Genomic DNA, 230,686 nt, shown 5'->3' on the forward strand with positions numbered 1-230,686 from the left:
GGTATTTAGGTGTCGGCGCACTGGAGGCAGAGGCCTATTGGGTTCTCGGTGTTCTGGCCATAAGCAGTCTGTTGAACGCCGCTTATTTCTTGCCAATAATTCACGCTGTTTGGTTCAAAGAGCAAGATCAGCCGTGGCCAAAAAAATCACCAACATTAAGGTTAGAAGCGCATTGGATGCTGCTTTTACCCCCTTTGGTTACCGCTTTTTGTGCATTCTCTGTGGGGCTATTTGCGTCTTCGTCTTTCAGTCCACTCGCGTGGTCGTCGTTAATCGCGGCGCGGGAATACCAATCAATCCTCCCAGACATTTCTGGCATAGTGCCTAAGTACAGCACCGGCCATCTTTGGATTTTGATTTTACCCAGTCTCTTGCTAACAGCCATGGCGTTTAAGAAATTACGAGATAGGGTGATCCTATTGACGCCTCTTGCACCACTGCCTGCATTGGCCGCGGCGCTATTTATCGTTAATGAAGATATAGTTGAACACTCTTTTCTACTATTGACCGCTGCGATTTGGTTTATTGCAGCTCTCTATGCCCAAGCTTATATGGCTATGGATAAGAAACGAAACCGATTTTACCTGTTCTTTCTACTGACGATGGTGGGCAACTTCGGCGTGGTGTTATCTCAGGAAATATCATCATTTATTACCTTTTTCGCTCTGATGAGTTTCTCTGCCTACCCACTGATCCTCCATTCAGAAAGTGACGAGGCAAAATCGGCGGCGACTACCTATATAAGATGGGTAATATTTGGAGAAATAGTCTTATTTCTCGCATTAGTTGGCAGGACTTATTACGATCAATTCGGGGGCGACCCGCTACCTATCGTGTGGGTATCCGCATTGTTGATTATCGGTTTTGGCGTTAAAGCTGGCCTTGCAACCTTGCATGTATGGCTACCCAAAGCTCACCCCGTTGCCCCCATCCCAGCCAGTGCATTGCTCAGTGCAGTCATGGTGAAAGTAGGTTTGTTAGGTTGGATACGTTTTCTCCCGTTGGGTGATGAAGCTATAAATGTGCTGGCACAACCTATGATGGCACTTGGTTTTGCTGCGGCATTCTTGGCGGCTATTTATGGTGCACTCCAAGACAACCCCAAAACCGTATTAGCGTATTCAACCATTAGTCAGCTCGGCATTATTGTTGCCAGTATTGGCTTTGCCTTAGCATTCCCTGACAGCTGGGTGCTATTGTTGCCCGCCGTAGTGCTGTTCGCTATGCATCATGGGTTTGCCAAGGCGACCTTGTTTTTTAGCGTTGGACTGAGTTCAGCACTAAAACCAACCAGTAAACTTGCCCCCTACTTATGGCTGCTGGTATTCATTCCCGCCCTATCATTAATCGGCGTACCCTTTAGCAGTGGAGCATTGGCAAAGGTATCGCTTAAAGATGCAACGTCAAGCTGGCCATTGTTCTCGACGCTTCTGATCATTTCAGCCATTGGTACTTCATTGCTAATGGTGCGATTTATCGAACTAATGAGAAAACAGGCCACCTTAAGTACACCCCGCGCGACACCATGTTGGGGGCTTATCTTGCCAACTGCGCTTTCAGCCTTTATGTGTGTAGGCTACTTTTATACAAGTTCATTTTTTGAATTTAACAGTTACCACGCGATTGTATCAACCCTAAGTTGGTCTGCGCTTTGGCCTGTTTTTGCTGGGGTGTTGGTTATGTTAGCCACTGCAAAACTGCGCGCCAAGATACCCACTCCACCCGCGGGTGATTTATTAGTCATCTATCGAGAAGTTGCACGGTTACTCGATAAAAGCATAAGAATAACAGTCGCTTTGAGTAACATAATTGCGCGCTATTTAAGTATTCTTGGTGACCACTCAAAAGTATGGGCGCTATCCATGCCAACCCGTTTAAGTAAGCAATTATCGATCGAGACTCCAGGCATGGTCATGGTCGTCATTTTAACCGCGCTACTTTATTCATTTCTAACCTAACCCGATGCGTCTAATCAACAGCAGGAGATAAACCTATGAAACGTTTTAAGCATATAATCGTAAAAGTCAATGCGCCAACCAACCTTGAAATGGATATCGCAGTATTACGAGGCGTTGAATTGGCAAAAAAAATCGGTGCAAGAATAACCTTATTTGACGTAGTCGAACCGCATGAATCCATACTCAGTAGTTATGCCGATATTGTCAGTCCATCGGAACTTACCGAACTGATTGTAGCGCAGCGGCTTGACCAACTTAATGAGCTAGCGGAAAAATTACACCGCAATGGTTTAGACATTTCAGCACGGGTTGCTAGTGGTAAAAACTTTATCGAAATCGTTAAATTCGTCATTTTGAATAAGGGTGATTTACTGATCAAAGCGGCGAATAAAAGCGAGAAGAGCTTTGATAGCAATGACTTTCATATCATGCGCAAATGCCCTAAACCCGTTTGGCTTATTAAGGAAGAAAAAAACGATAAACTTAAAAAAGTATTAGCGGCAGTGGACCTTTCAATGGAGCAACATGCAGAAGGCCGCGCGCAAAATCGAATGATAATCGACATAGCCACTTCGTTGAGTCGATATAAAAATGCCGAGCTAACAATCTTATCGTGCTGGTCATTATATGGAGAAGAGGCTCTCAGACACGGCGCGTTCACAAGAGTCCCACTGGCAAAAATTGAAACATTATTAAAGAATGAAGAGCGCGAATATCAAGAGAGCTTCAATATATTGGTTAACGAATATGCCGAGTTCAAGTTTGATCAACAATTAATGAAAGGTAAGCCAAAATCCATTATCCCAGAGTTTGTAAATAGTCATGAAATCGATGTTGTCGTAATGGGCACTATTGGCCGCTCTGGCATTCCTGGCTTTTTAATCGGCAATACATCTGAATCGGTACTTCAAGCAATTAATTCGTCTGTGATCACCTTAAAGCCAGAAAATTGGGTGTCACCGATTCATTAACAAGGACGTATCACTATATTGCGAAAAGTCGAAGATATAAAAGCGCTTATGAACATAGTAACCTTGATACTTTTCATATTTGACCTATCTTCGATTTACCTATCTCTTTCTTAAAAGTAAATTTGGCTCACATGAGTAACACGATAAAAAAGCCAAGTGCCATTGTTACGTTATCGAATAATGATCGCCATTATCACCACCACATTGGTTAATAACATTTTGGCTGGTCGACTAACGTCGCTCGACCACTGATTAAATCCAGACGACGCTGAAGCCTATCTAGATGAAAAAAATAACCTACTGCTCCGCGATTTAAACCTCAATAACGGCGACGGTTTCGACTGACTCAACAATCGCTTACACGCCAGTTTCTCACTATTGCTATATCCACTAATACCGATAATTTTCAGAGGTATAAGCGGAATGATTACATTAACTTTTAGTGGCGTACGTTAATACCGAACACGGTATTTATTTAGACCATAGCGTGATCATAAGCATCAACTAACGTTGACAAATTTTACAATTAATCAGTCGAAAAATACGAGCAAAGCACAACAAATATTCGAATATAAATGATAAGCACCTCATGCTAAATTAAACTTACTTTTCGGGTAAAAGCAGCTAGTCATTATCTTTTCAGCATTTGCTAAATGTCATCACGAAGTGAGCAAAGCCAAAAAGGCAGTGCTGCCTAATGTGACTACATCAGCACAGGAGATGATGATTACAACCAAAGCATAATATAAGTATGAATTTAATCATCATAGGAGAAAACAATGGTTACTCTACATAAGTTATTGGTCGTTACCCCTGCAAGCTCAATCCAACCTTCTGTTATTGCGCAATCAATTAAAGTAGCAAAAAATCATCAATCACACGTCACTTTCTTTAGCGTTGCGGAAGAAATCCCTAAAGATCAGCTTGCGCTAATAACCCTCTTGCCACCACAGGAGATCATGGACAATCTACTCAAAGAGCAACATGCCATTTTAAAAAAGAATGTCGAACAATTTCATCATAACTATCTTACTGTTGATGCACAAAACGCAATCGGTGTACCCTTTATTGAAGTGACTAAAAAAGTACAGCAAGAAAACTATGATCTAGTCATTTTAGCAGCAAAGACCAGTGAACATCCCCGTAAAAGATTTTTTGGTAGTACCACTATTCACCTCATGAGAAAATGCCCTTGTCCTGTATTAACGATTGGTACAAAAGAAGATAAACCTTTTAAGCGTATAGTTGCGGCTATTGATGTATATGCCCCAAGCGAAGAAGGCCTAGCGCTTAACCATAAAATTTTAACGTGGGCCGCCGACTTAGCTGTGTCAGAAAATGCAGAATTACATGTTATTCATGCTTGGCAATTACCTAGTAAAGACTATTTAAAAGGTTGGGGCCATAACTCTAAAGTTGATCGACTCGAAATGGTCATGAAGGAGCAGCAGGATAGACAAAAACGTTTTGATAACATTATTGAAAGTAACTTTGCTGCTAACAATTTGCCCATTGCAAAACTTATTGAAGGTATTGCCCAAGAAGAGATACCTAAATACATAGAAGATCACGATATTGATCTTGTTATTATGGGCACGGTATGTCGAACGGGTATTGCGGGGCTGTTTATTGGCAATACGGCTGAATCTATCCTAAGTGAAGTCTCATGTTCAGTATTAACATTAAAACCGCAGGGATTTATGACACCCGTGAAGTAATGTTTCCTTTTATGGTAAAAACGGTTTATTTGTTACGGTTACAAATTTAACCATGATGGGATGCTTGTACCGCCGCTCAGAAGAGAGAATATAATATTGCGGCTTAATTTCTTCAACACGGCCAATAATGTTAACAGCATATTTATCAGCAAGTTATTCTTCAACCAGTCTAGGAAACTAACAACACTGAGACCTGCTTGTCCAAAAGACTTCATTAATGATCTACCATCACATTCTGCAACACTATTTGCCGAGAGATTATGCTGTTATAACCAAGATGATAAGCGGACTTTTACCGCTGATTTTTGCGTTGCAAAACCCAAGAAAGGGCGGATAGCGATTGAGAAATTGAAATCAGTAAGTGATGACTCATATTTCAATCCTCTTAGCGGAAATCCATAGGGTCAAAGACAGCGAAATAGACTTTCCTTAAAGAGCCCCCCTCAATGTACTTGGCATATTATGCACTAGCAAATTTTGGCTATAGCCACGACAGCAAAGCAGTTCAGAGGCATTATGGAGCGACTGGTTTGCACTAAAACAACGTCTAGAGAATGCCAAATTCATGCAGCAACAGATAAAGAAAATGGGGTCAAGATAGTTTAACTTTAGGACGTTTGAGTGTAGAAACTTAAATCTGAATAATTTGAGTCTAGCATCGAGATAGTTTGAGTCTAGATAGCTTGAACCAGATAGCTTTGGTTTAGATAGTTTTAAGCAGATAGTTTGGGTTTAGATAACGTCAACCTAGGAAATTTAAATCTGGATAGTGAGAACCTCGATCGTTAAATTAACACCGCCATCTGCAGCTATGTAACCACAATAAAAACTTAACCTTGGGCGCAGATGTCAGCAAACTTTGCGTTCAATAATCGTTGTAAATCTGCGGGGCTTAGCGAGATTTCTAAACCTCTTTTTCCGGCACTAACGTAGATACGTTGATACTGCTGAGCAGAAGCATCAATCACAGTCACCAAGCGTTTTTTCTGCCCTAATGGACTGACACCACCCAGTACATAACCACTTGATCGTTCTACTGCTAACGCCTCTGTCATGTGGGCTTTTTTAGCGCCTGTCGCTTTAGCGATTAACTTCATGCTGAGCATCGACGACACAGGTACGATGCCAACCACCAGCGATTGATTATCCAAGCTCACCACTAAGGTTTTAAACACTAGCTTGGCTGGGACACCCAATTTTTGCGCCGCTTCTAATCCATAAGACTCGCTGTTGGTATCATGATGATATTCATGCACCTCAAAGTCTATCTTGTGCTTTTTCGCCATCTCAATTGCTGGGGTCATGTTTGTTGGCTCATATTTAGTGGCGTATTTAGTGGTTAATGAATACGCTGATTATACATTAATACCTTGAGTGCAAATTAAGAGGACAGCGACACTTTACTCGGTTGGTAAAAATGTAAGTACCGCAGACAAACATAACTGACAACCACGGTGGCAACAAGCAGTTCAAATTCGGCTAGGCCATGAATTTGTTGTACATACTCGGTTGCGACTCCAATACTCTCCATCCAAACAGCCATTTTAAATAACGCAGTAGACCCTATTACCATCGGAAACGTAAATGCCGCAAAGCCAGGACTAAAAGGTAAGCGTAATAACTTAAAAAACGACAGATAAATAACGGCGGTCATCAGCACCCCAATGCCAAATAATAGTGCGACTATTACCGGTGAAGGTTGTTGCGTAATCGTTAAATAACCCGCCAAAGATAAACTGGCTGGCGCGGCTAGAATAGCTAATGTGGGTTTAGCTGAATCGGGGATTTGTTCCTTAAAAATAAGACGATAAATCATCATTGGTAACATTACTGCATAACATAACATGCCAAAAACAAGCGCCACTTGGGCAACCCATAATAAATGAACGTTACCTGAAAAAGACACATCGGCCACCACAATACCAATAGGCGGAATAAACCAACTGGGCACCATGTGACTCAGTGAAAACTGCTTACTGCGGTGATAGATAAAGCCTACCAAAAAACTAATGTGAAGTAACACCGCAAAAGACCATAACAAATCACCTGCAAGCGCTGATAAGTAACCCAGCGAGTTTGACACCACCATTAGCGCCATCGCAAAAGTCGGTACCACACTTCCCACGACTGGATGAGCGAGGTCTTGGCGTAAGAGGTCTGAATGAAATAAAAACTTACCACTGAGGATCAGTAATAATACACTGGCAATAGCGGCACCCGTCCATTGACTGTAGTGATGCAAATCAACTAGTGTTTCCCAGCACCAACCTAAACTTGCAATCCCCAGCGCCAGTCCTGCCATCGGTGTTGGAGCTGCCATTAGGGTATTTTTTACCGCTCGAATCATTACAACCTCAAAACTAATCATCAGAGAATAAGCTTATATTACGCTTGCACTTTGTTTATATATATCCAATTATATGGAACATTCGTTCAGAAAAACTAAACGACTTCTTACTTAACAACAGAGCCTGATGACATTCGATGAATATTTCGCTGAAACAGCTCAATGTATTTACCAATATTACCCAGCATAAAACCTTAACGGCTGCCGCCGAGGCGTTGCATTTATCTAAAGCGGCGGTAAGCATGGCACTGGCTGAACTAGAAAAACAACTCGGCCATCCGCTATTTGACAGAGTCAATAACCGCTTGATTATTAATCAAGAAGGACACAAGCTATTACCCCTTGCCGACGAGCTGCTTAGTAGAGCAAATAATATCAGTCAATTGTTTGATGCAGACCACGCTTTTTCGGGTCAATTAAAAATAGGTGCCAGTGATACCTTAGGTAATCATCTGGTTCCGTCATTATTGAGTCAATTTCGGCACCAACATCAGCATTTCTCTCAAAGCGTAGTAATTTCCAATTCACGGCTAATTTGCCAAAAGCTGCTGGATTACGAGCTAGACATAGGCTTAATTGAGGGTAAAAGTCATTATCCAGAACTTATAGCAAGCCAATTTAGCCATGATGAAATGTGTATTATCGCCGCGTCTCATTTACCGATAAGCCAGCAAACGCAATGGAAGTTTAACGATTTAGAACGAAGTGAATGGGTATTGCGTGAGGCTGGTTCAGGCTCGCGAGAGTTTTTTTTGCGCACCATCGCACCGCAAATAGAATCTTGGCATGAAGTGTTCGAACTTAACACTACCGAGGCCTTAATTAACAGTGTCGCTGCGGGGCTAGGTTTAGGCTGTTTATCGACTTTAGCGGCCCAATATGCCATAAATGATGGCCGAGTAACTCAGCTTAGTTTACCTAAAGCTACTGATAACATTGACATGCAACGACCCTTTTGGTTGATGGTACATAAAGATAAATACCATAGTCCGTTACTGAAAAGTTTTATTGAATTTTGCCATCAGTGGGACAATACATAAAGTAGCGACACCTTATGCAGATAATAAGGTTTTATCTATTTTATAAAATCTGCCCATTTACATTTGAGTTTAGGATATGGCCTGCGGCCATTAACGCTTAAGATCGCAAGGTTCCACCCTGCACGGGCCCATTCGACCGTCATTCCGGCATGGCTTTTGAGCTGGAGTCCGGCTCATTCTTTTATAATTTAAGTTTTATGGCCTGTGGTCACTAACGTCGTGGCGCTTCGCCCACACCAGACCAAGAGGAAACCAACGGCTGTTCCCTCTTGGTTCTTTGTTAAAGAATTGGCCCAGCCGCCCCGCAACATTTTCCCTATGGATTAAACAACAGCTGCGAAAAGGTCGTGATGGGGATTGATCCAGCTTTTAACTTCATTTGCAGACGGCTTCGGCCCATCTTGCAGTAAAGAGTGAAAATGCTAACGCTTCCGATGGGGATCTGATAGGCAGGATGCCTGAATGCCTTGTAGCACATGGATGTGCGAGAAAGGCCTGTCAGGCTCACACATTCTTTTGTTAAGAGTCTTCAACGGCCTCAATTTAACTGAACCTGAAACCAAGTCTGCTCACGCATTCTTTTATAAAAAGTCTTCAACGGCCTCAATTTTTATTGAGCCTGCAGCTATGGGTCAGATCACGCATTCTTTTATAAAAAGTCTTCAACGTACTCAATTTTTATTGAGCCTGAAGCAATGGGCCAACTCACGCATGCTGTTATAAAAAGTCTTCAACGGCCTCAAGATCAACCATTAATTTGGCTCTTCGTAAATGAATATGACGGACTCGTTTGTGTCCCAAAGCTTGTTAGCACTAAAGCGCTATAGCACCCAGTATTAGTATAAAGGTGAGTATGCTCATTACTCTTCCTCTAAATCATACGCAGGCAAGGTCGTAAGCCGATTATCATCGACTGGGCTACCCACAGTGAAGTGGTAGAAACTTTGCCACTCGCGTGTTTCGATGCCGAAGGCCGTATGCACTGGGTCATCGAAGTAGCAGCCGATCCCGGTGGCGCCAATGCCCGCCGCCTCGGCCTCAAGGTAGAGCACTTGCCCGATCATTCCGGCCTCCCAGAACAAGTTCCGGTAAAAGCTGGCGCCATAGGTCGCCAGGCTAACCATGTAGTCGGCGAACATGGCCAGGCTAAAAGCGCCATCTGCGGCGATGTTCTGGCCGCAGGAGACGGTGCTAGCCAGCGTTCGACAGTCGCCTTTTCGCAGTAGGTATAAGGGCAGTCCACTCGGGCAGTCCGGCACGCGCTGCCAAGAAAAATCGGCATGCATCACGCGCTTGAGGGTCTCCACCTTGAGCGGATCTCTGATCAGCGCGTAGATGCCCGGCACCAATCCGTCGACGCGGTGCACGAACAGTCCTAGATGGATGCGAGAGCGCCAGGAGAGTGCATCCCAAGGCATTGCTTGATTCTCTTTAGTTGGCATCAGTCGGCCGAGCATACGAAAGAATGTTGCCCGCGAGATCGCCGTCGCGCCATCCATTGCGACCGCACTGCGGCGGCCAATAATCGCCCGCTCCGCAGTGCGCTCGGCCTCACCGATGTAGCCACTATTAGGGGTGAAGAGCAACGCATCCGCCGAGGGAAAGCCTGCGAAATCTTCTTTAATCGGCGTGCTGGCGCAGCTTCGTATCGCCTGTGTAACGGTGTCGATTGCGGGCCACGCCACACTGTTGGCGGGGCTCAGCGTGTTGGCCCTGCCCTGCCAAAGTACGTCACTACCGTGAGCTGTCAACGGCGTAGATTTCATCAATGGAGCGGCGGTTATATCCGCTACGGCTACATTCGGTGAAATCACTGCGAGTAGGTCCGCTTCCTCGCGTTCCGCCGCCGCGAAATCCTCATCTCGGTCTAGCCCAAGCTGGTTGGCAAGGGTGGCATCACTGACGTTGCCTTGCAGCACCAATGTCCATCCAAGCGCCGCTGCCGCGATACGCAGACTGGCCAGCGCGTGCCCAACATCATGCTGGCAGTAACGGAACGCGCGCTCACCATACTTCCAAGCTTCACGCCATTGCACCGACGACAGACCAACCAAAAAAGAGCCCTCAGGGAAAGAACCCTCACCAAAATACTCAGTCAGTTCGGACCACCGCGCAGCATTGAGCACCGCGCGCCGTTCAAGCGCGTGCTCCCTCGGCGCATAATGGTACAAGGCTGGCGTAGCGCCGATCTGCTCAATCTCAGGCAATAGGGCATAGCCCTCGGTTGGATGCAGATTTCCGCTCGAGGGATTGACCCGCAACGGCCACTTGGTATCACCAGATTGTTTCCATGCCGTCAGCGACAGTGCATAGCGGAAAAAAAGCGAGACCGACGCTAAAGACAATGGCATCGGCGGCACGCTCGCGCTCACATAGAGCTGCCAATAGGGTAGCGGGCGGCCCAGCTTCGGCAGCGGGAGGCGAACAAGATCCGCTCCCGCGTAACGCCTAAACGGATCGGGCTGCGTCGCCCAATCCATGTAGCCCAGTGCGGCGGCATAACGGTGAAAGTGATGTTTACTCCGCTCGTGGTAGGCGACAACAGCCTCGTCGGCAGAGGTATCCATCTCACCGACTAATGTTCGAGAAGTCACGACGAACAGCTCAAATACGACAAACCACCGACGGCAAAAAATTCAGATGCCTTGAGTCGATAGTATTTGTCTTCCACTTCCTGGGACTGCTCTGCGTAAGGCTGCGTCATGACGGCCTGCAATTCTCGAACGAGCGAGTAATCACCCTCGCTCGCTTGGATGTACGCAGGAACAAGCAACCACTCGCGCAAGCTGTATTTTGGGTTGACCAGTTTCATTTGCCTAGCGATCTCCTCACGGGTGTGGGGCTGCCCTGTCTTTGCATCAGTTTTCGCCTCGGTGCTGCTGCCGACCAGTGATTGCCATTGTGTAAGCCAAGCTGACCAGCGCAGGTCCAGTCCTTCGGGGGCTCGCTGCAAGTCCTGGTAGAAGCTTTTTTTCAGTGGCTCAATATCGCTAGGCAGCGCCGAAAGCTCGCGGAAGAATATGGTGTAATCAACAGGGGTTTGCACCATAAGCGTTTCGAGCTCATTAAATAGCGCTGGATGAAAAGTGCTAAGTCCAAGCTTGGCAGCCCACATCTGCTCCATTTGTGCTTGCATCTCGGTCGAAAAGCCATTTACCAACTGCTGGAGCTGTTCCAAGTCATCTGGCTTAGACGCCAGCAATGGGCTTAATGCAGTGCAAAACATCAGGAAATTGCGTTCCGCGGCTACGGGTTGATTGAGAAAAGCGAAGTGCTGTCCGCCACCCGTCCAAGGCTGATATTGCGGGTTGAACACATCGCAGAATCCGAAGGGACCATAGTCGAGTGTGAAGCCACCAGCTGCGCAGTTGTCGCTGTTGAAGTTGCCTTGGCAATAACCGACGCGGATCCAGTTTGCCACCAATGAAGTCAGGCGGCTACGGAACTCGCGCGCCAGTAACAGCACTGTTTCGGCGCTGGTCAGTTGCTGGTCGATAACATCGGCGTATTCTCGTTCAACTAAATGCAACATCAACTGTTCAAGCTCCTCCAGCGCTTTGGGGTGTTCCTGCTTGCGGGCGCGGCGGCCGAAGAGCTCGAGCTGACCGACCCTAATAAACGAGGGTGCAACACGCGTCGAAATAGCAACAGCCTCCGTTATAAGTCTATCGGGATCGGGCGAGTGCGAGCCCTGAGAGTACCACGGCCGCTTGACCGTCTCTGTTTTAGACACATACAAACTCAGCGAACGAGACGTTGGCACGCCGAGCGCATGCATATGCTCCTGTGCTAGGAACTCCCGCACACTCGAGCGCAGCACGGCGCGACCGTCCGCGCCGCGGCAATATGGCGTGCGGCCACCCCCTTTGAGCTGCATTTCCCAGCGTTGACCCTTGATGACAGCTTCAAGCACGGAAACGGCGCGGCCATCGCCGTAGCCATTGCCGGTTCCAAACGGACATTGCTGGGTGTATTCGGTGCCGAAGATGGACAGTGCATACCCACACGCCCAACCGACCTTGCGCATCGGCTCCGGCACCTGCGAGATGTCGCCGGAGAACATGCGAACGAAGTCAGCCGACTGCGCCATGCTGTCTGCAAAACCCAATTCGCTAAAAAAGGTTTTGCTGTGCGCAACGTACTCTGGGTCTTCAATGGGTGTCGGCTTAACGGGGACGTAGTGCCCCGTGAATACTTGTCGCGGCGCATAGTCGATGCCATTTTGTTTCGCGTCAGGATCGCCGTTGAGCGTGTCCATGAGTGAGTAGTTGGCTAACTTCGCGAGATCGTCGAGTGTCGCGACGGTTGGGGAAGTTTCCTGGGACAGTTGATTTATCATAGGGGTACCTCATGGATTGGGTAGAAGGGCAGTTTCCCCGCTGCGAGGTCCATCGCATCGACGATTGTTCGATTTCTGGGGCGAACCTTTTCAGCATATGATGTCGAAGGCCTGTGCTGTGTCATTTGAAAGAGCCTGAGAGAAACTGACTGAAACTGCACCTATGGTAACTTCAGCTTGTACTAATAGAAAGCTTACCTTGATAACATACCCATACTGGGCGTACACAAGTTAATCAACAAGGACAAAATACAATACTGTTGGCTGTTAACAAGGGAGTTAGGTCTTTTCATCGGCACAGCACTCATCTTGAAGAAAACTAATCACTGATTGCAGTTTTTCGTATTCTGCAATGCAGTATAGGGTTCTACTTTCACGGCGTTGAGAAATCAAACCTGCCGATACTAAACTTGCGATATGATGAGACAGTGTTGAGTTTGGAATGTTAAGCGTTTCCTGTAAGCCACCCACGGCAATACCTTGATGCCCTGCTCTAACAACACGCTTATATATCTTTAATCGAGTTGGGTGCCCCAGTTCTTTCAATGCCTTAGCGATAATTTCTATGTTCATTTGATCACTTCCTTAAACTATATTTCGATATTACCAGAAATAACTTGACCCGACCAGCTGTTGACTTTATATTTCGATATATCTAGAAATACAGAGAAAGTAATGCTACTAAATATTGATATCAAGATGGTGCAAGACACCTTAAACATGTTCGCCTTTTTGGCTGTGGAACTGACTACCCTATTCCTTTTGATTAGCTACTTAGTGGGTATACTGCAGGAGTATATTCCCCCCACTAAAATACAAAGTATTTTAAGTGGTAAAAAAGGTAAGGGTTACATTGTCGCAGGCTTCTTAGGTGCAATTACCCCCTTTTGCTCTTGCTCAACAATTCCTTTCTTAAAAGGCTTATTAAGAGCGAGGGCCGGTTTTGGCACCATGATGGTCTTTCTATTTGCAAGTCCGCTTTTAAATCCAATCATTATTGGCCTGTTTGTTGTCACTTTTGGATTACAGGTGACAGCGTTCTACTTTACTATGGCTATGGGGGTATCTGTTGCTGCTGGCTATACCTTAGAAAAATGTGGGTTTGAGAAATACGTTAAACCAGAAGCCTATTTAGCCCCTGAATCAAAAGGCTGCGGCTCAACATGCGATGCAAATAATCCCCCTGTAAATAAATGGAAGAAAATTTGGGATACAACTTGGATCGACTTTAAAAAAGTCCTACCTTACTTGATTGGTGGTATTGCTCTCGGGTCATTAATTTACGGTTTTATGCCAACTGAATTTGTGGCAAAGATTGCAAATGAAGATAACCCTTTTGCAATTCCAGTGGCAGCGGTTATTGGCATTCCATTGTACATCCGTGCGGAAGCGGTAATACCGCTTAGCGCAGCGTTAGCTGCTAAAGGCATGGGTCTTGGAGCTGTGATGGCTTTAATTATTGGCAGTGCTGGTGCGAGTTTAACGGAAGTTATTTTGCTGAAGTCAATTTTTAAAAACACTATGATTGTGGCGTTTTTAGCGGTGATCCTTTCAATGGCAGTTAGTGCAGGCTACCTGTATTCAGTAATATTTTAAGAGTATGGTGTTGCGCCTAACAAATAAGGAATAAGTGAAAACTGAATAAAGTTTACCTATCGCCTTACTTTTACAACTAAATGCTAATCTCGAATTTTTACATCAACAAGCATAAAAAAACAGGCCATTTAGGCCTGTTTCTATTGATCAGTACGCTTATTACAATTTAGTAAGCAAGGCTAATACGCTGGTTTAGATGCTTGGCATTTTTGGTTTCATCGAGCATGGCTTCATCGAGCATAGCTTTGGCGTGATCGACTACCGATACTCGGCTTTGGCCTTATGCATCAGTAAAGAATTCATCGCCGCCTAAACGGTATTGACCTTCAAATTCACCGGTGAAGATAATGGCGGCTGGGCTAACATAAGTCCACTCGATAGCAGAATCTGTAGCACGAAACACATCCAGAGCTTCGCCTTGGGCGATGGCTTCGGCTTTGAATTCTTCAGGAAACTCTGGCGTAGAAACTAACGTCATGCCCGACGCGACTTCTAAGCTACCGGCACCGCCAACCCATAACAAACGCGGTGTGCCCACTTGAGGTAAGTGCTGTAATAATTGTTTTGCGGTTTGTGCTACCACTTGATGATTTTGTGCGGCGCGGCCACCGATTGACGCTATCACCACATCGGCATCGGCGCCTGCTACTGCAACACTTGTCATGGTGGTTACATCCAGCGTACGAATGGCCACATCTTGGCTTACCTTGCTGGCGTCACGCACTACGGCAACCACATCATGGCCTCGGCTAATGGCTTGTTGCATGATATGCCAACAATCCAACCTGCTGCGCCTAATACTGCTAGTGTCATTTTGTGTCTCGCTCTATTAATTATCAATGGAGCTAGTTTAGTGGGTAATCTTTTAGAGATAAATATTGATTATTGCATTTAATTGTCTCATTTAAAGATACAAATGAAACAATATTTTGTACTTTAAAGCAATCTAAACGGCGGGCTAATGCGTATCTAATCACTCATTCACCATGAGATTTTTGGCTCCATGCCCGACACGAACAAACAAGATATTAATATCGTTTGGTTTAAACGCGATTTGCGCTTGTCTGATCATCAGCCGCTCGTCGATGCGTTTAACCATCATCTACCCTGCTTGCTGATTTATAACTTTGAGCCATTTATGCTGGCTGACTCGCATTATAATGACCGTCATTGGCGCTTTGTGTGGCAGTCGCTACAAGACATAAATCAACAACTGGCGCGGTTTAATGGTCAGGTATATACCTTCAATGTGCCAATAATTGATTTGTTGGATGAATTATCTCAACAGTTTGAAATTAAAGATATTTTTAGTCATCAAGAGATTGGTCTACACAACAGCTTTGAGCGCGATAAAGCGGTTGCCCGCTGGTGTCATCAGCAGCAAGTTAATTGGCAGCAGTCAGCTACTGGCGCGGTAGTGCGTGGCCGAAAACACCGCAAACAGTGGGACCAACACTGGCAACAAGTTATGAACAGTCCTATTGCTATCCCCAATTGGCAATTATGTCTGCTACAAAAGCTCGATAACTATCAAAATCCGCTTATCGACCAAGCCATCATGATACACAGTGATCAGTTTCAAACGGGTGGTCCTAAAGCGGCCAGAGCTGTCTTGAACAGCTTTTTAGGCCATCGCGGTAAAGACTATCAACGCAGTATTTCTAGCCCCAGTTTGAGCCGCATCCATTGCTCACGTTTATCGCCTTATTTGGCTTGGGGCAACATCAGTCTTCGGCAAGTTTACCAAGCCACATTAACTCGTTATAACCAAGTGCAGAGCCAAAACGGTGATAACCCAATAAATAGTAATAACCGAGGTTGGCGAAAGTCGTTGCTGGCGATGATGTCGCGACTACATTGGCATTGCCATTTTATGCAGAAATTTGAAAGCCAATGCAGCATGGAATTTACCCCTGTAAACCCTGGGTATCTAGAGTATCCCTACCGTACAGACGACAAAGTACAGCAAGATATTCAGCGCTGGGCCGAAGGTCAAACGGGGATCCCAATTATCGATGCCTGCATGCGCGCTTTACAGCACACCGGTTACATTAATTTTAGAATGCGCGCCATGTTAGTCAGCTTTGTGACTCATCATTTAAACATTACGTGGCAACATGCCAGCTTACCGTTAGCCAATTATTTTCTCGATTTCGAACCTGGGATCCATTACCCGCAACTGCAAATGCAAGCCTCGGTCACAGGCATTAATACCATACGCTTATACAATCCAATCAAGCAGTCACAAGACCAAGATCCCCGTGGGGATTTTATTCGCCAGTGGTGTCCAGAGCTCACCAACTTACCCAATGAGTATATTCATCAACCTTGGCTACAGCCGCCGATGGAAGCTATTTTTAATGATGTAATTTTAGGCCGTGATTACCCAGAGCCTATGATAGATTTAACCCTAGCCGCTCAAGCTGCGCGCGATCGCTTATGGTCATACCGTGAACAACCTCAAGTTCAACGGCATATCGGCGCAGTATTAAGCCGTCACGTTAGCCCTAAGCGCAAACGTACCAAGAACAAGGCCACAGAACTAAAGGTACAGGCAAAAAGACCGTCATGACACATAACAAACAACAGCTTGAACAGAAAACCTGTTTGGTTTGTCAGCGCCCTTTTACATGGCGTAAAAAATGGGCGAAAGACTGGCCAAGCGTAAAATACTGCTCTGAGCGCTGCCGTCGCCATAAAGCCTCTAGCCAAACAGATTAAGGTAACGAATATGACGACACTGCATACTGATATATCTGCGCCATTATTGGGCGAGACCGACACATTAAGGCTGATCCTGGGCGATCAACTCAACGTCAGTCACAGCTGGTTTACACAGGTTAATCCCAACCGAGTGTATTTAATTGCCGAGCTGCCACAAGAGACTAACTACGTCAGTCATCATGTGCAAAAAGTGTGTGCCTTTTTTGCGGCTATGGCGCAATTTGCCCAAGCTTTAGCACAATGTGGTCATCAAGTGTTGTACCTGACCTTAGATGAAACCCAGCACTATGCCGACCTACCAGCGTTGCTTGAACACATTACTGCTGCGCATAAATTAACTCATTTTGAATACCAACAGCCTGACGAATACCGATTATCGCAGCAGTTAGGCTCACTCGCGCTAGCGGGCATCACTATAAATAGCACTGACAGCGAACATTTTTTATTGCCGTTTAGCGACATACAAGGTCAATTTACCCCGAAAAAACACCTCAAAATGGAATTTTTTTATCGACGGATGCGCAAACGCTTTAATGTGCTGATGCAAGATGGGGAACCTTTGGGAGGCCAGTGGAATTTTGATCAGCAAAACCGGGCGAGCTTTAAAAAGAATGACCTTGCTGATGTTCCTGCGCCGTTAATGTTTGCCAACGACGTCAGTGATATTTTAGCCCGACTTAAGCGCCACAATATCAACACCATAGGCAAAGCGGAAAACCAATTGTTATGGCCAGTTAATCGGCGTCAATCACGTGAGTTACTTGACTATTTTTGCCAGCACTTATTGATCCGCTTTGGTCATTTCCAAGATGCGATGACCGAAAATAGCCCGTCGGATTGGAGCCTATATCATTCAAGGTTATCGTTTGCGCTCAACGCCAAAATGATTTCGCCTAGCGAAGTGATCAATAAAGTCATCGCTCATTGGCAAGCACATCAAAATGATATTTCACTGGCTCAAGTGGAAGGTTTTGTGCGGCAGATATTAGGTTGGCGCGAATATGTCCGCGGTATTTATTGGATCAATATGCCCGACTACGCTACTGATAATGCCTTGCAAGCACAACGGCCGCTGCCGGAGTATTTTTGGACCGCAAACACTAAGATGAATTGCATGCACCACGCCATAAAACAGTCGCTCGATTATGCCTATGCCCACCATATTCAAAGGTTGATGGTGACTGGCTGTTTTAGTTTACTCGCGGGCATTGATCCCGATGAAGTCGACCAATGGTATTTAGGCATTTACATTGATGCCATCGAATGGGTCGAAATGCCCAATACTCGCGGGATGACTCAATTTGCCGACGGCGGCATTGTCGCCACAAAGCCCTATGCCGCCAGCGGTAATTATTTGAATAAAATGGGCGATCATTGCAAAAGCTGTCATTACAATGTCAAACTCAAAACCGAAGCCAACGCCTGCCCGTTTAACAGTTTATATTGGCATTTTATTCAACGTCATCAAGAGCGATTTAAACGCAATCCACGCATGGCGATGGTGTATAGAAACTGGCAAAAGATGGATGCTAACACTCAGCAGGCCATTATTAACAAAGCCGATACGCTATTAGAAAATATAGAAAGCTTATAGCCATTACTTATCGCGGAGAAATGACATGGACAAAATCTCAGCCATACGCAGTTTTGTCGAAGTCACCTGTTGTGACCGTTTAACCAAAGCTGCCGAGCAACTAGGCTTAAGCCGTTTGCAGGTATCTTGGCAAATTGAAGCAGTCGAGTCATGACTAGCACAACACCAGACCATAGCAAACAAGCTAATGCGGATTAGCGAATTACAGATCTCTGGTTAATAATCGCTAATTAAGAATCTTCAGCTAATAATCTTGAGTAATAGTTGCTGTAATTGCTGCGGTTGATCAAGGCTAGCATCATGGCCGCAGTCATCAATTTTAAGTAACTGAGTTTGGTAAAAAAGAGCTAATTGCTCGCTACATTTGGGATTAGCTAACTTGTCTTGATTGGCAACGATCACACTAACACAGGTGCCTTGTAATACAGGGCTATGAAAACGGGCTGAGGCGTACAATTGGCGTAGCCCATTGATAAATGATGTATGAGATTGCAACCTTAGTAAGCTCCAAGCATTAATCACTTCAATACTTTGACCAAAATGCCTGCTGGTAAAATCCAATACTGTTGCCTCTAGCCAATGTCCTCTGTCAGTTCCCCCTTGATTTTGACCAGGCAAATAAGGGCGAACAACGCTTAGCAAAGCATGCGCTAAAGACATCATTAACCCCCAACATTGAAACCGATAATACCAAGGTGACAAGTTGGCCGCGCTGCTGTTAATTAACACCACATGCTGCACTCGTGATCGACACTGCGCCGCCATAGTTAACGCCAACATGCCTCCCATAGACAAGCCCACTAATACCAAGTTAACTTGGCTTGGCGGCGTACCCTGTTTAAGCAACGCGGCATCAATTTGCTGCCACACCGCATCACAATAGTCTTGCATTTTACCTGGACTAACCTGATTAACTAACACACCATTACCGGGTAAATCCACGCTAATGACATTCACAGCTTGTTGGCTTAAACGCTGATCAAATCCATTCCAATGACGACTGTCACGCATTAATCCTCTTAGCAATACCAAGGTGGTCATAGGTTATCCTCACTTAGCCTCATTTAGCTTTTTTAGACCAGAAGCGATTAGCTTGTTGAGTCAATAGGGTCAGTTGTTTAGGGTTTATTTGTTCAATAACTTGCGCATAAGCAGCATCGATCAAAAACTGCATTAATACCACGTGTCGCCGTAAAACGCGTTGATGTCGATGTGTTTTTTGCGGATTAAAATAGCCGGGGAAATTAAATAACTGACGCGGATTTTTACGCAACCAAGCCCATGACCCCATTTCTAACGTTAACGGAATAAACGGTTTATCGCTAACATTACTCGCCACCAAGTAATCCCAAATATCGCCATGGGTACGATAAAAATGACTTTGCGGCGCTAACCGATAATGACTGTGGTGAGGATAACCTTTCTCGAACAATTGCATTAGCTGATAAATATAACCTATCCCAGCAAACGGCTGCCGAGTATGGGCATGAGGAAACCACACATGATCGCGTAAGCCAAAACCAGAATGAGCGTCTAAGGCAATAACACTGCTGCTCTGTTGTTGTAGTTGTTGAACATACCTTACTAACGCTTGGGTTTCGAGTTCCATACCATGTTGGCCGCGATACCAAGGCAAGCGTGGTGATAATCGCTGACCGCCAACAAGAAAGGTCACCTCTTCATCTGAATCAATCGATGCATTACGCATTAAATCGACGTTATTACCATTACCACGGCTGCCTCGTAAAAAGCCCACCGGATTCACCACTGGCACAAACGCTAAACGTACATGCTTGAGTAATTGCTGTAAATGAGTATCCCAAGGCAGACGATTAAGTAAGCTGCCTAAAAAAGCCAGCACCACTTGCGCACCAATCCGTTCAACACCGTGCACCCCACCGACAAACAATACGGTAGGACAAGGTTGTTGTTGGCCTAACTCAATGGCCGTTACCGACAGTTTTTCACCACGGTAATATAAATCCGCTAAAGACTGGTGCCGAAATTGCTGTTGATGCTGTGCAATTAGGCGTTTTAATGTGTCGATCTCGAACGAATGCTCAAATGAAAACGTACCCATTAGCCACTATTTACTATCACAAAATGATCTTAATAAACTAACCAAAAAATAAGACAAGTTAGTGACAATAAATTGAAACAACCTAAATAACACATTGCTTAACAATGTTTACATAAAGTAAACAAATCAATATAGATCATATAATTAGAAAACTATTATCGGGTTTGGAGACCCAAATCACATTCGATTTAAGGCAGAGGTTTTATCATTATTTCAAGATAGTAAAACTAAATAGGCATTCGATAATGAGTACAATTGAATCAATCACCTTAATGCTAGCCTTAGTGTATAGCACCAGCTTGCTGTACTGGAGTGGCAAAAAATGGGGCGCACTTGTCAGCGCTGCATTATTGCTCGGTGCAACCCTAGCCAGTTTTTTCTGGCCATTACTACTCATATTATTGGTCGCGGTGATCATTGTCACGGCACTAGGACAATATCAACCTGCGTTTGCCAATGCAGAAGGTAGACCCAACCAAGTACGTGAGATTTGCCAACACTTCTTTGCCCTTTCCATGTTATTGGTCGGAGTGCAATATGCTATCAACGCAGGATTATTATATGCAGGGGAAACGCCTTGGTTAATGCGACCCGATGTCGGTGATGCGTTTTTACCTATTGCTGGAGGCATTGAACTTAAAGCTATTTTAACCTTAGGGCTCTGGGATCAAAATCATCCTGCGGCAGTGGTTATGCTGTGTGTCGTATTACTCACAGGTTTAATATGTAAGCGCGCATTTTGTGGCTGGGCTTGCCCGTTAGGGTTAGCTGGCGAATACCTCTATAAACTGAGAAAACATTTTATTCACGCCGAACTTCTGCCACCAGCATGGTTGGATTGGCCACTCAGAATGCTTAAATATTTGCTATTAGCAGCACTGCTTTATTTGGTTATTTCTATGCCAGCGGCATCTATCCCACATTACATGTCAGGGAATTACCACAAAGTAGCCGACTTAAAAATGGCAGTATTTTTCATGATGCCATCAATGGTTGCCTTAATCGGCTTCGGTATTCTGTTTGCGTTAGCCGCATGGCGTCGCCAAGGTTTTTGCCGTTATATTTGCCCTTATGGCGCGCTGTTAGGCATAGTGAGCTTTTTCAGTCCATTTAAAATTCGTCGTAATACTCAGCATTGTTTAATTGAAACCAAAGGCATGAGTTGCGATAAATGCACCCGCGCATGCCCTGCCAATATATCAGTACATACTCAGAAAGATATTCGTTCCGATGAGTGCCAAGCCTGCATGCGTTGTGTGTCAGCATGTCCTAAAAAAGAGGCGCTGCAATTAAGCACTCGCAATGGTATTAAACTGTCTGCCAGAGGATTGCTGATTATGTTACTGACGGTAATGTTTATGTTACCGCTGTTTGCTTACGTCGGAGGCTATTGGCACAGCCAAACGCCTGACGACATAAAAATGGAACTGATACAAAAGCTTGATCGTATAGGTCATTAATTCAGAGTTTATAATGAACAATTAAAAATCAATAACACGAGTGTCTATTTTATTTAGACACTCGTGTTATTCCTCACTGACTCAAGCATCAATGGTTGTAACCAATGACCAAACACTATTCGTTTCCTCCTTTAAAGCACGTTGCTTGGTTTTCGCTGCACAATAAAATCCTATAGCAAGAGCCTAGAACGCTGCGCTGCTAGTACGCTTCGCGGCTAGAGGCTATAAAATCAACAGCCTAGCAGGACAACGTCCGCCCTAGAACCTCGAAGACCGAAGGTCGCTCTAGCCCCCGTAGGCGCCTAATACCTAGCACCTTGAACGCTGTCATGTCTCGTCATGCACAATCCTGCATGCCGAGGTCGTTTGGGTATAGCAAACAAAAAGGGCTGCGCAATGCAGCCCTTCAATTAAATATCACTTACCACAATGGTTAACTTACAAGCCTTCAAGCGTTAAACGCTTACTACGCTTATTATGCGCAATAATCAGTGCGATTAACGACACCACACCGACTGCAATACCGATAGGCTGACTTAATGGTTGAGGGAAGCCAAAACCAATACCCGCCGTTAAAATGTACGACACTGTCACACTCGTCCCCACAATAGCAGGCAAACTCACGATCCAATGGAAGGTACCACGGTTAAATAAATACTTGGTCGCTAGCCATAATACGCTGGTAGATAACAACATATTTGAGAATGCGAAATAACGCCAGATCAGTGTAAAGTCAATCTTGGTCATAAAATAGGCAATAATCAAAATAGGCACCGCAACAAATAAACGGTTTCTGATACTTTGAGGGATCTTAAAAGCATCAATAATGGTTAAACGTAATGCTCTAAATGCAGTATCACCAGAGGTAATTGGGAAAATCGCCACCGCGATAATCGCCATAATACCACCCGCGGCACCTAAGTAAGTGGAAGCCACTTGGTTAACCACCATTCCTGGACCACCTATGTCAAGAATACCTTTAAGTTCAGCATAACCTCCAGGGAAAGCCGCGATACCCGCAGTAGCCCAAACACATGCGACCACACCTTCTGCCATCATTGCGCCGTAGTAAACAGGACGAACGTATTTTTCATTGGTTAAACAACGCGCCATGATGGGTGCTTGTGTTGAGTGAAAACCACTAATCGCACCACAAGTAATAGTGACAAACAATAATGGCCATACAGGTAAACCGTCTGGATTAGGCTCTAATAATTCATTGTTATAGTGACTGTGATCAAAATAAGCAAAGATACCATCAACAGTCGGTAATTGTGGTGCGTGGATTAATAACGCAACAGCAATTGACGTTGTCATCACAATCATTAATAAACCAAATACTGGATACAGTTTAGTAATGATTTTATCTATTGGTAACAAGGTTGCTAAAAAGTAATAGCCCAAAATCAATAATACCCAGAAGGTATTTTCGCCAAAAATGGTGTCTTTAAAATAATCTAAGTTACTGAGCAATCCTGCTGGGCTCATGATGAATACAACACCAACGAAAAATAACAGCATGGCAGTAAATATCAGCATGGCTGCTTTAAAGTAAATATTAAAATAATGTCCCGCAATTTCAGGTAAGCTTTTACCGTCCTCTTTGATGCTCATGACACCGGAGAAGTAATCGTGAACCGCGCCACCGAGTAAATTACCAAGGACAATCCATACCAGCGCTATAGGGCCATAAAGCGCACCTAAGATAGGTCCGAAGATAGGTCCGACACCAGCGATGTTGAGAAATTGAATTAAGAACGCTTTAACCGGATGAACTTCGACATAGTCAACGCCATCATTAAATCGTGCTTGAGGGGTTATTGCATTAGGGTCGATACCCGCTTGCCGTTCAACGAACGGACTGTAAAACTTGTATGCGAGCAAGAGAAGCCCGATACAAATGAAAAAAATCAACATGTCATTATCATCCATTAGTTATAGGAATGTACTCAATGTTGAGTTTGTTTCAGATAGCTTTAGAGGTCAAGTCATGAGGTATTATACCAAGGTAGGGGTTGCTATTAATCGCTCATCGTGACTTTATATCCAGCTTGGCGATAAAGTATAACTTTGTTAATGGGTTACCTCTACTCCCCAGCCATAGTGACTTTGTTACTTATCTCAACTTACTCTCATACTTTCACAAAAAAATCGACCCGCCACGCTTAATGCATGTTAATGCAGACAATACCCTTGTAGTATATAAGGATTAGTTTAACGCCATAAACAAACAATAATCTCGAATAAAAGCATTCTATTTATGGGTAAAATAAACTGTCTTAGATTATTATGTAAATATCATGTCAATATTATGTCAATGTTATAATAGCCGCCTACTCGAGCTAACCATTCGCAATAAAGAGCAAAATCCACCTCATCTGCTCGCTTTCTCGCTTTTTTCGCTTGTTATTTTTTTCGTTTGTTAGCTTGTTAGCTTTTTAGCCTATAAATAGATAAAACCCCACCGGCATTGCCAGTGAGGTTTTATTAGCCAAAAGATAATATAGTCGTTTGCTAAGCTATTTTTGCAGGGTTAACTCGATGCTAGATTGAACCGATGCTTGGATCTCAGCTTCGGTAAATAACAATGGACGTAATTGCTTTGCCGTAGAATAAAGTTCACTTTGATCAGAAAAGCTAGGGCTTAACACGTTACTGGACTCCGAATAAGTCAAAAGACCTTTTGCCTTAGGACCATCATCAGTAAAGCTCACGGTCATCATCCAACTTGAACCACTTCGGATTTGGTAACCTTCTGAGGTTAATCCTGATGCTGTCGCCTTACCTGAAACAACATCTAACACAGGTGGGTATTTATGTTGAGGTATTAAAGTGTCATCACCGGATAAGGTGGTCGAAAACACGTTAAATCCACCTTCCGCATTATGACTACCAGGCCAAGGTAGCTTCACCCCAGATGCACTGCCATCAGGGAGTGACTTTTCAACAAATTGTACCTCTCCTAAGCTCGCATCCACAGCAAAACCTGCCGCTTCAAGATTCAACGCCCCATGAGCTAAAGCGATTAACGCGCTGCCATCAGTATTGAGCTTATTGGGTGTTGTTGCTGCACTCATATAATCAAAAGCTTCAGTTAACATGGTATTTTGATCAAACTGATGGGCAAACTCACGAATTAACGCTCCGCCCTTACTGTCATTATCTTGCTTACCATTCCACGCTTTTAGTGCTGAACATGATGCAGAAACATCTTTAGATAATGTGGCGCTCACCACCACTGGCGTATCACCTTGTAACTCACATTGGCTAATTAAGTCGGCTAACACCAACTCTGCGAGATAAGCTCTGTTGGACAATAAGGCCGTTTCAAGCTCTTCTATACTAAATTTACCGTCATCACCGGCTGCATCATCCATTAACGTTAACCCCATGCGAGTCCGTAATGATAATTGACCTCGCTCTGGACCGTATAAAGGAGAGAAGTTTTCCAAAGGTGCAGCAAGGTTAGTCGACCAAAATGAGTTATTTGAGTTTTGCACAAAGTCACTACGTTCAAGCTTAGGTGCACGTTCATAAGGCATTGGCGAATCATAACTAAACACCGAGGTATTACCCGGTAAAATAGTAAAACCAGCTTGAGCTTTAGCTGCAACAATAGCAGGGGTAGTTCTAATTATATCGACCACTAAATCAGAAAAACCCGGTACGGTTGAGTCGTCAATATAAAAGGCATTGCCTTCTTTGTCTGCGTACATAGTGTTATTAAAAATCACCCCATCATAATTTTTAAATGCTTGCTGGAACTCATCTTTATTGGTGGCGCGGTTCATGGCTAACCAATGATCAAGCGGATCTTTATTGGCCATGTTGGCGTCTTGAATAAAGAAGGCTTGACCATCATCCCAGCCAAACGGCGCCAATGATGGCGGCGCCTCAACCATTGGACCTTTAGCTGTGGTGTAAATGTCTTTTTCGGCCACCAACATACCTGCTGCACCTGCATTGACTAATACCGACACCGTTTCTTTGGTGATCGGCATCTTTGAGCCATCAAACAGATACTGCAATCTGTCACCTGAGACTAACTCTAGGTTATACATAACAAAGTGCTCGGCTGTCGAAAAGGTATGGGTCCAGGCAACATCGTTGTTAAAACCAATGTTCACCAGACCAGGCATACCCACTAACGATCCACCCATGACATCAATCTGGCCTGGTATGGTCATATGCGACTGCCAAAAACGTAAATTACCGGTATGCGGAAAATGCGGGTTACCTAACACCATGCCTTTACCGTTTTCGGTTTTATCTTTACCTAAACCCCAACCATTAGAACCCAAGTTTCGAGGATTAGTTTCAGGGGTGGTAATATTCGCCGCCCGTGCTATTAATTTATTGTTCATATCCTGCACAAACGCGGTTTGTGTAGTGGACGGTGCCGGCCCAACAATACGCGGTAAATACTCTTCGCCATCACCAGGGTTGGCGTAAAAAATTAAATCTAAAAAGTTAGCCGCACCAGGTAATAACGCGATGGAAAATATATAGTTGGCTACATCAATACCGCTAATGGGTTTAACCCAAGGTTGACCCGCACAGAATGGCTCGCCAGTTTGAGTCCCAGCGTCTATATCGGCAAGGTATTGATTATAACCCGCACTAAAGCCTTCCATTAATGCGCGCGAGTTATAACTAAACTGTGAATACTGGTTTTCAGCAAGCTGTCTAATTTTCAACGCTTTGTAAGCAAAATCAGAGATTAAATTGCCATTATCTTCGCTGGTCGGCAGACCCGTAGCAAAATCAATTGAAGCATGGGGGCCAAAGTACATTGACCGTTCAGAATTAGCTTTAATAAACCCATCGGCCATCACACATAAATTGTCTTGTGCTTGGGCATAACCACTCCCAAAACCTAGGCTTTCTAAGTTATCGGCAGAGATATGTGGTACACCGTATTGAGTGCGACGGATGTTGGCCTTTAAGGTTCCGTTAGGGGCAAAAGCTTGTAATGGAGGTGAAATGGCTTCGGGTTCTGGAGTAGGTTGAGGTGTTTTACCGTATTGAGTGTCATCACCGCACCCGACGATAACCACACTAGAAACCATGCCAATGGCGAGCAGTATCTTGTTCAGTTTCATTATTATTATCCTTGTTGTATCCCAATGCTAATTAGCATGATGGGTGAGGTATTAAATCCTTTACGCCTCAATTTAAGCTAACAGCACGGCCAAAGTAATCCCAGTTACCTTGAAACGAATGCGCTGTCGTTAAATACAACAAAGACATACATGCTCATTTAAGCAATCATTCAGTCGTCTGTCTACATCTTGATAAAAATAGCCGAAACTTGCTTAACAAAGACAATTAACCTTATGCAGCTAACTTCAGTCCCGGATAATAAACGATTATAAAATAGCGACGTCTTTGACTATTTGCGTTGCATTGACCTGAATTAAACAAGTTATTTATGCGTAAATACGCCTTGTTAGCAGAACAAATGGCAAGTTTGATATTGATGACCCGCTGCGAATGTCGCTTCGCTGCTAGGGCGGACTGCGTCCTGCGAGTATCGCTTCGCTGCTAAGATTGTATAGCATCTAGTAGCGTAGCGTCCTAGCATCTAGGCTTTTCGCTTGTATAGCATCTAGTAGCGTAGCGTCCTGACATCTAGGCTTTTCGCCTGTATAGCATCTAGCAGCGTAGCGTCCTAGCATCTAGGTTTTCGCCTGTATAGCATCTAGCAGCGTAGCGCCCTAGCATCTAGGCTTTTCGCTTGTATAGCATCTAGCAGCGAAAAGTCCTTTGACATGAGATCAGTCTAGTGGTTATTTATTCCACGGATTATGGGGATCAAATGTAGGCTGCGGCTTTTTGTTATTACTGCGCTGTGTCACTGCATCACTGTCATTTGAGCGACTCGACGAAGAATATGAATTTGAAGAAGATGACGAAGAAGCATATGAACGACTTTGATTATGTTTCATCTGGTCATAATCAGCGGTGGCTTTGGCTTTCATCTCGGCGACTAACTCAACCGTTAACGGCTGAGGTTTACGCGGTTTTATACCGTCAGCAAAACCGCGTTCACGGGGTTTTAACTCAAACTGGGCTGAGTTGCCTTTTGGCATACGCTTGAAACGGTATAGATAAAAGTTTTCAACACGCTCCCTCGCCCACTCAGTCTTCTTAAGAAACGAAACACACGCGGCCGTGTTCGGATTGGTATTAAAACATTCTAAATGCATCGCGGCGTATAAAATTTTCCAATCATAAAATGCCACTAATTCAGAGATCATCGTTTCTGATTTTAAACCGTGGAGTGGATTATTTTGCTGTAGTTCTATCATGCTATCTCATGACCTCAAAAAGCTATCTCTATAATATGTCTAGTTTACCGTTAAAATGCGCCATCGTCTTTATGCATCTTGCACATGCCCTAACGCTGAGTTAAATAAAACCCATTATTTTTCACGCGGCAGTTAACAATCGCCTTCTGATTTATTGCTACCAGACTGATATGACTGCTACTACTATTGCTACCAGACTGATATGACAACAAGGCTGAAAGATATCGAGGAAAAATACGTTATGGTTCGTTAACACAAGGTAAAGTAATCTGCCTATTGGATCAAATAACGTTTTAAACCAAATAGCGATTAATCAAACCATAGCCGGTTGCGAACGTCAGTTATTGTAACGGCGTTGAATGTTGTCAGCCAAATAAACTCTGACTGACAACCATGTTAGCTTATACTAGCGACGTTGACGCTCATTAGATTAACGATTTACATCAACAACCACACGACCGCGAACCTTACCTGCCAATAAGTCACTTGCCACATCAATCGCTTCAGTCAAGCTGATTTCGTGAACAATGTCATCGAAAACGGCAGGGTCAATGATCTCGCCCAGACGTTGCCATGCCTCAATACGATCGGCTAAAGGTCGCATTACACTGTCGACACCCGCTAACGTCACGCAACGTAAAATAAAAGGGGCTACGCTAGCAGGAAAATCCATACCCTGTGCCAAACCACATGCTGCAACCGTCCCGCCATATTTCATACTGGCACACACATTGGCTAATGTATGACTGCCAACAGAATCAACCGCACCTGCCCAACGCTCTTTGGCCAATGGACGACCCGCTTCAGATAAGGTCGCGCGATCAATAATGTCTTTAGCCCCTAGCTTTTTCAAGTAGTCGCTTTCATCAACACGGCCAGTAGAAGCCACTACGTGATATCCGAGCTTAGCTAAAATAGCGATAGCAAAACTGCCAACACCGCCATTAGCGCCTGTTACTAGCACTTCACCTTTATCTGGGGTTAGGCCATTTTTCTCAAGTGCCATTACACATAACATCGCAGTATAGCCTGCGGTGCCAATCGCCATAGCTTGTTGCGGTGAAAACGCACTTGGCAATGGAATAAGCCATTCACTTTTTAAACGCGCTTTAGTTGCCAAGCCCCCGCAATGATTTTCACCTACGCCAAAACCATTCAATAATACCGTATCGCCAGTGGCAAACTTAGCGCTATCGCTGTGTTCTACTATGCCCACTAAATCTATGCCGGGCACCATAGGAAAGGTTCTCACCACGGGCGCTTTACCGGTAATGGCGAGGGCGTCTTTGTAATTAAGCGTGCTATAAAGCACTTTTACCGTAACATCACCTTCAGGTAGCACACTTTCATCAATACTTTTCACTGTGGTGCGGTAACCTTGATCATCTTTCTCAATTAACATGCCATTAAACATCATGTGCTCCTAATTTAGACTGGTCGTCTATTAATAATTAAAAATTTTATTAACCTCAACTCGACTTAAGAGAAGGGGTCAGTAAGCTAAGGTTATTTAGGTAATGCGGCCATGAAAAGGTCGCAGTAATTATCTAGCGGTGTGGCCTGCTGCACCAACTTTGCTCGACTTACTGCGCCCTCCCAACCTACCCAAAAGTTTTCGGCTAAAAGCTGGCAATTTGCACTTTCTGCAAGCTCGCCATGTAGTTGTGCATCCTTAAGACAACGGGCTAGACAGTCTTGCCAGCTAACGAATATCTCAATAATTTGCGGTCTAAAACTGTCGGGTAATACACCCACTTCTTGACCTAAGTTCCCCACCAAACAACCACGCTTAAATTCATAACGGATCATTCCTGCTTTAGCATCTGCTACAAAATGACGGATCCGTGTTAGGGGTAAATAAGATTCATCTAAAAGGTGAATTTCAAGTTTACGTAAAAAATAGTCGGCATAATTTTGCAATACCACCTGTCCAAAAGCCTCTTTACTGGCAAAGTAATGATAGAAAGAGCCTTTTGGTACGCCCACCTTTTTCAAAATAGGTTCAATACCCGATGAAGCAAAACCTTGCTCTGTTAGTTGCTCAAGGCCACTTCGGATAAGCTCTGCCCGCGTATCAGGATTATCACGCGATATTTTAGGTGGCCGGCCACGACGCGGTTTCTCGGTTGCACTTGTGTGTGGACTCGACATTGAATCTAAGCTTAAATTATTCATAACACCTATATTAGACCGAACGTCTATTTAAATACAGTAGTAATATGAAAAATCGCAACATGACGCTTATTTAGTCACACAAATTTGCACTATTACGGGATTAACATGCACCATTAACTAACGCGCGACCTCACTGAGTCAGCGACTATCTACTGAAACCGCAATCCTGATTCTATAAGGTTAATGCTATGCACAAGCGATTTAAAACCATTGACGTTATAAAGGCTTTGAGGGGGCGAGACATGGTCGATAGATCAAATCAACCTGAAAGGTGTAAATCCAATAAATTTGAATTCAAACTATCTTAATTAGATTGCTTGAGCTCGAATCATTCGTTCTATAATCATCTATACCCGTTTTACTTATGCATTATCATCGCCTAGTAATATCGTGTCACGTTAGTCCGAAAGAGGTTGTTCGATAGACAAGCTAGATCAACGACTTTAAACGTAACAACATTTAAACCTAAAATTTACTCACTAAATAATTAAAACACAATTAATATCAATACAATAACTTATAAATATAATTTAATTTTATTCAGAAAAAACACACACCTATAATCAAACAATCCTTAAGCAGTTGCATCGAGTAATGAGCCGTGATCACCAGCCGTACAGTAAATGTTTCCAATAAATAAATAAGCTGGAGCGACGCCAAAAGTACGCTTCCATTATCTTTCTGTCTGAGATTAGATTGGAAATTTTACCCCAAATGATGTTAATATGATTAGACCACTAACTAATTTGGTGGTTTTTTATTGCTGAATATAAATTATTTAGCAATAAACCGATTAACCAGAACCCAGGAGCTCAATATGTCAACGGACACGTCAAGCGAAGAAAATCTCATTACAACCATTTGGAACACCACAACATTAAAGCTGAAAGAAGCTTCGCAGTTATTGTGTTTATGCGCCATTTTAAGCACCTATCTCTTTGTCATGTTGAAACCTAATGGGATTCAACATGATAAAGCGTTAGGAGGCAAATAATATATGCATTACCTAACCTATGTCTCATTAGCAATCTATTTTCTCGTAATGCTAAGCATTGGATTGTTTGCATATAAAAAATCAACCAGCGATGTATCGGGTTATATTTTGGGTGGCCGTAAAGTCAGCCCACAAGTTACCGCACTGTCAGCAGGTGCATCCGATATGAGTGGCTGGATGCTAATGGGCTTGCCAGGTGCCATGTTCTTAGTCGGCTTCGAAACCATCTACATTGCGATAGGCCTATTAGCGGGGGCATTGATTAATTATTTGATCGTGGCACCTAAATTACGGGTTTATACCGAAGTTGCGGGTGACTCCCTAACGATCCCTGAATTTTTTGCTAAACGCTTCCACGCACCAAACAGTCATGTGCGGATTATCGCGGCGATTATCATTGTTATCTTCTTTACCTTATATACCTCGGCAGGACTCGTCGCTGGGGGAAAATTATTTGTCTCTGCATTTGATTTAAATTATGAACTCGGACTGGTGATTACCCTAGGTGTGGTTGTATCTTATACCTTACTCGGTGGTTTTTTAGCCGTCAGCATGACTGACTTTGTTCAAGGCTGTATCATGTTTGTTGCCTTGATTCTGGTACCCGTTGTGGCATATCAAGAGTTTAGCAGTGCTGATAAAATGATGGGCTTTGCTTATGAGTCGATCCCGCATTTTTCTGATGCGATGCAAAATGTCACAATGCTCGGGTTAATTTCCAGTCTGTCTTGGGGCCTAGGTTATTTTGGTCAGCCACACATTATCGTGCGCTTTATGGCTATCCGTTCAGTGTCTGATATCAAAGCAGCACGACGAATTGGCATGAGTTGGATGACAGTCACCATTATTGGTGCGCTGGCAACAGGTCTAGTGGGTATTGCCTACGCCAATAAATTCGACATGAAAATAGGCGATCCTGAAACCATCTTTATTGTCTTTTCTGAATTATTGTTTCACCCACTAATCAGTGGCTTCCTTTTAGCAGCCATTTTAGCTGCCATTATGAGCACGATTTCTTCACAGTTATTAGTGTCGTCAAGTTCTCTGACCGAAGACATTTATCGAGTTATTTCGAAAAAAGAGTCAACTGAGAAAGAAATGGTCAAAATGGGACGTTATGGTGTAGCAGGTGTCGGTATTGTCGCCAGCTTACTGGCGCTCGATCGCTCAAACAGTATCTTATCGATAGTCAGCAATGCATGGGCTGGATTTGGTGCGGCCTTTGGTCCACTGGTACTGTGTTGCCTATATAAAAAGAACCTGACCCATAAAGCGGCTGTCGCGGGTATTTTATCAGGTGCTATCACCGTCCTATTTTGGATATATGCTCCTGTACTTGCAGATGGAAAAGCGTTATCCAGCGTGATGTACGAAATGATCCCCGGCTTTATTGTCAGCAGTGTAGTGATTTTTATTACCAGTGCACTGGATGCCGACCCTTGCCATAAAACCGTTAAGACTTTTCATAAAGCCAATCGTGTTTTAGCTGAGGAACTGTAAAGATGGAAGATATTCATACTATGTCAACTACCCATTGGAAACGGATTGTCGTTAAAGTGGGAAGCGCGTTAATTGCACCTAACCAACAAGGCTGTAGCAGTCGTTATTTATTAGGTATAGCCCAGTTTATCGCCACCTGTCGTGCTCAAGGATGCCAAGTTGTGTTGGTGTCTTCAGGCTCCGTTGCTGCGGGAAGACATCTATTCTCTGACCTTGCAGAACCAACGGTGTCGCTCAAAAAAGCGATGGCAGCAGCAGGCCAGGCCGATATGATGGCAACTTGGGATAAGTTGTTCGATTTCCCTTCGGCGCAGCTATTACTCACCCACGGTGATTTACGCGATCGTGATCGTTATATCAGCATTAAAAATACCATTGCCACCCTGTTAGAGCATGGGCTACTACCCATTATCAACGAAAATGATGCTGCTACCACAGCTAAGTTACGCGTTGGAGACAATGACAATTTATCCGCCATGGTCGCAGCCGCAGCGGATGCCGACGCGTTAATTATCTGCTCAGACGTAAAAGGGCTTTATACTAAAAACCCTAATTTACATGATGATGCCACACTAATTAAGCAAGTCAGTGAAATCAATGCCGACATCTACGCGATGGCAGGCGGTGCCACCAGTAGTGTGGGTACTGGCGGTATGTTTACCAAAATTGAGGCTGCAGAGAAAGCCATTTCACACGGCATTGAAACTATGATTGTGGATGGCTTTGATGCAGACACATTTAATCAGCTTCTTAAAGGTCAAAACCCGGGCACTTTATTTGAGCCATATGATGTACCAATGAAAGATCTATTACATTGGATGACGCATACATCACAAATTTTAGGTGAATTAATCGTCGAAAATGACTTTAGCGCCGACCTTCAAAAACATGATACCCAACTGACCAGTGACGATGTAGTGGCCGTAAGAGGCAACTTTTCCGTCGGCGATACCGTTTTAGTGCGCAAAGGCGATGGCACTAAATTGGCAAAAGCCAAATCAAACTATAGTAGTTGTTTATTACATTTTATTGCAGATAAAGAAGATCGTGAGTTTGCCAACAATGCCCAGCAAAAGACAGGCCCACTGATCTCTGACAAAAACATCGCCATATTGGAGCAAATATGAGTTTAATTAAAGACTTATCACAAGCCGCAGCTAATGCTGCACAAACTCTAGCCCTATTAGATGAGCAAGTTAAAAATACCATTTTACTTGATATGGCCCGAGCACTTAGAGCTCATAGCGACGATATCATCAAAGCTAATTTATTGGATCTTGACCATGCCGAAAAAGCTGAATTAGGCGCGGCAATGATAGACAGACTGACTCTGACATCAGAGCGCATTGAATCAATGGCTGCAGGCATCGAAACGGTGGCGTCGTTACCCGATCCGGTTGGCAAAGTACGTGAAATATGTCAGCGACCAAATGGGCTTAATATTCAAAAAATGCGCGTACCTTTAGGGGTCGTTTGCATGATTTATGAAGCACGCCCAAATGTCACCGCTGATGCAGGCGCGTTATGTTTTAAATCGGGTAATGCCGTGATACTGCGTGGCGGTAAAGAAGCATTACATTCAAGTAAAATCATTGCTTCGATTTTACAGAATGTCTTGCAAGCAAATCAGTTACCACCGGCGCTTATTACCGTGATACCCGATCCGGATCGTGCCTTAATGCTGGAACTAATGCAGCAGCGTGACTTTATTGATGTCATTATTCCACGTGGTGGAGAAGGCTTAATCAACTTTGTTACTGATAACAGCAAAATCCCTGTTATTCAGCACTTTAAAGGTGTTTGTCATCTGTATGTTGATAAAGATGCCGATCTCGATATTGCGATGTCTTTATTGCTTAACGGCAAAACTCAACGCACGGGTGTATGTAATGCCCTAGAGGGATTATTGGTACATCAAGACGTAGCCGCAGCCTTTTTACCGAAAGTGGCAGCCGAGCTTGCCGCACATAAGGTGCGAATTAATGTCAGTAAAAATGCCCAACAATACTTTGAGCATGCCAACGTCATTAGTGATGATGATTTTGGCCAAGAATATTTAGATTTAGAAATTGCGATTCGACAAGTGACTGATTTTGATCATGCTATCAATCATATCCGCCGCTTTGGTAGCCATCATACTGAAGTGATTTGTACCCAAAATGACTCAACGGCTACGCGTTTTCAACGCACTGTGGATGCTTCGGTCGTCATGGTCAATGCGTCATCACGTTTTTCTGATGGGAGCGAACTCGGTCTAGGTGCTGAAATTGGTATTGCGACGAGTAAATTGCATGCCTACGGCCCAATGGGTCTTGAGTCACTCACCACTGAGAAATACTTAGTCAGCGGTGAAGGTCAAGTCCGCGCATAATCAAATAGGTATTACAGACAAAAGGCCAAGCGAAAGCATGGCCTTTTCTTTTTAGAGACACTTTCGGAGTTTATTATCTCTCAACATCAACCATTAGATCCCAATACTTGTATCGCCTTTATCGGTGGCGGCAACATGGCAAAAGCCATTATCAGCGGCCTACTGAAACAAGGTCATAACAGTGCCAATATTTTAGTGTGCGCCCCAAGCAAAACCACCCGACACAACTTAATCGATAAATTCAATGTTAGGGTGCATCAAGATAATACTGCCGCAGTAGCATTTGCCGATGTCATCATTGTTGCCGTTAAGCCTTTTGTGGTACCTGTGGTGTGTGAACAATTGAGTGAGGTTATGCAACACGATAACCGTAAATTAGTCATCTCGATTGCGGTGGGAATAAAACATGCCACGATCTGCCAAAAACTAAATCATTCACCCAAAGTCATTTGTGCCATGCCAAACTTGCCGGCCGCCATTGGTGAAGGATTAACAGGTTTATTCGCAGGTCCTAACACCCACGATAATGACATTGCACTCGCAGAAAGTCTGATGCGTGCCGTTGGTGAAACCGTATGGCTACAAGATGAAAGTCAAATGTCTACCATAGTGGCCGCAGCTGGCAGCTCTCCAGCGTATTTATTCTTATTTTTAGAAGCGATGGAAAAAGCCGCCATTGAACAAGGACTCCCAAAAGAAACTGCCATTAAAGCAGTGCTTCACAGTGCGATGGGAGCGATATCAATGGCGATTAATAGTCAGCATAATTTGACTAACCTTCGCCACCAAGTGACCTCTCCTAAAGGGACAACAGAACAAGCCATATTGGCATTTCAAGATGGTGAGCTTGATGAACTCGTTGCCAGCGCAATGGCATGCGCGGCAACAAGAGCTAAAGAACTGTCTATAGGCTAGTCTCAAAACCCGAAACTGACGTTAACAACACCCTGCTAACAGAGCAATGGTCTGCATATAGCACTTGACTCATTCATCCTCACAGGCTTAATACTGGCTCAGTAACTCTTGTTTAATCAGTTTCAGCAGAAAGGTTTCTCGTTCAATCGATAAGCCTTTTTTGCTACTGTTGGCGATAGTCTCAAGGTTGTGCTCAATCGCTTCATCAATATCAATCCATACTGGCATCATGCCGTTATTAATTTCGTGAGCTTCAAATTGGGTCTCAGCCAGTTGATTGTCGATATCACAAGTGAAGCAATAAGACAGCATATTAACCGACGTATGGCCATCTCGCAGCCAAGGACGATATTCTTCATACAAACCAAACGCATTAATATTGCGAATGTCTTGGGCGCCCGTCTCTTCTTGTAACTCGCGAATAAGCCCTTGCTCTATATCCTCACCCGCATCAACCCCACCACCAGGCAATGAATAGTCATGATAACGTTGTGTATATAACATCAGTATCTGGTTATCACGCACCACAATGGCACGAGTAGCAAGCCGCGTCAGCATCGTTTGTTGATTCGCCGTAATAAAGTCTTCAGGAGTGTCGATATGATAACGAGTGGTTAAATGGCGCATTATATGGGGCTCATCACAATAAAAAACGCATGATACGTTGCCAAACCACATGCTTCAAGTTTACCGTATCGGTTAAATCAATATGAATTTGTGGGCATAAATAAGTCTCTACAATGGCGAGCTGGGTTGAAGTAGAAACCATGAGTTTTGCCGCTGAGTGATATCGCGCTATCGGTGACGCTAAATATCAGCAATGGGATGACAACATTTGGCAATACTCATGGATGTCCATTGTTGGCCATATTGTTGACCATCAATATGGTTTTGGTTTAGGCTCTTAACCCAAAAAAAACAACAGATAGATGACCCCAAAAGTCCTATCAGTATGACTGACTAACATACTATGGGTGCTGGTTTTGACATTCAGATGCTCATTCAAACAAAACCATGAAACGATCATCACTCTGTCATGCCATAATCATGTAATAATCGTTTATTTAGGCGGTTATTTTCAATATTTTATCTATTATTAATGATCAACGAGTAATGGCTTGAATGATATTGTTATCGAGTTTACAAAATTAGTGTTCGCTTAATTCTCCATGGAAGTTGCTTATGATTAGATTTTGGTACAAAAAATTCCCTCAATATCCGCCTGATCATTCCGATTACTGGCGCATTCGCTTAATCGAGCATTCGTTACTCATTACCACGAGTTACTTTCTCATTCTTACCCTGATCAACCTGTTCTATTTTGAAGGTTATCAATATGCCTTACTCGATGGTTTCGGTTTATTAACCTCATTGGGTATTTACTACCGCTTTCGCAAAACGGGACATGTTAAAATAACATCATGGGCTGTCACCATCATGGTAGCCAGTTTAATCATGCTGTTTGTGATCTCGACTAAGGGTCACTCCCACTCATTATTTTGGGCAACGCTCATTCCACCTTTTTCGTTTTTTCTTATTGGTCGAAAATGGGGAACGTTTATTTCATGCGTCACATTTAGCGTATGTGCCTTATTAGTTTACCTGCAAACTCAAAACCCTCAGCCAGTGACCTTTGGAACAGGATCTTTATTTAACGTTATTGAGGTGTGTATTGCGCAAATTTTATTATTGCGATATTACGAAAAAACCCGTTTTTCAGCCTATAAAAAGCTCGCGCTACGCAATATAGAAATCCAAAAAATGGCTGAAACAGATAAACTCACCGGACTTTATAACCGTGAAAAGCTCGATGTAGTACTCGATAAACTGCTTACCATCCCTGCCGCAAATACCGACACAGTACATCCACCGCGGAGCGCAGAGGGTAAAGCACCGTTGTCACCTGTAGCACACTCATCCGTTATCGATAACGTCACAGATAGCAATACCATTCCCCCATTACTCAAGCCGTCATCGTCTCTTCAATACCCTATCTCGGTTGCCATTATCGATATAGATCATTTTAAGCGAATTAATGACAATCACGGTCATCTTGTGGGTGACCACGTATTGTATGAACTCGCACAATTGCTACAAAGCCAAATGCGTAATGACGACCTATTAGCCCGTTGGGGTGGTGAAGAGTTTGTGGTGGTATTACCTAACACAACATCGGCCGATGCCATCGAATTAACCGAAAGGTTACGCCGCTATATTGCTACACAGAACATTCAAGGTATGGCGCTTACTATCAGTGTAGGTGTAGCCCAATATACTATTAAAGACAGTGCCTACAGCCTGTTGGGTCGTGCAGACAAAGCCTTATATCTGGCAAAAGCACAAGGACGAAACCGCGTTGCAGTCGCCTAAAAAAAGCCACAGTAGAATCTAATATCATACTGTGGCATACCATCTGTTAGGCTTTATCGCCAAGCCTACTCAAGGCGTTCGTTGTCAGGTGTCAAGCGAGCATAATGCTTACCATTGATGCGCTCAATAATTTGGGTTGCGGTTAAGTCATGCACCACATTAATCACCGTTGAAGCCGCATCTGTAATAGCCCCAATCACCACTAAAATAGGAATAACCTCCATGGGTAATCCTAAGGTCGTGACAATAAATATTTCACCTAAAAATGCTCCGCCTGGCACCCCACCAATAACAAACGCCGATAATACTGAAATTAAAATCGTCAGCATAAACACATCGGTAGTAAAATCGAGTCCTAATAAAGAATAAATAAACACGATTTTTAATGCCGTAATCGCAGCTGCGCCGCCCTTATTAAGATTGACTAATAATGGCAAGCTAATCTCTGCAATTTGCTCGTTCAAGCCCATTTTAGCGGCACTGCGAATGGTCACGGGTAAGGTTGCTAACGATGAACTGGTACCTAATGCGGTCACGGCAGGTTCAAGCATATGTTGCCAGAATCGTCTCACGCCTTGCACACCACCTCCAATCCACGCATATAACGTCGACCCTAGAGTAAGGTAAATCGCCATTGCCACAAAAAATAGTCCGACAGCTCGAGCAAATGTGCCCATCAGTTCAGTGTCTTGACTGGCCATCGTCGCGGCAAAATATGCCCCAAGACCAATAGGCGCGGCATGCATTAATATCGAAATGACTTTCATAATCACGGTATTGACACTGTCTAGCATGCGCCCGACTCTCACGCCATCTTCACCAGACTGGCCAATCGCAACACCGCCAATAACCGACATAATAATCAGCGCTAAAATATTTGATTTAGATAACAGCCCGACAAAATCATTGGTGGTTAATAAGCTGACAAAATCCATACTACCTGATGCTGCATCGACAGTATTAGCCAGATCAAGTGTCACCCCTTGTGCAGGATCGTAAGCTAACGCCAGCAACACCACACCGACAGAGGGGATGATCGCCATCACAATCGACACCGCCATAATCGATACCAGTATGGCGCCTAATTTCTTTAAATCGGTCATGTGGGCAATTGACGACATTACACTCACCGCGACCAGAGGCACAATAATCATAAACAAAAGATTGAGGAAAATTTGCCCAATCGGTTTGAGCTTTATGGCCAGTTCAGGCAATAACCCACCAAACAATCCGCCCAGCAGTAAGGCACTCAGTAAAATAATGGACGAACGATAAGCACGTAGGCTTTTGAACATAATGGATCCTAAGGACAATTAAACAAAACAACAAATGGTCAGCAGACTTGACCCAATGAACGCTTGAGGCATTAACAACCCACAGGGTAATGTCGAAAGTAAAGTAAACTTATCATGCAGTTAACCTGTATTATTGCCGACAAATGTAACATCTCTATATTAACGTTAATGCTAAAATATGGCACAAAACCAATACGATACCAACTACAACCGTATTTTAGCAATGGTTAATAATAAGTGTGCTACTCAGCACCTTATAAGCTTGTTAATTCAAGGCTTATCCATACACTTTTTTGTTGTACCTACTCAGGGTAATGTTGTTAGTGTGAATGGGGATTAACTATTTAACAGCGCTTGAATTGCAATCATTAACGCTTCAGGGCACGGACAAAAATCTGCTTTACCAACGGACTGCGATGATCATTAACACCACATCCAAACTCAGATATAGCTCGTAAGAATGCAAGATGCCAGTCAAGCACCACACTGTGGTGTATCAATAGGTACGATGTTGAGTCAACGCGATATGAATAAGGTAGCTATTAAATCAGTGCTTTATGCAATAAGAGCTCTATGAAATAAGTGCTCTATAAAATCAATGCGTTATGCAATAAGATCTTTGTTAAGTCAGAGTAGATCATCGATGTGATGTGCAACACCACTGTTGTCAGCGGTTTTTAGGCAGTATATCAATGAGGAATAAAATAGCCGTCGTCATATACAGCAATTCAGGGAGCTTGCTCACTGCAAGCTCCCCAAACCTAAACTACATGTCGATATAGAGTGGCCAGCCAAGTAGACCAATTAAGCCTTCCTTGTATTCCAAGCGCTCCAATCGTTCAGGAGAAGCATTTTTCAACGCTAATGCCTGATAACTTCGGGAAAAATGCAGCGTACGCAGCAGTGCCGGATTAAAATTCTTACCTAAATCTAGACGGATAGCATCAGCAAGTTCATTAGGTAATTCGGCAAGCGCCGTTTTGGTTTGATGCTCGATAAAGTCGAGATTAAACCATTCAGGTTCGAGCTCAATACGAGCCACTCGTCGTTTAAGATCTTGGCGCACTTTTTTACCGTCGCAAAATATCCGATACAACACCGCTTCTGCTAGGGTACTTTCTAGGTTGAGGTGATCCATGGGATCGAAGGTGCCGGCAATGTAAAACTGCGCCAACAAGGCATTAATAGATTGCTGACGATTATGCTCAATTAATGCCTCTTGGTAACAAACCCAACCTTGCCATTCATCACAATCGGGAGGGCTCGATACTTGATCAAGCAAAATTTTATCCACGTTGCCATAAATCGATTTACCATGAAGCCGGTATTGGCTGACTTTAGTCAGCATGCCCCAACCCTTCTGGAATGACTTAACCACGCCGTCATCATTGAGCAGCAACGCTATAGCATTAGCCTGATTTTGGTCCGATAACGCCATCAAGCCAATGCTGACAATACCAATCACATCCTGCGCTGCTTCTTCAAGCAAATGCATTTTATACTTGTTATAGAACTTATCAGCGAACTTAAGGCTCATCAAAATGGCTTTGGCTTTGATCTGTCCCAGCTGCTCATTACTGAGCAAGCCCTCGGTTAGGCCATAAGCCAACACCCGACTCAGATAGGGACCCTGATTTTCGTCACGTATTACCAATTGCATTTGCAGAACCCTTAATCAAGAAAGCTAAACATGTCATCAACTTCAGCATACTCGTCGGTGACTTGGTTCTTTTCTTTCGCCTGGATCACTAATTCGCTAGCAAACTGACTGATAATTAACTGCCAGTCAGAGCCGGTGTTGCGCAGCATATTCTTAATCGACTTCTCAACATTAGGCGCCCTTTCGCGGATCAACGCCAATAGACTACGAGGATCATCAATGCTTAGACTGTGAGCCTCTTCATCGGCTTGCCAATCAGAGTAACCCACCGTTTCTTCATCCGCTTCATCATCATAAGTGTCGTTGCTCTCATCGTCATCGCCACTGGTTCCGCCTAAGATAAGCTCGATAAAAGGAATAGAGAGATAAAACAGTGCAGCGGGATCTTCCGCTAAACACTCTAATATGGCAGTTTGTTTCTCTTCGCTGTCCTGAATTCGGATAAGATAAGTCATAAAATCAAAAGTATGATGCATTAACTCTTCGGCATTACTTTTGATTTTCTCTTCCCAGTAAAGCGGCTGCTGGCAGACGATGTCACGGATCTGTTCTGGGGTCATTAACTCAGACATAATCGATGGACACGAAATATCATGCTGACTGTTTATTTGTGTCAAGGTGACAATATCCATTTGCTCAATCACTTCGACCAACTGATCATCAGACATTGACGTCGCGATCAACTCAAATCTCTTGCTTGCCTGTTTCGGCTCAACATTCGCCAGTTCTTGTATTTCCGCGGCTGTTATTTCAATGAGACTGTTCATTCGATTTCCTCATCATATTGGTCATAATAACCTTCTTCATCGCTATCATAATCAGTGTCGTAATCGTCGTTATCATCACGCTCGTGCTCATGGACACCATCATGCTCATTGGAATCATCATCCGCAGCCGTTTGCTTCGGCTCAGATTGTCCCTGAGTCTCTAACAAATACACCACGGCACAACTTTCAATTAACAGATCTTCGCTGTATTTACGTACCGCGAGCGCCAGAGGCAGATCGGCGTTGTTAAACGCGATCGTGGTTTTAAATTCATCCCAACTAGGATGAATATTCAAGCTAATCCAGTGTGCCCATTGGCGCTTTGATTCAGCAGAGAACTTGACCCTGTCATAAAGCGCAACGGGTAAATACTCAGGGACTGAATCTAGCATCCCAGGATCGGCCAACAATATCTCTCTGATTTGGCTAGTAAATCGTGCCAGCGCATTTGGCGTATCAGGGTCGTTGTAAGATTCTATATTGTCATTGGCATTATTTTTTAGCTCATTAATGCGTGAGATATTAAGATGTTTAGCCATGGGATACTCAGGAATAATATTCGTCCCACAACTCCCGCATTGCGGCAGTGGGATCAGTGACAATCACGTTGTTAAAATCATTGATAAAAGCATTTCTCAGCTTTTTATCTGATAGCACTTCGTAAGCTTTTTTGACTCGTTGGAGCTGAATTGATGCTTGCTGTTTTTCATCGTCAGACGCCCCAAGTAATTTGTCAGGATGATACTTGTTCGATAAACGTTTATAGGCTTTTTTTATGTCATCTTCTTTGGCATTGGGTCTGACTCCCAGCACACTAAAGTGGTTAATCATAGTTATTCCTGCAGGCGATGGGGCAGTGATTGCGAGATAAAAAAGTCTGTAAATAAATAATTTTTTAGCCCGCTATTATATCAACATTCACAGGCTTGCAGCAAACATAAACCAAGGTTAAGTTTCAACTATTTGAGCGACCCACAATCACAAAAAGACTTACCATTACCTTGTGCTAACTCCAACCATGCTGATATCCCCCCCTAAGCTTGATGATGTTTGAGCTAAAAAACGTCATCCGCTCTACGTTTGCTAACGGGGCACAGCAATAAGCTGAAGTCGAGGGCCGCTATTTACACAAGTTAACGAATATCAATCAAACTTACAAACTCACGCATCGCAGGCGACACACTGTATTTACGGGTAATAAACACGGTATGCCCAGATTTAATACCTTGCAGTGGCCGATAATGCAGATTGAATACTTGCTGAGCAGATTTTGCAATGCCACTACTGACAATCGCATAACCAATACTATGCTTTACTGCGCTGACTAAATGAAACAGCGAATCGGTTTCTAACGCCACATTAAAACTCAGGCTGGTTTGTGCCATCGCATTATCAATATATCGCCTAAACTGCATATTTTGGCTTAACAACACCAGTGGCAAACGCTGTAAATCCTTAAGCGTTATCGCTTTGTTTGGCAAGCTCATATCCAGTTGAGACACTAATGTTTGGCTTGCCAGTATGGCCATGTCGTTATCAATCTGAGGGTAAAAATGAAACGTACGTCGATTCGCCTCAGTGACATTTTCATCAAACCCCAACCCAATATCGATTTGATGCAAGGTTAATTGCTCAATTAACCTTTCATTGGTCGTCACTAACAAGGTAACCGCGATATTAGGATGCAACTGATTAAATTGTTTAATGATCGGCATGATATCAACACTCGACTGCGGCACAATACCAATCCTAAGAGAGCCGATTAACGGCCCGCTAAAGACACTGAGTTCTTGCTTTAACGCCGCCTGATCTAACAGCATTTTTTCAGCATAATGCAATACAATCTGTCCCGCATCGGTTAATGCGACAAACTGACTACCACGCACCACCAGCTCGGTACCAAAACTTTTTTCCAAAGCGGTGATACTGGCCGACAGGGTGGGTTGGGTAATATGACAAGCCTTAGCCGCTTTGGCAAAATGCTTAAATTTCGCTAATTCGTAGAAATAATGTAACTGCCTAAGATTCATATTCGCTCAAAAATTACCTATCAATTACATCATATTAATAGATAAAAACTATCACCGTATAAATTTGTTTGATTGGCTTTGTATATTCGCCCCCTCTAAAATGTGATCCACGTCTTGTTTTGGGTCTGTACACATGAATGCTTCATACAAATGGTCACCGTCGATTGAACATCTGGTAGAGGAGGCCGCCGCGGCAATTAACGTCAATGGCATCAACTATGCTGTGATGATGGTCACCCCTGATGATATTGAAGACTTTGTCATTGGCTTTTTATTCTCAGAAGCCATTATTCAGCATAATCATGATGTTCACGACATCAAGATCACGCCTTCTGCCGAGGGATTTGTGGTCGATGTTATCATCGCCAATCGTTGCCTATTTACCTTAAACAGCAAAAAACGTCGGCTCGTTGGGGCGACTGGATGTGGGATCTGTGGTGTCGAAGCCATCGAACATGCCTTTCCAAACCTAGCCGTATTACCCCTGACTCGCCCGATCCACATACCTGACGTTGAAACCTTAAAACAGCGCATTGCCGATAGCCAAATAAAAGCCCAACAAAGTGGTGCTATACATGCCGCGCTAGGGTTAACACCACAGGGCGACATTATCGCCTGTCGTGAAGATATTGGGCGTCACAATGCGCTCGATAAACTTATTGGCCTGTTGATAAAGCAAACCACCTCAGACCAAAAATCATTATGTAAAACGCTATTAATCACCAGTCGCTGTAGCAGTGAGCTGATCCATAAAGCGGTTCTGTTTGGTGCAAACAACTTAATCAGTCTCGCCTCACCTAGCCAGTTGGCCGTCAAACTCGCCCTAAAATACAACCTTAATATTATTCATATACCCAGGTTTTCAGCGCCTATTTGTTATTCCAGTTACGATTCTTATTGTGATATTAATCGTCTGACGCTGAGCCCTATCGGAGAAATACATGTCTAGTCATAGCGAAAAACCGACAAAAGCCGGCGGACTTCCATCACTGCAAGCCACCTTCAGCCACGTTCTTCGTAGCCAGCGCACCAAGCAAAATCTCAAAAACTTGCTTCGCGTCAATCAGACCGATGGCTTTGATTGCCCAGGTTGCGCCTGGGGTGATAACAAACAAGGTGCGTTTCAATTTTGTGAAAACGGCGCAAAAGCCGTGGCATGGGAGTCGACAGGTAAAGGCGTCGGCCGTGAGTTTTTCGCTCAACATTCAGTGCGCCAACTGGCAAAACAAACCGACTATTGGCTAGAGTATCAAGGCCGTTTAACCGAACCGATGCGCTTTAACGCGATAACCGATCACTATGAACCAGTAACTTGGTCTGAGGCATTTTCGATTATCGCCACTAAGCTCAACAGTTTAAGCAGCGCCGATCAAGTTGAATTTTACACTTCTGGACGCGCCAGTAATGAAGCCTCTTATCTATACCAACTGTTTGGCCGACTTTATGGCACCAATAATTTTCCAGATTGTTCTAATATGTGCCATGAAGCCAGCGGGATTGCGCTCACAAAATCGATCGGGATTGGCAAAGGTACAGTGGTACTAGATGACTTTGATGCGGCAGAAGCAATTTTTGTGTTTGGCCAAAATCCTGGGACTAACCATCCAAGAATGATGAACACCCTACGCAAGGCAGCCAAACAAGGTTGTAAAATTGTCACCTTTAATAATCTCAAAGAAGTCGCCTTAGACAAATTTGCCAGCCCACAAAGCCCGATAGAATTGCTCACCCCAGCAGCCACTAAAATTAGCCATTTGTATTTAACGCCTACCCTAGGCGGCGACATGGCTGCGGCTAGAGGCATGGCTAAATTTATTATCGAGCAACGACCTGACAAAATTGATCATGACTTTGTCCAGCAGCACAGCGCGTTTTTTGATGACTATCAACGAAGTGTCAAGCAAACTAGCTGGGACAAAATTGAACAACAATCAGGGCTGACAAAAGCGGAGATAATTCAAGCCGCTACCGTATTCAGTGACAGCAAGACGGTGATCAGTTGCTGGGCCATGGGCTTAACTCAACATAAGCATTCAGTCGATATCATTGGTGAAGTCATCAACCTGCATTTACTTTGTGGGCAAATAGGCAAAAAAGGTGCGGGACTATGTCCGGTTCGTGGTCACAGTAATGTGCAAGGCAATCGCACCATGGGCATTAACGAAAAACCATCAGCCGATTTTATTGATCGCTTAGACAATTACCTTGCAACCACCTTACCTCGTCAAGCAGGCCATAACGTGGTTGAAGCACTTAAAGCCTTGCACACAAAACACAGTAAGGTGTTAATTTGCCTAGGCGGTAATCTGGCAGCCGCCGCGCCTGATAGCCACTTTACTCATCAAGCGATGAACAATGCAGAATTGAATGTACAGATCAGTACTAAGCTCAATCGCAGCCACTTACAAGTTAGCCACGACGGCTTAATTTTACCTTGTTTAGGTCGAACTGAATTAGACAAACAACAAAGCGGTATTCAAAAAATCACTGTTGAAGACACCTTTAGTATGGTGCATGCCTCAACAGGTATGACTGAGCCCGCCTCAGAACAATGTTTATCTGAAATTGATATTGTCGCCCAAATGGCCCATACCACCTTTAACCATACTCGCGTTATTCAACCCACGGCAACTGACCCTGCTGCACGTAAACTAGACTGGCTAGCACTGCGCGACGACTACGCACTTATCCGTAATCTTATCGAAAACACCATTGCCGGGTTTAGCAATTATAATCAAGGTGTCGAACAACCTGGCGGATTTTATCTCGATAATAGCGCGGCGCAGCGAGTGTGGAAAACTGACAACCAATTAGCCCACTTCAATGCAAGCATGCTGCCAGATTCAGTTATTGCAGATTGCTCAAGCAACGCACAAACAGGTCATTCATTAACGTCACAATCTGGCGTTCCACAAGCCATTTTGTTATTACAAAGTCTGCGGTCTCACGACCAATACAACACCACCATTTACGGAATGGACGACAGATACCGCGGTGTTAAAGGTAAACGTAATGTACTGTTTATGAACCAACAAGATGCGGAAAAACTCAACCTGGCTGAAGACCAACTGGTTGATATTCAATCCATCGCCAATGACAATATCGTTCGTAAAGTGTCAGGATTTAGTGTGATTTTTTATGATATTCCTCGCGGAAATATTGCTGCCTATTACCCCGAAACCAACCCACTAGTGTCGATCAACAGCGTAGGAATAGGCTCTGACACCCCGACCTCAAAATCGATCCCAGTGGTTATCACCCCATCAACCAAACAGGTCATCAATGTGGCTAAGGGGTAAGTAACCTGAACTCGGGTTAAGTATTAACAATGCTCAAACGATGTAGCCCTCGCGCAGTTAGCGCTGGGCAACTAAATCGGCCAAAACTTGTTTATACGCTTCAACTGGATGTGCGCCAGTTAATGCACTCGATTGATTAAAAATAACCGTAGGTACGCCCGAAATGCCGAGTTGTTGCCAATGGGCCTCTTTGGCACGAACCTGTTCTGCCACTGCAGCGTTATCAAGTAAACTCATAGCTTCTGCGGCATTAATCCCCACAGCAATGAGCTCTGCTGTGAGTATTTCACGGTTTGAAATATCTTTATGTTCGCTAAAAAAGGCGCTGAATAAACGCAGTTTAAGCTCAGTTTGCTTACCCACCTCTTTCGCGTATTCCAACAACACATGCGCGTCTAAAGTGTTAACCATTTTCATCTGTTCAAAATAGTCAAAAATAAAGCCATGTTCAGCCCCTTGTTGAGCAATATTTGCCCGTGCACGAACGCTACCTTCTGGTGTGGTAGCGTATTTTCTGGCTGAATGCTCACGCAGATTTTCACCTTCAGCAGGCATGTTTGGGTTAAGTTCAAATGGTTGCCACTCAATCTCAACTTGATCTTGCAGCCCAAGTTCATTTATCGCCGCTTCTAAGTGTTTATAACCGACGATGCACCAAGGGCACACTACATCTGAAATAATATCGAGCTTAATCTTTGCTGTCATTTGGCTGTCCTCATCTCTTCAAGTACGCTTTTTCGCTCTAACGTGATAAAAAAATACCAATACCATTTGCGATAACGCAGGCATTGGTATTAGGGAGTCATGCATTCATCTACATGAATAATAATTTTCGCTAGAAATGTCGCTCAACAATTACCAAGCAAACTTTTTGAATACCTCATCAACCGGTGTTTTTGCCACGTGGTTGGTGTAGTTACTGATCACTTTTTGTGACAAGCCTAAGATGATTTCTAGCACTTGTTGCTGGCCATAACCTGCGGCATAGAATGCTGCTAGTTCTGCTTCAGAAATATTACCGCGGTTACGTACGATACTTAATGTCGCATCTTGTAACGCTTGTAATTTAGCGTTTGGCATCGCCGCTTTATTACGTAGTGCTTCAGTTAACGCTGGGTCTACTTTCATTGAATGTGCAATACCTGTGTGTGCAGGCACACAGTAAGTACATTCGTTTTCAACGTTAATGGTTTGCCATACTACCGTTAGCTCTTCAGGGTTAAATGATGTGTCTAAAAAAGCCTGATGTAACTGTTGGTAAGCCTTAAGCGTGCTTGGTGATTCGGCTAACACGCCAAATAAATTAGGTATCATACCCGTTTGCTTTTTAGTGTCATCTAGCATTGCTTTGCTGTCTTCTGGTGCGGTGTCTACAGTGTGAATTGTAAATGCAGTCATAATATTCTCTCTTCTAACTAAATAAATTTAGGCGCGTTGCGTTTCGAATTGAGACCACTATAAATCAATTTGAGCAAGCGCTCAAGTTGATTTGGAACGATCGTTCATAATTCGTATTAATGTTTATTCATAGCGTTAAAATATTCATTTTTATCAGAAAGATATATTTTTAAAATGTCCGTTAATTAGGATGCTGGCCAATAACATCTATGCGGTTAATGTACGTGGCATTAACCGCATAGATAACCAGTACAAGATCAACTAACCAAGCGCATTGACTGGCTTTTTCTAGGGTGAAATCCAGACTAATATATTGATAAGTGATAGAAAAATTCGTTTCTTATACAATTTTTGATCATTAATTGTCCCAGAGTTGGAGACATCACAGTGAAAAAACTATCTCTTATGCCGCGATAGCGGTGATCGCTTTAATCACTATTATCACTTTAATCGCTTTAGCCGCCATGACTCGATAGGGTTGATGATTACCCAGTTTGCAAAAAGGGAGCATCCCGACCTCTACGACTCTTGCTGTTGTCATATGACTCCCATTATTCTGTTCTAGTGATTCGTTATTAGTTACTGGGGATTGGGAATTGGGATTGTCAGATCATCCATTTATCAACCGACTTGATGGACGAACTATCTTAATAATAATGGTTAACATAAGGTTAATTTAGCCACTGAACAATGCACCAAATACAAGCAGAAACGCACCAAATTGAAACATTCGCGCCATGAGCATCCGTCATTACGCGCATTATTTGGCATGACAAACGCCAAATAATGCACTGATATTGAACATTCCACAGATAACTTAAGCAATATTTTCATATATTTGCACCATACAAGGTCAATAATATAATGACTTGGCTGTGATTTAGGAATGGCTTTTGCTTTATAAAAGCATGAATTTCAAAAGAGAATCATTTTGTGGAAACTGAAATGAATAATATTAGTGATGCTATTGGCCTTATTGCACAAAGTGCAGACACCTTGTTTATCTTACTTGGTGCAATTATGGTTTTAGCCATGCACGCTGGCTTTGCATTTTTAGAAATGGGCACCGTGAGGCACAAAAACCAGGTCAACGCCTTGGTAAAGATTCTGACTGACTTTGCTTTTTCAGCCATGGCTTACTTTGTCATTGGTTATCAAATTGCTTACGGTAGCCACTTCTTTGTCAGCGCTGAAAGTTTAACTACCGATAATGGCTATCAGCTGGTTAAATTTTTCTTTTTACTGACCTTTGCAGCAGCCATTCCAGCGATTGTATCTGGTGGTATTGCTGAACGCGGCCGTTTTAGGCCTTTCTTACTCGCTTCAGCATTGATTGTTGCCTTTGTTTATCCGCTGTTTGAAGGGATAATGTGGAATGGTAACTTTGGTTTTCAGGCATGGTTAGAAAGCCAATTTGGCGCACAGTTTCATGACTTTGCTGGCTCTGTGGTCGTTCATGCTATGGGCGGTTGGCTCGCATTAGTGGCCATTTATATATTAGGTGTTCGACGTGGGCGCAAACCAGGAATAGCCTTTGCACCATCAAATATCCCTTTTCTTGCCTTAGGTTCATGGGTGCTTATTGTCGGCTGGTTTGGCTTTAACGTCATGTCTGCGCAAACCCTTGACGGGATCAGCGGCTTAGTGGCGGTTAACAGTTTAATGGCCATGGTCGGTGGCACTGTAGTGGCGCTGATTGTCGGTAAAAATGACCCTGGTTTTATTCATAATGGCCCCCTTGCAGGCTTAGTGGCGGTGTGCGCGGGGTCTGACTTAATGCATCCTGTCGGCGCATTTGTGGTTGGCGGTGTGGCTGGTGGGTTATTTGTCTTGGTGTACACAAGATTACAACGCAGTAACAAAATCGATGACGTACTCGGCGTGTGGCCATTACACGGTTTATGCGGTGTATGGGGCGGTATCGCGGCAGGTATTTTTGGTCAACAAGCCTTCGGTGGTCTGGGTGGGGTCAGCTTTATGTCGCAACTTATTGGTAGTACTGCAGGTGTAGTAGTGGCACTCGTTGGCGGTATCATTGTTTATGGCTTAGTGAACAAAATATCGAGCTTACGCTTAAGCCAAGAAGATGAGTTTATTGGCGCGGATCTCGCCATACACAAAATTGGCTCAACTAATTCAGATAAGTAAGCTAAATTGACTCACTAGCCTAATATCAAGGACAGAAATCTTGTTTCTGTCCTTGATAATTTATCAGTAAGTATGCTTTATCAGTGCTTTGGTTTTACTCCGTGTTGCACCATCTCTTTGCCGGTTTCAAATATTTCAGCCGTTATCCAGCGAGTTAATAACAGTTTATGATTGTCACCAAATACGGCAACAAAATGACGACCATCAGCATTATTGGTTGCCATACCAACGCCTACAACCCCTTCTAAATCTAAACCGCCCTTTTCTACCGAAAGTAAAAAACGCTCTAATTCTGCTAAATTATCTATCACATTGTTTTCAATATTCATTCATTTTCCTTACCAATTTCAGTGCCAAGTTAGCGATATGACATAACTCATTATTGGCTTATATTTTATCGCATTGCGGATTAATAAGGTACCTAAGTGCAGTAATGCATCTGCACATTACTCTGAACACTAAAAGAATTTCAATCCGGTTTCACCCAATCAATATGGTCTGCTCAATGGGACCTTCTTCCAGACATTAGCCACGTAAGAACACTTAACAATGACATCAGCACTAGCTCATTGAGCTTTACGCTGGATTGCAACGAACTGATGCAGCAATAATTCTCGACAATCTTTGTCAGCCGCCAAGATGTGTTAAGCAACCCAAGGTTGAGCAAGATCTCACGCTTATAAAGCGACTCTTCTCTTCCATGCTTTATACACCAATGTTGTACTTTTACGGCCTAACATACTGGTAACGATATTAAGCCAATGTCCTTACACCATTGCCAGAAGCACTCTGTCCGCTATAACAGTATTGACTTGAAGTCTTGAAGCGATGAGTGATGAATTTGAAACCAACCAAATGCTGGCAAATTATAATACTGACTCTGCATTAGTTTCGCCCTATGCAATCACAGACATTTCGGGTTACAGCTTATTAAAGAATAGCAGTGATGTTTATTGTGTAATTGATATGCTCATTGATCACGCAGAAGATAAAGCACGCAGAAGATAGAGGCACTACTGTAGACAACTATTGAGACGAGTAATAATGTGAATTATTAACGTGAGTCAGAGTCGACGTTGTTAATCCCCAACAAAATCAAATCTCGCAGGCTCACTTTTTGAACGTATGACCCATGGATGGATGACTCGATATTACACCCCGGCTTCTCTTTACCGGCATAGAGTCAAGTCTTATCGCTTTCAATCACACATCAATGTAGCGCAATACCTTCAAGTTGCATGCTGGTTTTAGTTAGGCCGTAAAAACGCACCTTGCCAGTAACTGAACCGACAACATAGCCGATTTCCCCTTGCCGAACATGCTATTGGCATTACCAATAAGTGCTCAAGGTCTCAATTTTGATCTAAGGTCACTTCTAACACTGCGCTGACGCCTTGATAAAATAAGCCTCCTTGTACCCTATTGTAGCGCTCGCCCACCAGCCCAATGGCGCCTTTATGTACACAAAGAAACAACACAAAAAGTGAAGGCTTACGTCATCTTACATAAACACCTGCAGTATATAGTCAATATTAATCAATAGCTTAAACCTAAAAAAAGAAATATAGTTGAATTCACCTCTGGCAGCCATCTTGCTGTAACCACGTATTGTTGAGCCTATTTTACTCATTCCTATTTAATCGATTATCGTAAATTAATAAGCAAATTTTCTATTTATAGCGTTTTTGGAACAAGTCATTGTCCATTAACATAGTTTACCCTTTTAACAAATCCCTTTACATTAGCACTTCGCTTTCGGGGAAACAGAGGGATAACAAATGACACATAAAAAATACAAAAACCTATTTTTACTCACAGCACTAGCTGCAAGCATGCAAGCTAATGCTGGCATAGAGTTAATGACTGATACTGTTGCAGGACAAGATACTAAAGTGACCTTGGGTGGCTATGCAAAAGTGGATGTCCGTCATGTGAATGGCGATATTGCTTATCAAGATTATTGGATTGCTAACTTCCCATCAGGTGTACCTGTCGATACATCTCATACGGGTTTTAATGTCAAAGAATCACGCGTAAATTTAAAAGTTCAACACGGTGATATATCTGGATTTGTTGAAGTAGATATGTACGGTGGTGGCGGTAACGAAGTAGTGAGTAACTCTTCAAACCCACGTTTAAGACATTTTTTTATTAGTTATAAAAACTGGTTGGCCGGTCAAACTTGGACCACATTTATGCCATTACATGCATTACCAGAAGCGCTAGATTTTGGTGGACCACATGTTGGCGAAGTGTTTATTAGACAAACACAATTACGCTACACCTATGGCGCTTGGCAATTTTCTATTGAAAATCCAGAAACCAATGGCAACGGAAGTATTGGTGCATCATCAAGTGGTGTCGGTGTAACTGGCGATCAAGCCGACAAAGATGAGTCTATCCCAGATTTTGTCGCCCGTTACGATCATAAAGCGGACTGGGGTCAATTATCTGTAGGGGCGCTTGTTAGAAAAGTGGACCAAGGCGGAATTGATGAGGTTGCCGTGGCAGCCAATGTAGGCGGCGTGATTAAAACGGTTGGTAAAGACGATTTACGTTTCCAAGTTACCGTAGGTGACTCTGGCCGGTATGTTGCTGCTGGTATGACACCAGATATTGTTACTGATGACCAAGGAGAAACAGTAGTAGAGTCAACAACTGCATTTACTGTCGCTTATCGTCATTTCTGGACTGATACTTTGCGTTCTACCGCATTTTATGGCACAGCAGAAACGGATGAGACAAACAAAAGTCGCGCACATTGGGGCGTTAACTTAATCACTAACGTTACCCCTGAGTTAAGTGTGGGTGTCGAGCTAGGTAATTATGCCATTGAAGACGAAGGCATGACTGACATAGATTCAGACTATCTACAATTATCTGCTAAATACGCTTTCTAAGTTCCCAGACTACGATAGGTATTGCTCATTTACGGGCAGTATCTATCGAGTTTTTATTTATACTGCTAATTAGTAAAAATAATCCTTTTTTGAGTGAAAAGCTTTGCGAAAGTATTCAATCAATAATTTAATTTTTTTGTCAGGCAGTCTTGTGCTCGGGTATACCGCATAAATGCCTAAATCTTTGCCACTATGCTCAGTCAGTAAAGCGACTAAGTTATTTGCCTGTAAATCTTCATAAATATGCGCTTGGGGAAGATAAGCAATGCCAAAATGCGCTAACGCTGCTTGCCTTAACGACTCAAGGTTATTTGATCGGAATCGACCCTGCACATTTACCGTGTAATTACCCTCAGCATTTTTAAATACCCATTGATCCACGCCACTACTTTCATAGTGATAAAGTAAGCAGCTATGTTTAGCCAGATCTTGCGGGGCCAGTGGAGTACCGTTTTGTTTTAAATATTCAGGTGTGGCACACACCAGCCAATCTGAATCAATTAAGCGCCTTGCAATTAAAGACGAATCAACAAGATGAGCCGTTCTTATTGCTAAATCATAACCTTGATCAAGAATATCAACGAATTGGTCAGCTATGGTCAAATCAACATCGACGTTGGGGTAATCGCGACAAAAATCAGCTAATGCATTATTTAATACTAACCTTGCTGGCACTACTGGAATGGTCAGTTTGATCGTGCCTCGCACATCATCACTGTAGCCAGATATCGCATCGGCCGCCTCTTGAAATGCTATTTTGGCTAATCGCGCTTTACCATAAAATGTTGCTCCTGCATCCGTTAAAGCTAATTTCCTTGTGGTGCGATAGAGCAGTTGTGTATTCACATCTTGCTCAAGCCTTGCAATATGTTTGCTCACCACTGAGTTAGTCAAACTGAGCTTTTCAGCCACTTTTGTAAACGATCCTGCTTCTACAACCATGACAAATAAAATTATGTCATCCGCTTTTGCCACCATGCTATTAGCCTTCGATTATGTCACAAAAAGAAAAAATAAATTTCATTTGCGACATAATACCAGAAGTAAAAAATAATGTAGATTGTATGGTTACAACTTTGTGAACAATATTTATTTTCATTGCCTATGGGGAGGCTCACCATAAAGTAATATTAGTGCCTGGAGATGGACATGAATGGATGGTTTTTAGGTCTATTAGCTTCAACAAAAAATAAAGCGAACCGTTTGGTTCGCTATTACTCTTGTTATCACAATGAACTTACGCTTAGCGCTCAACTCAATGAGTATTTATATCCCAGCTTTCGCTTTACGGGCTTGATGCAGTTTTTTGTAACTTTCAATCAAGCGTAAATGGGGCTCAATGCCTTCTAGCTGCATGCTGGTTTTTGTGAGGCCATAAAAGCGTACCGTGCCATTAACTGACCCCACCACATTGTCCATGACTTCTTGACCAAACATGCGGTTAAAGTTACCGATAAAGTGCTCAAGCTCTAAGTCTTCATCCAAGGTCACTTCAAGCACAGCGTTTACTGCTTGATAGAACAACCCACGCTGAACAGTGTTGTCGTTAAACTGTAAGAACTCGCCGACTAACTCAATGGCGTCGTCGTGGGAACCTAACGCGAGATAAATCAGGATCTTCAATTCAATAATGGTTAACTGACCCCAAGCCGTATTTTCGTCGAACACTATGCCGATTAAGGTTCGAATATCGGTATGGTTATCTAACTGACTCTCTTCTAAACGATTAACTAACTTAGCTAACGCTTTAGTGCTTAATGAATGCAGGTTTAAGATATCTTTGCGGTAATCTAGTGCTTTATTCGTATTATCCCAAATCAAGTCGTCTACAGGATAAACTTCCGAATAATCAGGCACTAAAATACGACAAGCAGAAGCGTCTAAATCAGTGAATTCGGCAATATACACTTCTTTACCCATGGCTTCTAAGATACCAAATAAGCCTTTGGCTTCTTCTTCGCTAGTGCCGGTAAAGTCCCATTCACAGAACTCATAGTCAAACTTACTGCTAAAGAAGCGCCAAGAAATCACCCCTGTTGAATCGATAAAGTGCTCAACAAAGTTTTCTGGCTCAGTAACCGCCATGCTATTAAAGGTCGGTTTTGGCACATCGTTTAAGCCTTCAAAACTGCGGCCTTGCAACAGCTCGGTTAAGCTACGCTCTAACGCCACTTCAAAACTCGGGTGACCACCAAATGAGGCAAATACACCACCGGTTCTTGGGTTCATCAATGTCACGCACATCACTGGGAACTGGCCGCCTAAAGAAGCATCTTTCACCACTATAGGAAAGCCCTGAGCTTCAAGCCCCTTAATGCCCGCTAAAATACTTGGATACTTTTCTAACACTGCCATTGGCACGTCTGGCAGAATAATTTCTTGCTCAATAATTTGACGTTTTACCGCACGCTCGAAAATTTCAGATAAGCACTGAACATGCGCTTCTTGCAGGTTGTTACCCGCACTCATGCCGTTACTTAAAAATAGATTTTCAATTAAGTTAGACGGGAAAAACACGGTTTCGCCATCTGATTGGCGAGTATACGGAATCGCACAAATACCGCGATCAATATTGCCTGAGTTAGTATCAATCAAGTGCGAGCCACATAGCTCATCGTCTGGATTATAGATGTCTAAACAGTATTCATCTAACATGCCAGCAGGAAGCACGTCATCGTCTTCCAGTTGGAACCATTTTTCATTGGGATAATGGACAAACTCGTTATTAGCGATCTCTTCACCAAAGAATTGATCGTTATAGAAAAAGTTATTATTAAGACGCTCAATAAACTCACCTAAAGCCGAGCATAGCGCGCTTTCTTTGGTCGCACCTTTGCCGTTGGTGAAACACATTGGTGACGCTGCATCACGGATATGTAAAGACCAAACGTTAGGCACAATGTTGCGCCATGACGATATTTCGATTTTCATACCCAGGTCGGCTAACAAGCCGGTCATGTTTTTAATGGTTTGTTCAAGCGGTAAATCTTTGCCTAAAATAAACGTGCTCGCATCGCCGTCGGGTTGGCCCATCAGCATGGCATTGGCGTCTGCATCTAGTTTTTTAACCGTTTCTATTTTGAATTCAGGACCCGTTTGTACCACTTTTTTAACCGTACAGCGGTCGATAGAACGTAAAATACCTTCGCGATCTTTATCGGAAATATCATCCGGTAATTCAACCTGAATTTGAAATATTTGGTTGTAACGATTTTCAGGGTCAACAATGTTGTTTTGCGATAGTTTGATATTTTCAGTCGAAATATCACGGGCTTTACAATACACCTTGAGAAAGTAGGCTGCACAAAGGGCTGACGAAGCCAAGAAATAATCAAAAGGACTGGGAGCTGAACCATCACCTTTGTAGCGAATAGGTTGATCGGTCGTAACGGTAAAGTCGTCAAATTTAGCTTCGAGTCTCAGGTTGTCGAGAAAATTTACTTTGATTTCCATTGAATATATCCACAGTCGTGCGCAGCCAATCGGCCTGCTTGTATAATTAGGGACAATTATCGGTGTTTTTGACCCAAGAGTCTTGAGTTAATTAATAAATGATCACAAAAAGCGATTTCGCGGGATAAACGATGTTAGTGAGTTGCAAAGCGAGTCGTGGAGATCCTTATTAAGACAGAATACCTTGAGGATTTCACTGTTTTCTATTCAAACGGCAAGGTATCACTATTCCTAAGTTCTAGGTCGCTTCGCTGCTAGATGCTATAAGTTTAGCGCGAAGCGAGCCTAGCAGGACGCAGTCCGCCCCCTCCTAAACAACCACAATTGATTATTGGCTTTTTTCGGTTTCACGCTTAACCAATATAAAGGTCAGGTACATTTTAGTCGGCAATGACAACGCCATACCAATGGCGACACACATAGCACTAATCATAATCCCTTTGACGCCCATCATCTCAATCGTTTCACTGAAGTTATGGCAATAAATCCCTAACAAAATTAAGCTAATGCCCATAGTGATGCATAATTTTAAGACTAAAATGAGTTTATTATCTGACATTATGACTTCACCCACCAGTATTCAACTTAGCTAATATAATGAATTGATTTACGATCCTAAGCGTTGATCCAGATCAACAGAAACTGGGGAATTATAGAGTGGATCGATAGCGTGAGCATAATGCCAATCAGATCCATTATCTGAACCCTTCAGAGCGGCGCAAGGTTTTCAATTTAAGGCGCATTAACGCAGCAATGGCGATCCCTGTTAATTTAAGGATAGTCGAAATTGGAGTTGGGCTTATGTGTTTTTATTCAGGCGTTTTATTAACAATCGATGCAGAAAAAGGATAAAACGGATAAAAAGGAGATATTGGAAGTAGTTAACTATTATAAATGCTTAACTATTGTAAATGCTTAACTATGTTGAATATATTTAAAAGCATTGCAGGCACTTAAGCTGTTTAAGATACTTAGCATATTGAAAATAAATATTGAAAAAAGGATAAATCATTAAATTATAGACATAAAAAAACGCAAACAGTCGTTAAACCGTTTGCGTTATCTTACAAAGTCGAGTTACACAGCTACTACGTTAGCAGCTTGTGGGCCTTTCTGGCCTTGCTCAACATCGAAAGAAACTTTTTGGCCTTCAGCTAAAGTTTTGAAACCTTCTGAAGTGATTGAACGGAAATGAACAAACACATCAGCGCCGCCATTATCAGGAGTAATAAAGCCAAAACCTTTATCTTCGTTAAACCATTTTACTAAACCAGTTGTTTTATCAGACATTTTGTGTCCCTTATATATTTAAATTTAATCAATCTGTCGCGAAAATGCGATGCGCTCGAGCTTGAATTATTGAATGTCACGATGAAGCTAAGGGAAACACAGAGGATAACAACGATAACGAAGAGATTCTAAGGCTTTTCTTTTACTTGATGTTCATTAATAACTCTGAATGTCAGAGCACGAGATATATTACAGTAGTTTTGGATATTGTAAAGGCTTAATGTGTAAAATCGTTAAAATGATGGTGAACATGACTATAAACATCAATGCTCTGAGCATCTGATTTTAGTAAACAGCCCCAACTTACCACGATAAAACGCAACAAAAAGACCAAGTACCTCAGCAGCAGTTAAGCAAAATAACCACCAATAACTTATTTATTACAGTAACTTAAAGACAGACAGATAGTTAGGTTTATTTATAAACGCATTTGATTAACGATTACAAAAAAATCACTTTGCTAATTTTTTTTGTTCTGATTAAAAAAATCTGCCTTACCCCACATTTTAATTATAAAGCCAAAAAAGGTGGGATAAGACGACTAGGATAAATGTACCGGTTTCCTATGAAACGATACTGCAGACTATCTCTATGTGACTAAAAATAGGTTTGATTGATGCTGTCATGCAAATTATCTAACTCAATCTGCATTAGATCGATAAAATCATCAAGCTTGTCCTGCTTAAGCTTTTCCGGCTTGGCAGACACCAACTGTTGATTCGCGCCTTGCAACGCCTTAGTAATATCATGATTACGAGGTAAGCGTTCTAATCTGCGTTCAACCTGTTGTAATGCATGCCTTAATTAACAAACTCAAACGGAACATAACTCAGCATCATGGGCTAATTTAGACGTAAGCGCAATGGCCATTCAGCACCATTAACAACCCCAAAAAAGACTGTTTTTTTGAGTAAAAAGCCTATCGAACAAGCGCTTTAACTTGCTTACCATTAAACTATTAAAACAATAATCTCAAGATTATTGATGACGAATGGGTAACTGATGAGTATCAATAATCCAATAGATAATAGGGGCAATCATTAGTGTATTATAATAAAAATAGTCCACTTAAGCTCATAATTCGATATTAAAACGTGCAATCCTGGCTTCTGCCATGGTGCATTGAGTAAGGTGGATCAATTCGCCCAAGGTGATATTTGGCTGGTCATTAATCAAACGCACAAGCTTTGCCTCTAAAGGTTCTAACTTGTCGGCATGACCAAGCAGTGCGGTTTCAATCTTGTGGATAAGGTAACCAAAACTAACATCACTTTCTAATTTTAATCGCTCTGTAAACGACTGAATCTTAATAGCCTCACCTGATACCCCCCAATGTCGAGATCGACGCACACGCTTAACCTCGCAGTCATATTGCAGCGCTATCGTTTTAGCTTGCTTGGTTTTCTCGCCGCCTATTCGGTGGATCAGAGAAGGTAATCGGATAGTAATATCTTCGGTCATGGCCTACGGTGAAAATCTATTGGGTTGTCATTAGCTAGCTTGATTAGCTAAATAACAGTTATTTCTCTATCACTTATCACTATAAATTAAAAAAGAGATATTGTGATTTCTGGCAACACTTATCATCTAAAAATGCGCTTGCTGAGATCAATGGCGTTTTAGGGTTAGCATTTTAACGTTATAATGGCGCACGAATGATCACCTTGCTATCAATATTAATCGCTTTTCAGACGTATTGGGCGCTTTTTTGTTGAAAGCAAAGGTTAAAATGTGTTGAATAACATTAAGTAGAATTGCCCCATGAGCCCAGAACGTTTTGCCCGAATAAATCAGATGCTTGATAATCGACAAGTCGACTTAACGGTTTGCCTTGATAAAGTGCATATGACCAATAATATTGCGGCGGTTCTTCGCTCTGCTGACTGTGTGGGAATTTATGAAATTCATGCCGTGTGGCCCGATATTGATATGCGGGTATCTGGTAATACCGCTTCTGGAAGCCAACAGTGGGTTAACACAGTCAAACACGACACATTTGCTCAAGCTAATCACGCCTTTAAAGCACAAAAAATGCAGGTATTAACCACCACTTTTTCAGATGCTGCAGTGGATTTTCGCGAGATAGATTATACCCAGCCCACCGTCATCGTAATGGGTAATGAGCGTGATGGCGTCAGCGCAGAAGCGATTGAAGCGGCCGACCAACACATCATCATCCCCATGAGAGGCATGGTGCAATCACTCAATGTGTCAGTGGCTGCCGCATTAGTAATGTATGAAGCCCAGCGCCAACGCGAACAGGCCAATATGTACGGCACTCGTAAACTTGACCACGTTTACTGCCAAACTATGCTGTTTGAACAAGGTCATCCCATCTACGCCAATGCCTGTCGCCGTAAACAAATCCCCTACCCCACTATTGATGAACAAGGCCAAATAGTTGCCAATAAACAATGGTGGGATCGAATGCGCGCACCCGATCCGCAAGCTTTAGTGGGCTAAATGCCTTGCAAAATGTGACTAAACTTAGCCCATTCATTACGACCATTTAACAAAAATGTAGCATTGGTCCGCTTTTTATGTGCAACATCAGTTTTAATTTTGGTTTCTACTAACTCCCCCTCCAAATGTCTTTCTGCGTCATTGCAGTCAAAAAAATACAATATAATACAATATTAACAATACGATAAGGCTATTTCAGTCTAAAGTCGCAGTTCTGTGACTGGCTGTAATGGTATTCGTCTTCTAGAGTTCAATGGCATTTGTAAGAGTCTTCAGCTGTACTTTCAAAAAGCAAAATCGAACACTCAAAAAGGATTTTTTTTACAATGAAAACTAAACTCAAACACGCAGCACTAATACTCACTACTGGCATGTTGCTTAGTACCGCATCAGCCACCTTAATAGCTGGGAATGGCAATGATCAAGCTTACCCAGGGGCTAACGGACAACCTTTCCAAGCGCTTCAAGGTCAAATTGATGCTCTAAGTCAAGATCTCGCTACCGCAGTTGCATTTCTACAGAGTCAAATTGATGAACTCGTCAACTCTCAAGTTGAGCAGGATGTACTCATTGCAGCCTTACAAGCTTCATTAGGCGCACTAGAAAATAGAGTGCTTGAAAATGAAACCGATATAGCGGCCTTAACATTATGGAATACTATGCAGGATCAATTGATTGCGGTTATGTCGAACAAAATTGACGCTCTAGAGGCCAGAGTCACTGATAATGAAAATGATATTGCTGCGATTATTCTGTCGGATCAAGCAATGCAACAAATGATTCAAATGATAAAACAGAATATTCTGATTATTGAGCAAAGAATTAGCGCCAATGATGGTGACATTTCCAATTTACAAGTTCTCATCAGCCAACAAAACACCCAAATAAGTAATTTATATTCTCAATTATCAACAAAACAAAACAGGATAAATGGAATATGTGCCGCGGGCTCTTCAATCAGAATAATTTATGCTAATGGTAATGTCAGTTGTGAACTTGATAACGTTAGCGCAGGCGTTGGCACAATAGTGAATACCCTTAGAGTTAGTTCAGTCAGTATGCCGCAATCGATATTTACCGTAACGCAACGTTCAACGACGGCAACTTGTCCAAGTAATTATCAACTGTCAGGCGGTGGTTATTCTGTCAGTAATGGTGGATTAGGTGCTGGTATGGTTCGTCAAAGCAGACCAAGTGGGAATAGTTGGTATGTCTGGGCAGAGGCAGACTCTACCTTTTCATCAAGAACCCTTTCAAGCTATGCCATGTGCATGAGAGTTATTTAAACGTTACTCACTAGCGCAAGCCTTAAGGCTTTCGCTAGTTAGTTTGACCCATTGGCCTCATGGTTACCGCTGTATCAAGCTCAGTCCCCCGCAGATTCAATGATTGTATAATGCCAACAAACTATTTAGGATCAGCTTATCTGATCGCAAACAAGAATTAACTTAATGACTACTGAGCTTTATTTTATCTACGACTCACATTGCCCTTGGAGCTACGCAGCCACACCTTTGGTCAACGCATTGCAACAAGCCTATCCAAACATGAATGTACACTTGCTACATAGCGCGCATTACATCGGCAAAGACAGTGCTGGCGAAGAGCAGATGCAAGCCGCGGCAAAAATTAGTGGGCTTAAATTTGGTAGAGATCATCTTCGCTATGTAAACAGTCCTAAAAACTCAATAAAGACCGCAAACTTGATGGGATGGGTGCAGAGTAAGCAAGCTGACAAGCAATTGCCCGTGCTCAATGCAATACAAAGAGCACACTTCATTGAAGGCAATCCACTGGATAATAAACACGATTTCACTGCCATCGTAGAGAAGTTTAAACTGTCACCATCAAATAAAGTGTTTAAAGATGAGCTCAGTACGGATGCAGAATACGTACTAGAAGATATAGAAGAAATCCAACAAATCATCGGCACCACGGGCTTCCCCGTTATGGTAATGACAGTTAATGATAACGCCATCTTTATCGATCACTCACAATATCTTAGCGACCCTCAAGCCGTAGTCGCTGCGGTTGAAAAAGAGATCGCCGCCATTAGTAAATAAAGAGTTAACTAGCTTTATCTATCACCGCCATTAACTAGGATATGGACATGACTCAGTGTCCGTTTGTGCCAATGTCGGATCCAGCTCGGGTTTTTTATCCTCTTTAGAGCGTTATTAAAGATAGCGCCACTACTATGTTGAATAAATTCGACCTCTAAAGTCTACAGAGTGTTCAATAGGCTTTGTCGTTGGCTTGTCTCTTGATGATGTTCACAACGGGATAATGTTGATTACTTTATCCCAACCCTCTTTGCTCGCTAAGTTTGCTGCTTTAGCCACGCTCATTTTTTGGGTTTGGGTTTGAGTTTGGGTTTGGATTTGGATTTGGATTTTTCACGATACTGTGCGTTCAGGACACTATAAACCTAACTGCAGCAAAGATAATGGGTCACGACCTTATCATTTGTCAGTTATTCCCCACCAAGCAGATTCTTTGCGACTACATGTTGATGTTTTTCACGGCTATGCCCATTATTAGCATTCACAGCCTTGCGAACACACATAACGTGTTTAATCTGGGTGCTAAAAAATGCACTAGAAACATATCAATGCACACCTTCGGGCTTTACTTGTTTCATATGCCTGTCTTGTATTTTGTTTCAGCGGTTACCCCATAAGCCCAAATGCCGTATATTCATGTTCTTGGTGTCTGGATAATGACTCCGACTATTGCGATATCTCTGAGCGTCTGGGCCGAAAAAACCGGTATCGATACAGCTTTTTTTACTCGCGTCATCGACAAACTGCACATAAGGGAGTGGTTCATGCTCATCTTTAATTTTATCCGGCGATTTGGACTTGAGATCACCCGAACACGTAACAGCTCGTTATTTATCTTGCTGCTGGCTTGCGGAGTGCTTGGTTATTTCGGCTTCTCACTGGCGGGTGAAAGCAACATCGTCTCATCTCCACTTAACTTCATTTACTGGAGCGTAGTTACCGCAAGTTCGCTTGGGTATGGCGACATTTACCCCGAAACACTTGCTGGCAAAATGCTTTTAACATTTTACTACTTACCCGTTAATTTTGTGTTGTTCAGTATACTGATCGGCAAAATGGGCAAATTTATCTTTAACGGTTGGAATTTACACATGACGGGAAAATCAAATATCACCGCACTGCAAGGTCACATTATTCTTATTTGTAGCACTGCTGAGAAGTCGCGAAAGCTTATCCAACTTATCCTTGATGATCATAACCGACCCGACAGAACCATTGTATTGCTTACCAATGGCGACTTTGCTCACCCGTTCCCTGATAACGAAAAAATCAAATACTTGTCAGTCGACAATTTGCATGATCAAGACGTACTTAACAAAGTCTGCATTAGTAGCGCCGACAAAATTGCTATCGACTTAGAGAATGATGACCGCAACTTCAGCTTGGCGGTTCACTATTCAACCAAGGTGAGTGAAAACAGTTTTATCGCTACTTTTATCGATAACGAAGACCAAGCACAAGCCCTGCGACAGCTAAATAAACCTATCGAGGTGCTCAGCTCCAACAAAAATGAAAAGCTGGTGCGGTCACTTCAAGATAGCGGCTCAGACCTAGCGTTCCAAAGCTTGCTAACCAATTCTGGCCAAACAATGCATGCACAAGAAGTGGTATTGTCAAAGCCGCGCACTGTGGCCGATGTCGCGGCCTTCATCAAAGGTAATCACAACGCGATTTTCATTGGGGTAGCCAATGATAAGCTTGGCAAAACGCTGGCGATTAATCCAGACGACGATGAAGTACTCCCAGTGGGAAAAAGCACTTTCCTTTACTATATTGCGTTAGACCGAATAACCTTCGACCAAAACGGATTTTAAGCAAAAAAGCGCCTTCAATTGGCTAGTGAAATATATTTTGCTGGGACACGTTGGGGCGCTAAATTAACTTTTTGATCAATATCTCATCGCCATAGTCCATAGTCCATAGTCCATAGTCGATATTGTCTTTTTACATCAACAAACGGCCACCTCGGCGAGTAAAGCTTGGTAAGAGAAAGTCTGAAAATGATGTTCGATTAAGAACGGGATCAATCGATGCAATCAGCGAAATATACGCGTTGAAAGGAGCGGTTTGGACTGTTGGTGGCTGATGTCAGTTATTTTTAAAGACTTTACACATTAACCTGAGATCGGCATAAGCAGGTTGGTTTATTAAGCTGTCATCATCCCTAATTTGTATGTCGACAGCTTAATGCACCCACAGCGTAATCCAGCTTTTAAATAAGAGCTCAAAAAAGTGCTCTAGCCTCACTTATTGACTGGTCGCACTTATTTGCAAATGGTACGTAACCATTTGAAAACAAAGTTAACCGATACTCTGCACTTGCGACGCCAGTAACCAAATCGCCAAAGCAAAAAATATCATCCCCATAAACTTATTTTGATAGGTGCGGAATTTTTCGTTTTTCAGCAATGGTTGACCCAAACTCCCCACTAGAGCCACCAGCAACAAATTGAACGACAACCCAATAACATTAAGCAGCAGGCCTAATGCCAGCATTTGTTCTCCTGAACTGGCACTGATCTGAGTAGAAACAAACTGCGGCAAAAATAAAACAAAAAATATCAACGCTTTAGGGTTTAGTAGATTGCTCATCACCGCGCGGCGATAGAGTAATTTAGCGATGTTATTCTGCGACTTAATTTCCGGCGCATCGCTCGCGCTACTGCGCATGCAATCCCAGCCCATTTTAAGTAAATAAGCGCCGCCCAATACCCGTAAGAGCTCTAACGCCATTGGATTCATTGCCACTAATGCAGACACGCCCATTGCAGCAAGTAAGGTTAAAATAAGTCCTGAGGTCGCATTACCAAAGCTGGCATAAACCCCCACTTTGCGGCCATAGCTCAAACTAGAACTAGCAATTAGCAGCATGTCAGGTCCAGGAATTAACAATAACGCGACCACAGTGGTTAAATATAAAGGAAGCAAAGCCAGATCAATCATCATAAAAACACAAACAACCACTATTAAGACGGGAAAATAAGGCGCGGATTTTACAGCTATTCAACATGAATGAAAGTCATATTGTATTTAAATGAGCACGACAGTTGGCAGGGTTTGTTTACGGGAAGAATATTAAGTAGGGATAAACCAAAGCAGTATAAAAACAAGCTAAAACAATAGCAAACAATAGAATGACCTTGACTCTGAGCCCAGTGATTTTTGGCGCCCAAAGAGTAAAGGCCAGCCCTGACGGCTAGCCTTTCATTTTTAACGGTAAGAGAATGTGACTCTCCTCCTACTTATAAAATGCTTCAACCTTGCCTTTAACCGTTGTCATAAGCGGTTGCCCACGACGGTCCAACGCTTTATGCGCCGCGACTTTTAGCCAGCCTTCACTGATACAATATTCCTCGACATCAGCACGCTCTTTGCCGTTGAACAAAATACCAATCTCGTGCTCAAAAATGGCTGCCACATGATGTGGGCTACGTGGATTTGAAGAAAGGCGATCCGGTAAAGCTGGTTTCGATGTAGTGTCGTTCATGGTCTGGTCTGCAGTGAATAAAGCGTGCTCCATTGTAGGCAATACTGGCCTGATGCTCAATAGCGGCAGTCATAAATGTGAGTGACGAGCCCCACTTCTTTGGACAATAGCGACACAATAGCGAGACATTCTATCGCGACCCCATTGATAGCAACCCCATTGCATCGCCACGCCTTACGCCATCACAGCTCAGTCAACTGGATGATCCGGCCGTTTAAGCCGAAAGCATAGGTTTACCCTGGCCCCATTTATCTTCAATTTACCTGTCATTGCATCGCCACGCCTTACACCAACACCGATCCACTAACACAGCTCAGCCAACGGCATGAGCCGGCCGTTTAGGCCGATAGCATAAAGCTTACCCTGACCCAATTTATCTACCAAGTGGCCCGATGATGATCTGCATTGGATCAGCTTCGATGACGCTCCTTTATGACTAATATGTATCAAGCTTTTCGATTAGAACAATCGTTTTTATTCGCAGCTAGCTTTTTAATTCTTACCTATACTCTATTTTCGCTGTGTAATTTAAGCCCTGATATTTAATCTTCGAGTACAACCAGCGGACATCTAAATAGCTTGAGTGGTTAATTGGGTTTCATGTTTTAGAGTAACCACAAACCGTCGCATGTGGCGAAGGTACGTTGACTTTAAGGACGCTAACAATGAAAAAAATAACATTGAATAAACAAACACTAGCAGGGTTTATCAGCATGCTGCTCATCTCAGGCTCAGCTTTGGCCCAATCGGACATGACAAAACCCAAGGGGGCGGCTGCAACGGGGATGACACCACAAGGCCAGGCTAAAACCAACCAATTTTGGTGGCCAGATCAACTTAACCTCTCTGCCCTGCGCGATCACGATAAACGCTCTAACCCATATGCTGAAGACTTTGATTATGCCAGCGCATTTAACAGCCTAGATCTTGATAAAGTAAAACAAGAGATAAATTCACTGCTGACCACATCTCAAGCTTGGTGGCCTGCTGATTTTGGCAACTATGGACCATTTTTTATCCGCATGACATGGCACAGTGCGGGGACTTATCGTACCCTCGATGGCCGTGGGGGTGCCGGTGGTGGCCAACAACGCTTTGAGCCGCTCAACAGCTGGCCTGATAATGGTAATTTAGACAAAGCGCGCCGTTTGCTGTGGCCAATCAAACAACGCTATGGCGAAGCCCTTTCTTGGTCAGATCTGATTGTGTTAGCGGGTAATGTTTCACTGGAAAATATGGGCTTTAAAACCTATGGTTTTGCCGGTGGCCGAGCTGATGATTGGGAACCAGACATGGTGTACTGGGGACCCGAAGTGGAGATGCTGGCCAGCGATCGTGAAGAACGCGATGGCCAGTTACAGCGCCCGCTTGGCGCCACACACATGGGCCTAATTTACGTTAATCCTGAAGGGCCAAAAGGTGTACCCGATCCATTGGGTTCTGCCAAAAATATTCGTGTTGCCTTTGAACGCATGGCAATGAACGATGAAGAAACGCTGGCACTCATTGCCGGTGGCCACACCTTTGGTAAAATGCACGGTGCGCACAAGCCTAAAGACTGCCTTGGGGCAGAGCCCGCTGCTGCGGGTATCGAAGAGCAAGGTCTTGGCTGGAAAAACAACTGTGGTAAAGGACACTCTGAAGACACGCTCACCAGTGGGTTAGAAGGTGCTTGGTCGCAAGCGCCCACAAAGTGGACCTCTTTGTATCTCAGTAATTTACTTAACTTCAAGTGGCAACAAACTCGCAGCCCTGCTGGCGCTATCATATGGATCCCGACAGATGAGTCGCTGCATACCGCGGTAGCCGATGCACATGTTAAAGGCAAATTTAACCCACCGGTAATGACAACCGCGGACTTAGCGCTAAAATTTGATCCTGAGTATCGAAAAATTGCTGAACGTTTCTTAGCGGATCCCGAAGCATACCGTTTAGCTTTCGCTAAAGCCTGGTACAAACTCACTCACCGAGACATGGGCCCACCCGCTAATTTCTTAGGCAAAGAAGTCCCTAAAGAACGTTTAATTTGGCAAGATCCCATAGATGATAAAACACAATCGAATATAGATGCTGATGGCGTGCAAGAACTTAAAGCGCAAATTTTAGCAACTGATTTAACGGTTTCAGAGCTAGTGCGTGTGGCTTGGGCCTCTGCGGCAAGCTACCGCCATTCTGACATGCGCGGTGGAGCAAACGGTGCACGTATTGCACTAGCACCTCAAAAAGACTGGCCGATAAACAACCCTGCTGAAACCGCTAAAGTGATTAAAACACTAAAAGCGATTCAAGCAGACTACAACGACAGCTTATTAATTAAAAGCACAGTATCGCTTGCAGATTTAATCGTTCTCGGTGGCGCTGCTGCAATAGAAAAGGCCGCTAAAGATGCAGGTTATAGCGTATCAATACCCTTTAACGCCGGTCGTGGTGATGCCACTCAAGCTCAGACTGATGTGAATTCATTTAGTTTACTCGAGTTAACATCTGATGGTTTTAGAAATTACTTTAACGCTGAGCAAAGCGGCAGATCGCCGACTGAAATGTTGGTTGATAAAGCAGATCAACTTAACCTAACCGTGCCAGAAATGACCGTTCTAGTGGGTGGATTACGGGCTCTTGGTGCTAACTATAAAGGGGTAAAACACGGGGTACTTACCAGCACATCCGGCAGGTTAAACAACGACTTTTTCGTCAACTTACTCGACATGTCTACCCTGTGGAAAAAATCGTCAACCGATGGCATTTATGAGGGATTTGATCGTCAGTCAGGCAGCAAAAAATGGACCGCCACGTCAGTGGATTTAATCTTTGGTTCAAACTCAGAGCTTCGTGCAGTGGCTGAAGTGTATGCGTTTGATACATCAAAGCAAAAATTTGTCGACGACTTTATTTCAGCCTGGACTAAGGTAATGAACCTAGACCGTTAAAGTTAAGCCTAGTGACCACGCGCAATAAAACTTAAACGTGGCAACGCCGCTTAACTAGGATCGACAGCATTCAAAAAGCGAACCAAACGGTTCGCTTTTTTTTAATCTATAACACTCAAATAACCCTCGCCACTTCGATAATCGCGCGATTGACAATGATAACGCCTTATTCCAAGTGTGTAAGTAGAAGCTTTAGCCATCGAGTTGACTGATAAAAACGACTAATGTCGAGCAGTGCGAAAGTACATGCTGTCATTTACACGGTGTCGTTTTACACGATTATTTATGACTGAATTATTTTCACAAGATTACAGACACAATATGGATACACAGAAAAAAAAGGAGCCAAGTTAAGGCTCTTTTTTTTGGGTAAATGATCGATATCCATAAGCTTTTATTGATCAGCTTTTATTAATAGCTTTTATTAATAGCTTTTTAGCTTAGAAACGACCAACAACACCCACACCAACAAACAAACCGTCTACGTCAGAATCAAGTACTTTTGCTAGCTCAAATGTCGCTGAAAAAGAATCTGACATACGTAACCAATAAGCTGTTTTAGCAGTAAAGTTGTCGTCTGAACCGTTATCGTCATAACCTAAACCAACAGACCATGCTTTAGTTACATACCAGTCAGCATTTACGTTGAAGATATCGTCAGCATCGGTATGAGTCCAGTTAGCACCTAAATCAACACCAGTGGTGTTTTTTAGATCGATAAAGCTGCGAACTTCAAGACCGTAGATTGAATCAATATCACTACCATCAGCATAGAATGCAGCTACTTTTGAGCTGTCGTTGAAGTAGTAACCAAGATCAAGTTGGTAAATGTCAGTATCGAAAACGCCAGCATCAAAACGTTCGATTTTAGCGCCCACAAACCACTTTGAATCAAAAACATAAGTGCCATCGACAGAGAAAATATCAACGTCATCATCATCTATCATTGAGTAACTAGCACCCACATTAGTAGATTGTGCTAAAAAGCCATTTAATGCATAAGGGCCTTTTTCTTGCGATACAGAGTCAAGATAGAAACGGTAGTTAAGGTCCCATAGACCATCACCGAATTCTTCAGTATTAGCAGAATAATCTAATCCCGCTTCGTGGTGAAATGGTGCATCTTGTGCAGCCATAGCGGGTAAAGCCACAAAACCTAATACTAGTGCTAATGCAGTAACGTTTTTCATCAATCATTCCTTTATTTGATTATTTTACGCTAGAAGATTCAAGCAGATATAAAGAATGGATAAATCATAAAAAGTGGGGTTATCCATTAATTCAAATGTAGCCTAACCTTACCGTCGGGCTAACGCGCTTTCCTAGCGGCGAATACTCTAAAGTAATGAAACGCTAAAATAAACAAAAAACCATAAATTATTGATATTTTTCAATAAAATACATCATACAGAATGTATTAAACACTGCTACTACCTACTTTAGCAATAGAGCAAAACGTAACAACATCGTCAACTAAACGTTAATTTATAACACAACAGAGGTTTTAGGCGCTGCAACCAGTCGACTTGATAGCGTATCAATTCAAACAGCTGTGTTTAAATAAAAAGCACATCGCTGCCACTTACATTTACACGCAACTGGAGTAAATTATTTAAGCAGATTTATGGCTGTAGAATGGCGACCGATTGCATCGTTCAAACTCGTTCAAAGACGACAACGACAGGTTTGTTAAGCAGTTGATTTATGTTGGTGATGACTATAGGTTATTGTCATTACATCCATTTTATCTATCTGGAAACGTCAGTGTCGACTTTATTTAAGTTCATCAAAGGTGGCTTATTAAGCCTTTTTGTTATTTTTATCATCCTTGTTGCGTTTAATTGGCAAAGCGTTAATCGCTTATACAGCGTAGTAACCTTATTTGATGAAGCCCTAGTGGTAAATAATTTTTCCAATATGAAAGATGTCTTTTTTAACAAAAAAATCGTTAAACAAGGCGAGCCTTATGTGTTCGACGTCGCCTTAGCGCCTTTGCCTGAATCGTTTAACTATCGAAACAGCTCAACCAATACCGAAGCGTTTCTCACACGCAGAGCCACAACCGCATTACTGGTACTTAAAGACGACAAAATAACCTACGAGCAATATTTTCTCGGCACCCAGAGTGATGACAAACGCATCTCGTGGTCAATGGCCAAATCATTTGTGTCGATATTGTTCGGTATGCAAGTGGATGCTGGCAACATAGATATTGAAAAAACAGTCGACTTTTATCTGCCAGAGCTTGCCAATTCTGGTTATGCCAAGGTCAAAGTAAAACACGTATTACAAATGTCATCTGGGGTTAAATGGGACGAAGACTATCAAGATTTTTATTCTGACATTAACAAAATGGGCCGTGTACTGGCCATTGGCGGCTCGTTAGATCACATGACCAGTGAACTGGTTAATGAGTCAGCCCCAGGCAAAGCATTTCATTATGTCAGCATGGACACCCACGTTATAGGCATGATACTCAGACGCGTTTCTGGTAAATCATTAATCGAGCTTTTACAGCAAAACATTTGGAATACCATCGGCATGGAAAGCGATGCTTATTGGCTTACCGACTCCCAAGGGACTGAATTCGCATTAGGCGGCTTGAATATCACCACCCGCGACTACGCCCGCTTCGGCCGCTTATTACTGAACAACGGCGCATTTAATGGCAAGCAAATCGTGTCGGCAGCTTGGATAAAAGTCGCCACCACACCGCAAGCAGATTACCTACAACCTCAAGTCGGTAAATTAGGTTATGGCTATCAAATTTGGTTACCGCCAGAAGCCGAACAAGGCGAGTTTTTTTGTGTCGGCGTTTACGGACAATATATTTATGTAAACCAACAACACAATGTAGTAATAGTTAAAAACAGTGCCGATTTGGGCTTTCTTGATGAGTTGAATTCAAAACAAGAAACCATCGCGTTTTTCCGCGAGATTGTAGCGTCGTTGGAGTAATGAGGGATCCGTCAGACTCTGCCCCAACTTATCGATAGCTCACTTATCGGGTGATCACTTTTCAATTGCTGGATATCAACCCGAATACCATGCGCAGTAAGATGAAAAAGTTAGCTATTTGTTAGCCTGTTAAATTTGAAGTGGCTAATGTCACATATTGCGTTTTTGGAGCAGCCTCTGCCGATTGAGCTCATCGAGCTGTTCGGTAAGTTTGAGGATCTGTTGTTGCAGCGCTCGATATTGAGTCAGGCGGGACTCATTAACTGGCTTGTCGCCCAAGTCTTTAGTTGCCCAAATTTTTGTAAGCTGAATGATCAAATGTTCGGCTTGACTCAGGTTGTCATGCTCAATTTGTTTGATCATCAATAGCCGAAAACAGTCAAACAGTATTGTGAGCATAAACTCATGGCCGAGCGGCAGCGCTTGAGTCTCTGAATCGCGAAAGCCGATGGCTGCGATTAGATTAGCGACTGTGGTGACTGTAGTTGCCCCGATAAAAAGGGACTGGATCTCAGGCTCCAACATAAGAACCTGCTCAAGCTGTTGCGACAATTTACCTTTATTCCACTGCGCGCCCAGCGCTTTAATGAACGTCATATCAACCCACCCGTTATGAAATTTTTTCTATTAACGATACTGTCTATTAACGATATAAGCGTGCCGTTATTGGAACTAGGTTTAATTTTTTGATTAGTCCCTCTAAATAAGCTTGAGTCAACAATGCTATGCCGCGATAAAAATCAGTTCTAGCATGTTCAGTCATAAGCTCCAGGCAGCGACCCGACCAAGGAAGTAAATGTTGCTGGAGCAAGATCATGCAGCTTCGTTCTAATGGTTCGTTATCTTCAGTTTGATCCCATTGGGTAAACATCTGATCCAATACCGCGAAAAACAGACCGATATGATCAACGGGTTGATTGCTATCGAGCTCGAAGCTGATCCCTTGTTCTTGATAGAAGGCTTTTAGTGCCATAGTCGACTTGTCATTGAGCAGTTGCCTCTCGCTCAAGTAGACCGATCCCCAAGGCACAGCATTGGGCTCGCCCGGTCCATAGAAGAGTTGTGCATAGTCCAGTTTTAAGGCTTGTTGTTTTTCACTAGTCCATTGGCCGAGATAATTGGCCAGCAACTCGCGGCCACTCGACTCTTTGGCCGATGCGCTGAACTGTGGCCAGCTTTGAGCGACACCATGCTCAATAAAACCTTGGATTAACTCAGGTGTCGGATCGTTAAAGAGTACATTGTGAAGAATGCGCGCAATGCCTTGATATTCTAGGCGTTCATTTTCGGTAAGGGATGACATGCTAACCTCGTTTGTGGAACTAAAATGTGTTTGAACTAAAATGTGTCGCAACTAAAATGTGTCGCAACTAACAGCAAAAAAACGCTAAAAAAGGTGCCACTCCAAATGAATGGCACCAATCAGGGGGTTAAACTTCTGCGTAGTTCAACACTTCTCCATCAGTGGCACCACTTGGGCGAGAATGACGGTTAGGTGTGATAAGTAAGTTGGGCGTAGTGACACTGCTTTGTGGCAGCGGGGCAACAGCCGGTGAAATGGCGCCCGGGTACTTAGCCTTCAGTTCGTCCATGGGGCCAAAATCGATAGCACGCATAGGGCAAGACTCGACACATGAAGGTTGTTTACCTTCGGCCAAGCGCTCAAAACAACCATCACACTTGGTCATCACCTTACGATCTTTATCTATCTGCGGTGCATCGTATGGGCAAGCTCTTGCGCAGCTTTCACAGCCGATACACAGATCCGCCGCCACATGGACTAAACCATCTTCGCGGCGCTTGTGCATTGCGCCAGTTGGACAGGCCTTAACACACACAGGTTCAGAGCAGTGGTTACAAGCGATAGACAGGTAATAGGCGAATACGTTTTGGCTTACAGTACCATCACCATGTTCTGCCCATTGTCCCCCACCATATTCATACACCCGGCGCCAATTGATGCCAACGGGAAGATCTTTACGATCCTTACACGATATCTGACAGGTTTTACAGCCAGTACATTTACTTGCGTCGACATGAAAGCCGTATTGGATATTATTGCTCATTGTTAACTCCTATCAGACCTTACGGATTTCAACCAGGTTAGTGTGCTGAGGATTGCCTTTCGTTACCGGTGTGGTGCGTTGTGTGGTCAGCACGTTTAAACAACCGCCTTTATCCACAGCGCCGCCGGGTAGGAACCATGCGCCCTGACCCAGTGCCGTTACGCCGACCATGATACGAGGTGTGACCTTCACTTCGACCTCGATGGTGCCGCGATCATTGAAGATATGGACCTTGTCACCGGTTTTGAGTCCACGCTTACTCGCATCCAGTGGATTCATCCAAACTGCATCCTGTACGGCTTCACGTAGCCAGGGGACGTTGTGAAAGCTTGAGTGGGCACGGCCCTTAGTGTGATACCCCGTAAGTTGTAATGGATACTTCTTCTTGGTCTCGGTATCTTCATAACCTTCCCAGGTGGGCACATATTTAGGCAGCGCAGAGATTACGTCACCCTCTTTGAGTTTCCAGGTACGGGCTTTCTCTGCCAGGCGTGATGAGTAGATCTCAATCTTTCCAGAGGGTGTGCCTAGAGGATTTGCATCGGGATCGGTACGGAAATCTTCCAGTACGATATAACCGCCGTTCGGCAGATACTTGCGATAGATACCTTGTGTGAGCATCTGCTCTTTTTCTGGTAATTCTGGGGTGGCAGCTTTAGATTCGGCATAGAATTGATCCAGCCATTCTTTGCGGCTCTTACCTTCGGTAAACTCAGATTCAACACCCATACGTCTCGCTAAGTCGACACAGACCTCATAGATAGGACGGCTCTCGAACATAGGGTCGACGCCTGTGCTCATCTGTACCAAGGAGGCGGTATCACCCGCAGCGTAACTTTGGTTAACTAAGTCTTCTGATTCAAGCCATGACACGTCTGGCAGCAGGATATCGGCAAACTTGGCACTGGGCGTCATCCAGTTATCAACGACTAAGATAAATTCACATTTAGCTTCATCTTGAAGTAGCTTCTCGGTTTTACGCACATCAGAGTGTTGGTTAATCAGCGCATTACCACCGTAATTGATGATCGCCTTAATATCAGTGCCCAACTTACCGTCACCCTCGTCATCAAGATCAACACCTTGTACCCCATCGGACAGGACGGTCATGTTTTTACCGTCTTCGATGGCCTGAGTGAAGGTAAAGAATGAGATGGCTTTCTTCACTGGGTTTGAGCCAGTAGGCATTGACGGTGCGTGTAGAGAAGAGCCCTTACACAGACCGCCACAGTTAGTACCCGGCAGACCCAGTTGACCTAACAAGATAGGCAACATGTAACCTGCACGGGTGTTGTTTTCACCGGCAGCCTGGCGGTTTAGCGAGGCGGCAATCTGGATAAAAGGGGCACGAGCCGCAGCCAGTTCACGGGCCAATTCGACAATAAGGTGGGCTTCGATACCTGTGATAGCGGCAGCCCACTCTGGCGTTTTAGCATTAACGCCCGGAATTGAGTCGCCAACCGTGGTGTTATCGAGAATATACGCCTTATAGCTCTCTTCATAGCCAATGCCTGCAGGCATAGTTTTCTCGTCATAACCGACACAATATTTATCCAAGAAGGCCTGATTGACTGTGTTAGTGGTGATCCACTCATAAGCCAAAGCTTCGAACAGCGCCGCGTCGGTACCTGGACGGATAGCGAGCCATTGATCTTCTTTACCTACGGCAGAGTCGGTATAACGGGGATCGATCAAGATAGTCTTAAAGTTATGCTTCTGCTTTTGTACCAAGAAGTCATAGGCTTCGCCCGAACCACTCATGCGGATCTCGGATGGGTTGTAGCCAACCATCAGCACTAAGTCTGAGTTTTGCATCTCAGACACACTGCTTCCCTGCCAGCCAGGACCGGCTGAGCCGTATGTTTGTCCGGCTGCTTCATAAATTTGTGACCAGCTATAATCGCCATAGGCGTTGAGATAACCGCCCTTAAGGTTCATCAGACGGTAGAGACACTGCTTACCCGAAAAGTGATAACGCGCACCCGAGTTATAGGTGAAGTGAATCGATTCATTACCGTACTGGTATATGGTGTCTTGCAATTTTTCGGCGACAAGATCAAGGGCTTCATCCCAGCTGATCCGCTCAAATTGTCCGCTGCCACGAGGACCAACACGCTTCATCGGGTATTTCAGGCGATCCGGTGCATAGACACGTTTACGCAAGGAGCGGCCCCGTGGACAGGCGCGCACATCGTGGTCGCCGAATTTATCTGTGGTGGTAAATTGAGACTCAACCCGGGTGATCACCCCATCGGTAGAAAAAACCTGTACCGGACAGTTAGATCCACAGTTAACCAGACAAGCCGACCAGTTAAGCTTTTCAGCGGCAACAGGTGCCGTAGGCGGTACTACTTCAACATCTTTAGAGCTTGAGTTACAGCCTGAAACCGTTGCTACGCAACTGAGTGCGGCACTCATTTTTAAGAAACTTCTGCGTTCCATTATCTTTTCCTCATTGCAGTTATGATTAGCACTGTTTGCATTAGCGCAGCTGGTAGCTAAACGACAACATCACTTGGTGCGCGTTATAGTTATGGTTCAGGTTACCTAAGGTGGTCAGTCCTGGAACTGTATTGACATCAATTTGCGCGTTATCGGTGTCGTAATAGCGCTCATACTGGTAAGCCAGCTTTAACGCCATCTCTTCGCTTAATGCGTAGTTCGCATGTAGCTTGAGACTATGGTTGAAAGAATCGTAATCCCCCTGTGGCGTGGTAACGTCATAGGTGACCAGCGTGTTGCTGGTGGAGTTTGCAAATAGGTAGTCCCCGCCTAGGCTGAGCCTGTCTTCAAGCAGCCCGCTATAGTTGAAACCAGCACCCAAATTGATAAACTCATCTTCGATATCGGCGAACCAATCAGGGGTTGAGAAACGCTGACTGCCAGCTTGATTGGATTCGATCCACTGCTGACCAGCAAAGGCATACCCTGATAGGTGCGCATCAAGCTGCAGCCCAAGGTTGATGTCATAGCCGTAATCTTCAGATCCGCTCAGACCCAGTTGCGTCTCGTTATAATCATCTTTGGCGTAGCGGGCCGTCATATCCACACTGAGCCACGACGTTGGGGCGTGATTAAACTTGGCTTCGAAGGCGGTGCGCTTTCTATCAGCCAGGTAGTATTTGCGTAGCAAAGGGTTAGTTTCAGATGAGGTCAGTTCGCTGGTTTGATATTCGCTGCCGCCGCGGTTATCCAGACTAGCCTTGAACTTAAGCTTGATATTATCCAATGCGCGGACATTGAGCTTGGCCCACAGCACATCATCATTGGTCTGTTCGCGGTCACCATAACTGCGCTCCATCTCTTTGCGGTCATAGCCAGCTTGTAAGCGATAGTCACTGCTTAGGCGGTATTTGGCATTAAGCTTGAGGCCGCGGCGCTCGGTGTCTAAAGGCACATTTTGTGTAAATGCCCCCGTGATCCCGTTCACTTCATATTGAGCAAATTCCCATACCGATCCCTTATTGTCGCGCTTAGCGTAATCGACACTGCCGCCGAGTCTGAGTTTGTGGCTTAGCAGCGAAGTGACTGACAGCTTGCCGTCTAAGGTATCGACTTCCCCGTCCCAGTTTTGCAGTGGATTAGCGGACATTTGAATTAAATTATCATCTTGGGTCATCTTGCCCGATGCCAGGCGACCACTCATAACGGTGCGGTTAAATTGATATTGGCCAGACAAGCTAATTCGATGAGCCTGATTGTCAGGCGCGGGTGCAAAAACGTCATACAGATAAGGGAGACTTAAGGCGTCGATATCGTTCTTATACTGACTCACGAAATAATTGAGGTCTGTCGTCCAGCTATCGCCAGACAGTGACAGGCCCGCAGTGAGGTTATCTGTGTTGGCATCGACTGGCAGACCGAAATTAACCGGGCGCGGAGTGACAATGCTACTGCTCTGGTAACCGGTTTTATGCTCGTGCTCATAACGCACATAAGCCTGATAAAAGTCTTGGCCATAGCTCAAACCTAAGCCAGCTTTGTTCCTCTGCAGCGAGAGCTCCTGAATTTGAGTATGCTCACTCGGTGTCAGTACGCCGTCTTGGTGCCATAACTGACTGCGTGCATCGCCTGACTGATAACGGGTTAGCTGTTGATAATCGGCCACCAGTTTATAGTGACCTGACTTTCCTGCTTCAAGATGAGCGAAGCCGTTATCCAGACCTAACTGGTGTGCCTGGAACTTGGCTTTATAGCCTGCACTGTTTCGATAATTTAAGTCGGCATCCACACTGCCATTAGCCCCGTCATTGTCGGTACCGAACGCATTACCGGAGTGAATGTCATCACTGTCAATATAGGCGGCATTGACCCCGATGATGCCGCTATAACCTGCAACTTGAGGGCAACGCTTACACTGAAATACTTGCTGGTTAACGGTACTGGTATTGGCCTTGTTCACGCCAAAGTCAGCCGCCATTGCAGAGCCCGTTATCGCACCTGATATAGCGAGAAGTGATAACGTGATGAGGTTAAATTTGAATCTCATTTGAGTTACTCCTAATTAGCGCTGCAGCTTGCTGCCGGCTGGGTGATTGGAGCCATGGATCTGGCTATGGCAATTGAGGCAACTCTTACCGCCGCCAAAAGCGTCACTTCCGCTTTGCTGTACAACACGGCTTGCATGGCCATCATCCATATGACATTGCTGACACAGTTGTGGCGCTCTTTGAGTGAGCATGGCTTCATTAACGCTGCCATGGGGGTTATGACAGTTGGCACAATTTTCTGTGACTGGCGCATGCTCCCATAATACGGGGCCACGTTTTTCGCCATGACAGCTATAACAAGTGTCATTCACCGTGGCGTGATTAAGCGCACTTTCACTCATAGAGCCATGTGGGTTATGGCAATCGATACAGGTCATTTGATCCCATTTCATCGGGTGAGATGAGCGCTTATTCATGGCTGATTTTTGCTGAGTGTGACAAGAGGTGCAGGTGTCATTGACCGTGAGCTGGTCCATAACCGGATCGTTGTCGGTGTGGATATTATGACAATCGCTGCAGGCCACCTCGTCTAAATTGTGGCTGCTGCTATGCCATGCCATCTGCTTAGGATCGTTATGGCAACCTAGGCAGACACTGTTCTGACTCTGAGCGGACAGCTTGCTCTCTTTGCCAAAGGCGATCATCGGCTCCTTGCCGCCTTTGTTATGTTTGCCTAACGGGCCATGGCAGGCTTCGCATTGCAGACCCGCCATAGGCGAACCCTGTTGGCTCGGGCTACCGTGCACGCCATCAAATATCGCCATGACCTTGTCATTTTTCTTATGACACATCAGGCAAGAGTCGGCACCTTTGTTAGAGTATTTACCTTGAGCAAATTTCTCCGTCAGTTGCTGTTCCAGTTGTTCACCAGTGAGTTGATTCCAGGGGGCCGCCTGAACTGAGAGAGATAAGCACGCGAAAGCGAATATCCCACAAAGTAACGTAGTGATAATACATTTGTTCATCATCTTGGCCTTACAGTTAATTATTATATGATTTGGTAACGTTGGTGTTAATTAGTTTACATTTAAATTGTAGTTTGAATTAATTAAAATACGAAGCTATTACTTTAGAGGTATTGTTAGATCTGTGATTTTTAATTTATAAATGATTTATTCGGGATCGAGATCTTTATTTAGCCTTGTCTGTTGGATGTATTTTTTTGATATTTAAATTACCAAATATAAATTACAAGCCATTGATTTTGATTGTATTTTTAAATAACTTCTACTAGTTACTATAATTTTAAATTTGCACTTTATATAAATGAGAATGATTTAAACATAATATAACTTATGAACTCATATCGTCTTTATTCATAACTATTTTATTAACCCAATAACCATTAATAACTATTCACAACCTCGTTAATAACTTTAAATATCTTTTCACATTAATTCACAACTTAATTAAAATTAATTCGAAAGTAAATTTATAATCATTATAAATAAATGATTTCACAAACTGACAAATGCCTCATAAAAAGGAAAAAACGAAAAGAATAAAACTGCAACAGATGATAAAACTAGGCGGAGTAAACCGTCTAGTGCAAGTGCAAATCGAGAAAAGGAACCTTGGTTGCTGGCAACATCACTATGTCGCACCAGCGATACCGCTAAAAGGTTGTTAAAATTTATGCGACGAGGATGCAAATAGAGGAAAGCTTTAGGGATATTAAGCAGGTCTAAAAATGAATGACAGCGAAACGCGAACAGGCTCAAGGTATTGCGACTCGTTGCCTGCCAATCTCAACTTGAGCTTTCGCTGCTAGCTTTAGCCGTCAAAGCTGCCGTTAACATAGGCATTATCCAAGCGAACTAAACCAAGCGACTCAATCATGCGAACTAAACCAAGCGAACTAAACCAAGCACTGTAACGTGCTCTCAAACCCATTCATTGGCTTAAGATCATACAAAGATAGGCAGTTGAAGCAGTTGCAGTCTCACTGGCTAACAGGGATCAAGACGCGACAAGATTTAATCAAGGATCCACAGGCATGCTATTAAATTCGTGGGGATCCCTAAGACTCTGATCCCACTTATTTTACTTATTTGAAAGATAAACAAATAGTGATTGATAGCCGCAAGTAAAATCGGTTACTGTGTGAACAACACATGGAATGGCGACAGTCAGTAAAGACAACGTAGTAAACAGACTCAAAGTCAGGGAAGAAAACGTAAATGTTGACCCACAGCACTTGCTCACAGCTTGAAAGCCCTCCCCCCTTAGACCTTGTTTAACGCATTTCAAAAAAACAGACAGATTACTTAGATCCTATTTACTTGGATTGACCTGTGATGAAGCGAACATATAGCTGACATCACGCTCAAGGATGAAAATGACAAGCTTGTTTACCAATGTATTCGCCATCGGCATATTGCTTTCGGGCATGTTTTTGATGGTGTTGATTATGCACCTAATGCTTAAATACCGTGACTACACGGTAAAACTGCCTGTCGATCGCGAACAACTTCTGCGTATTCCCGCATATGGCTTACAGCAACAAATTCAAGACTTACAGTTTGATCTACTGGGTGGCTTAACCATGGCCGTGGTTGTAGTGAGCTTTCCGTTTGCCACCGAGAGTATTCAAAAACATATTACCGAAAATTCATTCCCATACCTTTTCGCCATAATTGCCGTTGTTGGGCTGATTTATTGCGGACGTAAAACATGGAAAACATTTTCCAAACTCACTAAATTACGCCTAGGCCACACCGCAGAAATTGCCACTGCCAATGAGCTCATCGGCCTACAAGCTTTGGGCTATCAAGTGTTTCACGACATACAAGCCGACGGCTTTAACATCGACCACTTAGCAATAGGTAAAAATGGTGTATTCGCCATCGAAACCAAAGGCCGCCACAAGCGTAAACGCGACAGCAAATCGACTAGCGCGACCCAAGGTAAAGACTACCAACTCTTTTATAAAGACGGCCGCTTATGCTTCCCATCGTGGACTGAAACCAAGCCAATCGAACAAGCCATTCGTCAAGCCAAGTGGGTCAGCCAGTGGCTAACTAAAGCCACTGGAGAACAAATCTTTTCCAGCCCAGTACTGGTATTCCCCGGCTGGTTCGTCACCAGCCAAACTCGACCACCCTTTCCCATCTTAAATCACAAACAACTGGTCAAAACCATACCAGCAGTCCGAACCCAAGCACTCAGCCAACAACAAGTCGATGCGATTGTGTATCAAGTCGCACAGAGATGTTTGAGTAAGAGTGAGGTTGGGAAGTGATGAATTTGAAAATTAATATTTTATAAATTTTGGTATTAATCAATGAAACAGAGATCAAACGCAGCTAAAGCTCGTCACGCAGAATCATTAATAAAAGTTGGTGAAAATATACACAACTCAATCATTCTATCTACTCTAGTTGCGCCTTTAATTTTTCTAAGCAAACAGATAATGGAAGGTAAAGTTATAGATTTCATATGGTTAATGAATCATTTATTCGCGAATTTTTGGATTTTATTAGCTGTATTTATTTTAATGACTGGGACTGCATATATAGGTAGTCGAATGAAATGGTGGGGGTTTGATTTATTAGATGAACTTAATAAACTAGAAGACACAAACGCTTCTTCCGATTTAAATTTCTAGAGGAAACCGCTGAGTATGGCACGCATACCTTTAAACGAAATCTATCAACAAAAACTAAACTTCCTTATTGGTGCAGGAGCATCTAGTGGCCTATTTTCTACTCTATGGTTAGCCGTTAAAGACTCCGATAATCCAGAGAAAGAAGAAACCATTGAAACACTCGCTACCAAGTTAGCTCAACTTGGAGAACAATATAAACATCATCACACTTTACTGTTCATGTACTACTTCCAAAATATTATCGAGCCGGTTTGTAAATTTCAGCTTAGTGATGTCATCAAAACACATAAAAATTGTAAAGTTGATAACTGCAAAATCTGCAAAGAAGATGAACTCAGAATAGAAGCTACCGTAAATTATGAAATATTCATTGATTCTATTGTAAGGTTACTACAGCAAAAAAGTGAATTTCAAAGACGCTGTAACCTTTTCACAACCAATTACGATGGCTGTATACCATTAGTTGTTGATAATTTGATTAAAAAAGGGAATCTTGAATTCTGCATCAATGACGGTGCAAGTGGCTTCCTTGATAGGACTCTTTCTGCACGTAACTTCAGTAATTATGTTTGTAAATCAGGTGTTTTCGGACGAAACTCATCTGACATTCCACAAATAAACTACATCAATCTTCATGGCTCAGCTTATTGGCGTAAATCTGGGGATAATATCAAAGTCGATTATAAGAGCACTGGTACTGCCGTATTGATACCAGAAAATACTTACGAAAAGCTCAAAGAGTTAGGTAAGATTTTGAACGATAAAGGCAAAACTACGATAGATGTACTTGCTCTTGAAGTGGAGCTTTCTAATGAGGTCATAGACCAATTTTGGGACTCTTATAATAAACTCCCTATTGTAAATCCGACCAAATGGAAGTTTCATGAAACTGTATTTGAAGAGCATTATTACCAAATGCTTCGCTTACTTAGTTATCGCTTGGAAGAACCAAATTCAGTTTTAATTAGTTTTGCTTTTTCATTCGCCGACGAGCACATACGTAACTTGATCAAACGTTCGCTATCGAATCCTAAGCTGCAAGTATTCGTTTGTTGTTTTAACGAAAAAGAACATAAAACAATGCAAGGCTATTTTAATGGTTACAGAAACGTCACGTTTATAGAGTTCGGAGATAAAAAACTAGACTTTACTAAGTTCAATAAAGAAGTCTTCAATGCTGACTTACTTAGGGTTGACGAATAAATGAGCATTAATATTGGTGAAGTCATTGCGGTTCGCGGTACCCAAGTCACTCTTCGTATCTATGATGAATCAAGCCTCGAAACTATGTTCTACGATGGCAAGAAATATAAGGGAGTTTCAATACGTGAATATATTGGAATTCAACGTGGTTTTTGCCTCATTGTCTGCATCGTTGAAGGTGAATATCTAGATGAGAAGCGATTTGAATTAGAAGATAACAAAATTCAATATATCCGAAAGGTAGAAGCTAAGCCCATAGGATACTTTGAGCAGAGTAAGTTTAAAGATGGCATCAAACTAATGCCGATGCTCAAAGATAAAGCTTATCTGCTCAATGAGAACCAAGTAATTAGTCTGTTTAGCCAAGGGACCGATGGCTCGTTTAATATTGGTAAAATGTTAAAAGAAGATTTGGTAGTATCACTACCTTGGCACAAAATCTTCAATAGTCATATAGGTATTTTCGGTAACACTGGTAGCGGAAAATCCAATACTTTGACTCGACTCTATTCTGAATTGTTTTCCAATTTTGAAGAAAAATTGAAAGGTAAAAGCCAGTTTCTCTTGATTGATTTCAATGGTGAATATACTGGCAATCAACTAATTAAAAATCCAGAAAATAAAAAACTATTTAACCTAAGTACTGGTAAAAAAGTTGGAGACAAATTGCCATTGGCAAGTTCTCAAATTTGGAATGCTGAAATTATGGCATTGTTATTTCAAGCGACGGCTAACACGCAAACTCCATTTCTTAATCGTATTATTAAAAAAAGAGAGAAACACCGAAAGGAAGCTGATAGCTTAAAAGACCTTGTCATTGGTACTTTCTACCTTTGTTTGGGGACCCCGACGCAAAATAAAGATACTTTAATCCATCTCAAGGTTATAGCAGAGCACCTCGAACACGAACCGTTGATAAAGAAAATGAGTAAATTCATATGGTTTGATAGAGATGTTAATAAAGCAAAATTTGCATATTCGGTAGCTCCTGGAAATATGGAGTTCTATGGTTCTCAAGCAACTTTCGATGACAAGCTAAGACCGATCTTGAATGAAGTAGATACAAAATTGCTTGATGCTTTTGATGAGATTATTGTTCGAATTAATATCCAGTTATTGAGAGATCTTTTATACGGAAATATTCAATTTGAACATATTCAACCTCTTTTAAAGAGAGTAGAAAGCGCAGTCAGTGACCTCCGAAAGGTATTCAGTGTTAAAGACGACGTAAAAGATGAATTCAAGCTACTGAATGTAGTTGCTTTGAGAAGATGTAATCAATCAACAAAGAAAATTGTGCCTTTGTTACTGGCAAAGATGTTCTATCAAGAGCACAAGGATAGTGTGGATACGACCCCTAAAAATACGCTGCACTTTATTATTGATGAAGCTCACAACATTTTATCGCAACAGTCTAACCGTGAACATGAAAACTGGAAAGATTATAGGTTAGAGATGTTCGAAGAGATTATCAAAGAGGGACGTAAGTTTGGTATGTTCCTGACATTATCGAGTCAGAGGCCTGCTGATATTTCACCAACGATAATGTCCCAACTTCACAATTTCTTTATCCATAGGCTTGTGAATGATAAAGACCTTTTCCTAATCGACAACACAATTAGTACATTAGATCGAATGTCAAAAAGCTTAATACCAAATTTATCCAAAGGTGCATGTGTTGTAACTGGCACCGCTTTCGATTTACCCATTGTAATGCAAGTCGATTATATCGAAAGCAAAGACAGCCGTCCTGCAAGTGATGATGTAGATCTGATTGAGTTATGGAATATTGAAGATAAATAGTAAAGACAAGAGAATTGATGAAGGGTGAGCTTGTAATAAATGGGGTTAATAAATGGGGTTAATAAATGGGGTCAGAGTCTGACGAATCCCACAAAAGAACTGAATAAATAAAGAGATAAGTAAAAGAAAGGAACATTCATGGCATTTGGTGATCAAATTTATCGCCAAACAAATATTACCACGAGTAAATACCATGAATGCTAAACATGTTTTATCAAAATGCCTCCACTTGTCACCCCATTAATGCACAAAACACTTCGTACTAGTTTGTTTGCTGCCATTGAAAGCTCAATGAATGGTGGTCCACTTTCTATCACGGACTCGGCCGTAACATAACGAATAAAGCGAAGGAAAACATAAGATTAAGCGTGTAGATAGGCTTTGTAGTAATGCTAATATTCATCGTGAAATCGAGTGTGTCTATACTCGAATGACACATTTGTTAGTGGGTAAAATGAAGCAGCCAATCATTCATATCGACTGGTCAGATCTTGATGACCGAAAGCAGCATTTTCTCATTCGAGCATCTCTTGCCGCTCGAGGACGTTCACTGACACTTTATGAAGAAATACATCCACTAAACAAAAAGAGAAGCCTAAACCCATTTTACTCTTCCTGACTCAACTTAAGGCTATGCTACCCAATGACTGCAAGCCTATTATCGTTACTGACGCAGGTTTTCGGATCCCTTGGTTTAAGCAAATATTGTCGCTTAACTGGGATTACGTAGGTCGATTTAGAAACCGAACACACTGCAAAAATGCCTTGTGGATGACTGGTATCCCGTTAAGCAACTCTATGTTCAAGCAAGCTAGGGCCAAAGTCTCGGCGTTTACTTGTTAGGTGAGAAAGTGTCTTTAAATCACGCTTAGTTATTTTAAGCGCAACGCAAAGGTCGAAAAGATAAAGTGGCCACAGGTGACAAAGCTAGACGGAGTAAACAGTCTCGTGCAAGTGCAGAACGAGAAAAGAGCCTTGGCTACTAGCGACATCACTATGTAATTCAAGTGCTACCGCTAAAAGGGTCGTTAAAATTTATGCGACAAGGATGCAGATAGAAGAGAGCTTTAGGGATGTCAAAACGGGTTTGAAAATGAATGAGAGTGGCTCAAGGATTATGCATAAACTAAGCGTATTGCTACTCATCGCCTGTCTATCTCAATTTATATTGTACCTGCTAGGATTGGCAGTCAAAGCGGCTGATAAGCATAGGCAATACCAAGCAAATTCGATCAAACATCGTAATGTTTTATCAAACCAATTTATAGGATTAAGAGCCTACAAAGATAAGTCTTTGAGGCTGCTGAAGTCTCACTGGCAAACAGGGATCAAGACGCTACAAGATTTAATCAAGGATCCACAAGCATGCTATTAAATTCGTGGGGATCCCTCAGGGTCAGAGTCTGACGAATCCCACGAAATAACAAACAAAAAGATAGATATTTAAATTAAGATAGGAACATTCATGGCATTTGGTGATCAAATTTATCGCCAAACAAATATTACCACAAGTAAATGCCATGAATAATAAGTGATAAGTGGGGTCAGAGTCTGACGAATCCCACAAAAGAACTGAATAAATAAAGAGATAAGTAAAAGAAAGGAACATTCATGGCATTTGGTGATCAAATTTATCGCCAAACAAATATTACCACGAGTAAATACCATGAATGCTAAACATGTTTTATCAAAATGCCTCTCACTTGTCACCCCATTAATGCACAAAACACTTCGTATAGTTTGTTTGCTGCCATTGAAAGCTCAATGAATGGTGGTCCACTTTCTATCACGGACTCGGCCGTAACATAACGAATAAAGCGAAGGAAAACATAAGATTAAGCGTGTAGATAGGCTTTGTAGTAATGCTAATATTCATCGTGAAATCGAGTGTGTCTATACTCGAATGACACATTTGTTAGTGGGTAAAATGAAGCAGCCAATCATTCATATCGACTGGTCAGATCTTGATGACCGAAAGCAGCATTTTCTCATTCGAGCATCTCTTGCCGCTCGAGGACGTTCACTGACACTTTATGAAGAAATACATCCACTAAACAAAAAGAGAAGCCTAAAACCCATTTACTCTTCCTGACTCAACTTAAGGCTATGCTACCCAATGACTGCAAGCCTATTATCGTTACTGACGCAGGTTTTCGATCCTTGGTTTTAAGCAAATATTGTCGCTTAACTGGGATTACGTAGGTCGATTTAGAAACCGAACACACTGCAAAAATGCCTTGTGGATGACTGGTATCCCGTTAAGCAACTCTATGTTCAAGCAAGTGCTAGGGCCAAAAGTCTCGGCGTTTACTTGTTAGGTGAGAAAGTCTTTTAAATCACGCTTAGTTATTTTAAGCGCAACGCAAAGGTCGAAAAGATAAAGTGGCCACAGGTGACAAAGCTAGACGGAGTAAACAGTCTCGTGCAAGTGCAGAACGAGAAAAGAGCCTTGGCTACTAGCGACATCACTATGTAATTCAAGTGCTACCGCTAAAAGGGTCGTTAAAATTTATGCGACAAGGATGCAGATAGAAGAGAGCTTTAGGGATGTCAAAACGGGTTTGAAAATGAATGAGAGTGGCTCAAGGATTATGCATAAACTAAGCGTATTGCTACTCATCGCCTGTCTATCTCAATTTATATTGTACCTGCTAGGATTGGCAGTCAAAGCGGCTGATAAGCATAGGCAATACCAAGCAAATTCGATCAAACATCGTAATGTTTTATCAAACCAATTTATAGGATTAAGAGCCTACAAAGATAAGTCTTTGAGGCTGCTGAAGTCTCACTGGCAAACAGGGATCAAGACGCTACAAGATTTAATCAAGGATCCACAAGCATGCTATTAAATTCGTGGGGATCCTCAGGTCAGAGTAAACTTAAAATTGTCAGCTATACTCTTTAACTCAAGTCACTTTGCAAATGGATCTTGCACATGCCTAGAAAACCTAGAGTCTGCCCCATAGGTATTCCTCAACACGTTATTCAGCGAGGTAATAATCGCCATGTTTGCTTCACGTCTGAACAAGATTTCAGAGCCTATGCAGGCTGGCTAAAAGAATACTCACGTAAATTTCATGTCGATATTCACGCGTGGGTATTTATGACGAATCATGTTCATTTGCTTTGTACACCTCAAAAAACTGAACCTGTTAACCAAATGATGTAATCATTTGGTTAACAATAAAGTGAAATTGCTACTATTTAAATCTCATTAAATGCCTTGATAAAAGGCTTAGCATGTTGGTGAAATCTAATATGTCCTTCCGCACTTAACGCCATTTTTCTCTGCCTAAAGGGTTTCATTATATACCCCCAGTTAGCACTCTTAGAAAAGTAAATTACGAAGTCAATTTCAGCATTGCCCCATTTATTTTCTACTTGAAAATCCTCATTGTTTGTTTCAACTGTCTTAATTTGAATGCGGTAATAATTAAATCCATCACTGATAAGTAAGTCAGTCTTCATATCATGGTCAATAACGGGAGTAAAAACTTCCCAACCATCATACGTAAACCAACTAACAGCTAAGGTTTCGAAAGAGGTATTTCTATAGTGTCTATTTGCAGGTGCAGTTCTTTGAATATTTTTGACAGGCATAGCAGCATCCAATATTTAATTGATGCCGCATGCCAGATAATGGCCTTCTGTATGCGAACCGGCTACTCCTTAAGAAGAAAGCCCCAATTGAATATCACAATACAATCTATGAGTTGTATCAAATAGAAAGGCTGCCAGCCTTGCTTTTCACCCTTCTGAGTTTACTAAGCATAAATCTATTAACAGGCTTTCTGCCTGTGATAAAAATGATTTCTTATAAATTAATGAACATTTTATCTTTTGGCAAGTAATAAATCATTGGTAGCTATATTTAATAAGCTTAAGCCACAAATTCAACGTTTGAATTGCCACTAACCCAATACACTGAAATCTGTTTATCCGCCTTTAATCAGCTATTGCATTGAGGCTGTTGAAGAAAATAGCGTGAGCTAGCCATGAATGGCGAGCTAGCTTTCGCGGTACAGGTCGTTCATTGGCATCCATACCACCACGACATTCGTGAATCCATTCACAGCAGATCCCCATCGGAAGCCTTGGAATTTTCACTATTTATTAATAAGATGGGCCGAAGCAGTCTACAAACGAGGATAAAAGCTGGATCTAACCATGTCGCGAAATTATTGCTTTCAGAAAATGTTGCGGGGCGGCTGGGCCAATTCTTTCATAAAGAGTAAAAAGGAAACAGCCGTTGGTTTCCTCTTGGTATGGTGTGGGCGAAGCGCCACGACGTTAGTGGCCGCAGAACTAGAACAAATAGTGTCAAACTAACTTCTTAGGTATCCACTGTTCTTTTGATTGCTTCAAAGCAGACATCAAAGAATAGTATTTCACTTTATAAGGCCATTGGTTTGATGGATGCCAGAAGTCTACGAAGTGATAGCCATTTTTGTAATATAACCATTCAGCAATAGGTTCCGATTTAACGAGCTTAGACTCAATCAAAGGATATGTTGCACCGCAGATAATTAAGTCAGGATTAATCCTCTGAATTTGCTCCATAAGTAAATCCCAATCGCTGTCTACGTAAGTTGATAGGTCGTCACTAGATGAAGAGCTTTTACCACTACTCTTTTTAATATTTATGATCGCGCAGCTATGGAATGCCTCTTCCATCTTAGGATTAGATTTATAATCCTTGTCGAACGAATTTACCTCACCCGTTTCAACAAGCTTATTGACCCCATCAACCCACTGCGCCATAGACCACCACATGGTCTTACCTAGTTCATTTAGCTTTTTCCCAGCTAAATAATCATTTAGTGCCCACTCTTCCATTACATTCGAAGAACTTTCATATGCCTCTTTCATTAGGAAAAGTACTTTCACAGGAGCTTTATCCCAAAGGCTTCTATTAATTATTCCATCCGCAATGAAAAATTTCTCTCGGTGTATCTCACGTTCTTTCCATGACACAAAATCCATTTTTATTTCCTTTATTATTTAACTCATGATAGTTGCTTGTTCATGTTAGGTGCGGAATTAATAACATTTTCACTTTATCAAACTCTGAATAAATGAATATTGATATTACCACCAGAACCCAAGTAAATTTTATTTAGAACAAAAAAGCGACCTTCCGGTCGCTTTTAAATTCTAAAACTTCAAATAAAACCCACTACCACGATAATGGCGTTACTGCAGATGAGAAGACAAGGAAGCCAATGCTTTCTCCTCGGAGTTTGACTGGTGTCAGACTCATTATTTCGAGCTATTCGAAAACTCTCAGCTGAAGCGTAAATAGCGTTACTGCCGAGAGTAAAACAAAAAAGCGACCTTGCGGTCGCTTTTAAATATTTGGAGCTCAAATGAAACCTACTTCCACCATAATTGCGTCGCTGGCGATGATAAGACAATGAAGTTTGAGGTTTTCGCCGCGGAGTTGACTGGTGTCAATGAGCAGCGAAAACCTTAAACTGAAGCAGTATTATCAAGACTAAGCAGCAATTATTCGTAGTCAGATAATGGTACACATGCACACATCAAATTGCGGTCCCCATAAACATCATCAATACGATTAACCGTTGGCCAAAACTTATTCGCCTTAACCGCTGCCGTTGGGAACACGGCTACTTCACGACTGTACGGACGTGAATCAAACTCTGGGTCCATAATGTCTGCTAGGGTGTGAGGTGCATTATGTAGCGGGTTATTGTCTACTGGCCACTCGCCTGCGGCAACTTTAGCCACTTCGCCGCGAATAGAGATCATCGCTTCGATAAACCGGTCCAGCTCAACCTTAGACTCAGATTCCGTAGGCTCAATCATCAAGGTGCCCGCTACTGGGAAACTCATGGTGGGTGAGTGGAAACCATAATCGTTAAGACGCTTAGCGATATCCATTTCGGTTACGCCAGAGATTTCTTTCAATGGACGTAAGTCGATAATACATTCGTGGGCAACGCGCTCGTTACGGCCGGTGAACAACACAGGGTAATGTGCTGACAGCTTTTTCATGATGTAGTTAGCGTTTAATAGCGCTGTTTGGGTTGATTGCTTAACACCCTTAGTGCCTAACAGCTTAATGTACATCCAGCTGATTGGCAGGATGCTAGCGCTGCCATAAGGTGCAGCAGATATTGCGCCGTTGTGGTCGCTTTCGCGGCCAGGCTTAACCACTACGTGGCCTGCTACAAATGGCGCAAGGTGCGCTTTAACCCCGATTGGACCCATACCAGGACCACCACCGCCGTGGGGGATAGCAAAGGTTTTATGTAGGTTTAAATGCGATACGTCTGCGCCGATAAAGCCTGGTGAGGTTAAGCCAACCTGGGCGTTCATGTTGGCGCCGTCCAAATACACTTGACCGCCATATTGATGGACGATGTCGCACACTTCGCGGATTGATTCTTCGTACACACCGTGGGTTGATGGGTATGTGATCATGATGCACGATAAGCTGTCGGCAAGCTCGGCCGCTTTATTACGTAAATCATCTAAATCAATGTTGCCTTGCTTGTCACACGCCGTGACCACAACCTTCATACCAGCAAGTTGTGCCGATGCTGGGTTGGTGCCGTGGGCCGATTGCGGGATTAAGCAAATGTTACGGTGCGCGTCGCCGCGAGACTCGTGGTATTTCTTAATCGCTAATAGACCGGCGTATTCGCCTTGTGCACCTGAGTTAGGTTGAATACACACGGCATCGTAACCGGTGATGTTGACTAAAAACTCAGACAACTCATTAATTAACTGAGTGTAACCTTGTGCTTGGTCAAGTGGGCAAAATGGGTGCATGTTAGCAAATTCTGGCCAGCTTACCGGTAGCATTTCCACTGCGGCGTTGAGCTTCATGGTGCATGAACCTAACGAGATCATGGAGTGGTTTAGGGCTAAATCTTTGTTTTCCAGACGCTTGATATAACGCATCATCTCGGTTTCGCTTTGGTAGCGATTAAACGTTGGATGAGTTAATACCGCGTCTTGACGTACTAATGCTTGTGGGATTGACTGACTGCCATTGGCCACAATGGCGGCATCTAATGTGGCGACATCTATGCCATGGCCAGCACCTAAAATCACATCAAACAATACCACCAGATCTTGGCGATTAGTGGTTTCGTCAAAACTCACCCCAAATGCGCCGTCGGCGTCGATGCGTAAGTTTAACTTGGCCGCTAATGCACGGGCGTTAATCGCAGCAACGTCGGCACCTTTAACACTGATGGTATCGAACCATGAAGTGTTTGCTAAGGTTAAGCCTTTAGCGTTTAAGCCTGCGGCTAAAATGTCGGCAAAACGGTGAATGCGTGATGCGATGGTTTTTAAGCCATGTGGGCCGTGGAATACCGCATAAAACGACACCATGTTGGCTAATAAGGTTTGCGCCGTACAAATGTTTGAGTTGGCTTTTTCGCGGCGAATATGTTGCTCGCGGGTTTGCATGGCCATCCGTAATGCGCTGTTGCCGCGGCGGTCTTTTGACACACCAATAATGCGACCGGGCATTGAACGTTTGTGCTCATCACGGGCCACGAAAAAGGCCGCGTGAGGTCCGCCGTATCCCATAGGTACGCCAAAACGTTGCGCGCTACCAAACACCACATCTGCGCCCATGGCGCCCGGTGATTTAAGCAGTAATAACGACATAATGTCGGCGGCAACGGTAACCACCACTTTTTTGTCACGTAACTGAGTAAATAACTCGGTGTAGTCGGTGATTTGACCAATGCGGTTGGTGTATTGGAATAACGCACCAAATAATTCGTAATTTACTGCCTCTTTTGCTGGGCCAACGACCACGTCAAAACCAAAGCATTCGGCGCGAGTTTTGACTACGTCGAGGGTTTGCGGGAATACGTCGTCGGCAACAAAGAAGATGTTGGCTTTTTTGGCTTTAGAGACGCGCTTGGCTAATGCCATGGCTTCTGCTGCTGCGGTTGCTTCATCTAATAATGATGCAGAGGCAAGGTCAAGACCGGTAAGGTCCATTGACACTTGCTGGAAGTTTAACGTGGCTTCTAAACGGCCTTGGGCGATTTCTGGCTGGTACGGCGTGTAAGCTGTGTACCAACCTGGGTTTTCAAACACATTACGCAAAATGACATTAGGCACTTGCACGCCGTAGTAACCCATACCGATATAGCTTTTAAAGACTATGTTTTTGTCTGCTATGTTACGGATATAGGCGATACCTTCGGCTTCGCCACAGGAATCACCTATGGTGAGCTCTTGGGGTAAGCGAATTTTGCCTGGGACCGTTTGGGCGGTCAGATCGTCTAGCGACTCTGCGCCAATGAAGTTCAACATGTCTTGTTGTTGTTCTGCATTTGGGCCGATGTGGCGCGTCAGGAAAAGTTCGTGCTGTTCTAGTTGTGTCAGGGTTTGCTTGGTCATATTAAACCTTGTTCCAAATCGACCAGTTGAGGCGGTAGGGCACATAACTGGATTAGGGTGAAAATGGGTAATACGTGAATAACCTGTTTACGGTTTATTATGTTGCGGCTTCGTCATTGGCTTTTTAGCTGCCACGGGTTAGAGATTATCGGCGCAACATTTTTAGCTTCATATAACAAAGAAGCTCCCTAGGGAGCTTCTAGTGTTATGGGTGATTATTCTTGGTCAATGACTTCTTGATAACCGTCGGCATCGAGCAATGCATCAACTTCGGCTTCAAGAGAAGGCATAACACGGAAGAACCAACCTTCACCAAAAGCGTCACTGTTAACCAGTTCTGGTGAATCTTCTAATGATTCGTTTACGGCAATCACTTCACCAGAAATCGGTGCATAGATGTCTGAAGCCGCTTTGACTGATTCTGCTACTGCACAATCTTCACCGGCGGTAACGGTATCGCCTACTTCTGGTAATTCTACGAATACCATGTCACCAAGAAGCTCTTGAGCATGCTCAGTGATACCTACTGTGTAGCTACCGTCTGATTCTTTACGGATCCATTCGTGTGAAGATGCATATTTCAATTCTGCCGGAATAGTGCTCATTGTTGCTGTTCCTTAATCTGATGTTCAAAGACTTAATCAATAAATTCGGTGTCGGTAACACGCCACTATCATTAGAAGGCTTGTTTACCATTGCGCACAAAACTTGGGGCGATGACTTTTACGGTCACGCGTTTTTTACGCATTTCAACTTTAGCTGTGGCACCAATACCATTGGGTACACGGGCCATGGCGATAGAATAGCCTAACGTTGGCGAAAACGAACCACTGGTGATCACACCTTGGTGTTCAACACCGTCTACATCGGTAAAAAATACCGCCATATCATGGCGTAACACGCCCTTTTCTTCCATGACCAAACCAACTAACTTTGTCGTGCCTGCCGCTTTAATTGCGGTTAACGCTTCGCGGCCGATAAAGTCACGATCGCTTGGCTCCCACGCAACGGTCCAGCCCATATTAGCAGCCAGTGGATTGATTGACTCGTCCATGTCTTGGCCGTATAGATTCATGCCCGCTTCTAAGCGTAATGTATCGCGGGCACCAAGACCACACGGCTTAACGCCTGCCTCTAACAGTGCTTGCCATAGGGCTTCGGCTTCAGCTTCTGGGACAATGATTTCGTAGCCAACTTCACCGGTGTAACCTGTGGTGGCAATAAATAAACTGCCTGACTGCACACCAAAGAATGGCTTCATGCCTGCAATAGCAGCATTTTGATCGGCGGTGAATACGCTAGCGGCTTTCGCTTTCGCGTTAGGGCCTTGTACGGCAATCATCGACAATTCTGGACGTTCGCTAACCACAACATCAAACGCGGCGGCTTGTTTGTTGATCCAGGCTAGGTCTTTGTCGCGAGTAGCGGAGTTAACCACTACGCGGTAATGGGTGTCGGTTAAGTAGTAGGTAATAAGGTCGTCGATGATACCAGCGTTTTCGTCTAGCATTCCGCCATAAAGGGCTTTACCATGTACGGTAAGTTTGGCGACATCGTTAGCAAGTAGCTTACGTAAGAAGGCACAAGCATCGCTGCCGGTAACGTCAACTACGGTCATGTGAGACACGTCGAACATGCCTGCGTCTTGACGTACTGCGTGATGCTCTTCGATTTGAGATCCGTAGTTAATCGGCATTTCCCAACCATGGAAATCAACCATTTTGGCGTTTGATTGTAAATGCTTGTTAAAAAGTACTGTTTTGCTAGCCATTATTATCCCTTTTTTTGAGGCCTTTCTTATGTAGGTATTTGATAAAATGCGAACAAAATTATACTCCGCAGACCCAATTTGTATACAAAAGAATTTTCTAATCCGAGTCCAATCGCATTAGTTTAGCTAATCTATTGGCATAATTTTTTTACATAATTATTTACAATAAAATAACTGATTTAACTGTGCTACCTGATATTAAACAAGTTTCTACATTAGCTATGATTAAATTGGCTCACGACAAAGTTTAGGTAATGTCATTTTGTTACCCATAGCCTGTTTGATGAACACTGTTTTCAGTCCAGCGACATTATCAACTAGGGTTAGGCCGATGTCGCGCATGGCTTTTTTAAGCGGATTGCTGCCGGCAAACAGTCTTTTAAAGCCTTCCATGGTGGCGATCATTTCCATGGCTTCAGCTTTGCGCCAACGTTCAAGGGCGCGTAAATGGCTATATTCGCCTAAGTCTTTGCCTTGCTCATGCAATTGGGTAAAGGTGTCGATGATACTGGCAGCGTCTAAAAAGCCTAAGTTAACCCCTTGGCCGGCTAACGGATGAATGGTATGGGCGGCGTCACCGGCCAGCACTAAACGGTGGCGAGCAAAATGGCGCGCATAACGCATCCGCAGTGGAAATGATTGACGCTCGCTGATCACTTGGCACAAGCCTAAACGGCCATCGAGCGCGGCGGTTAATGCTTTTGAAAACTCAACCTCATCAAGCGCTAATAATTGCTTGGCTTGATCGGGCGACACCGACCACACAATTGAACATAAATGGTCGTCATACAAGGGCAACATAGCTAATGGGCCGCCGGGTAAAAAGGCTTGTCTGGCGGTGGCGTCATGGGCGAGTTCGGTGCGCACTGTGGCGACTATGGCATGGTGACCGTAGTCCCAGAATGTCAGCGGAATACTGCATTGCTGGCGCACCCAAGAGTTGGCACCGTCGGCAGCCACCACCACGGCGGCGCTAATGTTGTCGCCATTGGCTAAGGTAAGCCAAGCTTCGCGTTCGCCAAAGGCTATACGTTCAAGGCGTTGGCCTTCTAAATGGGTTAAATTACTGACCTCACTCGCACGTTTGGCAAGGGCATAGCTGATGGCATCGTTTTCGATAATCGAGCCTAAATGCGTTTCGCTGATGCTGTGGGCGTCAAATTCAATTTTGCCTAGGCCGTCTTTGTCCCACACCGACATTTTTTGGTAAGGACTGACACGATTGTCATCGAGATATTGCCACGCACCGAGGTTTTGTAGCAATTGCTGGCTGGCTTTGTTAATGGCACTGACACGCAATTTAGGCTCACCACTGACCGCTTGAATTGTGCCAGCATCGATGACCACTACATTAAGGTCGGCGTTGGCTAAACCGATTGCGGTAGCGAGCCCGACCATGCCACCTCCGACGATGGCAACATCATATGTTTGAGTTGAATACATGGTCAATCCTTACCTTAAAAGAGTTAACGCCAACCCATTGCGGTTTGAGCAACGGGACGTTTGAGTGGGGGTAACCAAGACAATAAACGCAAACCGACATTGCGCCCCGCCACCAGCGGCCAATATTGATTGGAAAAACCACGCACTAAAAATTCGATATTGCGAAGTGTGCTGTCGCGATCGGCTTGGCGATCGACTAAATATTGATGCACGATGGCGCTGCTGCCGACATCGAGCTGGGTTGAGCTATTGGTTAATTGATGCGCACTAAAGGCCTGTTCAAGTACATTGAGTAACCCCACAACATCACGTAAACCTAGATTAAAGCCTTGTCCGGCAATAGGGTGTAGGGTTTGCGCGGCGTTACCGACAAAGATACAACGATGGTAAATAGGCCTTGGCATATACGATAACGTTAGTGGATAACTCACCCGCTGACCGACGTCGACGAAACGACCCGCTCGGTGACCAAACGCTTGTTGTAAGGCAGCTAAAAATTCAGTTTTGTCGCCGTTGACTAACTCATGGGCTTGTGCGGGCGGTAATGCCCACACGACTGAAAAACGTGATTGGGTCGGCGTTGCTGAAGACTTAGACGCGAATGACTTAGACTCGAATGACTTAGACTTGAATGAATTAGACGCTGATGACATAGGTAAAAGTGCCAGCGGGCCGGTTTGAGTGAAGCGTTCGTAAGCCCAATGCTGATGGGCTTGATCTGTGGTGATATTAGCGACTATAGCCGTTTGATCAAAATCGATTTTTTCTGTTGGTTGGCCCAGATGTTGGCGCACGACCGAATTGGCACCATCTGCTGCCACCAATAACTGGCAATGCAATTGAGTGCCGTTATCTAAGGTTAATAAGTGGCCGCTTGTTTGAGCCAGTATCTGGGTGACTTTGGCCGGACAAAATACCCTAACAGCGGATTGAGCCAGTTGCTCAAACAACACTTTGCCCACTTGGGCTAATTCAACCACCTGGCCTAATGCATCTAACCCAAGCGGTTTAGCATTGAGCTCGGTCATGCCAAAGTGACCGCGATCGGAAACATGAATATTTTCAATTGCAGTGCCAAGATGCTGCAACTTAGGCCAAATGCCTAAACGAGTGAGTTCAAAAACAGAACCGTGAGCAACGGCAATGGAGCGAGCATCAAAGCCTGGGTGATTATTGTTGGCAACGTGGGCTTCGATTAAGGCAATGCGCAGCGGACGCGACAAGGTGGCAGATAACTTAGCTAACCCTAAGGCTAACGTGGCTCCTGCCATGGCGCCACCCACAATGGCAATATCAACGGCAAGTGGTTGTGTGGAGGTGTGTGCTGAGGTCATACGCTGCGTTACTGCCTATACCAAAAATATTAGTGAAAATTTGAATGCTCGTCGGTGTCATGTAAAGGCATGTCTAAACCGAACTCTGAATAGCATAAAATAGCCGACATTCTGACAAATTCTTGCAGTTCAACGTAGGCGACTTCGGATTCTTCGTCATCACCAACATCAAATTCTACTTGGGCAATATCAGCAAGGTCTTTAATCACTTCACGCACATCAGATGATGCTTTTGCTAGCTGCGGTTGAATAATGGCAATGCCGGTTAAGAAGCTTTGGGTCCACAAAGCTAACGCTTCAACGCGCTCGCTCAGCGGCACTTCTTCTTCTGGCAATAACAAGGTAAAGCCAAATTCAAAATCGACTAAGCGTGTCACAGTGTCTTGATACAACTCACTGATCAACTTTTGTAAGTTCGCTTCTAGCGGCTGACCGTCGTTCATTAACTCAACTAACGGCGTTAACCACGCAAAATTCTCTTGTTTTACGCCACCACAAATTAGCCCAACAAGTGCACCGTGCACTTCTACTGGATGTTGGCCTACTTCAGCGTAATCTAATGCCTGTTTTAGTTTTTCAATACATAATGAAGGTGGGATTGCCATGGTTAATTCCTAATAGCGCTATATCTGCTTCAATGCTAGCAGAGATAGTATGATGCTCCAAATGCGAGCGTGTATTGTGCCCCAATTATACAGGGACTGAAGCAGATTTGTTCACACAAACAGCAAATAGTTAAAAAGGGATACTGTTGCCTTGCGCTTTTAAATTCAGCCCTATATAGTTCGCTCACATGCTGAACTTTACTAACATCAGCTCGGAATAATAAACGGTTATCAAACAGTCTTTTGTCCCGCTAACTGCGCTACATTGACTTATAATAGACCTGTTATTGGCGCAGCGATTAATTGCACAAGACGCCTGGTTAGCAAAACAAATGACAAGTTTGATATGAAATATGTCAAATTTTATGATTTTTACTTGTTTACCCCATCTCTTTAACCCGAGTGAGGTTAACTGAGGATCTGCGGCGACATTATGAGTAACAGTGCTGTTGATATTACCCTATTAGGGCGCACCTACTCCATCGGATGTCCTAAAGGACGCGAAGAAGCATTGCGCACGGTAGCCAGAGAAGTTGAAAACCAGCTGACGACGTTAAAGTCTCGGACCAACAACTTAAGCCGTGAAGAGCTTGCCATTATGGCCGCACTCAATATTGGTAATGAATTGTACGAAGAAAAGCAAAAGAATAAGCAGTACATGGCGCAAATGGATGAGCGAATTTCGTTATTACAGTCAACGTTGGAAACATCCTTGGTTGAACGAAGCAGCTAGGAAGGCTAAACTAAGATTTCAGAATTAAGAATAACTTGATTCTACCCTGTTTTGCTCCCTGAGATATTCGCCAGTTGGTTAAGTCCCTGTGCCGATAATTACAAACCCAGGGTGAATGCTTTCGTTGACACTGTGCATGCTCGGATTATACCGAGAAGCCTTAGGAAATGAACATTTACCCGCCTTGAACCTACGGTTCAAGGGCTGCGCCAGCAGCGGTATTTTGGGGAGCATTCTAATTTCAGATTTAGCCTTTTTTAAGGCTCATTTTTTGAAGATCACCTCGGTTACACTTTTTAGATAGTGCCTTTATTTCATCCTCAAGCACGCTTTTATATCCAAGCTCTCTTTCATATCCAGCTCTGTTTCATATCCAGCTCTCTTTTCTCCTCAAGATCTCTTTTATCCTCCAGCTGTGCATAAATCGACAACATAACTTGGTGACGCTCATCCTTCAGCTAAAATAGCCAATAAAATGCGACCGTTTTTCATACAAAACAATACCGCGTTGACACTTTCAGGTTGTTACATTTGTTTACTTTATTGTTAAGATTGATTTACAACGTATATTACTGTATAAATTGTTTAATATTAATAACTTGTAAATATGGATTATGACAAGCTGCTCCACTTATCTCAAGGTTTACTGCACCATTTTAATTGTATTCATGTTCAGCTTATCTGCTTGTAAATCCACACCCGACCCTGTTAAATCGAGTCATATCATTCCTGCTGCGTTATCTCATTTGCCTGCCGATGCAGCAAACCTAGGTTTGGATATCATTGATGTTCAATTGAGCTTAGGCGATCGCAATTTATATCTGGCTAGCAATGGCAATATCAAAATGGTCTCGACCGCACAATGCCAGTTAGATATTTCGGCGCACCGTGGAGATTTTCGTCAACCAGAAAGTAGCGCTAATGCTATTGTTTCGGCCTTGAACGATAACTTTAACAGTGTCGAAATTGACGTAATGCTACTCAAAGATGGCACTTGGGTTAATCATCACGATAGTCAAACAGGCCGCGCTACCGTGTATTACACCGGTGAACGCTTCACACTAAAAAAGATGAGTTTACAGGATTTTTCTAATCTGAAACTGCGGGATAAACACAGTAATAATTTATTGGACCAACGCCCTATAACGGCTGCCGAAGCATTTAAGGCATTTGGCGCTTATCGCACCCAAAATCAACAACTCAATGTAGAAATAAAATCTGATACCAATGGCCAAAAGCTGGTAGAGCTCGATAATATGCTCAGAAAATATATTGGCTTAGGTGGATTTTATTATTCTGCGGCAGAACTAGATGTCCTATATAAGCTACGTGGCATTAACCCATCGGTTTACTTAGGCTTTATTCAAGGTGGACACCCTACCAGTGTTGAAAAGTTAGCCGCAGATTTACGTAAAGGCGTAAAAAACGATGCCTATTACTTAGATAATCAACATAATCTTGAGCTTGCTGGTCGCTACGGCACTAAACATTACCGCTCGCGTTATAAAGACTACACAGCAACATCATCATTAACTCAGTTGCAAAAAAAGCTGGGTAGCAACTCTGGTTTACACTTAGACATTCGCAGTTTTATGCAGCATATCAGCGTGAAGTATCGTGCTCACCAACTCGGAATGAAGGTCTATACCTATTCGCTTAATGGCAGTGATTATCATCAATCACAATTACTTAAGTTAACCACCAATAAGCTACCCGATGGCGCAATTGTGGATGCCACACCTTACAAGATTTGCCAGCGTTTATTCAATGCCTCGTTACCTAAAAAGCGTTATCAAGCATCGAGTAATGTCGGTCGTTATATTACCGCTTTACCCCAAGATGCTGATTTTGATCGCTTTGACGAAATGCTTGGTTATCAAACTGAAGGTTATTATTTGTCATTAACCTCTGGCCTTAAAGCCATCCATAGCACTCCGGTTAACAAGACACCTAACAACATACCGACTCCTTTGTTGGAACATGGTTTCCCCACCATTACTGATGAAATAATTGATAACGACACCGGTGACACCATTATTTTAAGGTTACCAGGTCGTCAGGCTAATAAAAATTAATATGACTGATAATAACAAAAGTCCATTTGCAACAAATTTGCTTAACACTGCCCCGACGCAAAAGAAGATGGAATCAGCTGAAAAAGAGCTGAAGAAAGTACAGAAAAATCAACAATCAACGGCTGCCAAAGCTAAAAAACAACAAGCTGTTGAAGCCCAAATGGTTAACACGGGTAAACCCTTCTGGTGGATGCTGTTGATGTTCATTTGTTCGATAGTGTATTTATTCCCTGAGGCGGTGTTTAATGCGGCGTTAACCGATGTTGCTGGCGGGCGCAATTCCAGCGTGGAAGACTTACGGGCGGTAGAATTATTTGGTCGTACCATCAGTGGTATTGGCGTTACCCTGCTTTTAGCTGACTTATTACTAAAAGGTAAACAAGTGGCTAAAGCCACTCGGGCTTTAGGTTATTTCACCCTAATTGCAGTGATTATTTGGCCAACGGTATTTTTTGGTCAAAAGTGGTTAGTGGATCATTTTATTATTAATGCATCGACCCCAGAAGAGCGCCAACAAGCTTATTTGTCGCAAGTACTTCGTAGCGCATTGATTGAAAATTCAATCAAATTTGAAGGCATTGATTACGACCCAGGTAAAAAACACAGTGCAATCGAAAAAACGTTTTTATCCGTGTTTGGTGGACTCGTATACGCTGATGATAAATTAGTGGACGATTTAAAACAGAAAAAGCGCTTGATCATGGAAAAATTTGTTCGTGATCGTGCTATGTCTCAATTTGATCAACATTACGCCAACTATGATAATTTCCGCCAGACCCTACGGGGAAAATACACTGAGTATGCTGCAGGTTCTAATCAATATAATCAGGCCTTAGCTAGCGTACAAACACGATCTGACGCTTACTGGCTCGATACCCAAAACCAGGTAAAGCAAGGTTGGGAGCAATACCAACAAGGCACCAAGGCTTATGAAGCCAGGGTCGAATCCCGGGCACAAAAAATAGCCCCTAAATTATACGATTATTTTGAACGGCGTAATAAATGTGCAGAAAAGAAAAGTGGCAGTAATAAAGACCGTTGTTTCGAGCGACTGCAGAACGGTTATGACAAAGAAATAGCCAAATACAGCATGCCTTATATTCCACCTAATGATTGGTTGGTTCGTGAAGAAATTTCGACGTCTGAAAACGTCGGTAATTCCATTATTTCAGGGATTTTGACATTTGGCCTTTACACTGCAATGCAAGCTGCTGATGCCGTAACGGGTGGCGACGCTGGATTTAAAGATCATCGTATGGTGTATACCAACGATGTGAATCATTATAAAAACGTGTTGATGCTAAAAATGGAGCCTGATTTTATTAAAGAGTCGGGTGGCTATCCATTAGGCATTAACTCAATTCATGAATTTAGAGTAAATGAACTTACCAGCATAAAAGTGAATAAAAAGCTGAAACAAAAAGGCTTAACCTTATCCCCTTCTTGGTCACTGACCGATCGTAATAGCTTTGACATTGCAGTTGCTAAAAAAGTGCGTCAACAAGCTGATAGTGAGTGGCGATCAAAAATGAAGGCTAAAGGCAATGACATGCCGCCGAATTTAAGCTGGCAGACATTTCAACAGCAAGGCGTTATCCAACAGCGTATTGAGGATGAAATGAAAGAGCTTTACGTAAAACCAACGCTGGCTGATTGGAATAACCGTGAGTTTAAACAGAAAATTATTGAACCCAATATACGACGGAAAACCACCGAGTATCTTAATGTGCTCGAAGCCCAACAAGTTGAGTTTGCCGACGGCGGCGCTTTTGAATCGACGGGTAAGTCGGCTTTAAGATCAACGATTATTCCGCCAATATCCATGTCGATTAGCTTAGCCTTGGTGCTATTAACCCTATTAAAGTTACCGATGAAAGCCGTAGAACTCGTGCAAGTAAAAAGGACTCGAGCAGCAGCAAAAGCTAAGCCTAACCGATATATAAAACCTGCAATATCAATCCTGTTATTAGCGGCAATTTTTGTGGTGCCTTTATCCATGGCCGTTAACCAATACACCATGAAAGAATCGGCGTTGCATTACTTTTTTGAACAAATGGAGAAGAATGATTCAGCCATGATTTCATTCGCTCTTAAATGGTTATTAGTGACTCAACCTATGGTGCAACCTATCGGTTCATCCATTGACCAAGGCTTATTTATCACCAAAGGATTTAATGCGATCAGTGAGCCCATTAACCGCTTTGATTTAGCAATAATGTCTGAACATGATTCAACTAAGCTTGCTAAATACTCGCCTAAGAAAGCCGCCTTATTACCTCTGACTATCAACAACAATATCGCCAATGCCAAGGTGGCAGTGATGAATATTAAACCAACATATCAAGCAGGCATGATGTTACCCGCGGGCAGTTATGACATAAAAGTCAGCGCCCCTGGACATATTTCCGTTAGAGAATGGGTGTATTTGAAAGCCGACGAAACTGATTTTAATATCAATTTGTCAGCAGCAGACGTGACCAGTCAATGATAAAAAAACAGTGAAAAAATTCATCACGCATTGATTTATAGGAAGTATTACGTGAGTAAATTAGAACAATTCCAAAGTTTTATCCGTAGCAACGGTAAAGATCTCACTGGTGTCGATGTACCAGTAATATTAAGCAACGAACAAGCAAAGCTTCCACAGCTTAAATTTACCTTTGGTTGGACGATTGAAGTTGGCGTGAGTGCACATGAACACGGCGGCTATTGCCCATCTGGAATTAAGTCAGGCAGTGCATCCAATGCCCGAGATCACGCCCATGACAAAGCCAAAGAGTATGTCAGTGGACAGAATTCGTTGTTTAACGATCGTTTCTTAACAATACTCGGGCCTGATATTGCGGAAAATTTCCTAATAAGAAATAGAGGCTTAAAATCAGCCCCTGAAACCTATGTAGGCAGCAAAGTTTGCTACAGTTGCCATGGTTCTGGTAGTCGAAGTTGTTCTAGCTGTTATGGCTCTGGTAGTAACTCTTGTAGTGGTTGTCATGGTAGTGGTCGCGTCAGTGTTTCGCGTCATGATAGCTATAATAATCGCACGGTTTATACCACAGAGTCTTGTTCATCATGTTGGGGCAGTGGTAAAAAAACCTGTTATACCTGCAACGGCTCGGGCTCTGTGACGTGCGGCACTTGTAGTGGCGGCGGTTACCTCTATCACAGTTACACCATTGATGGTGAAGCAAAACGCAGCACTAACTGGGCTTATAACAGCAGTGATTACCACAAATGGACCTCTGAATTTGTCAAAAATAGCGGCTTAAACTTAGTCTATAATTTAACTGAGATAACTGAAGTTGATGTTGAGGGCACCCTTGATGGCTGTACCTTTATGTATGCTTTTACCGCTAAACTTCCAACCCTGCAATTTACCGCGACAATTGATAAAGTCGATACCAAGATGTGCTTTGCCGGTAAAAAGAACACCACCCATAATGCCGGTGGGGTTTACGATCCTGCGGTATGGAGTGTGGCACAGAAAATGGCTGGGGGCAGTCAATCCGCCGACAAAGTGGCATTAGCCACCCCTGCTGTAAAAAACATTATCGAAGCCAATACAACCCACACGCAAATTGCATTATTAGATGAAAACTGGGTATCGACTGATATTAAAGACGCGGTATTATCTAACTACCAAAACTTAGTGACACAATTAAAAAAGCAAAGCGTTAAAGGTATTACACCTAACATGTTCGCAGGCTTGATTAAATACACTTATTTATTCTTTACTTTAGGGATGTTAATCGCGCTGTTATTCCCAAAATTTGCAGTCGATTCCGGTTATCGCATGAGCGTGACTCAAATACCTGAATGGATGATGGCGTTATTGACGATGCAATTTGGCCTATTCGGGCTTCCCGCTGTGGCTAATTATGCCTTTGTACTTGGGTTATTGTGGTTAAGCTACCAAGGTGTGAAAAAATTGTATTGGAAAAATATCAGTAACGCTAAAATCTGGGTATTGGCTATCAGCATTACACTATTATTGCCACATATGGCGTTAACGCTTTATTACAACACGGTTGAACTGCTTGGCCATTCACCCGCCATGGCTAGCACTCTCGTGAGTGGCTCATTATTGGTCGGGCTTTACTTACTCGTCATTGGTGTAAAATGGCCACAAAAGTGGTATAGCAAAATTTTTGGATTGATTGCTGGAGTCAGTTTTTATTGTGCCCTACAATACGGTTTGTTCTTAATAAACCCAACTTATGGTTTTATCGAAAATAATGCTAATTATTCTGGTGATGTGGCTGCGTTATTATCATCTGGTTTACGTTTTATGGGGAATAATTTAATTGAGTGGGCTTTGTTATCAGTTGGCTTTACTTACTTCTTAACACGTAGAAAATTTTGGTTAAAAGCAAAGACGATGGTGGCTGATTACGAGAGTCCGGTGCTACTAAAATCGATGAACATGGATAAATAGTCCCGTATTGTGTTGCTAAAAACAACCCAGCGTAATGCTAAGCCTTACGCTGGGGGGAAGTTTGATGCAAAGTGATTCAGCATTAGCTGACTATCAATCTGTGATTTCATCTCATTACAGAACGCGATAACCTACTTTGAGTTCCAGTTGTTGATTATCGTTTTTTTAAATTCATTTGTAAGTGTTGGAGTATTCCCTACATATGAGCATGACGCGTTTTATGACTAATTCAGAACCATATCAGTCAGATTCTTCAGCGGTTCAAACCCTGATTACTTATTTTTCTTCTGGCAGCACTGCATCAGATAAACTTATGACGGATCAAGCCATTATCAATCACGATTCATTTACAGATCCTTCAATCCCAGCACCGTTATTCGACAGTTATAATATGAGCCGTGACAGTATTCGTCGCCATATCAGGCAAGAGCGTAATGCCCTTTCTCAAGCGGAACAAAACCAACTAGCCTTGATTGCTAGTCGACATTTATTGTCAGAAATTCAGCGTATTTCAGCTAAACGAGTGGCGCTATATTTAGCTTTTGACGGTGAACTAGCAACCAATAAGTTGATAAAAGCTTTATGGAAATTAGATATTGAAGTGTATCTACCTCGCTTGCACCCTTTTGCTAAAGGGCATTTGCTGTTTATTCGCTATACCGCTGATACTGTGATGATAAACAATCGCTTTAACATTGCCGAACCCAAGCTTGATGTCGGCAACATTGCCACTGTTGAGCAGCTGGATATGATTGTGACACCCTTAGTCGCATTTGATAATAATGGTAATCGCATGGGTATGGGCGGCGGTTACTACGACCGCACCTTGGCACAAGTGATTGATAACAAGCCGTTAGCCGTCGGGTATGCCCATGACTGTCAGCAAGTGAGCGTTTTACCGATTGAATATTGGGATGTGCCGTTGCCGGTGATAATTACTCCAACGAAACGGTTAGCTATTTAAAATAGCTTAATTTTATTAAGGTCCTGGCGCTTCGCCCACACCCGTTCAAGCAGGGAAAACGGCTTTCCCCTCTTGGATCTCCCCAGCCGCTCCGGCAAAGTGTTGATCCTCATAGCATAATAAAAAGCCCTATCAATACACAGTATTGATAGGGCTTTTTATTTATTTTATTTATGTTAGTTACACAATTGCTTTCTCTAATGCTTGGCTAACATCGGCAATGATGTCATCGATGTGCTCTATTCCCACCGAAATGCGGACGAGGTCTTCTGACACGCCGGCTTTGGCTAACTCTGCGCCGCTGAGTTGGCGGTGAGTGGTACTGGCGGGATGGCACGCCAGTGATTTAGCATCGCCGATATTGACTAAACGCAGCACCATTTGCAGTGCATCAATAAACTTACCACCAGCGACTTTACCGGCTTCAGCATTATCGGCTTTAATGCCAAAACTGATGATACCAGAGGCTTTACCGCCAGTGATTTTTTGGCATGTACCATGATGCGGACTATCCGGTAATGCGGCGTAATTAACCCAGCTAATGCTTGGATGCTGTTGTAAATATTCAGCTAACGTGAGGGCATTGCTGCAATGACGCTCCATGCGCAGGCTTAGGGTTTCTAAACCTTGGAGTAATAAAAAGGAACTGTGTGGCGATAATGCTGCGCCAGTATTGCGCAATGGCACAACGCGGCAGCGACCAATAAAGGCCGCTGGGCCAAACGCGTCGGTATAAACCACGCCGTGATAAGACGGATCGGGCTCATTGAGTATCGCAAAGCGTTGCTTGTTCTCTACCCAATCAAATTTGCCCGAATCAATAATCACCCCACCAATAGTAGTGCCATGGCCGCCAATGTATTTGGTTAATGAATGAATAACGATATCTGCACCATGATCAAATGCACGACATAACACTGGCGTTGCCACAGTATTATCAACAATTAACGGCACCCCATGTTTGTGGGCAATATCGGCCAAACGCTGTAAGTCGACAATATTACCGGCAGGATTACCAATCGATTCACAAAATAACGCTTTAGTCTTGTCGTCAATTAATCCATCGAGGCCATCGAAATCATCAAACGCCGCCATACGGACTTCAACACCTTGGCGGGGCAATGTATGGGCAAATAAATTATAGGTGCCACCGTATAACTGGCTGGTGCTGACAATGTTGTCGCCCACTTGGGTTAACGCTTGAATGGCATAAGTAATTGCCGCCATGCCTGATGCAACTGCCAGCGCACCAATGCCACCTTCTATCGCAGCCAAGCGTTGTTCAAGTACGCTGGTTGTCGGGTTCATAATGCGGGTGTAAATGTTACCGGCAACTTTTAAGTCAAACAGGTCGGCACCGTGTTGAGTATCATCAAAGGTGTACGATGTCGTTTGGTAAATGGGCACTGCTGCAGCTTTAGTGGTTGCTTCAGACTCGTAGCCATAATGTAATGCCAGTGATTCCAGTTTCATGTTTGCTGCAGACATAGCGCCTTCCTTAACTGTGTATATTCGAATGGATTAATGACCCAAAAGGGGCTCCGCAGTTGTTGATAATAGCAGCGGTTCTCTACACTAGCAATTAGCCATCTAGAAGTCTATTACTTAGTTGCAACAATACCTCACGACATGACTATTTTAACTGTCTGCCACCATCTACCGCATAACTGCGACCAGTAACATAATGGCTGCCCAGTAGGTAGTCGACCAAAGAAATGATTTCATCATTACCGGCTTCTTTAGGCAACATCGCTTTAGCCAGTGCTTTGGCTTTGTAGGCATCATCGTCATCTTGGTTAAATAAAATCATAGCAGGCGCAATGGAGTTAACTTTAACGTGCGGGGCTAACAAGCTCGCAAACGACAGACTCATGTTGTGAAGTGCGGCTTTGCTGGCGGCGTAGGCAATATGCTTTTTACTGCCTTTTTCGGCTACAAAGTCGGTAAGATGAATAATGTTACTGGCACCAATGCTATCGTCATTGGTTTTGGCGGCACTGATCAGCAATGGTGCTAACGCTAGGTTGATTTGATACGGCGCAGATACATGAATTTGCATCATCCGCGTCATAGTCTCGCTCGGGCTTAAGCCATTGTTGTCGGGCAACCAGTCTGACGCATTATGGATAATGGTATCGAGGCGATCATGATGCTCATTGATATGCTCAATCAATGCATCGATTGCCACAGGATTAGTTAAGTCGCATGAATGTAAACTCGCCCCCAACTTTCCCAGCTGTTCAATACTGTCGTAGTGGGTGCGATAGGTACCAATGACCTGATGACCTTGGGCCAAATAATATTTAGCCAGGGCATAGCCAATGCGTTTACCTACGCCAGTGATCAGTATTGTACGTTCCATAATGCTCTCTTTATTTTAGCTCTGATACATTGAACTTTTATCATAAGCAAATTAGATGGTTATCTCAAAGAAAATGATCAATTGATGACTAAAAGTCATCTTAATGCCTAATGGTGACAAGTTATAGCTTGGTCATAAAAAAATAACTTCAGTTACTTGAGGTAATTGAAGTCATTAGCCATTATTGATAACGGTTTACATCCCAAACTGAGGTGATTCCTAAGCTAAAAACTCAGCTCTTGTCGCTGGGTTGGCTTTAAAGCAGCCGCCAAGCGCAGTGGTTTGGGTGCTTGATGAAGTGTCCATTATGCCGCGTGATTTTACGCAGTAATGGGTGGCATTAATGCTCACTGCGACATCGTCGGTTTCCAGTAAGGTTTGCAGCGCCACTAAAATTTGCTGGGTTAGGCGTTCTTGCACTTGTGGTCTTTGAGCAAAAAATCGCACGATACGGTTAATTTTCGATAATCCAATAATATTGTCTTTTGGTATGTAGGCGACTTTGGCGAGCCCATCAATGGTAATAAAGTGATGTTCGCACGTGCTGACCACACTGATATCGCGGATCTTAACCATTTCTTCAACACCCATTTTATTCTTAATTTGGGTTATTTTAGGAAAATTAGCGTAATCGAGACCAGAAAAAATCTCGTTAACATACATTTTAGCAATGCGGTGCGGCGTTTCAGCCAAACTGTCGTCGCTAAGATCGAGCCCTAACGTTGACACCACTTCAGTCATTAAGCCTTTAATGCGTTCATATTTTTGCTCACTGGTCATCTGGCTTGGTGCCAGTGGCGTTTCAAGTCCATGTGTGACTAGAGCTTGTTGAACTTTCAATGCTTCAGCAGACAACTCTGCGCGGGTTATGTCATTAATCATCATAATAATAACATCCTTAAATAATGGGTTAAGTTAGCTGTGATACTCTAAAGACAACGACACTGAATCGGCGAATCGCAATGCATGAGGTTTATCAATGGTGACTCTGGCTATGGTAACGGCTGGGTGTTCACGACAAATTTCTAATACGTCGGCAACCAGTTTTTCCAGTAATAAAAACCTACCCTCTTCAACATGCTGAATCACTTTTTTGGTGATGACCTTATAGTTTAGCGCATCGGCAACGTTATCGGTTTGAAACGATCGATCGGCTGGATAATGGATCTCAATATTGATCACCACATCTTGCTGCTTTTCGCGCTCGTCTTGGTTAAAACCAATAAAAGTACGTAAGCGTAAATTGGTGACCTTAATAATGGCTTGGCTTAATGGCATTATTGAGCCCTTGTGGTGTGTTTTGATTAGATACGCCAAGGTTGAATAAAAAGATCATAAACAGTCGTTTCGATCAGCAGCCCTATCTGTATAAAATTTCGATTGCTGTAAATGTAAACTGGCTAGGCTTGTGGTGCGTACAATACTCAATATACACATTTGAATAATGAGGTTAATAATGGAACTGACTATTTTTTACGACGGCACTTGCCCGCTTTGCCTCAATGAAATGCAGCAATTAAAGCGCTACGACAGTTTAAATCGCATTGGCCTTGAAGATATTAATGCCGATGATATTAAGCTGCGCTTCCCTGATTTAGATGTGGTGCGCGCTAATACTGTTTTACACGGGCTTCAAGCGGATGGCAGCTGGCTTTATGGCTTAGATGTTACCGCCAAAGCATGGGGGATGATGGGTAAGCACCGTTGGATAAAACTGTTGCGCATGCCTGTTATCAAACCCATAGCCGATGTGGCTTATTTGGCCTTTGCTCGTAATCGATACCGGGTATCTTACCTACTCACGGGTCAAAAGCGTTGTAGTAACGGCACTTGTAACATCAAATAAGGGCAAGCGGCATGAGCGATCCAACTTCAGCAGAAACCTTAATTGTTATTGGTGCCTCATCGGCCATTGCCCGAGCGTTTATCAACCAAGCTGTAGTGGATCAAGGCCAAGAGGTACCCTTAAGTATCATTTCGATTAGCCGTCAGTCGGCACTGACGTTAGCCGAACACCCAGCCAACATAGTGCACCACCATTTTAGCTGTGATTATCAGCAAGCTTCTATTATTGAGTGTGTTAACAACATCAGTTTAGTTGCCGGTAAAGTCACTCGTGTGGTGATGTGCAATGGTATTTTGCATTCCAAAACGCCGCTATCGCCAACTGAACAACCCAAAAACTCAAACCTGATGCCAGAAAAACGCATTGAAGACATTAACAGTGATGCATTGCAGCAATTGTTTTATGCCAACAGTATTGTGCCCATGCTGTGGCTAAGCGCACTGACAGCGTTATTGTCGCAAGCAAACTATAACGTAGCCGCTGACAAAAAGTGCGTGATCAGTATTTTAAGCGCCAGAGTTGGCAGCATTTCAGATAATCGTTTAGGCGGCTGGTACGGCTATCGCGCCTCGAAAGCGGCATTAAACATGTTGATCAAAACCACTGCCGTAGAATATGCAAGGCGACTGAAACGAGTCAAGCTCATCGCATTTCATCCCGGCACCACTGACACCCCATTATCAAAACCGTTTCAGGCCAATGTGCCAGCAGGCAAGTTATTCACCCCAGAATTTGTCGCCAGCCAGTTAACGGCGATCATGGCTGAAATACAGCCTAACGGCGAAGCCAGTTATCTTGATTGGCAAGGTAAAGAGATAAGTTGGTAGTTGACTTGATAGTGTTGACTCGTTACTGATGACTAACTTGTTTAATGTTTAATGTTTAATGTTTAATGTTTAATGTTTAACACCATCCCAGTTAATCTACTGAAAAAACAGCTATAAAAATACTCATCCACGCCACATATTTCTATAGACTTCTCCCTATTACGACAGGCATATCAATAGCGTTTTCTGTTCGCCGATTAGGTCAATACAATCAAATCTGCTAAGTTAATATCGTTTTAAAAGTCATAAGTTGTTATTAAGGGAATAAGATGAAATTAAAAGTGATTTTACCAATGTTACTTGCTGGAATTGGCTTTAATGCTATAGCAAAGGATATGCAACAACAAATGGTTGATATGACAATCAATCAGATGGAAGCGCGAGGCGATTTCGTCACACTTGCTGAATTATCGGGTATTGATATTTCAACATTAGAGCAAGGGTATCGCGATTCTTTCACAACCTGCTTTAATGAAGAAGCTATTATGCTAAGTGAAGATGATGACAAAATGAATCAATGCCTGATGAATGAGATAACCACTAACATTGGCGTATCGAAAGCGAAATTCCAAAGTTGGGTAGATGCCGCAGAAGGTGATGAAGACAACGAAGAAGCCATGACACCAATGGACAACTGGTCCGCGGAAATGGACAGTATAAACGAGCAAATTTTCGCATTAGAAGATAAAGAACAACTTAGTGCTGCAGAAACTAAGCAACTGCAACAACTTAGAGAGAAAAAACTTGAGTCATTGGCTAAACGGCCAGGTGTATCAAGGAAAGAGATAAAAGCAATAACAGCAGAGTTAGAAACTTTACGTAATAACAATTAATAAATTTGTTTTTAGCGAGTTATAACTGATAAACCAAAAAAAACGCGAAGCCAAGGCTTCGCGTTTTTTTAGTACATCGATTTGTTAATTACTTAACAAATTCAACGCCTAATTTGATATCACCTTTAAGGGTGTCTAACATTGCATCACGAGCGTTAGCTTCAAATGCACTAATTTCACCGTAAGGTAATACTTTTTCTACGCCGTTTTTGCCAAGAAGGATTGGCTGTGCGAAGAATGTAGCGTGCTCACTGCCGCCGTCAACATAGGCACATTCAACAACATTAGCTTCGCCTTGAAGACCGCGTACCAATGATAAACCAAAACGACAAGCTGCTTGGCCCATTGATAATGTTGCGCTACCACCACCGGCTTTAGCTTCAACAACTTCAGTACCCGCGTTTTGAATGCGAGTGGTCATTGCTGCCACTTCTTTGTCAGTGAACGTCACGCCTTCAACTTGAGATAGTAAAGGCAGAATAGTCACGCCGCTGTGTCCGCCAATAACGTTCACTTTAACGTCAGCAACGTTTAAGCCTTTAAGCTCTGCGATGAAGGTTTCACTGCGGATAACGTCAAGAGTGGTGATACCAAATAAACGGTTTTTGTCGTAAACACCAGCATTTTTCAATACTTCAGCAGCAATCGCAACCGTTGTGTTAACTGGGTTAGTAATAATACCCACTAAGGCTTTAGGACAAGTTAGCGCCACTTTTTCCATTAGGTTACGCACGATCCCAGCGTTGATATTGAATAGATCGGAACGATCCATACCAGGCTTACGCGCAATACCCGCAGACATTAAGACTACGTCAGCATCCAATAATGCAGGTGTTGGATCTTCACCAGCAAAACCTTTTACTTCTACGTCGGTTGGGATGTGACTTAAGTCAACCGCAACACCAGGAGTAACAGGAGCGATGTCATACAGAGACAACTTTGAGCCCGCAGGCAGTTGAGTTTTTAACAGTAAAGCTAGAGCCTGGCCGATACCACCAGCAGCACCCAATACAGCAACTTTCATAATTATCTCCATCAATTTATGCAGTTTGTGACATTGATCTACATTGTCGTGGCGTCACATTACTGCATCGTCACAGTAATTTCAATTATACGTTAGTGGACAGTCATAAATAAGTAAGCGCTAATCCACAGTTTAATTGGGGGAAACGGACATCTTGCTCAAATTTATACCTAAAAATATCATAAAACCGCTCCAAAGAAGGATTATTATTGATCATTTTCAGGCACATCTTGTCAATCTAATGATGTTCAATATCGACTAGCTACAACAGAAACATGTTCGATTACCTCGTTCAAATAGCGGCTATAACTGCATATGAACCTCTTGTGTTGTTTGTTTTACTGTTTTAACGTTATGAGCAAACCGCTCATTTGTACTGGTTTAATGACATTAGCGCTACCATGAACGCAGGCGCTATATACCATAAAATAAGATAATTAGCGTACACTTAGGCTGCCACTGGCAGCATTAACTTATTCACCTACGCTGCCATCACTAACTGATACGATGCAGTTGTAATTGCCCTTTTAATGTGAGAATTCGATGATAATAAGAATAGGCCAACAGGCCGACCAGCAAGCGTTAGTTCAATTTAATCAAGCCATGGCAATGGAAACAGAGAACCTTGAATTAGATGCCAAGCAGTTAACCCGCGGTGTTGAAGGGTTGCTGACCCACCCTGAACGTGGGGTATATTTAGTCGCTGAAGTTGACGGTGAAATTGCCGGCTCACTCATGGTGACCTACGAGTGGAGTGATTGGCGCGCAAATAACTATTACTGGATCCAAAGTGTGTATATACGCCCACACAATCGTCGCCAAGGGATTTATGGCAAACTTTATCAAGCAGTAAAAGACTTAGCCGCAGACAATGGCGGTACTGCGAGCTTCCGTTTATATGTTGAGCATGATAATAAAATAGCCCAACAAACCTATGAATCCTTAGGCATGGAACAGAGCCATTATTTAATGTACGAAGAAAATACCAAGCAATCGTAAGTGATCATAAGTGGTATACAAAAAGCCGGAACAATCCGGCTTTTTTGTGGTTATTTTTCAAGGAATCTAAGGCGTTCAAGGGAGAGTTGCGACAATAACTAGCCTGTGCGCAACGCAAGAATTTTACTGATATCCAGTGGCGCGCTAAATTGGCTAAACCCTTTGTGCTGTTGATCAATCGCATGGATCGACATTCTGTCTGCCAATTCATTACCTTCAATGCCAATATGGGCAGCGACATGTTGCAGCACCAAATCCGCTTTCATTGCTTCATATAGCGCATGAGCCGGTTTAATGATCTCAAGGTTGGCTATTTCGCCGCTTTTTCGAGTCCAGTTTTTGGCTTTCCAACCGTATGCCCACTCACAGACACATTTAATCGAATACTGGGAGTCGCTCATGATTTGCACGGTTTCGCCCGCGTCTAGGACTTTTTTAGCCACCAATAATGCCTGATGCAGCGCGTTGAGCTCGGCGGTGTTATTGGTGCCATTAGGATTAAACAATCCAAACCATAACTCGCTTAACTCGCCTTTACGGTATATCGCCATCCCCGACCCGGCTTTACCAGGATTAGGTTCACAACCGCCGTCGGTATAAATCACCACATCAAATTGGCTTAATACTGCTTGATTAGCGCCAAGGCTTTTGGTTGATGTGCTAGCCCCAGCAGGCTTTACGGTTGATGAACGGCTTGTCGTCTTGGCTGAGGTACTTTTGCCGATACTGCTAGCAGGAGATTGAGCAAATGCCGCTTTAGCTTCCGCTTCTGTGGCAAAGGATTTGTATTTGGCTTGCGGATATTTATCAACTGAGCGCTTAGTGACATCCCAGCTGGTAAAAATGCCGGTTTCTCGTCCTGCCCATACTACATAAAACTTCTTTGCCATGATTAATTCTTACTTCAACAATGCTAGCTTCACGAATAACGTGATTGCATCATGCCATGATTGAACCAGGCTTTAAAACAAAAAACCATCTAGATCGCTACAGTTGCAGTTAACTTGAGCTGCTTGATAAAATAAACGCCTATTGGGGCTCGCGTTAGTTAAGGGTCAGTGGGCCATTAATATCATGATAATTGACACTGCCTGAGCCAGAATTGACTATGGTTAACCCATTGGTGTTAGCAACCTCAATGCCGCCGGAGCCATCTTTAATCGCAACGATACCCTGCACTTGGTTAACCTTGATTGAGCCTGACCCATCTTCAATACTGACATCGCCAATAACATGGTTAATGCGAATAGATCCCGACCCATCTTGCACATCGATCGCCCCTGACGCTTGATCAATATCAACAGATCCTGAACCATCAACTAATACCAATTTGCCAATGTGGTTCATCACAATACTGCCCGAACCGTCGGTTAACTCGATATCTGCACTGACGTCATCAACTTGGATAGAGCCTGAACCGTCGTTAATGTCTAGGGCTAAGGTTGACGGTACTTTGACCAATAGATCGATAAAGGGGGACTCACCTAATAAATGCTCAGTGTGTATTTCTGATAACAAATAGGCTTTATCACCTTTACGGGTCAAACTGAGTTTAATGTTAATGTCATCTTGATCCAATGACTGGGTATAGATGTCAGCATGTATCACCACTTCAGTTAAGCCTTGTACGCCGATAATCGTTAACTTACCTGCACCCGTATTGGCAACTAACTGCGTTAATGATCCAGCATCAAGATTCAATTGCTGCTGTACCAAGTTAAGATCTGTCTGAGTTTGCGCAGAGGTTTGTGATGACGAAAACACCGACTCAGCTTCACCTTGTGACGCACCGAACAGCGTCGCCCCTAAAATAAGCCCGACGGTGACACTAATGGTTGCGATACGAATAGACATATGAGTAATTCCCTTTATGAAGATATAAATAAGCTTAGCTCACTACACCAATGTTATTAACATGAGTTAACGCTTGTTGGTAAGCGTTAGCGGCAATTAACAATGATTTAGCAGGTTTTATACCAACTCTACAAAATCTTTATTTACAGTGACTTAAACTTAATCGTCATTAAAAAAAGTGGTTCATTAAACCAAAAAGAACTAAAATATCATACAATGTGGTTAACTTTACCACTGTGATTGTCACGGTTAACTCAAACAAAAAAGAAAAATAGCCCTATGCCAACATCTCCAACGATACCGCAAACGTTAACTATCATTGTGGGTTCAACCAACCCGGTTAAAATAAGTGCAGCACAACACGCCATTGGACAATATTTCCCTGATGTTCAAATCCATTGTCGCGGCATGCATGCGCCATCATTAGTAGCAGAGCAACCCATGAGCGAAGCAGAAACTAAACTGGGGGCCATTAACCGCGCCAAGTTTTGCCAAGCCAATGCAAAAACGGCAAATCAACAGGCTGACTTTTATGTGGCGATGGAAGGCGGTGTAGATCCTTTTGAGCACGGCCCCGCCACTTTTGCTTATATGGCCATTATCCATAACGACACATTATCTGTCGGTCGCAGCGCCAACTTACCGCTACCGCAAACCATTTTTAACGCTTTACAAGCAGGTGAAGAACTGGGCAAAGTGATGGACAGAGTCTTTAACACCAACAACATTAAACAAAAAGGTGGCGCGATTGGTTTGCTCACCCAAGGTTTAGCCAGCCGTGAAAGCATTTATACCCAAGCATTAGTGCTGGCAATGGCTCCTTTTATCAATGCGGAATTATTTAATGACTAGACCAATCACAATGCCATTCACCTTAGACAACGGGGCAATAATCCGCCCACTACAAGCTCAAGACAATGCTGCATTGGCGGCGATGATCCGTGAAGTGTCAGCAGAATATGGCTTAACCGCAGATAGAGGGTTTAGCGTTGCCGATAAGACGCTTGACTGTTTAAGTGAGGTATATCAAGCGCAAGGCTCACAATACTGGGTAATAGAATACCAAGGCAAAGTCGTTGGCGGCGCAGGTGTTGCCCCATTACCAGCAAATGATGGTGTGTGTGAATTACAGAAAATGTATTTTGCTAACACAATACGTGGCCAAGGTTTGGCGAAAAGATTATCGGCACTATGTGTTGAGTATGCCAAACAGCAAGGCTACCAGTCGATGTACCTCGAAACCACCGCAATATTAGTTGAAGCACTGGCCTTATATGAAAAATTAGGTTTCGTTCGATGCCAGCATTTAGGTGAAACAGGTCACGACGCCTGTGAAATCGCCATGACAAAAACACTGTAATAACGCTAAATAGGCATTAAACAAACGTATTTGCACGTTTTTTGCTCACTCTTTCTTTGTACTGTCTTATAGCGCTTTGCAAGGATGCAAAAGCTTGCTAGCCTCAGATCAAGCACATTCCATAGGAGGATGATAATGGAATACCAACGTATCGCGCATTCTAGCCTTGAGGTCAGTAAAATTTGCCTCGGCACCATGACTTGGGGTGAACAAAATTCCCAAGCCGAAGCTTTTGCTCAACTCGATTATGCTATTGGTCAAGGCGTTAACTTTATTGATACCGCTGAAATGTACCCTGTGCCACCCAAAGCTGAAACTCAGGGCGACACCGAACGAATTTTAGGTAACTACCTCAAAGCCCAAGGCAACCGCGATAATTTAGTTATTGCGACTAAAATCGCCGCGCCTGGTGGTAAAGGTGATTACATACGCAGCGATATGGCGCTCGATTGGCGTAATATCCATCAAGCCGTTGACGACTCATTATCACGCTTACAAATCGACACTATCGATTTGTATCAAGTGCATTGGCCCGATAGAAACACCAACTTTTTCGGCGAAATGATGTATGAGCATGACGACGAAGAACATTACACCCCTATTTTAGACACCCTTGAAGCCTTAGCCGAAATTATTAAACAAGGTAAAGTGCGCTATATCGGTATTTCTAATGAAACCCCTTGGGGATTTATGAAATACCTAAAATTAGCCGAACAGCACGATTTACCGCGCATTATTAGCGTGCAAAATCCGTACAACTTGCTTAATCGCAGCTACGAAATCGCCATGTCTGAAATCAGCTATCGTGAAGATGTGCCGTTATTAGCTTATTCGCCGTTAGCCTTTGGCGCGTTAACCGGTAAATATGAAAATAATCAGTGGCCAGAAGGCGCACGCTTAACCGTATTTAAACGCTTTGCCCGCTATAACAGTACGCCAATGGCCCTTGAAGCAACTCAGGCTTATATCGATTTAGCCCGTGAGTTTAGTTTATCTCCGACCGAAATGGCCTTGGCGTTTGTTAATAGCCGCAAATTCGTCGCCTCTAACATTATTGGCGCCACTGATTTACATCAGCTAAAACAAAATATCGACAGCCACAAAGTCAGTTTATCTGCCGAGCTGATGCTAAGAATTAATCAATTGTCGGCGCTATATCGTTTTCCTTGTCCCTAGGCAAATGACATAACCGCTTAACAAATGCGCTAATTGCCACAAACCCTTGCAATGGGCATCAAGATCAATGAAGATCTTGATGCCTTTTCTTTTCAGTATAGAAACCCTTATTTTATGAAGCCTGCATCGTCAACACCGTCTGCCGTTTTATTTGATCATCAAGCGATACGCGATCAATTTCCAACGCTAAAACAGACCATTGGCGATTATCCTTTGTGCTACTTAGACACCGCAGCGACCAGCCAAAAGCCACAAGCTGTGATTGACGCAATGACCGAGTACTACCAACTCAATAATGCCAATGTGCACCGAGCGGCCCATCAACTGTCTGCCCGGGCGACTCAGCAATATGAAGCGGTTCGTCAACAAGTGGCTGAATTTATAAATGCCCAACGTCAAGACGAGATTATTTTTACCCATGGCACCACTGAATCGATCAATATGGTGGCCTATGGACTCACCTCGCAACTCAAACCCAATGATGTCATCCTAGTTGATACCGCGGCTCACCACGCCAATATTGTGCCTTGGCAAGAACTGGCAAAACGTACTGGCGCGGTGATAACCCCCATCCCACTGACAGCAGACGCGCAACTGGATATGGCGGCTTTTGATCGATTATTAACGCTTAAGCCTAAAGTGGTTGCCATATGTCATGTTTCAAATGCATTAGGGACAGTCAATTGCGTCGAAGAACTGGTTGCAAAAGCCAAAGCAGTTGGAGCGTTAACCTTAGTGGACGGTGCCCAGGCCATAGCCCATTTATCCGTTGATGTGCAAAAAATTGATTGTGACTTTTATGTGTTTTCGGGCCATAAAATGTACGGGCCAACAGGCGTGGGAATTTTATATGGTCGATATCAACAATTAGACCAACTAACGCCAATGCTCACTGGCGGCGAGATGATCAAAACCGTCAGTTTTGCGTATACTGAATATGGGGCATTACCTAATCGCCTTGAAGCTGGCACCCCCGCTATCGCAGAAGTCATTGGCCTCGGGGCTGCTATCCGTTTTTTACAACAATTGCCCCGCGAGCAATTATGGGTCCACGAACAACAATTGATCCAGTATTTACAACAGCAGTTGCAACAGCTTGGCGATATTGAATTGTATGGCATTGCCAACGACAAAAACGCGACCAATATTGCTGCGGTGGCCTTTAATATTAAAGGTGAACACCACCAAGATGTGGGAATTTTACTGGATCAACAAGCGATTGCTGTACGCTGTGGTCATCACTGTGCCATGCCATTAATGGCTAGCCTTAATTTAGGCGGGTGTTGCCGTGCATCGATTGGCATCTATACTAATAAGCAGGATGTTGATCAATTTATTCATGCACTTAATGCCGTAAAAGAGTTATTGTTATAGTTCCAAGGCACAACACGATGATCCAAATGCATTTTTTATCTACCGCTGAGGTTAATTGAATTACCATGTTAAACCCAAGCGCCACACCTTCACCGCTGTTATTTTTGCCTTTATCGGATGAGTTAATTGAAGCGGTTAACCTCATTGAACAAGCCTATAGCTGGCAAGATAAGTATCGCCAAATTATGTTACTCGGTAAGTTAATACCGCCATTTGCTGCAGAATTTAAGCACGCGGATGCACAAGTAAAAGGCTGCGAAAGCCAAGCATGGCTCTATCATCACCGCTTAAATGGGCAACATTTTTATCTAGCCGATAGTGATGCTCGTATTGTAAAAGGCTTAATTGGATTATTACTGGCCAACTGCCAAGGTAAAACCACTGAGCAAATACACCAATTTGATGTGAAACAGTATTTTGACCGCCTTGGATTAAGTGGCCAATTAAGTCCATCTCGTACCAATGGTTTAACTGCGTTAGCGCAAGCCATCGTTGCCTATACACATGATGTTAGTACCTGAAACACTGTCCAACACTAAGGAATAATAATGACTCAAAAAGTCTGTAACCAAGCTCGCCGTCATATCTTAAAAGGCCTTGGAGCAGCCACATTATTAAGCCCTTTAAGCTCGCTTCCAGCATGGGCAGTTGAATCACGTCGTTTGTACATCGATGGTTTATCGTTTTTACCCACCGACATCAATGATGTTAAAGCCTCAAAGCTCGATGCCTTTATTGCCGATATTTCAGCGATTGATAAGATTGAGCAAGCTGATGGCACCATAAATTATAAACGCACTTATCAAGCCTGCATCAATAGCATTAAGCAAGCGGCTAACTCGGTCATTGCCAATCCAGACGTGTATCTGCAAGGGCAAACGGGGGCAGACATTAACAAGGCAAGAGCACAGCAACAAACTGCGGTATTTTTTCAAATTCAAGGCGCCGACTGTGTGGAAGATGACGGAGCAAACAATGAGTGGCCACTGTTAGACAGTTTGCATCAGCAGGGTTTACGCGTGCTGCAGCTAACCCACCATTATGGTAATCGCTATGCGGGTGGCGCATTAGATAATAACGGCTTAAAGAGTTTAAATCCCCCGTTAACCACCGCAGGGCAATCACTAATAGAAGAGTTAAATCGTAAAAATATCCTGATCGATGTGAGTCACTCCAGCGCCCAAACAGCCCTTGACACAGCAAAAGCCAGTCGGTCTCCTATTGTGCAAAGCCATGGTGCTGCGCGCGCTATTGTAAACAATGCCCGTTGCTCACCCGATGAAGTGATCCGCGCTATTGGCGATAGCGGCGGCGTGTTTGGGGTCTTTATGATGAGCTTTTGGCTGACTAACAAGCCGACACCCACAATTGAAGACTACATCAGGCAACTCGGTTATATTGCCAAAGTGGGCGGTGTCAATAGCGTTGCGATAGCCAATGACTTTCCACTTCGTGGTCAAGAAAACCTATTAGCGTTAGATAACAATAACAGCGAAGGCATAAAAGAATACCTTCCATGGTGGCACCGATTAGAAGAACAGAATGTGTTAGGTTTTGACGTTGAGCCCAAGCATGTAGTTATTCCTGAGTTCAACAGCATCGACCGCATGAGCCGTATTGACGACGCCTTGAAAAAAGCTCGTTTCAAATCCACCGATCGCGATCGTTTTATGGGTGAAAACTGGCAGCGAGTGCTCAAGCAGGTGTTAGTGTAATGCACCATATACCCAAACGACCTTCGGTCTGCTAAAGAAAAGATAACAAGCGATAACAAGCGAACGCTGCGCGGCTAAGATTTTATAGCATCTAGCCGCGAAGCGTCCTAGCAGCACAGCGCTCTAGGTTCTAGAAGGAGCGAAGCACCACCCTCTGGCGAGCTTGCGAGTTCCTAGAACCTATCTCTTAACCTGGCTTGGGTATTGATAAAATAATCAGCCCTTTTTATGTGGTCGGCTTAGGGAAGTTTAAATCCCTGCACCAGCGATTTCTCTCGGTGGATTAAGCACTTCAATCGCTTTTAAGTAAGCCAGTAAACCATTCACCTGAGTATCGAGATCACCTTTACTGGTATCTATGGTTAACTCTGCAGATTCTGGCACTTCGTAAGGTGATGAAATGCCAGTAAAGTGACTAATTTCTCCCTTTCGAGCTTTGGCATACAAGCCTTTGGTGTCGCGCGATTCGCACACGCTCAATGGCGTAGACACATGTACTTCAACAAATTGTCCTTGTGGGAATAACGCCCTGACGCGATCACGTTCTTCGCGGGTCGGTGAAATAAACGCCGACAACACCACTAAGCCTGAATCAACCATTAATTTAGCCACTTCACCGACACGACGTAAATTTTCATCGCGATCTTCAAGGCTAAAGCCTAAATCTTTACACAGACCATGACGAACATTATCACCATCAAGTAAATAGGTATGAAAACCGTATTCAAATAACGCCCGCTCTAATGCACCTGCAAGGGTTGATTTACCTGAGCCTGATAGCCCGGTAAACCATAATAATACTGGGTTTTGGCCTTTTTGGGCGCCACGGGCAGCTTGGTCAATGGCATGTTGATGCCAAACAATATTGCTCATCACTACTCCTATCGAGTGGTTATTACACCACACTAAAATTCTTTGTTAAAACGGGAAAAAATACGGGATCGAAAAAATAACCACTAAGGAATACACTATTGATAACGGTAAACCTAAGCGAACAAAGTCGCTTAATTTATAATTACCGGCATTAAATACCATCAGGTTAGTTTGATAGCCGTAAGGCGAAATAAAGCTCGCACTTGCCCCAAATACCACCGCCATAATAAACGGACGTGGATCCGCGCCAAAGCTGGTGGCAACCGCGTAAGCTACCGGAAATGCAAGTGCGGCGGCGGCGTTGTTGGTAATTAACTCGGTAACAATTAAGGTAATCAGATAAATCCCAACAAAGGCGGCAAACACACCATAACCATTGAACAGACTTAACAACGCTTGCGCCATGATGTCTGCTAGGCCGGTTGTGACCATTAAGTTAGCTAACCCTAAGGCACTTCCTACGATAACCACCAGTTCTAACGGAAAGCGACGTTTGAGCTCACTTAAGGTTATCGCGCCAATCGCCACATAGCTGAGTAACAATAAAACTAAGCCTTTGGCTAATGGTAATACATCGAAAATGCTCGCCAAAATGGTTAATGCAAACCCAACAAGCACCCAGCTACCGCGTTTTTCATCTAAACGGACACTTAACTCTAAGCCACTGATAGCCGCAAAGTCGGTGGTTAAATTAGGACATTTAGAAAAACGGTCGCCTGGGGTGAGCAGTAATACGTCACCGGGTTGTAACACCACATCGCCTAGTCCACCTTTTAACGGCAGATGACCTCGACGAATAGCCATCACGGCAGCATCAAAGACTTCACGAAAGCGCGAATCTTTTAAGCTTGTCCCTACTAAACTTGATGATGGCGCTAGCACGGCTTCAACCAGATTTTGACCTTTTGCGTGCTGCTTACCAAACCATTCTAAACCGTCAAACTGATGTAACAGCTCAACCGACTCAACCGCACCGCTAAAACGTAAAACGTCATCGGCTTGCAGCACCATTTGCGGCGGCACTGGACAGATACGGATCCCACTGCGCTCTAACTCAACTAAATACAGTTTTTTAAGTGCCCGCAAACGGTTATCTATCACGCTCTTACCCACTAGGGTAGAGGTTTTGGCCACATGAGCTTCCAATAGATAAGGTAAAGACTCATCTTCGGATTCTTCACGTCTATCGGGTAAAAAGTTAGCCATGATGGTTAACACAACTAAACCACTTATGACCACTAATGCGCCGACTTGTGAAAACTCAAAAAAACCGAGCGGCTCAAGGCCCGCATTTTCAACAAAAGAGTTAACAATTAGACTCGTAGAGGTGCCAATTAGGGTTAATGTGCCGCCCAAAATTGCCGCGTAGTTTAATGGCAATAACAACTTAGAAGGCGCATGTGCTTGATTACGGCGCACCACACCGATTAACGAGGCGACGACCGCAGTATTATTGGTAAACGATGACAATAAGGCTGTCGATATACCTAACTTCGCTAATGTGGAAAATAACGAGCCTTTGCCAATGACTTGGCTTAATTTGCCCAGTAATGAGGTTTTCTCAAGTGCTGTGGCCGCCAGTACTAACAGCACTAAAGTGATCAGTCCGTTATTAGTAAAGCTGCCAAGTGCTACATTTAAGTCAACTAACCCAAGGATATAACAAATTAACGAAGCGAAAAAAAACATGGCGGCCGGTTTTGCAAGCCCAGCAAGAAGCCCACCGACCAGCGCTAACAAGATAATCGCTAACAACCATATTTCGCTCATTAATTATTTTCCAAGTACGCTGATATCGCGCGCATTCCAATGCGGATAATGCTTACGCACTAACGCATTAAACTCGACTTCAAATGCACTAAACTCAGTGTTGGTTTGCTTGTCACCTTGATGACCACTGACGACCATAGCGGCAGCAACAGTGGCATTGGACAAACGATCAATTAAAATCATTCCACCGGTATCACGTACTAAGCTATAGGCATCTAACACAACCGATTCGGTTAAATCTAACTTAACCCGAGCGATGGTATTTAGGCTTAATGTGCTTGCTGCGCTGCGCTCAAGCGTATTGACATCGGTAATGTATTCAATTGCGCTTACCACCGCTTGGGTTTTCTTACCCGCCACTTTCACATCATATAACTGACCGATTTGTAATGGCTTTTCATCCATCCACACTAGGTCCGCTACTATGTGGTTAGCCATTTCTGGCGCGGTCGCCGGGTGAGCCAATAAATCACCACGTGAAATATCAATCTGATCTTCAAGGGTAATGGTGATTGCTTGACCTGCTACGGCTTCGGGTAAATCACCGTCAAAGGTGACAATACGTTCAATTTTACTGCGCTTGCCCGATGGCAATGCGACTAATTCGTCACCCACTTTAATGATGCCTGACGCTAACGTGCCAGAGAAACCACGAAAATCTAAGTTAGGTCGTAATACGTACTGCACCGGAAAACGTACCGGTAGCTCGCTCAGTTCACGCTGTGTATCGATAGTTTCAAGCAGCTCAAGTAATGTGCCACCTTGATACCAATCACATTGAGTACTAGGGTTGACCACGTTGTCACCATTTAAGGCCGACAAGGGCACATAGTGAATATCTAAATCACCAAAGTCTTTCACAAAATCAGTAAAATCAGCTTGGATTTGGTCAAACACCGTTTGATCAAAGCCAACCAAGTCCATCTTATTCACGGCTACGACAAAGTGACGTAAACCTAATAATGAGGCAATAAATGCATGGCGTTTAGTTTGGGTTTGCACCCCATAACGCGCATCAACCAAAATGACTGCTAAGTCACAGTTTGACGCACCCGTTGCCATGTTACGAGTGTATTGTTCATGGCCAGGGGTATCAGCAATAATAAACTTACGTTTTTCACTGGAAAAATAACGATAAGCCACATCGATAGTAATGCCCTGCTCACGCTCAGCTTGTAAACCATCTACCAATAACGCAAGGTCAATGGCTTCGCCAGTGGTGCCCATTTTAGCGCTATCACTTTTTAAGCTTGCGAGCTGATCTTCATAAATTTGCGCGCTGTCATGCAATAAACGCCCAATAAGGGTACTTTTACCATCATCGACACTGCCACAGGTTAAAAAACGCAATAAGCCTTTATTTTGTTGTAATGCCAAATATTCTTTTACGCCGTGCAGCTGGATCTCTGCGGCCATACGGTCGGTATTCTTTGTTGCTTGGTCCATAATCTTTCTCACTCAAATTCGTTCGCATGCTGGGTCGATAAAACAACCATATTCAATTACTTAGAAATAGCCTTGACGCTTTTTCTCCTCCATTGAAGCACTTTGGTCTGAATCAATTAAGCGACCTTGACGTTCACTTGAGCGAGTTAACAGCATCTCTTCAATAATTTTCTCTAAGCTATCGGCTTCTGATGGCATCGCCGCCGTTAGTGGATAACAACCTAAGGTTCTAAAACGAACCCGCTCAACCGATTCAACATCGCCGGATTCGATTGGCATACGATCATCATCTTTTAAGATCAGCTGGCCGCCTTTGTTCACCACGGTGCGAGGGGCTGCAAAATATAACGGTACGATTTCGATATTCTCTTGGTAGATATACTGCCAAATATCAAGCTCAGTCCAGTTAGATAATGGGAACACCCGAATGCTTTCGCCTTTATTTACCGCGCCGTTATAGGTGCGCCATAATTCTGGACGTTGGTTTTTAGGATCCCAGCGGTGGTGCTTATCACGGAACGAATACACCCGCTCTTTGGCACGCGATTTTTCTTCATCCCGACGTGCGCCACCAAAAGCGGCATCAAATCCATATTGATTTAATGCTTGCTTTAGCGCTTGGGTTTTCATGATGTCGGTATGTTTAGCACTACCATGGGTAAATGGACCAACACCTTGTTCAACGCCTTCTTGGTTAGTGTGAGTCAGTAGCTCAAAACCAAATGCTTTAGCTTGCGCATCACGAAAAGCGATCATCTCTTTGAATTTCCACCCCGTATTGACATGCAATAATGGGAATGGAATTTTGCCTGGGTAAAATGCTTTGCGCGCAAGATGCAGCATAACAGATGAGTCTTTACCAATAGAATAAAGCATCACAGGGTTACCAAACTCAGCTGCAACTTCACGGATGATCTGGATGCTCTCTGCTTCCAGTTGTTGTAAATGGCTTAACGAACGGCCTGCCATGATGATTCTCCATTAGCTAATATTGCTGCATCGCAGCGGGTTAAATTAATCGACTACAGCGCTTTAGCGACTGTGTCTAAATCTGTTTTTTGTTGCGCAGTTTTTTGTTGCGCAGTGACGGGATCAAACCAATTCAAGCTCTCCGCTAATTCAACAACTTCACCGATAATCATCAGCGCAGGCATCTGCAAAGCAGGATCTGCGGCTAATTGAGCCAGTTCACCTAACTTACCCATAAACCGCTGTTGTGATGAGGTGGTTGCGTTAGACACGATTGCCACGGGCGTCTCAGCACTACGACCAGCATTGATCAAACCCTCACTGATAATATTGGCGTTTAATATGCCCATATAGACCACTAAGGTATTGTTGGAATTAGCATAACCATGCCAATCCATAGGGCGACTCGCTAACTGGCAGTGACCCGTAATAAAGGTGACACCTTGAGCATAATCACGATGCGTTAGCGGAATACCAGCATAAGCCGAGGTACCGCTGGCGGCGGTAATGCCAGGAACTACTTCAAAAGCAATACCCGCTGCGACTAAGATTTGTAACTCTTCGCCGCCCCTGCCAAAAATAAACGGATCGCCACCTTTTAAGCGCACCACATTTCTACGGGTGAATGCTTTGGTCACCAACAACTGATTAATTTCATCTTGGGCTGCGCTGTGTTTACCTGCGCGCTTACCCACGGCAATTTTTTCAGCATGACTGGGGATTAAATCTAAAATATCTTGGCTGACTAATGCGTCATATAACACTGCATCGGCATTCTTTAGGATGCGATAGGCTTTTAGTGTTAGCAGCTCAACGTCGCCAGGACCTGCGCCGACTAACCACACTTTGCCTTTGGCTTGTTGCCCCGGCATCGATACTAATTCCATCACATTAACCTTAAGATATTTGACCATATACAAATATAGCGTTTTCTATATTCCATATACAATAGTTTATAGTTAGTTTTTATAACTAAATAGCATATAAAGCGGTTTGTTGGTCGTTTACTCCATTTGACAGGCTAATACGGGCTGAATTATGGGCTAGAATGAAAAAATGTTAACTTAATTCGACAAATCTCTGACAATTGATAACAATGACTATCGAAAAATACTGTTTTTAAGAATGATATTAAAATTAAACCAATAATTATGCTTATGGATACTGCAATGATAAAAATCACTCAATATGTTGGACTCTCGCTGTTGTTACTTGGCTATAGTACGATCGCCATTGCAGAAGTTTCATTAGTCGACGAGCGCGTAAAAGGAGAACTCGCCACATCTGAAAAGCCGTTTGTGATCACCCCGCACAAGGCCAATTACCTTCTACCAGTGACTTACCAAACCCGCACTAACTCATTGCCATTTGAAAATAAATATCCGGATGAAGACTTCAACATTGATAACTTAGAAGCAAAGTTTCAAATCAGTTTTAAATTTCCAATTATGTATAACGTTTTTGGTGATAATGGCCATTTGTTCTTTGCCTACACCAATCAATCTTATTGGCAGGTTTATAACGAAGACGCATCGTCTCCGTTTCGTGAAACTAACCACGAACCTGAAGTGTTTATGTTATTTAATAATGATTGGAAAATTGGCGGTTTTACTAACTCATTTTTAGGTATTGGCGCGGTACACCAATCTAATGGCCAGACCAATCAATTGTCACGCAGCTGGAACCGAATTTATGGCAGTGCGGTATTTGACCGTGGTCCATTCGCACTGGGGCTTAGAGTGTGGTGGCGTCTACCAGAAGATGAAAAAGAAAACATTAATGTTGCTAAAGGTGATGATAACCCTGATATCAACCGCTATATGGGCAACTTTGAATTAACCGGAGTTTACGGCTTAAATGAGCATCGTTTTACCATGCTACTGCGTAACAACTTACGCGATACCAATCGCGGCGCTGTTGAATTGACTTGGAGTTATCCGGTTATTGGTACGTTACGTATTTATACTCAGTACTTTAATGGTTATGGTGAAAGCTTAATTGACTATAATCATCATAATCAGCGTGTTGGTATTGGTATTGCGTTAAATGACATTCTATAACATACGCGATTAACGTCGATTAAATCCGCAAGTGATCAACACTAAAGTGGCATGTGTGCTACATAAAAAAAGGTGACCATTGGGTCACCTTTTTTAGTTTCGTTAACCATCTTGTGGTTTACGTCGCTTTAGCGAAACAGCCTTAATAAAAGCGGTTAACAGAAGCTACTTAGCACTGGCTTTGCTGTTTACTATAGAGCCAATCACTAAGCCTTTATCGGTAAAGTCTACCGACATCTGTAAACGCATATTGTAGTCTTTTAACATGAGCAACTCTTCGGGCATCGGTTCGCCACTCATTTCTACCATATCGACTAATGGGGCAAACATTTTCTGATAATCAACAGATAAGTTAACAAAACCATTAGACTCAAGAGTTTGCTTAAACATCAAATCAGCTAACTCTGTACCTCTATCGCCAGTATAAGCCACTAAATGATTACCTTTGATGGCTAATTTAGCGCTAACACCTAATTCAGGCGGTAACATTAACATGGGGGTAATGTCGACCGGATCACCATTGTCTTTTAAGTCCACATTTGCCAGCGGTGGATAAAATGGCCTCATCATATCCACTAACATCATCGGCTTTTCAGCCGAAACGCTTATCAATGCATCTAGCTTTTCAAAGCTAGGCTGGCCATTTTTCTCGGTCAACTGGTAATCTGCTAGCGTCACACTGATGCCTTTAACACCATTCGCCATACCAGCCATCATGCCAAGCATCGCTGGATTGAGCTCACTTAACTCTGATTGCATTTGAGCCAGTGCAGTACATTGATATTGCGGTGTTTGTAAATCTTTCCATACTTCATTCAATGCTGGAGCTAATTGCTTCACATCAAGCCCAAACGCAACTGATAAGATATTGTCATGACCGTTACTGGCAAATGATGGTACAAAACCACGCATTTTATTTAAGGCAGACAAAATCACTTGATTGTTACTTTCAATCACCACTGCCGCATCGATAGTGCTTTCTTCGCGGGTAATTGAGTATGAGTTGAGTCCCATCACACTGCGTGGCCAATTGGCCGCTATCGCATTAAACTCGGTTTGGCACACAGGGGTTTTCAGTTGTGCAAATGGATCTTCGCCCTGTATTTCAATCATTTTGGTCATTTGCTTGGCCAGCATATTGCCGTCTGTCGACGTTAACCCTTTGACCAATTCAACATGGTTAATAAAGCTAATACTGTTTTGCATAAAACCATGAGTATTGGCAATGTCTTGCAACAGGGTCGTTTCGCTAATAGGGTGCTCAACTTTTTTCTCACCCAACGCGGTTTCAAGTAATTGAGGGGTGTTTAATGACGTATTCAAGGTCACCGTTAACCAGCCATCTTTAACGGAAAATACAACCTCAGCGTGTTCTTTTTCATCAACATCGGTTAATGCATAACCACGATATTCAACATTACCCGACTTGCCCATGGTGTGAGTTAAGCCGCTTTCCTGCTCGGCGCGATCTAATTCCGCCCAGAATGCTGCAGGATTGCTGATCTCAATTTTCATGACCGGCAATGCGCCTAAAGTATAAAAATAACTCTTAATTGAATCCGCTAAACCGTATGTTGATAGCAAGGTCTCAGGGTTAGGCAACACAGTCATGTATTGCTTATATAAACTGACAAAAAAGCGCTCTTGAGCTGATGAGCTATCATCGAGCGACAACATTTTATCCTTATCATAAGCTTGATAATTACCGGCAATGCTATACAAATAATCTTTTAATGGAAATGGCACTAACTGCCCAGAAAACGCTAATGTATCAGCAGGGATATAGTCCAACATTGGGTCGTTTTTAACCACTGACGTCCCTTGTTGCGACAGAAAATATCCACCAGCACCAACAGCCAATACCACAGCAGCAATTGCCATTTTATTCATCTATAAACTCCAATTTATATTATTGTTAACTCTTCCTTGAAATGAGTTAGCGTTTAAACATTTATTATCTTTTTGGGATAAGTATTATCGATTACACCGATAAACTGCGGATTAATTTAGCATTAAATATTAATAAGCGCATTAGATGTTACCTTTTGGGGGATATTTATCCTGAAAACCGCACCTGTAAAAAACCAATACTCCAAAAAGACAGCTTATTATCTAACGAGTTTTGAGAGGGAATTTGACGAGATAAAAGTGAAAATCAACAAGCATTAAGCAGGAAATAATTCAAACATCTGATCTCCCGATAACTCAAACCGCTGAGTTATCGGGAACAACCGAATCGATTACTTATACGCTAACAAGTCAATCAATGTGCTCGAGGACGCGAGCGAAGCTTTTGAAGGTACGTGGACTGCAAAAACAATCCCAAAACGTCTACAAAAAACCATCTACAGGAATCATTAAACGTAGACTATTATCGCCGCAATTGCATAAAAGTTTACATAAAATATAGTTCGTTTTCGCTCAAACCAGTCAATCAATCGTTTGAATTAAAATAGCTTAGAATAATCTGCTTAAAATGTTTTTAAACCGCATCAACATAGTAGATGTCGCAATAAGCAAACAGTAAATAATCTAGGCAATCAATGTGCCACCATAAAGCCATTGCCACCCGTTTGGATAAATCAACCTTACGGATGACTCATACAAACACAAGACTCAATGACGCTATCACTCATCTTAGATATCGAAGTGCAAACCACATTCTCGCGTTAAGCCATTAAAACGGGTTTCTTCTTCAGACATACCTAACTCAAGTGGTTTGCTTGAGTGAGTATCACCTACCGACACATAACCTTGTTCCCATAATGGGTGATATGGCAAGTCATGTTCAGTTAAGTACATGTGCACGTCTTTGTTGCTCCACTCAATGATGGGTAACAATTTAAAACGTTTGCCGCTAATGGCTAAAATAGGCAGGGCTTCACGGGTACTAGACTGACTGCGACGTAACCCCGCAAACCAAGTACCAACATTCAATTCAGCTAATGCTCGCTGCATAGGCTCAACTTTATTGATGCGATTATATTCATCCAACCCATCTATGCCCTGCTCCCACAGCTTACCAAAACGCGCTTCTTGCCACGCTTGGGTTTGACCCGCTTGATACACTTTAAGATTCAGGTTTAAACGCTCGGTTAACTGATCAATAAATTGATAGGTCTCGGGGAACAAATAACCCGTGTCGGTTAAAATCACCGGAATATCGCTTTGCGCTTGAGTCACCATGTGTAACATCACCGCGCCTTGAATACCAAAGCTAGACGACAATGCATGCTCGCCTGGTAAATATGCTAGACCCCAAGCCACTCGTTGCTGCGCCGTTAACCCGGCTAAAAACTGATTAATCGTTTCCAGCGCAGCGGTTTGCTCTGCAAGAGGCGCTAATAACAACGCCTGCAATTGAGCGGGAGTGACACCATGATCGACGCCGGCATCAGTTGATGCAGTCGTTACCACTTCATTACCCATGAAAATCCTTAGCGGCGTCAATAACCGCCTTCACCACGCCGATACGCACGGTGAAGTTACCAAAGGTTTCGCCAGCATCACGTTCGGTGGCGTAGCGGCCAAACAAGGTATCCAATTCCGCTAAAATTTCGGCTTCTTGAATGTTTTCTTTATGCATTTTATTTAAACGCGTACCTTCAAAGCTAGCGCCTAAATACAAATTGTAACGACCCGGTGCTTTACCCACTAAACCAATTTCGGCGGCAAATGGACGCGCACACCCGTTGGGACAACCTGTCATACGCACTACTATTGATTGCTCGCTAATACCGTGTTTAGCCTGTAGCGCATCGATGTGATCGATAAACTCAGGGAAATAACGCTCAGCTTCGGCCATTGCTAATGGGCACGTGGGTAACGCCACACAGGCAATTGAATGGCCGCGAGTGCCACTTAACACTTGGCCTAATAAACCATGCTTACGGGCTAGGCCTTCAATGTCGGCTTTATCTTCTGCTGCAACACCGGCAATAATCATGTTCTGATTTGAGGTCATGCGGAAATCGCCTTTATGGATGTTGGCAATTTCACGTAAACCTGTTTGTAAGGTTTGACCGGGTAAATCTTTAATACGGCCACTTTCAATAAATAGCGTTAAGTGCCATTTGTTGTCGATACCTTCAACCCAACCATAACGATCGCCGCGATCACCAATGATCACATCACGCTTTGGTTCAAATTTCACTCCAGCACGTTTTTCAACTTCAGCTTTAAATGCGTCAAGACCATGGTCAACAATGGTGTACTTTAAACGGGCACGTTTACGCACTTCACGGTTACCCCAGTCTCGTTGAACGGTCATTACCGCTTCGGCAAACTTGGTGACGTCGTCCTTGTTAATAAAGCCCAAATCATCGGCTAAACGTGGGAAAGTTTCAACTTCACCGTGGGTAGAGCCCATACCGCCACCCGCCACTAAGTTAAAGCCCACTAACTCACCGGCTTGTGCTACCGCGATAAAACCAAGGTCATTGGTATACACGTCTACGTCGTTATGGGGCGGAACGGCAACAGCCATTTTAAATTTACGAGGCAAATACGTTTTGCCGTAAACAGGCTCTACGGTTTCTGTGCCTAATAGCTTTTCTTCATCTAACCAAATCTCAGCATACGCGCGAGTGTGTGGTAATAAATGATCAGATAAGTGCTTAGCGACGGCATATGCTTGCGCATGTAACCTAGACTCAACCGGATTTGGATTACACATCACATTGCGGTTTACGTCACCACAGGCAGCAATAGAATCTAATGCGGCGCGATCAAGTCCTTGGATCAAGGTTTTTAGATTACGCTTGGGAATGCCGTGATACTGAAACGTTTGGCGGGTGGTTAACCGAATACTGTTTGAGGTGGTGAGTGTCGATGATATTTTATCCACGGCTAACCACTGCTCTGGGGTACAAATACCACCCGGCACGCGTGCACGTAACATAAAGCTATGCAGAGGTTCTAATTTTTGCTCTTTACGCTCGTTACGTAAATCACGGTCATCTTGCTGATAAAAACCGTGGAATTTAATCAGCTGTTGATCGCCCTCGCTAAACGATCCAGTGACTTGGGTATCTAACCCTTCTTGGATGTCACCGCGCAAATAATCACTGTCGTCTTTTAAGTATTCGTTTACTGCTAACTTTTGCTCACTCATGGCCTTGGCCTCTCTTAATTCTGTTCAATTCACTCGCGCTAATAGACTGCTAAATATTTATAATTTACTAACAGTGGGCTGAGTTAATACACATCTTTTTGGTAACGTTTTTCGCTACGCAGTGTTTCAAAGTAAGCTTCTGCGTCATCAAAGCTTAAGCCACCTTGTTCAACCGCGATGTTTACTAATGCTTGATGGACGTCTTTTGCCATACGCTCGGCATCACCACAGATATACACATGGGCGCCCTTTTGTAACCACTGCCATAACGCTTCAGCTTGTTCTGCAATGCGGTGCTGAACATACACTTTATCAGCTTGATCCCGTGAGAAAGCCACATCTAAACGCGACAAACCGCCGTTTTTAAGATATTGCTGCCACTCAACTTGGTATAAGAAATCTTGTTCAAAATGCGGGTTACCAAAGAATAGCCAGCTGTCACCCGACACACCGTCTGCCGCGCGTTGCTGCATAAAGGCGCGGAATGGCGCAACACCGGTACCAGGACCCACCATGATGACAGGCGTTTGTGGATTTTCTGGTAAACGAAAATGGTTATTCTGCTCAACGTACACGTTAATCTGTTGACCTTCTTGTGCTGACGCTAAGAAATGCGATGCGCCGCCAAAACGAGCCTGGCCTTGACGTTCATCTTCAACCAACGCCACGGTTAAGTGCACTTCAGCTTCAACTTCTGCTTGGCTAGAGGCAATGGAGTATAGCCGTGGTGTTAGCGGACGTAACATACCAACTAACTGCGTCGCGCTGACTTTCGCTGGATATACAGCCACTAAATCGGCTAATTGGTGCTGTAGAATAAATTGTCTGGTTTGCTCTTTATCTTCACCAATAGCCGCAAGTTCTGCATTGCCGCTCAACTCAGCCCATGTTTTCACTAGGCCTGGGTATAACTGAGTGAGTTCTTTCTTGTCGGTTAACGCCGCTTTTAATGATAGTGACTCTTTCGCCACAGTCACATTGTCGTCTGCTGCTAAACCAAGCGCGGCGATCACTTCATCGACCAGCGCTTGGTTATTGCTAAACCACACCCCTAATGCATCACCCACTTGATAAGTTAATCCTGACTCGCCTAAATCAATTTCAACATGGCGTACATCACGATCAGAATCTCGACCGGTAATTTTTTGGCTTACCAGTACTTCTGCTGTATAGGGGTTTTGCTTGGTATATTCACTTTCACCAGCAACAGATGCGGTACCAATTGACACCACACTCGCGCTTGACGCTTGAATATAAGGCTTAACGGCCTCAACAACACTGTCTTGCCATTGTTGTGAAATATCTTCATAGTCAACATCACATTCAACTAAGGGTAATAATGATGTTGCCCCTAATGCACTTAGACGCGCATCAAAGTCTTTACCGGTTTGGCAAAAAAACTCATAGCTTGAATCTCCTAACGCTAAAACAGAATAATGTAGATTATCCAATTTTGGTGCCCGCTTTGAGGTTAAAAACTTGTGCAGTTCAATCGCATCATCAGGTGCTTCGCCTTCACCATGGGTACTGACGAGCAATAACAAGATGGTTTCTTGTTTGAGTTGGCGGACATTATATTCGCCCATAGAAGCTAAATTAACCGCATAACCTTGCGCCTGCGCTTTGGCTGCGAGTTCTTTGGCTACGCCACGACCATTGCCAGTTTGGCTACCATATAAAATGGTAACTGTTGGGGCGGCGCTTGTCTCTGTTGTGGTCTCGACACCGCTTTGACCTTGGTTAGCACTCGCTGCTAAGTAACCACTGACCCAGGCGAGTTGAACAGAAGATAATTCTGATGTGAGTTGTTTTAGCTTATCGACTTGTCCTTGAGACAAGGGTGATGCTAAAGCGGAAAGTTCTTTTAACAACATAAGACGGCCTTATAACAGTATAATGTGGGTTAGCTTACTACTGAGTACCAAAACCAAAAAAGAATAAAAGATGATTTTTTATTCCATTTAGGAATATGCAAAGGGCTTTTTTTACGTTACAAAAGTGGGGTGGCGTTAAAAGGTTTTAAATTACCTCAATTTAAAACCAAGTAATTAGCCACAAAACATGCCTAATGTCGCAAGCTAGAAGGCCAATTAAGTGATGAATAATTATCAGCTTGATTGTTTTCTGAGTAAAACGACGTGCAAATACAATGTAACTATGTCAGCGTAATACTATCGACTAATGAGTTTACCCGACTTCTATGGTCATATGGTGCACTTTTTCTATTGGCAAAGAGCCCATATGAGGAAGTAATACTCAAACGGAATGGTCTATTGATGGGGAACCGCAATAGACGGTCTTTTTATTAACCATCAGGAAACAGTCATGCAGATTGGAATACCGAGAGAAAGTATCGAAGGTGAGACTCGAGTCGCGGCGACTCCAGCAACCGTGATACAGCTTAAAAAGCTCGGCTTTAGTGTGGCAATTGAAGCACAAGCAGGTGTGAAATCTAGCTTCGATAATGCAGCATTTGAAGCGGCAGGGGCAGATATTGTCGACAACGTGTATCAAGCTGACTTTATTTTTAAAGTAAATGCACCGTCCGATGATGAAATCGCACAAATGAAGCCAGGCACAACCCTGGTCAGTTTTATTTGGCCAGCACAAAACCCTGAACTCGTTGAAAAACTTTCAACTAACAATATTACTGTGATGGCCATGGACATGGTGCCGCGTATTTCACGCGCCCAATCACTCGATGCACTGTCATCTATGGCAAACATTGGTGGTTATCGCGCGGTCATTGAAGCCGCACATGAATTTGGTCGTTTCTTTACCGGGCAAATAACCGCAGCAGGCAAAGTACCACCAGCCAAAGTACTGATTATTGGTGCTGGTGTAGCTGGGCTTGCCGCTATTGGTACTGCAGGCTCTCTAGGAGCCATAGTCCGCGCATTTGACACCCGTCTTGAAGTGGCAGAGCAAATTGAGTCAATGGGCGGTAGCTTCTTAAAGCTTGAGTTTGAAAATAAAGAAGGTGGCTCATCTGACGGCTACGCTAAAACCATGTCAGAAGAATTTATTGCGGCTGAAATGGCGCTATTTGCCGAGCAAGCCAAAGAAGTCGACATCATCATTACCACCGCATTAATTCCAGGACGCCCTGCGCCAAAACTGATCACCAAAGACATGGTAGATACCATGAAACCGGGCTCAGTGATTGTCGATTTAGCCGCCGCTACAGGCGGCAACTGTGAATACACAGTAAAGGGTGAGCGTTTTATTACTGACAACGGCGTTAAGGTATTAGGTTATACCGACTTACCGGGTCGTTTACCGGCGCAATCGTCACAACTTTATGGCACTAACTTAGTCAACTTGATGAAGTTAATGTGTAAAGAAAAAGACGGTAATGCCGTACTCGATTTTGATGATGTTGTGATGCGCAATATGACCGTCACTCGTGGCGGCGAAATCACCTTCCCACCACCGGCAATTTCAGTATCTGCTGCGCCACAGAAACCGGCGGCCAGCACTGAACCCAAAGCGGCCAAAGTTGAAAAGGCACCGTCAAAACTTAAGTATATTTTAGGTGCTATAGGTATTGCCGGCTTTGCCGCCGTCGCCTCGGTTGCACCGGCTGAGTTTCTGTCGCACTTCACCGTCTTTATCCTAGCCTGTGTGGTGGGTTATTACGTGGTGTGGAATGTGTCGCACTCGTTGCATACGCCTTTAATGTCAGTCACTAATGCGATTTCAGGTATTATTGTGGTTGGTGCATTATTGCAAATAGGTCAAGGTTCAGCATTAGTCACTGCGCTTGCATTTTTCGCGGTGCTTATCGCCAGTATCAACATCTTTGGCGGGTTTACCGTCACTCAGCGCATGCTGAAGATGTTCCGTAAAGATTAAGGGGTAATATCGTGGCTCAAGGACTGGTTACAGCATCTTATATCATTGCTGCCGTGTTTTTTATTCTCAGCTTAGCTGGGTTATCAAAACAAGAAACGGCTAAAAATGGTAATTTATTTGGCATTATCGGGATGGCGATTGCACTCATTGCCACCATCCTCAATCCTGCTACAAACGGCGTAGAATGGATTATTCTCGCCATGGTTATCGGTGGATCAATTGGTATTCGCTTAGCATTGAAAGTCGAAATGACGGAAATGCCTGAGCTGGTAGCTATTTTGCACAGCTTTGTGGGTTTAGCTGCAGTATTAGTGGGCTTTAATAGCTTTATTGATATTCAACCACACGAAGTGTCTGAATTTGTCGTGGTAATGGGGCAAGACCTCAACACCACGTTAGAAACGGCAAAAGCGGCCTTTGCAGAAGCAAGTAAAGCCCAACAAACTGAACACTTGACTGGTGCAATGCTTAACATTCATTTAGTCGAAGTGTTTTTAGGCGTCTTTATTGGTGCCGTCACTTTTACGGGTTCGATTGTGGCATTTGCTAAGCTACGTGGATTGGTTTCATCAAAAGCACTTATGCTACCGCATCGCCATAAATTAAACTTATTGGCCGTTGTGGCCTCGTTTATATTAATGCTGATGTTCGTACAAGCCGGCGGAGCAGTGACACCACTGATCCTGATGACCTTAATTGCATTAGCATTTGGCTGGCATTTAGTGGCATCGATTGGTGGTGCCGATATGCCAGTGGTCGTGTCCATGCTGAACTCATATTCAGGCTGGGCAGCGGCAGCGGCAGGTTTCATGTTATCGAATGACTTACTGATTGTCGTTGGTGCGCTTGTGGGCTCGTCGGGTGCGATCCTGTCTTACATTATGTGTAAAGCGATGAACCGCTCGTTTATTTCTGTTATTGCCGGTGGTTTTGGCAATGATAGTGTGGCGGCCAGTGGCGATGACACCGTCGGTGAATACCGTGAAACAACGGCTGAAGACGTAGCTGACATGCTAAAAGCATCAGACTCCGTTGTCATCACCCCAGGTTATGGCATGGCGGTAGCGCAAGCTCAGTATCCTGTCGCTGAAATAACCAAAAAGCTGCGGGCTCTGGGTATAAAAGTCCGCTTTGGTATTCACCCTGTTGCGGGTCGTTTACCTGGCCACATGAACGTACTATTAGCAGAAGCTAGAGTGCCTTACGATATCGTGCTCGAAATGGACGAAATCAACGAAGACTTTAGCAATACTGATACTGTGCTCGTCATTGGTGCTAACGATACGGTTAACCCTGCAGCAATGGAAGATCCAAGCAGCCCTATCGCGGGCATGCCAGTGTTAGAAGTATGGAAAGCCCAAAATGTGATTGGCTTTAAACGTTCAATGAACACAGGTTATGCCGGTGTACAAAATCCATTGTTCTTTAAAGACAATACTCAAATGCTGTTTGGCGATGCCAAGGACAGTGTAGAAGCCATCCTTAAAGCCTTATAAATCGACTTTATGGCGTTCGAAATACCAGCAGATAATGCTGGTATTTTTTTGTTTAATAACCCGCTAAACTAGGCCTATTGGACTCTACAGGATTATCGGTTGTCAATGACACAGCAGGACATCATTTCTCAATTGCAGTTTGAGCTGAAGCAACACCAGCAGCGCTTAAAGCAGCTAGAGTATGAAAACAGTCGGCTTACCCTATTAAATAAACGGGTAAACGAGCAGCTTGATGCTGCACTTGATGGCACTGGCTTATGCCTGTGGGAGCAACACATTCCCACAGGCAATTTGACTATCTTTAATCAACAGTGGGGCCACCTGCTTGGTTTTACCCGCGAAGAATTACCCGCCCATATCAACAGCTGGAAAAACAATCTTCACCCTGAAGACAAAGACTGGGTTATACAAGCCTTTGAAAGCCATGTAGCGGGTCAAGCTGAAACCTATCAAGCCGTACACCGCATGGTGCACAAAGATGGCAGTGTTGCATGGGTGTCAGACCGTGGGCGTATTATTGAATATGGTATTAATGGTGAACCGCTTCGAATTATGGGCACTCATATTGATGTCACCCAAGAGAAGCGTTATGAACAAGACTTAGCCAAACTGGCTCTTCGCGATCCGCTCACCAATTTACTCAATCGAAATGCACTCATTGATGCATTTGAACAGGGAAAAAACACCCATAGTACGCATCATGGTGCCCTGTGTTTTATCGATCTTGACGGCTTTAAGATTATTAATGATCACTTAGGACATCGATATGGCGATACGCTATTAATCCATATTGCTAATGATATTTGCCAAGTATGCGATCAACTCCTTAGCGCGGCAGACACCACACACAATGATCAAGCCCCCCGTCATCACGTGGCACGTTTTGGTGGCGATGAATTTGTTATTTTAGCCCATTATAGTAACGTGGAACGATTAACTGTATTGGCCAGAACCTTGCTATCACACTATCAAGAACCTATCGATTTAGAGGGTGAAACCATTAAAGTAGGACTCAGCATTGGGATCAGCTTGTTTGATGAATTAGATGAGTTTACTAATGTTTGCGAACAAGCCGATAAAGCCATGTACAGTATTAAAAAACACGGTAAACATAACTTCTTATTTTGGTAATAAGATTGAAATGCCTAAAACGATCCCCCAAGCCATACCTAAAATAATCCTTAAAATAACACTCAGACGCTAGCAAGGTTTTGTAACAAAAAGGGGCTATTGGCAGGAAGATGAGCGAAATAATAAAACCTATTGTGTATAACGATTTACCGATCAGGTTAGGTTTGCGTCCGAGAGGGCGAGGTTAATGACGCTGAAAACCCTATGTGAATATCAATAAAAATACAATTTATATCACTTTAAATTCATTTTCAGGATATGCTGCCACTAAATTAAACAGTCCTTCATAACAAAACCTCAATTAAATGGACCGAGTAATCTCGATATACCCTTGTAATACAGAGAGTATATTCGACCTATGTGGCCTGTGTTGACACCGGCGACAGACAATCAGTACCCTAAAGACACCTTGTATTTATCTTCAGCATTTGCTGTTTATCGTTATCAGGTGGGTTTATTTCGCGTTATACCGTAAACTCTCGCTCATTAATGGATTTTATTACTAACCTTGTCTCGCATAAGCCTAAATTGTTATTGACCATGATTAACAACAATGCCTTGTGATACAACTTACTACTGACCAATAAGAATTATTTTTTATGTTTTTATCACCTTATTTTACCAAGCTAGATCAAAGTGTGTTTATTTCGGCTCAACAGGCTAGTGATTTTGCTAAAAAAGTCGCCGAAGACTTCAACCCCATTCATGATGTAGGAGCTAAACGCTTCTGTGTTCCTGGCGATTTATTGTTTGCTCTAGTGTTGACCGAATACGGTTTAAGCCAAAATATGCAGTTTAAGTTTGCTGGTATGGTCGGTGATCGCGTGGAGTTAAACGTGGATAAAAACGTGGCCGATAAATTCAGCCTTTGCGACACCAAAGGCAAAGAATATCTGCATATTGAACGACAGGGTGACGAGTGCCAATGTGATGTGCAAACGGCGGCATTCATTAAAAGCTATGTCGCTTTTTCAGGATTGAATTTTATTCACGTACTTGTGCCTATGATGAAGCAATACAAGATGATGATTAATCCTGATCGTCCATTAGTGATTTATGAAAGCATGTCATTTCATTTGGACCATTTTGATTTCAGCACCATCAGTTTACACCTTATTAAACAAGACTTAGCTATTGATGGTAAGCGTGGTGATGTCACCCTCACCTTTGAACTTCAAAGCCAAGGCAAAGTGATAGGTAGCGGAGTCAAAACATTAGTATTAAGCGGTTTGCGCGAGTTTGATGAAGAAAAAGCGCAGCAAATGTGCGACCGATACGAAAGCAGAAAGCGGGCGTAACCATACATTATGGGCGATTTTTTGTCGCTCACGAAATATCATTCCGTAACGATATTAGCTCGATCCAGCATGTTGAATGCTCAAATACCGACCCGGAATGGTATCTTCGATATCCTATTGATCATAATGCCAATTTGAACACCGATTTGTGACTAACCGGGTAACACTTAACTGATGCGTACTATTTAGTGCGTTGCTTGCTCTTGGTGTAATTGCCCATCTTGTAATAATACCAATGCACTATTGCCGATAAGTTGTTCAACACATTGGCATCCAACCTCAGCAAAATGGCTAACAGCAGCCTCTCTGACGATATCAAGCGACTTGAAGGTTTTCATGTTTTCGTCAGTACTGGCACATAAACAGAAAAACAGTTGTAATACTGCTTTACGTTCAGGGTGGCGCATAACGTCAGCCCATGATCGCTCAAATGCTGTTATCGAAGCAAAGTCTAATCCTTCAATAAAAAACGCCCCAATACGTTGATCTAAACGCACTAGAAATTCTGTTTTTCGCGGAAAATGATGACTGATCCCCGTGCGGCTAACGCCAGTGGCTGCAGACAATGTTGTGTACGACATCGCCTCAAAACCAATTGTGAGGATTTGTTTAAAGGCTTCATCTAAAATTTGGTTAACGGTTAACTCAGTTTCAACTCTAGAACGCTTGGCCATAAACTTGATCTCTCTAATTATTTTGATGCAAGAGCTTACCAGACCAAACTAGAAAATTCTGCTGTGATTTGACAAAACAACAACATATTTAACCGTACAATGTACAGATATACAGGATAAAACAGAATATTATCGCGATAACGATTTATTTACCCCTTTAAAATCAAAGGTAATAACAGAACACGGCTAAATGACCTTCATACGGTAAAACAATAGCGAATAAAAGTTTATCGCTTATTTTATCGTTGAAAATTGCTTTTTCAGCCACTGCTGCGTTTCAGCCTCGCCCATCAACTGTTCTAAGGTCGGCGATAACACTTCAATTAACTTAGGTTGACGCCAAAACATGTACTCAGGCAAAGACTGAACTGCACCAAAAGTACGCTGGACTAAGCTAGAAAACTCTCCCATGTCACGCGTCGACCACGTCGGCATTAATGGATAAACCGCGGTTAAAAAATCCTCATACCGAGTAAAATGCTGTAATTGTTGGGCATCATAATGACTGAGTACAACCTGTAACTGGGGAGAACTCCAATGGGACAAATTACCACTGTCGTTAATGAGCGCTAGATTTCGCCGATGGAACTGTTGCCACGCTAGATCGAGCTGGTGATAATGTTGCGCAATACGCCATAACAAATACAAATCGGCTAGCCATTCATGCTGATATTTAGTCAAAGAGGAAGGTAAAATGCTGTCTTGCAGTGCAATGTTATATAAATGGCCTATCTCGTGCCACAAGGTTAACTGTGTTTGTTCGGCTAACGGCAACTGATAAGTTGTTAACCCAATCGCGCCACTCTGTTCTGTCACCTCTTTAGCGGGATTAATAATAATCACCCCTGCAATGATGTCATCTTTAGCGACCAGCACCATGGCACTTTTACGCCCAATTGCACGGCGAATATTAGCAACAGAAAAAGCCGCTTGATGTTGTAATGAGGCAGGAAGTAACGCAACACATTGCACCAGAGTAGACACAGGGCACACGAGTGCTTGTTTAGTTGCAATAGGGATGAAATAAGCGTGGCGAATATCATCATTCGCCACATTATCTTCAACAATAGCCTGAGTCGCTATGACCGGAACGATGGCCACTGATTGACTCATAAACGGGTTGGCATTGACAGACTGACTTGCTAATAACACTGCGCAAGCGAGGCTATAGCTTAATAACGTCAGTAATGATCGCTGCCAGTATCTAAGCATCAATTATTTTTGTGACATAATATTTTGAATAATGGCCGTGGTTGACACACCATCTTCAAATCCAAGCACTTCGACCTTACCGCCCGCCGCCATCACTTCAGCACCACCGGCAATATCTTCCACCTTATAATCACCACCTTTAACTAAAGAATCGGGTAATAGGCGCGTAATAATCCGTTGCGGCGTGTCTTCAGAGAATGGAACCACCCAATCTACCGCTGCTAGGCCCGCTAATACCGCCATACGGCGATCAACCGTGTTGACTGGACGTCCAGGGCCTTTTAACCGTGTAACCGAGTCATCATCATTCACAGCAACAATGAGGCGATGACCTAACGCTTTGGCTTGCTGTAAATAACTCACATGACCCGCGTGTAGAATATCAAAACAACCATTGGTCATCACAATACGTTCACCGCGTAAACGTGCCTGATCCATCGCATAAGCTAATTGATCTTCTGTCATCACCCCAAAGCCAGACTCGCCATGGTTAAGGGCTAATGCCTGAATTAATTCGATGCGGCTGACCGTCGAGGTACCGAGTTTACCCACAACCACGCCTGCAGCGGTATTGGCAATCGCACAAGCTTGCGCTAACGTCGCGCCCGCAGCAATGGATGTCGCTAAGGCTGAGATCACGGTATCACCGGCACCCGTTACATCGTGAACTTCACGGGCAACCGTTGGAATGTGCAGTTCAGGTTGATCTTGCGATACTAAGGTCATGCCTTTTTCTGAACGAGTCACTAAAATGGCATCAAAATCATGCAGTTTAATCAGTTTTTGGGCTTTTTCGATTAAATCATTTTCGCTGGTCACCGTACCGACAACCGCCTCAAACTCACTCATATTTGGCGTAATTAATGACGCACCATGATAACGCGCAAAATCATGCCCCTTAGGATCAACTAATACTTTTACCCCTTTGGCTCGCGCTTTAGCAATAAAATCCTTAGGTTCATCAATGGCGCCTTTGGCATAATCTGACAATACCAATACATCAACATTATCTAAAATGGCTTCGCTTTGAGCGAATAACGCTTGGCTAGTGGCTTTATCAAACGGTTCTTCAAAATCTAAGCGGATCAATTGCTGATTGCGCGACAAAACGCGTAATTTAGTAATCGTTGGCTTGTCTGCGACTGTTAACCACTGTGGCTCAACGCCAAACACTTTCACCCCTTGGGTTAATGCTTGCGCCGTTTCATCTTGACCTACAATACCCGCTAGGTGGACATGTCCACCTAATGTAGCAATGTTTAATGCCACGTTGGCGGCACCGCCGGGTCTATCTTCGATTTGATTAATTTTAACAACAGGTACAGGGGCTTCGGGTGAAATGCGTCCCGTAGGGCCTACCCAATAGCGATCTAACATCACATCGCCAATCACTAAAACGCGCGCATTTTCAAAAGCGGGGAGAGAAACCTTCATGGTGTATTCGCTGTCTTGTAAAATTTAACCATGATTGTACCTAATTTTCATCAAAATATGAGGTAGAATAACAAATAATTTTTATGAACTAGACGAGTTATCTGTGGTCGAGAAAGCCGAATTTTCTTCTGATTTATATCATCCTAAACATTGGCTAATGTGGTTTGGCGTCGGGTTAATGCGCTTGACCTTGTTATTACCCTTACCGTGGCAAATGAATATTGGCAGTGCACTTGGCCGATTAGTGATGAAAATAGCCAGTGGTCGAACCCATACCGCAAGGCGTAACATCGATTTATGCTTTCCAGATATGAGTGATACTGACAAACAACAACTGCTTAAGCGGACCTTTGAAGAAACCGGCAAAGCCTTATTTGATACCATTAACGCCTGGTGGTGGTCAAACAATCGCGTCCAGCAACACATGACGATTAAAGGCACTGAGCATGTTAGTCAAAGCTTGGACAGTGGCAAAGGGGTGATTTTATTTGCGGTGCATTGCCTACCACTTGAAATGGGCGCGCGTATATTTGGTCAATTTGCCCCTGGTATTGGGGTATATCGTCCACACAACAATCCGGTAATGGAATACTTACAAGTAAAAGGTCGCTTACGCTCAAATAAAGGCTTAGTGCCTAAGCGTGACGTGCGCCAAATGATCCGCAGTTTACGCAGCCCTGACGTGATTTGGTACACAGCGGACCAAGACTTTGGCCGCTCAAGCGCGGTGTTTATTCCTTTCTTTGGGGTACCGGATGCAGCCACCATTACCGGTGCAACCTCTCTGGCGAGATTAGGCAAAGCCAATGTTGTGCCTTTTTTTGTTGAACGTAATGCTGATGATAACGGCTATACCCTCGAGATCATGCCGCCTTTAGATAACTTTCCCGGCGACAATGAAACTGATGACGCCATCCGAGGCAACCAGATAATTGAACAACTGATTAGCCGCAACAAACCACAATATATGTGGCTGCATCGTCGCTTTAAAACGCGTCCCACCGAAGATACACCCTCGTTATATGACTGAAGTTAGTTAATCGAGCGGCCGTATTGGTCTTAAAAGCGTCTTTAGACGCTTTTTTATTGGCTCATCATTTACCACTCGTTTGATTTGTTACGCCTAACACCATGCCAATTTATCAATTTGGTGACACGATTATCGATGTTGATTTGATCAGCCACACCGCAAAGCGCAAAAACATTGCCACTACCAACGCAGTTTTGATGGCGTTTATTGAGAACATAATGATCCGAGCAGTATAGGGTTAACTTAGCATGAAGAGGCATATTTACCCCCAAACCTTCACCGCACTAGCCCGGCAGGAATCGTCATTATATAAAATCACACATTTCACTGAGCAACTTCTTTTCCAGTGCATGTTGTGGGATGGTCGCATCATCTGCAGGATACCCAGTAATAATAAGCATATAGGGGCGTTCATTATCATTGTCGCGCCCACACACTTTACTTAAAAAGCTCATCGGTTTTGGGGTGTGCGTTAATGTACCAAGGCCTGCGTGATGCAATGCTTGGATTAAAAATCCCGTCGCAATCCCCACTGATTCATGGACATAATAATTACTCTTTTGTTCACCCGCCGCTTCGGTGCGTTTTTTACTGAACACAGCAATTAGCCAAGGCGCATGTTCTAAATACGGTTTATCGGCGTTAGTCCCTAAAGGTTTCAATGCCGCTAACCATTCCTCGCCGGCACGACCGGCATAAAACGCTTGCTCTAATGCCTCAGCTTGTTGACGAATTTGCGCTTTTATTTGCGGACTGTTAATTGCCACAAAATGCCACGGCTGATGGTTCGCCCCATTAGGTGCCGTGCCCGCCGCTAAAATGCACTGTTCAATAATGGCTTGCGGGACTGCACGGTCAGAAAACGCCCTAATAGAATGACGCCGTTTAACCTGCTGGTAATTATCTTGTGCCCGCTTGAGCATTTCATCAGGTGAATATTCAATAAAATCGGTCAGAGGTAAATGCTCTTGGGTCATAATGCATCCTAATGATTACGCTTACTTGTTACTGTTATGTTGAGCTTACACTCATGTTTGTTGCGATAACGCTAGTTTTTTGGAATAACACTAATATTTCTGCAAAAAACACTAATGTTTCTGCAAAAACACTACGCTAACAAACAGGATAATAATGACTATTAAAATATTCTTATTGAAACCGTTGGAGCGACAGATTAGAGTCTATGCGAGTCAGTTTAGCTTTCTAAAGGATCATATGATTGCAGTAATAATAGGTGCGACGGGGTTAGTGGGTAATACCTTACTGGCTCGCATCATTGAAAGTGAACAGTATAGTAAAGTATTGGTCATTGGCCGTTCGGAACCTAATTTGGTCGAACATCAATTTGGCGCCGAAAAAGTACAGTTTATTGACAGCCAGCTTGACGAACTTCATGAACTTACATTGGCAGACAAAGTGGATCATGCCTTTTGCTGTTTAGGTACCACTATCAAGCAAGCTGGTAGCGAAGAGGCCTTTATTCAGGTTGATAAATTAGCCGTACTGGCCTTTGCTAAACTGTGTCAAACACAAGCAAATCCTTCGCTTAAATTTATGGTAGTGACCTCACTGGGTGCGGATGCTAAATCAAGCGTGTTTTATAACCGGATAAAAGGCGAGGTTGAACAAGCGCTTAAGGCGTTGTCCTTACCGGTAATGAATATTTTCCAACCCAGTTTATTATTAGGGCCTCGAGATAATAGACGTCTTCTGGAAGATATTGGCCAAACCATTTTGGGGGGATTATCGTTTTTGTTTATCGGCCCGCTGCGTCAATATCAGCCCATTGATGCACAAATGGTCGCGGAGTCGATGTACCAAGTCGCTCTGAAGCCTCAAGTTGCTCCCACCACTCAAATTATCACTAATGCCATGATGCATCGCTGTCATTATTCATAAGAGTACGCTCGACAATAATGCATGTTTGTGACAAGTTAATACCAATGTGTTGTTTAATGCTAACGACATAAAAGTATAACTGTAACGATTAAGTAAGGAGAACGAGATGAGTGATGCTAACGATTTAACCTTAAATGAAGTCTGTGAAATACTCGACAAAAGCCCTACTACAATTAAGCGTTATGCTCGTGAAAATTTACTGTTCACTGAACAACACGGTAATGTGCTTAGTTTTAATAAAGCCGAAGTGATGCGTTATTTAGCGTTTTCTGAACGTTAACCCCTCTTTACCCGTTTAACGTTCTTTGCTCAAAGTTCTTTACTAAAAGTTCTCTGCTAAAAAATCCCCAAACCGTCATTGACAGTATTGGGGATTTTTTTATCGGCTTAGTGAGTACTGCACAGCAAGACGTTAGTCACCAAAGTCATCGAGTAAAATATTCTCCGACTCAACTCCTAAGCTTTCTAGCATAGCAATAACCGATGAATTCATCAGCGGCGGGCCACACATATAATACTCACAATCTTCCGGCGCTTTATGCTGTTTTAGGTAATTCTCGTACAGCACGTTATGGATAAAGCCTGTGTATCCGGTCCAATTATCTTCTGGCAATGGATCCGACAAGGCCACATTCCAAGTAAAATTGTCGTTTTCAGCGGCAAGTTGATCAAAATCTTGTTGATAAAACACTTCGCGAGTTGAACGAGCACCATACCAAAAGCTCATTTTACGCTTAGTGTTAACACTTTTTAGTTGATTAAAAATATGCGACCGCATTGGCGCCATGCCAGCACCACCACCAATAAACACCATTTCAGCATCGGTTTCTTTGACAAAAAACTCACCAAATGGACCCGAAATAGTCACCTTATCACCGGCTTTTAAGCTAAATATATACGACGACATTTTCCCTGGTGGTAAACCGGCTTTAGGCGGTGTGGCGATACGTACATTAAGCAGAATACTGCCTTTTTCATCAGGATAATTGGCCATCGAGTAAGCACGTAATACGTCTTCATCCACCGTAGAGACTAAATCAAATAAACCATACTTAACCCAGTCATCACGGTATTCGTCCGGAATATCAAAATCAGCATAACGGACTTTATGGGCAGGCGCTTCAATTTGAATGTAGCCACCCGCTTTAAATAACACATCTTCGCCTTCGGGAATTTTTAATAACAGTTCTTTAATAAAGGTCGCTTGGTTATTATTTGAAATAACCTCACATTGCCATTTTTTAACCCCAAAAATTTCTTCATCAATCTCAAGCTCCATGTCGGTTCGCACGGCGACTTGGCACGCCAAACGAGAGCCGTCTTTGGCTTCTTTTTTCGAGATATGATCCAGCTCAGTCGCTAAAATATCACCGCCACCGGCTTTCACTTTTACGCGGCATTGACCACAAGTACCACCACCGCCACAGGCTGATGGAATAAATATCTGTTGCCCAGACAATGCACCCAATAATTTATCACCCGCAGGGGTTTGCACGCTTTTACTGGCATCACCATTAATGCTAATCGTCACATCACCGGTGTTCACCAATTTTCGTTTGGCGACTAAAATCACCACCACTAGCAAACTTACCACTATGGTAAACATGCCAATACCTATTGCCATTTCCATTAAATAACCCTTTTTTTAATGCGTTATAACGTAATGCCCGCAAATGACATAAAGCCCAGAGCCATTAAGCCGGTGGTAATAAATGTGATCCCAATGCCTTGTAATCCATCAGGAATAGCATGAAACTTCATCCGTTCACGCAATCCTGCTAATAACACGATGGCCATCGCCCAACCCACAGCAGAACCCGCAGCAAAGACCACTGACTCAGTAAAGTTATAGTCACGGTTAGCCATAAAGATAACCCCGGCAAAAATAGCGCAATTGACCGTTAATAGCGGTAAGAAGATCCCTAATGACTGATATAAGGTCGGAATATAACGGTCTAAAAACATTTCTAAAATTTGCACTAACGCGGCTATCACCCCGATAAAGGTAATCAACTGTAAATAGCTTAAATTAAGTTCAGCAAACCCCGCCCACGCTAATGCGCCTGGCGCTAAGATATTGACGTAGATAATTTGATTTAGTGGCACTGCCAGCATCATCACCACAATCACTGCGATCCCTAAGCCAAATGCAGTTGAGACCTTTTTTGATACGGCTAAAAAGGTGCACATACCTAAGAAAAATGACAGCGCCATATTGTCGATAAACGCCGCTTGGATAAATAAATTAATATAGTGTTCCATGCTGTTTCCTTATCCGCGCTTGCGCTGAATGATTTTAATGACCCAAATCATCACGCCAATGATAAAAAAGGCACTGGGTGGCAATGTGAACATCTCATTCGCCAAATACCAGCCGCCATTTTCGACAGTGGTTAAGATTGAATGACCAAACAAACTGCCACGACCCAGTAGTTCACGAATAAACGCCACGCCCATTAAAATCACCCCATAACCCAAGGCATTGCCTAAGGCATCGAACACGGCTAGGTGAGGAGGATGTTTCATCGCAAAGGCTTCGGCGCGGCCCATAATGATACAGTTAGTGATGATCAAACTCACAAACACAGATAACTGTTTCGATAGCTCATACGCCACATCTTGTAGCACCATATCGACAATAATCACCAAGGACGCAATCACGGTCATTTGCGCAATAATGCGCACACTGTTGGGAATAAAGTGGCGAATGCTTGAAATAATCAAGTTCGAAAACACCAACACAAACGTCACCGCGAGTGTCATCACAAATGCGGTTTGCATCGAATTACTGACCGCTAAGGCCGAACACACACCTAATACCTGCATTGCCACTGGATTATTGGCAAAAATAGGCGATGTCAGGATCTCGCGAGTTGAAGTGGTATTACTCATTTACTTATCCTCTGCAGCGGCTAACGTGTGTAGATAAGTTTGGTATCCCTCTACGCCAAACCAAAACTCGACTAAACGTTGGATACCGACACCCGAACGAGTCGCACCACTGACACCATCGATGCCGTGAATGTCACCGTCTTTTGCACCGCCCTTAATCACTTTAATGGCAATGTTACCTTTGGCATCAAATAGCGTTTTGCCTTGCCACAAGGCTAACCATTGTGGGTCAGTAATAAAGTCAGCAATACCTGGGGTTTCGCCATGCTCATAAAACACGATGTTCTCAATGGTGTTTAAGTCAGGTTTTATCGCCATGTAACCGTAAATAATCGACCACAAACCTTTGCCGTAAATAGGCATAACAATACTGGCAAGTTGACCCTTGGTGTCGTACACCTCAAAAATGCGAATATCGGTCGCCATGGTTTTAATCTTGGCGATGTCTTTTTTAGGTTTAGTAGACGTTTCAGGGTTAATGGCCGCCATGCGTTCGTCAAAATCAAGTAAGTTAGCTTTTTCAGTCACTTTACCTGTCGCCAAGTTAACCATTTTCGGTTGAACTCGCTGAGTAAACAACTCGCTAAAGTCACCTTGGCTGATGTCGATGTCAGCAGCCTTTAACACATACTGCTGCACTTCTTCACGCTTCTTGGCTAATTTGCGCTCTTTTAAAATCTCGACAGTACCCGTGATCATAAACGAACAAACTAAGCTTAAAATGATAATAAAAACCATGGTTCCAGCGACGGTATCTTTCTTAAAGGCCATGACGTTTTAGTCTCCGTTTAATATTAGCGCGAGCGACTAAGTAGTCGAATAACGGTGCCCATAAATTAGTAAACAAAATAGCCAACATAATACCCTCTGGCATTTTGGTATTGAGTAAACGAATAATAATGGTCATAAAGCCAATCATAAATCCAAAAACAAACTTGGCCTTACGGGTATAGGATGCCGTCACCGGATCGGTGGCCATAAACATCATTCCCAATGCAAAACCACCGGTCACTAAGTGCCATGTCCACGGCATTGCCGACATGGGATTTCTGCTAGAACCAAAATAGTTGAACAACAAGACGGTAATGATCATTCCCAGCATAACGCCGGCTACCACACGCCAATCAGCTACGCGGGTTAGGAGTAAAATACCGCCACCAATAAGAATGGCTAAGGTACTGGTTTCACCCACAGCACCTGGGGTAAAGCCTAAAAAGGCATTCCACCAGCTCGGATCACTCACCACGCTAAACCAACTCACATCGACAAAGCTTAATTTTTTAGCCACTGTAAGAGTTAATGTGGTTGCACCAGAAAAGCCATCAACCGCAACAAACTGTCCTAACGCCACCACTTCGGTTGGATAAGCAAAGTAAATAAACGCATAACCCGCTAGCGCAGGATTTAAGAAGTTGTAGCCCATGCCGCCAAAAAGCTCTTTTGCCACCACAACCCCAAAACTGATGCCTAAGGCCACAATCCATAATGGTGTAGAAATGGGTAAAATTAACGAGAACAATAAGGCCGTGATAAAAAAGCCTTCATGTAATTCTTGGCGACGCACTTTGGCAAACACCACTTCCCATACCAAGTTTACTATCAGCGCCGTTAAGTAAAACGGCACATAAAAACTGGCACCATAAGCGAATAAACTGATCAAACCTGCACTTTCAGTCAGCGAGCCAAACATCGCGTTATACAAGGCTAATTGCCATACATCAGGCTGGGTTGCCCCGGCAATAATGGCCATTTGCGCCTGAAGACCAATGTTGTACATACCCAATAACATGGCAGGAAATAAACACATGCCGACAATGTGCATGGTGCGCTTAACATCAATAGCATCACGAATATGCACATCACCTTTAGTGCTGCGGCCATTGGCTATCCACAAAGACCGTAGATAACTCCGCATTGAGTTACCATGGGCGTAGTAACTGTCTTGGGTGCTGGTTTTTTTCTGTTGCTGACTCATTAACCTTCCCTCTCGATAATATCTAGGCAAGCACGTAATTCTTTACCGAAGTCATATTTCCCAGGGCACACAAAAGTACATAGTGCTAAATCTTCTTCATCTAGTTCTAATGCCCCTAATAACTGTGCCTCATCGGTATCGCGTACCACTAAGTCGCGCACTAAAAGCGTGGGCAGAATATCTAATGGCATCACACGATCAAGTTGACCAAATGCCATCATGGCCCGTGGAGAACCACCAGCTTGGGTCGTAAAGTCGAACAGTTTTTTGGTGCGACTAAAGCCTGACATCATGATGCCGGTCATTGAGAATTTTCGGCTATCATGGCGAACCCAAGGTAAAATCTCTTGTTGTCCATTTTCAGTGAGCACACTAATTTGATTATGAAAGCGGCCAAGATAATCATAAACGCCGACAGCCGTATGGCCTGACAATAGTGATCCAGAAACAATACGGGAATCTTGTTGATTGATTTCATCCAGGGTCAAATCGCTTAGCTTCGCACCCAATTGAGTTTTCATTAATCGTGGCATTAACACATTAGGGCCGGCTAATGACACGATACGATTGGTATACAGTTCGCCGGTTAAAAACAGTTTGCCAAAGGCAATCACGTCTTGATAACCCACATGCCACACTTGGCGTTCAATACTGGCAGGTAACAGATAATGAATATGGGTGCCAACTAATCCGGCAGGGTGCACACCGTTAAAACGCTGAACACTGACTTGCGATAAGTCGTGCTCAATGCTGGCATCGGCCAATAACGAAGCGCCATCGTCTTGGCATAGATACACCTGACCGCTAGTCAAAAACGTTAGGGCAAATAATCCGGCCTGAAAAGCCTGTGGTTGAGTCGCAATAATAACCCGTGGATCGGGCGCAAGAGGATTGGTGTCAATGGCGGTGACAAATATACCGGCAGGGCTTGCATCTAACTGGGGCACTCGAGAAAAAGGACGTGTGCGCAACGCGGTCCATAAGCCACTGCGGACTAAACCGTCTTTAACAGCTTGATGTGATAGTGCCTTAATATCCATAGACTCAAGAATGAAACAGGGCTCTTGCTTGGCATCACAATCAATGACCACCGACTGCAGGACCCGACGCTCTCCGCGATTAATAGCGACAACAACTCCGCTTGCTGGCGCGGTAAATAACACCCCTGGCGTTTTTTTGTCTTCAAATAACACTTGGCCTTTGACGACACTATCGCCTACTTCAACCGACATTGTTGGCTTTAAGCCCACATATTCTTCACCAATTAACGCCACTTGGGTCGTTTTAGGTGCGTCATCTATTTGCTGTAGTGGTTCACCAGCAACCGGGATATCAAGTCCACGCTTAATAGTTATCACTGGATTGTTAGCACCAGCCATCACATTCACCATCTAAAAATATTCGATAGCTAATATTATATGTTTGCAACTACTAATATAACAACAAAGATCACAGTCCGAGTGAGAACTGTAATTTTTCAACATAACCGAATACCAAATGTGTGAACCAAATCAATTTATTGACCAATATGATGCAATTTGTGTAATTTTAAAGTCAAAAAGGTTTTTACATTTCGACGTCATTTCCGCGGCGATTTACTAATAATTATTAACAAAAATAGCCGAAAGCCACTTCATTAAAGGCCAACTTACGCCCATTAATGATGTCGCATTAAAATGGCGAACCGCTGATATTCTATATCGTTAGCCAGAGACGTTAATCAGCCAATTGTTGAATTAACCGTCCTTGCTGAAAAAGGTACACCGAATCCATTTGTTCTAACGCGGTCAAGCGATGGCTGATCATTAGCAGGGTTTTGTGCTGGGCAAAATCGAGTAAGACTTTGAGGATTTCACGCTCGGTACGTTTATCGAGTCCTTCAGTAGGTTCATCTAACAGCAGCAAAGGAGCATCACGCAATAATGCCCGAGCAACGCCAATTCTGCGCTGCTCGCCACCGGATAATTGTCGGCCGCCCTCACCGATCCAACAATCTAATGGTTTATCGCCTTGCAACAAGGTTTGCAGACCCACTTGCTGTAACACTTCAATAAAACGTTGATCATGTTCTTTTTGGGCCTCACCGTGCAGATACGGCAACGCTAACGCTAAATTGTCACGTAAAGTACCTGAAAACAGGTAAATACGTTGACTAACCACAGTCATCGCAGCACGAAGATTGGCATCGCTGTAGTCACTTATTGGTTGACCATCAAGCGTAATGGACCCCTGCTGCGCCGCCCAGTCACGGGTGATCAGTCCCAATAAGCTTGATTTACCACAACCAGTAGGACCTAAAATAGCCACCTTTTCACCGGCTTTAATGGTTAAGCCAAGGCCTTGTAACACCGGAGAGTGCGCGTGATAACCAAAGTGAACGCCACTGATCTGCAAAGCTCCGTGATGGGCTTGTAAGTGACTATCAGGATTAAATACCACACTCGGTGTTTGCTCGGTTATTTCCGTCACCCGCCGCGCAGCCAGTACCGTGCTTGATAAATGTTGGAATGCACCGGCTATCGGCATCATCATTTCAAGACTGGCCATAGTGGCGAACACCATTAATGCCATTAACGGCCCTGGCGGCGAGAGATCACCGACACTTTGGCCCGCTAAATACAGCATAGAGACGACCGCACTGCCATTGATTAATATCAATAATGCTTGGCTTAGCCCGGTAATATTGGCCATGGTGGTTTGCTGACTAAATAAACTGTGCTGCGCTTGTTCAAGTTGAGCCAAATAGCGCTTATTAGCGCCAAATAAACTTAACTCGGCCTGCCCCTGAATAACATCAAGTAACTCAACTCGATATTGCCTTTGCGCCTGCATTAATACTTGCCCAGGCGCCTTACCTAAGTAATAAAATACTAGCGGTAAGATAAACCAAGCGGCTAATAACAGAGTGCATAAACTCAAGGCTAGATGGTTATCAAACCAACCGAGAAACGCCAACAATACACCAATCATCATCAAAGATGCGGCCATTGGCGTGAGTAAGCGTAAATAGAGATGATCTAACGTATCAATATCGGCAACCAAACGATTAAGTAGGTCACCTCTTCGCAGACCTTGCAAGTTAGCCGCGCTTAACGGCAGTAACTTCTTCCATGCCCAAACACGCAGTTGCGTCAATAATTTAAAGGTCGCTTCATGGGTTGCTAACCGCTCACCGTAACGGCTTGCAGTACGAGCGATGGAGAAAAATCGCACACCTCCGGCGGGGGTGAAATAGTTAAACGTCTGCGCGGTAACCACCGCTAAGCCTGCTACTGCACTGGCAGATAAAAACCAGCCCGATAATGACAATAAGCCAATGCCCGTCAGTAATGTCGTCGATGTGAGCAAGAGCCCCACTAACATCATCAGCCACTGGCGGCGAAACAAAGCAACAAAAGGGCGTAATACCTGGATGATACTGCGCGGTTTCGCGTCAACGGATTGTGACATCAGCACACCTCCTGTTGTTGATTCTGTTGTTGATTGCGCATTTGCGACAATAACCCATCAACCTGTTGTAAATCATTAACATGGCCTTGTTGTACGACCCTTCCTTTGTCCATGACCAAGACGCAATTCATCGTGTGTAAATCATCTAATTTATGGGTCACGGTTAATCCCGTTGTCGACTGCATTGCGCGCTGCAACGTGGCCATCACAGACTGCTCACTTTGGGCATCTAAACTGGCTGTTGGTTCATCTAATAAAAATAACTTCGCCGGTTGTGCCAACGCACGAGCCAAAGCAAAACGCTGAGCTTGGCCTACCGACACACCCGCGCTTTGATCGCTGATGATTAAATCGAGCCCTAATGGATGCTGTAACACAAACTCACTGATGTTGGCCTGTTCAAGCAACGCCATAATCTGCTCATCGTTTAATTGCGGGTTGGCCAAAGCAACATTTTCTCTCACGGTGCCATGGAATAATTGCGGATCTTGGCCTAACCAAGCCAGATGCTGACGCCATTGCGCCACATTAAGGTGCGATAATTCATGACCATTAATCAGCAATGATCCCTGATAAGGTAAAAACCCCAATAATGCATTCAGCAAACTGGTTTTTCCCGCGCCACTTGGACCCACAATGGCCCAGTGTTCACCTGCGGGTAACGTAAATGAAACAGGCCCAACTAAACGCTGACCATCTAAACTAAACACTTCAGTCCCAATGGCTTGGATACCTATGCTATCGGCAGAGAATGTATTATTTTGTGGTATTGAATCGATAGCCACTGTGCTGACTTGGTAATCAAGCAGCTCAACTAGCGCTTCTGCTGCGCCAATGGCTTGAGCTTTGGCGTGATAATGGGTGCCTAAGTCGCGAAGCGGTTGATAAAATTCTGGCGCTAAAATCAACACAAACATACCGGTAAACAAACTCACCTGCACGCCATAATGACCAAAGTCGAGATGACCTAAGTAACTAAAGCCAAAATACACCGCCAATACCGCAATCGACACTGCGGCAAAGAACTCTAATACCGCTGAACTGAGAAAGGCTAAACGTAATACCGACATAGTGCGGGCGCGAAAGTCTTCTGAAGCCTGTTCAATATTGACTAACTCCGCGGCGCCGCGATTAAACAGCTTTAACGTTTGCAGTCCTTTTAGCCGATCCATAAAGTGGCCGCTTAAACGCGACAACGCCTGCATATTTTTACGGTTAGCATCTGCCGCACCCATGCCAACTAAAATCATAAACATTGGAATTAAAGGCGCAGTGGCCAACAAAATGATCCCTGCAGCCCAATTAAGCGGAAACACACACGCTAAGATCAGCAAAGGAATAAACCCCGCTAACATCATCTGCGGTAAGTATTTAGCATAAAAGTCATGTAAATCTTCAACCTGCTCAAACACTAAGGTTGCCCATGCTCCAGCAGGTTTACCTTTAATAAACACCGGACCCAGTGCCACTAACTTATTAAGCACAGCTTGACGTATATCTTCGCGTAAACGTTTTCCAGCCTCAAAACTAAGCCGTTCACGCACTTGGGCTAACAAGGCTCGTATCAATAACAAGCCAATAAGTGCATAGAATTCATTGCTTAATGCGCCAGGTACGAGGTTATCAATAATGACACCCTGCAAAATCTGGGCAATAAAATAGGCCTGTCCCACAATGGCAATGCCATTTAACACCCCACATAACACAGATAATTTAAGGAAAATACCACAAGAAGATTGTTGGTTTTTAAGCCATTTTGCTAATGACTTTTCTAACGACTTGTCCATGAAGCTCCGGCGCAGTTATTGATGACCACTTTTATCACGCAGTATCGCAGTACTGGCATCTAGTTAACACTTAAAACGGTGTAAATGATATCTGATTCACATTTTGCTAATAAAGCCTGATTTAATAATTAAATTTAGTAACAATATCAATTACCTTAAATATCTTCTCGAAACATATCGCATTCAGTAAAGTACCTCTTGTGAAAATAGCCTAGTTTATCCCAAGCCAATATCACATTGCTCAGCATAATAATGATGAATCGTATAACCAAGCTAATTGATGAACAGAACACAGAGGGAGGCGATAGGCTAATATCAGTTTAGCATCGATAACACTCTTTACTGAGTGGTACTCTCACCGTATTTAACCAACACGTGCCAGAGTAACTTTAAGTCTTGTCGTTTTTTAGAATGTGCTCCCCGCTCACTCCAAGAAGCAGGTTGTTTTTGTAATTGGTATGCCGCACGGCCAATAATTTCTGCATTGATCAACTCATTTTCAGCAATACTTTGTGCCAAAATAGGCATGGCAGCACCACGAAAATCATCCGGTACTTGCGCCACATTAATTTGACGCCCTTTATGCCAATGCAATTCAATTTCGTATTCGTTACACAAGGCGATTAATGAATCCCCTATGGCGCTCCCCATAAATGACGGATCCGCGACTAATATGGCGACATCTTCCTCCAGCATCACATCACCGTGAATTTGGGCTTCAATATAATGATCTAAATTAGCGCTTGGCATAGCGTCAAAGCGGCGGCTGATATCATCGGTTAAATGCTGACTAAAATGTTCAATTAGCTTACTCGGTTTAAGCCCTGGAATGCCCAACGCATATTGACGTTCAAAACTTTCACTTAATAATGCCGCTATAATCGCATCAAAACACTTTATGGTGCCCTTTTCTTTGGGCAATCGATAAGAGTCCAGGTAACTAAAGGTACATCGCGACAATATTTGAGGATGGGTGACAAAATAACAACTGCCAAAGCGAGGCGCTGGGCCTAGCGGACATAAACCAAAATCTAACGCACCATATTTAGGCCGATGCTTAATACCAGAATAAGTGTGACCAAATAATTGGTTTTCCCAATGGTCGCGAGACCCGCCTAATTCTGGCGATAAGTGCCCATTAGAAACATGAGTTTCAAACTGACTTTTATACACACCATCACGCAATAACCCATCAACAACGGTGAGGCCGCGGTTATCAATTTGATCGGGATGAAAATGCAAAGCGACTCGACTATGTTGCGCTAGCTCACGCATAGCGAGTTGGAGTGATAAGGTTGAAATATTAGACATTAACAACACATTCTTGATCACGGCATGAGCATGATCTCGCAGCTCATACGCCATTTTCTCTATGTGTGTTTGTGCCGTTAATTTCATCAGTAAGAGACTCCTAAGTTAAGTAACCTCAGCTCGGGATAATAAACGGTTATCAAACAACCCTTCCCCTGCTAACTGCGTTGTATTGACTTGCAATTGAGTCGCTGTTGAAGCGTCAATCCTCTTTATTAGCAAAACACATGGCAAATTAGCGATAAATTAGCTGAAATGTTCTGATTTTAGCTTACTTACCCCATATATTAACCCGAGATCAGCTTAGTAAAACCCTGCTAAGTCGCTGAATATTGCATTAGAAAACAGCTTATCGTTTTATTGTATGTAATAAGTCGACGTTTAGCACTGTTGCAAGTCTTAAGATTAACACGATTTCATTCAACCGCTGTATTTGGGATAATAACCTCTGTATTTGAACGATTAAATCGCCCATTATTGATTGCAACCCAAGAGGATACATCATCGCCCACTAAGGGATTTGATAGCACTTATAGCGGTTTTCAGGTAAGCTTCACGGCCGCCGTTACTGGCTACCTTTTATTCAAAGCAACAATGCGTTGCCCAAAGAGATTTTTCTATGAGTTTTTCCTCACTTGGTCTGAATGCTGCTATTTTAAAAGCGGTTGAAAAACAAGGTTACGACACCCCCACTCCAATTCAAGCACAAGCAATTCCAGCCGTTTTAGCGGGCCAAGATGTAATGGCAGCGGCACAAACTGGGACAGGAAAAACAGCTGGTTTTACCCTGCCAATTTTAGAATTGTTGTCTAAAGGTGAACGCGCGCAACGTGGTCAAGTCCGTGCGCTCGTGTTAACACCAACACGTGAACTTGCAGCACAAGTACAAGAAAGCGTCGCCACTTATGGCGTCAACTTACCGTTAAAATCAGCCGTGGTATTTGGTGGTGTGTCTATCGTGCCACAATTAGCTGCGCTCAGAAATGGGGTCGACATTTTAGTCGCCACCCCTGGCCGTTTACTCGACTTATGCCAGCAAAAAGCCCTTAGCTTCAGCAAATTAGAAATTCTCGTGTTAGATGAAGCAGACCGCATGCTAGACATGGGCTTTATTCGTGACATTAAAAAAGTATTATCGATGTTACCTGCTAAGCGTCAAAACCTGATGTTTTCAGCGACTTTTTCGAATGAAATTCGTGAACTGGCTAAAGGTTTGGTTAACAATCCGGTAGAAATTTCAGTAACGCCTCGCAACGCTACCGCCGCCTCGGTGACACAATGTGTGTACCCATTGGATAAAACACGAAAATCAATGGCACTAATCGAACTGATTAAAACCAATGATTGGAAGCAAGTATTGGTCTTTTCGCGCACCAAACATGGCGCCAACCGTTTGGCCAAGAGTTTAGATGCCGCCAACATTAAAGCTGCAGCGATTCATGGTAATAAAAGCCAAACCGCACGCACAAAGGCTTTGGCTGATTTTAAAGCTGGCGCAGTACAAGTGATGGTCGCAACCGACATTGCCGCTCGCGGTATCGACATAGATCAACTGCCATGTGTTGTGAACTTTGACTTGCCCAATGTACCTGAAGATTATGTACATCGTATTGGCCGTACAGGCCGTGCAGGTTCAACAGGTCAAGCGGTATCATTAGTTGGCTTAGAAGAAGTTAAGTTACTGCATGATATTGAGCGCTTAACTAATCGCGTCATTGAGCGTAAGCAGCTTGATGGTTTTGAAGCACCGTTCACAATTCCTGAACCTAACCTCAAATCAAGTGGCAGCTCAAAAAGCACTCAAGCGAGAAAGCCAAACCCGAACCGCAGTAAACATGCTCAGCAACATGCTAATGATGGTGCTCAAGGTGATAATAAGCCAGCGCGTAAGTTTGACTCACGCCAGCAATCACGTGGCCACGACAATAACGCTAACCCTGCTGATCCTAAGGCAGAAGCTAGAGCCAATGGTAATAAACCACCACAACGTTCACGTCCGCCACGTCGAAGTGGTACTGCACCAGTAACATCGACAAGCAGTAATCCTTATGCCAATGCTAAAGTAAAAAGCTAACTAGCTCACTAGCTCACTAGCTCACTAGCGATAAAGCATAAAAAAACCGGTGAACATTGTTCACCGGTTTTTTATTATTCAGGCATCATCAATCGGCTATAAATTGACCGATAACACATTAATTGGTCACATAAACCAAGCGCGGTAATTACGGCCTTTTAACTTACCTTTACTGATGATATTCATCGCTTGTTTAGACACATTGCTTTTTACTGCAACGTAAGCGCGAAAATCAGTCACTTTGATTTTACCAATATCGTTAAAATCTAAACCATTGCCACCCGTTAATGCCCCAACAATATCACCTGGACGGATTTTTTGCTTTTTACCCCCTTCAATCTGAATGGTGATCATCGCAGCCGCTAATGGCTGCTTGTTGAGTACGCTCATTGCAGGTAAAGGCTCACTGACTACATCTTTATTCATGGCTTCTTCAATCATCGCCATTTTGTAACCGTCTTCTTCACCAAACAAAGTATATGCGGCCCCTGAACTGCCAGCTCGGCCAGTACGGCCTATACGGTGAATATGCACTTCGGTATCGTAAGCAATATGATAGTTAAATACTGCGTCTAACTCATCAATATCCAATCCACGCGCCGCAACGTCGGTGGCCACTAAAATACGCGCACTACGGTTAGCAAACTGCAATAACATTTGATCGCGATCGCGCTGCTCTAAATCGCCATGTAATGCTAATACACTAAAGCCAAATTCATTTAATGAGTCAGCCACTTGTTGGGTTTCACGCTTGGTATTACAAAACACTACTGCGCTTTCAGGCTGCTTATCTAATAACAATAAACGCAATGCTTCAAGACGGCCCTGGTTATCTTCGATACGATAAAAATGTTGATCGATAGTTAGGTTATCGTGCTTAGCTTCCACTTTAACCATTACTGGTTTATACAGAATTTGATCGGCAATCGCTTGGATCTGATCAGGGAACGTGGCGCTAAACAGTAAGGTTTGACGCTCACGAGGTGCGGCAGCAATGATTTGGTCAATGTGCTGTTGGAAGCCCATTTCTAACATGCGATCTGCTTCATCTAGAATAAGCATGTTCATGTTACTTAAATCTAAACGGTTGCGATCTAAATGATCAACAATACGACCCGGTGTACCGACAATAATATGCGCACCATGTTCTAATGAACCAACTTGCGGTCCCATAGGTACGCCGCCACAAAGTGTTAATACTTTAACGTTATGAATACCACGGGCCAAGGTACGAATGTCTTTCGCCACTTGGTCGGCTAATTCGCGCGTTGGACATAACACCATAGTTTGAATGCGAAAACGTTTTACATCCAGCTTATTGAGTAGCCCCAAACCAAAGGCTGCGGTTTTACCTGAACCTGTCATCGCTTGGCCAATGACATCTTCACCAGCCAAAATAGGCGGTAAACTTTCGGCTTGGATCTGAGTCATCGATTCAAAACCCATAGTGTGGAGGTTTTCAAGCAATTCAGGTTTTAAATTAAGTGATGCGAAAGCCGTGTTAACGGCCTGTTCTGTAGACTGACTCAAGGCAAATATCCTCTGATATCGAAAGGTAAAAAAGCAGACAAATGCTGCAAAAAAATACCAATACCATTACATAAATGAGCCATTATCGCGCAAAAACAATCATTTAATAGCGAAACAAAATTAGCATATAGAATGGAGCTATATGAAAAGTGCTTACCGCAATGTGCGAACGATTTATCTTGCCAGAAGGAACAGATAATAAATAAGATTGGTGTTAGCAAAGGTGTTAAAACAAACCTAAGCCAGATGTCAGCTATTGTAGCAATTTTATTGCCCGTTCGCTGACAAATATTTATCGATAACTCAGCTTATGTTGAGTGCAATCCTAGAAAGTTTGCTCAAAACGACCTTGCTGATAATCGTGTACTGCTTGCTCTATCTCAGCTTGACTATTCATCACAAACGGCCCCATATAAACAATTTCTTCATTAATAGGTTTTCCCGCAAGCAACAATAATCCTGCACCTGTCGATTCCGTTTGAAAATGACTGACGTCATGTGGATCTAATACCAAAAACTGTCCTGCTCTGGCCGTTTCTCGCAGACCTTGTGCATCAACATAGTTAAGTTCACCTTGATACACATAAGCACACACCATTTGGTATTCGGCAAGATTAAGTGTGCCATGGCCATATCCAGCTAACGTTAAATCGGCAATAGCACCATGGCCGGCTAAACCTTGAATACTTGAGCTAATCTCATGTGGGTCATGATTAAAGCCCCAGTTCCCCGCCAAGGCAACAAGTTTTGCGCCGTGTTCGTTATCTATACACGGATTAGCCTGCTTGCTGGTATCTTGATAAATGGGTGGACGCATTTTATGTTTTGCTGGCATATTGAGCCAAATTTGAAACCCATGCAGCCCTTTTTTAGCATCCGCTAATGGCATTTCAGAATGCACCACACCACTGCCAGTACTCATCCACTGCACGTCTCCGGCACGAATATGCTTAACATTGCCCATTTGATCGCGATGTTCAAAGCCGCCTGTACGGATATAGGTAAAGGTTTCTATGCCGCGATGAGGATGAGGCGGAAAACCACCAATAAAATCTTGCTCGTTATCAGACTTTATTTCATCCATCATTAAATAGGGGTCAAAACGAAGCTTATCGAAATCGGCAATACGATTGATGTTAACACCATCACCGTCCATTGCAGGCAATGCACTGTAGCGATTTAATACTTTCATCATAAACCCCATTTATTTAACCTCAACTCAAGATAATAAACGGTTATCAACCAGCTATTTTCTCGTTCACTGCATTTTACTGACTCGCAGTAGCACGCTAATGACGCGTTATTAACGTGTCATTGCACTTCGTTAACAGAACAAATGATGAGCTTGATATGACAGATAAATAGATAACTTATCTTATCTATTTACCTTATCTCTATAACCCGAGCAGAGGTTATTTATATCAATATCACTTGAGCATAGCAGGCAATATCGTTAATGAATATTGTATGATAGTGTGATTTTTATTCGATGAAATCGACTGCAAAAGCATGCTCACGCGCTTATGGTGTCGCGATAAAGCGAGTTAATCCTAATGAGGTTTGCGGCTCAAAAAACGATCAAAGCAACAACAAACGGCGATAGCTTGAAAAAGATGTATGCCAAGTAGGTCGACATTCCCCAAGTCATCGCAAATCGCTCAACCTAGGTGGCTAATTGTAATACCACACGGCGGTATGCAACGACATAAGGAATATTGCAGAGCCAACGGCGTTGGCCATGTATAAGGTAGGATTATTATGCTCAATCTATATCGAATTAATATTGACGTTCAAAACGTCTAATTAAACTGTGACACCAACTCTGTTTGGCGAACACCTTGACCACTAATTTCTTGGCTATGTATTGCAGCATTATGGCAATTTTGTTCGAATTGATTGATACCAGCTTGTAATGCCATCGCATTATTATAAATTTGATTAACGACAGTGGCTTGTTCTTCAGCAGCAACTGAAATTTGCTCTCCATTACCCTCGATAATGTTCATCACTTCACTGACAGAAATCAGGCTTTGCTCAAGCATGTTACTGGAGTCAATGCTCTTGTCTATTAACAAATGACTTTGATCCATTTGCGCTACAGCCTCTGCAGTCGTGTGACTGAGTGTATTGATAATAGCGTGTATTTCAAGAGCAGACGTTGCTGAGCGACTTGCCAAGTTACGCACTTCATCGGCGACCACTGCAAATCCTCTGCCCGTCTCTCCAGCGCGCGCGGCTTCAATGGCCGCATTAAGCGCCAGTAAGTTTGTTTGCTGCGCAATACTTTCTATCACATCGACGGCTTGATTCACGCTTTGGCATTGTTGATTCAGGGTAGAAATAGCAACACGCGACTCTTCGAGTAAACTATTAATTTCAGTTGTAGCGGTTTTACTGTTAACTAATGCCACCTTAGTTGCCTGTATTTGTTCCACTAATTGATGGATTTCTGCCGTTGAGTTACTGGTGTTTTGGGCAATGTCAGTAACAGAAGCGTTCATTTGCCCAATGGCTGTAACGACTTGTTCTAAATTTTGTGATTGCTCAACCAACTGGCTCTGATTGGCTTGATTTTGTTGTTGATGCTCTTCTAAACCTTGCTGGAGTTCTTCACCACTGTCTTTGATACGTCCGACCACGGCAAGTATTTCTGCTTTTTGCATCCGTAGGCTTAATTCTATGTGAGAAAGCTCATCGGTATAACCCGTGTAAACAAATTGATTGAGTGGATTATCATGTATTTTTTTACTCAAAATAAGTATGTTATCAAAACGCTGTTTAAGAACATAAAGCGGTCGACAAAAACATATAATGGCGATAACAAAGGTTAACATAGTGAAGAAAGCACTGGCGTAAGGTAAGGACATGAATAACCCTACTGATAACAACCAGCCCAATAATAGTTTAGTGATAATACTGGCGCCAAACTTTGGCTTGGCTGCTTTGCCAGCATTGACCGCATCGTAACAGGCTTGAGCACGTTCAGTGAGCTCAACTTCAGGTTGAGTTCTAACCGACTGGTATTCACAAATAGTGCCGTTGCGTTTAATGGGGGTGACATAGGCGTTAACCCAATAGTATTTGCCATTTTTGCAACGGTTCTTAACTAGCCCCATCCAGCTTTGTCCTTGCTTAATAGTATCCCAGAGGTCAGCAAATGCAGCTTTAGGCATATCAGGATGGCGGACAATATTATGTGGCTTGTTGATTAATTCTTCTTTTTGGTAGCCACAAACAGTAATAAAGTCATCATTAACATGGGTAATGATACTGTCTAGATCTGTTGTTGAAAGAATTTTATAATCTGACGGATACGTGATTTCTTCATCAATAATTTCTTTTACAGTCATGTTGATACATTAAACGCAGTCAATTAAATAAGTGAGGCGATTATTAATCAGTCAGCACGACATTGATGTGATGATTAGCTAATTTAATCGCCAAATATTTAACATTTATAAAATACACGAGTTAAGTCACATTGATGGTTTTTAAGATCGAGGTGATGTCTCAAGCATTAGCCGCTCATTTGAATGGCATCGGTAAATAATGTTAATATTTGTTCACCTTGTCAGTGACTTTTTTCTTCAGACGATAGCAGCGGATAAGGTCATTAAGCGTCAGCTACAAGGCCGATCATCTATTTAACCAATAACATAGCGAAAAATATCTTGGTAGACAGACTTTGATTTGTTGCCCATCAGCAAACGACCATTTGAAAAACATATTTATGGCGCTATTTTAGATCGACTATTTTAATCTAGCTGACTCTATCTCAACGGTGTTTTAATATAAAAATGAAAAGTCATATTCATTCAAAGAGGTTAATTCCAGGTATGGATCGCTTGCTCTTTTGTGGTTGCCTTTTACATAATAGTCGCTTAATACCCACCATTTTTCTCATCGCCAACAGCGAGAAAGGAACGAGAGTTGAAGCAAAAATAAGCGTTTATACTGTGACGATTCTCTAGCAATTAGTTATCGCACCATGATCACTCTTGATGTGTGCTGGATAACGTTAAAATAATCAAAACACAGTATAATCATGGTTAATTAATGATTGGTGGGAAATGAAGTGCTGACACAAATTCTAGTCACGATATTAGTAATCGTTGGCGCTATTGTATATTTACGCAGTGGCCGGGGCAGTAAAGCGAGTCGCAGTGCTGCAATAGCAGAGGAACAAAGCTCGCCATTTTTTAGTCGGGTGATTATTTACGCTATGATTGCAGTGTCGATGTTAGCCTCAACTGGCTATTGGGGTTGGAGTCTGTATGACGAAAACACCGTGGTTGAAGTGACGATTACATCACCCATTGAAGCGATGACCACAAGCTACAAAGTACGTAAAAAAGATATTGAAGCCAAGCGGATTACCACCGTTGATGGGATTCAAATCCGTTTATCTAATCAAGAGCGATTAACGATTAAAGCGGCAGAGGCACAGTAATTATTTGTACCTAATCAGAGTCACCCTGCCGCCCACTCATCTGGCGCTATTTTACTGCCACTATTTCACTGCCACTATGCCTGATCGCAAAGCGCCTGCCATTGGACGCTAGCAACAGGGTCGCCATTTTTAAAACCAATATAGCTATTCAGTTTACGGCTGATATCACTCTGGCATTGAGTTTCTACGGATGTGGGGATTTCGATCAAATGCAGCCCGCCTGTGGCTGTTTGTTGTAGGGTCTGTATCAGCTGTGCCTGAGTCTGACAATAATGGCCCTGCCCGCCGTAAGCTTGGATCAACAACTTCGGATCAAAACCTTCTGCATTGCAGTGATATATGGGCGCATTGCCTGCTTTGCCTAAATGAAACACATTGTTTCGCATGTAAAGTATCGTGACATTGGCATGCTGTTTCTGCAAATTAATCAACTCATTAGCCTGAAAATTAAACCCGCCATCACCTGTGATAACCAAAATAGGCACTTGACTGCCAATGTAAGCGAGTTCATCGGCTACCGCTCTGGCATAGGGAAGGCTTGTGCCCATGGCGGCATACCAAGGATTGGCCAAAAAACTGCGTCCAAGTTCAGTGCTTAAGGTATTAAGCTCGAAGCTGGCGAAGAAGGCATTGCCTATTTCAGGAATAAATACATAGGGCTGAGGCAAGGTGGCTTGAGCTACATTGATCACCTTTGCCAAATTGGCATAGCTTAGGCTCTGCTGGGCTTCAATGTTTGCTCCCATAACGGCAACAGCATCTTGCGGCGCAGCCTGCGCTGATAGTTGAGGTTGTTTTGTTGTTGCTTCTAGCCTGTGCTGCAGCCCCAACTCTAGCAGGGTGACGACGGCGATGATGTCTTGCTCCCGGTGAGCAGTGCCCTTTAACATCGTCTTATTCTGGTGCTTGTCTATGGCATGAGTCTGGCTGCCAAAGGCATTGTTGGTGTCTGATGGAAAAATAGCTGTGCCTATTTCCAACACATAATCGGCGATGGTTTCAATGTAGATTTTACCTGGGGTGTGGCTGAATACGCCGTTATAGCAGCCAAGACAGAGAGGATCACTTTCATCGACCATACCCTTGGCAAACCAAGTGACGGCATAGGGTAGTTGCAACTGATGACATAGCTTGACCAATCTTGCCAATAAATCGGGATTAAGGCGCAACTTTTCCCCAAGAAACAGTAAGGGAGCCTTAGATTTGCTCAGCTTATCGAGTATGTTAGCGGCGATAAGTTCACCGCCGCTCAAATTAAGGTGTTGTCCTTGGAGAGAATCCAGACTTGGGGGTAAAGACAAGGCTTGAGTCGGTTGCTGCACCAGATCCCTGGGGATCTCGATATACACAGGTTGGCGATGTAAATAAGCATGAGTCATTAATGCTAAGCATTGCTCAGCGGCAATATTAGGCTGACCAGTATGACGCTGTCCTTGTAGTCGCTCTGCGCGAATACCTAGGGCTTTAAACGCATTGAGGGCAGCATTGAGATCCGTATTCCACGCGGTATGAGGATGCACAGTATGGTGCAAGGAATGCTGGGCGATTTCATTCTCCCCAGGAGCACCGGATATAAAAATAACAGGTAAGCCTTCGGTGCGGGCTAGGGCCGCGGCAGAAATACAGGGTAAGCTGCCGACTGTGTATGTTGTAAGGCAGACACCAAGGCCTGCTACCTCGGCTTGAGCACATGCGCTAAAGCCTGCGTGCATCTCATTACTTGAGGGCAGCACAGTAAGGCTCGGCTCAAGTGCATTAATAAGGTTGGCGACAAAATCGCCACCCACACCATAGAGCCGCTTCGCCCCAAAAAATTGCAATAACTGGGCAAGGCTATGTCCCAGTTGTGGCAAGCTGTCATGGTACTGCTTGCCAAAATTGTGTTGAATCGATGAGGTCACATTACGCTCCTATAGTCGTTAATGGCCTTAGACTAAGCGCAAGTGCTAGATCATGTATTGATCGAGATCAGCTTTATAAAATTGCCCTGCAGATGCGGTTGTCACAACGCCCTCCCCACAACCAAGCAACCCATTTTGCTAATCCTCTCCCAATGGCCAATCGGCCACACCACTAGAACAACTCATTTCACCGCAGCTCAAACCAAGTGACCCATTGAAAATTTAAACGAGGTTTAAGTTTGGGTTAAGTAACCTACTCCTAAACCACATTAGGCGCGTCACATCATGCCATTAAATAACTTGCACACCATTAACGTCTGGGATGTGTTGATCCGCATATTCCATTGGTCACTCGTTGGTTTTTTTACTCTAGCCTATTTAACCGAGGGCGAAGATGAGTGGATGACGATTCACAGCTATGCGGGTTACAGCATCTTAATCTTAATAGTTTTTCGCCTGTTATGGGGATGCATCAAAAAGACCCGCATAGCAATCGCCCCCATGGCACCGTCCATTACCATCGATCGCTTAACCGACAGCGCCAAAATAGAAAAATGGTTCACTCGTAACTTTAGTCGCTACGCCACAGCTAATATAAGAGGCAAACTTCGGCATTCCCTTTATATAATTACTTTCAAACCAATCGATAGTGAACCCGCTGCTTTGTATATTTTCAATCATAGGCCTATTTAAATTACAGCCACCAAAGGCGTTACCCCATAAACGATTTAAACGATTTTGCCATTTTTTAATTGAGTCATCAGGAGCTTGACCATGCTCACAGAAAAGAATTTTACCATCGGGCTTTAATACTCTGTGTATTTGCTTCATTGCGGCACGCCAATCAGCAATAGTGCAAAGCGTGTACGTTAACACGACTGAGTCAACACAATGATCATCAAGCGGAATTTGTTCACCGGGGAGACTTAGCCACTCAACCTGAATAGGGGATTTAGCTACATTTTTTAGCGCTTTTTTACGCATTCCAAGAGAAGGTTCAAGCCCCCATATCATGTTAACTTTCATAGGATTATATAAAGTCATGTTAACAGCAGACCCCATACCAACCTCTAACACATTGCCATAAGCTAAAGGAACGACTTTTTGCCTAAGTTCCATTATGACACTGGAAGAACAAGCGCAATTGATAATGTGTGGAAGAATATTGTTTTCATAAAAACTCAAAGGTAAAACCTCTCTATAATTTGAGATTTACATGTCGAACGTTCAATATAAACCGCGCGAGCTTCAGCGGCTATAGGGCGCGAATGTATATTATGGTTAGCGCGCAATGTAAACCTCATCGGCTATTTCCCCTCGGCTCAATATGTATCTATATGCCTATATTGCCCATATTTCTTGAATCCAGCCTTAACCGTAACCAGTGTAGTGGCCTTCTGGTTCGGAATTATAACTCCCGCGCACTTTATTAACTGAGGGGATTGGTACCGTTTATTTAACACCGAAATCCGATCCAGTCGATCACAGTTCAAACCAATAGCAGATCTTGTCATTAAAAAATGATAGCTAACTTTAGCCTAATCCCGCTGTTTTTATTACAATGGGCATAAGAACTTACACAGCTTAAAGTAAACTACAATATGGCAAAACCGAATAAGAAAGGACCTTCCCGTACCGTCGACATCTTCTGCGCTAAGTGTAAAACCCAGCTGTTTAAGTATCGCAAGGGAGGTAAAGGCGCCTTAATCAAATGCTTCAAGGAGCGTATTGTCGAAGACAACACCAAAGTCCCCTGCACTTGCCCTGAATGCGGCCAGGTATTTGCCCGAGAGACTTTAGTTAGAGGCGCGCCAGCCTTTAAAATGGTGGGTGGAAAAGTCACGTTTAAATAATTCCTAGCATCATCAGTAACAATGACACTACTGCGGATCTATCCATGGCGAGTGTGGGTCTCAATGTGAATATGAGTAAAAACGGCCACCTTATTGCAAAAGGCTCATCATCCCCGCGCCAGTGAGTATACTAACCCCCGATAATGGCAAACACTGCTTTCTGCCACCACAATCAAGCAAATAATCACCATCAGCCATTTTTTAGGGGGACATGAGTCGCATCAAAAGCAATGACAAAAGTGAAGCAATTGAATAGAAAACTAAGGCCAACAGCCTTTGAAGAGTAGACGATTGCCCTGACTCATCGACAGCGTCCATATATGACATGTTTATTACGGCTATTTTATTTATGGAGTGATTAATCAGTGATTAATTGACCGAGTAATAGAACGCGGAAAAGCCAAATGCTAACTCAATCAATAAATGAAACGTTAACGCAGGCCATAAACTGCGAGTCTTAATGGTTAAATAGGATAATAAAGGCGAGGCGATGATCATGCCGATGGCTTCGTAGATAGGTTTTTTTATGTGGAATAATACTTCGAAGATGCACACGATAATGGTCATTATAATCGCTGCCGCCATTGGATTAAGTTTGTAATGCTTGGTTAAACAATATTGGCCACCGCCCAATAAAAATCCTCGGTGGAGGACTTCCCAGCCGATGATGGTCGATGCGGTAAAAATGAGAAAACGCTGAAACTTACCCGCTTCTCTGAGATCCTCTAAAGAACGTCCATGGCGATAGTGAGAGAAATAATCTGCGGCAAAAAATTGTAGATAAATAAATAAACAAAGCAGAAGACCAAAAAAGACAGCCATAAGCAGCAGGTTTTCACGATTAATTGTAGGTTTAGAGAAATACAGTTGTTTTAACGGTATCGCCAGCAAAAAAACCAGAACAAAAGGAAAGACTAGTCGGCTTAACACCCAATAACCTTTAAACCCTCCCGACGCTAAAAAATTATTGCTGACATACACACCAATCACCTGTAACAGTAATATTACTATTAATAATATACAGAACGGAGCCGCCATTTTGGCGCTAAGGATCTGGTCTTGGTGTGACATGTTTGTTATTTCCTTTTATGCTTTTTTAGAGCATTTTTTAGAGCATTTTTTAGGGCTGCTTTAGCAATTGACGCCACAATCTCTTATATGAGCTCCCTTGAATGCCACCCATTCATCTAACGAATGGACGCCTAAGAATGCCACGACTTCTTAAAATACTACCCATTCTTCTGACGATATTCATCTAACGAATGAACCCCTAAGAATGCCACGACTTCTTAAAAATGCCACCCATTCTTCTGACGATAACGTTTTAAGTTGACGAAAATGATTATTGCGACGTGTTAATCGTGACTGTCTACATGATTTGTCTCTAGATGATGCTCTAATGATGTGGGGGATAGCCGATAAATGTCTCAAATTTGGCCTTCTGCGTCGCTCCATATCCTAAATCCATTGAGTCGAGGTGCCACTGATATTCGAAAGGATTAGAAAGCGTCAGGCAACATTATTTATTTTAAAAGAATTCGCAACAAGAGTGCCTCTATATGTGTTGGCATCCTTTTACTTGCAAGCGCACGACGATTTAACCGCTAAACGACATACGAAGTAGATGAATCAATAGCCAAATAAGCCACTCACTTATCGAGTTCCATAACGTTTGGTTTCATTAGCAGTTGCGATTATTTGCGAACTTGATCGCGTTTTACAAGGCTACACTGCATAATTTTCGTTTATTGTGCTAAATTTAGAACTCACAGTTCTAAATTTATATTGAGAAGCAACAATGGCGCATCGTTGGCAAATTGCAATTTCTGCGGGTTTATTAGCGGCTATTTGGGCTGGTCTTGCTGATGTGTTTCATCTAGTGACATGGGTTGGCTTTCTCGGTTGCAGTACTTTTTTTGCTCAAACTGAATCTGGCGCTAAAGGGATGATGATGGCGATGATGACCAATCTTTCAGGTGTATTCTGGGGATGGTTAATTATTGTGGGGAGTGGTGTACTGGGTTCGCCAATAATAAGCTATGCATTAACGGGTATTGTCACTGCAATGATGTGCTTACAAGCCAGTAATAAAAACTTCGCTTTTATTCCCGGCACGTTTATTGGTTGTTGTATTACATTCGCGTTAAATGCTGATATCGCAGCAATTATTCCACCTCTAGTTATAGGCGCAGCGCTAGGCTATAGCATGAGCCTACTAACCGGCTTATTGATAACGTTAACGGCTAAAACAGCTGAATCGTTGAAAGATGAAACCGTAAAAGAAATCTAAGCACAGATTCGATGCCTCAATCGAGTCTGACACAAACGTTGGACGAGGCACTAGAGACTTAGACCTCATCTGGAGTAAGGCTTGTTGAAGTATTTACTTCCATTATTTTCCTAGATTCATATGCTGGGATTACCTAAGAAAACAACGTTTTAGTATTTATGTGGTGCCCTGTTTGCAAGGCATAAATCGCTTGTTGGACTTGGCCGATGCCGAGTTAAGGTTAACTGGCAACTTCTTTACTTAACGTAAGATGCTAAAGTGAAACTACGCCACCTATTTTTTATGAGTGAAACTACGCCACCTATTTTTTATGTTTGTTAGGTTTTCTTTAACTCTTGAGATAACACATCTTCCATTGTGGCACTTTGAGCTAATTGCTTCTCAAGTATATCGACGAGTTCATTGTATTTAGGCGAGCCACCTAATTGAGGCAATATGATTATAAGGAATACCAACGGAATTGCTAAATATGTAAATTCATTTACTGAGAGTGAACCAAAGAACATTACCAATAGAGCAACACCCAATATTGCGAATAAAGCAGGCTGAAATAATTTGCTTTTGTTTTTTGATTTAATGGCAGCATTGATAAGTGCTACTTCTTTTTTAGTTAATTCAATCTACTGTATCTCCTGAAAACATACTGCCCTGTTAACAGGCAATAAAATAGTTGGTTAAAATACGCGACAATGGCGCAAAGACCAACTTTTTTGTCCTTATTTAACAGCTTGTTAGGCGAATTAACTGCCACCGTACTTCTTGTTTGCTTTAAATGCTTCAACTTCTAAAGGAGCATTGGAATATCCATATTTTGCCAAATCAGATAAATGCTGAAAAATAATTTTGTCCAAGCTTGACCTTTCGATTTGTAATACATGAACAAGTTCGTGTGCTAATTTGGGGGTATCAAGTTCATATCCCTTTCTAACGTATATTGAGTAGCCAAAAACTTGGGCATTATTAATAATATTTTCGCCGATAAAACCTAACGACAACCCCATTTTCTTTAAACCTTCATTTTCATAAGGGTACGGGACTCTATCAACGTAAACGATTTTGACTTTTTCAGGAAATTTAATCCCGACTTCACTAGCTAAATTAAGTCCTTTTTTATCTAAAGGTATACCTACCTTTATTCCCTTTTTATCTACTTCATGCGCCCACTCGATATATTGTGGCAACAATTGCTCAAAAGCTCCTACAGCCTCGTTATTTGCATTAGCTTGCCAAGATATCAGGCTTGCAAAAGTTAAACTCATTATTATTTTCATAGTATCCTTTATTAAATGTAAGGCATTCGCCTAACGTTTTAGTATTTATGCGTTTCGCTGTTTGCATGGAACAAATCGCTTGTTGGACTTGGCCGAGTCCAGGTTAATTGGTACGCTTTATGCTATAGGAATTTGCTTTTTGATGCTGGCTATGGGCTACAGAGCAGTTTGGGATCAATTGACATCGAGTAGTAGGTATGTTTTCATTGAAATTCCTTTTCATCGTATTTTCTATCATACATCTTTAAGCTTGGCTGATTCAATGAGGGTTAATAAACTCAATTGAAGCATCTGTTGGCTCCATACGCAGCCTTCTTAGTTCAACGCCCAATTAACGGGCAATAAAATAGTTGGCTAAAATGAGTGACGAAGGAGAAAAGCCAACTGTTTTTGTCCCTGTTTAATTGCTTGTTATGTTTTCTTTGGCGATACTAGCTTATTGTCGATAATGAGAGCGCCATCTTTTATTACAATATTACCGATCCAGATTGAGCCATAAAACAAATCATCAAGATACAAATCCTTTTGGTATTTTCCAATGATTTCAAACTTATGTGGCTTTGATTTCTTGCCGAAAATAACTGTATGCTTTAATGGCGATGGTGAACTTTTACCAATTGTCGATATACGCATTAACTCAGTAGAATAAGGCTCAATAATGGTAATAGTTAGTCCCGGATGTGACATCGTATTCCATCCATTTATCATCCACTATTCTCCTTCACTAGCTCCAGTTACACCTATAACACTGGCACAACCAGTTACAGATAACATAATGCAGATAATAGCTAATTTGTACAAATATTTCATTGGGCATCCTTGAAAACATAACGTTTTAGTATTTATGCATTGCGCCGTTTGCATGGCACAAATCGCTTGTTGGACTTGGCCGAGGCCTAGTTCAGGTTAATTGGTACGCTTTATGCAATAGGAATTTGCTTTTTGATGCTGACTATGGGTTACAGAGCAGTTTGGGATCAATTGACATCGAGTAGTAGGTAAGTTTTTCATTGAAATTCCTTTTCATCGTATTTTTATCTTACATCTTTAAGCTTAACTGTTTCAATGAGGATTATATACTCAATTGGAACTTTTGTTGGTCCATGCAGCGGCTTAGTTCAACGCCCTGTTAACAGGCAATAAAATAGTTGGTTAAAATAAGCGACGAAGGAGCAAAACCAACTGTTTTTGTCCTTTTAACAGCTTGTTATGCAGAAAGAAACGCAATTCTACTTTACGCTTATTTCTAATAGTTCACTCATCATTTTCCTGCCAAAATTGACAAACTTACCTCCACCACTTGAAGTTAGCATAACTACTCCGACATTATATTCTGGAAAAATAAATACTCACAGCCATAACCATCTAAATCGCCACCATGAAACAATACTGTTTCAGAAAACAGAGGGAACTCATTGCTTGCTTCAAACATTCCAAGGCCATAACTGAGTCCTAGGTATATTTCTCCAGCCTGAGTAAATTCAGTGTCATATTTTATTTTGAGTTGAAACGAGCGGTGAAGTCACCCGTTTTACTGAATAACGAGTATGCCTTCAGTTGTAACACCATAAGGCGAGCTAGATCATCAATACTTGAGTAAACACCCCATGTGGCGCTAATAACCCCATATCCCACGGTTGAGTCACAACTTGACGATCGTCTTTTCTGTAAGGTAAAGCCATTTGAGTGTGCTTTTGGCTTTCAGATAAATTTACCAAAGTATTTGAAAGGCTATATTTATCATTAATATAATGTTTAACTAATTCAGCATAACTTGTATTTGTCACCTTGCTCAACACATATCCAAGTACAGCATAATTTAAATTTGAATATTCCCATTTTCATTAACGGTAAAGCTTAATTTAATGGTTTTAGCGCACTCAATAGCATTTTCATCATAACCACCTAAAAATGCATCACCATCGATTCTAGTGACGTTTTTAGGATAATTAGGTAAACCAGAACGATGTGTCATTAGATGTTCAATCGTTAATGATTTAAATTCTTCAGAGAATCTTTGGGAAAACATCGGGTAAAAGATCAATGACACGATCAGTAAGCTTCAGTTTCCCTCATCTATTAGCTCTAACGTTATAATACTAGTTAATACTTTCGACTGAGAACCAATTTGAAATAACGTCTTAGAGTTTATTGCTTGCTTGGTTTCTCTGTCTCTTATACCTACCCCTGAAGTAAATACCACTTTTCCTTGTTGAATAATGCCAACTGCCAATGCTGGAACATCTTCTTTAGCCATAAACTCTTTAATTTGTTGTTCAATTTTAAGCTTATCTACTAGAGTAACCTGAGCGAATACTGATGGAATAAGGAATAAGGAAAAGGTAAAAGCAAAGCTAATTTTTATCATTATTTATCTCGTTTTAGTAAAGTTGACGACTATTGCCAAATCTTAATTTTCTGCATAACGTTTAGGTTAAGGGGCTGCGGCACGCAGTCCCAGAGAGCAAAACGAACGACTTGAACCGCTTGTTATGCCGCAGAACGCTGAGTCCTTACTGCTGCCAAGTAAATTATAGTAAACGCTACAAACACTATATCCATGATGATTGCTGGAGTTGCTTTGGCCAAATAGGCTTGGCCATAGGTTATGACTAGTGAAACAAATATTGCTTTACTCAGCGCACAAATTGCGGCAGCAAAGGCTCTGTGCTTTTCTACAAGTGCTCCGTATATTAAAATTATGCCTATAAGACCAACTAAGGCTGACCAGCTCCGTATAATTATGGATTCTAGGGTGCCGTTAAATGAAGCGCCGAACATTGATTCTAGTGCAGCTTGAGGTGCAATAAGACCGTAAAACATTGTTGCTGTTAGTGCGCCCGATACCAGCATGAGCCACTTAAAATTTCTTGTTATGAATTCCATAATTTCCTCGTATGCTTGTTGTTGGGGTACTACGTGAATTTGCTTTGCGGCATAACGTTTTAGTATTCATGCGTTGCGCCGTTTGCGACGCATAAATCGCTTGTTGGACTTGGCCGAGGCCTAGTTCAGGTTAATTGGTCCGTTTTATGCTAAAGGAATTTGCTTTTTGATGCTGGCTATGGGCTACAGAGCAGTTTTGAACTGATTATGTGGCTTGATTTGTACGTGTTTCATTGAAATTCCCTTGTCATTGTGGTGTTCCATCACATCTTTTTAAGTCTAGCTGATTCAATACAGTAATACAGTCAATTGAAGCTTGATTTGGCTCCGCGCAGCGGCTTGTTCAACGCCCATTTAAGGGCTGATAATTGTTTGCTAAAATGTGTAGCGAAGCGAAACCGAGCAAACTGTTAGCAGACCCCACTTGAAATTTTGTTAGGTACCAATTGCTAATTTAGCGCCGTATGTGAGACCTATTTTGATCATTGACGATGCACTATCTTTGCCAAGTACCTTAATACCATTGCTAAGTTGCTCGCCTAAAGATTTCTTGCTTTTAATTCGCTCGGTACCGCGTTTAATATCTCAAGGCCTTTAGGTGAAAGCGTAACACCTTCAAATGAAATAGGCCTTTCTGAGTTTTGCACCAGATATAACCTGCTTCAATTAACCAATACATGGTTTCTTCAGCAATCTGGTATTCAACTTCACTTAAAGTAAAACTCCATCTGGATCTTCGCCAAAAGCTTCTTTAATGGCAATGCCAATATCCATATTTGAAATTCTAACTTTTAAAGGAAATGCTTGGTAACACTGACCAAAATTTCAGCTACAGCTATGTTAAAAGCTTCGATATTGCTCATGACTATCCTTGCTACCTAACGTTTTAGTATTTATGCGTTGCGCTGTTTGCGACGCATAAATCGCTTGTTGGACTTGGCCGATGCCTAGTCCAAATTAATTGGCATGCTTCATGCTATAGGAATTTGCTTTTTGATGCTGGCTATGGGCTACAGAGCAGTTTGGGATCAATTGACATCAGTAGTAGGTATGTTTTCATTGAAATTCCTTTTCATCGTATTTTTCTATCATACATCTTTAAGCTTGGCTGATTCAATGAGGGTTAATAAACTCAATTGAAGCATCTGTTGGCTCTCCGCGCAGCGGCTTAGTTCAACGCCCAAATAACAGGCTAAGTAATGGTTGGCTAAAATTGTGTAGAAGCGAAACGTAGCCAACTGTTACGTGTCCTTGTTTATTTTCTTGTTAGGCAGTTTTCACACTCTGCCAATAATTTATCTGTGAATCCTTTCATAGCGACAACAAGATTGAACACATATTCTTTGTCGATATTTAAATGTGTACGGGCATAATATTCTGCCTCTAGATTATCATTACAATCAATTATTTTAATTGTTTTGAGTGAGCCTTTTATCAATATTACCCGCAGCATGAGCAATGACATTACGTATGGCTTGAGCATCCTTTATTTGCTTCCATTCTGTTCCGCTAACGGGAGAAAGCGAGCTTAATTTTGATAAGTATTGCTTTGCTCTTTCAATACCTGAGCCAGTAAAATCTGTAAAAGAAGCCTTAATATCTAAATCTGCTTCAACCACTTCTACATAATTGATTCATAAAATCCTCAAATATAGACACCAACATAATTAAATACGATTTTCGTTGGTATTGAGGAAAATCATCGCTTAACTTTGCAGTTAAGTCATTACGATAGTTAAACCTATGAAGTGTTGGTTCGTGATCTTCAAGTATTGAAGATGTATATCGCTCTAACTCTTCAATCCAATTGCGCTCAGACATTTCTATAAATAACTTGTATGAATCAAGTTCAACCGAGAAATATGCTACGACTTGATACGGGACTTGCATGACTCCTCCTGAACTGCCTAACAGCGTATTAGCGAGAATTCCGATAAACATCCTGAGAAGCTTACCAAAACTCAACATCCATACTACTTTAATTATTAATAATTTTAGTAACTTATCAGCTTAAATAACCCAAATCAATCACCTTTTAGTCTAGGCAAAAGCGAGAATTTAGATAACCGAGAATGATATGGCTCGTCATATAGATCCGATTTTTTAACAAAATAAGCTAATTCAATTGGATAGCATTGTCCTTTAGGTAAAACCGAGAATTTTTGCGATTACATAACGAGAACAAAACTGGCATTTTTACAAGAATGAATTATAACTGTATATATATACAGCTATAATGTCAGTTTGAATCAAAAGGAGTTGATATGTCAACATCACCATTTCTCGAGTCAATTCGTACCGAACTTCGCACTCGTCGTTACAGTATCAAAACAGAGAAAGTATACTTATATTGGATAAAGCAATTTATCCTTTTCAATGACAAAAAACATCCTCAAGACATGGGTAATGCCGAAATTGAGCGTTTCTTAAATCACTTAGCAGTCAATCGGCAGGTAAGTGCAGCAACACAAAACCAAGCTTTATGCGCAATTATTTATGTATATAAACATATCATTCGAAGAGAGATATCGGATTTACGTTATTCGTTTACTAAGCGAGAGCAGTCCATACCGACAGTGCTAACCCACGAGGAGGCTAAAAACATTATTAGCCACCTTTCTGGCCAATATTGGTTAATTGCATCACTTCTATATGGTGGAGGATTACGAATAAATGAGGCATTAAAGCTAAGAATTAAAGATGTAAACATACAGAATAATACGTTATTTATTTTTAGAGGCAAAGGTAAAAAAGACCGTTATACATTATTGCCAAAATCCTTAAGCCATTCTTTGGATAACCAATTTAGTATCGTAAAAGCTCGCCACCAGCAAGATTTAAGTGAAGGTTATGGGTTAGCATCTTTGCCACCTGCACTATTACGCAAATATGGTAATGCCGCTAAAGATTTATCTTGGCAGTATGTTTTCCCCTCATCGACGCGCTGTACACATCCATATGATGGCTATATTTGTCGTCATCATATTCACGAAACAACATTTAGAAAACAATTACGCAAAGCAGTATTAATCAGCCAAATACCGAAGCAAGTAAAAGCACATACCTTTAGGCATACGTTTGCGACTCAACTACTGCAAAATGGTACCGACATTCGTACTGTTCAAGAACTATTAGGCCATTCAGATCTTAAAACGACTGAACTGTATACCCATGTTATAGGTTCTCGCTTTAGTCATACTACCAGCCCAATAGATAGATAACGCCCACAACAAAGGACTCTTGCGAGCCCTTTTATACTTAGATTGTGGCAACCGCTTTGTGAGCGGTTTAGCTATTGCAAGACTTAGCTACGTAAACCAATGCCGCGCGATATTAAGTAATAAGCCAGTGTCCATAAGCTGACGCAAAAGCCCACCATAATGGCAATGGATAACGGTACGCTGAGATCTGCAAACCCTAAAAAGCCGTAGCGGAATACGTTGATCATATACACCACAGGGTTTAAGCCCGACACACCTTGCCAAAAAGGTGGCAATAACGATAACGAGTAAAATACCCCACCTAAATAGGTGAGTGGCGTAAGAATAAACGTCGGAATAATACTGATGTCATCAAAGCTTTTGGCAAACACCGCATTAATTAAGCCACCAAGTGAGAATAACACTGAGGTTAAAAACATGGTTAAAATAACCAAGCTAACGTGATGCAAGGAGATATCAACAAACAACATCGCCACCACGGTAACAATTAAGCCAACGCACAAACCACGGGCGACACCGCCACCAACGTAACCGGCTATCATCACATAATGGGGGACGGGTGCCACCATGATTTCTTCAATATTACGTTGAAACTTGGCGCTGTAAAACGATGAGGCCACATTAGAGTATGAGCTGGTGATCACCGACATCATGATTAAACCAGGGGCGATAAACTCCATATAGCTCACGCCGCCCATTTCACCGATGCGGCTACCGACTAAGTTACCAAAAATTAAAAAATATAACGTCATGGTAATCGCTGGCGGCACTAGCGTTTGGATCCAAATACGGGTAAAGCGATTAATTTCTTTGGTTAAAATACTTTTAAAAGCCACAAGATACAGGTGGTTCATTATTTTGACTCCTTGGCTTTCTCTACCCGCTCAACAAACAATTCTTCTAAGCGGTTGGCTTTGTTGCGCATCGACAGTACTTCAATATTGGCTGCGGTCAACTGGGTAAATAACTCATTAATGTTGTTCGATTTAGCCACGTCGACTTCTAATGTGTGGTCATCCGTTAAACGGCAAGTCATGTTGGTTAACTGCGGCGCTACGTCGAGATGCTTTCGTAAATCGAAAATAAAAGTTTCAACATTAAGCTTGCTCAGCAATGCCTTCATGGTCGTAAACTCAACCAGTAAACCATTATCGATAATACCTATGGTGCGGCAGAGCATTTCGGCTTCTTCAAGGTAGTGAGTGGTTAAAATAATGGTCACGCCTTGTTGATTGATTAGCTTTAAAAAGTCCCACATTGAGCGACGTAATTCAATGTCTACCCCTGCAGTGGGTTCATCTAAAATCAACAATTTAGGTTCATGCATTAACGCACGGGCAATCATTAAACGGCGTTTCATTCCACCGGATAGCTCACGTGCTTGCGCGTGGCGTTTATGCCATAAATCCAATTGGCTTAGGTACTTTTCAGCACGCACTAAGGCAACCTCTTTTGGCACCCCATAGTAACCCGCTTGGTTAACGACTATTTGTTGCACGGTTTCAAACTGATTAAAGTTGAATTCTTGCGGTACTAAACCAATACATAACTTGGCATGTTCGAGTTGCTTATCTATATCAAAACCAAATACCGACACCGAGCCCGCTGTTTTTTGTACTAACGAACTGATGATGCCAATGGTGGTAGATTTACCTGCACCATTGGGGCCAAGCAGAGCAAAAAAGTCGCCTTGCTTTACCGTCAAACTGATTGATTTAACGGCTTCGACACCGCCTTTATAGATTTTTTTAAGGTTATCAATTACTAAAGCATTGGCGTTATCGGCCATGTTGAAATCCTCTACTCGATGAAAACAAAAAATCCCGCTTTTGCGGGAGTCTGGCAAAGAATACCGTATTAATCTAACGGTACCACTTTTGCGATATAAGGCAGGTTGCGATATTGCTCTGCGTAGTCGATACCGTATCCCACAATAAATTCGTCAGGGATGGTAATGCCAATAAAATCGACTAGCACGTCAACTTCACGACGTTCAGGTTTATCGATCAAGGTACATAATGCTAAGCTTTTAGGCTCACGTAATAACAACATTTCGCGCACTTTATTTAACGTGTTACCGGAGTCAATTAAGTCTTCAACAATCAATACATCACGACCGGCGATGTCTGACTGCACATCTTTAAGTACTTTCACATCGCGAGAGCTGCTCATGGTATTGCCGTAACTTGATACTGCCATAAAATCGATTTCGACATGGCCCTTGATCCGGCGACACAAATCGGCCATAAACACGACTGAACCTTTTAATAAGCCAACCATTAATAAGCGTTCACTGTTGGCGTAATGGGCATTAATACGTTCAGCTAACTGGTCTAGGGTTTTATTGATTTCTGCTTCAGAAATCATCATTTCAATTGTGTGCTTCATAAATCTCTCAATTGTCGATGTCGTCATGTAGCTGAGTATGTCCGTATCCCCAGCGACTCGTTAAGTCGTGGTCAATACCCAAATGGTCAAGTATTCGGGAAACCATGAAGTTTACCAGATCTTGTACTGATTTGGGATTATGATAAAAGCCTGGCGCCGCTGGCATGATGGTCGCACCGTTACGCGTTAGGCTTAACATATGCTCTAAGTGTATGGCACTAAACGGAGTTTCTCGTGGCACTAATATCAATTGGCCACGCTCTTTTAATACTACGTCTGCTGCTCTTTCGAGCAAATGATTACTCATTCCGGTCGCCACGGCCGCTAATGTGCCGGTTGAACACGGGCAAATTACCATTTGTTTCGGTGCAGCGCTACCCGATGCTGGAGGCGAAAACCATTCATCCTTGCCTAATACCACTAACTCGCCTTTGGGTGGTTCATCAGGGTTGGCTAACTGTTGTAATAACTGCGCTTTGGCTTTGTCAGGATTGGCGCTGAGTTGCAAACCGTGTTCGGTGGCGAGCACCACACGCGCCGCACTGGATATCATTAAAAAGACTTGGTAATCGGCCGCTAGCAAACATTCCAGCAGCTTAATGCCATAAGGTGCGCCAGACGCTCCGGTCCAGGCGAGGCTGATTGCTTTGGCTTTTTTGGCGTAGGCCATGTTGTCCCCTCTGTTGGTGATAGCGGTTACGCTAACGCCTTAATAATTTTTTGGTGGATACCGTTAAAGCCCCCATTACTCATGATCACCACGGTATCGCCATCGCTTGCGGTATTAGCTACCGAGGCAATAATGTCTTCAATGTTGTGACACACAGTTACCGGGATGGGCGCATTGGCCATACTGGCGTTTATGTCCCAATCAATATTGTCTGCTTGATATAAATAGCCCACATCGGCTAATGCCATCGAATTGGCTAAGGTGTCTTTATGTACGCCGCTTTTCATGGTGTTTGAGCGCGGCTCTAGCACCACAATAATTTTACCATTAGCATTGTTACTGCTAGCTACTTTGGCTCGTAATCCTTGAAGTGTGGTGGCTATGGCCGTGGGATGATGAGCAAAATCGTCATAAACCGACACACCATTGACTGTTGCTAATAGCTCTAAACGACGCTTTGGTGGACTAAATTGCGTTAGCGCTTCAATGGCATGGTTTGGTACTACGCCCACATGGCGTGCTGCCGCTATCGCCATAATGGCATTTTCAATATTGTGTTGACCTATCAAAGCCCAGTTTAATATCCCCTGCGATGTGCCATTTAACAGCACCTCAAACTCATGGCCATCGTCGGTAATAGTACGCGACTGCCAAGCACTCGGTTCACCTTGGCTCGCTGAAGGCGTGACGGGATGATGGGCGACATCCGTGGCTATGGTTGCGGCTTTAGAATAAATTTCTTGTTCGCTCCAACAGCCCATATCAATCACTTGTTGTACCGCTTCAACATCGCTAGGCCAAATCACCTTGCCTTCGCCAGGTACCGTTCGAATAACATGATTGAATTGGCGCTGGATAGCCGCGAGATCGGCAAAAATGTCGGCATGATCAAATTCAAGATTATTGATCACTAGCGTACGTGGATGGTAATGAACAAACTTAGAGCGTTTGTCAAAAAAGGCGCTGTCGTATTCATCGGCTTCAACCACAAAAAATGGCGAATGACCTAAACGAGCTGATACGCCAAAGTTTTGCGGCACGCCACCAATTAGAAAACCTGGTTGATAACCGCAATATTCAAGGATCCACGCGAGCATGCTTGAAGTAGAGGTTTTACCGTGTGTACCAGATACAGCCAAAACCCAACGTTCTGGCAAAATATGTTCAGACAAAAACTGCGGTCCGGAAGTGTATTTTATGCCGCGATTTAATACGGCTTCAACACAAGGATTGCCCCGGCTCATGGCATTACCAATAACCACTAGGTCTGGTTGATTGTCGCCTTCTTTGCCTAATTGCGCCGGATCAAAGCCTTGAATTAGCTCGATACCTTGCTGTTCAAGCTGGGTGCTCATCGGCGGATAAACATTGGCATCGCTACCCGTCACTTTGTGGCCCATTGCGCGGGCAAGCAGGGCTAAACCGCCCATAAAAGTGCCACAAATCCCTAAAATGTGTACGTGCATGACTCAACTCTAATTGATCCGTAATATGACGGTTATTCTAATCTATTGCGCTGCAGAATGTCAGTTAACAATTAGCCATCTATTTGGGGCTAATACAAAATAAAAAACAATCCCATACTGAGTACTGTCGTTAGCAAGGTGTTGCGGGTCACGTAAGCCAGCACTGTCGCCACCAGCGCACAGGTTAAATAAGGATTGTGCACACTAATAGCCAGTTGGCCTTCTGGCACAAACACAATCGGCGCGAGTATGGCGGTCAGTACCGCAGGGGCTGAATAACTTAAAAACGTTAAGGTGTTTTTACCTAAGCGAATGGGCAGTTTAGGCTCAAGTAATAAATGCCTGCTGGTAAATACCACCACAGCCATTGCTAAAATAATCAGCCAAGTCATAGGTTTTCATCCTTGTTTACTGTAACTGAGCTTTCTGCGGCCGGATCAGCAGTAACTGAATGAGCTGCGGCCGATTGAGACGACCCCGAATGAGCGGTATTCGAAACGGCACTACCCGAATTACCCTCGTTAGTGAGTTTGGCATAAGTCATGCCTGCTGCCATGCCCGATATTGCCGCAATAAGCAGCCCTGCTTGAATGGTAAATACCGCGCACACCACCGCTAAGGTAAGCGACACTAATACGCACACCAAAATAGATGGCTTGTTAACTGTTGGCACCACAATGGCGATAAAGGTGGCTGCGATGGCAAAGTCGAGCCCCAGCTCATCTAAATTTTCGATAGACTGGCCTGCGACAATGCCGAGCAAAGTGGCAATATTCCACCCGATATAAAAGGTTAAGCCACCGCCTAAAGCATACCAGCGATCAAACTGATGTTGCGCTGGCGTATCACCTTTATGAGCTTGATTGGCTATAGCAAACAGTTCGTCGGTGAGCAAGAAGCCCAGGCCTAAACGCCATTTAAGCGGTAACGGGCTAATATGAGTGCGCATGGCCATGGCATACAGTAAATGCCGAGAGGTAATAAGTAAGGTGGTGATCAAAATACTGCCGATACCAATACCGGCTTTTATCATCCCAAGGGCGACCAATTGGGCACTGCCGGCGAAGATAATGGCCGACATCGCTTGGCTTTCAACAGGAGTGAGGCCAACTTCGAGCGCAAATGAACCCGCTAGAATGCCCCAAGGGACCACGGCTATTGTAAGCGGCATCACCGCTAATGCTCCTTTTAGAAAAGAACGGCTTTTGGTTGGTGTAATAGAAGTTAACTCAGCTGTGCCCACGTCATATCCTTATTTACTTATAGCCATTGACTCATATCGTCATTTTCCCCAGTACATAACAATGGGAGACAAGAAAATTAGCTTAGCGTAAATATGTCAATAAAGCGCTTGAAAACTGATCAGGTATGTTACGACGATATCGGTTAATCAATAAAGCATTTTGCTGTTATCAATTGCTCGATAAACATATCGATGTGGTCCGCTATTCATTGACCCTAAACCTAGCGTTTTGAGGGTCAGTTTAGGGTTATTGATGCTAAGTGTCGCAATACTCCATGCGGTGACACATGTATTCATGTTTAACAACAAGTGTTAACGATAATATAAAAAATACTTATTTATAATCATACGGTTACTGTTACAAGATATAAATGCATGAATTCATCAATAAATCAGTCTAATTGATGATTAGTAATATTATCTGAATTTGGATTTAACGAGTAACTAAAGGATAATGCCAACTTAACTATATTAGCTTAAGCTTTAATAGCATTTGTGATAAAACGATTAACCTCTTATTCCTTTGTATTGCATACCTTAAAAATAATATATAGATTTTTATATTTACCATTTACATTTATCAAATATCGATAGTATCACCAAGATTACCGCAAATATTTTACATTTCTAAATTGCAGTATAATAAATATGTAATTTACATATTTATTATCGATAACGACAAATACCATTATACATTTATAGCATTAACATTATTAACAAAAATACCAGCAATAATGGCTATAGAACAAGTAAATAATATGCATGCAAAAATATTACATAAGATGTAATTAATATGAATATTTAAAATTAATTTGTAAATCAAAAATAAAATATAAAAATACTTGGGAGTTAACTTTTAAAGATTTAAGCTAAAATCTTTCACTCAAATTCATTCGAAAAATTAAGTTAATGCTATATTTTAAACAGCTTCCTACAGCAAAATAAATCATTATTCAATAGCGATTAACGATTCAAATGGCCAACAGATAAAAGTCAGAAAAAGATAATAGTAAGACAAAAATGAAATACGCGGGCTCACATCGAAACATATATCGATAATGCATTTATAGCGTAAACAACAACTGCGTAGACTTTATTTTCAAACAAGCTCATGGGTTAACTCGCGGATCTGCTGTTTTAACCACGTCGCATCTTCATTTTCTGCATTAGGATGAGTCACTAAGAACTAGCTTTAATGGTTCTGCAACTTCAAAATACGATTTACTTCACATTCAGATAACTGACAAGCATGTAAACCAGAGTCCTCGTCTAGCATATCGTAAACCGCTTTATAGGGTGTCAAAGCCAGTGACTTACAATCTGAAAGATAATCAAATAAAGAAGATACACCAGTAATGGTCATTTCGTTATGAAGAGGCAAATCCTTAATCCGACAATACTCCTGAAATGGGTTAAGTGTTGCAGCTTGGATCCTGATAAAGGTATTGATATAAGGATATGAAGCAATGCTTTCTAAGTTGATTTCTTGTTTTAAAATGGGGTGGTTTTACAACTTATTAAGTATAATTGGGAAAATGTCGCAAGTATTTCAATCTGCAAATTTTGGTTGAAACAAAGGATCTCTTCTGGGTTTTGCAGCAAAAGGTGACAATACTGTTAGGATCATTCGCAACATTCTCTAGGGAATGACTATTCCAGTTACTCACATTAATATGAATGTCTTTATGATGACTTTTAATCGCCTGCATTAATGCTCGTGGATAGGCATAAGCAATCATTCCGGCAGAACCAATTCAAAGTATCGACTATGTGACGATTCTGTACTATTCATCCGATTAAAATTCTTTGAGCAATCAACAATTTCTTTTCGCAATCGGATAAATTTTGCCAGCAAAATCATTGGGAACTAATCCATATTTTCTTCTTATAAAGAGTTCATCACCAAAATAGATCTTGCCGTTTGTAAACAACGACTTATTTTTGAAGCTGGCACATCTAAAATTCTAGAAACATGAGTGGCTGACTTATTTTCATAAAGGCTCACTAATATAGTCAATGTTAATAAATCTAATTTATCTAAGTCAATCTGTCTCATCTGAAACGCTCCTTTTGAGTTATATAGCCTAATATTCTACCTTTCCCTAATAATTCATAACATTATCTTAATTTTCACCTATTACTTATTCCAGATCATTAAATTTGAGTTATTTTAAATATCATTTATCATATATTAAATTTGAACAAACGATACATTAGCTGCGGACGTTGATTTCAGGAACTGAAATGTCCGATTTAACAAAATAGATTTTGATAAGTTGCATTTACATTTTAGTTTATTAATTTATCACTTATTATTTTCACTATCTTTAATTAAAACTAAATGACAAATTCCATTGCTTAATTTGATTAATCAAAACAATAACCTATTAATTAATAATACCAATAAAAGCAATAAGAGCCAGATCATAACTACAATCAAATAAATTAAAATCACCTCAATTAATTGATTACGATCAATTAATTAATTAAACATAAGGATAGTATTAATCGTACGTCAATGACGTATTGATGATTCGTAAAACAATAAATTAAAACTGATTTTTGGAGGCTTATATGATTACTTCAGTCTTTTTAAGTTATGCGTTTATATACTCTGTGTTGTTTATCGCAGTTCCTTTTATATTGGTTGTTTTCATTATGACTTGTATAAAGTTCTTTAAACCTGATACAGAGGATCACGCAATTAAGTTTAAGAAAACGCTTTTTGATACTCAAAGCTTTGACTTTTTAAAATCACTAAAAACGATGGTGGGAGGACAATATGACGTTTGTTGCAACGTTCCAATCGATACCGTGTTTGAAATGGATGCCCAAACCGCAGCCGAAAATCATGCGCGATTCGATTATGTTGTGATTGACCATGACTCGTCAGAAGTGAAATTAGTTATCTCTGATTTCAGTGAGCAAGATGATGCTAACGCAAAAAGTTTGTTCGAAAAATTCAACATTAAGTTAGTTGAAATCGTTCGAGGCAAACCTTACGACATGCAAATGCTAAAGCAATCCCTACCGGTATGAAGACTCTGTCGGGTGATAACAAACTGTTTTCACCCGATATTTTGTATTAATCAATTATTGTAAAGAGGGCTGATTATGTCCCGGAATTACTGGCTACTGATGTTATATGTAGGCTTATTGTCGCTTACCCTTATCAGTCATGAAGCAAATAGCGCGGACTCTACTGAGCAAATTAATAATGACTCATGCATGAAATGCCATAAACGCAATGGCTCAATGCAAGGCAATCATGCCCAAGACCGGCTAAAAATGAGCTGCAGTTCATGCCATGGTGAAAAAGGCAATCACCCTAGGAAGCCTAATGATTTGATGGTGTTCTCTTCGGAAAACGACATCACAATTGACGCTAAAAATGGCGTATGTCTTAAATGCCATACCGTTAAAAAATTAGCCAAAGCAGAGTGGACTCATAACGTACACGCACAAAAAACGAGCTGTACATCTTGCCATAAATTGCATCCTAAATCTGATCCTATGATGGGATTAAGTGTAAAAGATCGCAGTAATGTGTGCCGCAACTGCCACACGGTGCAGAGGTAACTAATCATGGAAAATTCAAGAAGACATTTCCTTAAAAGCACCTGCGCATTGGTTGCCGGCGTGTCGGTATATCCGCTCAGTAGCAACCAGGCCAATGCCGAAACGGCCGTAGGAACAAACAATACAAAATACGCCATGCTTCATGACGAAACCAAATGCATTGGCTGTAATGCCTGTGTGGAAGCCTGTAGAGAAGTTAATCATGTACCCGAGGGCGTTACGCGGCTAAGCATCGAAAGATTGGGCCCGTTTGGAGAATACCCTAATCAGTTTTATCATTTTACTCGACGTTCTTGCCAGCATTGCGAAGATGCGCCTTGCGTTAACGTCTGCCCGACGGGTGCCGCCTTTATCGATAAAGAAACCGGTATTGTCTCGGTCAACGCCGATAGATGTGTTGGTTGCCAATACTGTATTGCAGCCTGTCCTTATGAAGTGCGATTTATTAACCCAGTAACCAAAGCAGCCGACAAATGTGACTTTTGCCGTGAAACCAATCTCAAACAGGGTAAACAGCCTGCATGTGTAGAAGCATGCCCTACAAAAGCACTGGTGTTTGGCAATCTTAAAGATCCCGAGTCTGAACTGGTTGCGCTATTGAAGGCAAATCCGACTCAGCGCTCTAAACTAGATTTAGGCACCCGACCTAAACTCTTTCGTATCAAAGCGAAGCAAGGGGAGATTATATTATGAGTGCTTTCCATTTTGACACCTTGGTCTGGCATTGGCCCATTGCCATATACCTGTTTTTAGCTGGGGCATCCGCAGGTGCAATGTTCTTTGCTGTGTTGCTAAAACATGTTTGCCTTAAAGAAAAAGCTTATCAATCTGGATTTGTCCAAGCAGCGTGTATTGTTGCAGCGATTGCCGTCTTAGCAGGCTTGGGGATCTTGGTATTAGATTTAACCAAACCTTGGGATTTTTGGAAAATTCTGGTGTTTTATAATCCCACCTCAGTGATGTCTATGGGGGTGTTGATCTTAATGCTTTATCAAGTGTTTATGTATGCTTGGATTGCAATAACATTCCGACAACCTATTGATGATTTTTGCAAAACCCGTTTACCCATTGTCGGTAAACTAACGAGTATGCTAACCCGTTATGAAGCAGGTATTACCGGTTTACTGGTCATATTCTCTGTGTCATTAGGGGCCTATACCGGATTTCTATTATCGGCTCAACCTCACTTCCCTATGTGGAATACCCCTGTGTTACCCCTGCTGTTTTTAGTTTCGGGCTTGTCTTCAGGTGCTGCAGCATCGCTACTGGGTGGTGTGTTACTTAAAGGGAGTCCTAATGGTCAGGAAGTGCGATTTATCCATAAAGTAGAGATCCCACTGATATTAGGCGAGATGTTACTTATATTTACCTTCTTTTTAGGTTTAGTCTTCAGTGGTGGTCAAAGCAAGGTAGCAGCATTTAATGCTATCGGTGAAGGCTTTTGGGGATTGGTATTTTGGTTCGGTATTATGGGATTAGGATTGTCGGCACCATTAGCGATGAATTTATTTATGACTGCCACTTCAAAGCGCAAGTATTCCTATGTTGCCGGAACCGCCTGTCTGAGCTTATTAGGTGTAATACTGTTACGTAACTTTGTGCTTTATACTGGTCAAATGGTGGTAAATTAGCCTCATAAACGGTGATGGCACGCATTAACAAGCGGACTGTCACCGTAACAGAATGAATCACTCACCTTGTCATTAGCTGATAACAGGTTTAATCCCCATCAGAAACCACCGTCTAAATAACTGACGTTAATTCAATTGATAAAGCTCTGTCACCGTAACAGGATTAATACCCATCAGAAACAGTTGTTTAAACAACTAACATTAATTCAATTGATAAAGTTCTGTCACCGTAACAGGATTAATACCCATCAGAAACCGTTGTTTAAATAACTGACATTAATTCAATTGATAAAGTTCTGCCACCGTAACAGGATTAAATACCCATCAGAAACCGTTGTTTAAACAACTGACATTAATTCAATTGATAAAGCTCTAACGGTAGACCGTCTGGATCACTGAAAAAGGTGTAGTATTTTCCGGTATATTCGTCGATACGGATCGGTTCAACCACCACATCATAAGCCTGCAAATGAAACACCACCGAGTTAATATCATCGACTTTAAACGCTAAATGACGCAAGCCTTGTGCTTCGGGATAACTGGGTCTTGGCGGCGCGCCATTAAACGAAAATAATTCAATTTGACTGCCATCGGGTAAGGCTAAATCAAGTTTGTAAGAATCACGGGCTTGGCGGTAATGCTCAGCAATAATCTTAAGCCCTAAAACTTGCGTATAAAACGCTTTTGAACGTGGGTAATCGGCACAAATAATCGCGACATGATGAATTCCGTTTAACATGGCTGTCCTTGTAAACCTATTTTTGGCAAAAAACGCTTTATACACAAAACATAAAACCCTGATAACGCAAGTCTATCAGGGTTTTATCCTAGTTTACATATGGGCAATTTACATCATTGAGCGTTAGATTGTCGCTAAGTGACGGCCATTTATGGCAGCGGATTATATACCCACTTCACCACCATCATTTTTACGGATCATCACAGTTGCGGCTCGTGGGCGCACCAAAGTGCCAGCCGGTGTGGCTTGGTCAGCTTTATCAGAATATGGCCAGTTGCTAGGATGCTGAATATTAGCAAATACTGTGGTGTAGTCTAGCGTAATCGCAAAACCGGTGACTTCACAACCATTAGGGCCAACAAAGAAACGCTTAAGCTGGGTTTGGTTTTCAGCCGTTACCACTTGTTGGTTACCATCGGCATCAAGCATGGCCGAAGGTACAATCGCCAACATTTGATCGTTGGTTGCTTCAGTAACTTCAGAGGCACCGTTATCGGTTTGTACCCACAAAATACCCCGTTGGTCGAACGATACACCGTCTGGACTGGCAAACTGGTTTAAGTCCGTTAAGCCAGATAAATTTGTTTCGGCATCACCATCAGTAGGTGAACCAAAGACAAAGATATCCCAGCTAAACTCAGTAGCAGAATCACCTTCATTCCAACGAATGACATGACCAAAGCTGTTGTTTAAACGGGGGTTAGCAACGTTAGTGCTGTCGGTACGCTTGGTATTGTTGGTCAACGTTAAGTAAACAGTGCCGGTAAACGGATCAACCGTTGTCCACTCTGGACGGTCCATCGGTGTCGCACCGACTAAATCCGCCGCGCCAGCAGTATTTAAGATAATCGCCGCTTGCGAATCAAAAGTACCAGCAAGGGTGCTACCGTCTGTCGTCACGCCATCTAATGTTAGCGGTAGCCACTCTCCGATACCGTCTTCAGTAAACTTAGCCACATATAAGGTCCCGGCATTCATGTACTTATCGCCTACCGTTAAGCGATTTGTGCTATTGGCATCGACGGGATCCCATGCTGCGTCAGAGACATATTTATATAAATATTCAAAACGTGAATCATGGCCTGAGTAGAATGAAATGGGTTTGCCTTCTTCAAGCTTACCAAAGGCACAACCTTCATGGCGGAAGCGACCTAATGCAGTACGCTTAGTCGCGCGAGAGTTTGGATTGTATGGGTCAATTTCAACAATATAACCGTGGCCATTAGCTTCGTTACGGTAATCGTTCGCCGCGTTTGAGCCTGTTGGCGTGACATCAAAACGAGCAAACTCGTCTAAACGCTCGTCGTCATCACCGGCTAAATGGTTCCAGCCATAACGAGTATCAGAGGTAGAAATACCAATTCGAGTTTGTTGCTCGGTTAACGCGCCTTTATTAACAAAATATCCTGGCCAGTTTTCCTCACAGGTTAGATAAGTGCCCCAAGGCGTATAACCATTACCACAGTTATTTAAGGTACCGCGCGCTTGGCTACCGTCGGGAGAATAACGCGTTTCAAGGTATGAACTGTACGCTAACGGACCGGCGATATCCATCACGGTTGCGCCGGTGAAACGGCGGTTATGGCTGTCGTTTTCGACCACTTGCCATAGGTTGTTGACTAATTTAATCCGTACAACTGAAATACCATGGGCATTGATTTCTTTGCGGATCTCATCAATAACGCTGCGCTTACCATCAGCATCAAACGTTGGGCCACTTGGGTGCAATGCATCTTGGTCGATGTATTCATGGTTGATACACAATAAACCGTCATCTGCCGCATCATTCAGCGGGAAGAAATGCATACCATCATGGTGCATCCCGACAGAGTTTTCTTGGTCTATAGCGGTATTGCTGCCATCGGCTTTCCATGCTGCCGCTTTTGAATTTAATGGTGTTCCCCAAGGCGCTAGCACATAAGCTGAATATCCTGCAGGAACCACCACAGCATCGGTTTTAGACCCTGCAATAGACTCAAAGCCTAATACCGCAGAACTCTGAATTGGTGCAACTGGCGCTGTAGCGGCACTAGGCGGTGTCGGGGTTTGCGCTGCGGTGTCGTTATCAGAACCACAAGCACTCAATCCGAATCCGCCAAACGCAGTCATCGCACTAAGGCCTAGACCACGCTTAACAAAATTACGACGAGATAGATGATTATCCATCACTTCATTGAAAGGAGTATTTTTGCTGTTGTTAAAACGAGTTGGATCAAATGTCGCCTTGCTCATAAATTGTCCTTAGCTATGCTCTGAAAAAAAACGGATCAAATATTAGGTATAATTATTTGTTAGTTAACATAAGCGTCTAATGTGACAACAAGGTACAAACTGGATGACAAAAATGTGGCAATAAAAAGACAATCAGGATACCGCAGCATCTGATGACATCAATATACACACTCTAATTCTAATACTGGCGACTAACGACTAACGACAGATGACTAAATACGAATATTAACGACTCATAAAAATAGATTTTAGCGTTTTTTAGCGCCAGTAGATGATGCCGCTAGGGCTTTTTTACGTGCTTGTTGTTTTAATGCAGATTTAGTTGTTTTGCGGGTAACCGGAGCGATCAAATTAAGGTCTGGCTCAAATCCGCCCAGCCATTGCTGCGGTAAACGGCGGTCTAAAAAGGCTTCAAGTTTAGTGAGTAACGGCTCGTCATCAACACTTAATAAGGTAATAGCTTGGCCTTGCTTACCTGCTCGGCCCGTTCGGCCGATCCGGTGTACATAGTCTTCAACTTGAAACGGTAATTCCATATTAACGACAAAATTTAACTCGTTAATGTCTAACCCTCTTGCAGCCACATCGGTGGCAACTAACGCGGTCACATCACCCGCTTTAAAAGCAGCCAACACTTGTTCGCGCACGGCTTGAGTCAGATCAGCATGAAACGGTTCTGCAGCTACGCCAGCTTGCTTCATTTGCTTAACCAATGCGTCTGCGCCTTGTTTAGTGCGGCAAAATATCAAGCTTTGTTGCCAGCTTTCTTGGGCAATTAAATGACACAGCATGGCGCACTTTCGGTTGGCATCGACATTAAATACCCGCTCGACAATATGGCTAGCAGTGGTATTACGTTGTGCCACTTCAATCACTTGCGGCGAGCGCAATAAACGGCGACTAAAGCTGAGCATACGATCATCTAAGGTGGCTGAAAATAATAGGGTTTGCCGTGTACTTGGCAAGCGCTTGAGTACCTCGACAATTTCATCTTTAAAGCCCATGTCCAGCATGCGATCCGCTTCATCAAATACCAAATGGGTTAACTGCGACAACGACAATGCGCGCTTACGTAATAAGTCCAATAAACGCCCTGGTGTTGCTACAAGAATATCGGTGCCTGCGGCTAATTGTTGTACCTGAGCCCCAATACTCACCCCGCCATAAACCATCACACAGCCAATATCACTGCCTTTGGCGTATTGCTCGATACTCAACTGTACCTGTTGGGCCAATTCGCGCGTGGGCACCAACACTAAACAGCTAATTACCGCTTTGGCGCTGGGTGTTTCTGCACCGCTATGGGGATCAATAGATACATTACGTCGACTCAATATATTGTGCAGTATTGGTAACGCAAAGGCAGCCGTTTTACCGGTACCTGTTTGCGCTCCCGCCATCACATCTTTACCGCTTAAAATGACCGGAATAGCGCGTAATTGGATAGGGGTCGGTTGCTGATAATTGAGCTCAGCTAAGCGATTAACCAAAAAGGTATCTAATGATAACGCGGCAAAAGACATACAAACTCCAAACATGTGGATGGGCTGTTTACCACACTCATCCAGGTCAAAACAAAGGCTCTACGCTTTACTTGCCAGCATTCTCGTCAATAAAAGTGGCGCTTAAATGTGATGTTGAGCACATCTCAAGTACGTTAGGCTTATGGCGAGAGATAATACTTGACTAAAAAAGTAGGAATTATACAATTAAATACATGCAAATAATAAGCATGTTTAGCTTTCGTCATAAGCTTTCACCACGAAATTCCACCAAGTGACTCTACTACGAGGTATTACCATGAGTTTTTCAATTAGCGGTATTTTCAAGCCAGCCAAGCAAACTGAATCTGTTGGCAATGTGGCACCTAAAGCCGATGACACGAATGCAACAGAAACCAAAGCGCCTCAAACTGAAAACACTGCCAAAAAAGAAGGTAATGGTGGCAGTTGTTGTGGTGGATGTGGCGGCAGCAATCATTAGTCCACTAAATGTTAAACGTTACCACGTCTGAATAAACGTAAATTGTCTTTACTGATTAGTTGCGAATACTGCGCTGTAACGTCGAAAAAGCCATTGGCATACGCTACTGCTACTGAGCCTTGGTTCTGTTTATCGATATAAGCAAAAACAGGGCTCGAAATAAATTCCTTTAAAAACATTTCCACTGCTTTGGTGGCAATGCCCTTGCCCCAATGTTCACGTCCAATCCAATACCCCACTAAACGCATTTGCGGGTCGGTCTTTGCGGCTGAGTCGGTATTAATCCACGATACGACATTACCCACTAAAACATCATCTATCCAAATCCCTTGTGCTATAGCCTTTTCATTAGCCAATACTTTTTGCTGCCAGTGCAGGTTAAAAGCTTTACGTTTACGCGCCGGAAAATCTGCCATTTTATTAGCAATAGGGTCGTGTTCAAATTCAAACAATATATCTAAATCTGCTTCAGTAATGGGATGAAGAGAAATATTCATTTCAGGTTCGCCTTTTCTATGTTGTGTCACCAAGATCATTTATATTATATATAACCTCAAATCTGTATAAGAGATGAGATCAATCGTTAAAAAAACGGGTTTATTTCAAGTCTTCAATCTCAAACTTGCCATGTGTTTTGCTAACATAGCGTATTGACGCATCAATAGCAGGCCTATTGTAAGCCGATACACCTTAGATCGCGAAACAAAGGGCTGTTTAATAAACAATTATTATCCAGTATTGAGGTTATTACTCTCATTTATCGACACGCTTGACGATGAATTATCGTATCAAGATGCATTAAAGGATGACAGGATGAAAAGCATTAAAACGTGGCAATGGTTAGGCTTTGCTGGCCTTTTACCTTTTATTATTCTCAGTGTGTTGGCGTTCAATCATAGTCTATTAGCACCCGAACATACTATATTGGGATTTGTGAGCTACAGTGCCATTATTTTAAGTTTTGTTGCCGGTTCACTTTGGGGCAAAGCGGTAATCTTAACCTTAGATGACAATATCGCTAAGTTACTTATTATTAGTAATATTATCGCACTCGCAAGCTGGATTGCACTGTTAACTCCGTTTGTATTATCCGCGCTTATTCTGCTCGCTAGTGGTCATCTGTATTTATTATATGTTGAATTTAAAGCCAAACAATTATCAACCACCAACGGCTATCTCACATTACGCACAATATTAACCTCTGTCGCCGTGACATGCCATGTGGTTGTCATGCTCAGTCTGTTAGGCGTTTAGCAAAAGATTAAATCGAATAAAAAGCCTATGCAGCTAAGCATGAGCTTTTTATTTGTCACACAAAATAGGTCAACTCAAAAACTTATAAGCCAGTTTGACACTGCTCTTGCTGGTTTATCATCGGTGATAAAATAGGCATCATGCCTTTAAGCACTTGTAATGGCAGTGCTGAAGTAAAGCTAAAGTCGTCAGCTTTCTCCCCTGGCACAAACGCCGTTAGGGTACCAAAATGATGATCGCCTAAATAGAACACAAACGTCGCAGTGCGGTTAATGGCCGTTGAAGACACTTTGCGGCCATTACGAATTTCAGTCGCTATGCGGTTATCACCCGTACCGGTTTTGCCGCCCATAACCACAGGTTGGCCGTTGTTATCCAACAAGCTACCTTTGAGCCTTCTGGCAGTACCATTTTCAACCACATTTGCCAGCGCCCGCTTTAACGCGCGGGCCACTTCTTGATGCATTACGCGGGTGATCATTTGCTTGTCGTTGGCTAGCGTCACTTCGTAAGGCGTGTCTTTAGCAAACTGTAATTCATCAATTCTGACCGTTGGGTAACGATAACCATCATTTTGAATAATGCCCATTAGCTCAGCCAGCGCCGCAGGTCTATCACCCGAGCTACCTAATGCAGACCCCAATGACGGTACCATGTATTCAAACGGATAACCCATTCTTACCCAACGTTGGTGAATGCTTAAAAAGGCCTCGACCTCTAACATCACTTGAATACGCACATCGCGTGCATTTTGATGGCGGGTTCGAAATAACCAACGATACACTTCTTGTAATTGCGGTTGCGCGTCTTCTAACACTTGGCTCAGGCCGGTTTCTGGGTAGTCATTTAAATAGCGCAATACCCACAGTTCTAACGGATGCACCCGAGCAATATAACCTTGATCCGCAAGGTTGAATTTATCTTCACCGTATTTGTTGTACAGCAGATTAATTTGTTTCTCGCTAAAGTCTTTTGCGGGTAAGCGTTTGACTAAAAAGGCCTTTAACTCTTGGACGCCATCGTAGGGTTTTAAATAGCGATAAACAGCCGATAACTTATGCTCTTGTTGTTGAATCCCGTCAAACAACACCTCAAGGCGTTGCTCTGGGGCCAGCTGACGATATTTGCGATAAAAACGTTTTACAAACGAACTGCCTTCACGTTTAGCAAACGCTTTGAGGTATTCTTCGCGGCGAGGATCTTTGTCGTTACGCAATAACTGCGACACACTGCCTTCGCTGTTATAACTACTGCTGTAATTAACAATGTCTTGCATTAGCCGCACAAATGGCAAGTTTATTGACTCTTGTAATGCCTGATATAACGTTGGTACGCGACTGTTTTCTTTGCTATTAAAATTATTAAATACATGTAAACCACCACCAGTGAAAAAACGCTCATTTGGTGAGGCCGAATACTCACGCAGTAAGGCTGCATCCAACATCCGGGTTAAATTGCGATCTCGAGTCGTCATCAAATAATCGACGACCCAGCGCGTAATGTGGTCTTTACGTTCCACATCCACTTGGCGTAAATCAGCCACCGTCATGGCCGAAAAACGCTGTTGTAACTCGGCAATAATGTCTAAATATGTGGCTAACACCCGCAATTTAGCCGTTGAACCTAGCTCCAATTTACTGCCTTCATTGATATCAAACGGCTGATCAATACTGTCGGTTTGAATGCGAACGCGGTTGGCACTGTCGGTACTCTCATACAACGTAAAACTGTACAGTACTTTATCTAACTGTTGCACGGACAGTAAACGCTCACCCAGCAATCCAATACGCTCAGCGGTTGGCTCAGAGGCTAAGCTGCGTAAGTAATCGCTAACTTGTTGCTGTATATCACCATGGAACGTGCTGTTAATCGCTAAGTCGTAGCGATTTAAATCATACAAACTTAACCCCAGCATCCCAGCAGTACGAATTCGTACCGCATTAATACCTTTATTGTTAGATACGTTAGTGGTTGCTAACTTACTGGTATTAAATTGCAATGTTTGCTCAAGTGCCGACACCATTAGTTGCGTTTCAATCAGACCATCACTGCCCAATAAACGTAAATAACTGTCTACTAACGATTCTAAATTGTCATGGCCTTGAAGTAAGTAATACGACGGCCGACGCTGGGCTATCATTAATGCCACGACTTGACGAAACACCTTGCCGCGCTGTGCCGCATTTTGTTGAGTATGATGGCTCAATAATAATTGATTAGCCTGATTAAAATCAGTTTTGAACCACGCCCATAAACCATCACCAATACCATGGACTTCACCAAAACCGGGAGCTGATGATAATGGTACTGTGTTGAGATAATCTTGTACGATGCGTTGACGAGCGCCAATGGTGCTTTCACCTTGCTGATACACTCGCACTATTGCGGAACCAATTTGCAATAGCTTATCTTTGATACTCAAGGTTAGACCATGATTAGAATGTCTAAATTTTTCAATTTGAGTCGCTAAAGTACTGCCTCCCGCTTTAGACATATCAGCCCCGAAACTGCCAGCAACTTGGCTCGCGCCAGCCAGCACAAACCGAGGCCAGTCAACCACAGGATTATAGTTAGCTTCTGGACTCAACATTTCGCGGTTTTCAATAAACAATAGTGTGTTAATGACTTGGTAGGGGATCTTATCTTGGTGTTGATAAACACGTTTAGGATATGAGAAATCGAATACCGTCATGTCACGGCAATCTTTTATCGATAAGCCTGATTGTGCTTTTTCATGATACGGCGGGAAAAAACCCATGTTGGTATAATCCATCAACATCGGTGAAAATGCCACTTGCTGAGTAATTTGATAATTACGCTCAATTAAACGGGCTATTTTCTGCGGTAATTGGCTATAACCATGGCGATCATCAAACGGGCCATATTTAGGGTAAATCACCGCATTACTGCGATAATCACGTAATGTATAGGTTAATTTGGTGGCATATTGATGCAAAAAATAAGATTGATAATACGATGTCCGCACCTCAAATTCGACGAGATAAGCCGTTGCTAACAATAATACTATGAATAACCAACCCGCTTTACTGCGACGAACCGGAGTCGGTTTGGCGGAAGATGTATTAGGTCGAAAATTATCAAACTGACTATCAGGATGTGGACTAGACACAAACTCTCCATGTAACGCATAAAATCACAATAATGCACCATTTTACTTTTGGTTGAGATGTTCAACACATAGCGGATCTAATTTGTGATAATTTTATCAGATGGATAAAGCCATTAGATATAGACAAAATAACTAAATACTGTTTTTTTAAGCCTTTATTGCCACAATATCGGTGTTTTTATATAAAAGCCCTTACCGCTAATTTAAGGATTATTTTGGATAGCTGCACTTCAACTCCCACAACCTATCCACCATTACGATTAGGTTTAGCCATGTGGTCACAAAATCAATGGCAAAAAACAATATACGGCAATAGCCAAGCGCATCGTCTTGCGCGCTATGCACAAATATTTAATACCGTAGAAGGTAATACCACCTTTTACGCCACGCCGTCATTACAAAATGTCCAAAATTGGCTTGCCGCTACCCATGACGATTTTAAATTTACCTTTAAACTGCCCAAACATATCACCCACGAATTACGGTTACAGCATGCAGGCCCAGCCTTACAACAATTTTTTAGGGTAATGGACCCCCTTATGAGCCGAACAGGGATGTGGAAAATTCAACTCCCCGCCAGCTTTGGCCCCCCATCTTTGCCACAACTAGCGCAGTTTTTAACTCAAGTACCCCAAGGGTTAACCTATGGGGTAGAAGTGCGTAACAGCGCCTTTTTTGCCAAAGGAGAAGCGGAAAAAGCATTAAACCGTTTGTTGATAAATCATCAATGCAATCGTATTATTATGGACTCTCGCCCAGTATTCGCCGCCCCACCAACGACCTCTGCAGTGATCGATGCTCATCAAAAAAAACCCAATGTGCCGGTGCATGCAATCGCAACGGCCAGCAATCCAGTAGTACGCTTTATTGGTCATCCGCAAGCAGAGGCCAACGTGTACTTTTTCCAAAACTGGCTTAAACAGTTACCTTTATGGATCGCGCAACACAAGCAACCCTATTTGTTTATCCACACCCCAGACAATCACGATGCGCCGCAATTGGCCGTCGATTTATACCGTTTACTACAACAGCAGTTGGCTCACAGCACATCAACACTGGCCGACATAAACCTATTACCTCAGCATCAGCACACCACAACGCAACTGGGCTTTGATTTGTAAGACTCATTTTTATAACATAGGCCAGAATTGAGATGATAACCTCTGCTGGGGATAATAAACTGTTAGCTCTTTGTGCTGCTATTTTATGATATTATCAGCGCCGATCAGGTCTGCCCTCGCAGCGCGTTTATGTTGATAAAGGAACCACAATGAGTGAATCTGCAACCCGTCTAAATAAATACATTAGTGAGAGTGGCGTTTGCTCACGTCGTGAAGCAGACCGCTACATTGAACAAGGTAATGTTTTTATCAATGGCAAACGAGCCAAAATTGGTGACGCCGTCGAATTAGGCGATAAAGTCAAAGTTAATGGTCATGATATCGCCCCTCGTGATGAAGCAGATTTAATCTTTATCGTGCTAAATAAACCTGTCGGTATAGTCAGTACTACCGAAAGCACCGAACGCGATAATATTGTCGATTTTGTTAACCACAGTGAACGAGTATTTCCAATAGGTCGCTTAGACAAAGATTCTCAAGGGTTAATATTTCTCACTAGCAATGGTGACTTGGTCAATAAAATCCTTCGCGCAGGTAACAATCACGACAAAGAATATGTGGTCACGGTTAATAAACCTATCACTGAAGCATTTTTACAAGGCATGCGAGCAGGCGTTCCCATGCTGGGTGTCACCACTAAAAAGTGCAGCGTTGAACAAGTCTCAACGTTCGTATTTAAAATCATTTTAGTTCAAGGCCTTAATCGTCAGATCCGCCGCATGTGTGAACATTTTAACGTTGAAGTCACCAAGCTTGAACGTCAGTCAATTATGAATGTGTCACTTAAAGGGCTGCCTGTAGGAGAGTGGCGCGATTTAGACGAACAAGAACTCAGCACCTTAATGAAATTGATTGAACACTCATCTTCTGAAGTCAAAAATTCGCCCAAAAAAGCCAAGAAAAAACCTAACCAAAGCTTACGAGATAAAATTGAAGGTCCAGAACACTTTATGCAAGGTAGAGGGGCTAAGCCTAAAAAGCCAACCGCAAATAAAGGAAAAGTCAGCCATTCAAGAAAACCGAAACGCTAAGCTCAAGCATATGCAGCAACAACCACAACATCCTTAATATCGGGTTTAAGATATAACATATGGTGTACACCGAAAAACAGTCACTTTACCGTATGAAATAGGTTTAAAGTCTGTAGGCTTGTATTTTTGGTGCTAAAAAAATGAACAAATACTGTGTAAAGATTAACAAAAACATATTCCTATATAGTTTACTAAAAAAATAACATTGAATAAAATTCACACAAAATTTTTTTCTATTTATATATTGCGTGTTAGGGTCTGCATAGATTTTCTACAATATTAGCTAAAGCATATAAACGAAATATTGTCGTGAAAACAAAAAATGACAGCAACAGGATGCTGGGTTTTTAAACAAGGAATGTGACATGTTCAGCAATAATCTTTTAATCGTAGATTTCCCTGATCACCTTTATGGGCAATTTCGGCACTTCGCGAATTTGATTGAATTTAATCTAATTTCAACCAATGCCAACAACGCATTATCAACAAAATCAAATGCCGAAAATGCCGAAAATGGCACTACCATTATGGTTCATTATCTTGAGAATCCATTACAAGAAATTGGTTGCTTATCTGCCGAATTATTTAAAAGCGACTTGCATATCGCATTCTGTCCTGCGCTGAATGTGGAATTAGAAGTCATCTTTATTTCATCGGGATTTCATGGTGCTATTAGTGTCGATGACGCTATCGCTCAGCAAATACAAAGCATCAAGAAAGTACATGATGGCGACATTAGTTTTCACCCAAAAGCGGTATCCAAATACATTTTACAAAGAAAGCGTATTCCATCTTCAGGTAATCGCGACAAAATACTCGCGGTGACCACCAAAAAAGAACAGCAAGTCTTGTCCCTCATATTGCATGGATTAACCAACGAAGAAATAGCCAAAGAGCTTAGTATCTCAGTTAATACCGTAAAAATGCATGTCCAAAATATTTATAAAAAGACCAAGATTAAAAATCGTGGTCAATTATTTGCTTTCGCTGCCAGTTGACTTTTTATAAATACCCAGTGATGCCAGTCTTATACATCACTTAATACGACATTAAAAAATAACCCCATGAGCTTTCGCTTATGGGGTTTATTCATTCAGCAGCGAAACATTATAAAATTTATTTTAATACCAATTTAGTTAATAACTGCAACTGAGTCATTAATGCGACATCTTTATGATGTTGACCATTGATACTTAATGTCACTTGCGGATTGTCTAAAAACTCACGGGCGTCTTCCTCACTATAAATAACAGGCGTTGCGAGCTCATAACGCTGATTATGATCCACATTTAATGTTAAGTATAAGGGTTCAGAACGAACCCAACCTCCTGAATCATCAGCATTGTCTTGAAAAATATCTCGATAGTTAATTTCAACCAATTGTTGTCCATAGTTAAGCCCAATGGTATGTTCAAAACTCACGTTTTTACCGTTAATAGTTTCGACTATTATGGAGTCCGGTACAGTAATACTAGACGCTTGAGCTGACGCGCCGAATAATAATGCTAAGCCGATTGTGATAGAGCTGAGTAGCGTTTTAGCAGAAAATGAAGTCGTCATAGTCATATTCATCCATATTTCATACTTAACGATTAAGTATGTTGGTCATAATTTAATAGACCTCGAAATATGCCAATAACTTTCAATTTTTTATATTAAAAATACCTTAACAAAAATGAGTGCCTTTCATTAATGGTTATCTTATTGTATTAATAATGGTTTATTACTCAGATTAATACAGAGATAATATTACGTAGACAAAATGAATCAACCGTAATGATAATACCAGGCTATTGACAGCTCCTTATCAACAGAGCCAAATTCAAATAACATACGAGTCTTTCAATAACGTGTTATTTATCCACAGCATAGATTTTTCCTTTACCAAAGGCTACTGCCGATGAAACCAGATCTTCATATTGCAGATCTAATCCGAATATGAAGAATGAGTTGAAAACCCACCGTTTAATGACTTGACTTTACTAGGGGCTTGATAAAATAATCTGATCTAAATCCGACCATGACCAGTGTTTGGCATACTCGGCCACAATATTATTAACATAATGATAAAAATAGACTAATTTTTTATTATTAGCCAACTTGAGCTACAGTTAAGCAAGGCAACGCCCTTATTATGTGGAGAAAAAATGGATAGTTTTTTCAGTTTGATGAGCAACGCCGTATTGTTACTGGCTCTTGTGGTCATTTATGACGTCATTACCTTACAAAGGCTAACGCCCGATAAATATAAAAATGTCTTGAGTGGCATTTTTATCGGGATGATTGCGATCAGTGTAATGAATAATCCTTGGGAGCTTAGGCCTGGGATTGTTTTTGATGCTCGCTGGATATTATTAAGCTTGAGCGGTTTATTTTTCGGTTTTATTCCGACATTAATTGCCACTATCCTCGCGGCTTGCTTTCGTATTTATCAGGGCGGAGCAGGTTTATACGTTGGCACATGGGTTATTTTCATCAGTTCTGCCATTGGTTTAGGCTGGCGATACTGGATGCAACATTCAAACAAACAACCCAATTGGCAAAACCTATTGGTTATGGGGATTGTGGTCGAGCTTGCCGTTTTATCGAGTTGGTTATTAATGCCTATAGCAGATAAATACGACATCATGCTTACCATTGGTCCTACATTACTCACCGTTTACACTTGTGGCACTATGCTACTTGGATTACTGCTTAAAAAACATCAACAAAGGCAACAATTAGCACAAGAATCACATCATAATAAATCGCTCCTCGAAGCCGAAAAAAACCTGTTACAAAGCATTATTGATGGTATTCCCGATATTATTTTTTATAAATCAACCGATGGCATTTATTTGGGCTGTAACAAGGCTTTTTCTAATCTGTTGCAACTCAAATCAGAGCAAATAAAATATCATAACGATTATGACTTATTTGATTGCCAACAGGCGGATAAATTTATCAAAGCGGATCAGTTTGTGTTGCAAGAAAATCAGTCGTGGATGGATGAAGAATGGATCACGACACCAGATGGAGTTGAGCATATATTTAGAACCCAAAAAACACCTTTTACTCATTTATCCGGCAAAATTCAGGGCATTGTTGGCGTAGGCCGAGATCTGGCCGCTCAAAAGCATATCGAAAAACAATTACGTCGCAGTGAAATCACTTATCGCAACATTATAACGACTGCCCAAGATGGTTTTGTCATTGTGTCGGTCGATGGCAGGATAATCGAATCAAATCAGAGTTTCGCCAATATGACGGGGTATACTCTAGATGAATTACTCGATAAGCCTATTAATCAAATTGAAACCAGTGAAAAACATCAGTTTTCAAGCCAAAATATCCTTACAGCAAAGCAAACTAAAACCATCAATTATACTTCGCTGCACAAACATAAGCTGGGGCACTTGTTTCATGTTGACGTGAATATCAGCTTTTGGGATGGTGATGACAGTATGTTTTTCTGCTTTGTTAAAGATATTTCAGAGCGAATTAATGCAGAGCAAAAGCTGCTAAACAGTGAATCTAAATTCAGACAAATCTTCGAAAAAATCCCCTCGATTTCGGTCCAGGGTTATGATAAAAACCGTTCGGTTATTTTTTGGAACCAAGCCAGTGAAAGCCTTTATGGCTATTCAAAAGAGCAAGCATTAGGTCAACAACTCGAAAATCTAATTATTCCATTACCTTATAAGAACCACGTAATTAACAACATCAATGCATGGATTAATGATGGTATCCCCATTCCCGCTGGAGAGTTACTCCTTAGACGTGCAGATGGTAGTAGTGTCGCGGTTTATTCATCCCATACGTTAATCAATAACACAGACAACGAAGTGGAAATGTACTGCATCGACATTGATTTAAGCGCTCAAAAAAAGGCTGAGGAACGAGCCCTCACGCTGTCACAAGCAATAGAACAAAGCCCTATCTCAATGATATTAACCAGTATCGACAGCAAAATTGAATATGTTAATAGTGCATTTGAAAAAATTTCTGGCTACACCGCAAGTGAAGTCATTGGCCAACCAGCTAGCATGTTAAAGTCGGGGTTAACCCCTAAATCACTTTATAAAGAATTATGGGATTCGATTTCTCAAGGACATGCGTGGCAGGGTGAACTGCAAAATAAAAAGAAAAACGGTGAGATTTTCTGGGAACATGCTCATATCGCACCCATTTTTGACAATGTGGGCATCACCAAACACTATTTGGCACTAAAACAAGATGTAACGTATTACAAACAGCAAGAAGAAAAAATCCTCCATCAAGCTCATTACGATAGCTTAACAGGCTTGCCAAATAGACTGCTCTCCCTTGATAGATTGTCGCAAATGCTCAAAGACGCTTATCGTGCAAAAAACAGTGTGGCAGTACTGTTTTTAGATTTAGACGATTTTAAAAAGGTTAATGACACCTTGGGCCACTCTGTTGGTGATGAACTGTTAATTAAAGCGGCTGCAAGGTTAAAACACTCCATTAGAGACAATGATGTAGTGGGTCGGTTAGGAGGTGATGAATTTATCATTATACTGAGCAACATCAATAACCCCGCTGACGTTGAGATCATTGCCACTAAACTGCTCAAGAAATTTCACATTCCTTTTAGACTCGAAAGCCGTGAGTTAGTGTCAACTATCAGTATTGGTATTGCACTTTACCCGCTAGACAGTGAAGACCCTAAAGAATTACTAAGACAGGCAGATTCTGCCATGTATTATTCAAAAGACCGCGGCAGAAATACCTATAACTTCTATACCCATCAAATGAACCACGATATGAATCGACGCCTTAGGGTTGAAGAGCAATTACGAAGTGCATTGAAGCGCAAAGAGCTCGAGGTTTATTTTCAACCCTTTGTAGACATTAGAAGTCGTAAAATCATCGGCGCTGAAGCGCTGCTTAGATGGAATAGTGATTTACTTGGCCAAGTCACTCCTGATGAATTTATTCCTATCGCAGAACAAACGGGATTGATTGTCTCTATCGGCCAATTTGTTATCGAGAACGCATTTACTGCAGCCAAAAAATGGCAGCTCGAATTTAATCCTCATTTTAAAATAGCCATTAACGTTTCTCCCAAACAATTCCGAGAAAATACCTTTGTTGATATGCTTAAAATTCAGCTGGATATACACCAAATTAATGCTACTTCTGTAGAACTTGAAATCACCGAAGGGGTACTACTCAGTGGCGATCCTATTATAGACAGTAACTTAAGCTGGATTAACGATATTGGTGTCAGTATCTCGATGGACGATTTTGGTACCGGATATTCGTCACTCAGTTATCTGCGCAGTTACCCTTTTAATACCTTGAAAGTAGATAAGAGCTTTATTCACGATATAACGGTTGATCCGGGCGATCTGGAACTGGTCGGCGCGGCGATAGCAATGGGACATGGGCTCAATTTAACGGTCGTTGCAGAGGGTGTTGAAACAGAAGAGCAGTATCATCTGCTCAATGCACTGAAATGTGATTACGGCCAAGGTTACTTATTTAGTAAGCCATTACCTCGAGCTGCATTTGAAGAGCTGTTAAAGACACAGGCAAAAAATAAAAGACCGAATAAGAAGCCCTTATTAAGACGCTGATCAAAATGCCTATCAGCAAACTGACAGGCATCAATAAATCTGCTTCGCGATAAGAGTTCTCGGTTAACCACGCGCTATTGAAAATAAGCACGCTTAGCGACTTAGCGATTAAACTAAGTCGTTTTCACTTTCCAATTCACTTTTTGTCCGGCAAAAAATGGCACGATAGGATTACCGTTAGGTAAAATAATCTCTTCGGGCACAACCCATTCTTGTTTCACTAATGTCACGGTTCCGGTATTACGAGGGAGACCATAAAAATCGGCACCGTGTAAGCTGGCAAATCCTTCTAGCTTATCTATAACACCTAAATTATCAAACACTTGAGCGTATAATTCTAATGCACTCCATGCACTGTAACAGCCTGCACAGCCACAAGCGGACTCTTTACGGTGTTTCTCATGGGGGGCTGAGTCGGTGCCTAAAAAGAACTTACTTGAACCAGTCGCTACAGCCGCTTGTAAGGCTTGCTGGTGAATATTACGTTTCAGTACCGGTAAACAAAAGTTATGCGGACGTACGCCACCGACTAACAAGTCATTGCGATTTAATAGTAAATGCTGTGGGGTAATAGTGGCGGCAACATTGGTTGAAGCGGCCGCAACAAACTCAGCGGCTTCTTTAGTCGTGATATGTTCAAACACCACTTTGAGGCTGGGAATTGATTCGACAATGCGCGATAAGTAACGATCAATAAAGAGCTTTTCGCGATCAAAAATATCGATATGCGCTTCGGTCACTTCACCGTGAACCAATAGCAACATGCCCTGCTCGGCCATAACCTCAAATATCGGAAACAACTCATCCAATGCTTTTACCGCCGCATCTGAGTTTGTCGTGGCTCCTGCTGGGTATAACTTCCCCGCGACAACACCTGCCGCTTTAGCATCGATAATGTCTTGTGCTGAGGTATTATTGGTTAAAAATAGGGTCATTAACGGCTGAAAATCACTTCCGATTGGGCGTGCCGCTAAAATACGATCCCGATAAGCAACCGCCATCGCCGCTGTCGTTACTGGCGGGACTAAATTAGGCATCGCAATCGCGCGTTGAAACAAACGAGCCGTAGCAGGAACCGTCTCACCTAGCATATCCCCATCACGAAAATGAAGATGCCAATCATCGGGAGTCGTTAAGGTAATTTGGGTCATGTGGGTTCCTTGGCTTAAATAACAGGTTGTTAGTGTTATTGTGCCTGAAATCGCTTTTTCTTAATAGATGCATAATTTGAACGCAGACTTTGCTATATCAAAAAGTCCTAGCTTATCGCTAAATAGAGTGAGATGTTGCATCAGCAGTGAATAAAACCAGCGGTATGGCACTATGCTATTATGTTGAAAGTATCATTTTTTATAAAGGAATTATATTGTTAGCCAACGCCAGATCTAGCTTACCGCGCAATGTGTGCCTTATTAGTGCAATCATGGTGACGATGATGGCTATCTCAGGCTGCAATCAAGCTGTGGTCATGAAAAGACCCGATAACATTCAGCGACTCGTTAACGAAACGCTCGTTGATGGCATACTGTCAACGGATGCCAGTATGGCGGTTACATTAGGCAGAAGCCGCACATTATCGATATGGAATGTAGCAACAAGCCAATTATTACACCAATGGTCTGACGATGACTTTGATGACACTAATTATCTGCTGGCGTTGTCAGGTAACAAACAATACCTTGCCACTGCAGGCAAACAAAAAATTTCTATTTTCAATCTTGAAACGGGCAAATTAGATATACGTTGGCCTGCGCAGGGGTTTAATCCCGATGCCAGTATTTCGAGCCTTTTTCTGAGCCAAACAGGCAGCACTATTTTAGTGGGGATGAATGATGGTTCAATTACTGTGATACAAAGAAGCAGCATGACGATGTCATTGTTTAAACAACACAGTGCAGCCGTTAATCATATTGAGCTCTCTAATTTTGAACAACAGGTATTATCGACTGGGCTTGATGGTGATGTACACATTTGGGCCACTTATAACGGTGAGCTTATCAGCAGTTTTTCCCGTCCTCAACGGATCACCAGTGTGAGTTTTGATGAAACTAATCGACGCTTATTTATTGCTGATGCACTCGACAATAATGTCATTATCGATACCCAAACTACGCAGCCAGTGAGCCATCTTGATTACCTTGAACGTTATCGCTATTTTCGACAGGCTTTATTTACCAACCATGGCAACAACTTAATTACCGCAACCTCAAAGCAAAGTGTTATCTATTGGGATGCCTCATCGGGAAAGGAGCTTTCTCATTGGGATATCACTGCCTATAACGCTGGCACAACGGTATTTTCAATGGTGATCAAACCTAATGGTAAGCTATTGACCTTAAGCTCAGACGGCGCACTTGAAACATGGAGCTTGTGAGTTAACCTTAGCTTGGAATAATAAGCCCAAGCGTTAACGACTATGCACATTAATTTTAACCTTTATCATTATCTGAGTTACCTACGGTGACATAATAGATATCATTAAATGTCATTGGTCATGTCAAAGATCAGTTTACATATCAAAGTAAAAAAAAGAATAGATCTTGCAAGTGCGAACTAAATTCAGTATATATAGCATATGCCAATAATGAGGTGTTACATGGCAAGACCAAAAATTCCCCGAACCATATGTGGCCAAGCAGCCAATATTTGTTTTAAACCCAATGGGATTCCGATGGCACAGTTAGAACAGGTGCCACTTGCTGAAGATGAAATAGAGGCTTTGCGCTTAGTTGATTTGCTCGGAATGCAGCAACAAGAAGCCGCTAAGTCAATGGGAATATCCCGCCAAACGTTAGCTAACTTGGTTAAAGGGGCTCGATATAAGGTGGTTGATAGTTTAATCAATAGCAAAGCCTTGATGACAAAAAATATCAACTAAAAATTAAACACTGGTAACACGTATTGACGTGTTTAGGTAAGTCTAATGCAAGCAGTATTGAAAGACTCTGGCCTCAAAATAACCACTCAAAGATGTAAGTTGCTTGAGTTTCTAACTCAAGTCGATGAGCAGCATTTAACAGTAGAAAATATCTATCAAGGCTTAAATGCGCAGGGAGAGACCATAGGTCTCAATACTGTGTATCGAATTATGGCGCATTTTGAGCAAGCAGGCATAGTCGTACGACGACTATTTGAGTCTGAAAATGCTGTTTATGAACTCAATAATAAACCGCGTCATGATCATTTAATTTGCTTAACCTGTGGCAAGTTAACTGAATTTACCGACCCCTTGATTGAGCTTCGTTTAGGCTTAGCAGCAGAACATCACGGTATGATTATTCACCACCACAGCCTCAATATGTATGGTCACTGCTTTGATTGCCAACAAGCACTTAATAGCCAGTCTGCTAGACAGAAAGTCGACTAGATAGCCGCTAGGTTAATATTAAATTTTATCGGAGAAAACAATGACTAAAATAGTAATTATCGGTGGGGTTGCCGGTGGGGCATCAGCAGCAGCAAGAGCAAGACGTGTATCAGAAACGGCTGAAATTATCATGTTAGAAAGGGGCGAGTTTGTTTCATTTGCCAACTGTGGTTTGCCTTATCATATCAGTGGTGAAATTGAATCCAGAGATGCATTATTGTTGCAAACACCCGAAAGCTTCAAATCACGTTTCAATGTTGATGTCCGGGTGTTTAATGAAGTGATTGCTATTGATAGGCAAGCTAAAAGGCTAAACATACGTAATCATATTACCCATGAAATATATCAAGAGTCATATGACAAGTTGCTACTAAGCCCGGGGGCATCACCAATAAAACCACCCATTAGCGGCATCAATAACCAGTTCGTCCATAGTCTACGTAATATTCCTGATATGGATAGAGTACTGGCGAACCTTGTGCTGCATAAGCCGAAACATGCCACTGTGGTAGGAGGTGGGTTTATTGGTTTAGAAATGGTAGAAGCGCTGCGCCACCGAGGATTAGAGGTGAGCTTACTCGAACTTGCCGACCAAGTTATGGGGCCTGTGGATATTGAAATGGCCAATATACTGCATCAAAAGCTAGTTGATAATAAGGTTGATTTACGCTTAAAAACAGGCTTAACCGCCGTCAATGAGTGCCAAATTCAACTTGCTGAAGCCGATATTACCGATGACTATGATAAACCGGTACCGCCCCATTCCCATTTACAATTAACCTTGAGTGATAACAGCACTTTAGCGACAGACTTAGTCATCCTCGCCATCGGCGTTAAACCAGAAACTAGCTTGGCATCAGAGTGCGACTTAGTATTAGGCCCGCTCGGTGGTATTCGTGTAGATGCCGGGATGCGTACTTCCGATGCAGATATTTATGCTGTCGGCGATGCCATTGAAACCGCTGATTTCGTCAGCGGTAATCCTTCACTTGTTCCACTTGCTGGACCGGCTAATCGTCAGGGACGATTAGCCGCAGATAACATGTTGGGTGGTGATAGGTTATATCGCGCTACCCAAGGGACCGCAATCTGTAAGTTGTTTGATATGGCAATCGCCTCGACGGGATTAAATGAGAAAAGTTTGCTAAGGCAAGCTATCCCATTTGAAAAAATTTATGTCCACACAGCAAGCCATGCCAGCTATTATCCTGGGGCTCACCCTATTACTTTAAAGCTGTTGTTTTGTCCTGATAATGGCCGTATTTTAGGTGCTCAGGCCGCTGGGATTGATGGTGTCGATAAGCGTATTGACGTATTAGCGGTAGCGCAACGCGCTGGTATGACGGTATATGATTTAGCCGACCTTGAGCTCACTTACGCGCCTCCTTTTGGCTCTGCGCGAGACGTGGTCAATCAGGCAGGTATGGTCGCTGCGAATGTGTTATTAGGCGATGAAGTGACTTGTCACACTCAAGATCTACAGGCCTTGACTGCGACACAAATTATTGTCGATGTGCGTAATCCTGGCGAACTAACGGCTGTGGGTGCGATTGATAATGCGATTAATATTCCGCTGCCGCAACTTCGAGACCGACTCAATGAACTTCCCAAAGACAAAGAATTATTGCTGCTCTGTCAGGTAGGGTTGCGCGGTCATGTCGCCTGTCGCATGTTAGTCCAGCATGGTTTTAAAGCACGCAACCTCAGCGGTGGCTATAAAACTTACCAAATGGTCAATGCGCGTTTTTAGTACATTAGTTAAGAAAAACCTTAACAGCCATCTGTCCCTATTAATAAACAAGGCTTAGAGTGAGTAGTTATCAAGATTGTAAACAAAGCCACAGTCAATGTGTTGTCTGTGGCGACGCTAAACAAAATCCATTGTCATTACAATGTAAGTTTTTTGCAGACGGTGACAATCAGGTTGTTGGTTATCATAAAGCAAGTCAGCAGCTTCAAGGCTACACTAGCTTCTTACATGGCGGCGTAGCAAGCACCTTAGTCGATGCCGCCATGACTCATTGTTTGCTTATGCAAGGCATTAAAGCCTTAACTGCCGAAATGACAGTACGCTTTGTTGCCCCAATAAAAGTTGGCGATGCCATCAAAATTGTCGGTCATCTGGTGAGCAAACGCTTAGGAATGTACCAACTAGAAGCCGTACTCTATGTAGAAAATAAAGCTTGCGTGACGGCTAAGGCGAAGTTTATTCAACATAGGAACGGAGTCATAGGCTAGTTTAGAACCCATCTCAGCAACAAGGACGAGTCTATATTTTCATTTAAATCTAGCCCAAAAAAAACCAGCCTGATGGCTGGTTTCGTTTTATTGGCTTAGCTGACTAGCGATTAAGCTTGTGGGCGCATCGCTGGGAATAAAATCACGTCACGGATAGTATGAGTGTTAGTGAATAGCATCACCAAACGGTCGATACCAATACCTTGACCCGCGGTTGGCGGTAAACCGTGCTCGAGTGCAGTGATGTAGTCTGCATCGTAGAACATGGCTTCGTCATCGCCGGCATCTTTGGCATCAACTTGCGCTTTAAAGCGGCTGTCTTGATCTTCAGCATCATTGAGCTCAGAGAAGCCGTTAGCCACTTCACGGCCACCGATAAAGAACTCAAAACGGTCGGTGATGAAATCATTGTTATCATTACGACGTGCTAAAGGCGAAATATCCGCTGGATAGCCAGTAATGAAAGTAGGTTGCATCAGTTTAGTTTCAGCCGTTTCACCAAAAATTTCTTCCAGCAACTGGCCACAAGTCCAGAATTTTTCTAGCTTGATGCCTAGGCTCTTGGCTAAGTCGCGCATAAAGTCTACGTCTTTAACTTGCTCGTAGGTCATCGCTTGAATAGTGGCGTTATCAGGATTGTATTTCTGAATGGCTTCTAACATGCTTAAACGGGCATAAGGACCACCAAAATCGACTGTGTCCTCGCCGTATGGCATTTGGGCACTACCGAGTAAATCAATGGCAATTGAACTGAGCATTTCTTCAGTTAAATCCATTAGGTCTTTATAATCCGCGTACGCCATATAGAATTCCATCATGGTGAATTCTGGGTTATGACGTGGCGATAAACCTTCGTTACGGAAGTTACGGTTAATTTCGAACACACGCTCAAAACCACCAACCACTAACCGCTTTAAATACAGTTCTGGCGCAATACGTAAGTACATGGCCATGTCTAACGCGTTGTGATGAGTGACAAATGGACGTGCTGTAGCACCACCAGGAATAACGTGCATCATAGGAGTTTCAACTTCCATGAACTCTTTTTTGACCATAAAGTGACGAATAGCGGAAACCACTTTAGAACGCATAATAAAGGTATTGCGAGACTCTTCATTAACGATTAAATCAACGTAACGCTGACGATAGCGCGTTTCTTGGTCGGTTAACCCGTGGAACTTTTCAGGTAACGGACGTAATGCTTTAGTCAGTAACTGATATTCTTCCATATTAACGTACAAGTCGCCCCGGCCCGATAAATGCAGCTGACCTTTAACACCAATGATGTCACCGATGTCTAAACCTTGATAACGCTCTTTTAAATCACCTTGCACTGGCTTACCAGCGTAAGCTTGAATACGACCAGACACGTCTTGAATGACTAAAAATGGACCTCGTTTTGCCATAACACGGCCGGCAATACTGGTTTGAAACCCTAACACTTCTAGCGCTTCTTTGGTCTGCTCACCATATTGCGCCTGTAACTCAGCCGCTTTATGGCTACGTTGCCAAGTATTTGGATGAGCATTAGCAGGACAACTGGTGCGGATGTGGTCTAATTTAGCGCGACGTTCAGCAATCAGTTTGTTTTCATCTTGTACGTGTTCAGTCATATTATATTCTCGCGTTTACTCGCCACACTTTGTGATGGCGGAAAAATTAATTTACTTAAAGTCCTGATTTTAGGCTGGCTTCAATAAACTTATCTAAATCACCATCCAGCACAGATTGAGTATTGCGGTTCTCAACCCCCGTGCGTAAATCTTTGATACGGGCGTCATCTAATACGTATGAACGAATTTGACTTCCCCAGCCGATGTCTGATTTTGCATTTTCAGCAGCTTGTTTATCGGCATTTTGCTGGTGCATTTGTAACTCGTATAACTTCGCCTTTAACAGTTTATAGGCAGCGTCACGGTTTTTATGTTGCGAGCGATCGTTTTGACATTGCACCACAGTATTGGTTGGCAAATGCGTAATACGTACCGCTGAATCTGTTTTGTTGACGTGCTGACCACCTGCGCCAGATGCGCGATAAGTGTCAATACGTAAATCAGACGGATTAATTTCGATTTCAATTTCGTCATCAATTTCTGGGTAAACGAAAACGGAACAAAAAGAGGTATGACGTTTACCTGATGAATCAAATGGTGATTTACGCACCAAACGATGAACACCGGTCTCTGTTCGCATCCATCCAAAAGCATATTCTCCGGTGAACTTAATCGTTGCACCTTTAATACCCGCTACATCGCCGTCAGTCACTTCAATTAACTCTGGGCTAAAACCATGTGCCTCACCCCAGCGTAAATACATGCGCAGAACCATATTGGCCCAGTCTTGTGCTTCGGTGCCGCCTGAACCAGATTGAATATCCAAGTAACAATTTGATGCATCATTCTTACCAGAAAACATGCGGCGGAATTCGAGATCAGCCAAACGAGTCTCTAACGACTCAAGTTCTGAAGCGGCATCATTAAAGGTTCCTTCGTCATCTTCTTCAATGGCCAGTTCAAGTAACCCTTCGATGTCTTCTAGACCTGAGTCCATATCATCAATGGTTTTGACCACTAAGACTAACGCAGCACGCTCTTTACCTAATGCTTGAGCACGTTCAGGCTCATTCCACACTTCAGGGCTTTCAAGCTCTCGACTGACTTCTTCTAACCGCTCACTTTTGGCAGCGTAGTCAAAGATACCCCCGAAGTAGCTCAGTGCGTTCGGCGAGCTCTTTGATTTTGAATTTTACCGGATTAACTTCAAACATGAATATTCAACTTAAATTTAGCCGTTAACGAAAGGTGCAACGGCGTATTTTACCCCATGAGAGGCGCTAAACCTAGACCAGAAGAGCGATTATTAATAAACAAATGACGAATATATTGCGCAGAAACAACACCAAAAAAATCATTAACCTGTAATAAACAGATTAAATGGACCTATTGTTATCATTAAAAAATGATTAAAAAAAATGAACCCCTTCGGGTTCATTTTTAACGATCGGTTTGGTAAAAATTATACTTTAAATTGACCCACTAACTGAGCTAAGGTCTGACCTTCATTCGCCACGGTTTTGCTCATATCAGATGCCTCTTCACTGGCTGCTAGTAACGTATTCACAATCTCTTGTACTGAATTGATATTGCGATTAATTTCTTCAGTCACTGAGCTTTGCTCGGTAGCGGCGGTGGCTATTTGGGTACTCATGTCATTAATACTGGTCACCGATGAGGTTACTGAACCTAAGCTTTCAGAAATCGCCCGCGAGGACTCAACCGAACTTAAACAACTGGTTTGGCTTTCTTCCATGGCTTGTACCGCTTTGGTGACTAACTTATGCAGTTCAGACAGCATTTCATTAATCTCGACCGTACTGGCTTGGGTACGACTGGCTAAATTTCTCACTTCATCGGCAACAACGGCAAAACCTCGACCTTGTTCGCCAGCTCGGGCAGCTTCAATCGCCGCATTAAGAGCCAGTAAATTGGTTTGTTCGGCAATTCCGCCTATGACACTGAGTACAGAGTTAATTTTTTTCGATTGTTCACTTAATGACTTCACATTGCCAGCGGCATTGTCAATTTGAGTCATTAAATTGGACACTTCCGTTAGTGAGGTATCAACACAATCTTGTGCTTTACCTACGTTATCAGAGGCTGCGTGTGTTGCCTCTGCAACCATATTGGTATTATGTGCCACATCATTAGCCGTAGCCGACATTTCAGTGATGGCAGTAACAATTTGATCAACTTCACTATTATGGTGGTTGAGTTGCTCAGTCATCGACACCGTTTGGCCATTGATGCTTTGAGCAGCATGCTTAACTCTGTCCGTTGCGCCAGCCACATCACTAATAATATGCTGTAATTTGTCGATAAACAGATTGAATGCACTGCCTAACTGTCCAATCTCATCTTCACTGGTGATATCTAAACGTTTGGTTAAATCGCCTTCACCTTTGGCAATATCATTTAACGAGGTAGCCATATTCTGGATTGGCACCACCATTTTATGTGCCATCACCACCACGGCAAAAGCCGTTATGCCTGTAAGACCTATAGCAATGAGTAAAAACATCAGTGCTTTTTGACCCATCTCTTCCGTTTTATAGGTTTTATAAGCCGCAATGGACTCTTCAATATCATCAATATAGGCACCCGAGCCTAACATCCAATGGGTGTTGGGGATCATTACCGCAAAGCCGAGTTTTTCAATAAGCTGGCTACTACCCGGTTTTTGGTAGTAATAAGAAAAATTACCAGTACCCGCTTGAGCGGCCTCTAATAAGCCAACAATAATTTTGGTGCCACTAGGGTCGGCCATATCTATTTTGTTTTGGCCTTCAAGTTCAGGCATAGTCGGGTGAAAAATATTGACCCCAGCATCATCATATATATAGAAATAGCCTGCAGTGCCAAAACGTAAATCTCTTAATGCTGCATTGACATTTCCCTTGTCACCCAAAGCAAGTTCATATTCAACAACGCCCTGAGCAATCTGGACTGATTCTTTTAGTTGGTTTTGGCGCTCTGAAATTAATTCACTGCGAAAGTTATCAATATCTTTGGTTAAAGATGACTCTTCATTAACATAAAAAATACTCAGTAATACGGTGAGGATCAACGAAAGCGGAATTAATGATAAGCCCAGGAGTTTATTGCGTAGTGAAGATCTCAGCATAGTGGCAAGCCTTTTGAGGGTAATAATCGATTTAGCATACTAATCTATTTTTTATAGATACTTAAACTAACTAACTATATACCTCCCAATAAAGTGAGACCGGTCTCAAAAAAGCACAATATAGTAACTTTTTTATAACATTGATAATCCGCTGCCCATGGCAGCAAATCCTATCACCAACCACACTAAGCTGGGCTTGAAGACTTTTAACAGACTAAAGCCAATAATCACTAAAGCCATATCCAACGGCATGATCACCGCACTGGTAAATACCGGTTGATAAAGTGCCGCAAGTAAGAGTCCGACAACAGCCGCATTCACTCCCGCGATAGCGCCTGCTATGGCCGGACGTTGGCTTATTGAATGCCAACTTTTTAAGCCCACCAGCATCAGTAAAAAACCCGGGAGAAAAATAGCTAACGTCGCCACTATAGCCCCAAGGATCGGCGACTCTAACCATAAGTCAGCCCCTAAAAAAGTGGCTAAGGTAAACATAGGTCCAGGAATGGCTTGTGCAAGCGCATAACCGGTCAAAAAACGATCTGGGGTAATGTATTGACCGACGCTGGTTTCAAGCAAGGGCAATACGACATGCCCACCACCGAACACTAAACTGCCGACTTGATAGAACTGCGCAAAAATTTGTCCAAGGCTATCGGGTTGATTGATAAGATATAAAGATGCCGCTATTCCTATAATAAATAATGCTAACCAACGATAATCAAGCTCAATAGCAGGAGAGTCCGGTGTAATACTGTCACCCCGAGTCATCAGCGTGACCCCAACAATAGCCGCCACAATTAACACGGCTATTTGGATCAATAATGAAGGCATTAATATAATAGCAACAGCTGTTGCTGCCATTAATATTTTTGCGGTTTTTCGTTGGCAAAATTGAGTGAACATTGACAAGGTTGCGTCAGCTACTACCACTACAGCAAGTAACTTTAGGCCGTGAATAGCCCCCGCAACGGTTGTTAATTGCAACCATTGCGCACTGGTAACCGCAAATAAAAACAACAGTAAAAACGATGGTAAGGTAAACCCCAAAAAGGCGGCTAATCCCCCCAGTAAACCGCCACGGTGATAACCAATCGCAAAACCGACCTGACTTGAACCAGGCCCTGGCATAAACTGACTCAGGGCAACAAAACTAGAATATTGCTTATTGTCTAGCCATTGCAGTTCGTCCACAAAGGCTTTTCTAAAATAGCCTATGTGTGCCGCAGGTCCTCCAAAGCTGATCAAACCTAATGCTAAAAAGCGACTGAATATTTGCCACATCGTCCTGGTACCTTTTTGTGTTGGTAAACAATACTATGACATTGAGGTGACATTTTTATGACGACAAAAAACACCCTTCTCTAGTAGCCTCTTATACTAAACCTTATCAATAAGTGATCAACTCAAAACGAGTGTTGAATGACGACTCAAGTACCGCTTACTTTACAAAAAGAGTAATGCAGCGGTTCTAACATGACCAATACTTCAAATGATCGACATGAGAAAACATATCAAACAAATCGGTTACTATTGTTATTTTATACTGACTTGCTCAACCATTGAGAGCTGAATATTGCGGCATGACAGACCATCACCACGCTCAAAATAATCATCTTTCACAGCTGCTTCCCGCGCCAGAATTAAGCATAAAAAATGCCTGATCACACAGTTGCTTCAATTGTTGTAAATCTTCAATACTGCCACCAACTTTACAGCGCATTTGCTCAGGAATACTCAATGCTTGCTGGTATAATTGCTGGCCTTGCTCAGTCACATGTAACACACGCACGCGTTCATCTAACTCGCTGCGACCTCGAGTCACTAACGTTTTACTTTCTAAGCGTTTTAATAACGGGGTTAACGTTCCAGAATCAAGATGTAATTTCTCACCTAAGGTTTTGACACTTATCCCCGGCTCTTTCCAAAGCACCATCATCACCAAATACTGTGGATACGTCAGCGACAACTCATCTAATAAGGGTCGATATGCGCGGATCAAAGCATTGGTCGCGCTGTATAATGAGAAACACACCTGATTTTCAAGTGCTAGCGGATTTTGTGCTGTAGGGAATTGAGATCCAGTAGACGCTTTACTAGGCATAGGCTTTACTCCGCTAACCAATAATATGAGTCAATGATAACATTGGTTGTGCACAACCTATAATTAAAAATTCAGTAAGCCACTTTTTGATAAAAATGCATCAAGCGCGGCGATCCTTGGTCGACAGAAGACTAACATTCAGTTTTACATTAAGGTTAACCATGTCACTTAGCGTTAATTCTCCTTCTTCAATGCCCACCACGATTGATTCAGGCAACAGCTTAAAAGTTGCCGTTATGGCTAACTATCAGCAAAAAATTGAAGGACAAATGGCATTATAACTTATCGCTGCAGCGCAACTATCTGCGCAACTATCTGCGCAACGACCTGCGCAACGACCTGCGCAACGACCTGCGCCGCAGCAATAAGCTAACAGTGGCCATAATGTAAATACCACGGCATAAACGGATTATCACAGCATCAAAACCCTAGCGAATAGTCTCTATAAAATCACTAAGGTAAAATCAACGCTTCATACCGCGAACGACATATTGATCAATCCACATCCGCTTATTTTGGGCATCAGTGTTAATATCGAAGCCATTTTAAGGCGTCATCTTGGTCTTCGAAATATTTAATCTCACCTGCAATAAACCAACTACCTACTTTGGCCGCCCATTCTTGCCAGCCTTTATTACCCCAAATCGCCACTCTTTCAAACTCTGATTTATGGTTTAACCCCAGCTTTAAATCATCCCAAGCAGCATGCAAATCCCAACCGTCGAGCTCAGTCGCATCGAGAAATAAACTCACTTGAGGTTGATCAACTTGGCTTAATGCCCCCTCTAACATTGGGGTAATGACGAGGTAATCTTGGTGGGTTAATGTGCCCGTTGCTTTTAATGTCACAAAAAACACATTTTCAATTCGGTTTATGCCAATCGATAAACCATGTTTCTTCATATCCATATCGAGACTCCTTTACTATGCTATTACACAATTAAATGCACGCGCGCCCATATAATGTTTGTGCATGCTTATATTTTAGCCACAGATACGAGGAAATGTATTCCGGAGTGCACAAAATAAACGTTAGAGTACTTATGGTGTAATGGGTAATATTAACCATTTAACGATCACAGCAAACGATCTCTCTAGAGCGGCGTAATATGAGAATAGCCAAGACACGCAAACAAATGAGAGGTTAACATTCTGTTAATATGCATCAGTGGCATGAACACCATTATCAGTGGCAGTATGCCACGACGGTGATGAACAACAGGATCAATGGTCATCAGGCGACTCATCGATAAAACAACAATAGCGTTAGGGTATTCTTCCGACGGGTGCGCCTAAGACGTGATTTACTCTACGGATGCTTTACTCGACGTCCATCTTCTTTAGACAATTGCGAAAAGATCGTTGCGGCTAACATCGTCATAATGCCAACCGTAACGAACGTCAGTTGGAAAGCTCTAAGCACAGTGCCCACTCCATCACTGTCGACATCAGTGCTAAAGCCGCCAAGTAAAGCCCCTGCACAGGCAACCCCCAGACTTAATGATAATTGCCCTACCACCGACAACAAACTGTTGCCACTGCTGGCACTGGCATCATCGAGGTCTATTAGGGTTACAACATTCATCGCCGTGAACTGCAACGAGTTGATTGCGCCCAGAATAGCCAGCATTCCCAACAATAACCAGTATGGAGTCTGTTCGCTTACCAAGCTCATGCTCATTAGCATAAGCCCCAGCGCCAACGTATTAGTAGTCAGTACGAAGCGATAGCCTAAACGTTCGATAATCGGTCGTGCCACATACTTGGCCAGTATCGCCGCAGCCGCTAATGGCAACATACTCATCCCAGCCTGAGATGGCGAATAACCCAGCGCCACTTGCAACAGCAATGGCACCAGAAACGGCAACGCGCCACTGCCCAAGCGAGCAAACAGATTACCAAATAGGCCAATAGCAAACGTCCTCGTCCGAAATAATGATGGCGCAAACAGCGGATGCTCAATACGCCCTGCCCGCAACCAATATGCTATCAAACACGCCATACCACCAAATAACAATAACATCACCCGTAGGTGTGGCATATGCAGTTCGCCTAGCCCTTCCATGGCAATGGTGATCAACAACATCGCCGCACCAAACAGTAAAAAACCCAGACTATCGAAACGCAACTTTTCCTTGCCACGGAGATCGGGGATGAACCGCCACACGGCATAACAACCCACCACGCCAACGGGCAGATTGATCAAAAAGATCCAATGCCATGTCAGGTATTGCACCATCCAACCGCCCATCGTTGGGCCAATCAACGGACCGAGTAGACCGGGAATGGTGATAAAGCCCATGATCCGTACTAATTCCGAACGCGGATATATCCGAAGCACCACCAGTCGCCCCACAGGCAACATTAACGCGCCACCCAACCCCTGAATAACCCGAGCGCCAATGAGCATGTCTAATGAATAGGACAATGCACAAAGCAATGATCCAACACTGAACAATAAGATGGCACCAAAGAAGATTTTTTTGGTGCCAAAGCGATCAGCAATCCAGCCAGAAGCCGGGATCAACAAGGCAACGGTGAGCATATAAGCGATAATCACACCTTGCATACGCAGTGGATCTTCGTTTAAATCGCTGGCCATCGCCGGGAGTGCTGTATTGAGGATCGTCCCATCAAGCGACTGCATGAAAAAGGCAATCGCGACGACCCAAGGTAACCCACGGGCAGTCTCTGCATCGAGAAGTTGGCTATCAGGCATTAAACCTCCATTTACCACATGAGTGTAGCCACACCAAGCAGTGCAAACAATACAGCACAACCTCGATGAATAAGCTTCATGGGTAATTTATTAGCACTAAAATGTCCAGCGAGTACAACAGGGACATTGGCAATCAACATTCCCAATGTCGTGCCGATCACAACCCAGGTGAGTGATTGATATTTTGCCGCCAAGACTACAGTGGCAATTTGAGTTTTATCCCCTATTTCAGCAATAAAAAACAAAATAAACGTCGCAGTAAAAGCACCGAGTTGATAGAAACGGTTATCATCATCATCGATTTTATCGGGTATAAGCACCCATAACGCAATAGCAAAAAATGAACCGGCCACCAGATAGGTCGCCCATTGTGGATCAATCCAAGTAATTGCCCACTGGCCAAGCCATGCAGCAAGGAAATGATTCAATATTGTGGCGAGTAAAATACCTGAGATAATAGCGGTTTTATTGCTAAATCTCACCGCGAGCAGCAAGGCTAATAATTGAGTTTTGTCGCCTATTTCAGCGATGGCAACAGTAAGAGTTGAGGCGAATAAAGCTTCCAATGTGATATTCCTAGGGGTAAATGACAACTAAGCACGAGCCACCGCATACCCCTTGATGCAGTTACTGTGCTTAGGTCTCGCTTGGTAAAACCACTGATTAACAGTGTGTTACTGTCTGCACCATGGCGTGAGGCCAATTATGTTGATACAGACATCTTGTGTGCCATAACAGCAAGACAAGATTAGCTACTCCCCTAAAACAATTCGCATTATAACGATTAAATAATTTTATTCAATGGACTCATTTTACAGTGTAAATTCGGCATAAAAATAACCTCACCCCAACAGTAACGCCGTAATGCTACGCTATTGCAAAAATCACGTGTAAAAAAGTTTGGTCTATTGTTGTGTAATTGTTTACAAACACCGCTGTTAGCCTTTAACAGTCAAAGATCCTTGCCTGCTCTGTCACCCTTCTGCTAATGTCCGATACAAATAAAATAAAAATTAGACTGGACATTTTCTGTGAATTTTAAAACGTTAGGCTCTATTTCAATTGTAGCTGGAACGGCCATTGGGGGAGGCATGTTAGCGCTACCATTAGCAACGGCAGCCTTGGGTATGATCCCCGCATTAATCTTATTAGTGGTTATTTGGGGGTTATCAGCTTACACCTCGTTATTGATGTTAGAAATTAATCTTCACTCTGGTGTCGGCGATAACGTCCATGCCATTACCGGTAAAACACTGGGAAAAGTCGGCCAGCTCATTCAAGGTGGTTCATTCCTGAGCTTATTATTTGCGTTAACCATGGTGTATCTGATGGGAGGGTCATCGCTATTAGAAACCCGTTTACAACCCATCGGCATTAACATGAGCAACCAAGTAGCCATCATACTGTTTACGGTTATTTTTGGTGGATTAATTGCCATTGGCGTGAAGTGGATTGATAAAGTATCACGCATTTTATTTACTTCTATGGTGGTGTTACTCGTCATTGTGGTGGCATTTTTATTACCAGACGTTAATTTAATCAGTGCATTAAACAATTACTCAACCGATGTTGCTTCAGGCACGGCGCTACAACAATTATGGCTAGCAGCCATTCCTGTAGTGTTTACCTCATTTGGTTTCCATGTGTGTATTGCGACGATTGTGCGCTACTTAGAAGGTGATGCCGTTTCACTCAGAAAAGTGTTATTGATCGGCTCGAGCATTCCACTGGTTTGCTACATCCTGTGGTTGTTAGTGACCTTAGGGTCTTTAGGCGGCGAAACCGTCCATAGCTTTGGTGGTTCACTGCCTAAACTCGTTGCAGCTTTACAAAGCTTAGCTCAATCAAGAATTATAATCCAAGCCATTGATTTATTTGCTAACCTTGCATTAATCACTTCGTTCTTAGGCGTTACCATGAGCTTGTTTGACTATGTTGCCGAACTCACTCGAGCCAAGGATGATGCCTCAGGTCGCGCTAAAACATGGCTCATTACCTTTATACCACCGCTATTGTGTGCACTTTACTACCCAGATGGCTTTTTAAGCGTCCTTGGTTTTGCAGCTATTCCATTGGTGGTGATAATTATCTATTTACCCATTGCAATGGCATTAAAGCAACGTTCACAGCCATTGGGCGGCTACCAAGTCTCTGGTGGCAGTTTGGGACTTATCATCGCGGGCTTACTCGGTACCTTGATTGTTGTTGCCCAGTTGATGGTGGCATTAGCCTGAACCATATAACTCATAAAATGGATTTGTAAGCGAGTTTTACAAACCCTATTAAGATGATAAAACATTTGTTAAAGTCAGGCTAAGCCTGACTTTTTTGTTTTACGCTTTAATAACATTGACCAACACAATTAGACAAGAATTAAACAAGAATGAGACATGACTGGCCATAATATTCATCACACGCTAACACCTCCTCCCCAAAAAATAACGGAATTATATAATGAAAAAATGGTTATTAACTGTTGCAATAGCAGCCAGCTTTGGCGCTATGGCAGATGAAGGTATGTGGCAACCACATCAACTACCTGCGATGGCCGATGAACTCAAGGAAAAAGGCTTAGAGATCAGCGCTGAATCAATCTCTAAATTAACTGAATTTCCAATGAATGCCGTGATCAGCCTTGGTGGTTGTACCGCTTCATTTGTATCGCCAAAAGGCTTAGTCGTCACCAATCACCACTGTGCCTATGGTTCAATTCAGTACAACTCAACCCCAGAAAAAAACCTACTTAAAGACGGGTTTTTAGCCAAAACTTACGCAGAAGAACTGCCAGCTACACCGGGTTCACGTATTTTTGTGACTGAAGCGGTCACCAATGTTACCGATAACGTTAAAGCAAACCAAATGGATAAGGTGGGTAATGATTTTTACCAAGGCATAGAACAGCAAGAAAAAGCCTTAGTGGCAGAGTGTGAAAAAGAAGACGGTTACCGCTGCCAAGTTTATAGCTTCCATGGTGGCTTAGAATATTATCTGGTTAAGCAGCTAGAAATTCGTGACGTGCGTTTAGCTTACAATCCAGCGGCTAGCGTAGGTAAATACGGCGGCGATATCGATAACTGGATGTGGCCACGCCATACTGGTGACTTCTCATTTTATCGGGCATATGTATCTAAAGACGGAAAGCCTGCCGATTTTAGCAAAGACAACGTACCGTACGAGCCAAAAAGCTTTTTAAAAGTATCCGCTAAGGGCGTTAGCGATGGCGACTTTGTGATGGTTGCCGGTTACCCAGGCAGTACTAACCGCTACCGCACTGCCGATGAAGTTAATAATCAGTTTGAGTGGGCTTATCCTGAAGGGAAAGTCCTGCAAGATCGCATGATTGAGATCATCAAAGAAACCGCGCCAGAAGGCAGCGACGAGCGGATTAAATACGAAAGCTTGATTGCTGGTTTAGCCAATTATGCCAAAAATTTTACCTCGATGATTGAGTATTATGGTAAATCAACCATGCTCGCTGATCGTGAGAAAATAGAGAGCGATTTAGCAAACTGGATCGGCAAAGATAAAAAGCGCCAACAGCAATATGGCGAAACACTATCAAGCTTAGAAAAACTGGTTGCTAAGAGTCAGCAAAATCAGCAAAGAGACACTTTATTAGGTTATATCGGTTACACCACTATGGTCACCACCGCACGTGATTTGTATCGCTTAGCCAATGAGAAAACCTTAGCTGATATGGCTCGTGAACCAGGTTACCAAGAACGTGACATGACCAACTTTACCTCAAGCATGGAACGTATTGATCGCCGTTATGCAGCGAGTGTCGATAAAGCCCTGCTAGCCGATTTACTGACGCGCTATGCCGCATTACCTGCAGAGCAGCATTTAGCCTCTTTAGATAAAGCCTTTGGTATTAGCAAAAAATTTGATGCTAAAGCGTTAGCGAACACATTGGATAAAATGTACGCCAACACCAAGCTAAACAACAAAGAAACTCGCTTAGCATGGATGAACAAATCGGTTGCCGACTTTAAAGCCTCTAACGACCCATTCATTCAATTTGCGGTTCAAACCTACGCTGCCGACATGGCGCTAGAAAAACAGCAAAAACAATTGCAAGGTGACTTAATGAAAGTGCGTCCACAATATATGGACGCGATCATTGCCTATAACCGCGAGCAAGGTAAACCGGTTTATGCCGATGCAAACTCAAGCCTGCGGGTTACCGTGGGTAATGTTAAAGGTTACTCACCACAAGATGGCCTAGTGGCAATCCCTTTTACCCGTTTAGAAGGCATTTTAGCCAAAGATACTGGAGTTGACCCATTTGATGCACCAGCAAAACAGCTTGAGCTGATTAAGCAAAAGCAATACGGCGATTATTATGTCAAAGCCATTGACTCAGTCCCGGTTAATTTTTTATCGACCCTTGATACAACCGGCGGTAACTCAGGATCACCCACCTTAAACGGCCGCGCTGAATTAGTCGGTTTGCTGTTTGACGGTGTGTACGAAAGTATCATTGGTGACTGGGGATACGACGCTCAAAGCAATCGTTCCATCCAAGTTGACAGCCGTTATATGCTCTGGGTAATGCAGTACTTAGATCATGCTGACAATTTATTAGCTGAAATGGACATTGTTAAATAATCATTGTTTAACAAAATGCTCAGCTTACTGCGCATTTAAGACTCAATAACTCTGCGGCCGTTAATGGCCGCATTGTTTTTTCTGCTAATTCAGCAAGACACACATCCAGCAACTGGGTACGCATTAAATCAATCACTTTATAGCTCAACGCCTGACACATACGCCTAATCTGCCGATTTAATCCTTGGGTTAATACGATCTCAAATCTGTCTTCATCCGCCTCAGAGCTCCATCGCCGAATGTCACACGGTCGAGTTTGCACTTGCCCATATTGCACGCCTTGCGCCATCATCAATAAAAATTCTGCGCTGATAGGCTTATCCACTTGGACGACATAAGTCTTTGGATGATAAAAATCGGGATGCATTAACGCTTGAGTCAATTGGCCATCATTAGTGAGCAGTAATAATCCGCGAGAATTTTTATCTAAACGCCCTGCAGGATACAGCCTGGGTGACTCGGGTAATAAATGGAGCAGACTATGGGGATCATTAGCTAATAAGCGGCAATCAACGCCAACAGGCTTATGGTACAGCCAATACTGTTTATCTTGCACGGGCAAAATGGGTTTACCATCCACCAAAACCGTCACCGCTTCTGCGGGGTTAATGCAATCAGTATGCTTGGCTAATTGATGATTAAGACTCACTCGACCACTATCGATAAGTCGCGCAGCTTGCCGTCTTGATGCCACGCCACACACAGCTAAATAATGACTTAATCGCATCGATGTCATGGACAATACTCAAGCAAGAATGGACATAAAATAACGGGTTCCGAGAAATAGGTCCACATTAGTTTGTTACGTGTTAATTGTTATTAGCATGCTTAACCCGAGGCAGATGCAGCATAAAATATTCACCTGGGTTAATGACC

General features: G+C 42.9%; 189 protein-coding genes, 1 other RNA gene, 8 pseudogenes and 1 riboswitch (1 of these 199 cut by a window edge). Of the genes and pseudogenes, 83 read left to right on the top strand and 115 right to left on the bottom strand.

Annotated features, from left to right (window positions below; translation table 11 throughout):
* The 3 genes from CXF80_RS09810 to CXF80_RS09820 form a co-directional block, all read left to right on the top strand.
* Positions 1 to 1,958, top strand: partial view of a complex I subunit 5 family protein gene (locus CXF80_RS09810; protein ID WP_101032701.1) — the 3' portion only. Its footprint begins 1,198 nt before the window's first position; only the last 1,958 of its 3,156 coding nucleotides appear in the window; its start codon lies off the left edge, out of view; it ends in the stop codon at positions 1,956 to 1,958.
* A 35-nt stretch (positions 1,959 to 1,993) separates the two neighbouring features.
* Positions 1,994 to 2,929 carry a universal stress protein gene (locus tag CXF80_RS09815; protein WP_101032702.1) on the top strand — a complete coding sequence of 312 codons (936 nt, stop codon included), beginning with the start codon at positions 1,994 to 1,996 and terminating at the stop codon, positions 2,927 to 2,929.
* Between the two features lie 779 nt (positions 2,930 to 3,708).
* Positions 3,709 to 4,647 (top strand): universal stress protein, encoded by a 939-nt coding sequence (locus CXF80_RS09820; protein ID WP_101032703.1) that lies wholly within the window; start codon positions 3,709 to 3,711, stop codon positions 4,645 to 4,647.
* 830 nt (positions 4,648 to 5,477) lie between these two features.
* Here the strand turns inward: CXF80_RS09820 and ybaK are convergent.
* Together ybaK and CXF80_RS09830 are read right to left on the bottom strand one after the other, a co-directional pair.
* A complete protein-coding gene (ybaK, locus tag CXF80_RS09825) occupies positions 5,478 to 5,951 on the bottom strand; it encodes a Cys-tRNA(Pro) deacylase (protein WP_101032704.1) in 474 nt (157 codons plus the stop codon).
* 77 nt (positions 5,952 to 6,028) lie between these two features.
* Positions 6,029 to 6,994, bottom strand: a complete 966-nt coding sequence (locus CXF80_RS09830; protein ID WP_101032705.1) for a TDT family transporter — start codon at positions 6,992 to 6,994, stop codon at positions 6,029 to 6,031.
* Between the two features lie 137 nt (positions 6,995 to 7,131).
* On the opposite strand from CXF80_RS09830, the gene CXF80_RS09835 reads away from it, so the two are divergent.
* Entirely contained in the window at positions 7,132 to 8,034 is a 903-nt protein-coding gene (locus CXF80_RS09835; protein ID WP_101032706.1) for a LysR substrate-binding domain-containing protein, read from the top strand.
* 860 nt (positions 8,035 to 8,894) lie between these two features.
* On the opposite strand, the gene CXF80_RS09845 is transcribed toward CXF80_RS09835, so the two are convergent.
* The 3 genes from CXF80_RS09845 to CXF80_RS09855 form a co-directional block, all read right to left on the bottom strand.
* Entirely contained in the window at positions 8,895 to 10,601 is a 1,707-nt protein-coding gene (locus CXF80_RS09845) for a SagB/ThcOx family dehydrogenase (protein WP_101032708.1), read from the bottom strand.
* Positions 10,602 to 10,624: 23 nt separating this feature from the next.
* A complete protein-coding gene (locus CXF80_RS09850; RefSeq protein WP_101032709.1) occupies positions 10,625 to 12,373 on the bottom strand; it encodes a protein adenylyltransferase SelO in 1,749 nt (582 codons plus the stop codon).
* Between the two features lie 279 nt (positions 12,374 to 12,652).
* A complete protein-coding gene (locus tag CXF80_RS09855) occupies positions 12,653 to 12,946 on the bottom strand; it encodes an ArsR/SmtB family transcription factor (protein WP_101032710.1) in 294 nt (97 codons plus the stop codon).
* 102 nt (positions 12,947 to 13,048) lie between these two features.
* Between CXF80_RS09855 and CXF80_RS09860 the strand changes: the two genes are divergently transcribed.
* Positions 13,049 to 13,969, top strand: coding sequence for a permease (locus CXF80_RS09860; protein WP_101032711.1), 921 nt, complete (start codon positions 13,049 to 13,051; stop codon positions 13,967 to 13,969).
* A gap of 166 nt (positions 13,970 to 14,135) precedes the next feature.
* Here the strand turns inward: CXF80_RS09860 and CXF80_RS09865 are convergent.
* Positions 14,136 to 14,782, bottom strand: a pseudogene (locus tag CXF80_RS09865) (NAD(P)-dependent oxidoreductase).
* A gap of 190 nt (positions 14,783 to 14,972) precedes the next feature.
* Between CXF80_RS09865 and CXF80_RS09870 the strand changes: the two are divergent.
* From CXF80_RS09870 to CXF80_RS09885, 4 genes and pseudogenes are all read left to right on the top strand, one after another.
* On the top strand, positions 14,973 to 16,541 hold the full coding sequence (locus CXF80_RS09870) for a cryptochrome/deoxyribodipyrimidine photo-lyase family protein (protein WP_101032712.1): 1,569 nt from the start codon (positions 14,973 to 14,975) through the stop codon (positions 16,539 to 16,541).
* Positions 16,538 to 16,690 carry a DUF2256 domain-containing protein gene (locus tag CXF80_RS09875; protein ID WP_101032713.1) on the top strand — a complete coding sequence of 51 codons (153 nt, stop codon included), beginning with the start codon at positions 16,538 to 16,540 and terminating at the stop codon, positions 16,688 to 16,690. The genes CXF80_RS09870 and CXF80_RS09875 overlap by 4 nt, the downstream gene beginning before the upstream one ends.
* Positions 16,691 to 16,700: 10 nt before the next feature.
* On the top strand, positions 16,701 to 18,287 hold the full coding sequence (locus CXF80_RS09880; RefSeq protein ID WP_101032714.1) for a cryptochrome/photolyase family protein: 1,587 nt from the start codon (positions 16,701 to 16,703) through the stop codon (positions 18,285 to 18,287).
* A gap of 25 nt (positions 18,288 to 18,312) precedes the next feature.
* A pseudogene (locus CXF80_RS09885) lies at positions 18,313 to 18,435 on the top strand (LysR family transcriptional regulator); the annotation flags it as partial.
* A gap of 92 nt (positions 18,436 to 18,527) precedes the next feature.
* On the opposite strand, the gene CXF80_RS09890 reads toward CXF80_RS09885, so the two are convergent.
* Positions 18,528 to 19,328, bottom strand: a complete 801-nt coding sequence (locus CXF80_RS09890; protein ID WP_101032715.1) for an alpha/beta fold hydrolase — start codon at positions 19,326 to 19,328, stop codon at positions 18,528 to 18,530.
* 19 nt (positions 19,329 to 19,347) lie between these two features.
* Complete coding sequence (locus tag CXF80_RS09895) at positions 19,348 to 20,367, bottom strand: DUF2817 domain-containing protein (RefSeq protein WP_101032716.1); 1,020 nt, start codon at positions 20,365 to 20,367, stop codon at positions 19,348 to 19,350.
* 245 nt (positions 20,368 to 20,612) lie between these two features.
* Here CXF80_RS09895 and CXF80_RS09900 point away from each other — a divergent pair, with 245 nt between their 5' ends.
* Positions 20,613 to 21,827, top strand: a complete 1,215-nt coding sequence (locus tag CXF80_RS09900) for a 4Fe-4S binding protein (RefSeq protein WP_101032717.1) — start codon at positions 20,613 to 20,615, stop codon at positions 21,825 to 21,827.
* A 438-nt stretch (positions 21,828 to 22,265) separates the two neighbouring features.
* Here the strand turns inward: CXF80_RS09900 and CXF80_RS09905 are convergent, their stop codons facing one another.
* From CXF80_RS09905 to acuR, 5 genes are all read right to left on the bottom strand, one after another.
* A complete protein-coding gene (locus CXF80_RS09905; protein WP_101034737.1) occupies positions 22,266 to 23,744 on the bottom strand; it encodes a carbon starvation CstA family protein in 1,479 nt (492 codons plus the stop codon).
* Positions 23,745 to 24,346: 602 nt separating this feature from the next.
* Positions 24,347 to 26,929: an acylase gene (locus tag CXF80_RS09910; RefSeq protein WP_101032718.1), complete on the bottom strand. Its 2,583-nt coding sequence runs from the start codon at positions 26,927 to 26,929 to the stop codon at positions 24,347 to 24,349.
* A 687-nt stretch (positions 26,930 to 27,616) separates the two neighbouring features.
* Positions 27,617 to 28,138, bottom strand: coding sequence for a VF530 family protein (locus CXF80_RS09915; RefSeq protein ID WP_101032719.1), 522 nt, complete (start codon positions 28,136 to 28,138; stop codon positions 27,617 to 27,619).
* Positions 28,139 to 28,568: 430 nt separating this feature from the next.
* The gene (gene acuI / locus CXF80_RS09920; RefSeq protein WP_101032720.1) at positions 28,569 to 29,552 is read right to left on the bottom strand and encodes an acrylyl-CoA reductase (NADPH); all 984 of its coding nucleotides are present in this window, start codon (positions 29,550 to 29,552) and stop codon (positions 28,569 to 28,571) included.
* A gap of 92 nt (positions 29,553 to 29,644) precedes the next feature.
* Complete coding sequence (acuR, locus tag CXF80_RS09925; protein ID WP_101032721.1) at positions 29,645 to 30,313, bottom strand: acrylate utilization transcriptional regulator AcuR; 669 nt, start codon at positions 30,311 to 30,313, stop codon at positions 29,645 to 29,647.
* A gap of 817 nt (positions 30,314 to 31,130) precedes the next feature.
* On the opposite strand from acuR, the gene CXF80_RS20265 reads away from it, so the two are divergent.
* From CXF80_RS20265 to proC, 5 genes are all read left to right on the top strand, one after another.
* A complete protein-coding gene (locus CXF80_RS20265; protein WP_198554751.1) occupies positions 31,131 to 31,307 on the top strand; it encodes a hypothetical protein in 177 nt (58 codons plus the stop codon).
* A gap of 3 nt (positions 31,308 to 31,310) precedes the next feature.
* Positions 31,311 to 32,807 (top strand): sodium/proline symporter PutP, encoded by a 1,497-nt coding sequence (putP, locus tag CXF80_RS09930; RefSeq protein WP_101032722.1) that lies wholly within the window; start codon positions 31,311 to 31,313, stop codon positions 32,805 to 32,807.
* Positions 32,808 to 32,827: 20 nt separating this feature from the next.
* Positions 32,828 to 33,934, top strand: a complete 1,107-nt coding sequence (gene proB / locus CXF80_RS09935; protein ID WP_101034738.1) for a glutamate 5-kinase — start codon at positions 32,828 to 32,830, stop codon at positions 33,932 to 33,934.
* The gene (locus tag CXF80_RS09940; RefSeq protein ID WP_101032723.1) at positions 33,931 to 35,178 is read left to right on the top strand and encodes a glutamate-5-semialdehyde dehydrogenase; all 1,248 of its coding nucleotides are present in this window, start codon (positions 33,931 to 33,933) and stop codon (positions 35,176 to 35,178) included. The genes proB and CXF80_RS09940 overlap by 4 nt, the downstream gene beginning before the upstream one ends.
* A gap of 75 nt (positions 35,179 to 35,253) precedes the next feature.
* Complete coding sequence (gene proC, locus CXF80_RS09945; RefSeq protein WP_269801273.1) at positions 35,254 to 36,093, top strand: pyrroline-5-carboxylate reductase; 840 nt, start codon at positions 35,254 to 35,256, stop codon at positions 36,091 to 36,093.
* A gap of 87 nt (positions 36,094 to 36,180) precedes the next feature.
* Here the strand turns inward: proC and CXF80_RS09950 are convergent, their stop codons facing one another.
* Positions 36,181 to 36,720 (bottom strand): NUDIX hydrolase, encoded by a 540-nt coding sequence (locus tag CXF80_RS09950; RefSeq protein ID WP_101032725.1) that lies wholly within the window; start codon positions 36,718 to 36,720, stop codon positions 36,181 to 36,183.
* A 555-nt stretch (positions 36,721 to 37,275) separates the two neighbouring features.
* Between CXF80_RS09950 and CXF80_RS09955 the strand changes: the two genes are divergently transcribed.
* The gene (locus tag CXF80_RS09955) at positions 37,276 to 38,463 is read left to right on the top strand and encodes a GGDEF domain-containing protein (protein ID WP_101032726.1); all 1,188 of its coding nucleotides are present in this window, start codon (positions 37,276 to 37,278) and stop codon (positions 38,461 to 38,463) included.
* Positions 38,464 to 38,528: 65 nt separating this feature from the next.
* Here the strand turns inward: CXF80_RS09955 and CXF80_RS09960 are convergent, their stop codons facing one another.
* From CXF80_RS09960 to CXF80_RS09985, 6 genes are all read right to left on the bottom strand, one after another.
* Positions 38,529 to 39,758: a dicarboxylate/amino acid:cation symporter gene (locus CXF80_RS09960; RefSeq protein ID WP_101032727.1), complete on the bottom strand. Its 1,230-nt coding sequence runs from the start codon at positions 39,756 to 39,758 to the stop codon at positions 38,529 to 38,531.
* A 766-nt stretch (positions 39,759 to 40,524) separates the two neighbouring features.
* Positions 40,525 to 41,418: a cold adaptation protein AtcC gene (gene atcC, locus CXF80_RS09965; RefSeq protein ID WP_101032728.1), complete on the bottom strand. Its 894-nt coding sequence runs from the start codon at positions 41,416 to 41,418 to the stop codon at positions 40,525 to 40,527.
* Positions 41,419 to 41,429: 11 nt separating this feature from the next.
* Entirely contained in the window at positions 41,430 to 42,185 is a 756-nt protein-coding gene (gene atcB, locus CXF80_RS09970; RefSeq protein WP_101032729.1) for a cold adaptation protein AtcB, read from the bottom strand.
* Entirely contained in the window at positions 42,182 to 42,724 is a 543-nt protein-coding gene (gene atcA, locus CXF80_RS09975) for a cold adaptation protein AtcA (RefSeq protein WP_101032730.1), read from the bottom strand. The genes atcB and atcA overlap by 4 nt, the downstream gene beginning before the upstream one ends.
* Positions 42,725 to 42,731: 7 nt before the next feature.
* A complete protein-coding gene (atcJ, locus tag CXF80_RS09980; protein WP_101032731.1) occupies positions 42,732 to 43,016 on the bottom strand; it encodes a cold adaptation protein ActJcold adaptation protein ActJ in 285 nt (94 codons plus the stop codon).
* Between the two features lie 302 nt (positions 43,017 to 43,318).
* Positions 43,319 to 44,215 (bottom strand): LysR family transcriptional regulator, encoded by an 897-nt coding sequence (locus CXF80_RS09985; protein WP_101032732.1) that lies wholly within the window; start codon positions 44,213 to 44,215, stop codon positions 43,319 to 43,321.
* Between the two features lie 133 nt (positions 44,216 to 44,348).
* Here CXF80_RS09985 and fdhD point away from each other — a divergent pair, with 133 nt between their 5' ends.
* Positions 44,349 to 45,164 (top strand): formate dehydrogenase accessory sulfurtransferase FdhD, encoded by an 816-nt coding sequence (fdhD, locus tag CXF80_RS09990; RefSeq protein ID WP_101032733.1) that lies wholly within the window; start codon positions 44,349 to 44,351, stop codon positions 45,162 to 45,164.
* Positions 45,157 to 47,514 carry an FdhF/YdeP family oxidoreductase gene (locus CXF80_RS09995; protein ID WP_101032734.1) on the top strand — a complete coding sequence of 786 codons (2,358 nt, stop codon included), beginning with the start codon at positions 45,157 to 45,159 and terminating at the stop codon, positions 47,512 to 47,514. The genes fdhD and CXF80_RS09995 overlap by 8 nt, the downstream gene beginning before the upstream one ends.
* A gap of 57 nt (positions 47,515 to 47,571) precedes the next feature.
* On the opposite strand, the gene CXF80_RS10000 is transcribed toward CXF80_RS09995, so the two are convergent.
* The 3 genes from CXF80_RS10000 to CXF80_RS20115 all read right to left on the bottom strand — a co-directional run bounded on the left by CXF80_RS10000 (position 47,572) and on the right by CXF80_RS20115 (position 49,453).
* The gene (locus tag CXF80_RS10000) at positions 47,572 to 48,219 is read right to left on the bottom strand and encodes a DsbA family oxidoreductase (protein ID WP_101032735.1); all 648 of its coding nucleotides are present in this window, start codon (positions 48,217 to 48,219) and stop codon (positions 47,572 to 47,574) included.
* Between the two features lie 150 nt (positions 48,220 to 48,369).
* The gene (locus tag CXF80_RS10005; RefSeq protein ID WP_101032736.1) at positions 48,370 to 48,912 is read right to left on the bottom strand and encodes a carboxymuconolactone decarboxylase family protein; all 543 of its coding nucleotides are present in this window, start codon (positions 48,910 to 48,912) and stop codon (positions 48,370 to 48,372) included.
* 403 nt (positions 48,913 to 49,315) lie between these two features.
* The gene (locus tag CXF80_RS20115; protein ID WP_157822210.1) at positions 49,316 to 49,453 is read right to left on the bottom strand and encodes a hypothetical protein; all 138 of its coding nucleotides are present in this window, start codon (positions 49,451 to 49,453) and stop codon (positions 49,316 to 49,318) included.
* 404 nt (positions 49,454 to 49,857) lie between these two features.
* Here CXF80_RS20115 and CXF80_RS10010 point away from each other — a divergent pair, with 404 nt between their 5' ends.
* On the top strand, positions 49,858 to 51,060 hold the full coding sequence (locus tag CXF80_RS10010; RefSeq protein ID WP_101032737.1) for an ammonium transporter: 1,203 nt from the start codon (positions 49,858 to 49,860) through the stop codon (positions 51,058 to 51,060).
* Positions 51,061 to 51,140: 80 nt separating this feature from the next.
* Here the strand turns inward: CXF80_RS10010 and CXF80_RS10015 are convergent, their stop codons facing one another.
* The gene (locus CXF80_RS10015; protein WP_101032738.1) at positions 51,141 to 51,389 is read right to left on the bottom strand and encodes a hypothetical protein; all 249 of its coding nucleotides are present in this window, start codon (positions 51,387 to 51,389) and stop codon (positions 51,141 to 51,143) included.
* Positions 51,390 to 51,888: 499 nt separating this feature from the next.
* Here CXF80_RS10015 and CXF80_RS10020 point away from each other — a divergent pair, with 499 nt between their 5' ends.
* Complete coding sequence (locus CXF80_RS10020; RefSeq protein ID WP_101032739.1) at positions 51,889 to 52,068, top strand: hypothetical protein; 180 nt, start codon at positions 51,889 to 51,891, stop codon at positions 52,066 to 52,068.
* 202 nt (positions 52,069 to 52,270) lie between these two features.
* Here the strand turns inward: CXF80_RS10020 and CXF80_RS20430 are convergent.
* Positions 52,271 to 52,544 (bottom strand): annotated as a pseudogene (locus CXF80_RS20430) (OsmC domain/YcaO domain-containing protein); the annotation flags it as partial.
* 294 nt (positions 52,545 to 52,838) lie between these two features.
* Between CXF80_RS20430 and CXF80_RS10025 the strand changes: the two are divergent.
* Positions 52,839 to 53,960, top strand: a complete 1,122-nt coding sequence (locus CXF80_RS10025) for a DcaP family trimeric outer membrane transporter (protein WP_101032740.1) — start codon at positions 52,839 to 52,841, stop codon at positions 53,958 to 53,960.
* A 69-nt stretch (positions 53,961 to 54,029) separates the two neighbouring features.
* On the opposite strand, the gene CXF80_RS10030 is transcribed toward CXF80_RS10025, so the two are convergent.
* The 6 genes and pseudogenes from CXF80_RS10030 to CXF80_RS10050 all read right to left on the bottom strand — a co-directional run bounded on the left by CXF80_RS10030 (position 54,030) and on the right by CXF80_RS10050 (position 60,164).
* Positions 54,030 to 54,938: a LysR family transcriptional regulator gene (locus CXF80_RS10030; RefSeq protein ID WP_101032741.1), complete on the bottom strand. Its 909-nt coding sequence runs from the start codon at positions 54,936 to 54,938 to the stop codon at positions 54,030 to 54,032.
* 288 nt (positions 54,939 to 55,226) lie between these two features.
* The gene (locus CXF80_RS10035) at positions 55,227 to 57,413 is read right to left on the bottom strand and encodes an OsmC domain/YcaO domain-containing protein (protein ID WP_101032742.1); all 2,187 of its coding nucleotides are present in this window, start codon (positions 57,411 to 57,413) and stop codon (positions 55,227 to 55,229) included.
* A 328-nt stretch (positions 57,414 to 57,741) separates the two neighbouring features.
* Positions 57,742 to 57,972 (bottom strand): hypothetical protein, encoded by a 231-nt coding sequence (locus CXF80_RS10040; RefSeq protein WP_101032743.1) that lies wholly within the window; start codon positions 57,970 to 57,972, stop codon positions 57,742 to 57,744.
* A 518-nt stretch (positions 57,973 to 58,490) separates the two neighbouring features.
* Positions 58,491 to 58,703, bottom strand: coding sequence for a transcription antiterminator/RNA stability regulator CspE (cspE, locus tag CXF80_RS10045; protein WP_101032744.1), 213 nt, complete (start codon positions 58,701 to 58,703; stop codon positions 58,491 to 58,493).
* Between the two features lie 597 nt (positions 58,704 to 59,300).
* Positions 59,301 to 59,495: pseudogene (locus CXF80_RS20765) on the bottom strand (alpha-E domain-containing protein); the annotation flags it as partial.
* A gap of 282 nt (positions 59,496 to 59,777) precedes the next feature.
* Positions 59,778 to 60,164, bottom strand: a complete 387-nt coding sequence (locus CXF80_RS10050; RefSeq protein WP_101032745.1) for a ribosome recycling factor family protein — start codon at positions 60,162 to 60,164, stop codon at positions 59,778 to 59,780.
* A gap of 300 nt (positions 60,165 to 60,464) precedes the next feature.
* Between CXF80_RS10050 and trmH the strand changes: the two genes are divergently transcribed.
* The 4 genes from trmH to CXF80_RS10070 all read left to right on the top strand — a co-directional run bounded on the left by trmH (position 60,465) and on the right by CXF80_RS10070 (position 65,043).
* The gene (trmH, locus tag CXF80_RS10055; protein ID WP_101032746.1) at positions 60,465 to 61,166 is read left to right on the top strand and encodes a tRNA (guanosine(18)-2'-O)-methyltransferase TrmH; all 702 of its coding nucleotides are present in this window, start codon (positions 60,465 to 60,467) and stop codon (positions 61,164 to 61,166) included.
* 326 nt (positions 61,167 to 61,492) lie between these two features.
* On the top strand, positions 61,493 to 62,452 hold the full coding sequence (locus CXF80_RS10060) for a hypothetical protein (RefSeq protein WP_101032747.1): 960 nt from the start codon (positions 61,493 to 61,495) through the stop codon (positions 62,450 to 62,452).
* 165 nt (positions 62,453 to 62,617) lie between these two features.
* A complete protein-coding gene (locus tag CXF80_RS10065) occupies positions 62,618 to 63,229 on the top strand; it encodes a DsbA family protein (RefSeq protein ID WP_101032748.1) in 612 nt (203 codons plus the stop codon).
* Between the two features lie 764 nt (positions 63,230 to 63,993).
* On the top strand, positions 63,994 to 65,043 hold the full coding sequence (locus CXF80_RS10070) for a potassium channel family protein (RefSeq protein ID WP_157822211.1): 1,050 nt from the start codon (positions 63,994 to 63,996) through the stop codon (positions 65,041 to 65,043).
* A 487-nt stretch (positions 65,044 to 65,530) separates the two neighbouring features.
* Here CXF80_RS10070 and CXF80_RS10075 read toward each other — a convergent pair whose 3' ends face one another.
* On the bottom strand, positions 65,531 to 66,175 hold the full coding sequence (locus CXF80_RS10075) for a LysE family translocator (RefSeq protein ID WP_101032750.1): 645 nt from the start codon (positions 66,173 to 66,175) through the stop codon (positions 65,531 to 65,533).
* Between the two features lie 292 nt (positions 66,176 to 66,467).
* Positions 66,468 to 66,716: a DUF3297 family protein gene (locus CXF80_RS10080; protein ID WP_101032751.1), complete on the bottom strand. Its 249-nt coding sequence runs from the start codon at positions 66,714 to 66,716 to the stop codon at positions 66,468 to 66,470.
* A 665-nt stretch (positions 66,717 to 67,381) separates the two neighbouring features.
* Here CXF80_RS10080 and katG point away from each other — a divergent pair.
* Positions 67,382 to 69,643: a catalase/peroxidase HPI gene (gene katG, locus CXF80_RS10085; protein WP_101032752.1), complete on the top strand. Its 2,262-nt coding sequence runs from the start codon at positions 67,382 to 67,384 to the stop codon at positions 69,641 to 69,643.
* Between the two features lie 440 nt (positions 69,644 to 70,083).
* On the opposite strand, the gene CXF80_RS10090 is transcribed toward katG, so the two are convergent.
* Positions 70,084 to 70,833, bottom strand: a complete 750-nt coding sequence (locus tag CXF80_RS10090) for a putative porin (RefSeq protein ID WP_101032753.1) — start codon at positions 70,831 to 70,833, stop codon at positions 70,084 to 70,086.
* Between the two features lie 574 nt (positions 70,834 to 71,407).
* On the opposite strand from CXF80_RS10090, the gene CXF80_RS10095 reads away from it, so the two are divergent.
* Positions 71,408 to 72,601, top strand: a complete 1,194-nt coding sequence (locus CXF80_RS10095; protein WP_232772077.1) for a serine hydrolase domain-containing protein — start codon at positions 71,408 to 71,410, stop codon at positions 72,599 to 72,601.
* A 150-nt stretch (positions 72,602 to 72,751) separates the two neighbouring features.
* Here CXF80_RS10095 and CXF80_RS10100 read toward each other — a convergent pair whose 3' ends face one another.
* From CXF80_RS10100 to CXF80_RS10125, 6 genes are all read right to left on the bottom strand, one after another.
* Entirely contained in the window at positions 72,752 to 73,198 is a 447-nt protein-coding gene (locus CXF80_RS10100) for a hypothetical protein (protein WP_101032754.1), read from the bottom strand.
* Between the two features lie 46 nt (positions 73,199 to 73,244).
* A complete protein-coding gene (locus tag CXF80_RS10105) occupies positions 73,245 to 73,904 on the bottom strand; it encodes a TorD/DmsD family molecular chaperone (protein ID WP_101032755.1) in 660 nt (219 codons plus the stop codon).
* Between the two features lie 127 nt (positions 73,905 to 74,031).
* Complete coding sequence (locus CXF80_RS10110) at positions 74,032 to 74,667, bottom strand: DMSO/selenate family reductase complex B subunit (protein ID WP_101032756.1); 636 nt, start codon at positions 74,665 to 74,667, stop codon at positions 74,032 to 74,034.
* 12 nt (positions 74,668 to 74,679) lie between these two features.
* Entirely contained in the window at positions 74,680 to 77,109 is a 2,430-nt protein-coding gene (locus CXF80_RS10115; RefSeq protein WP_101032757.1) for a DMSO/selenate family reductase complex A subunit, read from the bottom strand.
* 40 nt (positions 77,110 to 77,149) lie between these two features.
* Complete coding sequence (locus tag CXF80_RS10120; RefSeq protein WP_101032758.1) at positions 77,150 to 79,156, bottom strand: MtrB/PioB family decaheme-associated outer membrane protein; 2,007 nt, start codon at positions 79,154 to 79,156, stop codon at positions 77,150 to 77,152.
* Between the two features lie 15 nt (positions 79,157 to 79,171).
* Positions 79,172 to 80,125: a DmsE family decaheme c-type cytochrome gene (locus CXF80_RS10125; RefSeq protein ID WP_101032759.1), complete on the bottom strand. Its 954-nt coding sequence runs from the start codon at positions 80,123 to 80,125 to the stop codon at positions 79,172 to 79,174.
* 520 nt (positions 80,126 to 80,645) lie between these two features.
* On the opposite strand from CXF80_RS10125, the pseudogene CXF80_RS10130 reads away from it, so the two are divergent.
* The 9 genes and pseudogenes from CXF80_RS10130 to CXF80_RS10165 all read left to right on the top strand — a co-directional run.
* Positions 80,646 to 81,163, top strand: a pseudogene (locus CXF80_RS10130) (transposase); the annotation flags it as partial.
* A gap of 332 nt (positions 81,164 to 81,495) precedes the next feature.
* Entirely contained in the window at positions 81,496 to 82,398 is a 903-nt protein-coding gene (locus CXF80_RS10135) for a nuclease-related domain-containing protein (protein ID WP_101032760.1), read from the top strand.
* A gap of 42 nt (positions 82,399 to 82,440) precedes the next feature.
* Positions 82,441 to 82,764, top strand: coding sequence for a hypothetical protein (locus CXF80_RS10140; protein WP_101032761.1), 324 nt, complete (start codon positions 82,441 to 82,443; stop codon positions 82,762 to 82,764).
* A 15-nt stretch (positions 82,765 to 82,779) separates the two neighbouring features.
* The gene (locus CXF80_RS10145; protein ID WP_101032762.1) at positions 82,780 to 83,967 is read left to right on the top strand and encodes a hypothetical protein; all 1,188 of its coding nucleotides are present in this window, start codon (positions 82,780 to 82,782) and stop codon (positions 83,965 to 83,967) included.
* Positions 83,968 to 85,770, top strand: coding sequence for an ATP-binding protein (locus CXF80_RS10150; protein WP_101032763.1), 1,803 nt, complete (start codon positions 83,968 to 83,970; stop codon positions 85,768 to 85,770).
* A 454-nt stretch (positions 85,771 to 86,224) separates the two neighbouring features.
* Positions 86,225 to 86,389, top strand: coding sequence for a hypothetical protein (locus CXF80_RS20770; protein WP_443019027.1), 165 nt, complete (start codon positions 86,225 to 86,227; stop codon positions 86,387 to 86,389).
* A 345-nt stretch (positions 86,390 to 86,734) separates the two neighbouring features.
* Positions 86,735 to 87,145: pseudogene (locus CXF80_RS20775) on the top strand (transposase); the annotation flags it as partial.
* A 291-nt stretch (positions 87,146 to 87,436) separates the two neighbouring features.
* Positions 87,437 to 88,619, top strand: a pseudogene (locus CXF80_RS10160) (IS4 family transposase).
* 86 nt (positions 88,620 to 88,705) lie between these two features.
* Positions 88,706 to 88,939 (top strand): transposase, encoded by a 234-nt coding sequence (locus CXF80_RS10165; RefSeq protein ID WP_198554752.1) that lies wholly within the window; start codon positions 88,706 to 88,708, stop codon positions 88,937 to 88,939.
* Between the two features lie 35 nt (positions 88,940 to 88,974).
* Here the strand turns inward: CXF80_RS10165 and CXF80_RS10170 are convergent, their stop codons facing one another.
* The 8 genes from CXF80_RS10170 to CXF80_RS10210 all read right to left on the bottom strand — a co-directional run bounded on the left by CXF80_RS10170 (position 88,975) and on the right by CXF80_RS10210 (position 99,317).
* Positions 88,975 to 89,370, bottom strand: coding sequence for a hypothetical protein (locus tag CXF80_RS10170; protein WP_101032764.1), 396 nt, complete (start codon positions 89,368 to 89,370; stop codon positions 88,975 to 88,977).
* A 720-nt stretch (positions 89,371 to 90,090) separates the two neighbouring features.
* Entirely contained in the window at positions 90,091 to 90,753 is a 663-nt protein-coding gene (locus tag CXF80_RS10180; protein WP_101032766.1) for a hypothetical protein, read from the bottom strand.
* Between the two features lie 522 nt (positions 90,754 to 91,275).
* The gene (gene gcvP, locus CXF80_RS10185; protein ID WP_101032767.1) at positions 91,276 to 94,164 is read right to left on the bottom strand and encodes an aminomethyl-transferring glycine dehydrogenase; all 2,889 of its coding nucleotides are present in this window, start codon (positions 94,162 to 94,164) and stop codon (positions 91,276 to 91,278) included.
* Between the two features lie 215 nt (positions 94,165 to 94,379).
* On the bottom strand, positions 94,380 to 94,769 hold the full coding sequence (gene gcvH, locus CXF80_RS10190; protein ID WP_101032768.1) for a glycine cleavage system protein GcvH: 390 nt from the start codon (positions 94,767 to 94,769) through the stop codon (positions 94,380 to 94,382).
* A gap of 71 nt (positions 94,770 to 94,840) precedes the next feature.
* Positions 94,841 to 95,935, bottom strand: a complete 1,095-nt coding sequence (gene gcvT, locus CXF80_RS10195; RefSeq protein WP_101032769.1) for a glycine cleavage system aminomethyltransferase GcvT — start codon at positions 95,933 to 95,935, stop codon at positions 94,841 to 94,843.
* A 225-nt stretch (positions 95,936 to 96,160) separates the two neighbouring features.
* Positions 96,161 to 97,378, bottom strand: coding sequence for an FAD-dependent oxidoreductase (locus CXF80_RS10200; protein ID WP_101032770.1), 1,218 nt, complete (start codon positions 97,376 to 97,378; stop codon positions 96,161 to 96,163).
* A gap of 23 nt (positions 97,379 to 97,401) precedes the next feature.
* Complete coding sequence (gene ubiH, locus CXF80_RS10205) at positions 97,402 to 98,712, bottom strand: 2-octaprenyl-6-methoxyphenyl hydroxylase (RefSeq protein ID WP_101032771.1); 1,311 nt, start codon at positions 98,710 to 98,712, stop codon at positions 97,402 to 97,404.
* A 29-nt stretch (positions 98,713 to 98,741) separates the two neighbouring features.
* Positions 98,742 to 99,317: a UPF0149 family protein gene (locus tag CXF80_RS10210; protein WP_101032772.1), complete on the bottom strand. Its 576-nt coding sequence runs from the start codon at positions 99,315 to 99,317 to the stop codon at positions 98,742 to 98,744.
* A 433-nt stretch (positions 99,318 to 99,750) separates the two neighbouring features.
* Between CXF80_RS10210 and CXF80_RS10215 the strand changes: the two genes are divergently transcribed.
* From CXF80_RS10215 to CXF80_RS10240, 6 genes are all read left to right on the top strand, one after another.
* Positions 99,751 to 100,050 (top strand): cell division protein ZapA, encoded by a 300-nt coding sequence (locus CXF80_RS10215; RefSeq protein WP_101032773.1) that lies wholly within the window; start codon positions 99,751 to 99,753, stop codon positions 100,048 to 100,050.
* A 52-nt stretch (positions 100,051 to 100,102) separates the two neighbouring features.
* Positions 100,103 to 100,284: non-coding RNA, 6S RNA (ssrS, locus tag CXF80_RS10220), on the top strand.
* A 434-nt stretch (positions 100,285 to 100,718) separates the two neighbouring features.
* Complete coding sequence (locus tag CXF80_RS10225; protein WP_232772078.1) at positions 100,719 to 102,125, top strand: glycerophosphodiester phosphodiesterase; 1,407 nt, start codon at positions 100,719 to 100,721, stop codon at positions 102,123 to 102,125.
* A gap of 67 nt (positions 102,126 to 102,192) precedes the next feature.
* Positions 102,193 to 104,613 (top strand): hypothetical protein, encoded by a 2,421-nt coding sequence (locus tag CXF80_RS10230; protein ID WP_232772079.1) that lies wholly within the window; start codon positions 102,193 to 102,195, stop codon positions 104,611 to 104,613.
* A gap of 51 nt (positions 104,614 to 104,664) precedes the next feature.
* Positions 104,665 to 106,557, top strand: coding sequence for a DnaJ-like cysteine-rich domain-containing protein (locus tag CXF80_RS10235; protein ID WP_101032776.1), 1,893 nt, complete (start codon positions 104,665 to 104,667; stop codon positions 106,555 to 106,557).
* Between the two features lie 391 nt (positions 106,558 to 106,948).
* Positions 106,949 to 107,521: a 5-formyltetrahydrofolate cyclo-ligase gene (locus tag CXF80_RS10240; protein WP_232772208.1), complete on the top strand. Its 573-nt coding sequence runs from the start codon at positions 106,949 to 106,951 to the stop codon at positions 107,519 to 107,521.
* Between the two features lie 180 nt (positions 107,522 to 107,701).
* Here CXF80_RS10240 and CXF80_RS10245 read toward each other — a convergent pair whose 3' ends face one another.
* The 4 genes from CXF80_RS10245 to folX form a co-directional block, all read right to left on the bottom strand.
* Positions 107,702 to 108,994: an O-acetylhomoserine aminocarboxypropyltransferase/cysteine synthase family protein gene (locus CXF80_RS10245; RefSeq protein ID WP_101034740.1), complete on the bottom strand. Its 1,293-nt coding sequence runs from the start codon at positions 108,992 to 108,994 to the stop codon at positions 107,702 to 107,704.
* Between the two features lie 160 nt (positions 108,995 to 109,154).
* On the bottom strand, positions 109,155 to 109,883 hold the full coding sequence (gene folM, locus CXF80_RS10250) for a dihydromonapterin reductase (protein WP_101032778.1): 729 nt from the start codon (positions 109,881 to 109,883) through the stop codon (positions 109,155 to 109,157).
* Between the two features lie 219 nt (positions 109,884 to 110,102).
* On the bottom strand, positions 110,103 to 110,768 hold the full coding sequence (folE, locus tag CXF80_RS10255; RefSeq protein WP_418896013.1) for a GTP cyclohydrolase I FolE: 666 nt from the start codon (positions 110,766 to 110,768) through the stop codon (positions 110,103 to 110,105).
* A 30-nt stretch (positions 110,769 to 110,798) separates the two neighbouring features.
* Positions 110,799 to 111,161 carry a dihydroneopterin triphosphate 2'-epimerase gene (gene folX / locus CXF80_RS10260; RefSeq protein WP_101032779.1) on the bottom strand — a complete coding sequence of 121 codons (363 nt, stop codon included), beginning with the start codon at positions 111,159 to 111,161 and terminating at the stop codon, positions 110,799 to 110,801.
* A gap of 178 nt (positions 111,162 to 111,339) precedes the next feature.
* On the opposite strand from folX, the gene CXF80_RS10265 reads away from it, so the two are divergent.
* The 3 genes from CXF80_RS10265 to CXF80_RS10275 all read left to right on the top strand — a co-directional run bounded on the left by CXF80_RS10265 (position 111,340) and on the right by CXF80_RS10275 (position 113,389).
* Positions 111,340 to 111,729, top strand: a complete 390-nt coding sequence (locus tag CXF80_RS10265; RefSeq protein WP_101032780.1) for a thiol-disulfide oxidoreductase DCC family protein — start codon at positions 111,340 to 111,342, stop codon at positions 111,727 to 111,729.
* Positions 111,730 to 111,740: 11 nt separating this feature from the next.
* On the top strand, positions 111,741 to 112,556 hold the full coding sequence (locus CXF80_RS10270) for an SDR family NAD(P)-dependent oxidoreductase (RefSeq protein ID WP_101032781.1): 816 nt from the start codon (positions 111,741 to 111,743) through the stop codon (positions 112,554 to 112,556).
* A 269-nt stretch (positions 112,557 to 112,825) separates the two neighbouring features.
* Complete coding sequence (locus CXF80_RS10275) at positions 112,826 to 113,389, top strand: hypothetical protein (protein WP_101032782.1); 564 nt, start codon at positions 112,826 to 112,828, stop codon at positions 113,387 to 113,389.
* Positions 113,390 to 113,477: 88 nt separating this feature from the next.
* On the opposite strand, the gene mdh is transcribed toward CXF80_RS10275, so the two are convergent.
* Positions 113,478 to 114,413, bottom strand: a complete 936-nt coding sequence (gene mdh, locus CXF80_RS10280) for a malate dehydrogenase (protein ID WP_101032783.1) — start codon at positions 114,411 to 114,413, stop codon at positions 113,478 to 113,480.
* Between the two features lie 543 nt (positions 114,414 to 114,956).
* Here mdh and CXF80_RS10285 point away from each other — a divergent pair.
* Positions 114,957 to 115,412, top strand: coding sequence for a GNAT family N-acetyltransferase (locus tag CXF80_RS10285; protein ID WP_101032784.1), 456 nt, complete (start codon positions 114,957 to 114,959; stop codon positions 115,410 to 115,412).
* Positions 115,413 to 115,510: 98 nt separating this feature from the next.
* Here the strand turns inward: CXF80_RS10285 and CXF80_RS10290 are convergent, their stop codons facing one another.
* Together CXF80_RS10290 and CXF80_RS10295 are read right to left on the bottom strand one after the other, a co-directional pair.
* Entirely contained in the window at positions 115,511 to 116,302 is a 792-nt protein-coding gene (locus CXF80_RS10290) for a ribonuclease H family protein (protein ID WP_101032785.1), read from the bottom strand.
* A 154-nt stretch (positions 116,303 to 116,456) separates the two neighbouring features.
* Entirely contained in the window at positions 116,457 to 117,266 is an 810-nt protein-coding gene (locus CXF80_RS10295) for a hypothetical protein (protein ID WP_101032786.1), read from the bottom strand.
* 279 nt (positions 117,267 to 117,545) lie between these two features.
* On the opposite strand from CXF80_RS10295, the gene yjjX reads away from it, so the two are divergent.
* The 6 genes from yjjX to CXF80_RS10325 all read left to right on the top strand — a co-directional run bounded on the left by yjjX (position 117,546) and on the right by CXF80_RS10325 (position 122,891).
* Positions 117,546 to 118,118 carry an inosine/xanthosine triphosphatase gene (yjjX, locus tag CXF80_RS10300; protein WP_101032787.1) on the top strand — a complete coding sequence of 191 codons (573 nt, stop codon included), beginning with the start codon at positions 117,546 to 117,548 and terminating at the stop codon, positions 118,116 to 118,118.
* The gene (locus CXF80_RS10305) at positions 118,111 to 118,626 is read left to right on the top strand and encodes a GNAT family N-acetyltransferase (protein WP_101032788.1); all 516 of its coding nucleotides are present in this window, start codon (positions 118,111 to 118,113) and stop codon (positions 118,624 to 118,626) included. The genes yjjX and CXF80_RS10305 overlap by 8 nt, the downstream gene beginning before the upstream one ends.
* Positions 118,627 to 118,761: 135 nt before the next feature.
* Positions 118,762 to 119,802 carry an NADP(H)-dependent aldo-keto reductase gene (locus CXF80_RS10310; protein ID WP_101032789.1) on the top strand — a complete coding sequence of 347 codons (1,041 nt, stop codon included), beginning with the start codon at positions 118,762 to 118,764 and terminating at the stop codon, positions 119,800 to 119,802.
* A 114-nt stretch (positions 119,803 to 119,916) separates the two neighbouring features.
* Positions 119,917 to 121,176, top strand: coding sequence for an aminotransferase class V-fold PLP-dependent enzyme (locus CXF80_RS10315; RefSeq protein WP_101034742.1), 1,260 nt, complete (start codon positions 119,917 to 119,919; stop codon positions 121,174 to 121,176).
* A 65-nt stretch (positions 121,177 to 121,241) separates the two neighbouring features.
* Complete coding sequence (locus CXF80_RS10320) at positions 121,242 to 121,697, top strand: SufE family protein (protein ID WP_101032790.1); 456 nt, start codon at positions 121,242 to 121,244, stop codon at positions 121,695 to 121,697.
* Positions 121,698 to 121,724: 27 nt separating this feature from the next.
* On the top strand, positions 121,725 to 122,891 hold the full coding sequence (locus CXF80_RS10325) for a membrane dipeptidase (protein ID WP_101032791.1): 1,167 nt from the start codon (positions 121,725 to 121,727) through the stop codon (positions 122,889 to 122,891).
* Positions 122,892 to 123,140: 249 nt separating this feature from the next.
* Here the strand turns inward: CXF80_RS10325 and cysC are convergent, their stop codons facing one another.
* From cysC to cobA, 5 genes are read right to left on the bottom strand one after another with little or no spacing between them, the layout of a single operon-like run.
* Positions 123,141 to 123,764 carry an adenylyl-sulfate kinase gene (gene cysC, locus CXF80_RS10330; RefSeq protein WP_101032792.1) on the bottom strand — a complete coding sequence of 208 codons (624 nt, stop codon included), beginning with the start codon at positions 123,762 to 123,764 and terminating at the stop codon, positions 123,141 to 123,143.
* A 45-nt stretch (positions 123,765 to 123,809) separates the two neighbouring features.
* Positions 123,810 to 125,534 carry an SLC13 family permease gene (locus CXF80_RS10335; RefSeq protein WP_101032793.1) on the bottom strand — a complete coding sequence of 575 codons (1,725 nt, stop codon included), beginning with the start codon at positions 125,532 to 125,534 and terminating at the stop codon, positions 123,810 to 123,812.
* Positions 125,535 to 125,537: 3 nt separating this feature from the next.
* The gene (cysN, locus tag CXF80_RS10340) at positions 125,538 to 126,980 is read right to left on the bottom strand and encodes a sulfate adenylyltransferase subunit CysN (RefSeq protein ID WP_101032794.1); all 1,443 of its coding nucleotides are present in this window, start codon (positions 126,978 to 126,980) and stop codon (positions 125,538 to 125,540) included.
* 60 nt (positions 126,981 to 127,040) lie between these two features.
* The gene (gene cysD / locus CXF80_RS10345) at positions 127,041 to 127,949 is read right to left on the bottom strand and encodes a sulfate adenylyltransferase subunit CysD (RefSeq protein ID WP_101032795.1); all 909 of its coding nucleotides are present in this window, start codon (positions 127,947 to 127,949) and stop codon (positions 127,041 to 127,043) included.
* A gap of 53 nt (positions 127,950 to 128,002) precedes the next feature.
* Complete coding sequence (gene cobA, locus CXF80_RS10350) at positions 128,003 to 128,836, bottom strand: uroporphyrinogen-III C-methyltransferase (RefSeq protein ID WP_101032796.1); 834 nt, start codon at positions 128,834 to 128,836, stop codon at positions 128,003 to 128,005.
* 282 nt (positions 128,837 to 129,118) lie between these two features.
* On the opposite strand from cobA, the gene CXF80_RS10355 reads away from it, so the two are divergent.
* Positions 129,119 to 130,009: a phospholipase A gene (locus tag CXF80_RS10355; protein ID WP_101032797.1), complete on the top strand. Its 891-nt coding sequence runs from the start codon at positions 129,119 to 129,121 to the stop codon at positions 130,007 to 130,009.
* Positions 130,010 to 130,174: 165 nt separating this feature from the next.
* Here the strand turns inward: CXF80_RS10355 and CXF80_RS10360 are convergent, their stop codons facing one another.
* From CXF80_RS10360 to CXF80_RS10375, 4 genes are all read right to left on the bottom strand, one after another.
* The gene (locus CXF80_RS10360; RefSeq protein ID WP_101032798.1) at positions 130,175 to 131,899 is read right to left on the bottom strand and encodes a hypothetical protein; all 1,725 of its coding nucleotides are present in this window, start codon (positions 131,897 to 131,899) and stop codon (positions 130,175 to 130,177) included.
* Positions 131,900 to 132,646: 747 nt separating this feature from the next.
* Positions 132,647 to 133,438: a phosphoadenylyl-sulfate reductase gene (locus tag CXF80_RS10365; protein WP_101032799.1), complete on the bottom strand. Its 792-nt coding sequence runs from the start codon at positions 133,436 to 133,438 to the stop codon at positions 132,647 to 132,649.
* Positions 133,431 to 135,122, bottom strand: a complete 1,692-nt coding sequence (cysI, locus tag CXF80_RS10370; RefSeq protein WP_101032800.1) for an assimilatory sulfite reductase (NADPH) hemoprotein subunit — start codon at positions 135,120 to 135,122, stop codon at positions 133,431 to 133,433. The genes CXF80_RS10365 and cysI overlap by 8 nt, the downstream gene beginning before the upstream one ends.
* A gap of 83 nt (positions 135,123 to 135,205) precedes the next feature.
* Positions 135,206 to 136,996, bottom strand: coding sequence for an assimilatory sulfite reductase (NADPH) flavoprotein subunit (locus tag CXF80_RS10375; protein ID WP_101032801.1), 1,791 nt, complete (start codon positions 136,994 to 136,996; stop codon positions 135,206 to 135,208).
* 451 nt (positions 136,997 to 137,447) lie between these two features.
* On the opposite strand from CXF80_RS10375, the gene CXF80_RS10380 reads away from it, so the two are divergent.
* From CXF80_RS10380 to CXF80_RS10395, 4 genes are all read left to right on the top strand, one after another.
* Entirely contained in the window at positions 137,448 to 138,977 is a 1,530-nt protein-coding gene (locus CXF80_RS10380) for a Re/Si-specific NAD(P)(+) transhydrogenase subunit alpha (RefSeq protein WP_101032802.1), read from the top strand.
* Between the two features lie 11 nt (positions 138,978 to 138,988).
* Complete coding sequence (pntB, locus tag CXF80_RS10385; protein ID WP_101032803.1) at positions 138,989 to 140,473, top strand: Re/Si-specific NAD(P)(+) transhydrogenase subunit beta; 1,485 nt, start codon at positions 138,989 to 138,991, stop codon at positions 140,471 to 140,473.
* Positions 140,474 to 140,578: 105 nt separating this feature from the next.
* Positions 140,579 to 141,604 carry a sensor domain-containing diguanylate cyclase gene (locus CXF80_RS10390; protein ID WP_101032804.1) on the top strand — a complete coding sequence of 342 codons (1,026 nt, stop codon included), beginning with the start codon at positions 140,579 to 140,581 and terminating at the stop codon, positions 141,602 to 141,604.
* A gap of 599 nt (positions 141,605 to 142,203) precedes the next feature.
* On the top strand, positions 142,204 to 142,902 hold the full coding sequence (locus CXF80_RS10395; protein ID WP_101032805.1) for a DUF3581 domain-containing protein: 699 nt from the start codon (positions 142,204 to 142,206) through the stop codon (positions 142,900 to 142,902).
* Between the two features lie 185 nt (positions 142,903 to 143,087).
* On the opposite strand, the gene CXF80_RS10400 is transcribed toward CXF80_RS10395, so the two are convergent.
* From CXF80_RS10400 to hldE, 3 genes are all read right to left on the bottom strand, one after another.
* Entirely contained in the window at positions 143,088 to 143,576 is a 489-nt protein-coding gene (locus CXF80_RS10400) for a TetR/AcrR family transcriptional regulator (protein WP_101032806.1), read from the bottom strand.
* Between the two features lie 234 nt (positions 143,577 to 143,810).
* A complete protein-coding gene (locus CXF80_RS10405; protein ID WP_232772080.1) occupies positions 143,811 to 144,788 on the bottom strand; it encodes a hypothetical protein in 978 nt (325 codons plus the stop codon).
* Positions 144,789 to 144,791: 3 nt separating this feature from the next.
* Positions 144,792 to 146,222 carry a bifunctional D-glycero-beta-D-manno-heptose-7-phosphate kinase/D-glycero-beta-D-manno-heptose 1-phosphate adenylyltransferase HldE gene (gene hldE / locus CXF80_RS10410; RefSeq protein ID WP_101032807.1) on the bottom strand — a complete coding sequence of 477 codons (1,431 nt, stop codon included), beginning with the start codon at positions 146,220 to 146,222 and terminating at the stop codon, positions 144,792 to 144,794.
* A gap of 103 nt (positions 146,223 to 146,325) precedes the next feature.
* Between hldE and lpxL the strand changes: the two genes are divergently transcribed.
* Entirely contained in the window at positions 146,326 to 147,252 is a 927-nt protein-coding gene (lpxL, locus tag CXF80_RS10415) for an LpxL/LpxP family Kdo(2)-lipid IV(A) lauroyl/palmitoleoyl acyltransferase (protein WP_101032808.1), read from the top strand.
* Positions 147,253 to 147,557: 305 nt separating this feature from the next.
* On the opposite strand, the gene CXF80_RS10420 is transcribed toward lpxL, so the two are convergent.
* Positions 147,558 to 148,229: a nitroreductase family protein gene (locus CXF80_RS10420; protein WP_101032809.1), complete on the bottom strand. Its 672-nt coding sequence runs from the start codon at positions 148,227 to 148,229 to the stop codon at positions 147,558 to 147,560.
* 238 nt (positions 148,230 to 148,467) lie between these two features.
* On the opposite strand from CXF80_RS10420, the gene CXF80_RS10425 reads away from it, so the two are divergent.
* Together CXF80_RS10425 and CXF80_RS10430 are read left to right on the top strand one after the other, a co-directional pair.
* Positions 148,468 to 149,151, top strand: a complete 684-nt coding sequence (locus tag CXF80_RS10425) for a nucleoside-diphosphate sugar epimerase (protein ID WP_157822212.1) — start codon at positions 148,468 to 148,470, stop codon at positions 149,149 to 149,151.
* 106 nt (positions 149,152 to 149,257) lie between these two features.
* Positions 149,258 to 149,431, top strand: coding sequence for a helix-turn-helix domain-containing protein (locus CXF80_RS10430; protein ID WP_101032811.1), 174 nt, complete (start codon positions 149,258 to 149,260; stop codon positions 149,429 to 149,431).
* Between the two features lie 132 nt (positions 149,432 to 149,563).
* On the opposite strand, the gene nqrF is transcribed toward CXF80_RS10430, so the two are convergent.
* From nqrF to CXF80_RS10475, 9 genes are all read right to left on the bottom strand, one after another.
* Complete coding sequence (gene nqrF, locus CXF80_RS10435; protein WP_101032812.1) at positions 149,564 to 150,781, bottom strand: NADH:ubiquinone reductase (Na(+)-transporting) subunit F; 1,218 nt, start codon at positions 150,779 to 150,781, stop codon at positions 149,564 to 149,566.
* 23 nt (positions 150,782 to 150,804) lie between these two features.
* Positions 150,805 to 151,413 carry an NADH:ubiquinone reductase (Na(+)-transporting) subunit E gene (nqrE, locus tag CXF80_RS10440; RefSeq protein ID WP_101032813.1) on the bottom strand — a complete coding sequence of 203 codons (609 nt, stop codon included), beginning with the start codon at positions 151,411 to 151,413 and terminating at the stop codon, positions 150,805 to 150,807.
* Between the two features lie 9 nt (positions 151,414 to 151,422).
* On the bottom strand, positions 151,423 to 152,043 hold the full coding sequence (locus tag CXF80_RS10445; protein ID WP_101032814.1) for an NADH:ubiquinone reductase (Na(+)-transporting) subunit D: 621 nt from the start codon (positions 152,041 to 152,043) through the stop codon (positions 151,423 to 151,425).
* The gene (locus tag CXF80_RS10450; RefSeq protein ID WP_101032815.1) at positions 152,044 to 152,814 is read right to left on the bottom strand and encodes a Na(+)-translocating NADH-quinone reductase subunit C; all 771 of its coding nucleotides are present in this window, start codon (positions 152,812 to 152,814) and stop codon (positions 152,044 to 152,046) included.
* Positions 152,804 to 154,018 carry an NADH:ubiquinone reductase (Na(+)-transporting) subunit B gene (locus CXF80_RS10455; protein WP_101032816.1) on the bottom strand — a complete coding sequence of 405 codons (1,215 nt, stop codon included), beginning with the start codon at positions 154,016 to 154,018 and terminating at the stop codon, positions 152,804 to 152,806. Before CXF80_RS10455 ends, CXF80_RS10450 begins: the two co-directional genes overlap by 11 nt.
* Positions 154,018 to 155,397, bottom strand: a complete 1,380-nt coding sequence (locus CXF80_RS10460; RefSeq protein WP_101032817.1) for a Na(+)-translocating NADH-quinone reductase subunit A — start codon at positions 155,395 to 155,397, stop codon at positions 154,018 to 154,020. Before CXF80_RS10460 ends, CXF80_RS10455 begins: the two co-directional genes overlap by 1 nt.
* Positions 155,398 to 155,734: 337 nt before the next feature.
* Positions 155,735 to 157,432 (bottom strand): heme ABC transporter ATP-binding protein/permease CydC, encoded by a 1,698-nt coding sequence (cydC, locus tag CXF80_RS10465; RefSeq protein WP_101034744.1) that lies wholly within the window; start codon positions 157,430 to 157,432, stop codon positions 155,735 to 155,737.
* A 35-nt stretch (positions 157,433 to 157,467) separates the two neighbouring features.
* The gene (gene cydD / locus CXF80_RS10470; RefSeq protein ID WP_101032818.1) at positions 157,468 to 159,255 is read right to left on the bottom strand and encodes a heme ABC transporter permease/ATP-binding protein CydD; all 1,788 of its coding nucleotides are present in this window, start codon (positions 159,253 to 159,255) and stop codon (positions 157,468 to 157,470) included.
* A 339-nt stretch (positions 159,256 to 159,594) separates the two neighbouring features.
* Positions 159,595 to 160,653, bottom strand: a complete 1,059-nt coding sequence (locus CXF80_RS10475) for a DUF3626 domain-containing protein (RefSeq protein ID WP_101032819.1) — start codon at positions 160,651 to 160,653, stop codon at positions 159,595 to 159,597.
* A gap of 532 nt (positions 160,654 to 161,185) precedes the next feature.
* Here CXF80_RS10475 and CXF80_RS10480 point away from each other — a divergent pair.
* The gene (locus tag CXF80_RS10480) at positions 161,186 to 162,640 is read left to right on the top strand and encodes a DEAD/DEAH box helicase (protein WP_101032820.1); all 1,455 of its coding nucleotides are present in this window, start codon (positions 161,186 to 161,188) and stop codon (positions 162,638 to 162,640) included.
* Positions 162,641 to 162,766: 126 nt separating this feature from the next.
* On the opposite strand, the gene dbpA is transcribed toward CXF80_RS10480, so the two are convergent.
* The 3 genes from dbpA to CXF80_RS10495 all read right to left on the bottom strand — a co-directional run bounded on the left by dbpA (position 162,767) and on the right by CXF80_RS10495 (position 167,520).
* A complete protein-coding gene (gene dbpA, locus CXF80_RS10485) occupies positions 162,767 to 164,170 on the bottom strand; it encodes an ATP-dependent RNA helicase DbpA (RefSeq protein ID WP_101032821.1) in 1,404 nt (467 codons plus the stop codon).
* A gap of 325 nt (positions 164,171 to 164,495) precedes the next feature.
* Entirely contained in the window at positions 164,496 to 165,362 is an 867-nt protein-coding gene (locus CXF80_RS10490; protein ID WP_101034745.1) for a pirin family protein, read from the bottom strand.
* Positions 165,363 to 165,969: 607 nt separating this feature from the next.
* Positions 165,970 to 167,520, bottom strand: coding sequence for a methyl-accepting chemotaxis protein (locus CXF80_RS10495; RefSeq protein WP_101032822.1), 1,551 nt, complete (start codon positions 167,518 to 167,520; stop codon positions 165,970 to 165,972).
* Positions 167,521 to 168,245: 725 nt separating this feature from the next.
* On the opposite strand from CXF80_RS10495, the gene CXF80_RS10500 reads away from it, so the two are divergent.
* Positions 168,246 to 168,620, top strand: a complete 375-nt coding sequence (locus tag CXF80_RS10500; RefSeq protein ID WP_101034746.1) for a hypothetical protein — start codon at positions 168,246 to 168,248, stop codon at positions 168,618 to 168,620.
* 74 nt (positions 168,621 to 168,694) lie between these two features.
* Here the strand turns inward: CXF80_RS10500 and CXF80_RS10505 are convergent, their stop codons facing one another.
* The gene (locus CXF80_RS10505) at positions 168,695 to 170,521 is read right to left on the bottom strand and encodes a thiamine pyrophosphate-binding protein (protein WP_101032823.1); all 1,827 of its coding nucleotides are present in this window, start codon (positions 170,519 to 170,521) and stop codon (positions 168,695 to 168,697) included.
* A gap of 285 nt (positions 170,522 to 170,806) precedes the next feature.
* On the opposite strand from CXF80_RS10505, the pseudogene CXF80_RS20680 reads away from it, so the two are divergent.
* Positions 170,807 to 171,034, top strand: a pseudogene (locus CXF80_RS20680) (cytochrome b/b6 domain-containing protein); the annotation flags it as partial.
* 15 nt (positions 171,035 to 171,049) lie between these two features.
* On the opposite strand, the gene CXF80_RS20685 reads toward CXF80_RS20680, so the two are convergent.
* Positions 171,050 to 171,706, bottom strand: a complete 657-nt coding sequence (locus CXF80_RS20685; protein WP_198554753.1) for a class I SAM-dependent methyltransferase — start codon at positions 171,704 to 171,706, stop codon at positions 171,050 to 171,052.
* A gap of 416 nt (positions 171,707 to 172,122) precedes the next feature.
* Here CXF80_RS20685 and CXF80_RS20445 point away from each other — a divergent pair, with 416 nt between their 5' ends.
* A complete protein-coding gene (locus tag CXF80_RS20445) occupies positions 172,123 to 172,374 on the top strand; it encodes a hypothetical protein (RefSeq protein ID WP_101032825.1) in 252 nt (83 codons plus the stop codon).
* A gap of 369 nt (positions 172,375 to 172,743) precedes the next feature.
* Here CXF80_RS20445 and CXF80_RS10525 read toward each other — a convergent pair whose 3' ends face one another.
* Positions 172,744 to 173,445 carry a CPBP family glutamic-type intramembrane protease gene (locus tag CXF80_RS10525; protein WP_101032826.1) on the bottom strand — a complete coding sequence of 234 codons (702 nt, stop codon included), beginning with the start codon at positions 173,443 to 173,445 and terminating at the stop codon, positions 172,744 to 172,746.
* A gap of 727 nt (positions 173,446 to 174,172) precedes the next feature.
* Between CXF80_RS10525 and CXF80_RS10530 the strand changes: the two genes are divergently transcribed.
* Positions 174,173 to 174,664, top strand: a complete 492-nt coding sequence (locus tag CXF80_RS10530; protein ID WP_101032827.1) for a DUF1097 domain-containing protein — start codon at positions 174,173 to 174,175, stop codon at positions 174,662 to 174,664.
* A 740-nt stretch (positions 174,665 to 175,404) separates the two neighbouring features.
* On the opposite strand, the gene CXF80_RS10540 is transcribed toward CXF80_RS10530, so the two are convergent.
* From CXF80_RS10540 to CXF80_RS10575, 8 genes are all read right to left on the bottom strand, one after another.
* Positions 175,405 to 175,935 (bottom strand): hypothetical protein, encoded by a 531-nt coding sequence (locus tag CXF80_RS10540; protein ID WP_101032829.1) that lies wholly within the window; start codon positions 175,933 to 175,935, stop codon positions 175,405 to 175,407.
* Between the two features lie 411 nt (positions 175,936 to 176,346).
* Complete coding sequence (locus CXF80_RS10545) at positions 176,347 to 176,643, bottom strand: hypothetical protein (RefSeq protein WP_232772082.1); 297 nt, start codon at positions 176,641 to 176,643, stop codon at positions 176,347 to 176,349.
* Between the two features lie 869 nt (positions 176,644 to 177,512).
* Positions 177,513 to 177,722, bottom strand: a complete 210-nt coding sequence (locus tag CXF80_RS10550; RefSeq protein WP_232772209.1) for a hypothetical protein — start codon at positions 177,720 to 177,722, stop codon at positions 177,513 to 177,515.
* A gap of 32 nt (positions 177,723 to 177,754) precedes the next feature.
* Complete coding sequence (locus tag CXF80_RS20125) at positions 177,755 to 177,964, bottom strand: hypothetical protein (protein ID WP_157822213.1); 210 nt, start codon at positions 177,962 to 177,964, stop codon at positions 177,755 to 177,757.
* Between the two features lie 33 nt (positions 177,965 to 177,997).
* Positions 177,998 to 178,303, bottom strand: a complete 306-nt coding sequence (locus CXF80_RS10555) for a serine hydrolase (protein WP_101032831.1) — start codon at positions 178,301 to 178,303, stop codon at positions 177,998 to 178,000.
* A 122-nt stretch (positions 178,304 to 178,425) separates the two neighbouring features.
* Positions 178,426 to 178,821 carry a hypothetical protein gene (locus CXF80_RS10560; RefSeq protein ID WP_101032832.1) on the bottom strand — a complete coding sequence of 132 codons (396 nt, stop codon included), beginning with the start codon at positions 178,819 to 178,821 and terminating at the stop codon, positions 178,426 to 178,428.
* Between the two features lie 1,409 nt (positions 178,822 to 180,230).
* On the bottom strand, positions 180,231 to 180,440 hold the full coding sequence (locus CXF80_RS10570) for a hypothetical protein (protein ID WP_101032833.1): 210 nt from the start codon (positions 180,438 to 180,440) through the stop codon (positions 180,231 to 180,233).
* Entirely contained in the window at positions 180,433 to 180,789 is a 357-nt protein-coding gene (locus CXF80_RS10575) for a hypothetical protein (protein ID WP_157822214.1), read from the bottom strand. The genes CXF80_RS10570 and CXF80_RS10575 overlap by 8 nt, the downstream gene beginning before the upstream one ends.
* Positions 180,790 to 181,085: 296 nt before the next feature.
* On the opposite strand from CXF80_RS10575, the gene CXF80_RS10580 reads away from it, so the two are divergent.
* Positions 181,086 to 182,042 carry an integron integrase gene (locus CXF80_RS10580; protein WP_101032835.1) on the top strand — a complete coding sequence of 319 codons (957 nt, stop codon included), beginning with the start codon at positions 181,086 to 181,088 and terminating at the stop codon, positions 182,040 to 182,042.
* A gap of 83 nt (positions 182,043 to 182,125) precedes the next feature.
* On the opposite strand, the gene CXF80_RS10585 is transcribed toward CXF80_RS10580, so the two are convergent.
* From CXF80_RS10585 to CXF80_RS20130, 8 genes are all read right to left on the bottom strand, one after another.
* Positions 182,126 to 182,896 (bottom strand): ABC transporter permease, encoded by a 771-nt coding sequence (locus CXF80_RS10585; RefSeq protein WP_101032836.1) that lies wholly within the window; start codon positions 182,894 to 182,896, stop codon positions 182,126 to 182,128.
* Positions 182,896 to 183,831 (bottom strand): ABC transporter ATP-binding protein, encoded by a 936-nt coding sequence (locus CXF80_RS10590; RefSeq protein ID WP_101032837.1) that lies wholly within the window; start codon positions 183,829 to 183,831, stop codon positions 182,896 to 182,898. The genes CXF80_RS10585 and CXF80_RS10590 overlap by 1 nt, the downstream gene beginning before the upstream one ends.
* Before the next feature lie 68 nt (positions 183,832 to 183,899).
* Positions 183,900 to 184,430, bottom strand: a complete 531-nt coding sequence (hpt, locus tag CXF80_RS10595) for a hypoxanthine phosphoribosyltransferase (protein WP_101032838.1) — start codon at positions 184,428 to 184,430, stop codon at positions 183,900 to 183,902.
* Positions 184,431 to 184,437: 7 nt separating this feature from the next.
* A complete protein-coding gene (locus tag CXF80_RS10600) occupies positions 184,438 to 185,100 on the bottom strand; it encodes a flavin prenyltransferase UbiX (protein ID WP_101032839.1) in 663 nt (220 codons plus the stop codon).
* A gap of 26 nt (positions 185,101 to 185,126) precedes the next feature.
* On the bottom strand, positions 185,127 to 186,566 hold the full coding sequence (mpl, locus tag CXF80_RS10605) for a UDP-N-acetylmuramate:L-alanyl-gamma-D-glutamyl-meso-diaminopimelate ligase (RefSeq protein ID WP_101032840.1): 1,440 nt from the start codon (positions 186,564 to 186,566) through the stop codon (positions 185,127 to 185,129).
* An 89-nt stretch (positions 186,567 to 186,655) separates the two neighbouring features.
* The gene (locus tag CXF80_RS10610; protein ID WP_101032841.1) at positions 186,656 to 186,958 is read right to left on the bottom strand and encodes an AzlD domain-containing protein; all 303 of its coding nucleotides are present in this window, start codon (positions 186,956 to 186,958) and stop codon (positions 186,656 to 186,658) included.
* Positions 186,955 to 187,809 (bottom strand): AzlC family ABC transporter permease, encoded by an 855-nt coding sequence (locus CXF80_RS10615; protein WP_232772083.1) that lies wholly within the window; start codon positions 187,807 to 187,809, stop codon positions 186,955 to 186,957. Before CXF80_RS10615 ends, CXF80_RS10610 begins: the two co-directional genes overlap by 4 nt.
* A gap of 1,885 nt (positions 187,810 to 189,694) precedes the next feature.
* The gene (locus CXF80_RS20130; protein WP_157822215.1) at positions 189,695 to 189,865 is read right to left on the bottom strand and encodes a hypothetical protein; all 171 of its coding nucleotides are present in this window, start codon (positions 189,863 to 189,865) and stop codon (positions 189,695 to 189,697) included.
* 518 nt (positions 189,866 to 190,383) lie between these two features.
* Between CXF80_RS20130 and CXF80_RS10620 the strand changes: the two genes are divergently transcribed.
* From CXF80_RS10620 to nrfD, 4 genes are all read left to right on the top strand, one after another.
* Positions 190,384 to 190,848, top strand: a complete 465-nt coding sequence (locus tag CXF80_RS10620) for a DUF2726 domain-containing protein (protein WP_101032842.1) — start codon at positions 190,384 to 190,386, stop codon at positions 190,846 to 190,848.
* Between the two features lie 75 nt (positions 190,849 to 190,923).
* The gene (locus CXF80_RS10625; RefSeq protein ID WP_101032843.1) at positions 190,924 to 191,388 is read left to right on the top strand and encodes a cytochrome c3 family protein; all 465 of its coding nucleotides are present in this window, start codon (positions 190,924 to 190,926) and stop codon (positions 191,386 to 191,388) included.
* A gap of 6 nt (positions 191,389 to 191,394) precedes the next feature.
* The gene (locus CXF80_RS10630; RefSeq protein WP_101032844.1) at positions 191,395 to 192,081 is read left to right on the top strand and encodes a 4Fe-4S dicluster domain-containing protein; all 687 of its coding nucleotides are present in this window, start codon (positions 191,395 to 191,397) and stop codon (positions 192,079 to 192,081) included.
* Complete coding sequence (gene nrfD, locus CXF80_RS10635; protein ID WP_101032845.1) at positions 192,078 to 193,019, top strand: cytochrome c nitrite reductase subunit NrfD; 942 nt, start codon at positions 192,078 to 192,080, stop codon at positions 193,017 to 193,019. The genes CXF80_RS10630 and nrfD overlap by 4 nt, the downstream gene beginning before the upstream one ends.
* 352 nt (positions 193,020 to 193,371) lie before the next feature.
* Here the strand turns inward: nrfD and gloA2 are convergent, their stop codons facing one another.
* The 3 genes from gloA2 to CXF80_RS10650 all read right to left on the bottom strand — a co-directional run bounded on the left by gloA2 (position 193,372) and on the right by CXF80_RS10650 (position 197,513).
* Positions 193,372 to 193,758 carry an SMU1112c/YaeR family gloxylase I-like metalloprotein gene (gene gloA2, locus CXF80_RS10640; protein WP_101032846.1) on the bottom strand — a complete coding sequence of 129 codons (387 nt, stop codon included), beginning with the start codon at positions 193,756 to 193,758 and terminating at the stop codon, positions 193,372 to 193,374.
* A gap of 162 nt (positions 193,759 to 193,920) precedes the next feature.
* A complete protein-coding gene (locus CXF80_RS10645; protein ID WP_101032847.1) occupies positions 193,921 to 195,990 on the bottom strand; it encodes a PhoX family protein in 2,070 nt (689 codons plus the stop codon).
* A 248-nt stretch (positions 195,991 to 196,238) separates the two neighbouring features.
* The gene (locus tag CXF80_RS10650; protein WP_101032848.1) at positions 196,239 to 197,513 is read right to left on the bottom strand and encodes a DEAD/DEAH box helicase; all 1,275 of its coding nucleotides are present in this window, start codon (positions 197,511 to 197,513) and stop codon (positions 196,239 to 196,241) included.
* Between the two features lie 277 nt (positions 197,514 to 197,790).
* Here CXF80_RS10650 and CXF80_RS10655 point away from each other — a divergent pair, with 277 nt between their 5' ends.
* Complete coding sequence (locus CXF80_RS10655) at positions 197,791 to 197,973, top strand: hypothetical protein (RefSeq protein ID WP_101032849.1); 183 nt, start codon at positions 197,791 to 197,793, stop codon at positions 197,971 to 197,973.
* 11 nt (positions 197,974 to 197,984) lie between these two features.
* Here CXF80_RS10655 and CXF80_RS10660 read toward each other — a convergent pair whose 3' ends face one another.
* Positions 197,985 to 198,470, bottom strand: a complete 486-nt coding sequence (locus tag CXF80_RS10660; RefSeq protein ID WP_157822216.1) for a GNAT family N-acetyltransferase — start codon at positions 198,468 to 198,470, stop codon at positions 197,985 to 197,987.
* 316 nt (positions 198,471 to 198,786) lie between these two features.
* On the opposite strand from CXF80_RS10660, the gene CXF80_RS10665 reads away from it, so the two are divergent.
* Positions 198,787 to 199,227, top strand: a complete 441-nt coding sequence (locus tag CXF80_RS10665) for a DUF3429 domain-containing protein (RefSeq protein WP_101032851.1) — start codon at positions 198,787 to 198,789, stop codon at positions 199,225 to 199,227.
* An 82-nt stretch (positions 199,228 to 199,309) separates the two neighbouring features.
* On the opposite strand, the gene CXF80_RS10670 is transcribed toward CXF80_RS10665, so the two are convergent.
* Positions 199,310 to 202,357, bottom strand: coding sequence for a transglycosylase domain-containing protein (locus CXF80_RS10670; RefSeq protein WP_101032852.1), 3,048 nt, complete (start codon positions 202,355 to 202,357; stop codon positions 199,310 to 199,312).
* 215 nt (positions 202,358 to 202,572) lie between these two features.
* On the opposite strand from CXF80_RS10670, the gene CXF80_RS10675 reads away from it, so the two are divergent.
* From CXF80_RS10675 to CXF80_RS10685, 3 genes are all read left to right on the top strand, one after another.
* The gene (locus CXF80_RS10675; RefSeq protein ID WP_443019029.1) at positions 202,573 to 203,478 is read left to right on the top strand and encodes a DUF72 domain-containing protein; all 906 of its coding nucleotides are present in this window, start codon (positions 202,573 to 202,575) and stop codon (positions 203,476 to 203,478) included.
* Positions 203,479 to 203,627: 149 nt separating this feature from the next.
* Entirely contained in the window at positions 203,628 to 204,509 is an 882-nt protein-coding gene (rluF, locus tag CXF80_RS10680) for a 23S rRNA pseudouridine(2604) synthase RluF (RefSeq protein ID WP_101032853.1), read from the top strand.
* A gap of 365 nt (positions 204,510 to 204,874) precedes the next feature.
* A complete protein-coding gene (locus CXF80_RS10685) occupies positions 204,875 to 205,507 on the top strand; it encodes a response regulator transcription factor (RefSeq protein WP_101032854.1) in 633 nt (210 codons plus the stop codon).
* 118 nt (positions 205,508 to 205,625) lie between these two features.
* On the opposite strand, the gene CXF80_RS10690 is transcribed toward CXF80_RS10685, so the two are convergent.
* Complete coding sequence (locus CXF80_RS10690; RefSeq protein WP_157822217.1) at positions 205,626 to 206,069, bottom strand: DUF2057 family protein; 444 nt, start codon at positions 206,067 to 206,069, stop codon at positions 205,626 to 205,628.
* Between the two features lie 587 nt (positions 206,070 to 206,656).
* On the opposite strand from CXF80_RS10690, the gene CXF80_RS10695 reads away from it, so the two are divergent.
* Positions 206,657 to 210,091 (top strand): EAL domain-containing protein, encoded by a 3,435-nt coding sequence (locus tag CXF80_RS10695; RefSeq protein ID WP_101032856.1) that lies wholly within the window; start codon positions 206,657 to 206,659, stop codon positions 210,089 to 210,091.
* 113 nt (positions 210,092 to 210,204) lie between these two features.
* Here CXF80_RS10695 and pyrC read toward each other — a convergent pair whose 3' ends face one another.
* Positions 210,205 to 211,242, bottom strand: coding sequence for a dihydroorotase (pyrC, locus tag CXF80_RS10700; protein WP_101032857.1), 1,038 nt, complete (start codon positions 211,240 to 211,242; stop codon positions 210,205 to 210,207).
* A 215-nt stretch (positions 211,243 to 211,457) separates the two neighbouring features.
* Between pyrC and CXF80_RS10705 the strand changes: the two genes are divergently transcribed.
* The 5 genes from CXF80_RS10705 to CXF80_RS10725 all read left to right on the top strand — a co-directional run bounded on the left by CXF80_RS10705 (position 211,458) and on the right by CXF80_RS10725 (position 215,696).
* A complete protein-coding gene (locus tag CXF80_RS10705) occupies positions 211,458 to 212,465 on the top strand; it encodes a WD40 repeat domain-containing protein (protein WP_232772084.1) in 1,008 nt (335 codons plus the stop codon).
* Between the two features lie 222 nt (positions 212,466 to 212,687).
* A complete protein-coding gene (locus CXF80_RS10710) occupies positions 212,688 to 212,969 on the top strand; it encodes a DUF134 domain-containing protein (protein ID WP_101032858.1) in 282 nt (93 codons plus the stop codon).
* Between the two features lie 45 nt (positions 212,970 to 213,014).
* The gene (locus CXF80_RS10715; protein ID WP_101032859.1) at positions 213,015 to 213,458 is read left to right on the top strand and encodes a transcriptional repressor; all 444 of its coding nucleotides are present in this window, start codon (positions 213,015 to 213,017) and stop codon (positions 213,456 to 213,458) included.
* Between the two features lie 40 nt (positions 213,459 to 213,498).
* The gene (locus tag CXF80_RS10720; protein WP_101032860.1) at positions 213,499 to 215,208 is read left to right on the top strand and encodes an FAD-dependent oxidoreductase; all 1,710 of its coding nucleotides are present in this window, start codon (positions 213,499 to 213,501) and stop codon (positions 215,206 to 215,208) included.
* Positions 215,209 to 215,267: 59 nt separating this feature from the next.
* Positions 215,268 to 215,696 (top strand): PaaI family thioesterase, encoded by a 429-nt coding sequence (locus CXF80_RS10725; RefSeq protein WP_101032861.1) that lies wholly within the window; start codon positions 215,268 to 215,270, stop codon positions 215,694 to 215,696.
* A 110-nt stretch (positions 215,697 to 215,806) separates the two neighbouring features.
* Here CXF80_RS10725 and lysS read toward each other — a convergent pair whose 3' ends face one another.
* The 8 genes from lysS to CXF80_RS10765 all read right to left on the bottom strand — a co-directional run bounded on the left by lysS (position 215,807) and on the right by CXF80_RS10765 (position 225,765).
* Positions 215,807 to 217,309, bottom strand: coding sequence for a lysine--tRNA ligase (gene lysS, locus CXF80_RS10730; protein WP_101032862.1), 1,503 nt, complete (start codon positions 217,307 to 217,309; stop codon positions 215,807 to 215,809).
* Positions 217,310 to 217,364: 55 nt separating this feature from the next.
* Positions 217,365 to 218,463, bottom strand: a protein-coding gene (prfB, locus tag CXF80_RS10735; RefSeq protein WP_164839407.1) for a peptide chain release factor 2 whose coding sequence is annotated in 2 segments (ribosomal slippage) — positions 217,365 to 218,387 and positions 218,389 to 218,463 — 1,098 coding nt in all. Because the reading frame shifts where the segments join, the coding sequence is not laid out codon by codon here.
* Between the two features lie 248 nt (positions 218,464 to 218,711).
* Positions 218,712 to 220,376, bottom strand: a complete 1,665-nt coding sequence (locus CXF80_RS10740) for a methyl-accepting chemotaxis protein (protein ID WP_101032864.1) — start codon at positions 220,374 to 220,376, stop codon at positions 218,712 to 218,714.
* Positions 220,377 to 220,508: 132 nt separating this feature from the next.
* Positions 220,509 to 221,660 carry a chromate efflux transporter gene (chrA, locus tag CXF80_RS10745; protein ID WP_101032865.1) on the bottom strand — a complete coding sequence of 384 codons (1,152 nt, stop codon included), beginning with the start codon at positions 221,658 to 221,660 and terminating at the stop codon, positions 220,509 to 220,511.
* Between the two features lie 328 nt (positions 221,661 to 221,988).
* Positions 221,989 to 222,480 carry a MarR family winged helix-turn-helix transcriptional regulator gene (locus CXF80_RS10750; RefSeq protein ID WP_101032866.1) on the bottom strand — a complete coding sequence of 164 codons (492 nt, stop codon included), beginning with the start codon at positions 222,478 to 222,480 and terminating at the stop codon, positions 221,989 to 221,991.
* Positions 222,481 to 223,008: 528 nt separating this feature from the next.
* Entirely contained in the window at positions 223,009 to 223,389 is a 381-nt protein-coding gene (locus CXF80_RS10755) for an STAS/SEC14 domain-containing protein (RefSeq protein ID WP_101032867.1), read from the bottom strand.
* 400 nt (positions 223,390 to 223,789) lie between these two features.
* Positions 223,790 to 225,199: a multidrug transporter subunit MdtD gene (gene mdtD, locus CXF80_RS10760; RefSeq protein ID WP_101032868.1), complete on the bottom strand. Its 1,410-nt coding sequence runs from the start codon at positions 225,197 to 225,199 to the stop codon at positions 223,790 to 223,792.
* An 11-nt stretch (positions 225,200 to 225,210) separates the two neighbouring features.
* On the bottom strand, positions 225,211 to 225,765 hold the full coding sequence (locus tag CXF80_RS10765; RefSeq protein WP_101032869.1) for a TMEM165/GDT1 family protein: 555 nt from the start codon (positions 225,763 to 225,765) through the stop codon (positions 225,211 to 225,213).
* Positions 225,766 to 225,860: 95 nt separating this feature from the next.
* Positions 225,861 to 225,972: riboswitch (yybP-ykoY riboswitch) on the bottom strand.
* A 258-nt stretch (positions 225,973 to 226,230) separates the two neighbouring features.
* Between CXF80_RS10765 and CXF80_RS10770 the strand changes: the two genes are divergently transcribed.
* Together CXF80_RS10770 and CXF80_RS10775 are read left to right on the top strand one after the other, a co-directional pair.
* Positions 226,231 to 227,433, top strand: coding sequence for an aromatic amino acid transport family protein (locus CXF80_RS10770; RefSeq protein WP_101032870.1), 1,203 nt, complete (start codon positions 226,231 to 226,233; stop codon positions 227,431 to 227,433).
* Between the two features lie 220 nt (positions 227,434 to 227,653).
* Complete coding sequence (locus CXF80_RS10775) at positions 227,654 to 229,810, top strand: S46 family peptidase (RefSeq protein ID WP_101032871.1); 2,157 nt, start codon at positions 227,654 to 227,656, stop codon at positions 229,808 to 229,810.
* A gap of 19 nt (positions 229,811 to 229,829) precedes the next feature.
* On the opposite strand, the gene CXF80_RS10780 is transcribed toward CXF80_RS10775, so the two are convergent.
* On the bottom strand, positions 229,830 to 230,537 hold the full coding sequence (locus tag CXF80_RS10780) for a 23S rRNA pseudouridine(2604) synthase RluF (protein ID WP_198554824.1): 708 nt from the start codon (positions 230,535 to 230,537) through the stop codon (positions 229,830 to 229,832).
* Positions 230,538 to 230,686 lie beyond the last annotated feature (149 nt).

The organism is Shewanella sp. Actino-trap-3 (assembly GCF_002836275.1).
Lineage (GTDB): Bacteria > Pseudomonadota > Gammaproteobacteria > Enterobacterales > Shewanellaceae > Shewanella > Shewanella psychromarinicola.

Bases quoted from the DNA above. Each gene is read 5' to 3' on its own strand.
- CXF80_RS09815 (WP_101032702.1), top strand. From the start codon at position 1,994: ATGAAACGTTTTAAGCATATAATCGTAAAAGTCAATGCGCCAACCAAC.
- CXF80_RS09820 (WP_101032703.1), top strand. From the start codon at position 3,709: ATGGTTACTCTACATAAGTTATTGGTCGTTACCCCTGCAAGCTCAATC.
- ybaK (WP_101032704.1), bottom strand. From the start codon at position 5,951: ATGACCCCAGCAATTGAGATGGCGAAAAAGCACAAGATAGACTTTGAG.
- CXF80_RS09830 (WP_101032705.1), bottom strand. From the start codon at position 6,994: ATGATTCGAGCGGTAAAAAATACCCTAATGGCAGCTCCAACACCGATG.
- CXF80_RS09835 (WP_101032706.1), top strand. From the start codon at position 7,132: ATGAATATTTCGCTGAAACAGCTCAATGTATTTACCAATATTACCCAG.
- CXF80_RS09845 (WP_101032708.1), bottom strand. From the start codon at position 10,601: ATGGATACCTCTGCCGACGAGGCTGTTGTCGCCTACCACGAGCGGAGT.
- CXF80_RS09850 (WP_101032709.1), bottom strand. From the start codon at position 12,373: ATGATAAATCAACTGTCCCAGGAAACTTCCCCAACCGTCGCGACACTC.
- CXF80_RS09855 (WP_101032710.1), bottom strand. From the start codon at position 12,946: ATGAACATAGAAATTATCGCTAAGGCATTGAAAGAACTGGGGCACCCA.
- CXF80_RS09860 (WP_101032711.1), top strand. From the start codon at position 13,049: ATGCTACTAAATATTGATATCAAGATGGTGCAAGACACCTTAAACATG.
- CXF80_RS09870 (WP_101032712.1), top strand. From the start codon at position 14,973: ATGCCCGACACGAACAAACAAGATATTAATATCGTTTGGTTTAAACGC.
- CXF80_RS09875 (WP_101032713.1), top strand. From the start codon at position 16,538: ATGACACATAACAAACAACAGCTTGAACAGAAAACCTGTTTGGTTTGT.
- CXF80_RS09880 (WP_101032714.1), top strand. From the start codon at position 16,701: ATGACGACACTGCATACTGATATATCTGCGCCATTATTGGGCGAGACC.
- CXF80_RS09890 (WP_101032715.1), bottom strand. From the start codon at position 19,328: ATGACCACCTTGGTATTGCTAAGAGGATTAATGCGTGACAGTCGTCAT.
- CXF80_RS09895 (WP_101032716.1), bottom strand. From the start codon at position 20,367: ATGGGTACGTTTTCATTTGAGCATTCGTTCGAGATCGACACATTAAAA.
- CXF80_RS09900 (WP_101032717.1), top strand. From the start codon at position 20,613: ATGAGTACAATTGAATCAATCACCTTAATGCTAGCCTTAGTGTATAGC.
- CXF80_RS09905 (WP_101034737.1), bottom strand. From the start codon at position 23,744: ATGTTGATTTTTTTCATTTGTATCGGGCTTCTCTTGCTCGCATACAAG.
- CXF80_RS09910 (WP_101032718.1), bottom strand. From the start codon at position 26,929: ATGAAACTGAACAAGATACTGCTCGCCATTGGCATGGTTTCTAGTGTG.
- CXF80_RS09915 (WP_101032719.1), bottom strand. From the start codon at position 28,138: ATGATAGAACTACAGCAAAATAATCCACTCCACGGTTTAAAATCAGAA.
- acuI (WP_101032720.1), bottom strand. From the start codon at position 29,552: ATGTTTAATGGCATGTTAATTGAGAAAGATGATCAAGGTTACCGCACC.
- acuR (WP_101032721.1), bottom strand. From the start codon at position 30,313: ATGAATAATTTAAGCTTAGATTCAATGTCGAGTCCACACACAAGTGCA.
- CXF80_RS20265 (WP_198554751.1), top strand. From the start codon at position 31,131: ATGTCAACGGACACGTCAAGCGAAGAAAATCTCATTACAACCATTTGG.
- putP (WP_101032722.1), top strand. From the start codon at position 31,311: ATGCATTACCTAACCTATGTCTCATTAGCAATCTATTTTCTCGTAATG.
- proB (WP_101034738.1), top strand. From the start codon at position 32,828: ATGTCAACTACCCATTGGAAACGGATTGTCGTTAAAGTGGGAAGCGCG.
- CXF80_RS09940 (WP_101032723.1), top strand. From the start codon at position 33,931: ATGAGTTTAATTAAAGACTTATCACAAGCCGCAGCTAATGCTGCACAA.
- CXF80_RS09950 (WP_101032725.1), bottom strand. From the start codon at position 36,720: ATGCGCCATTTAACCACTCGTTATCATATCGACACTCCTGAAGACTTT.
- CXF80_RS09955 (WP_101032726.1), top strand. From the start codon at position 37,276: ATGATTAGATTTTGGTACAAAAAATTCCCTCAATATCCGCCTGATCAT.
- CXF80_RS09960 (WP_101032727.1), bottom strand. From the start codon at position 39,758: ATGTTCAAAAGCCTACGTGCTTATCGTTCGTCCATTATTTTACTGAGT.
- atcC (WP_101032728.1), bottom strand. From the start codon at position 41,418: ATGCAATTGGTAATACGTGACGAAAATCAGGGTCCCTATCTGAGTCGG.
- atcB (WP_101032729.1), bottom strand. From the start codon at position 42,185: ATGAACAGTCTCATTGAAATAACAGCCGCGGAAATACAAGAACTGGCG.
- atcA (WP_101032730.1), bottom strand. From the start codon at position 42,724: ATGGCTAAACATCTTAATATCTCACGCATTAATGAGCTAAAAAATAAT.
- atcJ (WP_101032731.1), bottom strand. From the start codon at position 43,016: ATGATTAACCACTTTAGTGTGCTGGGAGTCAGACCCAATGCCAAAGAA.
- CXF80_RS09985 (WP_101032732.1), bottom strand. From the start codon at position 44,215: ATGAATCTTAGGCAGTTACATTATTTCTACGAATTAGCGAAATTTAAG.
- fdhD (WP_101032733.1), top strand. From the start codon at position 44,349: ATGAATGCTTCATACAAATGGTCACCGTCGATTGAACATCTGGTAGAG.
- CXF80_RS09995 (WP_101032734.1), top strand. From the start codon at position 45,157: ATGTCTAGTCATAGCGAAAAACCGACAAAAGCCGGCGGACTTCCATCA.
- CXF80_RS10000 (WP_101032735.1), bottom strand. From the start codon at position 48,219: ATGACAGCAAAGATTAAGCTCGATATTATTTCAGATGTAGTGTGCCCT.
- CXF80_RS10005 (WP_101032736.1), bottom strand. From the start codon at position 48,912: ATGACTGCATTTACAATTCACACTGTAGACACCGCACCAGAAGACAGC.
- CXF80_RS20115 (WP_157822210.1), bottom strand. From the start codon at position 49,453: ATGACAACAGCAAGAGTCGTAGAGGTCGGGATGCTCCCTTTTTGCAAA.
- CXF80_RS10010 (WP_101032737.1), top strand. From the start codon at position 49,858: ATGAATAATATTAGTGATGCTATTGGCCTTATTGCACAAAGTGCAGAC.
- CXF80_RS10015 (WP_101032738.1), bottom strand. From the start codon at position 51,389: ATGAATATTGAAAACAATGTGATAGATAATTTAGCAGAATTAGAGCGT.
- CXF80_RS10020 (WP_101032739.1), top strand. From the start codon at position 51,889: ATGAGTGATGAATTTGAAACCAACCAAATGCTGGCAAATTATAATACT.
- CXF80_RS10025 (WP_101032740.1), top strand. From the start codon at position 52,839: ATGACACATAAAAAATACAAAAACCTATTTTTACTCACAGCACTAGCT.
- CXF80_RS10030 (WP_101032741.1), bottom strand. From the start codon at position 54,938: ATGGTGGCAAAAGCGGATGACATAATTTTATTTGTCATGGTTGTAGAA.
- CXF80_RS10035 (WP_101032742.1), bottom strand. From the start codon at position 57,413: ATGGAAATCAAAGTAAATTTTCTCGACAACCTGAGACTCGAAGCTAAA.
- CXF80_RS10040 (WP_101032743.1), bottom strand. From the start codon at position 57,972: ATGTCAGATAATAAACTCATTTTAGTCTTAAAATTATGCATCACTATG.
- cspE (WP_101032744.1), bottom strand. From the start codon at position 58,703: ATGTCTGATAAAACAACTGGTTTAGTAAAATGGTTTAACGAAGATAAA.
- CXF80_RS10050 (WP_101032745.1), bottom strand. From the start codon at position 60,164: ATGACCGAAGATATTACTATCCGATTACCTTCTCTGATCCACCGAATA.
- trmH (WP_101032746.1), top strand. From the start codon at position 60,465: ATGAGCCCAGAACGTTTTGCCCGAATAAATCAGATGCTTGATAATCGA.
- CXF80_RS10060 (WP_101032747.1), top strand. From the start codon at position 61,493: ATGAAAACTAAACTCAAACACGCAGCACTAATACTCACTACTGGCATG.
- CXF80_RS10065 (WP_101032748.1), top strand. From the start codon at position 62,618: ATGACTACTGAGCTTTATTTTATCTACGACTCACATTGCCCTTGGAGC.
- CXF80_RS10070 (WP_157822211.1), top strand. From the start codon at position 63,994: ATGCTCATCTTTAATTTTATCCGGCGATTTGGACTTGAGATCACCCGA.
- CXF80_RS10075 (WP_101032750.1), bottom strand. From the start codon at position 66,175: ATGATGATTGATCTGGCTTTGCTTCCTTTATATTTAACCACTGTGGTC.
- CXF80_RS10080 (WP_101032751.1), bottom strand. From the start codon at position 66,716: ATGAACGACACTACATCGAAACCAGCTTTACCGGATCGCCTTTCTTCA.
- katG (WP_101032752.1), top strand. From the start codon at position 67,382: ATGAAAAAAATAACATTGAATAAACAAACACTAGCAGGGTTTATCAGC.
- CXF80_RS10090 (WP_101032753.1), bottom strand. From the start codon at position 70,833: ATGAAAAACGTTACTGCATTAGCACTAGTATTAGGTTTTGTGGCTTTA.
- CXF80_RS10100 (WP_101032754.1), bottom strand. From the start codon at position 73,198: ATGACGTTCATTAAAGCGCTGGGCGCGCAGTGGAATAAAGGTAAATTG.
- CXF80_RS10105 (WP_101032755.1), bottom strand. From the start codon at position 73,904: ATGTCATCCCTTACCGAAAATGAACGCCTAGAATATCAAGGCATTGCG.
- CXF80_RS10110 (WP_101032756.1), bottom strand. From the start codon at position 74,667: ATGAGCAATAATATCCAATACGGCTTTCATGTCGACGCAAGTAAATGT.
- CXF80_RS10115 (WP_101032757.1), bottom strand. From the start codon at position 77,109: ATGGAACGCAGAAGTTTCTTAAAAATGAGTGCCGCACTCAGTTGCGTA.
- CXF80_RS10120 (WP_101032758.1), bottom strand. From the start codon at position 79,156: ATGAGATTCAAATTTAACCTCATCACGTTATCACTTCTCGCTATATCA.
- CXF80_RS10125 (WP_101032759.1), bottom strand. From the start codon at position 80,125: ATGATGAACAAATGTATTATCACTACGTTACTTTGTGGGATATTCGCT.
- CXF80_RS10135 (WP_101032760.1), top strand. From the start codon at position 81,496: ATGACAAGCTTGTTTACCAATGTATTCGCCATCGGCATATTGCTTTCG.
- CXF80_RS10140 (WP_101032761.1), top strand. From the start codon at position 82,441: ATGAAACAGAGATCAAACGCAGCTAAAGCTCGTCACGCAGAATCATTA.
- CXF80_RS10145 (WP_101032762.1), top strand. From the start codon at position 82,780: ATGGCACGCATACCTTTAAACGAAATCTATCAACAAAAACTAAACTTC.
- CXF80_RS10150 (WP_101032763.1), top strand. From the start codon at position 83,968: ATGAGCATTAATATTGGTGAAGTCATTGCGGTTCGCGGTACCCAAGTC.
- CXF80_RS20770 (WP_443019027.1), top strand. From the start codon at position 86,225: ATGAAGCAGCCAATCATTCATATCGACTGGTCAGATCTTGATGACCGA.
- CXF80_RS10165 (WP_198554752.1), top strand. From the start codon at position 88,706: ATGCCTAGAAAACCTAGAGTCTGCCCCATAGGTATTCCTCAACACGTT.
- CXF80_RS10170 (WP_101032764.1), bottom strand. From the start codon at position 89,370: ATGCCTGTCAAAAATATTCAAAGAACTGCACCTGCAAATAGACACTAT.
- CXF80_RS10180 (WP_101032766.1), bottom strand. From the start codon at position 90,753: ATGGATTTTGTGTCATGGAAAGAACGTGAGATACACCGAGAGAAATTT.
- gcvP (WP_101032767.1), bottom strand. From the start codon at position 94,164: ATGACCAAGCAAACCCTGACACAACTAGAACAGCACGAACTTTTCCTG.
- gcvH (WP_101032768.1), bottom strand. From the start codon at position 94,769: ATGAGCACTATTCCGGCAGAATTGAAATATGCATCTTCACACGAATGG.
- gcvT (WP_101032769.1), bottom strand. From the start codon at position 95,935: ATGGCTAGCAAAACAGTACTTTTTAACAAGCATTTACAATCAAACGCC.
- CXF80_RS10200 (WP_101032770.1), bottom strand. From the start codon at position 97,378: ATGTATTCAACTCAAACATATGATGTTGCCATCGTCGGAGGTGGCATG.
- ubiH (WP_101032771.1), bottom strand. From the start codon at position 98,712: ATGACCTCAGCACACACCTCCACACAACCACTTGCCGTTGATATTGCC.
- CXF80_RS10210 (WP_101032772.1), bottom strand. From the start codon at position 99,317: ATGGCAATCCCACCTTCATTATGTATTGAAAAACTAAAACAGGCATTA.
- CXF80_RS10215 (WP_101032773.1), top strand. From the start codon at position 99,751: ATGAGTAACAGTGCTGTTGATATTACCCTATTAGGGCGCACCTACTCC.
- CXF80_RS10225 (WP_232772078.1), top strand. From the start codon at position 100,719: ATGTTCAGCTTATCTGCTTGTAAATCCACACCCGACCCTGTTAAATCG.
- CXF80_RS10230 (WP_232772079.1), top strand. From the start codon at position 102,193: ATGGAATCAGCTGAAAAAGAGCTGAAGAAAGTACAGAAAAATCAACAA.
- CXF80_RS10240 (WP_232772208.1), top strand. From the start codon at position 106,949: ATGAGCCGTGACAGTATTCGTCGCCATATCAGGCAAGAGCGTAATGCC.
- CXF80_RS10245 (WP_101034740.1), bottom strand. From the start codon at position 108,994: ATGAAACTGGAATCACTGGCATTACATTATGGCTACGAGTCTGAAGCA.
- folM (WP_101032778.1), bottom strand. From the start codon at position 109,883: ATGGAACGTACAATACTGATCACTGGCGTAGGTAAACGCATTGGCTAT.
- folE (WP_418896013.1), bottom strand. From the start codon at position 110,768: ATGATGATTAATGACATAACCCGCGCAGAGTTGTCTGCTGAAGCATTG.
- folX (WP_101032779.1), bottom strand. From the start codon at position 111,161: ATGCCATTAAGCCAAGCCATTATTAAGGTCACCAATTTACGCTTACGT.
- CXF80_RS10265 (WP_101032780.1), top strand. From the start codon at position 111,340: ATGGAACTGACTATTTTTTACGACGGCACTTGCCCGCTTTGCCTCAAT.
- CXF80_RS10270 (WP_101032781.1), top strand. From the start codon at position 111,741: ATGAGCGATCCAACTTCAGCAGAAACCTTAATTGTTATTGGTGCCTCA.
- CXF80_RS10275 (WP_101032782.1), top strand. From the start codon at position 112,826: ATGAAATTAAAAGTGATTTTACCAATGTTACTTGCTGGAATTGGCTTT.
- mdh (WP_101032783.1), bottom strand. From the start codon at position 114,413: ATGAAAGTTGCTGTATTGGGTGCTGCTGGTGGTATCGGCCAGGCTCTA.
- CXF80_RS10285 (WP_101032784.1), top strand. From the start codon at position 114,957: ATGATAATAAGAATAGGCCAACAGGCCGACCAGCAAGCGTTAGTTCAA.
- CXF80_RS10290 (WP_101032785.1), bottom strand. From the start codon at position 116,302: ATGGCAAAGAAGTTTTATGTAGTATGGGCAGGACGAGAAACCGGCATT.
- CXF80_RS10295 (WP_101032786.1), bottom strand. From the start codon at position 117,266: ATGTCTATTCGTATCGCAACCATTAGTGTCACCGTCGGGCTTATTTTA.
- yjjX (WP_101032787.1), top strand. From the start codon at position 117,546: ATGCCAACATCTCCAACGATACCGCAAACGTTAACTATCATTGTGGGT.
- CXF80_RS10305 (WP_101032788.1), top strand. From the start codon at position 118,111: ATGACTAGACCAATCACAATGCCATTCACCTTAGACAACGGGGCAATA.
- CXF80_RS10310 (WP_101032789.1), top strand. From the start codon at position 118,762: ATGGAATACCAACGTATCGCGCATTCTAGCCTTGAGGTCAGTAAAATT.
- CXF80_RS10315 (WP_101034742.1), top strand. From the start codon at position 119,917: ATGAAGCCTGCATCGTCAACACCGTCTGCCGTTTTATTTGATCATCAA.
- CXF80_RS10320 (WP_101032790.1), top strand. From the start codon at position 121,242: ATGTTAAACCCAAGCGCCACACCTTCACCGCTGTTATTTTTGCCTTTA.
- CXF80_RS10325 (WP_101032791.1), top strand. From the start codon at position 121,725: ATGACTCAAAAAGTCTGTAACCAAGCTCGCCGTCATATCTTAAAAGGC.
- cysC (WP_101032792.1), bottom strand. From the start codon at position 123,764: ATGAGCAATATTGTTTGGCATCAACATGCCATTGACCAAGCTGCCCGT.
- CXF80_RS10335 (WP_101032793.1), bottom strand. From the start codon at position 125,534: ATGAGCGAAATATGGTTGTTAGCGATTATCTTGTTAGCGCTGGTCGGT.
- cysN (WP_101032794.1), bottom strand. From the start codon at position 126,980: ATGGACCAAGCAACAAAGAATACCGACCGTATGGCCGCAGAGATCCAG.
- cysD (WP_101032795.1), bottom strand. From the start codon at position 127,949: ATGGCAGGCCGTTCGTTAAGCCATTTACAACAACTGGAAGCAGAGAGC.
- cobA (WP_101032796.1), bottom strand. From the start codon at position 128,836: ATGGAATTAGTATCGATGCCGGGGCAACAAGCCAAAGGCAAAGTGTGG.
- CXF80_RS10355 (WP_101032797.1), top strand. From the start codon at position 129,119: ATGATAAAAATCACTCAATATGTTGGACTCTCGCTGTTGTTACTTGGC.
- CXF80_RS10360 (WP_101032798.1), bottom strand. From the start codon at position 131,899: ATGAATAAAATGGCAATTGCTGCTGTGGTATTGGCTGTTGGTGCTGGT.
- CXF80_RS10365 (WP_101032799.1), bottom strand. From the start codon at position 133,438: ATGGGTAATGAAGTGGTAACGACTGCATCAACTGATGCCGGCGTCGAT.
- cysI (WP_101032800.1), bottom strand. From the start codon at position 135,122: ATGAGTGAGCAAAAGTTAGCAGTAAACGAATACTTAAAAGACGACAGT.
- CXF80_RS10375 (WP_101032801.1), bottom strand. From the start codon at position 136,996: ATGTTGTTAAAAGAACTTTCCGCTTTAGCATCACCCTTGTCTCAAGGA.
- CXF80_RS10380 (WP_101032802.1), top strand. From the start codon at position 137,448: ATGCAGATTGGAATACCGAGAGAAAGTATCGAAGGTGAGACTCGAGTC.
- CXF80_RS10390 (WP_101032804.1), top strand. From the start codon at position 140,579: ATGACACAGCAGGACATCATTTCTCAATTGCAGTTTGAGCTGAAGCAA.
- CXF80_RS10395 (WP_101032805.1), top strand. From the start codon at position 142,204: ATGTTTTTATCACCTTATTTTACCAAGCTAGATCAAAGTGTGTTTATT.
- CXF80_RS10400 (WP_101032806.1), bottom strand. From the start codon at position 143,576: ATGGCCAAGCGTTCTAGAGTTGAAACTGAGTTAACCGTTAACCAAATT.
- CXF80_RS10405 (WP_232772080.1), bottom strand. From the start codon at position 144,788: ATGCTTAGATACTGGCAGCGATCATTACTGACGTTATTAAGCTATAGC.
- hldE (WP_101032807.1), bottom strand. From the start codon at position 146,222: ATGAAGGTTTCTCTCCCCGCTTTTGAAAATGCGCGCGTTTTAGTGATT.
- CXF80_RS10420 (WP_101032809.1), bottom strand. From the start codon at position 148,229: ATGACCCAAGAGCATTTACCTCTGACCGATTTTATTGAATATTCACCT.
- CXF80_RS10425 (WP_157822212.1), top strand. From the start codon at position 148,468: ATGATTGCAGTAATAATAGGTGCGACGGGGTTAGTGGGTAATACCTTA.
- CXF80_RS10430 (WP_101032811.1), top strand. From the start codon at position 149,258: ATGAGTGATGCTAACGATTTAACCTTAAATGAAGTCTGTGAAATACTC.
- nqrF (WP_101032812.1), bottom strand. From the start codon at position 150,781: ATGGAAATGGCAATAGGTATTGGCATGTTTACCATAGTGGTAAGTTTG.
- nqrE (WP_101032813.1), bottom strand. From the start codon at position 151,413: ATGGAACACTATATTAATTTATTTATCCAAGCGGCGTTTATCGACAAT.
- CXF80_RS10445 (WP_101032814.1), bottom strand. From the start codon at position 152,043: ATGAGTAATACCACTTCAACTCGCGAGATCCTGACATCGCCTATTTTT.
- CXF80_RS10450 (WP_101032815.1), bottom strand. From the start codon at position 152,814: ATGGCCTTTAAGAAAGATACCGTCGCTGGAACCATGGTTTTTATTATC.
- CXF80_RS10455 (WP_101032816.1), bottom strand. From the start codon at position 154,018: ATGAGTCAGCAACAGAAAAAAACCAGCACCCAAGACAGTTACTACGCC.
- CXF80_RS10460 (WP_101032817.1), bottom strand. From the start codon at position 155,397: ATGGCTGGTGCTAACAATCCAGTGATAACTATTAAGCGTGGACTTGAT.
- cydD (WP_101032818.1), bottom strand. From the start codon at position 159,255: ATGGACAAGTCGTTAGAAAAGTCATTAGCAAAATGGCTTAAAAACCAA.
- CXF80_RS10475 (WP_101032819.1), bottom strand. From the start codon at position 160,653: ATGAAATTAACGGCACAAACACACATAGAGAAAATGGCGTATGAGCTG.
- CXF80_RS10480 (WP_101032820.1), top strand. From the start codon at position 161,186: ATGAGTTTTTCCTCACTTGGTCTGAATGCTGCTATTTTAAAAGCGGTT.
- CXF80_RS10490 (WP_101034745.1), bottom strand. From the start codon at position 165,362: ATGAAAGTATTAAATCGCTACAGTGCATTGCCTGCAATGGACGGTGAT.
- CXF80_RS10495 (WP_101032822.1), bottom strand. From the start codon at position 167,520: ATGACTGTAAAAGAAATTATTGATGAAGAAATCACGTATCCGTCAGAT.
- CXF80_RS20445 (WP_101032825.1), top strand. From the start codon at position 172,123: ATGGCAAAACCGAATAAGAAAGGACCTTCCCGTACCGTCGACATCTTC.
- CXF80_RS10525 (WP_101032826.1), bottom strand. From the start codon at position 173,445: ATGTCACACCAAGACCAGATCCTTAGCGCCAAAATGGCGGCTCCGTTC.
- CXF80_RS10530 (WP_101032827.1), top strand. From the start codon at position 174,173: ATGGCGCATCGTTGGCAAATTGCAATTTCTGCGGGTTTATTAGCGGCT.
- CXF80_RS10540 (WP_101032829.1), bottom strand. From the start codon at position 175,935: ATGAAAATAATAATGAGTTTAACTTTTGCAAGCCTGATATCTTGGCAA.
- CXF80_RS10545 (WP_232772082.1), bottom strand. From the start codon at position 176,643: ATGATAAATGGATGGAATACGATGTCACATCCGGGACTAACTATTACC.
- CXF80_RS20125 (WP_157822213.1), bottom strand. From the start codon at position 177,964: ATGTTTTCCCAAAGATTCTCTGAAGAATTTAAATCATTAACGATTGAA.
- CXF80_RS10555 (WP_101032831.1), bottom strand. From the start codon at position 178,303: ATGATAAAAATTAGCTTTGCTTTTACCTTTTCCTTATTCCTTATTCCA.
- CXF80_RS10560 (WP_101032832.1), bottom strand. From the start codon at position 178,821: ATGGAATTCATAACAAGAAATTTTAAGTGGCTCATGCTGGTATCGGGC.
- CXF80_RS10575 (WP_157822214.1), bottom strand. From the start codon at position 180,789: ATGTTGAGTTTTGGTAAGCTTCTCAGGATGTTTATCGGAATTCTCGCT.
- CXF80_RS10580 (WP_101032835.1), top strand. From the start codon at position 181,086: ATGTCAACATCACCATTTCTCGAGTCAATTCGTACCGAACTTCGCACT.
- CXF80_RS10585 (WP_101032836.1), bottom strand. From the start codon at position 182,896: ATGAACCACCTGTATCTTGTGGCTTTTAAAAGTATTTTAACCAAAGAA.
- CXF80_RS10590 (WP_101032837.1), bottom strand. From the start codon at position 183,831: ATGGCCGATAACGCCAATGCTTTAGTAATTGATAACCTTAAAAAAATC.
- hpt (WP_101032838.1), bottom strand. From the start codon at position 184,430: ATGAAGCACACAATTGAAATGATGATTTCTGAAGCAGAAATCAATAAA.
- CXF80_RS10600 (WP_101032839.1), bottom strand. From the start codon at position 185,100: ATGGCCTACGCCAAAAAAGCCAAAGCAATCAGCCTCGCCTGGACCGGA.
- mpl (WP_101032840.1), bottom strand. From the start codon at position 186,566: ATGCACGTACACATTTTAGGGATTTGTGGCACTTTTATGGGCGGTTTA.
- CXF80_RS10610 (WP_101032841.1), bottom strand. From the start codon at position 186,958: ATGACTTGGCTGATTATTTTAGCAATGGCTGTGGTGGTATTTACCAGC.
- CXF80_RS20130 (WP_157822215.1), bottom strand. From the start codon at position 189,865: ATGAGACAGATTGACTTAGATAAATTAGATTTATTAACATTGACTATA.
- CXF80_RS10620 (WP_101032842.1), top strand. From the start codon at position 190,384: ATGATTACTTCAGTCTTTTTAAGTTATGCGTTTATATACTCTGTGTTG.
- CXF80_RS10625 (WP_101032843.1), top strand. From the start codon at position 190,924: ATGTCCCGGAATTACTGGCTACTGATGTTATATGTAGGCTTATTGTCG.
- CXF80_RS10630 (WP_101032844.1), top strand. From the start codon at position 191,395: ATGGAAAATTCAAGAAGACATTTCCTTAAAAGCACCTGCGCATTGGTT.
- nrfD (WP_101032845.1), top strand. From the start codon at position 192,078: ATGAGTGCTTTCCATTTTGACACCTTGGTCTGGCATTGGCCCATTGCC.
- gloA2 (WP_101032846.1), bottom strand. From the start codon at position 193,758: ATGTTAAACGGAATTCATCATGTCGCGATTATTTGTGCCGATTACCCA.
- CXF80_RS10645 (WP_101032847.1), bottom strand. From the start codon at position 195,990: ATGAGCAAGGCGACATTTGATCCAACTCGTTTTAACAACAGCAAAAAT.
- CXF80_RS10650 (WP_101032848.1), bottom strand. From the start codon at position 197,513: ATGTCTTTTGCCGCGTTATCATTAGATACCTTTTTGGTTAATCGCTTA.
- CXF80_RS10655 (WP_101032849.1), top strand. From the start codon at position 197,791: ATGAGTTTTTCAATTAGCGGTATTTTCAAGCCAGCCAAGCAAACTGAA.
- CXF80_RS10660 (WP_157822216.1), bottom strand. From the start codon at position 198,470: ATGAATATTTCTCTTCATCCCATTACTGAAGCAGATTTAGATATATTG.
- CXF80_RS10665 (WP_101032851.1), top strand. From the start codon at position 198,787: ATGAAAAGCATTAAAACGTGGCAATGGTTAGGCTTTGCTGGCCTTTTA.
- rluF (WP_101032853.1), top strand. From the start codon at position 203,628: ATGAGTGAATCTGCAACCCGTCTAAATAAATACATTAGTGAGAGTGGC.
- CXF80_RS10685 (WP_101032854.1), top strand. From the start codon at position 204,875: ATGTTCAGCAATAATCTTTTAATCGTAGATTTCCCTGATCACCTTTAT.
- CXF80_RS10690 (WP_157822217.1), bottom strand. From the start codon at position 206,069: ATGACGACTTCATTTTCTGCTAAAACGCTACTCAGCTCTATCACAATC.
- CXF80_RS10695 (WP_101032856.1), top strand. From the start codon at position 206,657: ATGGATAGTTTTTTCAGTTTGATGAGCAACGCCGTATTGTTACTGGCT.
- pyrC (WP_101032857.1), bottom strand. From the start codon at position 211,242: ATGACCCAAATTACCTTAACGACTCCCGATGATTGGCATCTTCATTTT.
- CXF80_RS10710 (WP_101032858.1), top strand. From the start codon at position 212,688: ATGGCAAGACCAAAAATTCCCCGAACCATATGTGGCCAAGCAGCCAAT.
- CXF80_RS10715 (WP_101032859.1), top strand. From the start codon at position 213,015: ATGCAAGCAGTATTGAAAGACTCTGGCCTCAAAATAACCACTCAAAGA.
- CXF80_RS10720 (WP_101032860.1), top strand. From the start codon at position 213,499: ATGACTAAAATAGTAATTATCGGTGGGGTTGCCGGTGGGGCATCAGCA.
- lysS (WP_101032862.1), bottom strand. From the start codon at position 217,309: ATGACTGAACACGTACAAGATGAAAACAAACTGATTGCTGAACGTCGC.
- CXF80_RS10740 (WP_101032864.1), bottom strand. From the start codon at position 220,376: ATGCTGAGATCTTCACTACGCAATAAACTCCTGGGCTTATCATTAATT.
- chrA (WP_101032865.1), bottom strand. From the start codon at position 221,660: ATGTGGCAAATATTCAGTCGCTTTTTAGCATTAGGTTTGATCAGCTTT.
- CXF80_RS10750 (WP_101032866.1), bottom strand. From the start codon at position 222,480: ATGCCTAGTAAAGCGTCTACTGGATCTCAATTCCCTACAGCACAAAAT.
- CXF80_RS10755 (WP_101032867.1), bottom strand. From the start codon at position 223,389: ATGGATATGAAGAAACATGGTTTATCGATTGGCATAAACCGAATTGAA.
- mdtD (WP_101032868.1), bottom strand. From the start codon at position 225,199: ATGCCTGATAGCCAACTTCTCGATGCAGAGACTGCCCGTGGGTTACCT.
- CXF80_RS10775 (WP_101032871.1), top strand. From the start codon at position 227,654: ATGAAAAAATGGTTATTAACTGTTGCAATAGCAGCCAGCTTTGGCGCT.
- CXF80_RS10780 (WP_198554824.1), bottom strand. From the start codon at position 230,537: ATGCGATTAAGTCATTATTTAGCTGTGTGTGGCGTGGCATCAAGACGG.